This is a genomic window from Amycolatopsis sp. NBC_01307, assembly GCF_035975215.1.
In the GTDB taxonomy this organism is placed as follows: domain Bacteria; phylum Actinomycetota; class Actinomycetes; order Mycobacteriales; family Pseudonocardiaceae; genus Amycolatopsis.
Genome location: NZ_CP108403.1, coordinates 4059873 through 4287651, shown reverse-complemented (window position 1 = coordinate 4287651; position 227779 = coordinate 4059873). Strand labels below are relative to the sequence as shown.

Annotated in this window: 220 protein-coding genes and 5 pseudogenes (2 of these 225 only partly in view); 119 read left to right on the top strand and 106 right to left on the bottom strand. The window is 71.8% G+C overall.

Going from position 1 to position 227779, the window contains the following annotated elements:
• A protein-coding gene (locus OG439_RS18135) for a cyclase family protein (protein ID WP_326950529.1) crosses the window boundary here: on the top strand, positions 1 to 317 show its end. It extends 553 nt beyond the left edge of the window; 317 of the gene's 870 nt are visible here — the last part of the coding sequence; its start codon lies beyond the left edge, outside the window; its stop codon occupies positions 315 to 317.
• 20 nt (positions 318 to 337) lie between these two features.
• Here the strand turns inward: OG439_RS18135 and OG439_RS18130 are convergent, their stop codons facing one another.
• The 4 genes from OG439_RS18130 to OG439_RS18115 all read right to left on the bottom strand — a co-directional run bounded on the left by OG439_RS18130 (position 338) and on the right by OG439_RS18115 (position 4364).
• Complete coding sequence (locus OG439_RS18130; protein ID WP_326950528.1) at positions 338 to 2695, bottom strand: aerobic carbon-monoxide dehydrogenase large subunit; 2358 nt, start codon at positions 2693 to 2695, stop codon at positions 338 to 340.
• Positions 2692 to 3162 (bottom strand): (2Fe-2S)-binding protein, encoded by a 471-nt coding sequence (locus OG439_RS18125; RefSeq protein WP_326950527.1) that lies wholly within the window; start codon positions 3160 to 3162, stop codon positions 2692 to 2694. Before OG439_RS18125 ends, OG439_RS18130 begins: the two co-directional genes overlap by 4 nt.
• Before the next feature lies 1 nt (position 3163).
• Complete coding sequence (locus tag OG439_RS18120) at positions 3164 to 4030, bottom strand: FAD binding domain-containing protein (RefSeq protein WP_326950526.1); 867 nt, start codon at positions 4028 to 4030, stop codon at positions 3164 to 3166.
• Between the two features lie 94 nt (positions 4031 to 4124).
• Positions 4125 to 4364, bottom strand: a complete 240-nt coding sequence (locus OG439_RS18115; RefSeq protein WP_326950525.1) for a hypothetical protein — start codon at positions 4362 to 4364, stop codon at positions 4125 to 4127.
• 126 nt (positions 4365 to 4490) lie between these two features.
• Here OG439_RS18115 and OG439_RS18110 point away from each other — a divergent pair, with 126 nt between their 5' ends.
• Both OG439_RS18110 and OG439_RS18105 read left to right on the top strand, forming a co-directional pair.
• A complete protein-coding gene (locus OG439_RS18110) occupies positions 4491 to 5192 on the top strand; it encodes a helix-turn-helix transcriptional regulator (RefSeq protein ID WP_326950524.1) in 702 nt (233 codons plus the stop codon).
• 67 nt (positions 5193 to 5259) lie between these two features.
• Positions 5260 to 5922 carry a hypothetical protein gene (locus OG439_RS18105; RefSeq protein WP_326950523.1) on the top strand — a complete coding sequence of 221 codons (663 nt, stop codon included), beginning with the start codon at positions 5260 to 5262 and terminating at the stop codon, positions 5920 to 5922.
• 3 nt (positions 5923 to 5925) lie between these two features.
• On the opposite strand, the gene OG439_RS18100 is transcribed toward OG439_RS18105, so the two are convergent.
• Complete coding sequence (locus tag OG439_RS18100; RefSeq protein ID WP_326950522.1) at positions 5926 to 6513, bottom strand: TetR family transcriptional regulator; 588 nt, start codon at positions 6511 to 6513, stop codon at positions 5926 to 5928.
• 98 nt (positions 6514 to 6611) lie between these two features.
• Here OG439_RS18100 and OG439_RS18095 point away from each other — a divergent pair, with 98 nt between their 5' ends.
• Positions 6612 to 7649, top strand: coding sequence for an NAD(P)-dependent alcohol dehydrogenase (locus OG439_RS18095; protein ID WP_326950521.1), 1038 nt, complete (start codon positions 6612 to 6614; stop codon positions 7647 to 7649).
• A 310-nt stretch (positions 7650 to 7959) separates the two neighbouring features.
• On the top strand, positions 7960 to 9834 hold the full coding sequence (locus tag OG439_RS18090) for a Calx-beta domain-containing protein (RefSeq protein WP_326950520.1): 1875 nt from the start codon (positions 7960 to 7962) through the stop codon (positions 9832 to 9834).
• 49 nt (positions 9835 to 9883) lie between these two features.
• Here OG439_RS18090 and OG439_RS18085 read toward each other — a convergent pair whose 3' ends face one another.
• Entirely contained in the window at positions 9884 to 10423 is a 540-nt protein-coding gene (locus OG439_RS18085) for an ester cyclase (RefSeq protein ID WP_326950519.1), read from the bottom strand.
• A gap of 91 nt (positions 10424 to 10514) precedes the next feature.
• Between OG439_RS18085 and OG439_RS18080 the strand changes: the two genes are divergently transcribed.
• From OG439_RS18080 to OG439_RS18055, 6 genes are all read left to right on the top strand, one after another.
• The gene (locus tag OG439_RS18080; RefSeq protein ID WP_326950518.1) at positions 10515 to 11189 is read left to right on the top strand and encodes a TetR/AcrR family transcriptional regulator C-terminal domain-containing protein; all 675 of its coding nucleotides are present in this window, start codon (positions 10515 to 10517) and stop codon (positions 11187 to 11189) included.
• A gap of 171 nt (positions 11190 to 11360) precedes the next feature.
• Positions 11361 to 11894, top strand: coding sequence for an EF-hand domain-containing protein (locus OG439_RS18075; RefSeq protein WP_247052713.1), 534 nt, complete (start codon positions 11361 to 11363; stop codon positions 11892 to 11894).
• Entirely contained in the window at positions 11895 to 12971 is a 1077-nt protein-coding gene (locus OG439_RS18070) for an isocitrate/isopropylmalate family dehydrogenase (RefSeq protein WP_326950517.1), read from the top strand.
• Positions 12968 to 13612, top strand: coding sequence for a cysteine hydrolase (locus tag OG439_RS18065; protein ID WP_326950516.1), 645 nt, complete (start codon positions 12968 to 12970; stop codon positions 13610 to 13612). Before OG439_RS18070 ends, OG439_RS18065 begins: the two co-directional genes overlap by 4 nt.
• A complete protein-coding gene (locus OG439_RS18060) occupies positions 13564 to 14439 on the top strand; it encodes an SAM-dependent methyltransferase (protein WP_326950515.1) in 876 nt (291 codons plus the stop codon). The genes OG439_RS18065 and OG439_RS18060 overlap by 49 nt, the downstream gene beginning before the upstream one ends.
• A 350-nt stretch (positions 14440 to 14789) precedes the next feature.
• Positions 14790 to 15722 carry a hypothetical protein gene (locus OG439_RS18055; protein ID WP_326950514.1) on the top strand — a complete coding sequence of 311 codons (933 nt, stop codon included), beginning with the start codon at positions 14790 to 14792 and terminating at the stop codon, positions 15720 to 15722.
• Here OG439_RS18055 and OG439_RS18050 read toward each other — a convergent pair.
• On the bottom strand, positions 15607 to 16023 hold the full coding sequence (locus tag OG439_RS18050; RefSeq protein WP_326950513.1) for a DUF6892 domain-containing protein: 417 nt from the start codon (positions 16021 to 16023) through the stop codon (positions 15607 to 15609). The genes OG439_RS18055 and OG439_RS18050 overlap by 116 nt on opposite strands.
• Before the next feature lie 74 nt (positions 16024 to 16097).
• Here OG439_RS18050 and OG439_RS18045 point away from each other — a divergent pair, with 74 nt between their 5' ends.
• The 3 genes from OG439_RS18045 (at position 16098) to OG439_RS18035 (ending at position 19350) form a co-directional block, all read left to right on the top strand.
• Positions 16098 to 17657 (top strand): family 43 glycosylhydrolase, encoded by a 1560-nt coding sequence (locus OG439_RS18045; RefSeq protein ID WP_326950512.1) that lies wholly within the window; start codon positions 16098 to 16100, stop codon positions 17655 to 17657.
• An 83-nt stretch (positions 17658 to 17740) separates the two neighbouring features.
• A complete protein-coding gene (gene folP / locus OG439_RS18040; protein ID WP_326950511.1) occupies positions 17741 to 18610 on the top strand; it encodes a dihydropteroate synthase in 870 nt (289 codons plus the stop codon).
• Positions 18607 to 19350 (top strand): pyrimidine reductase family protein, encoded by a 744-nt coding sequence (locus OG439_RS18035; RefSeq protein ID WP_326951567.1) that lies wholly within the window; start codon positions 18607 to 18609, stop codon positions 19348 to 19350. Before folP ends, OG439_RS18035 begins: the two co-directional genes overlap by 4 nt.
• Here the strand turns inward: OG439_RS18035 and OG439_RS18030 are convergent.
• Together OG439_RS18030 and OG439_RS18025 are read right to left on the bottom strand one after the other, a co-directional pair.
• Positions 19307 to 20143, bottom strand: a complete 837-nt coding sequence (locus OG439_RS18030) for an alpha/beta fold hydrolase (RefSeq protein WP_326950510.1) — start codon at positions 20141 to 20143, stop codon at positions 19307 to 19309. The two genes, OG439_RS18035 and OG439_RS18030, sit on opposite strands and share 44 nt — an antisense overlap.
• 261 nt (positions 20144 to 20404) lie before the next feature.
• Complete coding sequence (locus tag OG439_RS18025; RefSeq protein WP_247052696.1) at positions 20405 to 20683, bottom strand: WhiB family transcriptional regulator; 279 nt, start codon at positions 20681 to 20683, stop codon at positions 20405 to 20407.
• A gap of 219 nt (positions 20684 to 20902) precedes the next feature.
• On the opposite strand from OG439_RS18025, the gene OG439_RS18020 reads away from it, so the two are divergent.
• Genes OG439_RS18020 through OG439_RS17970 form a run of 11 tightly spaced genes read left to right on the top strand, consistent with a single transcriptional unit; the run spans position 20903 to position 27724 of the window.
• Positions 20903 to 21130 carry a hypothetical protein gene (locus tag OG439_RS18020; RefSeq protein WP_326950509.1) on the top strand — a complete coding sequence of 76 codons (228 nt, stop codon included), beginning with the start codon at positions 20903 to 20905 and terminating at the stop codon, positions 21128 to 21130.
• A 19-nt stretch (positions 21131 to 21149) separates the two neighbouring features.
• Positions 21150 to 22010, top strand: coding sequence for an FAD binding domain-containing protein (locus OG439_RS18015; RefSeq protein ID WP_326950508.1), 861 nt, complete (start codon positions 21150 to 21152; stop codon positions 22008 to 22010).
• Entirely contained in the window at positions 22007 to 22531 is a 525-nt protein-coding gene (locus OG439_RS18010) for a (2Fe-2S)-binding protein (protein WP_326950507.1), read from the top strand. The genes OG439_RS18015 and OG439_RS18010 overlap by 4 nt, the downstream gene beginning before the upstream one ends.
• Positions 22528 to 24918 (top strand): aerobic carbon-monoxide dehydrogenase large subunit, encoded by a 2391-nt coding sequence (locus OG439_RS18005; protein ID WP_326950506.1) that lies wholly within the window; start codon positions 22528 to 22530, stop codon positions 24916 to 24918. Before OG439_RS18010 ends, OG439_RS18005 begins: the two co-directional genes overlap by 4 nt.
• A complete protein-coding gene (locus tag OG439_RS18000) occupies positions 24918 to 25820 on the top strand; it encodes an XdhC family protein (protein ID WP_326950505.1) in 903 nt (300 codons plus the stop codon). The genes OG439_RS18005 and OG439_RS18000 overlap by 1 nt, the downstream gene beginning before the upstream one ends.
• Positions 25814 to 26389, top strand: coding sequence for an SRPBCC family protein (locus OG439_RS17995; protein ID WP_326950504.1), 576 nt, complete (start codon positions 25814 to 25816; stop codon positions 26387 to 26389). The genes OG439_RS18000 and OG439_RS17995 overlap by 7 nt, the downstream gene beginning before the upstream one ends.
• A gap of 9 nt (positions 26390 to 26398) precedes the next feature.
• Positions 26399 to 26653 (top strand): hypothetical protein, encoded by a 255-nt coding sequence (locus OG439_RS17990; protein ID WP_326950503.1) that lies wholly within the window; start codon positions 26399 to 26401, stop codon positions 26651 to 26653.
• Positions 26654 to 26666: 13 nt separating this feature from the next.
• Entirely contained in the window at positions 26667 to 26894 is a 228-nt protein-coding gene (locus OG439_RS17985) for a hypothetical protein (protein WP_326950502.1), read from the top strand.
• Complete coding sequence (locus OG439_RS17980) at positions 26891 to 27133, top strand: hypothetical protein (RefSeq protein WP_326950501.1); 243 nt, start codon at positions 26891 to 26893, stop codon at positions 27131 to 27133. Before OG439_RS17985 ends, OG439_RS17980 begins: the two co-directional genes overlap by 4 nt.
• A gap of 1 nt (position 27134) precedes the next feature.
• A complete protein-coding gene (locus OG439_RS17975) occupies positions 27135 to 27383 on the top strand; it encodes a hypothetical protein (protein WP_326950500.1) in 249 nt (82 codons plus the stop codon).
• Positions 27380 to 27724 carry a hypothetical protein gene (locus OG439_RS17970; RefSeq protein ID WP_326950499.1) on the top strand — a complete coding sequence of 115 codons (345 nt, stop codon included), beginning with the start codon at positions 27380 to 27382 and terminating at the stop codon, positions 27722 to 27724. Before OG439_RS17975 ends, OG439_RS17970 begins: the two co-directional genes overlap by 4 nt.
• A 373-nt stretch (positions 27725 to 28097) precedes the next feature.
• On the opposite strand, the gene OG439_RS17965 is transcribed toward OG439_RS17970, so the two are convergent.
• Positions 28098 to 28277 carry a hypothetical protein gene (locus OG439_RS17965; RefSeq protein WP_247052670.1) on the bottom strand — a complete coding sequence of 60 codons (180 nt, stop codon included), beginning with the start codon at positions 28275 to 28277 and terminating at the stop codon, positions 28098 to 28100.
• A 26-nt stretch (positions 28278 to 28303) separates the two neighbouring features.
• Positions 28304 to 28516, bottom strand: coding sequence for a hypothetical protein (locus OG439_RS17960; RefSeq protein WP_247052668.1), 213 nt, complete (start codon positions 28514 to 28516; stop codon positions 28304 to 28306).
• 134 nt (positions 28517 to 28650) lie between these two features.
• On the opposite strand from OG439_RS17960, the gene OG439_RS17955 reads away from it, so the two are divergent.
• Positions 28651 to 29862: an MFS transporter gene (locus OG439_RS17955; protein ID WP_326950498.1), complete on the top strand. Its 1212-nt coding sequence runs from the start codon at positions 28651 to 28653 to the stop codon at positions 29860 to 29862.
• Here the strand turns inward: OG439_RS17955 and OG439_RS17950 are convergent.
• From OG439_RS17950 to OG439_RS17930, 5 genes and pseudogenes are all read right to left on the bottom strand, one after another.
• Positions 29811 to 30143: pseudogene (locus OG439_RS17950) on the bottom strand (hypothetical protein); the annotation flags it as partial. The gene OG439_RS17955 and the pseudogene OG439_RS17950 sit on opposite strands and share 52 nt — an antisense overlap.
• Positions 30122 to 30511: a hypothetical protein gene (locus OG439_RS17945; RefSeq protein ID WP_326950497.1), complete on the bottom strand. Its 390-nt coding sequence runs from the start codon at positions 30509 to 30511 to the stop codon at positions 30122 to 30124. The pseudogene OG439_RS17950 and the gene OG439_RS17945, both read right to left, overlap by 22 nt.
• Complete coding sequence (locus tag OG439_RS17940; RefSeq protein WP_326950496.1) at positions 30508 to 31608, bottom strand: vWA domain-containing protein; 1101 nt, start codon at positions 31606 to 31608, stop codon at positions 30508 to 30510. Before OG439_RS17940 ends, OG439_RS17945 begins: the two co-directional genes overlap by 4 nt.
• Positions 31601 to 32476, bottom strand: coding sequence for an AAA family ATPase (locus OG439_RS17935; RefSeq protein WP_326950495.1), 876 nt, complete (start codon positions 32474 to 32476; stop codon positions 31601 to 31603). Before OG439_RS17935 ends, OG439_RS17940 begins: the two co-directional genes overlap by 8 nt.
• Positions 32477 to 32713, bottom strand: coding sequence for a hypothetical protein (locus OG439_RS17930; protein ID WP_326950494.1), 237 nt, complete (start codon positions 32711 to 32713; stop codon positions 32477 to 32479).
• Positions 32714 to 32813: 100 nt separating this feature from the next.
• Between OG439_RS17930 and OG439_RS17925 the strand changes: the two genes are divergently transcribed.
• The 4 genes from OG439_RS17925 (at position 32814) to OG439_RS17910 (ending at position 36185) form a co-directional block, all read left to right on the top strand.
• A complete protein-coding gene (locus OG439_RS17925) occupies positions 32814 to 33761 on the top strand; it encodes a LysR family transcriptional regulator (RefSeq protein WP_247052656.1) in 948 nt (315 codons plus the stop codon).
• Between the two features lie 64 nt (positions 33762 to 33825).
• The gene (locus OG439_RS17920; RefSeq protein ID WP_326950493.1) at positions 33826 to 34725 is read left to right on the top strand and encodes an acetaldehyde dehydrogenase (acetylating); all 900 of its coding nucleotides are present in this window, start codon (positions 33826 to 33828) and stop codon (positions 34723 to 34725) included.
• Positions 34722 to 35747: a 4-hydroxy-2-oxovalerate aldolase gene (gene dmpG / locus OG439_RS17915; RefSeq protein ID WP_326950492.1), complete on the top strand. Its 1026-nt coding sequence runs from the start codon at positions 34722 to 34724 to the stop codon at positions 35745 to 35747. Before OG439_RS17920 ends, dmpG begins: the two co-directional genes overlap by 4 nt.
• A 33-nt stretch (positions 35748 to 35780) precedes the next feature.
• Positions 35781 to 36185, top strand: coding sequence for an RDD family protein (locus OG439_RS17910; protein ID WP_326950491.1), 405 nt, complete (start codon positions 35781 to 35783; stop codon positions 36183 to 36185).
• Here the strand turns inward: OG439_RS17910 and pip are convergent.
• Both pip and OG439_RS17900 read right to left on the bottom strand, forming a co-directional pair.
• The gene (gene pip / locus OG439_RS17905; RefSeq protein ID WP_326950490.1) at positions 36172 to 37110 is read right to left on the bottom strand and encodes a prolyl aminopeptidase; all 939 of its coding nucleotides are present in this window, start codon (positions 37108 to 37110) and stop codon (positions 36172 to 36174) included. The two genes, OG439_RS17910 and pip, sit on opposite strands and share 14 nt — an antisense overlap.
• A gap of 253 nt (positions 37111 to 37363) precedes the next feature.
• Positions 37364 to 38872, bottom strand: a complete 1509-nt coding sequence (locus OG439_RS17900) for an FAD-dependent oxidoreductase (protein ID WP_326950489.1) — start codon at positions 38870 to 38872, stop codon at positions 37364 to 37366.
• A 65-nt stretch (positions 38873 to 38937) separates the two neighbouring features.
• Here OG439_RS17900 and OG439_RS17895 point away from each other — a divergent pair, with 65 nt between their 5' ends.
• Positions 38938 to 39561 (top strand): TetR/AcrR family transcriptional regulator, encoded by a 624-nt coding sequence (locus tag OG439_RS17895; protein ID WP_326950488.1) that lies wholly within the window; start codon positions 38938 to 38940, stop codon positions 39559 to 39561.
• Positions 39562 to 40213: 652 nt separating this feature from the next.
• Here OG439_RS17895 and OG439_RS17890 read toward each other — a convergent pair.
• On the bottom strand, positions 40214 to 41098 hold the full coding sequence (locus OG439_RS17890; protein ID WP_442792339.1) for a LysR family transcriptional regulator ArgP: 885 nt from the start codon (positions 41096 to 41098) through the stop codon (positions 40214 to 40216).
• A gap of 70 nt (positions 41099 to 41168) precedes the next feature.
• On the opposite strand from OG439_RS17890, the gene OG439_RS17885 reads away from it, so the two are divergent.
• On the top strand, positions 41169 to 41771 hold the full coding sequence (locus OG439_RS17885; protein ID WP_326950486.1) for a LysE/ArgO family amino acid transporter: 603 nt from the start codon (positions 41169 to 41171) through the stop codon (positions 41769 to 41771).
• 15 nt (positions 41772 to 41786) lie between these two features.
• On the opposite strand, the gene OG439_RS17880 is transcribed toward OG439_RS17885, so the two are convergent.
• The 8 genes from OG439_RS17880 to OG439_RS17845 all read right to left on the bottom strand — a co-directional run bounded on the left by OG439_RS17880 (position 41787) and on the right by OG439_RS17845 (position 47214).
• Complete coding sequence (locus OG439_RS17880; RefSeq protein WP_442792338.1) at positions 41787 to 42266, bottom strand: methylated-DNA--[protein]-cysteine S-methyltransferase; 480 nt, start codon at positions 42264 to 42266, stop codon at positions 41787 to 41789.
• Between the two features lie 11 nt (positions 42267 to 42277).
• Positions 42278 to 42658, bottom strand: coding sequence for a hypothetical protein (locus OG439_RS17875; RefSeq protein ID WP_326950484.1), 381 nt, complete (start codon positions 42656 to 42658; stop codon positions 42278 to 42280).
• A complete protein-coding gene (locus OG439_RS17870) occupies positions 42655 to 43368 on the bottom strand; it encodes a 2OG-Fe(II) oxygenase (RefSeq protein ID WP_326950483.1) in 714 nt (237 codons plus the stop codon). Before OG439_RS17870 ends, OG439_RS17875 begins: the two co-directional genes overlap by 4 nt.
• Positions 43369 to 43417: 49 nt before the next feature.
• Positions 43418 to 44017, bottom strand: coding sequence for a methylated-DNA--[protein]-cysteine S-methyltransferase (locus OG439_RS17865; RefSeq protein ID WP_326950482.1), 600 nt, complete (start codon positions 44015 to 44017; stop codon positions 43418 to 43420).
• Positions 44014 to 44496, bottom strand: a complete 483-nt coding sequence (locus tag OG439_RS17860; RefSeq protein WP_326950481.1) for an RNA polymerase sigma factor — start codon at positions 44494 to 44496, stop codon at positions 44014 to 44016. The genes OG439_RS17865 and OG439_RS17860 overlap by 4 nt, the downstream gene beginning before the upstream one ends.
• Positions 44497 to 44541: 45 nt before the next feature.
• Positions 44542 to 45798: a transporter gene (locus OG439_RS17855; protein ID WP_326950480.1), complete on the bottom strand. Its 1257-nt coding sequence runs from the start codon at positions 45796 to 45798 to the stop codon at positions 44542 to 44544.
• Between the two features lie 101 nt (positions 45799 to 45899).
• Complete coding sequence (locus tag OG439_RS17850) at positions 45900 to 46682, bottom strand: putative protein N(5)-glutamine methyltransferase (protein ID WP_326950479.1); 783 nt, start codon at positions 46680 to 46682, stop codon at positions 45900 to 45902.
• Positions 46683 to 46701: 19 nt separating this feature from the next.
• Complete coding sequence (locus OG439_RS17845) at positions 46702 to 47214, bottom strand: L,D-transpeptidase (protein WP_326950478.1); 513 nt, start codon at positions 47212 to 47214, stop codon at positions 46702 to 46704.
• 137 nt (positions 47215 to 47351) lie between these two features.
• Between OG439_RS17845 and OG439_RS17840 the strand changes: the two genes are divergently transcribed.
• The 4 genes from OG439_RS17840 to OG439_RS17825 are packed head-to-tail and all read left to right on the top strand — an operon-like array spanning position 47352 to position 49780.
• Positions 47352 to 48086, top strand: coding sequence for a transglycosylase SLT domain-containing protein (locus OG439_RS17840; RefSeq protein WP_326950477.1), 735 nt, complete (start codon positions 47352 to 47354; stop codon positions 48084 to 48086).
• 1 nt (position 48087) lies between these two features.
• Positions 48088 to 49128: a CHAP domain-containing protein gene (locus OG439_RS17835; RefSeq protein ID WP_326950476.1), complete on the top strand. Its 1041-nt coding sequence runs from the start codon at positions 48088 to 48090 to the stop codon at positions 49126 to 49128.
• Positions 49125 to 49394: a YbaB/EbfC family DNA-binding protein gene (locus OG439_RS17830; RefSeq protein WP_326950475.1), complete on the top strand. Its 270-nt coding sequence runs from the start codon at positions 49125 to 49127 to the stop codon at positions 49392 to 49394. The genes OG439_RS17835 and OG439_RS17830 overlap by 4 nt, the downstream gene beginning before the upstream one ends.
• Positions 49391 to 49780, top strand: a complete 390-nt coding sequence (locus OG439_RS17825) for a hypothetical protein (RefSeq protein WP_326950474.1) — start codon at positions 49391 to 49393, stop codon at positions 49778 to 49780. The genes OG439_RS17830 and OG439_RS17825 overlap by 4 nt, the downstream gene beginning before the upstream one ends.
• 64 nt (positions 49781 to 49844) lie before the next feature.
• Here the strand turns inward: OG439_RS17825 and OG439_RS17820 are convergent, their stop codons facing one another.
• Positions 49845 to 50618, bottom strand: a complete 774-nt coding sequence (locus tag OG439_RS17820) for an ESX secretion-associated protein EspG (protein WP_326950473.1) — start codon at positions 50616 to 50618, stop codon at positions 49845 to 49847.
• 48 nt (positions 50619 to 50666) lie between these two features.
• Between OG439_RS17820 and OG439_RS17815 the strand changes: the two genes are divergently transcribed.
• On the top strand, positions 50667 to 51452 hold the full coding sequence (locus OG439_RS17815; protein ID WP_326950472.1) for a helix-turn-helix transcriptional regulator: 786 nt from the start codon (positions 50667 to 50669) through the stop codon (positions 51450 to 51452).
• A gap of 4 nt (positions 51453 to 51456) precedes the next feature.
• Here the strand turns inward: OG439_RS17815 and OG439_RS17810 are convergent, their stop codons facing one another.
• Genes OG439_RS17810 through OG439_RS17790 form a run of 5 tightly spaced genes read right to left on the bottom strand, consistent with a single transcriptional unit; the run spans position 51457 to position 54984 of the window.
• Complete coding sequence (locus tag OG439_RS17810; protein ID WP_326950471.1) at positions 51457 to 52020, bottom strand: hypothetical protein; 564 nt, start codon at positions 52018 to 52020, stop codon at positions 51457 to 51459.
• Complete coding sequence (locus OG439_RS17805; protein WP_326950470.1) at positions 52017 to 52709, bottom strand: hypothetical protein; 693 nt, start codon at positions 52707 to 52709, stop codon at positions 52017 to 52019. The genes OG439_RS17810 and OG439_RS17805 overlap by 4 nt, the downstream gene beginning before the upstream one ends.
• A complete protein-coding gene (locus tag OG439_RS17800; protein ID WP_326950469.1) occupies positions 52702 to 53292 on the bottom strand; it encodes a hypothetical protein in 591 nt (196 codons plus the stop codon). Before OG439_RS17800 ends, OG439_RS17805 begins: the two co-directional genes overlap by 8 nt.
• Positions 53289 to 54509, bottom strand: a complete 1221-nt coding sequence (locus tag OG439_RS17795) for a WXG100 family type VII secretion target (RefSeq protein WP_326950468.1) — start codon at positions 54507 to 54509, stop codon at positions 53289 to 53291. Before OG439_RS17795 ends, OG439_RS17800 begins: the two co-directional genes overlap by 4 nt.
• Positions 54502 to 54984, bottom strand: a complete 483-nt coding sequence (locus OG439_RS17790) for a hypothetical protein (protein ID WP_326950467.1) — start codon at positions 54982 to 54984, stop codon at positions 54502 to 54504. The genes OG439_RS17795 and OG439_RS17790 overlap by 8 nt, the downstream gene beginning before the upstream one ends.
• A 127-nt stretch (positions 54985 to 55111) precedes the next feature.
• On the opposite strand from OG439_RS17790, the gene OG439_RS17785 reads away from it, so the two are divergent.
• Complete coding sequence (locus OG439_RS17785; protein WP_326950466.1) at positions 55112 to 55663, top strand: copper resistance CopC family protein; 552 nt, start codon at positions 55112 to 55114, stop codon at positions 55661 to 55663.
• Here the strand turns inward: OG439_RS17785 and OG439_RS17780 are convergent.
• Positions 55660 to 57033, bottom strand: a complete 1374-nt coding sequence (locus OG439_RS17780; RefSeq protein ID WP_326950465.1) for an APC family permease — start codon at positions 57031 to 57033, stop codon at positions 55660 to 55662. The genes OG439_RS17785 and OG439_RS17780 overlap by 4 nt on opposite strands.
• Before the next feature lie 170 nt (positions 57034 to 57203).
• Between OG439_RS17780 and OG439_RS17775 the strand changes: the two genes are divergently transcribed.
• The 5 genes from OG439_RS17775 to OG439_RS17755 all read left to right on the top strand — a co-directional run bounded on the left by OG439_RS17775 (position 57204) and on the right by OG439_RS17755 (position 61782).
• Positions 57204 to 57698, top strand: a complete 495-nt coding sequence (locus OG439_RS17775; RefSeq protein WP_326950464.1) for an Lrp/AsnC family transcriptional regulator — start codon at positions 57204 to 57206, stop codon at positions 57696 to 57698.
• Positions 57699 to 57815: 117 nt separating this feature from the next.
• Positions 57816 to 59210 (top strand): aspartate aminotransferase family protein, encoded by a 1395-nt coding sequence (locus OG439_RS17770; protein ID WP_326950463.1) that lies wholly within the window; start codon positions 57816 to 57818, stop codon positions 59208 to 59210.
• A 271-nt stretch (positions 59211 to 59481) separates the two neighbouring features.
• Entirely contained in the window at positions 59482 to 60696 is a 1215-nt protein-coding gene (locus OG439_RS17765) for a cytochrome P450 (RefSeq protein ID WP_326950462.1), read from the top strand.
• 69 nt (positions 60697 to 60765) lie between these two features.
• Entirely contained in the window at positions 60766 to 61143 is a 378-nt protein-coding gene (locus tag OG439_RS17760; RefSeq protein WP_326950461.1) for a hypothetical protein, read from the top strand.
• Between the two features lie 3 nt (positions 61144 to 61146).
• A complete protein-coding gene (locus OG439_RS17755; RefSeq protein ID WP_326950460.1) occupies positions 61147 to 61782 on the top strand; it encodes a response regulator transcription factor in 636 nt (211 codons plus the stop codon).
• A gap of 80 nt (positions 61783 to 61862) precedes the next feature.
• Here the strand turns inward: OG439_RS17755 and OG439_RS17750 are convergent, their stop codons facing one another.
• The 3 genes from OG439_RS17750 to OG439_RS17740 form a co-directional block, all read right to left on the bottom strand.
• Complete coding sequence (locus tag OG439_RS17750; protein WP_326950459.1) at positions 61863 to 63014, bottom strand: S53 family peptidase; 1152 nt, start codon at positions 63012 to 63014, stop codon at positions 61863 to 61865.
• 14 nt (positions 63015 to 63028) lie between these two features.
• The gene (locus tag OG439_RS17745) at positions 63029 to 65158 is read right to left on the bottom strand and encodes a hypothetical protein (RefSeq protein ID WP_326950458.1); all 2130 of its coding nucleotides are present in this window, start codon (positions 65156 to 65158) and stop codon (positions 63029 to 63031) included.
• A gap of 112 nt (positions 65159 to 65270) precedes the next feature.
• Positions 65271 to 65999 (bottom strand): FadR/GntR family transcriptional regulator, encoded by a 729-nt coding sequence (locus tag OG439_RS17740; protein ID WP_326950457.1) that lies wholly within the window; start codon positions 65997 to 65999, stop codon positions 65271 to 65273.
• Between the two features lie 144 nt (positions 66000 to 66143).
• Here OG439_RS17740 and OG439_RS17735 point away from each other — a divergent pair, with 144 nt between their 5' ends.
• From OG439_RS17735 to OG439_RS17715, 5 genes are read left to right on the top strand one after another with little or no spacing between them, the layout of a single operon-like run.
• Positions 66144 to 67742, top strand: a complete 1599-nt coding sequence (locus tag OG439_RS17735; protein ID WP_326950456.1) for an ABC transporter substrate-binding protein — start codon at positions 66144 to 66146, stop codon at positions 67740 to 67742.
• A 15-nt stretch (positions 67743 to 67757) separates the two neighbouring features.
• On the top strand, positions 67758 to 68717 hold the full coding sequence (locus tag OG439_RS17730; protein ID WP_326950455.1) for an ABC transporter permease: 960 nt from the start codon (positions 67758 to 67760) through the stop codon (positions 68715 to 68717).
• On the top strand, positions 68714 to 70612 hold the full coding sequence (locus OG439_RS17725) for a dipeptide/oligopeptide/nickel ABC transporter permease/ATP-binding protein (protein ID WP_326950454.1): 1899 nt from the start codon (positions 68714 to 68716) through the stop codon (positions 70610 to 70612). Before OG439_RS17730 ends, OG439_RS17725 begins: the two co-directional genes overlap by 4 nt.
• Positions 70609 to 71562: an ABC transporter ATP-binding protein gene (locus OG439_RS17720; protein WP_326950453.1), complete on the top strand. Its 954-nt coding sequence runs from the start codon at positions 70609 to 70611 to the stop codon at positions 71560 to 71562. The genes OG439_RS17725 and OG439_RS17720 overlap by 4 nt, the downstream gene beginning before the upstream one ends.
• Positions 71562 to 72485 carry a dihydrodipicolinate synthase family protein gene (locus tag OG439_RS17715; RefSeq protein ID WP_326950452.1) on the top strand — a complete coding sequence of 308 codons (924 nt, stop codon included), beginning with the start codon at positions 71562 to 71564 and terminating at the stop codon, positions 72483 to 72485. The genes OG439_RS17720 and OG439_RS17715 overlap by 1 nt, the downstream gene beginning before the upstream one ends.
• Here the strand turns inward: OG439_RS17715 and OG439_RS17710 are convergent.
• Entirely contained in the window at positions 72451 to 73350 is a 900-nt protein-coding gene (locus OG439_RS17710; RefSeq protein ID WP_326950451.1) for a DMT family transporter, read from the bottom strand. The genes OG439_RS17715 and OG439_RS17710 overlap by 35 nt on opposite strands.
• Before the next feature lie 72 nt (positions 73351 to 73422).
• Between OG439_RS17710 and OG439_RS17705 the strand changes: the two genes are divergently transcribed.
• Positions 73423 to 74349, top strand: a complete 927-nt coding sequence (locus OG439_RS17705; protein WP_326950450.1) for a LysR family transcriptional regulator — start codon at positions 73423 to 73425, stop codon at positions 74347 to 74349.
• Here the strand turns inward: OG439_RS17705 and OG439_RS17700 are convergent.
• The 4 genes from OG439_RS17700 to OG439_RS17685 all read right to left on the bottom strand — a co-directional run bounded on the left by OG439_RS17700 (position 74340) and on the right by OG439_RS17685 (position 77747).
• Positions 74340 to 74669, bottom strand: a complete 330-nt coding sequence (locus tag OG439_RS17700; RefSeq protein WP_326950449.1) for a hypothetical protein — start codon at positions 74667 to 74669, stop codon at positions 74340 to 74342. The two genes, OG439_RS17705 and OG439_RS17700, sit on opposite strands and share 10 nt — an antisense overlap.
• A 52-nt stretch (positions 74670 to 74721) precedes the next feature.
• Positions 74722 to 76080, bottom strand: coding sequence for a protein kinase domain-containing protein (locus OG439_RS17695; RefSeq protein WP_326950448.1), 1359 nt, complete (start codon positions 76078 to 76080; stop codon positions 74722 to 74724).
• Positions 76081 to 76199: 119 nt separating this feature from the next.
• The gene (locus OG439_RS17690) at positions 76200 to 76661 is read right to left on the bottom strand and encodes an HNH endonuclease (RefSeq protein ID WP_326950447.1); all 462 of its coding nucleotides are present in this window, start codon (positions 76659 to 76661) and stop codon (positions 76200 to 76202) included.
• Between the two features lie 132 nt (positions 76662 to 76793).
• On the bottom strand, positions 76794 to 77747 hold the full coding sequence (locus tag OG439_RS17685; RefSeq protein ID WP_326950446.1) for an alpha/beta hydrolase family esterase: 954 nt from the start codon (positions 77745 to 77747) through the stop codon (positions 76794 to 76796).
• Positions 77748 to 77908: 161 nt separating this feature from the next.
• On the opposite strand from OG439_RS17685, the gene htpG reads away from it, so the two are divergent.
• The 4 genes from htpG to OG439_RS17665 all read left to right on the top strand — a co-directional run bounded on the left by htpG (position 77909) and on the right by OG439_RS17665 (position 82971).
• Positions 77909 to 79831: a molecular chaperone HtpG gene (gene htpG / locus OG439_RS17680; protein ID WP_326950445.1), complete on the top strand. Its 1923-nt coding sequence runs from the start codon at positions 77909 to 77911 to the stop codon at positions 79829 to 79831.
• 253 nt (positions 79832 to 80084) lie between these two features.
• Positions 80085 to 80720, top strand: coding sequence for a phosphoribosyltransferase (locus tag OG439_RS17675; protein ID WP_326950444.1), 636 nt, complete (start codon positions 80085 to 80087; stop codon positions 80718 to 80720).
• Between the two features lie 120 nt (positions 80721 to 80840).
• Entirely contained in the window at positions 80841 to 81275 is a 435-nt protein-coding gene (locus OG439_RS17670; protein ID WP_247052592.1) for a DUF6292 family protein, read from the top strand.
• 103 nt (positions 81276 to 81378) lie between these two features.
• Positions 81379 to 82971, top strand: a complete 1593-nt coding sequence (locus OG439_RS17665) for a phytoene desaturase family protein (RefSeq protein WP_326950443.1) — start codon at positions 81379 to 81381, stop codon at positions 82969 to 82971.
• 577 nt (positions 82972 to 83548) lie between these two features.
• Here the strand turns inward: OG439_RS17665 and OG439_RS17660 are convergent.
• Complete coding sequence (locus OG439_RS17660; RefSeq protein ID WP_326950442.1) at positions 83549 to 83917, bottom strand: hypothetical protein; 369 nt, start codon at positions 83915 to 83917, stop codon at positions 83549 to 83551.
• A 308-nt stretch (positions 83918 to 84225) separates the two neighbouring features.
• Here OG439_RS17660 and OG439_RS17655 point away from each other — a divergent pair, with 308 nt between their 5' ends.
• From OG439_RS17655 to OG439_RS17640, 4 genes are read left to right on the top strand one after another with little or no spacing between them, the layout of a single operon-like run.
• On the top strand, positions 84226 to 85236 hold the full coding sequence (locus tag OG439_RS17655; protein WP_326950441.1) for a chemotaxis protein CheB: 1011 nt from the start codon (positions 84226 to 84228) through the stop codon (positions 85234 to 85236).
• Positions 85233 to 85997 carry an ATP-binding protein gene (locus tag OG439_RS17650; RefSeq protein ID WP_326950440.1) on the top strand — a complete coding sequence of 255 codons (765 nt, stop codon included), beginning with the start codon at positions 85233 to 85235 and terminating at the stop codon, positions 85995 to 85997. Before OG439_RS17655 ends, OG439_RS17650 begins: the two co-directional genes overlap by 4 nt.
• 10 nt (positions 85998 to 86007) lie before the next feature.
• Positions 86008 to 87876 (top strand): CheR family methyltransferase, encoded by a 1869-nt coding sequence (locus tag OG439_RS17645; protein WP_326950439.1) that lies wholly within the window; start codon positions 86008 to 86010, stop codon positions 87874 to 87876.
• Between the two features lie 9 nt (positions 87877 to 87885).
• Positions 87886 to 88170, top strand: a complete 285-nt coding sequence (locus tag OG439_RS17640) for a hypothetical protein (RefSeq protein ID WP_326950438.1) — start codon at positions 87886 to 87888, stop codon at positions 88168 to 88170.
• A 10-nt stretch (positions 88171 to 88180) separates the two neighbouring features.
• On the opposite strand, the gene OG439_RS17635 is transcribed toward OG439_RS17640, so the two are convergent.
• From OG439_RS17635 to OG439_RS17620, 4 genes are all read right to left on the bottom strand, one after another.
• Complete coding sequence (locus OG439_RS17635; protein ID WP_326950437.1) at positions 88181 to 89494, bottom strand: DUF4474 domain-containing protein; 1314 nt, start codon at positions 89492 to 89494, stop codon at positions 88181 to 88183.
• On the bottom strand, positions 89491 to 89799 hold the full coding sequence (locus tag OG439_RS17630; protein ID WP_326950436.1) for a hypothetical protein: 309 nt from the start codon (positions 89797 to 89799) through the stop codon (positions 89491 to 89493). The genes OG439_RS17635 and OG439_RS17630 overlap by 4 nt, the downstream gene beginning before the upstream one ends.
• Before the next feature lie 82 nt (positions 89800 to 89881).
• Positions 89882 to 90748: a GNAT family N-acetyltransferase gene (locus OG439_RS17625; protein ID WP_326950435.1), complete on the bottom strand. Its 867-nt coding sequence runs from the start codon at positions 90746 to 90748 to the stop codon at positions 89882 to 89884.
• 54 nt (positions 90749 to 90802) lie between these two features.
• Positions 90803 to 91891, bottom strand: coding sequence for a carboxylate-amine ligase (locus OG439_RS17620; protein WP_247052582.1), 1089 nt, complete (start codon positions 91889 to 91891; stop codon positions 90803 to 90805).
• 117 nt (positions 91892 to 92008) lie between these two features.
• Between OG439_RS17620 and OG439_RS17615 the strand changes: the two genes are divergently transcribed.
• Complete coding sequence (locus OG439_RS17615) at positions 92009 to 93196, top strand: amidohydrolase (protein WP_326950434.1); 1188 nt, start codon at positions 92009 to 92011, stop codon at positions 93194 to 93196.
• A 56-nt stretch (positions 93197 to 93252) separates the two neighbouring features.
• Here the strand turns inward: OG439_RS17615 and OG439_RS17610 are convergent, their stop codons facing one another.
• From OG439_RS17610 to OG439_RS17585, 6 genes are all read right to left on the bottom strand, one after another.
• Complete coding sequence (locus OG439_RS17610) at positions 93253 to 94149, bottom strand: TauD/TfdA dioxygenase family protein (RefSeq protein WP_326950433.1); 897 nt, start codon at positions 94147 to 94149, stop codon at positions 93253 to 93255.
• A complete protein-coding gene (locus tag OG439_RS17605; protein WP_326950432.1) occupies positions 94146 to 95468 on the bottom strand; it encodes an LLM class flavin-dependent oxidoreductase in 1323 nt (440 codons plus the stop codon). The genes OG439_RS17610 and OG439_RS17605 overlap by 4 nt, the downstream gene beginning before the upstream one ends.
• On the bottom strand, positions 95465 to 96307 hold the full coding sequence (locus OG439_RS17600; RefSeq protein ID WP_326950431.1) for an ABC transporter permease: 843 nt from the start codon (positions 96305 to 96307) through the stop codon (positions 95465 to 95467). The genes OG439_RS17605 and OG439_RS17600 overlap by 4 nt, the downstream gene beginning before the upstream one ends.
• A complete protein-coding gene (locus OG439_RS17595) occupies positions 96304 to 97077 on the bottom strand; it encodes an ABC transporter ATP-binding protein (protein ID WP_326950430.1) in 774 nt (257 codons plus the stop codon). Before OG439_RS17595 ends, OG439_RS17600 begins: the two co-directional genes overlap by 4 nt.
• Positions 97074 to 98102, bottom strand: coding sequence for an ABC transporter substrate-binding protein (locus OG439_RS17590; RefSeq protein ID WP_326950429.1), 1029 nt, complete (start codon positions 98100 to 98102; stop codon positions 97074 to 97076). Before OG439_RS17590 ends, OG439_RS17595 begins: the two co-directional genes overlap by 4 nt.
• Before the next feature lie 143 nt (positions 98103 to 98245).
• Entirely contained in the window at positions 98246 to 99445 is a 1200-nt protein-coding gene (locus OG439_RS17585; RefSeq protein ID WP_326950428.1) for an ROK family transcriptional regulator, read from the bottom strand.
• Between the two features lie 89 nt (positions 99446 to 99534).
• Between OG439_RS17585 and OG439_RS17580 the strand changes: the two genes are divergently transcribed.
• Both OG439_RS17580 and OG439_RS17575 read left to right on the top strand, forming a co-directional pair.
• Positions 99535 to 99870, top strand: coding sequence for an ArsR/SmtB family transcription factor (locus tag OG439_RS17580; RefSeq protein ID WP_326950427.1), 336 nt, complete (start codon positions 99535 to 99537; stop codon positions 99868 to 99870).
• A gap of 1 nt (position 99871) precedes the next feature.
• On the top strand, positions 99872 to 100369 hold the full coding sequence (locus OG439_RS17575) for an SRPBCC family protein (protein ID WP_326950426.1): 498 nt from the start codon (positions 99872 to 99874) through the stop codon (positions 100367 to 100369).
• Here the strand turns inward: OG439_RS17575 and OG439_RS17570 are convergent.
• A complete protein-coding gene (locus OG439_RS17570; protein ID WP_326950425.1) occupies positions 100338 to 101303 on the bottom strand; it encodes a helix-turn-helix transcriptional regulator in 966 nt (321 codons plus the stop codon). The genes OG439_RS17575 and OG439_RS17570 overlap by 32 nt on opposite strands.
• A gap of 62 nt (positions 101304 to 101365) precedes the next feature.
• On the opposite strand from OG439_RS17570, the gene OG439_RS17565 reads away from it, so the two are divergent.
• From OG439_RS17565 to OG439_RS17555, 3 genes are read left to right on the top strand one after another with little or no spacing between them, the layout of a single operon-like run.
• Positions 101366 to 102496, top strand: coding sequence for an epoxide hydrolase family protein (locus tag OG439_RS17565; protein ID WP_326950424.1), 1131 nt, complete (start codon positions 101366 to 101368; stop codon positions 102494 to 102496).
• Between the two features lie 18 nt (positions 102497 to 102514).
• A complete protein-coding gene (locus OG439_RS17560; RefSeq protein ID WP_326950423.1) occupies positions 102515 to 105520 on the top strand; it encodes an ATP-binding protein in 3006 nt (1001 codons plus the stop codon).
• Between the two features lie 31 nt (positions 105521 to 105551).
• Positions 105552 to 106781: an FAD-dependent monooxygenase gene (locus tag OG439_RS17555; protein ID WP_326950422.1), complete on the top strand. Its 1230-nt coding sequence runs from the start codon at positions 105552 to 105554 to the stop codon at positions 106779 to 106781.
• Between the two features lie 251 nt (positions 106782 to 107032).
• On the opposite strand, the gene OG439_RS17550 is transcribed toward OG439_RS17555, so the two are convergent.
• Entirely contained in the window at positions 107033 to 107482 is a 450-nt protein-coding gene (locus OG439_RS17550) for an HIT family protein (protein WP_326950421.1), read from the bottom strand.
• Positions 107483 to 107504: 22 nt separating this feature from the next.
• Complete coding sequence (locus OG439_RS17545) at positions 107505 to 108404, bottom strand: NmrA family NAD(P)-binding protein (protein ID WP_326950420.1); 900 nt, start codon at positions 108402 to 108404, stop codon at positions 107505 to 107507.
• Between the two features lie 102 nt (positions 108405 to 108506).
• Here OG439_RS17545 and OG439_RS17540 point away from each other — a divergent pair, with 102 nt between their 5' ends.
• Positions 108507 to 109049, top strand: coding sequence for a TetR/AcrR family transcriptional regulator (locus OG439_RS17540; protein WP_326950419.1), 543 nt, complete (start codon positions 108507 to 108509; stop codon positions 109047 to 109049).
• Here OG439_RS17540 and OG439_RS17535 read toward each other — a convergent pair.
• Both OG439_RS17535 and OG439_RS17530 read right to left on the bottom strand, forming a co-directional pair.
• The gene (locus OG439_RS17535; RefSeq protein ID WP_326950418.1) at positions 109044 to 109478 is read right to left on the bottom strand and encodes a DUF5655 domain-containing protein; all 435 of its coding nucleotides are present in this window, start codon (positions 109476 to 109478) and stop codon (positions 109044 to 109046) included. The genes OG439_RS17540 and OG439_RS17535 overlap by 6 nt on opposite strands.
• A complete protein-coding gene (locus OG439_RS17530; protein WP_326950417.1) occupies positions 109475 to 110095 on the bottom strand; it encodes a TetR/AcrR family transcriptional regulator in 621 nt (206 codons plus the stop codon). The genes OG439_RS17535 and OG439_RS17530 overlap by 4 nt, the downstream gene beginning before the upstream one ends.
• A gap of 92 nt (positions 110096 to 110187) precedes the next feature.
• Between OG439_RS17530 and OG439_RS17525 the strand changes: the two genes are divergently transcribed.
• Positions 110188 to 111342 (top strand): FAD-dependent monooxygenase, encoded by a 1155-nt coding sequence (locus OG439_RS17525; protein ID WP_326950416.1) that lies wholly within the window; start codon positions 110188 to 110190, stop codon positions 111340 to 111342.
• 250 nt (positions 111343 to 111592) lie between these two features.
• On the opposite strand, the gene OG439_RS17520 is transcribed toward OG439_RS17525, so the two are convergent.
• Positions 111593 to 113374: a sigma-54-dependent Fis family transcriptional regulator gene (locus OG439_RS17520; protein ID WP_326951566.1), complete on the bottom strand. Its 1782-nt coding sequence runs from the start codon at positions 113372 to 113374 to the stop codon at positions 111593 to 111595.
• A gap of 198 nt (positions 113375 to 113572) precedes the next feature.
• On the opposite strand from OG439_RS17520, the gene OG439_RS17515 reads away from it, so the two are divergent.
• From OG439_RS17515 to OG439_RS17470, 10 genes are all read left to right on the top strand, one after another.
• Positions 113573 to 113821 (top strand): hypothetical protein, encoded by a 249-nt coding sequence (locus OG439_RS17515; protein ID WP_247052568.1) that lies wholly within the window; start codon positions 113573 to 113575, stop codon positions 113819 to 113821.
• Positions 113822 to 113963: 142 nt separating this feature from the next.
• The gene (locus OG439_RS17510) at positions 113964 to 115616 is read left to right on the top strand and encodes a methane monooxygenase (protein WP_326950415.1); all 1653 of its coding nucleotides are present in this window, start codon (positions 113964 to 113966) and stop codon (positions 115614 to 115616) included.
• 80 nt (positions 115617 to 115696) lie between these two features.
• Positions 115697 to 116740 (top strand): NADH:ubiquinone reductase (Na(+)-transporting) subunit F, encoded by a 1044-nt coding sequence (locus OG439_RS17505; RefSeq protein WP_326950414.1) that lies wholly within the window; start codon positions 115697 to 115699, stop codon positions 116738 to 116740.
• A gap of 18 nt (positions 116741 to 116758) precedes the next feature.
• Entirely contained in the window at positions 116759 to 117928 is a 1170-nt protein-coding gene (locus OG439_RS17500) for a toluene hydroxylase (protein ID WP_247052565.1), read from the top strand.
• Positions 117925 to 118299, top strand: coding sequence for a propane 2-monooxygenase effector subunit MimD (gene mimD, locus OG439_RS17495; protein WP_326950413.1), 375 nt, complete (start codon positions 117925 to 117927; stop codon positions 118297 to 118299). Before OG439_RS17500 ends, mimD begins: the two co-directional genes overlap by 4 nt.
• 115 nt (positions 118300 to 118414) lie before the next feature.
• Positions 118415 to 119452: an amidohydrolase family protein gene (locus OG439_RS17490; protein ID WP_247052563.1), complete on the top strand. Its 1038-nt coding sequence runs from the start codon at positions 118415 to 118417 to the stop codon at positions 119450 to 119452.
• The gene (locus tag OG439_RS17485; protein ID WP_326950412.1) at positions 119449 to 120165 is read left to right on the top strand and encodes an iron-sulfur cluster assembly protein; all 717 of its coding nucleotides are present in this window, start codon (positions 119449 to 119451) and stop codon (positions 120163 to 120165) included. The genes OG439_RS17490 and OG439_RS17485 overlap by 4 nt, the downstream gene beginning before the upstream one ends.
• Positions 120162 to 121187, top strand: a complete 1026-nt coding sequence (locus tag OG439_RS17480) for an NAD(P)-dependent alcohol dehydrogenase (protein ID WP_247052561.1) — start codon at positions 120162 to 120164, stop codon at positions 121185 to 121187. Before OG439_RS17485 ends, OG439_RS17480 begins: the two co-directional genes overlap by 4 nt.
• 10 nt (positions 121188 to 121197) lie before the next feature.
• A complete protein-coding gene (groL, locus tag OG439_RS17475) occupies positions 121198 to 122889 on the top strand; it encodes a chaperonin GroEL (RefSeq protein WP_326950411.1) in 1692 nt (563 codons plus the stop codon).
• A 105-nt stretch (positions 122890 to 122994) separates the two neighbouring features.
• The gene (locus OG439_RS17470; RefSeq protein ID WP_326950410.1) at positions 122995 to 123183 is read left to right on the top strand and encodes a hypothetical protein; all 189 of its coding nucleotides are present in this window, start codon (positions 122995 to 122997) and stop codon (positions 123181 to 123183) included.
• A 3-nt stretch (positions 123184 to 123186) separates the two neighbouring features.
• On the opposite strand, the gene OG439_RS17465 is transcribed toward OG439_RS17470, so the two are convergent.
• The 4 genes from OG439_RS17465 to OG439_RS17450 form a co-directional block, all read right to left on the bottom strand.
• Positions 123187 to 123786: a hypothetical protein gene (locus OG439_RS17465; RefSeq protein ID WP_326950409.1), complete on the bottom strand. Its 600-nt coding sequence runs from the start codon at positions 123784 to 123786 to the stop codon at positions 123187 to 123189.
• A gap of 73 nt (positions 123787 to 123859) precedes the next feature.
• Positions 123860 to 126019, bottom strand: coding sequence for an RNA polymerase recycling motor ATPase HelR (helR, locus tag OG439_RS17460; RefSeq protein ID WP_326950408.1), 2160 nt, complete (start codon positions 126017 to 126019; stop codon positions 123860 to 123862).
• A 32-nt stretch (positions 126020 to 126051) separates the two neighbouring features.
• Positions 126052 to 127479 carry a rifampin monooxygenase gene (gene rox, locus OG439_RS17455; RefSeq protein ID WP_326950407.1) on the bottom strand — a complete coding sequence of 476 codons (1428 nt, stop codon included), beginning with the start codon at positions 127477 to 127479 and terminating at the stop codon, positions 126052 to 126054.
• 79 nt (positions 127480 to 127558) lie between these two features.
• Positions 127559 to 128776 carry a glycosyltransferase gene (locus OG439_RS17450; RefSeq protein WP_326950406.1) on the bottom strand — a complete coding sequence of 406 codons (1218 nt, stop codon included), beginning with the start codon at positions 128774 to 128776 and terminating at the stop codon, positions 127559 to 127561.
• Between the two features lie 269 nt (positions 128777 to 129045).
• Here OG439_RS17450 and OG439_RS17445 point away from each other — a divergent pair, with 269 nt between their 5' ends.
• A complete protein-coding gene (locus OG439_RS17445) occupies positions 129046 to 129708 on the top strand; it encodes a GNAT family N-acetyltransferase (protein WP_326950405.1) in 663 nt (220 codons plus the stop codon).
• Positions 129590 to 130150 (top strand): TetR/AcrR family transcriptional regulator, encoded by a 561-nt coding sequence (locus OG439_RS17440; protein WP_442792337.1) that lies wholly within the window; start codon positions 129590 to 129592, stop codon positions 130148 to 130150. Before OG439_RS17445 ends, OG439_RS17440 begins: the two co-directional genes overlap by 119 nt.
• Here OG439_RS17440 and OG439_RS17435 read toward each other — a convergent pair.
• A complete protein-coding gene (locus OG439_RS17435; protein ID WP_326950404.1) occupies positions 130147 to 131277 on the bottom strand; it encodes an epoxide hydrolase family protein in 1131 nt (376 codons plus the stop codon). The genes OG439_RS17440 and OG439_RS17435 overlap by 4 nt on opposite strands.
• A gap of 62 nt (positions 131278 to 131339) precedes the next feature.
• Between OG439_RS17435 and OG439_RS17430 the strand changes: the two genes are divergently transcribed.
• Positions 131340 to 132290 (top strand): helix-turn-helix transcriptional regulator, encoded by a 951-nt coding sequence (locus OG439_RS17430; RefSeq protein WP_326950403.1) that lies wholly within the window; start codon positions 131340 to 131342, stop codon positions 132288 to 132290.
• Here OG439_RS17430 and OG439_RS17425 read toward each other — a convergent pair.
• Together OG439_RS17425 and OG439_RS17420 are read right to left on the bottom strand one after the other, a co-directional pair.
• A complete protein-coding gene (locus OG439_RS17425) occupies positions 132277 to 133260 on the bottom strand; it encodes a glutathione S-transferase family protein (protein ID WP_326950402.1) in 984 nt (327 codons plus the stop codon). The genes OG439_RS17430 and OG439_RS17425 overlap by 14 nt on opposite strands.
• Before the next feature lie 7 nt (positions 133261 to 133267).
• Positions 133268 to 133744: a MarR family winged helix-turn-helix transcriptional regulator gene (locus OG439_RS17420; RefSeq protein WP_326950401.1), complete on the bottom strand. Its 477-nt coding sequence runs from the start codon at positions 133742 to 133744 to the stop codon at positions 133268 to 133270.
• 105 nt (positions 133745 to 133849) lie between these two features.
• Here OG439_RS17420 and OG439_RS17415 point away from each other — a divergent pair, with 105 nt between their 5' ends.
• Positions 133850 to 134407: a YceI family protein gene (locus OG439_RS17415; RefSeq protein ID WP_326950400.1), complete on the top strand. Its 558-nt coding sequence runs from the start codon at positions 133850 to 133852 to the stop codon at positions 134405 to 134407.
• 73 nt (positions 134408 to 134480) lie between these two features.
• Here OG439_RS17415 and OG439_RS17410 read toward each other — a convergent pair whose 3' ends face one another.
• On the bottom strand, positions 134481 to 135098 hold the full coding sequence (locus OG439_RS17410) for a TetR/AcrR family transcriptional regulator (protein ID WP_326950399.1): 618 nt from the start codon (positions 135096 to 135098) through the stop codon (positions 134481 to 134483).
• Positions 135099 to 135151: 53 nt separating this feature from the next.
• On the opposite strand from OG439_RS17410, the gene OG439_RS17405 reads away from it, so the two are divergent.
• Positions 135152 to 136054: a pentapeptide repeat-containing protein gene (locus tag OG439_RS17405; RefSeq protein WP_326950398.1), complete on the top strand. Its 903-nt coding sequence runs from the start codon at positions 135152 to 135154 to the stop codon at positions 136052 to 136054.
• Here the strand turns inward: OG439_RS17405 and OG439_RS17400 are convergent.
• From OG439_RS17400 to OG439_RS17350, 11 genes are all read right to left on the bottom strand, one after another.
• Complete coding sequence (locus OG439_RS17400) at positions 136051 to 136965, bottom strand: hypothetical protein (RefSeq protein WP_326950397.1); 915 nt, start codon at positions 136963 to 136965, stop codon at positions 136051 to 136053. The genes OG439_RS17405 and OG439_RS17400 overlap by 4 nt on opposite strands.
• Positions 136966 to 137024: 59 nt before the next feature.
• A complete protein-coding gene (locus tag OG439_RS17395; RefSeq protein WP_326950396.1) occupies positions 137025 to 138704 on the bottom strand; it encodes an ABC transporter family substrate-binding protein in 1680 nt (559 codons plus the stop codon).
• Between the two features lie 54 nt (positions 138705 to 138758).
• On the bottom strand, positions 138759 to 140894 hold the full coding sequence (locus OG439_RS17390; RefSeq protein WP_326950395.1) for an ABC transporter ATP-binding protein: 2136 nt from the start codon (positions 140892 to 140894) through the stop codon (positions 138759 to 138761).
• Positions 140891 to 141892 (bottom strand): ABC transporter permease, encoded by a 1002-nt coding sequence (locus OG439_RS17385; protein ID WP_326950394.1) that lies wholly within the window; start codon positions 141890 to 141892, stop codon positions 140891 to 140893. Before OG439_RS17385 ends, OG439_RS17390 begins: the two co-directional genes overlap by 4 nt.
• Entirely contained in the window at positions 141892 to 142872 is a 981-nt protein-coding gene (locus OG439_RS17380) for an ABC transporter permease (protein ID WP_326950393.1), read from the bottom strand. The genes OG439_RS17385 and OG439_RS17380 overlap by 1 nt, the downstream gene beginning before the upstream one ends.
• Positions 142873 to 143193: 321 nt before the next feature.
• Complete coding sequence (locus OG439_RS17375; RefSeq protein ID WP_326950392.1) at positions 143194 to 145197, bottom strand: glycoside hydrolase family 31 protein; 2004 nt, start codon at positions 145195 to 145197, stop codon at positions 143194 to 143196.
• A gap of 10 nt (positions 145198 to 145207) precedes the next feature.
• Positions 145208 to 145948 carry a carbohydrate ABC transporter permease gene (locus tag OG439_RS17370; protein ID WP_326951564.1) on the bottom strand — a complete coding sequence of 247 codons (741 nt, stop codon included), beginning with the start codon at positions 145946 to 145948 and terminating at the stop codon, positions 145208 to 145210.
• A gap of 53 nt (positions 145949 to 146001) precedes the next feature.
• Entirely contained in the window at positions 146002 to 146922 is a 921-nt protein-coding gene (locus tag OG439_RS17365) for a carbohydrate ABC transporter permease (RefSeq protein WP_326950391.1), read from the bottom strand.
• Positions 146919 to 148142: a sugar ABC transporter substrate-binding protein gene (locus tag OG439_RS17360; protein WP_326950390.1), complete on the bottom strand. Its 1224-nt coding sequence runs from the start codon at positions 148140 to 148142 to the stop codon at positions 146919 to 146921. The genes OG439_RS17365 and OG439_RS17360 overlap by 4 nt, the downstream gene beginning before the upstream one ends.
• A 34-nt stretch (positions 148143 to 148176) precedes the next feature.
• Complete coding sequence (locus OG439_RS17355) at positions 148177 to 149184, bottom strand: LacI family DNA-binding transcriptional regulator (RefSeq protein ID WP_326950389.1); 1008 nt, start codon at positions 149182 to 149184, stop codon at positions 148177 to 148179.
• A 319-nt stretch (positions 149185 to 149503) separates the two neighbouring features.
• The gene (locus OG439_RS17350; RefSeq protein ID WP_326950388.1) at positions 149504 to 150328 is read right to left on the bottom strand and encodes an SAM-dependent methyltransferase; all 825 of its coding nucleotides are present in this window, start codon (positions 150326 to 150328) and stop codon (positions 149504 to 149506) included.
• Between the two features lie 153 nt (positions 150329 to 150481).
• Here OG439_RS17350 and OG439_RS17345 point away from each other — a divergent pair, with 153 nt between their 5' ends.
• The 4 genes and pseudogenes from OG439_RS17345 (at position 150482) to OG439_RS17330 (ending at position 155933) form a co-directional block, all read left to right on the top strand.
• Positions 150482 to 151816 (top strand): cytochrome P450, encoded by a 1335-nt coding sequence (locus OG439_RS17345; RefSeq protein WP_326950387.1) that lies wholly within the window; start codon positions 150482 to 150484, stop codon positions 151814 to 151816.
• Between the two features lie 73 nt (positions 151817 to 151889).
• On the top strand, positions 151890 to 152978 hold the full coding sequence (locus OG439_RS17340) for an alpha/beta hydrolase (protein WP_326950386.1): 1089 nt from the start codon (positions 151890 to 151892) through the stop codon (positions 152976 to 152978).
• An 89-nt stretch (positions 152979 to 153067) separates the two neighbouring features.
• Complete coding sequence (locus tag OG439_RS17335) at positions 153068 to 155179, top strand: putative bifunctional diguanylate cyclase/phosphodiesterase (protein ID WP_326950385.1); 2112 nt, start codon at positions 153068 to 153070, stop codon at positions 155177 to 155179.
• Between the two features lie 70 nt (positions 155180 to 155249).
• Positions 155250 to 155933: pseudogene (locus OG439_RS17330) on the top strand (transposase).
• Positions 155934 to 155957: 24 nt separating this feature from the next.
• Here the strand turns inward: OG439_RS17330 and OG439_RS17325 are convergent.
• Positions 155958 to 156905 carry a cold-shock protein gene (locus OG439_RS17325; protein ID WP_442792312.1) on the bottom strand — a complete coding sequence of 316 codons (948 nt, stop codon included), beginning with the start codon at positions 156903 to 156905 and terminating at the stop codon, positions 155958 to 155960.
• A 253-nt stretch (positions 156906 to 157158) separates the two neighbouring features.
• Complete coding sequence (locus OG439_RS17315) at positions 157159 to 157821, bottom strand: nitroreductase family protein (RefSeq protein ID WP_247052532.1); 663 nt, start codon at positions 157819 to 157821, stop codon at positions 157159 to 157161.
• 233 nt (positions 157822 to 158054) lie between these two features.
• On the opposite strand from OG439_RS17315, the gene OG439_RS17310 reads away from it, so the two are divergent.
• The 3 genes from OG439_RS17310 to OG439_RS17300 all read left to right on the top strand — a co-directional run bounded on the left by OG439_RS17310 (position 158055) and on the right by OG439_RS17300 (position 161139).
• Entirely contained in the window at positions 158055 to 158489 is a 435-nt protein-coding gene (locus tag OG439_RS17310) for a hypothetical protein (RefSeq protein WP_326950384.1), read from the top strand.
• Positions 158490 to 158533: 44 nt separating this feature from the next.
• Positions 158534 to 160633 carry a (Fe-S)-binding protein gene (locus OG439_RS17305; RefSeq protein ID WP_326950383.1) on the top strand — a complete coding sequence of 700 codons (2100 nt, stop codon included), beginning with the start codon at positions 158534 to 158536 and terminating at the stop codon, positions 160631 to 160633.
• 137 nt (positions 160634 to 160770) lie between these two features.
• Positions 160771 to 161139: a hypothetical protein gene (locus OG439_RS17300; RefSeq protein ID WP_326950382.1), complete on the top strand. Its 369-nt coding sequence runs from the start codon at positions 160771 to 160773 to the stop codon at positions 161137 to 161139.
• Here OG439_RS17300 and OG439_RS17295 read toward each other — a convergent pair.
• Both OG439_RS17295 and OG439_RS17290 read right to left on the bottom strand, forming a co-directional pair.
• Complete coding sequence (locus tag OG439_RS17295; protein WP_326950381.1) at positions 161117 to 162436, bottom strand: MFS transporter; 1320 nt, start codon at positions 162434 to 162436, stop codon at positions 161117 to 161119. The genes OG439_RS17300 and OG439_RS17295 overlap by 23 nt on opposite strands.
• Positions 162437 to 162541: 105 nt before the next feature.
• Positions 162542 to 162685 (bottom strand): annotated as a pseudogene (locus OG439_RS17290) (hypothetical protein); the annotation flags it as partial.
• A gap of 604 nt (positions 162686 to 163289) precedes the next feature.
• Here OG439_RS17290 and OG439_RS17285 point away from each other — a divergent pair.
• From OG439_RS17285 to OG439_RS17265, 5 genes are all read left to right on the top strand, one after another.
• Positions 163290 to 164594 (top strand): sugar ABC transporter substrate-binding protein, encoded by a 1305-nt coding sequence (locus tag OG439_RS17285; RefSeq protein ID WP_326950380.1) that lies wholly within the window; start codon positions 163290 to 163292, stop codon positions 164592 to 164594.
• Positions 164591 to 165577, top strand: coding sequence for a carbohydrate ABC transporter permease (locus OG439_RS17280; RefSeq protein WP_326950379.1), 987 nt, complete (start codon positions 164591 to 164593; stop codon positions 165575 to 165577). Before OG439_RS17285 ends, OG439_RS17280 begins: the two co-directional genes overlap by 4 nt.
• Positions 165574 to 166404 carry a carbohydrate ABC transporter permease gene (locus OG439_RS17275; protein ID WP_247052525.1) on the top strand — a complete coding sequence of 277 codons (831 nt, stop codon included), beginning with the start codon at positions 165574 to 165576 and terminating at the stop codon, positions 166402 to 166404. The genes OG439_RS17280 and OG439_RS17275 overlap by 4 nt, the downstream gene beginning before the upstream one ends.
• A gap of 3 nt (positions 166405 to 166407) precedes the next feature.
• Entirely contained in the window at positions 166408 to 167853 is a 1446-nt protein-coding gene (locus OG439_RS17270) for a glycoside hydrolase family 3 protein (protein WP_326950378.1), read from the top strand.
• A gap of 145 nt (positions 167854 to 167998) precedes the next feature.
• Entirely contained in the window at positions 167999 to 168769 is a 771-nt protein-coding gene (locus OG439_RS17265) for a hypothetical protein (RefSeq protein WP_326950377.1), read from the top strand.
• A gap of 94 nt (positions 168770 to 168863) precedes the next feature.
• Here the strand turns inward: OG439_RS17265 and OG439_RS17260 are convergent, their stop codons facing one another.
• Entirely contained in the window at positions 168864 to 169394 is a 531-nt protein-coding gene (locus tag OG439_RS17260) for an ArsR/SmtB family transcription factor (RefSeq protein ID WP_326950376.1), read from the bottom strand.
• 76 nt (positions 169395 to 169470) lie between these two features.
• Here OG439_RS17260 and OG439_RS17255 point away from each other — a divergent pair, with 76 nt between their 5' ends.
• The gene (locus OG439_RS17255) at positions 169471 to 170700 is read left to right on the top strand and encodes an MFS transporter (protein ID WP_326950375.1); all 1230 of its coding nucleotides are present in this window, start codon (positions 169471 to 169473) and stop codon (positions 170698 to 170700) included.
• 3 nt (positions 170701 to 170703) lie between these two features.
• On the opposite strand, the gene OG439_RS17250 is transcribed toward OG439_RS17255, so the two are convergent.
• The 5 genes from OG439_RS17250 to OG439_RS17230 all read right to left on the bottom strand — a co-directional run bounded on the left by OG439_RS17250 (position 170704) and on the right by OG439_RS17230 (position 176774).
• Positions 170704 to 172731, bottom strand: coding sequence for a YcaO-like family protein (locus tag OG439_RS17250; RefSeq protein WP_326950374.1), 2028 nt, complete (start codon positions 172729 to 172731; stop codon positions 170704 to 170706).
• Between the two features lie 268 nt (positions 172732 to 172999).
• On the bottom strand, positions 173000 to 174436 hold the full coding sequence (locus OG439_RS17245; protein ID WP_326950373.1) for a DUF1996 domain-containing protein: 1437 nt from the start codon (positions 174434 to 174436) through the stop codon (positions 173000 to 173002).
• A 686-nt stretch (positions 174437 to 175122) separates the two neighbouring features.
• Complete coding sequence (locus OG439_RS17240) at positions 175123 to 175632, bottom strand: AAA family ATPase (RefSeq protein ID WP_326950372.1); 510 nt, start codon at positions 175630 to 175632, stop codon at positions 175123 to 175125.
• A gap of 27 nt (positions 175633 to 175659) precedes the next feature.
• Positions 175660 to 176145, bottom strand: a complete 486-nt coding sequence (locus OG439_RS17235; protein ID WP_247052517.1) for a hypothetical protein — start codon at positions 176143 to 176145, stop codon at positions 175660 to 175662.
• Positions 176142 to 176774 (bottom strand): sigma-70 family RNA polymerase sigma factor, encoded by a 633-nt coding sequence (locus OG439_RS17230; RefSeq protein ID WP_326950371.1) that lies wholly within the window; start codon positions 176772 to 176774, stop codon positions 176142 to 176144. Before OG439_RS17230 ends, OG439_RS17235 begins: the two co-directional genes overlap by 4 nt.
• A gap of 246 nt (positions 176775 to 177020) precedes the next feature.
• Here OG439_RS17230 and OG439_RS17225 point away from each other — a divergent pair, with 246 nt between their 5' ends.
• The 4 genes from OG439_RS17225 to OG439_RS17210 all read left to right on the top strand — a co-directional run bounded on the left by OG439_RS17225 (position 177021) and on the right by OG439_RS17210 (position 180301).
• Positions 177021 to 177428, top strand: coding sequence for a pyridoxamine 5'-phosphate oxidase family protein (locus OG439_RS17225; protein ID WP_326950370.1), 408 nt, complete (start codon positions 177021 to 177023; stop codon positions 177426 to 177428).
• A 150-nt stretch (positions 177429 to 177578) separates the two neighbouring features.
• A complete protein-coding gene (locus OG439_RS17220; RefSeq protein WP_326951562.1) occupies positions 177579 to 179090 on the top strand; it encodes a GAF domain-containing sensor histidine kinase in 1512 nt (503 codons plus the stop codon).
• On the top strand, positions 179090 to 179749 hold the full coding sequence (locus tag OG439_RS17215; RefSeq protein WP_247052514.1) for a response regulator: 660 nt from the start codon (positions 179090 to 179092) through the stop codon (positions 179747 to 179749). The genes OG439_RS17220 and OG439_RS17215 overlap by 1 nt, the downstream gene beginning before the upstream one ends.
• Positions 179750 to 179869: 120 nt before the next feature.
• Positions 179870 to 180301 carry a hypothetical protein gene (locus OG439_RS17210; RefSeq protein ID WP_247052513.1) on the top strand — a complete coding sequence of 144 codons (432 nt, stop codon included), beginning with the start codon at positions 179870 to 179872 and terminating at the stop codon, positions 180299 to 180301.
• Positions 180302 to 180336: 35 nt separating this feature from the next.
• Here OG439_RS17210 and OG439_RS17205 read toward each other — a convergent pair whose 3' ends face one another.
• A complete protein-coding gene (locus tag OG439_RS17205) occupies positions 180337 to 181110 on the bottom strand; it encodes a maleylpyruvate isomerase family mycothiol-dependent enzyme (protein WP_326950369.1) in 774 nt (257 codons plus the stop codon).
• Between the two features lie 168 nt (positions 181111 to 181278).
• Here OG439_RS17205 and OG439_RS17200 point away from each other — a divergent pair, with 168 nt between their 5' ends.
• Positions 181279 to 181743, top strand: coding sequence for a hypothetical protein (locus tag OG439_RS17200; protein WP_326950368.1), 465 nt, complete (start codon positions 181279 to 181281; stop codon positions 181741 to 181743).
• Between the two features lie 45 nt (positions 181744 to 181788).
• Here the strand turns inward: OG439_RS17200 and OG439_RS17195 are convergent, their stop codons facing one another.
• Positions 181789 to 182232 (bottom strand): hypothetical protein, encoded by a 444-nt coding sequence (locus tag OG439_RS17195; protein WP_326950367.1) that lies wholly within the window; start codon positions 182230 to 182232, stop codon positions 181789 to 181791.
• A 148-nt stretch (positions 182233 to 182380) separates the two neighbouring features.
• Between OG439_RS17195 and OG439_RS17190 the strand changes: the two genes are divergently transcribed.
• Positions 182381 to 185152, top strand: coding sequence for an AfsR/SARP family transcriptional regulator (locus tag OG439_RS17190; RefSeq protein ID WP_326950366.1), 2772 nt, complete (start codon positions 182381 to 182383; stop codon positions 185150 to 185152).
• A 6-nt stretch (positions 185153 to 185158) separates the two neighbouring features.
• Here OG439_RS17190 and folE read toward each other — a convergent pair whose 3' ends face one another.
• Complete coding sequence (gene folE, locus OG439_RS17185; RefSeq protein WP_247064365.1) at positions 185159 to 185764, bottom strand: GTP cyclohydrolase I FolE; 606 nt, start codon at positions 185762 to 185764, stop codon at positions 185159 to 185161.
• 105 nt (positions 185765 to 185869) lie between these two features.
• On the opposite strand from folE, the gene OG439_RS17180 reads away from it, so the two are divergent.
• Positions 185870 to 186526, top strand: a complete 657-nt coding sequence (locus OG439_RS17180; RefSeq protein WP_326950365.1) for a helix-turn-helix transcriptional regulator — start codon at positions 185870 to 185872, stop codon at positions 186524 to 186526.
• Here OG439_RS17180 and OG439_RS17175 read toward each other — a convergent pair.
• The 8 genes and pseudogenes from OG439_RS17175 to OG439_RS17140 all read right to left on the bottom strand — a co-directional run.
• Positions 186523 to 187263, bottom strand: a pseudogene (locus OG439_RS17175) (sulfite exporter TauE/SafE family protein); the annotation flags it as partial. The gene OG439_RS17180 and the pseudogene OG439_RS17175 overlap by 4 nt on opposite strands.
• 51 nt (positions 187264 to 187314) lie before the next feature.
• Positions 187315 to 188061 (bottom strand): GntR family transcriptional regulator, encoded by a 747-nt coding sequence (locus OG439_RS17170; protein WP_247052510.1) that lies wholly within the window; start codon positions 188059 to 188061, stop codon positions 187315 to 187317.
• Positions 188058 to 189569, bottom strand: coding sequence for a beta-N-acetylhexosaminidase (locus OG439_RS17165; RefSeq protein ID WP_326950364.1), 1512 nt, complete (start codon positions 189567 to 189569; stop codon positions 188058 to 188060). The genes OG439_RS17170 and OG439_RS17165 overlap by 4 nt, the downstream gene beginning before the upstream one ends.
• The gene (locus OG439_RS17160) at positions 189569 to 190390 is read right to left on the bottom strand and encodes a carbohydrate ABC transporter permease (protein WP_326950363.1); all 822 of its coding nucleotides are present in this window, start codon (positions 190388 to 190390) and stop codon (positions 189569 to 189571) included. Before OG439_RS17160 ends, OG439_RS17165 begins: the two co-directional genes overlap by 1 nt.
• Positions 190390 to 191337 (bottom strand): carbohydrate ABC transporter permease, encoded by a 948-nt coding sequence (locus tag OG439_RS17155; protein ID WP_326950362.1) that lies wholly within the window; start codon positions 191335 to 191337, stop codon positions 190390 to 190392. Before OG439_RS17155 ends, OG439_RS17160 begins: the two co-directional genes overlap by 1 nt.
• Before the next feature lie 73 nt (positions 191338 to 191410).
• Positions 191411 to 192697 (bottom strand): extracellular solute-binding protein, encoded by a 1287-nt coding sequence (locus OG439_RS17150; protein ID WP_326950361.1) that lies wholly within the window; start codon positions 192695 to 192697, stop codon positions 191411 to 191413.
• 134 nt (positions 192698 to 192831) lie between these two features.
• Entirely contained in the window at positions 192832 to 193395 is a 564-nt protein-coding gene (locus OG439_RS17145; RefSeq protein WP_326950360.1) for a 3'-5' exonuclease, read from the bottom strand.
• A gap of 439 nt (positions 193396 to 193834) precedes the next feature.
• The gene (locus OG439_RS17140) at positions 193835 to 194776 is read right to left on the bottom strand and encodes an acyl-ACP desaturase (protein ID WP_326950359.1); all 942 of its coding nucleotides are present in this window, start codon (positions 194774 to 194776) and stop codon (positions 193835 to 193837) included.
• Between the two features lie 133 nt (positions 194777 to 194909).
• Here OG439_RS17140 and OG439_RS17135 point away from each other — a divergent pair, with 133 nt between their 5' ends.
• The gene (locus tag OG439_RS17135; protein ID WP_326950357.1) at positions 194910 to 195926 is read left to right on the top strand and encodes a LacI family DNA-binding transcriptional regulator; all 1017 of its coding nucleotides are present in this window, start codon (positions 194910 to 194912) and stop codon (positions 195924 to 195926) included.
• Between the two features lie 203 nt (positions 195927 to 196129).
• Positions 196130 to 200218: a beta-galactosidase gene (locus OG439_RS17130; protein WP_326950356.1), complete on the top strand. Its 4089-nt coding sequence runs from the start codon at positions 196130 to 196132 to the stop codon at positions 200216 to 200218.
• On the opposite strand, the gene OG439_RS17125 is transcribed toward OG439_RS17130, so the two are convergent.
• Entirely contained in the window at positions 200199 to 200903 is a 705-nt protein-coding gene (locus tag OG439_RS17125) for a DUF6008 family protein (protein ID WP_326950355.1), read from the bottom strand. The two genes, OG439_RS17130 and OG439_RS17125, sit on opposite strands and share 20 nt — an antisense overlap.
• Positions 200904 to 201018: 115 nt before the next feature.
• Positions 201019 to 201633 (bottom strand): LysE family transporter, encoded by a 615-nt coding sequence (locus tag OG439_RS17120; protein ID WP_326950354.1) that lies wholly within the window; start codon positions 201631 to 201633, stop codon positions 201019 to 201021.
• 263 nt (positions 201634 to 201896) lie between these two features.
• Here OG439_RS17120 and OG439_RS17115 point away from each other — a divergent pair, with 263 nt between their 5' ends.
• Positions 201897 to 202691 (top strand): SDR family NAD(P)-dependent oxidoreductase, encoded by a 795-nt coding sequence (locus OG439_RS17115; protein WP_326950353.1) that lies wholly within the window; start codon positions 201897 to 201899, stop codon positions 202689 to 202691.
• A gap of 238 nt (positions 202692 to 202929) precedes the next feature.
• On the opposite strand, the gene OG439_RS17110 is transcribed toward OG439_RS17115, so the two are convergent.
• Both OG439_RS17110 and OG439_RS17105 read right to left on the bottom strand, forming a co-directional pair.
• On the bottom strand, positions 202930 to 204408 hold the full coding sequence (locus OG439_RS17110; protein WP_326950352.1) for a cellulose binding domain-containing protein: 1479 nt from the start codon (positions 204406 to 204408) through the stop codon (positions 202930 to 202932).
• Positions 204409 to 204529: 121 nt separating this feature from the next.
• Complete coding sequence (locus tag OG439_RS17105) at positions 204530 to 206575, bottom strand: phosphocholine-specific phospholipase C (protein WP_326950351.1); 2046 nt, start codon at positions 206573 to 206575, stop codon at positions 204530 to 204532.
• A 236-nt stretch (positions 206576 to 206811) separates the two neighbouring features.
• On the opposite strand from OG439_RS17105, the gene OG439_RS17100 reads away from it, so the two are divergent.
• The 11 genes and pseudogenes from OG439_RS17100 to mmsB all read left to right on the top strand — a co-directional run bounded on the left by OG439_RS17100 (position 206812) and on the right by mmsB (position 219421).
• A complete protein-coding gene (locus OG439_RS17100; RefSeq protein ID WP_326950350.1) occupies positions 206812 to 207057 on the top strand; it encodes a hypothetical protein in 246 nt (81 codons plus the stop codon).
• Between the two features lie 189 nt (positions 207058 to 207246).
• Positions 207247 to 208095 (top strand): annotated as a pseudogene (locus tag OG439_RS17095) (glycoside hydrolase family 16 protein); the annotation flags it as partial.
• 603 nt (positions 208096 to 208698) lie between these two features.
• Complete coding sequence (locus tag OG439_RS17090) at positions 208699 to 209208, top strand: D-alanyl-D-alanine carboxypeptidase family protein (protein WP_326950349.1); 510 nt, start codon at positions 208699 to 208701, stop codon at positions 209206 to 209208.
• Positions 209205 to 210176, top strand: coding sequence for an endonuclease/exonuclease/phosphatase family protein (locus tag OG439_RS17085; RefSeq protein WP_326950348.1), 972 nt, complete (start codon positions 209205 to 209207; stop codon positions 210174 to 210176). Before OG439_RS17090 ends, OG439_RS17085 begins: the two co-directional genes overlap by 4 nt.
• A 442-nt stretch (positions 210177 to 210618) precedes the next feature.
• Positions 210619 to 211650, top strand: a complete 1032-nt coding sequence (locus OG439_RS17080) for a LacI family DNA-binding transcriptional regulator (RefSeq protein ID WP_326950347.1) — start codon at positions 210619 to 210621, stop codon at positions 211648 to 211650.
• A gap of 67 nt (positions 211651 to 211717) precedes the next feature.
• Complete coding sequence (gene araB, locus OG439_RS17075) at positions 211718 to 213349, top strand: ribulokinase (RefSeq protein ID WP_326950346.1); 1632 nt, start codon at positions 211718 to 211720, stop codon at positions 213347 to 213349.
• A complete protein-coding gene (locus OG439_RS17070) occupies positions 213349 to 214026 on the top strand; it encodes an L-ribulose-5-phosphate 4-epimerase (RefSeq protein ID WP_326950345.1) in 678 nt (225 codons plus the stop codon). The genes araB and OG439_RS17070 overlap by 1 nt, the downstream gene beginning before the upstream one ends.
• Before the next feature lie 17 nt (positions 214027 to 214043).
• Positions 214044 to 215552 (top strand): L-arabinose isomerase, encoded by a 1509-nt coding sequence (gene araA, locus OG439_RS17065; RefSeq protein ID WP_326950344.1) that lies wholly within the window; start codon positions 214044 to 214046, stop codon positions 215550 to 215552.
• A 28-nt stretch (positions 215553 to 215580) separates the two neighbouring features.
• Complete coding sequence (chvE, locus tag OG439_RS17060; RefSeq protein ID WP_326950343.1) at positions 215581 to 216687, top strand: multiple monosaccharide ABC transporter substrate-binding protein; 1107 nt, start codon at positions 215581 to 215583, stop codon at positions 216685 to 216687.
• On the top strand, positions 216684 to 218204 hold the full coding sequence (mmsA, locus tag OG439_RS17055; protein ID WP_326950342.1) for a multiple monosaccharide ABC transporter ATP-binding protein: 1521 nt from the start codon (positions 216684 to 216686) through the stop codon (positions 218202 to 218204). The genes chvE and mmsA overlap by 4 nt, the downstream gene beginning before the upstream one ends.
• Positions 218201 to 219421, top strand: a complete 1221-nt coding sequence (gene mmsB / locus OG439_RS17050; RefSeq protein WP_326950341.1) for a multiple monosaccharide ABC transporter permease — start codon at positions 218201 to 218203, stop codon at positions 219419 to 219421. The genes mmsA and mmsB overlap by 4 nt, the downstream gene beginning before the upstream one ends.
• Before the next feature lie 67 nt (positions 219422 to 219488).
• On the opposite strand, the gene OG439_RS17045 is transcribed toward mmsB, so the two are convergent.
• A complete protein-coding gene (locus tag OG439_RS17045) occupies positions 219489 to 220988 on the bottom strand; it encodes a DUF1996 domain-containing protein (protein WP_326950340.1) in 1500 nt (499 codons plus the stop codon).
• Between the two features lie 247 nt (positions 220989 to 221235).
• On the opposite strand from OG439_RS17045, the gene OG439_RS17040 reads away from it, so the two are divergent.
• On the top strand, positions 221236 to 221535 hold the full coding sequence (locus OG439_RS17040) for a YunG family protein (protein ID WP_326950339.1): 300 nt from the start codon (positions 221236 to 221238) through the stop codon (positions 221533 to 221535).
• A 50-nt stretch (positions 221536 to 221585) separates the two neighbouring features.
• A complete protein-coding gene (locus OG439_RS17035) occupies positions 221586 to 222299 on the top strand; it encodes a class I SAM-dependent methyltransferase (RefSeq protein WP_326950338.1) in 714 nt (237 codons plus the stop codon).
• On the opposite strand, the gene glpK (OG439_RS17030) is transcribed toward OG439_RS17035, so the two are convergent.
• Together glpK (OG439_RS17030) and OG439_RS17025 are read right to left on the bottom strand one after the other, a co-directional pair.
• Positions 222296 to 224245 carry a glycerol kinase GlpK gene (gene glpK / locus OG439_RS17030; protein ID WP_326950337.1) on the bottom strand — a complete coding sequence of 650 codons (1950 nt, stop codon included), beginning with the start codon at positions 224243 to 224245 and terminating at the stop codon, positions 222296 to 222298. The two genes, OG439_RS17035 and glpK (OG439_RS17030), sit on opposite strands and share 4 nt — an antisense overlap.
• A 160-nt stretch (positions 224246 to 224405) precedes the next feature.
• Positions 224406 to 225158 (bottom strand): IclR family transcriptional regulator, encoded by a 753-nt coding sequence (locus OG439_RS17025; RefSeq protein WP_247052482.1) that lies wholly within the window; start codon positions 225156 to 225158, stop codon positions 224406 to 224408.
• Positions 225159 to 225309: 151 nt separating this feature from the next.
• Between OG439_RS17025 and OG439_RS17020 the strand changes: the two genes are divergently transcribed.
• The 3 genes in view from OG439_RS17020 to glpD are tightly spaced (at most 13 nt apart) and all read left to right on the top strand, a layout consistent with a single transcriptional unit that may run on beyond the window.
• Complete coding sequence (locus tag OG439_RS17020; RefSeq protein WP_326950336.1) at positions 225310 to 226128, top strand: MIP/aquaporin family protein; 819 nt, start codon at positions 225310 to 225312, stop codon at positions 226126 to 226128.
• Positions 226129 to 226141: 13 nt separating this feature from the next.
• Entirely contained in the window at positions 226142 to 227659 is a 1518-nt protein-coding gene (gene glpK, locus OG439_RS17015) for a glycerol kinase GlpK (protein ID WP_326950335.1), read from the top strand.
• A gap of 7 nt (positions 227660 to 227666) precedes the next feature.
• Positions 227667 to 227779, top strand: partial view of a glycerol-3-phosphate dehydrogenase gene (gene glpD / locus OG439_RS17010; RefSeq protein WP_326950334.1) — the beginning only. The gene runs 1591 nt beyond the window's last position; only the first 113 of its 1704 coding nucleotides appear in the window; it begins with the start codon at positions 227667 to 227669; the stop codon falls past the right edge of the window.

Genomic DNA, 227779 nt, shown 5'->3' with positions numbered 1-227779 from the left:
GGCCGGCCACCCCGGTCCCCGGCACACCGACCCCGGGCATCAGCGTCGACGCCGTGCGCTGGATGGACCGCCGCGGCGTCGCGCTCTGCGCACCCGACCGGGGTGACGCCTTCCCGCCACTGGACCCGGGCGGGCCGTCCCCGCTGCACGGCGTCGGCCTGGGCCGGCTGGCGATGCCCCTGATCGACGCGGTCGCGCTCGACGACCTCGCGGCGCTGTGCGCGGAGCTGGAGCGCTACAGCTTCCTGCTTTCCGTTGCCCCGCCCCGTGTCCACGGCCTGACCGGCATCCCGGTCAACCCCGTCGCGCTGTTCTGAACGAGGTCTCCCGCCGGGGCTCAGGTGATCGCCAGGTCCGTCCGAAGTGGACGGCCCTGCATCGCGCACCAGACCGCCGCCGGCGTCAGTGGCATGTCCGCGTGCCGCACGCCGTACGGCCGCAGTGCGTCGACGACGGCGTTGACGACCGCGGCGGGGGAGCCGACCGTCGCGGACTCGCCGATGCCCTTGGCGCCGATCGGGTGGTGCGGGGACGGCGTGCACGTCTCGCCCAGCTCCCACGACGGGCACTCCAAAGCCGTCGGGAGCAGGTAGTCCATGAAGGACCCGCCGAGGTGGTTGCCGTCGTCGTCGAACGCGATCAGTTCCATCAGCGCCATCCCGATCCCGTCGGCGAGGCCGCGGTGCACCTGCCCGGCCACGATCGCCGGGTTGATCCGGACGCCGCAGTCGTCGACCGCGACGAACCGGCGCACCCGGACCTGGCCGGTGCCGGGATCGACGTCCACGACGCAGATGTAGGCGCCGAACGGGTAGGTCAGGCTCGGCGGGTTGTACACGCAGGACGCGTCGAGCTGCCCTTCGACGCCTTCGGGCAGCGCCAGGTCGGAGTGCGCGGCGCGGGCGATCTCACGCATCGACCGGCCCTGGTCCGGCACCCCGCGGACGAACCAGCGGCCCGGCTCCCACTCCAGGTCGTCCGGGCTGACCTCGAGCATCGCCGAGGCGACGAGCCGCGCCCGCGCGCGCACCTTCCGCGCGACCAGCACGGTCGCCGCGCCGGACACCGGCGTCGAGCGCGAGCCGTAGGTGCCGAGGCCGAACGGCGTGGCGTCGGTGTCGCCCTGCACCACCTCGACCTCGTCCGTCGGGATGCCCAGCTCGTGCGCGACGATCTGGGCGAACGTCGTCTCGTGCCCCTGGCCCTGGGACATGCACGAGAGCCGCAGCACGGCCGAACCGCTCGGGTGCACGCGCAGCTCGGCGCCGTCGGCCATGCCGAGGCCCATGATGTCCATGTGCTCGCGCGGGCCGGCGCCGACGGCTTCGGTGAAGAAGCTCAGCCCGATGCCCATCAGCTCACCGCGTTCGCGCTTGTCCTTCTGCTCGCGGCGGAGGTCGTCATAGCCCGCCATCTCCTTGGCCAGCGCCAAAGCCGCGGGGTAGTCGCCGGAGTCGTACTCCCAGCCGGTCGCGCAGGTGTACGGGAACTGCCCGGGCCGCAACAGGTTCCGCTCCCGCAGCTCCGCCGGGTCGACGCCGAGGTCGTAGGCGAGCACGTCCATCATCCGCTCGACCAGGTACACGGCTTCGGTGATGCGGAAGGAACACGCGTACGCCACGCCGCCGGGCGCCTTGTTCGTGTGGACGCCGGTGACCGCGCAGTGCGCCGCGGGCAGGTCGTAGGAACCGGTGAAGACCTGGAAGAACCCGGCCGGGAACTTCGACGGCTGCGCGGTGCCGTTGAACGCGCCGTGGTCGGCCAGCACCCGCACGCGCAGGCCGAGCAGCGTCCCGTCGCGCGTCGCCGCGATCTCGCCGTGCATGTGGTAATCGCGGGCGAACGACGTGCTCATCAGGTTTTCCGAGCGGTCCTCGACCCACTTGACCGGCCGCCCGGTGAGCATCGTGGCCGCGACCGCGCACAGGTAACCCGGGTACATCCCGACCTTGTTGCCGAACCCACCGCCGATGTCCTGCGCGACGATCCGGATCTTGTGCTCGGGCAGCCCGGTGATCATCGAGTAGAGCAGCCGGTGCGCGTGCGGCGCCTGCGCGGTGGCCCAGACGGTCAGCTTGCCGGTGACCGGGTCCAGCTCGGCGACCGCGCCGCAGGTCTCCATCGGCGCCGGGTGCACCCGCGGGTAGAGCATGTCCTGCGTCGCGACGACGTCCGCGCGCGCGAAGGCGTCGGCGGTCGCTTCGGCGTCACCGGACTCCCAGTCGAAGATCCGGTTGTCCGTACGGCCTTCGACGTCGTCGCGGATCACCGCGGCGTCGGCGTCGAGGGCGGTCCGCGCGTCGGCGATCACCGGCAGCGGCTCGTATTCGACGTCGATCAGCTCGAGTGCGTCTCGCGCGGCGTAGCGGTCTTCGGCGACGACGAACGCGACCTCCTGGCCCTGGAACCGGACCTTGTCGGTGGCCAGCACGGCCTGGACGTCGTGGGACAGCGTCGGCATCCACGCCATGCCGCGCTCGGCCAGCATCGCGCCGGTGATGACGGCCCGGACCTTCGGGTGCGCCTCGGCGGCGCTTGTGTCGATCGCGACGACGCGGGCGTGCGCGTGCGGGCTGCGCAGGATCGCGCCGTGCAGCATGCCGGGCCGGGTCACGTCGTCGAGGAACGCGCCGCGGCCGCGGACGAACCGGCCGTCTTCCTTGCGGGGCACGGAACCGTGGCCGTTCGCCGTCACGGCTCACCGTCCGGGTGCTCGGCGGCCCAGCGGACCGCGCGGACGATGTTCTCGTAGCCGGTGCAGCGGCACAGCTGCCCGGAAATGGCCTCGCGGATGGTGTCCTCGTCCGGGTCGGGGTCGCGGTCGAGCAGCCAGCGCGCGGTCATCAGCATCGCCGGGGTGCAGAACCCGCACTGGACGCCGTGGCAGGCGACGAACCCCTGCTGCACGGGGTCGAGCCGCGGGCCGTCGGCGAGGTCCTCGACGGTCCGGACGCGCTTGCCGTCGGCCATCGCCGCGAGCACCGTGCACGACTTGACGGGCAGGCCGTCGAGCCAGACCACGCAGGTGCCGCAGTTGGACGTGTCGCAGCCCCAGTGCGTGCCGGTGAGGCCGAGGTCGTCGCGCAGGAAGTGGACCAGCAGGAGCCGGGGCTCGACGCTGCGCCGGTACGCCTCGTCGTTGACGGTCACGGTGATCTCCACGTCACCCCGCCCGCCGCGCGTGCGCCTGGTGCAGCGCCCTGGCGGTCAGCTGCGCGACGAGGTGGCGCTTGTAGTCGGCGGGCCCGCGCTGGTCGGCGGCGGGGGAGCAGTGCGCGGCGGCGATCGTCCCGGCCTCGGTGAACCGCTCCGGCGTCGCCGGGCCGTCGCGCAGGAAGTCCTCCGCTTCGGCGGCGACGAAGTGCGGGGCGCCGACGGCGGTGAGGCCGAGCCCGGCTTCGACGATGACGTCGCCGTCCAGCCGCAGTGACGCGCCCGCCGCGGCGATGGCCCAGTCCCCGGCCCGCCGGCCGACCTTGGCGTACGCGCTCCCGGTCCCGTCGCGGATCGGCAGCCGCAGCTGCACCAGCAGCTCACCCGGCCCGACGGCGGTCTCGTACGGCCCGGTGAAGAACTCGCGCACGGGCACGACCCGCGTCCCGGTGCCGCCTTCGACGACGGCGTCGGCCCGGACGGCGGTGAACGCGGCCGCCAGGTCCTCCGACGGATCGGCCTGGCACAGCGAGCCGCCGACGGTCCCGCGGTTGCGCACGATCGGGTCCGCGACCACGCGTTCGGCGTCGTGCAGGATCGGGAACAGCCGCCCGGCTTCGGCCGAACCGAGCAGTTCGGCGTGCCGCACGAGGGCCCCGATCCGCAGCTCCCCGCCGACGACCTCGATCCGGGACAGCTCGCCGAGCTCGTTGATGTCGACCAGCGCTTCGGGCCGCGCCAGCCGCAGCTTCATCATCGGGATGAGACTGTGCCCGCCGGCGATCACCCGGCCCTCGGGGCCGTACTTGGCCAGCAGTTCGAGTGCGTGCCCGACACTGGTGGCCCGCTCGTACTCGAACTGCGCCGGCACCTGCATGACCGCCGATCGTCCCCGCCGGGTCCGCGGTCCGCAACAGTGGATTAAGGGAACTCTGAATCCGGGCGTGCCGACCAGCGCCCCGAGGCGAGGGTCAGACGTCGGCGGGGGCGTGGGTCCATTGGAGTGCCTCGTGCCACTCCGCGATCAGGGCTTCGTCGTCCGCGAACGTCGGTGTTGTTCCCACCGGGACCCACGACTGGCCGACCAGGTCGCCGTCTTCGACGCGCTGGACCGTGATTCCGGTGTACTTCACCACCTCGCGGCCGAATTCGGCCGGGGCCGAGACCTCTCGGGTGCCCAGCCACAGCCGCACCTGTCGTTCGCCCGTCACCCGACCACCCTCCCCTTCATTCTCGACAGTGCTGTCGCGAAAGAGTGCGGATCTGTAACAGCCCGGGCGGGTGGACTGCGGTAAGCGGCCGGAAACGGCCGGTGGACGGCAGATAAATTAGCTCTCGTGAATCGCACCGAACGGCTGTACGCCCTCGTGGAAGAACTTCGCGCCGTCTCGCCGCGGCCGCGCAGTGCGACGTGGCTGGCGCGGCGGTTCGAGGTCAGCGTCCGCACTGTCGAACGGGACCTCGACGCGCTGCGGGAGTCCGGTGTGGCCATCCGGAGCGACACCGGGCGCAACGGCGGGTACAGCCTGGACCGCGAGCGCACCCTCCCGCCCGTGACGCTGACCGCGCGTGAGGCACTGGCGATCAGCGTCGCGCTGCGGGCCGCGTCGGCCACGCCCTTCGCGGACGCCGCGCGGCGAGCGGCCCAGAAGGTGCTGGCCGTGCTGCCGCCCGACGTGCGGCGAAGGGAGGACGCGCTGGCCGCGCGCGTGCACCGCGTCGGCCCGCACCCCGATCTGCCGGTGATCCGCAGTGCGGTCGCGGACACGGTCGAGGACGCCGTCGTGTCGAGCCGGGTGCTGCACGTGACCTACACCGACCGGGCGGGCGCGGCCTCCGAGCGCGACGTCGAGCCGCTGGGCCTGCTCTGGGGGCCGCACGGCTGGTACCTCGTCGCGTGGTGCCGCCTGCGCGACGGCGTCCGCGGGTTCCAGCTGCACCGCATCACCGCCACCGCGCCGACCGGCGAGCGGTTCCGCCCGCGCGAGGCCGAGTGGGCCGCGGAACTCGACCGGCTGGACGCGGAAGCCCTGCGGTGAAATGCCGGGAAATGTGACGCCGAACACCGACAGGACGGTGTCGCGGACCGCTGGAACCGTGGCGGACATGGAAAACAACGAAGAGCGGATGCGGCAGTGGTGCCGCATGTGGAACGAGGACCCCGCGCTGGCGCACGAGCTGATGAGCCCGACCTGCGTGCAGTGGTCCGGGCAGACCCCGGGGCTCGACAGCGTGGTCGGGCCGGCGGAGCAGGTGCGGTTCCTCGAGGGGTACCGCGGCAAGCACATCAACATCTTCCGCCCGCGGGTGCTCGCCGACGGCGGTGACCACTTCGCCTACCTGTGGGACGTCGACAAGGCGGACGGTCAGAAGCTGACCGGCTTCGACGTCAACATCCTGCACGGCGGCGGGATCGCGGAGAACTGGACGTTCGTGGGGGAGCGGCGCGACACCACGCCCGACCCGGCGTACACCGCCGGCGACGACCTGGACAAGGTCCTCGACGGCTGGCTCCGGTGGCGAGCCGGCGAGCCGGTGGACGTCATCACCGGGGACTTCGGGTTCTTCTCCGGCGCGGCGGGCCCGCTCACGCGCCCGGAGCCCGCGGTCCTGACGCCACACCGGGCGCCGATCGTTGATCCGGTCCGGGGCACCGTCGCGTTCCTGTGGACCGGACCCGCGGCGAGCGGCGCCGACCTGCTGTCCGTGCGCGACGGCCGGGTCGCCCGCGCCTGGTCGCTGACCGGGACCCGGTCCTTCCGCTACTGAGTCCTACCCGGGTGCGACAGCGCGCCGGACGCTCTCCCGCAGGAGCGTCCGGCGTTGCTCGTGCAGCTCCGGCGGCTCCTCGCCGGTGGCGGCGTAGACGTTGCTGACCGGCGACCACGCCATCGACATCGCGATCACCATGGCCATCAGGTCGAACGGGTCCCCGGCCCGGACGAGCCCCGCGGCCTGCGCGTCGGCGATGGCGCCGAGCTTGGCGGCGTCGAGGCGGTCGGCGTCGGCGACGAGGTGCCCGGCGGGGCGCCGCTCCAGGCGGACCCAGGTGGCCAGCCGGATCAGGTCGGGCCGGCGGAGGTACTCGTCGTACAGGCGGACGGCCCAGTCCGCGAGGTCGCCGGCGTCGATCGGGACGCCGTCGCGGATCGAGCCCATCGAGTCCAGGAAGATCGTGTCGAACAGCTCTTCCTTGCTGCCGAAGTAGCCGTAGAGCTGCGCTTTGTTGGTGCGGGCCGCGGCCACGATCCGCTCGACGCGCGCCCCGGCCAGGCCGTACCGCGCGAACTCCTGGGTCGCCACGTCGATGATGCGCTGCTTCGTCGCGGCGCCCCGCGAGGTCAGGGGCTTGTCGGCCATGCGGCCCACGATAACAACAGACCAGTCTGTTTGCCGGATCGCCGATGCTCGGCTACGGTCAAATAGACCGAACAGTCTGTTTGTTTGAGGAGTGCGCCATGAGGACGACCGTGGGCTGGCAGGCCGACCACACCGGGGACGCGTTGCGGCAGGTGCCGCTCGAACGCCGTGACCTGCGGGCGGACGACGTCGCCGTGAGCGTGGACTACTGCGGGGTCTGCCACAGCGACCTCCACGCGCTGGGCCGGCCCGGCCGGGACACGCCGCTGGTGCCCGGCCACGAGTTCACCGGCGTGGTGACCGAGGTGGGGAGCGGTGTCACGCGGTTCGCCGCCGGGGACGCCGTCGCCGTGGGCAACATCGTGGACTCGTGCGGGGAGTGCCCGATGTGCCGGCGGGGGCAGGAGAACTTCTGCTACGCGTTCCCGACCCTGACCTACGGCGGCACCGACCGCCACGACGGCACCCCCACGCTGGGCGGCTACTCCCGCGAGTACGTCGTCCGCGAGGGCTTCACCTACCCGCTGCCCGCGGGACTCGACCCGGCGGCCGCGGCGCCGTTGCTGTGCGCGGGGATCACCGTCTGGGAGCCGCTGCGGGCGCTGGACGTCGGCCCCGGCACGCGTGTCGCCGTGGCCGGGCTCGGCGGCCTCGGGCACCTCGCGGTCAAGCTCGCCGTCGCGCTCGGGGCCGAAACCACGGTCATCAGCCGGACCGACGGCAAGGCCGAGGACGCCCGCCGCCTCGGCGCCCACGACCTGGTCGTGTCCACCGACGAGCGGCAGCTGGCCGCGGCGCGGGACCGGTTCGACGTCGTCGTCGACACCATCGCGGTGCCCCACGACCTCGGCCCGTACCTGAAGCTGGTCGCGCTGGACGGCACCCTCAGCGTCGTCGGCCACCTGGGCTCGGTCACCGTGCAGATGATGGATTTGCTCGTCGGTCGCAAGAAGCTGGGCTCCGCGGGCAGCGGCGGCCGCCCGGCGACGGCGGAGATGCTGGAGTTCTGCGCCGAGCACGACGTCACCGCCGACGTCGAAGTGCTTCCGTCGAAGCAGGTGAACGAAGCCCTCGAGCGGCTCGGCCGCAACGACGTCCGGTACCGCTTCGTGCTCGACCTGGCCGACCTTTCGTAGCCCGGGCACTGCGGCATTCGGGTCATTCTTTGCGTTTCCGGTGAGAAAGATCGAGGGTTTCCCGCTTCCCGTCGAGCACGCATTGTGCAAATATCCCGGTCCGGCGTCGCTCTGAAGCGTGACGTTTCCCGATCGGCTTTCGACGGCCCGGCCCGGTCAGTACCTGGTTGAGTAGCCCGATTTCCCGGTGATCGCCCATTGAGCGCCTTGACACAGGGCACTCCGGGTGAACCGCGGGCGAAGTGCTAACGAAGCAGGCCATTTTCCGTCTTCCTCAGGCCAGCCACCGGAAATTCTCGAAAGGGAAGTCATGTCCCGAAGATCAGTGTTCGTCGCCTTGACGGCCGTCACGGCGTTGCTCGCACCGACGGCCGTCGCTGCCGCGGCGCCGCCCGGGGTCGACCCGGCCACCGTCGACCTCACCCTCAACGCGGGCCAGAGCACCACCGTGACCAAGCACGTCACGACGTCGGCCGTGCCGCCGAACCCCGACCTCGTGCTGCTCGCCGACACCACGGGCAGCATGGGCGCCGCGATCGGCAACGTGCGCGCGAACGCCAACACCATCACCGGTGACGTGCTCGCCGCGCAGCCGACCGCGCAGTTCGGGGTGGCCGAGTACAAGGACTTCGGCGACCCCTTCGCGTTCCGCGTCAACACGGGCATCACCGGTGACCAGGCGGCGGTCCAGGCCGGCACGAACCAGTGGGTCGCCTCCGGTGGCGGCGACGGCCCGGAAGCCGACCTCAACGCCCTGTACCAGCTGGCCACCGGCGCGGTCACCTTCCGCCCGGACGGCACGCGCATCGTCGCGTGGTTCGGCGACGCGCCGTCGCACGACCCGAGCGGCGGGCACGACCTGGCCCAGACCATCGCCGCGCTGAAGGCGGCGAACATCCGCGTCGTCGCGGTCAACGTGGGCGCGCTCGACCTCGACGGGCAGGCCAGCGCGATCACGTCGGCCACGGGTGGCGTGCTGCTCAACAACGTGCCCTCGAGCGCGGTCTCGCAGGCCATCCTCGACGGCATCAAGTCCATCGAGGTCACGGTGGCCCCGCACGTCACGACGTGCGACCCGCAGCTCACGGTCACCAACGCGCCGGCCAGCGTGAAGGTGCCCAGCGGTGACGTCGCCACCTTCACCGAGACGGTGGCCGCCGCGGCGAACGCCGCGCCGGGGACGTACCACTGCACCGTCGACTACCTGGTCGACGGCGTCTCGCGGGGCTACGTCGAGACGACGACCGTGCGGGTGCTCGGCTTGAGCATCAACGACGTCACGGTGGCCGAAGGATCCGGCGGTGCTCCGGTGCCGGCGACCTTCACGGTGTCGCTGCTCGGCGGGGCCAGCCCGAACCCGGTGACGGTCCACTACGCCACCGCGAACGGCACGGCGACCGCGCCGGCGGACTACGCGGCGACCAGCGGCGACGTCACCTTCGCGCCCGGTGAGACGACCAAGCCGGTGACCGTGCTGGTCAACCCGGACACGGTCGACGAGCCGGACGAGACGTTCACGGTGACGCTGTCGGCGCCGGTCGGCGCGGGCCTGGTCGACCCGACCGGGATCGGCACGATCACCGACGACGACCGGGACGGCGCGTTCTCCTGCACCGGCACGGCCGCCAACGTCATCGGCATCACGGCCGGCGTCGCCAACCCGGCGAACCTGCCCTGCGCCGACGACAGCCAGACGGTGCTGGGCGCGACGCTCAACGCCGGCCTGATCAAGGTGGAGACCAAGGCGCTGACCGCGTCGACGGACGTCACGCCGGACAACCAGTCGGCGGCCCCGGCCGCCGGTGACCACGCGCAGGCCACCGCCAAGATCGACAAGACGGTGATCAGCACGCTCGGGCTGACCATCGAGCTGGGCGTGATCCAGTCGCAGGCGTCGGCGACCTGCCAGCCGGCCACGGGCGGTCTCGCCCCGGTGCTCGCGGGCAGTTCGACCATCGCCTCGCTGAAGATCAACGGCCTCGCGGTCACGGTCGGCTCGGCCCCGCTGACCATCCCGCTGGTCATCGGATCGCTGAAGCTGAACGGCCAGACCGTGGTGAACGGCGTCGTGAAGCAGCAGGCGGTCGCGCTGGACACGGCGCTCGCCAAGATCGTGCTCGCGGAGTCCCAGGCCGACGTGCACGGAACCAACGCCCACCCCGCCGGCAACCCCTGCCGGCGCTGACCAGGTGAAGTGAGCGGGGGCGGCCGGGAAACCGGCCGCCCCCGCCTTTTCAGCCGAGCAGCCGGGGATCCGGTTCGCCGCCGGCCTCGCTCAACGCGCCGAAGACCGCGCGCACCAACGTGGCCAGGTCCTTCGGGTTCTTCTTGTCCAGCCCGCCCAGCAATTGCTTCAGCACGGTCAGCTGGTCGAAGTAGACGCGCTCGGTGACCAGGCTCTCCTGCTCGTCGAAGACGAAGTACGCCGTCATCCGGGTGCGGTGCGTGCTGCCCGTCGGCGGGATCTTGCCCAGCGGGCCGAGGTGGGTGCCCTTCAGCCAGAACTCGACGACCACGGCGTCGGCCGTGTGGCGCAGGGCGATGATCTCGTGGTCCTGGTCGGGGAACGCGACGCGGGTGTCGTGGTAGTAGCCGCGGACCTCGCTGGTGCCGTCGTGGACCGTCATCGACGCGATCAGCTCGTAGTGCGGGTGCGGGAACGTCTCCAGCACGTCGTCCCAGGCCTGGCGCACCTCGTCGTGGAAGTGGTCGAGGACGAGCTTCTCGCGAGCGCGCAGCACGTCTTCCGGCGGCAGGGTGTAGGCGGTCGTCATCCGGGTCCTCAGTCTTGGTGGGATAAAACCTACGCCGTAGGTATGGGCCGACCGTAGACCTACGCTGTAGGTTTTGTCCAGGAGGTACGGGATGGACACCGAGACGGATCCGCCGCGGCGCGGCAGGCCCCGGCGTGGGCAGGAACCCTTGTCGCGCAAGCGGATCGTCGACGCCGCGATGGCGCTCGCCGAAGCCGAGGGCGTCGAACGGCTGACCATGCGCGGTGTCGCCAAGCGGCTGGGCGTCGACGCGATGAGCCTCTACAACCACGTCGCGAGCCGGGACGCGCTGCTCGACGCGATCACCGAGGCGGTGCTGGCCGGCCTGCGCCTGCCGGCGCCGAGCGGCGACCTCGCCGCCGACGTCCGCGCGGTCGCCCACGCCTTCCGGCGCTCCGCGCTCCGGCACCCGCGCTGCGTGCCGCTGGTGCTGACCCGCCAGCTCGACGCGCCCGCCGCGCTCGGGCCGACCGAGGCGGTGCTGGCCGTCCTCGACCGGGCCGGGTTCCCGCCGGAGCGCGCCGTGCACGCGCTGCGGACGTCGCTCGCCTTCCTGGTCGGCTCGCTGCTGCGGGAGGTGTCCGCGGGACCGGCGTTCAGCGGCGCCGACGTCGAAGGCGCCGGGCGGCGCGAAACCGAGCTGACGGCGTCCGGCCTGCCGCACGTCGTGGCGGCCGCCCCGCACCTGGCGGTCTGCGACCACGACGCCGAGTTCGCGTTCGGCGTCGACGCTCTGGTCGCCGCGCTGGAGGCCGCCCGCCGCTGAGCATCACCGTGTGTGCCGGGGCGTGCCCCGGCCGGGGTGAACCGGTGGTGCGCTCCGGTGAAAACGCGGCAAAACGGTGATTCCACACCTTGGGGTGAAACGGATTCACGGCCCGGCCCGCCGGGCGCAAACTGCTCGGGGAACAACCCCGACGCGAAAGGTCAAAAATCGATGGGTGCCACCGCGGTCGACCGGATCAAGCTCGTTTTCACCCTCTTCGACGTCGACCGGAACGGCTATCTCGAAGAACGGGACTTCTCGACGATGGCGGACCGCGTGCTGCGGGCGGCCCAGGGCTCCGGCGCCGCCGCGAAGCAGGCGATGGAGGCGGCCTTCCACCGGTACTGGACCACCCTGGAACGGGAGCTCGACGCGAACCACGACGGCAAGGTGAGCTACGACGAGTACGCGGCCTGCGTGCTGTCGCCGGAACGGTTCGACGCCACGGTGACCGAGTTCGCGGAATCCCTTGCGGCACTGGGGGATCCGGACGGCGACGGAATGATCGAACGCCCGCTGTTCGTCGCCCTGATGACGGCGATCGGGTTCGACCGCGACAACATCGACGCCCTCTTCGAGGCCTTCGGGCCGTCGGCGGGCGACCGCGTCCGCGTGCCGGTCTGGACCGCGGCGATCAAGGACTACTACAGCCCGGACAAGGTCGGCATCGCCGGCGACCACCTGGTCGCGAACGTGGCCGGCTGAGTGGGCGCGCACCGCGCGCGGCCGGTCGTCGGGCTGGCGGTCGGCCGGGGTACGGGTCCGGAACTGGCGGACGTCTTCGAAAACGTGCTGACCCGAATCGGCCTCCGGCACTCGACCGAAATCGAAATCGTGCGCTCGCCCCGGTTGTACCATTCCTATTTCTCACTGAAGGGTGAAGGGGAAACCGAGCGGATCCGCCGGCTGACCCAGGAGGACGCCGAGCACTACGAGCGGTTCTGCCGGGAGCAGGCGCGGGCCGACGTCCCGGCGATCTTCCGCACGGCGATCAACGCGCAGTCGCTCTACCTGGTCCGGGAGCGGCTGCAGGCGGTCAAGGTCGACCCGATCACGCCGGGCCTGCTGCTGGTCCGGGACCAGGCCCAGGGCTTCTACACCGGCGAAAACCGGCACACGCCGGGCGTGCTGACCCGCACGACGGTGTTCAGCAAGGAGATCACCGAGAAGGTGATCGTGTTCGCGCTGCGCCGGGCCTGGGCGCAGTGGCCCGACGACGGACCCGCGCGGATCGTCCTGGCGTACAAGTTCCACCTGCTCGACGGCGCGCTCGGCGAGTGGGTCGCCGAGATCGCCGGCCGGCTCGGGGTGACCGTCGAGCTCAGCCAGCCGGACACGGTGAACCGCAACCTGATCGAGCACGGCCTCACCCCGCGCACGCTGGTCGTCGCCGGCAACGAATGGGCCGACATCATGCACGTCGTCCTGCTCGACGCGTTCGGCGGCGAACGCCAGGAGCGCCGCTACACCGAGAACGTCCTCCTGCACCCGGACGTCGCCGGGCTCGTCGAGTACCAGACCGTGCACGGCTCGGCCGACGACCTCGCGGGGACCGGCCGGGTCAACCCGACGGCGACCATCCGGGCCGCCGCGGCCATCGCCGAGCGGCACGCGGGCTGCCCGGGCGCCGTCGCGGCGACCGAACAGGCGCTGGACGCCGCCCGCGACCGGGGCGTCGGCACCCCGGACGTCGGCGGCCGGCAGTCGACCGCCGAGGTCGTGGCCGAAGTCCTGGCCGCGCTCGACCCCGTGCCCGGCCGGGTGCCGGTGGCGGGCGCGTGAAGACGGCCCTGGTCGTCGTGGACCTGCAGAACGACTTCTGCGCCGGGCCCGTCGTCGCGGCCCGGTACCGCGGCGCACCGGGGACGTTGCAGCGGGCCACGACGAACGCCGCGCGCGCCGTCGACCTCGCCCGGCGGGCCGGCACGGAGGTCGTCTTCGTGCGGTTCCTCGGCGACGTCGAGCACCAGCGGCCGAGCTGGCGGCGGCGCGACCGGGTGCTGGGCAAACAGCCGAAGTGCCGGACCGGTTCGTGGGGCGCGGAGTTCCACAAGGTCGCGCCCGCGGCCGGCGAGCGCGTCTTCACCAAGTACGCCTGCTTCGACGCGTTCCTGGCGCACGGCTTCGGGCAGTACCTGCGCCGGCGCCGGATCGGGCACCTCGTGCTCGCCGGGGTCTACGCCGACGTCTGCGTGGATTCGACGGCGAGAACGGCGTTCCAGAAGGGATTCCACCTCACGGTCCTGACCGACTGCACGACCGCCCTGCACCGGTCCGACGAGGAAACCCTGCGGTTCATGGAAACCGTCTACGGGGCGCGGACGACCACGCACGACCGGCCCGCGTCGTGGACCCGATTCGCGGAGGAGGACGAGTGGTCACCACCCGAGGCGTCGAAGGCGGCGTCGGCCGGACCGCGCTGATGGTCGCCGCGGCCAGGGCGATCGAGGCGACCCGGCCGGATTCCCTGGCGCACGACGGGTTCGCGCGGCACTTCGTCCGGGCGGCGCGGGCGTCGGGGGAGTGGCCGGTGCACTGGCACGACGTCCCCGGCGGGGCGGCGAACCCGCTGTGGGGCCGGCTCGGGCGCTACTTCGGCCTGCGCACCCGGGTCTTGGACGACTTCCTGCTCGGCGCGGTGCGCGCCGGCGCCGGGCAGGTCGTCCTGCTGGGCGCCGGGCTGGACTCGCGGGCCTTCCGGCTTGCGTGGCCGGCCGGCTGCCCGGTGTTCGAGCTTGACCGGCCGGACGTGCTGGCGTTCAAGCAGGACGTCCTGGACGACCTGGGCGCGACGGCGAGCGCGGCCCGCACGACGGTCGCGGTGGACCTGTGCGAGGACTGGGTCCGGCCGTTGCGCGAGGCGGGGTTCGACCCGCGCGTCCCGACGGCGTGGCTGGCCGAGGGCCTGCTGCTCTACCTGCCCGCGGACGCGGAACGCCGGCTCATCACGACGGTCGACCGCCTGGCGGCGCCCGGAAGCTGCCTGGCGTACGAGGTGAAGCTCGGCGTGGAGTACCGCACCAGCGCGATCTACCGCAGCACGAAGGAGCAGATCGGCGTGGACCTGACGGCGTTGTTCGACGCCGAACCCCGCCCGGACTCGGCGGCCGCACTGCGGGCCGGCGCCTGGGAGACATCGGTCCGCACCCCGTTCGACCTCGCGGTGGAACACGGCGCGGGCCTGGTGCCGGAGCGCCATGATGCCTTGGCGAGCAACCGCTGGGTCTTCGCGGCCAAACCGCCGCGGTGAGCCGGGGCGCTGGTGTGGTGAGTCCTTCGAGGGCGACGCGGCGATTGTCTGGATCCGCGGCCGGTTCGAGCCTGCCGAGGCCGCCGCGCTTTCGTAGGTCGGTCGGGCTGGTGAGCTGCCGCGGTTCTCGTGGTGAACCGGTGGTGAGCCGGGGCCGTGCTTTGGTGAAGAAGCAGTGGTGTGCACCGGCGACGGCGAGGTCGTCCGGGTCGTGGCCGGTCGAAGTGCGCCGGTCGGCTGGAGTGGATCCGGCGGGCGTCACCGGTCTGCACCGGCAAACCCGCGCGGTGAGCCCGGCCCGGGCCCTGTCGTAGACTTCCCGCGGGTGGTGAGGGCTGGGAGGCTTTCGGTTGGTCGTGCGTGAACCGGCGTTGCCGGTCGATCCGAGGCTGCCCGGCGAACCGTCGTTCGCCGAGGTGACCGCCACGCGGATGTGGCTTGCGCGGCACGGGGTCGAGGTCGGGTTGCCGACCCGGCTGCTCGCGTTGCGCGTCGGCACCCGGGAATGGCTGCGGCGGCCGACCGTGTTCGCCGTGCTGGTCGTCTGCCTCGTCTTCTGGCCCGGTTTCCGCGCGCCGCGGGAGCTGGAGCTGCTCCGGCCGTTGCTGGTCGGCGTGGTGCTGGCCGCGTTGCTCGTGATGCGGTGGCGCCAGGTGCAGACGCGCGAAGAGCTCGCCGAGAGCCTGACCGGCACCGGCACCCCGCCGCCGTGGCGTGCGGCGGCGCGGCAGGTCGGCTGGTGGCACCTGGCCGCGACGGCGATCACGTTCGGCGGCGGAGCCGTCCTGTGCGCCCTGCAGTTCCTCACCGAACCCGCCGCGCCCCTGGACGCCGGGGCCCGCACGCTCGGGCTCGCCGCCGGGGCCGGGGCGATCGCGCTGGTCCTCGGCCGGGTGCTGCGCGCGCCGATCATCGCCGAGGACGCCGCGTCCCGCGCCGTCGACGGCGTGCTGCGGGCCCAGGACGCCCACCGCTTCGCCCCGTCCGCCCTGTTCTTCGTCGCGGTGTGGCCGGCCGGGATGGACCTGGACCACCTCGGCGCGCAGGGGTGGTTCGCCTTGTCCTACCTCGTGCTCGCGGCCGGCACGCAGCTGGTCGGCTGGCTGCGCTTCCGCCGCCGCTTCCGGCAGCTGCCCGCGGGCTACTACGGCGACGCGGACCGCTCGGTCAGTCCGCCGCGACACCGCGGGAGCGAAGGACCTCCCGCAACCGCGGGCCGAGGAACTCCGAGCCCACGACACGCCGCAAGTTCGGCAGCAGGGCGAGATCGTCGAGCGAGCTGACGTCGAACAGCTCGTCCTCGCCGTCCCAGATCGGCGCGCACTCCTGGTACACCCGCAGCCCGCCGTCCATGACCAGCTCTTCCACGGTGGCCAGGAGGTCGTCGCCGATCTCCAGCGCTTCGAAGTAGTCGCGCGCCTCCGGGACCACTTGGTGGGCGAGGCCGCGCTGGTAGGTGTGCTCCCAGGTGTCGGTCACGCCCAGGACGTCGGCGATGCGGAACGCGGGCGTCAGCGTCTTGTCCGTGTACATCAGCTGCTCGACGACGATCAGCTTGAGGTTGAAGTCGGTGAAGTCGGCCATGGGCGCAATCTATGGGTTAACGTGGACGCGCGAGAAGCTTGAAACGTTTCATGTTAGGCAAGGAGGCCGGCACGATGACAGGCACCCGCAGGCTCCGGTCCGCGATCACCCTCGTGCTGGCGGCGGTACTGGCGGTGACGCTGTCCGCCCCCGCCGAAGCACGCGCGTTCACCACGACCGTCACCAACTTCGACGCGCAGGGAAACCAGGTCGTCCGGTTCGACACGCGAGGTGACGCGGTCGACGCGCACGACGGCGAGATCGCCCTCTTCGGCGGCACGTACTACCTCTACGGCACCAGCTACGACTGCGGTTTCGCCTGGCAGGCGACGAGTTCGCCGTTCTGCGGGTTCAAGGTCTACACCTCGCCCGACCTCGTGCACTGGACCGACCGGGGCTGGCTCTTCGACGCCACCGGCGTCTGGCAGACCCGCTGCAACGGCGCCACCTACGGCTGCTTCCGGCCGCACGTCGGCTACGACGCGGCCACCCGCAAGTACGTGCTCTGGGTCAACGTCTACGACAACAGCGTCGGCTTCCGGGTCCTCACCAGCGCGAACCCGGCCGGCCCGTTCACCGAAGCCCCGGTGCCGACGCTCGCGGTGAACAACAACGCGCCGGCGGGCGGGGTCAACAACGGCGACCACGACGTCTTCGTCGACACCGACGGCACCGCGTACCTCTCCTACACCGACTGGCGAACCAATGGTGACATCGTCGTGGAGCGCCTCGCCGCGAACTACCTGACCGGCACCGGCGCCTACGCGCGGCTCGGCCAGAGCCAGACCGAAGCGCCCGCCCTGTTCAAGCGGAACGGCGTCTACTACCTGACCTACTCCGACCCGAACTGCGGCTACTGCGCGGGCACCGGCACGTCGTACCGGACGGCGGCGAGCCCGCTGGGGCCGTGGTCGGCGCCGGTGAAGATCAGCCAGGACTCGTGCGGCGGGCAGCCGGCGTTCGTCTCGGCGCTCCCGACGACGTCGGGCACCGCCTACGTCTACGCCAGTGACCTCTGGAACAACGGGCAGCGCAACGAAGCCCTCGCCAACTACTACTGGGCGCCGCTCGAGTTCACCGCCACGGGCGCGATCGCCCCGATGACCTGCCGGAACTCCTTCTCGCTGGACCTCGCCACCGGCTCGGCCGGGCACCAGGACCCGCCGCCCGGCGTGGACCAGGCCGACGGCGTCACCGGCTTCCGGACCTACTGCGACGTCGGCGCCGGCGTCGCCCGGTTCCAGACGTTCGTCCCGAGCCGCGGCGGCACGCTGTCCGCCGTCTCGTACACGAGCTTCCAGGCCGGAAACCCCGGCGCGGGCCTCGAAATCGGCGTCTACGCCGCGACGGAGGGGTTCCAGCCGACCGGCGCCGCGCTGAGCACGGCCGTCGTGCCGGCGACGTCGATCGGGTGGTCCCCGCGCGCGGTCACGGTGACGCCGGGCATCGCCGTGACGGCCGGGAAACGCTACGGGCTGCTGGTCCGCTCGGCGACCACCACCGGCTGCTACGGCTTGGAGTACAACGACTCCAGCCCCTACCCGGGCGGCGGCGAGGCCTACAGCAACGACCACGGCGTGACGTTCCGCGCGGAGCCGGGCCGGTCGCTGAAGTTCTCCACCAGCGTCGGCTGAGCGTGAGAGGGCACGGCGGGAGAACGATGATCGCCTATGCTCGGGGACGACCACGCTGCCGGTCCCGCACAGGAGAGAACCGCATGCCGATCCACGACCTCGTCTTCCGGGGACGGCGCCTCACCAGCGACAACGCGCTGGTGATGGCGATCGTCAACCGGACCCCGGACTCGTTCTACGACAACGGGGTGACGTTCGAGGAGGAGCGGGCGCAGGCGGCGATCGGCCGGGTGCTCGACGACGGCGCCGCCGTGATCGACATCGGCGGCGTGCCGGCCAGCCCGGGCCCCGAGGTCACCGTCAAGGAGGAGATCGCCCGGGTCGTGCCGACCGTGGCGTGGGCCCGCGAGCACTTCCCGGACGTCGTGATCAGCGTCGACACCTACCGCGCCGAGGTCGCCGACGCCGTCTGCCGCGCCGGCGCGGACCTGATCAACGACAACTGGGCCGCCTACGACGCCGAGATCCTGGACGTCGCCGCGGAGCACGGCGCGGGCTACATCTGCGCCCACACCGACGGTCTCGACCCGCGCACCGACCCGGTGAAGCCGGTCTACGACGACGTCGTCGCCTCGGTGATCGCCGACACGACCGCACTCGCCGAGCGCGCGGTCGAGCGCGGCGTCCCACGCGAGGGCATCATGATCGACCCCTGCATCGACTTCTCGAAGAACACCCACCAGTCGCTGGCCGTGCTGCGCAACGTCGACAAGCTCGTGGCCACCGGGTGGCCGGTGCTGATGGCGCTGTCCAACAAGGGCGTCGTCGGCGAGACGCTCGACGTCGGCATGGACGACCGGGTCACCGGGACGCTGGCCGCCACCGCGCTCGCGGCCGCGCACGGCGCCGCGATGTTCCGGGCGCACCAGGTCCGCGAGACGCGGCACGTGGTCGAGATGATCGCGAGCATCGTCGGCACCCGGCCGCCGAAGAACGCGGTGCGGTGGCTGTGAAACTCCAGCAGATCTGGCCGCCGGAGAGCGTCCGCGAAATCGGGCGGGACGACCTCGAAGCCCTCTACCGCTTCCCCGACGTCGCGAAGTGGCTGGTCGTCAACTTCGTGTCGAGCACGGACGGCGCGATCACCGTCGCCGGCCGCTCGCGCCCGCTGTCGACCGAGCCCGACCGGGTCGTGTTCAAGCTGGGCAGCGACCTCGCCGACGTCGTCCTGCTCGGCGCCGGGACCGCGGTGGTCGAGGAGTTCGACGGCGTCCACCCGGACGAGGAGACCGCGGACCGCCGCCGGCGTCACGGCCTCGAGCCGGTCCCGCCGATCGCCGTCGTCACCACCGGCCGCAGCTTGCCGCCCGACGCGCCCGTGATCACCGGCGCCGCCGTGCCGACCATCGTCATCACCAGCGAGCGGACGCCGGAGGACCAGCGTGACGCCTGGGTCGCGGCGGGGGCCGACGTGATCGTCGCGGGGGAGGAGCACGTCGCGGTCGACCTCGCCGTCGCCGCCCTGACCGAGCGTGGTCTCCGCCGGATCGACTGCGAAGGCGGGCCCCGGCTGTTCGCGTCGCTGGCCGAGGCGGGCCTGGTCGACGAGTTCCGGCTGACGGTCGCGCCGTTCCTGGTGGCCGGAACGGCCGACCGGGCCGCCGTCGGCGGCGCCTTCGACCCGCTGAAGCTGGATCTCGGCACCGTGCTCACCGACGGGTCGAGTCTCCTGACGCGCTACCTGGTGCCGTAAGGCCGGTCCGCGTGCCCGCGACCTCGCGGACGGCTCCGGCGACCGCGCCGAAGTCCTTGCGCAGGATCGCGCCGTGGTTGCTGGTGACCTTCGCGCTCACCTCGATGTGCGGGTTGCGGGCGACGGCGGCGTCGAGGCCGGCCCGGATCCGCTCCTGCTCGTCGCCGCGGCTGCCCAGCGACGTCCCCGAGGCGACCACGAACCGCGTCGGGACCGTGATCGCGTCGAGCACCGGGCCCAGCTCGCGTTCGCGGGAGAGCACGCCGACCTCGATGTTGCTCTCGGCCTGCTGCTCGGCGCTCATCCGCGGGGCCAGGCCGGTGGGGCGCAGCAGCGGCAGGAACCAGCTCATCCGCTTGAACAGCTTGCGGATCCGCTGCTCCATGGCGTCGTCGAGCCAGTCGTACGGGAAGGCGCCGTCGACCAGGACCGCGCCGATCGCCCGTTCCGGGTTCCGCGCGGCCCAGTGCGCGCCGACCAGCGCGCCGTAGGACCAGCCGACCACCATTGCCCGGTCCACGCCTCGCGCCGCGAGCACGGCGTCGACGTCCCGGACGGCGACCTCGAAGGAGTAGTCGCCCGAGCGCTTCGACTTGCCGCGCGCCCGCTCGTCGTAGGTGATGTGCCGGAAGCCGGCACCGAGCTCGGCGACGACCCGGCGCCAGTAGCCCTGGGTGGCGAACTGGCCGTTGAGGTAGACCACGGGGATGCCGGGACCGCCGGTGTCGGTGACCGCCAGGGCCGTGTCGTCGATCGCCACCATGCCGGACCAGGTCGTGCTGTTCGTTGTCATGAGGCGACTGTCTGCGGCTCGCCTGACACGGCCCTGACGCCGTCCTGACATGCCGATCAGACCGCTGTCCCTCCGGTGACCGGCAGCACCACACCCGTGACGAAGGCGACTTGATGTCGGATCGGTCCGGTGGTGGACCGACGCAAGGTGGGAGGCAGGGGCTCATCCGCGAGCTGCTGCGCGAGAGCCCCGAGCCGACGCCGGCACCCCTGCCCACGACGCCCTGCGGCTGCTCGCGGTGGTCGGTCTCCAGCAGCTGGGCTAGATGCGGGTGGCGATCAGCTGACGCAGCTCGCCCTCGCCGAGCCCGCCCCAGATGCCGTGCGTCTCCCGCACCGCGACGGCGTGGTCGAGGCACTGCAGGCGCACCGGGCAGCTCGCGCAGATCTGCTTGGCGAGGTCTTCGCGGCGCTTGCGCGCCATCCCGCGTTCGTTGTCACTGTGGAAGAACACACCGGCGTCCATCCCCCGGCACGCCCCGCGCATCTGCCAATCCCAGTTCTCGCTGACGACCACCGGAAGCCGGGACACTTCGGACACCGGGACCACATCCCCTCGAATTTCGGGCCGCGAACCGGCCACCAAGCGGCGGTTACCCGGTATCCGCGCTGATCACCCACGCCACCACGAAGATCACCCACGTGTGGTACGCCACGGCCGGCCTCGACGGTTAAGCGAAGGGTTATTCGCTCGTTGCCCTGCGTGTCCCCCGGGGGGACCATCCGATCACCTGATCGACGGCGGAAGCGGGTACGCGGCATGCGGATCGAGTCCGACGGGCACAGCCGGGGCAACCCGCGGCTGTACGAACTCGTCGAGAACGCGCCGAAGGAAGGGCCGGGCCCGACCGTCTGGGCGTGGCCCCAGCTGATCGGGTTCCTCAAGGTGGCCGGGCAGCCCGTCGCGGGGCCGTGGCCGCCGCACCAGCGGCCGCGGCCGGAGCCCGAGGAGGACACCCTGCCGGTCGCCGTCCCGGACGAGGACTGAGGACGGAGGACTGACGCCCATGTACCCGACCCGGTTCTCCTACGAGGCCCCGCGCGAGCTCGACGAGGCGCTCGGCCTGCTGCGCGAGCACGGCGACGAGGCGAAGGTCCTCGCCGGCGGGCAGAGCCTGGTGCCGCTGATGAAGCTCCGCTTCGCCGCGCCCGCGCTGCTCGTCGACATCAACAACCTCCCGGGGCTCGACCACCACGAGGTCGACGACGCCGGGAACCTGCACGTCGGCGCGCTCTGCCGGCACGTGACGCTGGAACGGTCGGACCTGCTGCGCGACACCCAGCCGACCATGGCCGCCGCGGCGCCGCTCATCGCCGACCCGATCGTCCGCAACCGCGGCACGCTCGTCGGGTCGCTGTGCCACGCCGACCCGCAGGGCGACTGGGCGTCGGTGGTGCTGGCCCTCGACGGCTCGATCGTCGCGGCCGGGCCGGGCGGACGGCGGAGCATCCCGGCGCGCGAGTTCGTGCTCGGCCCGTTCCAGAACGCCCTGGCCCCGGACGAGATCGCCGTCGAGGCCGTCATCCCCGCGCCGCGCGGGACGCCGTCGGGTGGCTACCTCAAGCTGGAACGCCGGGTCGGCGACTTCGCGACGGTCGGCGTCGCGGTCGCCGTCGACACCACCCCCGACGGCCGGGTCGGCCGGGCCGGGATCGCGCTCACCGGCGTCGGCGGCGCCACCATCGACTGCGCCGACGCGGCCGCGGCGCTCGTCGGCGGACCGCTGACCGCCGAGACGATCGAAGAGGCGGCGACGCTCGCCGCGGCGGCCGCCCGGCCGAAGTCCGACCACCGCGGCAGCGCCGCGTACAAGCGGCACATGGTGCACACCTTCGTGGTGCGCGCACTGGAAGGGACCACCCGATGAGCCTCGTGCACGAAGTCCGCGACGAACCGGCCGCGGGCGTGCCCGAACGCCGGATCACGGTGACCGTGAACGGCCGCCGCAGGGTCATCGAGTGCGAGCCGCGGCTGCTGCTGTCGCACCTGCTGCGGCAGGGGCTGCGCCTCACCGGCACGCACATGGGCTGCGACACGACCAGCTGCGGCGCCTGCACCGTGCTCGTCGACGGCACGCCGGTGAAGTCCTGCACGATGCTCGCCGTGCAGGCCGACGGTCACGAGGTGACCACCGTCGAAGGCCTGGCGACGGCCAGCGAGCTGCACCCGGTGCAGGAGGGCTTCCGCGAGGAGCACGGCCTGCAGTGCGGGTTCTGCACGCCCGGCATGATGCTCGCCGCGAAAGCGTTGCTGGACCGCGAACCCGATCCGTCCGAAGAGGACGTCCGCTGGGCCCTGTCGGGCAACCTCTGCCGGTGCACCGGGTACCAGAACATCGTCAAGTCGGTGCTCTGGGCCGCCGCGAAACTGCGGAAGGAAGACCAGTGACGAAGGCACTCGACGAGGTCGGGATCGGCGGCATCGGCGCGAGCCGCAAGCGCGTCGAGGACAGCCGGTTCATCCGCGGCCAGGGCCGCTACACCGACGACATCGTGCTGCCGGGCATGCTGCACATGGAGATCCTGCGCAGCCCGATGGCGCACGCGCGGATCAAGTCGATCGACACCAGCAGGGCGTGGGAGATCCCCGGCGTCCACCTCGTGCTCACCGGCGAGATGGCCGCGACGCGCAACCTCGCGTGGATGCCGACGCTGTCGTACGACACCCAGGCCGTGCTGGCCACCGACAAGGTCCGGTTCCAGGGCCAGGAGGTCGCCTGCGTCGTCGCCGACGACCCGTACATCGCCAAGGACGCCTGCGACGCGATCGACGTCGAGTACGAGCCGCTGCCGGTGGTCGTGAACCCGGAGCAGGCGCTCGCCGAGGACGCGCCGGTGATCCGCGACGACAAGGCCGGCCAGGACGGCAACGTCGTCTACCACTGGGAAGTGGGGGACAAGACCGGCACCGACCGCGCGTTCGCGAGCGCGGACCGGATCTCCAAGCTGCGCCTGCACTACCCGCGCTCGCACCCGTCGCCGATCGAGTGCTGCGCGTCGGTCGCCGACTACGACCGCGCGACGCAGAAGCTGACCGTCTACATGACCACGCAGGCGCCGCACATCGTCCGCGCCGCCGTCGCGATGATCGCCGAGCTGCCCGAGCACATGATCCGGATCGTGTCGCCGGACATCGGCGGCGGCTTCGGCAACAAGGTGCCGGTGTACCCCGGGTACGTCTGCTCGATCCTGTGCTCGATCCTGCTGGAACGCCCCGTCAAGTGGATCGAGGACAAGTCCGGCAACCTCATCTCCACCGGGTTCGCCCGCGACATGTACCTCGACAGCGAACTGGCGCTGCGCGAGGACGGGAAGATCCTCGGCGTCCGCATCCACGCCGACGCCGACCACGGCGCGTTCTTCGCCGACGCCCAGCCGAGCAAGTTCAAGATCGGCCTGCTGCACTCGGCGTTCGCCTGTTACGACATCCCGGCCGCGCACCTCACCGCGCGCGGCGTCTACACGAACAAGGCGCCCGGCGGCGTCGCCTACCGGTGCTCGTTCCGCGTCACCGAGGCGATGTTCTTCCAGGAACGCATGGTGCACCAGGCCGCGAAGGACCTCGGCATCGACCCGGCGGAGTTCCGGCGCCGCAACTTCGTGCGCGCGGACCAGTTCCCGTACCGGACGCCGTTCGGCTTCCTCGTCGACTCCGGCCAGCCGGAGAAGTGCCTCGACGTCGGCCTGAAGGCGATCGGCTACGAGGACTTCCTGAAGCGGAAGGAAGAAGCGCGCAAACGCGGCCGCCTGCTGGGCATCGGCATCTCGACGATGACCGAGCCGCTGGGCGCCGGCAACAGCCGCGAGTACGACATCCTCGGCATCAAGATGTTCGACTCCGCCGAGCTGCGGGTGCACCTCACCGGCAAGGCGCTGCTGCGCGTCGGGACGAAGAGCCAGGGCCAGGGCCACGAGACGACGTGGGCGCAGATCGTCAGCCACGAGCTAGGCATCCCGGCCGAGGACGTCACGGTCGAGGAGGGCGACACCGACACCGCGCCGTTCGGGATGGGGACCTACGCCTCGCGCAGCACGCCGGTCGGCGGCGCGGCGATCTCGATGGTGTCGCGCAAGATCCGGGCCAAGGCGCGGAAACTCGCGGCGCACCTGCTCGAAGTGTCCGAAGAGGACGTCGAGTGGGAGCTGGGCCGGTTCTACGTCCGCGGCGTGCCCGACCGCGGCGTCACCATCCAGGAGTGCGCGATGGCGGCGTACTCGAACATGCCCGACGGGATGGAACCGGGGCTGGAGAACCACGCCTACTACGACCCGCCCAACCTGACCTGGCCGTTCGCCGTCTACATCGCGACCGTCGAGGTCGACCCGGAGAGCGGCGTGTGGGACGTGCTGAACCTCGTCGCGGTCGACGACTGCGGCGTCCGCATCAACCCGATGATCGTCGAGGGGCAGATCATGGGGGGTCTCACCGAGGCGTACGCGATGTCGAACATGCAGTTCATCACCTTCGACGAGGAAGGCAACTGCGTCGGCTCGAACTACATGGACTACCTGCTCCCGACCGCGTGGGAGACGCCGGGGTTCGAGCTGCACAGCGAGGTCGTCACGCCGTCACCGCACCACCCGATCGGCGCCAAGGGCATCGGCGAGTGCGCGGCGGTCGGCGGGCCGGCGGCGTTCGTCAACGCCGTCATGGACGCGCTCGACGGCACCGGCGTCCGCAACATCGACATGCCGCTGCTGCCGGACCGCGTGTGGCAGGCGCTGCGGACCGGCCGGGACGTCTCGGGCGTGCCGCCGGTCCGGACGGACGACTGATGGACGGCTGGGACGTCCTGGCGGAAGCGGGCGACCGGGCCCGCCGTGGCGAGGCGTTCGCGCTCGCGACGGTCGTGTGGCGCGAAGGCCCGTCGTCGGGCAAGGAGGGCTGCCGCGCGATCGTCACCGAGGACGGCGAGCTGCACGGCTGGATCGGCGGCGCCTGCGCCGAACCCGTGGTGCTGCGGGAGGCCCGGCAGGCGCTGGCCGAGGGCACCCCGCGGCTGCTGTTGCTCGGCACGCCGGACCGGTTCGGGTCGGTGCCCGACGGGATGACCGTCGTGCCGATCTCGTGCCAGAGCGAAGGCGCGCTGGAGATCTACGTCGAGCCGGTCGTCCCGGCCCCGCACCTCGTGGTGGCCGGCCGCTCGCCGCTGGCGCACACGCTGGTCGCGCTGGCGACGGCGCTGGGCTGGCGGGCGGAGCTGAGCGAAGACTTGGCTTCGGTGACCGAACGGTCCTACGTGGTCGTCGCGACCCAGGGCCACAACGACGAGGAGACGCTGGAACGCGCGCTGACGCGGAACCCGGCGTACGTCGGGCTGGTGGGTTCGCGCAAGCGGGGCGAGGCGGTGCTCGGCTACCTCGCCGACCGCGGGGTGCCCGCCGACCGGCTCGCCCGCGTCCAGGTGCCCGCCGGCGTCGACCTCGGCGCGGTCGAGCACCGGGAGATCGCGGTCGCCGTGCTCGCCGAACTGGTCCGGCTGCGCGCGGCGGCGCGTCCGGTGCGGGTCGTCGAGCGCGTCGCCGAGGAGGCCGTGGACCCGGTGTGCGGGATGACCGTGGCCCGGCGCGACCCGGTCGAGTGCGACGGTGTCGCGTACTACTTCTGCTGCGCCGGGTGCCGCGACGCGTTCCGCCGTGACCCGGCCGCGTACGCGAAGAAGGAGAGCCGATGCTGATCGAGAACGAGTTCGCGGTCGGGCAGCCGATCGACAAGGTCTGGCGGTTCTTCGACGACGTCCCGAAGGTGGCCGCGTGCCTGCCCGGCGCCGAGCTGACCGAGGACCTGGGCGACGAGGCGTACGAGGGCCGCGTGAGTGTCCGCATGGGCCCGGTGGCGCTGAAGTTCGGCGGCACGGCGAAGATCGCTTCCCGGGATGACGCCGCGAAGTGCATCGTGGTCGACGCGGCGGGCGCCGACGAGAAGGGCCGCGGCCAGGCGAGCATGACCGTCACCGCCCGGCTGACGTCGGCCGGCGGCGTGACACGCGTGCACGTCACCCAGGACCTGCAGGTCTCCGGCGCGGCGGCGCAGTACGGGCGCGGCATGATCGCCGACGTCACTTCCGTGCTGATGCGCGACTTCGCGGCCAACCTGCAGCGCGGCATCGACCGCGCCGAACGCGGCGAAGAAGTCGCCGGCGCGGCCCCGGCGCGCGGGTTCAGCATCGGCCTGCAGGCGACGCTCATGGCGTTGAGACGCGTGTTCCGCCGGTTCTTCCTGCCCTATCCGAGCTCGCCGGTCTGAGGAGGAGACATGGTCCTGTGGTGGATCGGCAACGCCGTGCTGCTGCTCGTCGTGCTGCCGGTGGTGATCGCGCTGCTGAACCGCGTCCTCGCCGCGTGCGAACGGATCCGCGCGGCCACCGACGCGATCCTCGTGGGCGGCGTCGAGCTGGCCGGGCGGCTGGAGCCGGTGCCGGCGGCGCTCGCCCAGACCGGCCGGACCATCGGCGAAGTCGCCGTCGGCGCCACCCGGTACGCGGGCAGCGTCGCGAAACTGCTGGGCTGAAAGGAGTTCCGTGATGCCGGTCGTCGCCTGGTGCACGTTGGCCATCGCCGCGCTGATCATCCTGTTCGCCGCGGTCGGGCTGCTGCGGGTGATCCTCCACTTGCGACACGTCCGCGACACGCTCCGCGCCGTCACCGGCGGCGTGCGGGTGGTCGCCGACCGGACCGCGCCGGTGCCGGGCGCGCTCGCCTCGGTCAACGCGAACCTCAAGCCCGTCCGCGACTTCTGCGAGTCGGTGTGAGCACCGGCTGGGTGGTGGGGTTCGCGATCGGGATCGTGGTCGTGCTGGTCGTCGTCGCGCTGGTGGTGCCGATCCTGCTGCTGGCGAGGTCGATCGGGCGCGAGGCCCCGCTGATCGACGGCGCCCTGCGCGACGCTGTCCGCAACACGGCGCCGCTCGCGGAGCTGAGCACGACCATCGAGCACGCCGAAGTGATCGTCGCCGGGCTGCGCCGCGGCCGGACCAGGCTGGGAGGCTGACATGACGTCGTGGTGGGTGGCGGTGATCGCCGGTTTCGTGGTGGTGCTCGCGGTGGCGGCGCTGCTGAGTGTGCTGATCGTGCTGGTCCGGGTGATCGACCGCCGGGTGGTGGCGGTGCGGGACACCCTGGCCGCGGCCGCGGCGAACACGGCGTCGACGTCGTTGCTCCCGCAGACGGCGTCGCGAGTGGACGCCGTGCTCGCGGAAGGCCTGGAGCACCACCTGTTCCTGGGGAGGGCCCGGACATGACGCTGCTGGTCGTCTTGACGGTGCTGGACATCGTGCTGCTGATCGCGGGCCTGGCGTGCTACCTGTGGTGGGTGGGGTCCTTGCTGGCCCGGATCGCGACGAACCTGGAGGAGTGCGCGGGGACGGTACGCACGATCAACGGCCACGCGGCCCTGATCGTCCCGGGCGTCACGCACATAAACCGGACTGGGGCCGTGGTGGCGGGCGCGCTGCCGCTGCTGTACGGAATGGCGGAGGACATCGTCCGGGCCGCCCCGGAGCCGGCCGCCGCAGTGGCCCGTCCGGCATCGGGCACCCGCCGCTCGCGCCTGCACGACGCCGTCGGCTTCGCACCGCGTTGAGCCGTTTCGCCCCTTTCGCGCGGGACGCGCTGGTAGCGTCCGGGCGATGCGAGTGTGGTGGTGCGGCCTGGTGCTGACGGCGGGAGTGGTCCTCGCCGCGTGCACGGGGGGCCGGTCCGGGAGCGGTCAGGTGGTGCAACAGCCGACGACAACGGTTCCGTCCACAACGGAATCGACGGTGACTCAGTCTGTCTCCACGACAACGCCTCCGGTGACCACGACGACGGCCCCGGACGACCGGACAACCCGAGCCCACACGACAACGGTGACCCCGAGAAAGACGACCACACACCGCCGAACGACCACCCGCCGGCGGCCGGGCTAGCGCTCGCCGAGCGTGTCCGGTCGCGACCGGACACGCTCGGAGCGATCCTCAGTCCGTGTCGGCTGCCTCTTCGGCGTCCCCTTCGCCGCCGTCCTCGACGGCTTCCACCTTGTCCGGCGTGGCGTCGGCGATGCCGGTGTGTTCCGCCTGCTCGGCGGCCTCCTTGGCTTCCTTGATGCTTTCCCGGACCTCGGCGAGCTGTGCTTCGCCTGCGGGCTGATCGGTCACGGCGACTCCTCGATCGACAACATCACTCAACGGCCCCTGAGCTGCGGTTTCGCCAGCCCCAGCGCGGCGCAGACGATCAGGACCACCGCCAGCACCGCCACGATGATCTCCAGGGCCGGCATCCGCGCGGCGGACGTCGACAGCGTGACGATGCTCGACACCAGCAACAGGACGCCGGCCGCCATGCTGAGCCAGCAGAGCGGCGTGGTCCGCGGGATGACGTGCCAGCGTGTGGCCATCGAACCTCCTCGGTCGGGTCTGCCCGCTGAACTGCCCCGAACCCCCGGTGATCAAACCGGCGGGAATCCGACGTCACCCGAGTTGTCGCGAAACCGCCAGCGCCCGCGGACCCCGGGCCCGTCTACTGGCGATCATGACCGCACGCCACCCCCGCGCCGTCGCCGCCGTGACGCTCGGGATCTTCGCCATCGTCACCACCGAGATCCTCCCGATCGGGCTGCTGACGCCGATCGCGGACGGCTTCGGCGTCTCACCCGGGGTCGCCGGGTGGACGATGACCATGCCCGGGTTCGTCGCGGCCGTCGCGGCGCCCGTCGTCACCGTCGCGACAAAACGGCTCGACCGGCGGCCGATGCTCGCCGCGCTGATGCTCCTGCTCGCCCTCTCCGGCTTTCTCACCGCCGCCGCGCCCGCCTTCTGGGTGCTGCTCGTCGCGCGGTTCCTCGTCGGCCTGGTCATCGGCGGGTTCTGGTCGATCGGCGCCGGCCTCGCGCCGCGGCTCGCCCCCGCGAACACCGCCCGCGCGACGTCCGTGATCTTCGCCGCCGTCCCGCTCGGCTCGGTGCTCGGCGTGCCGCTCGGCACGCTCGTGGGGCAGCTCGCCGGCTGGCGGGCGGCGTTCCTCCTGCTCGCCGTGCTGAGCCTGGCCGCCTTCGCCGCGCTGCTGGTGTTCGTGCCGCCGTTGCCACCCGGCACGGTGACCCGGGCCGCCGTCCTAGAGAACCTGCTCCGCCGCCCGGGTGTCCGAAGTGGACTCGCGGTGACGTTCCTCGTCGTCCTGGCGCACTTCGGCACCTACACCTACGTCACGGCCCTGCTCAGTCCCGGCCTGACCAGCGCGTACCTGCTGGTCTACGGCGCGGCCGGGATCGCCGGGACCTTCCTCGCCGGCACCCGCCGCCTCCCGGTCACCTTCACCGCGGCGGCGCTCCTCATCGCCGTGGCCGCCGCGGCGCTGCCGTTCGCCGGCCCGATCGGCGCGTTCCCGCTGCTCGTCGTGTGGGGCCTCGGCTACGGCGCGGTGCCGGTCTGCTCGCAGACGTGGTTCGCCCGCGCGGCGCCGGACGCCCCGGAGGCGGCGACCGTGGTGTTCACGGCGTCCTTCCAGGCGACGCTCTCGGCGGGCGCGCTGGCCGGCGGGTTCGTGGTGGACGCGCTGTCGGTCCCGGCCGTGATGGTGGGCGGCGCCCTGGCCGCGGTGGTCGCGGCCGTGACGGTTCAGGGCACGCGGCGCACCGTCGCCCCGGCCCGCAGCGCGCGGGGGATCTCGGCGACGGCGTCGACCGCCGCCAGCAGCCGGTCCAGGTCCTCGGCCGACGCGGGGGAGTCCAGCTCGACGCGGTAGCTGATCCCGGTGGACGCCCAGGTCTCGGTGTCGAAGCCGCCGCCGGCCGTCACGCGGACGCCGGTCAGCTCGACGCCCAGGGGTTCCGCCTCGCGGTACAGGTCGTTGAGGACGCACCCCGCGGCGGCGAGGTTGAGCAGGTGACCGCCGGTGAAGTCCGTCTCGACGCTCACCCCCGCGGGCGTCCACCGGTGCGGGAACGTCACCCCGCTGACGCTGCGCAGCGAACCCGCCCCGGCCACGACCTCGAACGCCGGTGTCACCGGCTGTGCCCGATCCATTCGTCCTCCCAGGCGTGTTCGTACCGTTCGCGGTTGCAGCGCGGCCGGTACACCGCCGCCAGCTCGCGCACGATCTGCTCGCGGTGCGACCGCAGCCCGCCCGGCGGATCGTACGTGCAGATGTGCACTTTCCACCGCGAACCCGCCCGGGCGATCCAGCACGGCGCCCGCGGGTGCCGGAACGGCAGGCCCGCGGCGGCGAGGTCGTCGGCCTGCCCGGCGTAGATCACGGCGTAGCGGCCGGGGCGCACCTCGGCGTCGGGGCGGCAGAGGATCGCGTAGACGGCCGGGGCCGCGGGCGGGGTCCAGCCGCCGAGCAGCCGGGGGCCGTCGAACGGGTAGCCCGCCGCGGTGCCGAGGCGGATCACGAGCGCTCCAGCGCCGGCAGCAGCGCGGCCAGCTCCTCGAGGCCGCGCAGGTCCTGGCCGGACACGAGGACGTCGACGTGCGGGCGCACCACGCTCAGGCCGAGCGAGTCGCCGCCGGGGTGCGGGTTCGTCCACACGAGACGGTGGCACAGCCGGGCCAGCCGCTCCACCGCGCGGGCCAGGACGTCGGGGTCGCCGCGGTCGAGGCCGTCGGAGCAGACGACGACGATGCCGCCGCGGCACCGGCCCCGCCGGCCCCAGGTGCGGACGAACTCGGCCAGCGACGCGCCGATCCGCGTCCCGCCGTCCCAGTCGAAGACGGCTTTCGCGGCGCGGTCGAGGGCCTCGTCGACGTCGCGGGTGCGCAGTTCGTCGGTGATCCGCGACAGCCGGGTGCCGAAGCAGAACACCTCGACGTGCGTGGCCGCCCGGCCCGCCGAGTACGCGAACTGCAGCAGGGCGCGCGAGTAGTCCGCCATCGACCCGGAGACGTCCAGTACGAGCGTCAACGGCCGGGGCCGGACGCGGCGCCGCCGCCGGTGCAGCCGGGCCGGTTCGCCGGACAGCCGCAGCGATTCGCGCACGGTGGCGCGCAGGTCGGCGATCGGCCCGGTGCGGGCGGGGCGGCTGCGGCGGGTCCGCCGGCGCGGGGGCGTCAGCCCCAGGCGGACGGTCATGCGCCGGATCGCCGCCAGCTCGTCGGGTGTGCAGGCGCCGAACGCCTTGTACCGCAGGCTGTCCACAGTGGACGCGGCGAGTCCGGCGGCATGCGGGGTCTCCTGTTCTTCCCCGGGGTTCCCGGACTCCGGCGGGGAGAGCACGGCGTCGGACTCCAGGGTGGCGGTGAGGGTGGCGAACTCGGGCGGCGCGTCGTCGGCGTCGAGGAAGCAGCGGCGGAAGACGACGTCGTAGCGCGCGATGTCCTCGCGGCGGCGCACCAGCGTCAGCCGGCCCGCCCAGTAGACGTCGACCAGGTCGGCCGGGTCGAGCCGGGCCGCCGCCCGGCAGAAGGTGAGGACGTCGCCGGTGCCGACCGCGAGGCCCTCGGCCCGCAGCGCGCGCCCGAACCCCACGAGGACCCGCGCCAGGTCAGGCACCGGAGGTGAGTTCCGCCAGGTGCTCGCGCACGACGTCGAGGTCGTCGCGGTCCTTGACGACGGCGCCGAGGGTGTCGGTGGCCGACGCGTGGTCGAGGTCCGCGGCGCCGAGGAAGGTGAGCATCCGCGCCCAGTCGACGGTCTCCGCGACGCCCGGCGGCTTCGCCAGGTCGAGCTCCCGGAGCCGGTGCACGGCCGCGACCACCTTGCGCGTCAACGCTTCCCCGACGCCGGGCTCGCGGATCCGCACGATCTCGGCCTCGCGCTCGGCGTCCGGGTAGCCGATCCAGTGGTACAGGCACCGCCGTTTCAGCGCGTCGTGCAGCTCACGGGTGCGGTTGGACGTCAGTAGCACGACCGGGGGAGTGACGGCGGTGATCGTGCCGATCTCCGGGATCGTCACCTGGAAGTCGGCCAGCAGCTCCAGCAGGAACGCCTCGAACTCGTCGTCGGCGCGGTCGATTTCGTCGATCAGCAGCACCGCTCCGGCGCCGGCGCGGACGGCGGCCAGCAGCGGGCGCTCGACCAGGAACTTCGGCCCGAAGAGCTGGTCGACGGCCGTCTCGCCGGCGGCCTCGCGCTCCGGCAGGGCCCGGATCTGCAGCAGCTGGCGCGCGTAGTCCCATTCGTAGAGCGCCTGCGCGGTGTCGATGCCTTCGTAGCACTGCAACCGGATCAGGCGCTTTCCGAAGACCGCGGCGAGGGTGCGCGCCAGCTCGGTCTTGCCGACGCCGACCTCACCCTCCAGCAGCAGCGGCCGGTGCAGCGACACCGCCACCAGCAGCGCGGTGGCGAGGCCGCGGTCGGCGAGGTAACCGCCGCCGCGCAACGCCCCGGTGAGCTCCGCGACGGTGTCCGGGTAGTCCATCTACCGGTCCGGGCCGAGCACGAGGTCGCGGACCGTCGAGCCGCCGAGCTTGCCCTCGCGGGCGAGCCGGGCGCGCCACGCGGCGGCCGGGTCGTCGTCTTCGGCGAACCGGTCGAAACCGACGTTCGCCATGCTCTTGCAGGATTTCTGGGGCCCGCGGTCGAGGTCGTCGCCGGCCTGGCCGGTGGCACGCCAGACCGCGCGGAACACCTTCAGCGCGTCGCCGGGCTCGTCCATGGGCGGACGATAACTCGGTCGGACGCTGGGCCGGGGCGCGGATTAATGGTTCGCTTATCCGCGGTTGTGGCGGAACCGGGGTCACGGAGAGCATCTGCGCATGACGTTGGGCCAGCTGAACGCGTTCGTGCTGGTGGCCAGGCTGGGGTCGGTCACCGACGCGGCGAAGGCGCTCGGGGTGAGCGAGCCCGCGGTGTCCCAGGCGCTGGCCGCGCTGCGCCAGCACCACGGCGACAAGCTGCTGATCAAGCGCTCCGGCGGGATGACGCTGACCGCGGGCGGCAGCAGGCTGCTGCCGATCGCGTCGCAGATGGTCGCGCTCGGCGCGGAGGCCGACGCCGCCGTCCGGCAGGCCAACGGCGTCGCCGCGCGGCTGCGGCTCGCGGTGACCAGCGAGATCGCCGAGTTCGTCGCGAACCCGCTGCTGGAGGCGTTCCGCAGACGGGCGGGCAACACGATCGACGCGAACGCCGGCGTGGCGCGCACGGCCGAGCTGCCGGTCCTGGTCGCCAACCGGCTCGCCGACGTCGCGCTCGGCCCGCAGCCGGGCGCCGAAGGCGGGCAGGGCCTCGACAGCGTGCCGATCTTCCGCGGCTCGCTGGTGGTGGTGGGGTCGCCGCACGGGCGGCACCAGGGCGGCCCGGCGCACTGGCGGTGGCTGCTCGACCCGGCGGGCGCCGACCCGGGCAGCGACACCGGCCGGCTGCTGCGCGCGCTCGGCGTCGCGGACGACGCGATCCAGGTGTTCCCCAACCAGACGGCGGCCTGGTCGGCCGCAGCGAGCGGCGGGGGCGTGTCGGTCGCGCTGGAACACCTGGTCGCGCCGCAGCTGCGGCGCAAGGAGCTGACGGTGGTCCCGACCCGCGCGACCCCGGTGTCGGCCTGCTGGTTCGTGACGACGTTGCCGACGGACCGCCGCACCGGTGCGGCCAACTCGCTGCGGCACTTCCTGGGCACGCCGGGCGCGATGCACGTGATGCGGGCGCCGGGCAGCGGGGTGCCGCCGTCCCGCTTCCGGCCGCCGGTCTACGTGACGATCTGGAGCTGACGGCGTTCCACTGGTCGGAACACCGGGCTGTCGCGCGGGCCGGGCCCGGTGCGACGGTCGGGGCATGGCTCCCGTGATGGCGGCGATCGTCGGCCCCGGCAACATCGGCACCGATTTGCTGGCGAAGCTGCGACGCAGTGAAGTGATCGAAGTCGGTTACGTCGTCGGCGTGGTCGAGTCCGACGGGCTCGAACGCGCTCGCGCGCAAGGGATCGCGGCGTCCGCCGAGGGCGTCGACTGGCTGTTGCGCCAGGACCCGTTGCCGCAGCTGGTGTTCGAGGCGACGTCGGCGAAGGCGCACGCCGCGAACGCGCCGCGCTACGAGGCCGCCGGCATCCAGGCGATCGACCTGACCCCGGCGCACCTCGGCCCGATGGTGTGCCCACCGGTGAACCTCGGCGCGCACCTCGACGCCCCGAACGTCTCGATGATCACCTGCGGCGGTCAGGCCACGATCCCCATGGTGCACGCGGTTTCCCGGGTGACGCCGGTGCCGTACGCGGAGATCGTCGCGTCGGTCGCCTCGCGCGGCGCGGGGCCGGGGACACGGGCCAACATCGACGAATTCACCCGCACGACGTCCGGCGCGGTGGCCGAGATCGGCGGCGCCGGGCGCGGCAAGGCCATCATCATCCTCAACCCGGTCGAGCCGCCGATGATCATGCGGGACACGGTGTTCTGCGCGATCGGGATCGACGCGGACCGCGACGCGATCACCGCGTCCATCCACGAGATGGCCGACGAGGTCCGCAAGTACGTCCCGGGCTATGCGTTGCGCGCCGACCCGCAGTTCGACGACGCGCGGGAAGAGTGGGACGGCAACGCGCGCGTCGGGATCTTCCTGGAGGTCCGCGGCAACGGCGACTACCTGCCGGAGTACGCCGGCAACCTCGACATCATGACCGCCGCAGCCGCCCGGGTGGGCGAGCTGATGGCTCGCGCGAAGCAGGAGGTGGCGGCGTGAGTCGTCCCGAGTTGAAGCACGACGTCCGGATCGTCGACACCACGCTGCGCGACGGCAGTCACGCCATGGCGCACCGCTTCACCGAGCAGCAGGTGCGCGACACGGTGCGCGCGCTGGACCGCGCCGGCGTCGAGGTGATCGAGGTGACCCACGGCGACGGCCTCGGCGGATCGTCGTTCACGTACGGGTTTTCCGCCGTCGACGAACTGAAGCTGATCGCCGCGGCGCGGGAAGAGGCGAAGCAAGCGAAGATCGCGGTGCTGCTGGTGCCCGGCATCGGCACGGCCGAAGACCTGCAGCAGGCGTTCGACGCGGGCGCGGAGATGGTCCGCGTCGCGACGCACTGCACCGAGGCGGACGTCTCGCCGCAGCACTTCGGCCTGGCGCGCGAGCTGGGCATGGAGACGGCCGGGTTCCTGATGATGGCGCACCGCACGCCGCCCGAGGACCTGGCGAAGCAGGCCCGGATCATGGTGGACGCGGGCTGCCAGGCGGCCTACGTCACCGACTCGGCCGGCGCGCTGCTGATGCACGAAGCCCGCGCCCGGTTCGAGGCCCTGGTCGCCGAAGTCGGCGACGACGCCTGGGTCGGCTACCACGGCCACCAGAACATCTCGCTCGGCGTCGCGAACTCCGTGCTGGCCTACGAAGCCGGGGTCCGCTACATCGACGGGTCGCTCTGCGCCCTCGGCGCCGGGGCGGGCAACTCGCCGACGGAGGTCCTCGCGGCGGTGTTCGACCGCTTGGAGGTCGACACCGGCCTGGACGTCGGCGGCCTGCTGGACGCGGCCGAGGAGGTCGTCCGCCCGTACCTGCAGCGCTGGCCGAAGATGGACCGCAACGCGATCGTCCAGGGCTGGGCCGGGGTGTACTCGAGCTTCCTGCTGCACGCCGAGCGCGCGGCGGAGCGGTACGGGGTGCCGGCCCAGGCGATCCTGCGCCGCTGCGGGGAACTCGCGCTGGTCGGCGGCCAGGAGGACATGATCATCGACGTCGCGGTGCAATTGGCCGCGGAGGGGTAGCAACCGGATCCGGGGTTCGCGCGTGGTGGAGGCATGGACACCGCGACGACTCAGGACCGCAAGTCGGCCGAACTGGAGATCGTGACCTTCCGTGCCCTGCGGGAAGGCCCGCCGTACAAGGAAGCTTCGGGTTGGCGGCAGGCCCCCGCGGTGGTGATCGACATGCTGCTGCACTTGCTGGCCGGGCTGATCGTGGCGGGTTTGACGGGCGCAGAATCCTGGTCGTTCTTCGTCACTCTGGTGACGGCTTACGTCGTGGCGTCGTTCGTGCACCGGGTCCTGCTGCGCCGGTGGTGGGGTGTCACCATCGGCGGAGGACTCTTCGGGCTGCGCTGGGTCGAATCCGGGACCGGCCGGAGGCCGACCTTGGGGTGGTTCGCGTGGGCGTGGCTCATCGGGTCGCTGGTCACGGTGCTGACGGTGCTCACGGGCGGCTAGCGAACCGGTCCAGTGCGCCGAGCGTCCAGGCCCGCTTCACCGGGCTGCCGCGGTGCCCGGAGTGGTCGTCGATCAGCAGTTCCGCGCCCGGCCACGCCCGCGCCAGCTCCCACGCCGTCGTCACCGGGCAGCTCAGGTCGAGGCGGCCGTGGACCAGCACGCCGGGGATGCCCGCCAGCCGCCCGGCGTCGCGGATCACCGCGCCCTCCTCGAGCCAGCCCGCGTTCGCGTAGTAGTGGGCCGTCAGCCGGACGAACGCCATCATCGCGGCGTCCGGCGGTCCACTGTGGACACGCGGCGTCGCGCCCGGTTCGAGGGACAGCACCGTGTCCTCCCACTCCCGCCAGGCGAGGGCTGCGCGATCCCGCTGGGCGGGGTCTTCCAGCAGCCGGACGTAGTCGGCGACGACGTCGGCGGACCCGCCGCTGAACCGCTGCCACGCTTCCGGGAAGAACCGGCCGACCCCGCGGTAGAGCCAGTCGATCTCCGAGCGCCGCGTCGTGCTGATCGCGCTGAGCACGATCTCCGACACCCGGTGCGGGTACCGCTGCGCGTACACCAGCGCGAGCGTCGTGCCCCACGACCCGCCCGTCAGCAGCCAGCGGTCGATGCCGAGGTGCTCGCGCAGCCGTTCCAGGTCGGCGACCAGGTGCTCGGTCGTGTTGTGCGCCAGCGACGTCGCCGGGTCGGCGGCGTGGGGCAGGCTGCGGCCGCAGCCGCGCTGGTCGACCAGCACCGCGCGGTAGCGGGCCGGGTCGAACACCCGCCGCATCCCCGGCGCGCACCCCTGGCCGGGCCCGCCGTGCAGCATGACCGCCGGCTTGCCGTCGGGGTTGCCGCAGGTCTCCCAGTACACGCGATGGCCATCGCCGACGTCGAGCAGCCCGTGGTCGTACGGCTCGATCGGCGGGTACAGCTCGGTCATGAACGCGCCCCCGTGTCCTCGTGCGGTCACCGTCCGGATCCGACCCGTGATCATTCCGGATCGTCGCCGTCCACACGAGGGGATTTCCCGGCTGGCGGCTCGCCCGACGCGTTGCTCAGTCCGGCTCGACCGGAGAGGTGCAGCTGCCGTCGGGCCTGCTGCACCTCTCCGGTCGAGCACCCCGCCGCGATGAGCCACGCTTCGCTTACCGATGCGGCGGGGCACGCTGGCGTCCCGGCGCGCCCCTGCGAGGTCAGTCGGGTTCGCCGAACCACCGGCGCAGCGCGGCGTCCAGTCCCGCGGTGCCGCCGTCTTCCCGGGCCCAGGCGATGTGCCCGTCCGGCCGGATCAGGACGCCGGTCAGTGCGGGTTCGGTCTTCGCGGTGAGCACCCCGACCCGATCAGCCCAGCCGCTCGCCGTCTCGCGCAGTTCGGCGGACTCGGCGAGGTCCAGCAGCAGCCCCCGGCCGTCCTGGAGGTGCTCGCCGAGACGGGTGCCGTCGGCGAACGCGAAGTCGGGGGCGGCGCGGCCGGTGAGGTCGTGCTCGCCCTCGATCGGGTAGCGGTGCAGCACGCCGGAGAGCTTCTTGGCCAGGTAGGTCGCGCCGTCGCCGGTGTTCAGCAGGTCGGTGACGACGTGGCGCAGCGCCTGCGCCCGTGGGTCGGTGCGCATCAGCGCGATCTGCGCCCGCGTCCACTCGAGCACCCACTCACCGATCGGGTGTCGCTCGGTGGTGTAGCTGTCGAGCAGCCCGTCGGGCGCCGACCCGCGGATCGTCGCGGCCAGCTTCCAGCCGAGGTTGACCGCGTCGCCGACGCCGAGGTTGAGCCCCTGCCCGCCGAACGGCGAGTGCACGTGGGCCGCGTCGCCGGCCAGCAGGACCCGGCCGCGGCGGTAGGTGCTCGCCTGGCGCGCGTTGTCGGTGAAGCGCGTCGCGGTGTGCACCTTCGTGACCCGAACGTCCACTCCGGACACCCGCCGCAGGCTGTCTTCCAGCTCCTGCGCGGTGATCGGCGCGTCGCGGTCCTCGGGCGGCCCGTCGAACTCGACGGTGAGGATCCGGCCCGGCACCGGTCCGTGGACGTAGACGCCGTGGTCGGTGTGGTTCCAGCCGGTGCGGAGCGCGTCGGCGCCGGTCAGCTCGACCAGCGCCTGCCGCCCGGTGACGGTGGGGTCGGTGCCGGGGAAGTCGAACCCGGCCCCCTTGCGCACCAGGCTGCGGCCGCCGTCGCAGCCGACGAGCCAGCCCGCGCGGATCTCGTCGTCGCCGAGGTGGACGGTCACGCCGCCGTCGTCCGCCTCGAACCCGGTCACCGCGACCCCGCGGCGCACCTCGACGCCCAGGTCGGCGGCGCGCTCGGCGAGCAGCGCCTCGACCGCCTGCTGCCGCACCACGACCACGCCGGCCGCCGGGCCGACGTCGCGGAACGCCGGATCGTCGAAGTGGACGCCCGCCGAGCTCACCATGACCCCGGCGAAGTGCCCCACGGGCGGCACCGGCCTCGCGCCGCCGGCGCCGCGGCTCTTCAGGAACTCCTGCATCCGCGCGATGTCCTCCTGCACCAGCGCCTGGAGCGCGGGCAGCATGCCGCAGCGGTAGAACGCCTCGGCCGTCGGCAGGTTGATCGACCCCGCCTTGATCGTCTGGTCCGGTTCGGGCAGCCGTTCGGCGACGAGCACGTCGACGCCCGCCAGCCGCAGTTCGCAGGCGAGCATCAAGCCCACCGGTCCGCCCCCGGAGATCACCACATCCCTGTTCATGCTTTCGATGATGCCGACAAACTTGTACTGAGTCAAACTTTGTGCTCGGTCTATACTCTCGGTCCATGGCGGATCACGGACTGCGCGAGCGCAAGAAGCGGGCGACCCGGCAGCTCATCGCGGACATCGCGAGCGGCCTGTTCATCCAGCGCGGCTTCGAAGAGGTGACGGTCGCCGAGATCGCCGAGGCGGCGGGCGTCTCGAAGATGACGGTCTTCAACTACTTCCCGCGCAAGGAGGACCTGTTCCTGGACCGCCACGCCGACCGCATGGCCGACCTGGTCGCAGCAGTGCGCGCCCGACCGTCGGGCACATCGGCGGCTGCTGCCTTGAGACATCACCAGCACGAACTGCTGGCGGCCGGCCACCCCCTGTCGGGCGCGATCCAGGGCGCGTCGGGCTTCTGGTGGGTCCTGCGCTCGAGCCCGGCGCTGATGACGAGGTTCCACGAGCAGGAGCGCGAGATCGCGGAAGCGTTGGCGGAGGTGCTGTCGGAGGAAACGGGCGAGCCCCTGCGAGCCCGCACGGTGGCAGCGCTGCTGACAACGGCGATCAGCACGATCTTCGCGAACGCGGTAAGCCGCCTGGTAGCGGGCGACAAGGAAGCCGAGGTCCGCCGCGACCAGGTGACGGTGATCGACCAGGCTTTCGACCTGGTGGAACACGGAGTGGGCGACTACCCGGGCTGAGTTCGCAGCCGTGTTGGAGCCTTTGCCCGCCATGCGGCCCGCGACCCGCGCCGCCGCCACCGAGCCGGCGACGGTTGGCGAGCACACGGGATCGAGCGCTCAAGCTGCGGCGGCACGGTTCCCCTGGCCACTACGCGGATTGGGCGATCGAGCCGCGCGCTCGACGGCGGTGGGTGCGATCGGCGGCCGACCGGGCCCTGACCCCCGGTTGCCGCCCTCCGGTTGCTGTAGCGGCTCTCCCGGCAATCGTGTCGACTACTCCGGTCAGCATGGTGGCAGTTGCGGTCGGCGTGGGGGCCGTCGGCGGGCAACTCGGCCATTCGCGAACAGCCAACACGGCGACCGAAGTGGTCGACGTGGCGACCGGAAGGGCGGGCACGGTGAGGTGACCGGGGCGGCCGACACCGCGCCGGGAGTGGCCAACATGGCGACCGGAAGGGCCAACGTGGCGACGGGAGTGGCCAACACGGCGACCGAAGTGTCAACGTGGCGACGGGAGTGGTCGACGTGGCGACCGGAAGGGCGGGCACGGTGAGGTGACCGGGGCGGCCGACACGGCGCCGGGAGTGGCCACCATGGCGACCGGAAGGGCCAACACGGCGACGGGAGTTGCCGACACGGCGACCGGAAGGGTCAACGTGGCAACCGGACTTCAGCGCAATGCGGCCTTCGCGCCCTTCGCGACCGCGTCCGCCACCGTGGCCAGGCCGGGTGAGTCGAGCTTCCACTGCTGCCAGTGCAGCGGGACGTCGAGTGGGCGGTCCGGCGCCAGGTCCACCAGTGCCTCGCCGCGCCGGGCCGCCTGGATCTCCGGCACCATGCCCCAGCCCAGGCCCGCCGCTACCGCGTCCACAAAGGACTCCGATGCCGGGATGTGGTGGCGTACCAGCGTGAAGTTGCGGCGGCGGGTCAGCCCGCGGAGGAAGCGGTCCTGCAGGTCGTCCTTGCGGTCGAACACGATCACCGGGGCCGTCGGGAGCAGCTGGGGGAGCGGGCCGCCGGTCAGGCGGCGGTCGATGAACTCCGGGGATGCCATCGCGCGGTAGCGCATCCGGCCGAGCCGGCGGGACGTGCAGCCCTGCACCGGCTGCGGCGCCGCCGTGACCGCGGCCATCACCCGGCCCTCGCGCAGCAGCGCCGCCGTGTGGTCCTGGTCCTCGCGCTGGAGGTCGAAGCAGATCCCGAGGTTCTCGGGCACGGCGGCGAGCGCGGGCAGGAACCACGTGGCCAGGGAGTCGGCGTTCACCGCGATCGTCAGCGTCCGCGTGCCCTCCTCGCCGAACCCCAGCTCGCCGAGCGCGTCCTGCTCCAGCTGGGCCAGCGACCGCGCGAACCGGACCACCACCTGGCCCGACTCGGTGAGCCGCACCGGTTTCGTCCGCAGCAGCAGGACGCGGCCGGTGCGCTGCTCCAGGGCCTTCACCCGCTGGCTCACCGCGGACGGCGTCACGTGCAGCACCGCCGCGGCGGCGTCGAAACTCTGCTCGTCGACGACGGCGAGCAGTGTCCTGACCTGGTCGAGTGGCAGATCCGACATCACGAGCGCTAATGTTACGTAAGAATCTTTAGCTGGAGTAATGCGGCTCTCGGCCTCTAACGTCGGTGACGTGCTCGCTCTCCTCCTGGCCGGGTTCGGCACCGGCCTGTCCCTCATCGTCGCGATCGGCTCCCAGAACGCCTTCCTGCTGCAGCAAGGGCTGCGCGGCGGCACCGTCGCGCCGCTGGTCGCCATCTGCGCGGTGTCCGACCTGGTCCTGATCGCCCTCGGTGTCAGCGGGATCGGCGTCGTCCTCGGCCGGTGGCCGACGGTGATCGGCGTGATCGCCGTCGGCGGCGGCTTGTTCCTGCTCGGGTACGGTGCTCTCGCCGCGCGGCGGGCGTTCCGGCCGTCGGTGCTCAGTGTCGGCGACGGACGCACGCCGCTGCGCAAGGCGGTCCTCGCGTGCCTCGGCTTCACCTGGCTCAACCCGCACGTGTACCTCGACACCGTGCTGCTGCTCGGCTCGGTCGCGGTCGCCCACGGCGACGGCCGCTGGCTGTTCGGCCTCGGGGCCTGCGTCGCGAGCGCCGTCTGGTTCAGCGCCCTGGGGTTCGGCGCCCGCCGCCTGGCCGGGGTGTTCGCCCGGCCGGCGGCGTGGCGGGTGCTGGACGTGCTGATCGCGGTGACGATGGCCGGCCTCGGTGTGTCGATGGTGCTGAGCCGCGTCTGATCACACCGCGTCCGGTCACCACAGCTGGCCGCGGTCTTCGGCCGGTGGGCGTTCCAGCTCCAGCAGGAACGCCTTGCGCTTCAGGCCGCCCGCGTACCCGGTGAGCTTGCCGTTCTTGCCGACGACGCGGTGGCACGCCACCAGGATGCTCAGCGGGTTGCGCCCGACCGCCGCGCCGACCTCGTGCGGCAGCCCGCCGACGGCCTTCGCGAGGTCGCCGTAGGTGGCTGTCCCGCCGTACGGGATCTGGTCGATCGCGGCCCAGACGTCCCGCTGGAACTGGTCGCCCTCGGCGCGCGTCGGGACGTCGAACTCCGTGCGCTGCCCGGCGAAGTACTCCTTCAGCTGCCGGGCGGCCTCCGGGAACGCCGTGTCGTCACGCTCGCCGAACGCCGTGCGGTCCGGGCGGGTCCAGTGGTGCGGGAAGTACAGGCCGGTGACGACGGTGCCGTCGTCGTCGCCGACCAGGGTCAGCTCGCCGATCGACGAGTCGATGATCGTGTGTTTCACCAGTTCTCCCAACTGCTGCCGTCCGCCCGCGCGCCACGCAGGCCGGGCAGCGGACTCTCTCCGACGGCGGCCGTGACCACCGTCCGATGTGGACTCCACGACGTCGACGCCGCCAGCCGCCGGGCCATCCCGGCCCAGCCGGCCGGCGTCGCGCTGACGACCCAGACGTCCGGTTCGGGGGCCGCGAACCGCCGGGCTTGCCGCAGCCACGACGCCGCTGCCTCCGGCCAGGTCACCGTCGCCAGGACCAGGCCGCCCCACGCCGCGGCGATTCGCGCGCCGTCGGCCCGCGACCCCGCGTCGGCCGCCGTGCCGAGCACGATGTGCCGCGCTCGCCCCACGAGACGCAGTACCGCGTCGAGTTCCGCGTCGGTCATGTCGCGTCGTGGAACACGAGACCGAGCGTGTGCCGCTGCCCCGAACGGACCGCCGACACGCCGTGCCGCACCGGTGCCGCCGACCAGCCGCGAGCCGAGCGGACCGGCCGGTCGCGCGTGGTGAACACCAGGCCGTGGCCCTGCGGGATGAGCGTCGCCGTGCCGCGGGACTGCGCCCGCGGCCGTTGCTCGACCAGCAGGAACTCGCCGCCGGTGTGGTCGATGCCCGGATCGTTCAGGTTGATCACGACCTGCAGCGGGAACACCTTGTCCCCGTAGAGGTCCCGGTGCAGCGCGTTCCAGCCGCCCTCCTGGTAACGCAACAGGATCGGCGTCGGCCGGGCCTGGCCCGCGTCGTGGCAGATCGCCAGCCACTCCTCGAGGGTGTCCGGCCACTCGGAGTCCCGGCCGAGCCGGGCGGCCCAGTCACGCGCGATCGGCAGCAACCGCGGGTACAACGCCTGACGCAGCGCCCGGATCGGTTCCGGGAACGGCTCGGCAAAGTAGTGGTAGTCGCCGTGGTCCCCGAAGCGGTACCGCCGCAGGTTCACCGTCGCCCGGAAGTGCTCCGGCTCGCCCCAGAGCGCGACGAGCTTCGCGCATTCCGCGGGCGTGAGCAGCTGCGGCAGCAACGCACAGCCGTAGTCGTCGACCTCGGTGGCCACCGAGGCCCAGTCGGCCGAGGCGACGCGCTTCTCGAAAGTGCTCATACCTTGTAGACGCGTGGGCCGGGTGAAACGTGAGATCGGAACCGGCAGCTCAGGCCGCGGCTTCCAGGTCGAGCAGGACCCGCTTGGCCTCTTCGCCGCCGGCGTACTGGCCGTACGAGCCGTCGGAGCGGACGACGCGGTGGCAGGGGACCACCACCGGCAGCGGGTTGCGGGCGCACGCCGTGCCCACCGCGCGGACCGCCTTCGGGCTGCCCGCGGCCGTGGCGACCTGGGCGTAGCTCTCGGTGTGGCCGTAGCCGATCTCGGGCAGGTGCTCCAGGACCGAGAGCCGGAACCCGTGGGCCAGCCGGAAGTCCAGGGCCACGTCGAAGGTTTGCCGGCCACCGGTGAAGTACTCGTCGAGCTGACGGGTGACGGCGTCGAGACGGGCGGGGGCGCGCAGGATCCGGGGGCTGATGATGTCGGCCAGCTCGGCCAGCACGGCGTCGTGGTCCTGGCGGTCGAAGGCCACCTTGACCAGACCCCGCTCGGTCGCGGCCAGCAGCAGCGGGCCGACCGGGGAGTCGAGGGTGCGGTAGGCGAGGTCCAGCAGGCCCTCGCGCTCGGCGGCGGCGGACAGCCGCTCGTGCATGTGGTGTGGCACGACTTCGTAGCCCGTCCCGGGGTACGTCATGAAGATGTCACTCATGAGTGCGCTCCTTCCAAGCTCGCCGGATAGGTGACCCGCAGGGCCTTGACGCCGTCGGCGGCCGCCCGCCGGGCGGCGTCCGTGCTGCCCCCGATGATCTCCGCGATGTCGCGGTAGGGCAGCCCGGCCAGGTAGTGGTAGGCGACGGCGGCACGCTGCTTGTCCGGCAGCTTCGCCAGCGCGTTCCACAGGTCGCCGTCCCACTCCGCGGCCCGGCCGGGCCGATCCGGGACGTCGCCGACCGGGACCGGGCTGCGGGCCTGGGCGCGGGTGACGTCGACGGCCTTGCGGTGCGCGATCGTGACGAGCCACGCCTGGACGTTGGCGTCAGGCGGCAGGTCCGGGTACGCCTTGAGCGCCGAGAGGAAGGTTTCCGACCAGGCGTCTTCGGCGTCCGCCGGCCCGAGCACGGCCCGGCAGACCCGGAGGACCATCGGCCCGTGCTCGGCCACGACTTGCTCGAACGGTTTCACGATCACACCTAGTAGACGCGCCGGACGCGGGAAACGTGAGACCCGATCTTGTCACGCGTACGGGTACACCCAGTACCCGTCCCCGTCGAGGAGGTGGTTCGCGACGACGAACTGCCGGACACTCGCCAGCAGCGCCTGGTAGTCCGTGTCCAGCACCGGCTGGACCGCGTAGGACGCGCCCCGCTCGACGCCCGGCGCCGGCAGCGTCGCGCCGTCGTAGGTGGTGTCGAACGGGTAGACGGCACACGTGTTGACCAGCCCGTCCGGCCGGTTCGCGTAACCCGGGCCCCAGCGCTGGGCGCAGGCCTGCTCGGCGGTCGCGCGGTGGGCGGCCTGCGCCGCGGTGTCGTGGTGCAGCCGCGTGATCGGGTACGTCCGGCTCGCGCCGGTGCCCTGGTAGCCGGGGTTGCCCGGGACGAAGTGGCCCTGCCGGAGGCCGGGGTAGGTGGTCGGGAAGCCGGTCATCGCGGTCCGGACCAGCGCGGCCGACGCCGGGAAGCCGGACGTCGCCGCGTTGTCGAGGACGTAGAGCGGCTGGAAGCCGAACGCGCAGTCGCTGCCGGCCGCGTACGCCGGGTCCAGCAGACGGGCGACGTCGCAGCGCAGGTACGCGCTGTGCGCGCCGGTCACCAGCGTGGTGCGGCCGCCGGTGTCCTCGGCGACCAGGTGCCGCTCGCCGACGTACCAGGTGCGCTGCTCCGCCCGCACCGGCGGCGAGTCGGCGGGGGACGCGGGATCCGTGCCCTCCATGGTGAACACACGCGTTTCGTCGGACTGCGCGCGCCAGTCGGCGACGCTCTTGAGGACCTGCGCGCCCGCGGTGTCGCAGTGCGCGGTGCCGGTGGTGTAGCGCGGGCCGCAGCTCATCGAGACGCCGAACTTCATCGCGTCGGTGACCACGCCGGACAGCGACCAGCCGACCATCCGCGTCGCGACTTCGAGACGCCGTTGCGCGGGCAGCAGGTTGCTGGTCGAGATGACCCGGGCCCATGCCGCGCCGATGACCGCGCAGCCCGCTTCCGGGCAGGCGTAACGCTGGTAGGCCATGTCCGTGATGGTGCAGCTGGCGAAGCGGTTCTTCGTCCAGTAGCCGTTCTTGACGTCCTTGCGGCACTCGTCGAACGTCACGGGCGCCGGGGTGTTCTGGTCGAGACCGGACAGCTGCCGGGGTGCTTCCGCGGCGGCCACCGGGATCGCGCGGAAGACGCCGACCGCCCGATCGGGTGCCGCGGCGGCGGTCGCCGAAATGCTCGAGAAAAGGATGGTGGCAATTCCCAATGAACCGAAGAGCCGTGTTCTGAAAGGCATTACTCCCCATTCCGCGGATCCGGGCTGTCACGCTAGCGCGGCCCGATCAGCGGGGTCACTCCGACGAAGGAGTGAACGGAAAGTGTTGCCTCATCAACCAGTCACACGATCGAGGCGGTTCCGCTCACGACGGTGGCACCGAGTTCCGCGGAATTGTGCACCCGCGGTGACAGTCCGGCCGCGGCGAAGATTTCCCCGGCGACCGGAGCCTGCCGCTCGCTCGATTCGATCAGCAGCACGCCGCCCGGAGCGAGCCAGCCCGGAGCGCCCGCGGCGACCCGGCGGGCGAGGTCGAGCCCGTCCGCGCCGCCGTCGAGCGCGGTGAGCGGTTCGTGCAGCCGCGCCTCCGGCGGCATGGTCGCGACGGCGTCCGACGGCACGTACGGCACGTTCGCCAGGAGCACGTCGACGCGGCCGCGCAGGGAATCCGGCAGGGCGTCGTAGAGGTCGCCCAGGTACACCGCGCCGGGCACGTTGACGCGGGCGCACTCGACGGCCGCCGGTTCGACGTCGGCCGCGTGCAGCTCACCGGGGGTGACCAGCGAGGCGAACGCGGTCCCGAGCGCGCCGGACCCGCAGCACAGGTCGAGCACGACCGGGTCCGGCGGGGCCAGCGAGACGGCGACGTCGACCAGGAACTCCGTGCGGTGCCGCGGCACGAACACCCCGGGCGCCACGGTGATCCGCAGGCCGTGGAACTCCGCCCAGCCGAGCAGGTGTTCCAGCGGGAGGCCGGCGACCCGGCGTTCGACCAGCGACTCGAGCTCGGCCGACGTCTTCGCGGCGGCCAGGAGCAGGTCCGCTTCGTCCTCGGCGAACACGCACCCGGCGGCGCGCAGCTTCGAGACGACGTCGGCGTGGGAGGCGTGGGAGGTGTCGGGCACGGATCACCGTACCCGGGGATCAGGCCCGGACCTGCACCGCGTCGCCGACGCCGAGGCCGTCGAAGAACGCCGCCGAGTCGGCGTCGGACAGGTGCACGCAGCCGTGCGAGGGTGCGTCCAGCGGCCCGGCGTGGAACGCGATGCCGCCGGCGGCGAAGAACACCGAGTTGGGCATGTTCGTCCCGTAGATGCTGCTGTGGTGGTCCCGGTCCTTCCAGACGACGTGGAACGACCCGGCCGGCGTCGCCTGGTCGGGTGGCCCGAACCCGGCCTGGACCGGGCCGCGCACCACCTGGCCGTCACGCAGCAGCCACGCCAGGTGCTGCGACAGGCTCACGCACGCGCCGGTCTTGACGTCGCACGGCGGCGCGGGCGGCGGTGCCGGGGTGGGTGTGGGGGTCGGGGTCGCCGAAGTGGTCGGCGGCAGCGTCGACGGCTCCGCGATCAGGCTGGGCGTCGTCTCCCGCGGCGCGGCACAAGCCGCCGTGACCAGCAGGAACCCCAAGAGGGCCACCGCCCGCGTGCTGCGCATCCGTCGTCTCCTCGTGTCGTGCGTCCGCAGTTCAGTACGTCCGAGCGGGCCGAAAGGTTGAGCCGGGCGTGCAACGGGCGTGTCCCTGCGTGCAGCACGGCTAGCGTGACGGGTACCCGGACGGTCAAGGTCGAACCATGACGAAGCTGAGCGCCGAGCAGATCGCCCGGCACGCCTACGACGCCGGGTTCCGCGGCCAGGGCCTGACCACCGCGGTCGCCGTCGCGCTGGCCGAGTCCGGCGGCCGCACGACCGCGCACAACGGGACCCCGCCGGACAACTCCTACGGCCTCTGGCAGATCAACATGCTGGGCGCGCTCGGCCCGGACCGGCGCCACCAGTACCACCTGAAGTCGAACGACGCGCTGTTCGACCCGGACACCAACGCGCGGGTCGCGAAGGACATCTCCAGCGACGGCAAGGACTTCACGCCCTGGTCGACGTACACGAACGGCGCCTACAAAGACCACCTGACCGCGGCGCGCAAGGCCGCCCAGGACGTCACGAAGCACCACGGCAAGCCGTCTCACGCGCAGTCCGGGAGCACGCAGAGTGGTGCGCTCCGGGTCGACGACACCGTGCTGCACGCCTACGTCAAGCGCACCCACGGCGTCTCCGACGCCCTCGGCGGCGCGGCCGGGCACCTGGGCGACGTCCGGGACATCGCCGGGGACAGCTTCGGCAAGATCGGCAAGGAGTCCGGGTTCGCCGACGCGCTCGCCGGCTTCGGGCTGGCGCTGCAGAAGCAGGTCAAGGGCGTCGGCACGCACGCCACCGGGCTGGCCACCGCCGCGCAGAAGGCCGCCAAGTCCTACCGCGACCACGAGACGGCCACCGCCGCCGCCCTCGACGAACACGCCCGACGGAGCTGACATGGACACGACCGCGCTCGCGCACTCGTTCGCGAAGGACCTCATCGCGCACCGCAACAAGCTCGCCGGGAAGGCGGAGGACGCCGTCCGCGCCGAGTACGCGCTCAACCGGGTGGCGTCGTCGCTGGACGACCAGCACGCCGCCTACCACAAGGAAAGCACCACCGTCCTGGGTCACTGGGACGGCCACGGCTCCGACGGCTTCAAGCACAACAGCGCGAAGCTGACGAAGGAGCTGAAGGTGACCGGCACCGCGGGGGCGGCGGCCGAGAAGATCGTCGCGCACATCGCGTCCACAGTGGACAGCGGGCACACGGCCGTGCAGCGGCTCGTCGACGAGTACACCACCAAGGCCAAGCAGGTCCTCGACGCCGGCACCACCGCCGGGACGCAGGCCGCGCTGATGCGGGCCGTCGGGCACGCCGCCGACCTCGCGCCGCACTACACGCGGCAGTCGGCGTCGACCCTGCGGCACGTCGACGCCGAACTCAAGGCGGCGGCGAAGAAGCTGCGCGCGTTGCAGAAGGACCTGACGCACGACGGCGTCATGGACAAGGCCGTGGCGAAAACCGAGGCCACGCACGCCAAGAAGCCCCACGGTGGCGGCACGAGCAAGGCGTCCGCCAAGGGCAAGGACGTCGTGCACGCGGCGCGCATGCAGATGGGCGTCCGCGAGAACCCGCCGGGCAGCAACAAGAACCCGTACGGGCCGACCGCCGCGTGGTGCTCGTCGTTCGCGACGGCGATGTGGCGCAAGGCCGGGGTGAAGATCCCGATCCTGCCCTTCAGCGGCGACGTCTACCACTGGGGCCAGGAGAACGGGCACGCGTACGGCAAGAACTCGCTGCACGACGCGCGTCCTGGTGACGTGCTGATCTTCGGCACCGGCCCGCAGAACACGTCGACGAGCACGCACATCGGCATCGTCGAGAAGGTCGAAGGCGACAAGGTCACGATGATCGAAGGCAACTCCGGGGACGCGGTCCGCCGCAACACGCACACGCTCTCGTCGTCGACGTTCTACGGAGGGGTCCACCCGTGATCACCGGAAAAGCCGCCGATCGGACGGTCGCCGTCGAGGTCGCGCCCGGCGGCGCGCTGCAGGAGCTGACGCTGGAGGCGTCGGCGCTCCGCCTCGAGCCGGACGAACTGGCCCGCCGCATCCTGCTGCTCACCGCGGCGGCGTCGGCCCGCGCGACGGCGTCGCTGTGGCACACCCTGCCGGAAGGCGACCTGGACGCGCTCGGCCTGAGCGTGCCCGGGGAGCCGGCGGAAGAGACGACGCCCGAGAGCTGGCGAGCCCAGTGAGCGCCGAGCGCACGGCCGTGGAACTGGCCGACGACGCCTTCGCGGCGCCCGACCCGGGCTACGGCGCCCGGCTGGCCCTGATCCGCGCCGCCGCGGCCGCCGACGGCGTCTCGCTGACGGTGGACCTGCACGGGTCCCTGGTGGACCTCCGGTTCGACCGGTGGGCGGTGAACCGCTCACCGGGAGAGCTGGCGGCCGTGGTGAAGCGCCTGGCGGCCGAGGCCGCGACCGACGCGCTGCGGCAGGGGCGGGAGGTGCTGGGCGAGCTGCTGCCGGAGTCCTCGCTGCTCGCCGAGCGCGTGTGGGGCCCGGAAACGCGCCCCGTCCGGCTGGCGCGGCTGGACCGGGAGGACGACGCGTTCGCCCCGGCGACCTGGGCCACCTGACGGTCGTGAGTGGTAATTCGGGTTAGAACCCTCATTACCACTCACGACGAGCCGCGGCAGGACGCTAGCGGGCGTCGTCGGTCAGGCGGGTGACGCGGTCGGCGAACCAGGCGTCGTCCGCGGGGGTCACCATCACCCAGGGCTCGCCGCCGACGTTCTCCGGTGTGACGGCGTAGCGGCCCGCCGCCGTGTCGAACCAGGCCAGCACCGGCGTGCGGCCGGCCGGGCCGGTCGCGGCGAGCTGGCCCGCGGCGTAACGCTCCGCCGTCACGAGTGTCGCGAGTGGACGGATCGACCGGCCGGTGATCCCGGCGGCGCCCAGGGTCCGCTCGAACGCGTCGTACCCGGACTGCGCGTACGCGTCCATCGCCGCCGCGTACGCCGCGCGCGGCAGCCGGAGCTGCTCGCCGGGGCCCGGGGGCAGCGCACCGAGCATGCGCGTCACCGCCGGGACCAGGTCGGCGGCGCGCATCGGCTCCAGCACCAGGTCCCGCTCGTCCAGCACGGCCAGCACCCCGGCCGGGCCCCGGACGGCGGCCAGCAGCCGCCACGGCGCCTCGCCGAGCACCAGCGCGTCCACGCTCAGCGCGGGCGCCCCGAGCAGCACGAACAGGTCCGCCAGCCCCGGGTCGACGGCGTCGCCGTCGGTGAGACCGGCCTCGGTGAGCCCGGCGAAGACGCGCACGCCCAGGTCGTCGCGCTCGGCGTGGGTGGCGCCGTGCGCCGGCACGTCGAACGGGTACGGCGGCGGCCCGCCCGGCCCCAGGTCCTCCCAGAGGAGATCGAACTCCAGATGCGACAGGATCACTCCCGCCGCCGTCGCGGTGCGCCGCGCCATGGTCCCCCTTCCCGTGGGATGCGGCCGCCGTCGGGCACGATGGTGCCGATGGCCGAGCCGCACTCAGTCGACGTACCCGCGACCGGGTACCTCGTCGTCCGCGCTTCGGGCGCCGCGGCCGCCCGCGCGGCCATCCTCGGCGGCCCGGCCGCGCCCGAGAGCGTCCAGCTGCTGCTGCGCTGCCCGGTCCCGCGCGCCGTCGCCGAGTCCGGCGCGAAGCTGACGTTCGCCGACGCGACGCTGCACCTGCAGCCGTCCGGCGTCGTGATGCTGACCGTCGCGGCGGCGAAGCTGTCCATCTCGTTCGCCGAGCTGCGGCCGCTGATGTTCCGGCCCGTCGAGGTGGCCGCGCCGCTGCGGTCGCTGTTCGCCGGCGCGGTCGCGCACGTCCTGGCGGCGGGCCCGCGGCTGGACCCGCACGGCCTGGCCCACCACCTGCTCGGCCTCGCCGAACTGGTGCTGCGAAGCGCGCTTCGCGTCGAGCTGGACCGCGTCGACGCGCTCGCCGCGCGAAGGCGCGAAGCGGTGGAGTACATGCGCGCCCACCTGGGCGAACAGTCGCTGAGCGCGGACCGGATCGCCGAAGCGCTGTACATCTCGCGACGGCGGCTGTACCAGCTGTTCGACGACGGCCAAGGCGTCTCGGAGCGGCTGAAGGGGCTGCGGATCGAGCGGGCCAAGGTGCTGCTGGCCGACCCGGCGAAGGCGGGCCGCGGGATCGCGGAGATCGCGCGCGACTGCGGGTTCATCAGCGCCCCGCACTTCTCGCGGACGTTCCGCCGCGCCACCGGGCGGACGCCGCGCGAGTTCCGGGAGCAGGCGCTGCGGGGCTGACGCATCAGCGTCTCGCACTTCTGGCGGCACCCGCGCGGGGTTCGGCCGGGGTCAGGTCGACGCCCGCGACCAGCGTCCCGGCCAGGCCCGCGACCTCCAGCCAGCCGCGGCCGCCGGGGGAGTGCAGGGTGAACACGGCCGCGCGCGGGCGGTCCGGGTCGAGCACGACGGCCTGCAGCTGCGCGCCCGACAGGCCGATCCGCTCGACGATCACCACCGGGTAGCCGCGGCCGGTGCGGGCGCTGCTGACCTCGCGGATGCCCGGCGTCTTGTCGGCGACGAAGTGGCCGAGGTCCGCGGCGGCGGTCTCGTCGAGCGGGCCGTCGACCGCGACGACGCCGGCGATGAGCAACGCGGGATCGGCGTCGCGGTGCTCGACCAGCGCCAGCAGGCCCGCCCGCTGCTCGTGGGCGATCTCGGCGGACTGCACGGCCGCGGCTTCCAGGCCCAGGTCGCGGGCGGCGTCGGGGCCGCGCAGCCGCACCATCAGCGCGTGCAGCTCGGCGGTCGTGCGCTCGACCGAGGCCAGGCTCACCGGGCTGATCCCCGGCACGGCGGGCAGTTTCACCGGCCACCCAGTGCCGCGGTGAACGCGCCGACGGCGCCGGCGGGCGGCGTGACCGGCGCGACGGGCGTCCGCGCGACGGTGACGCCCAGATCGCGGCCGGCTTGGGAGAACGTGTCGAGTTGTGTTGCCAGGCCACGGAAATCCGGTGCGCTGGGCAGCGGGGCGCCGTCGCCGAGGGACCGCAGCCGTTCGGCGACGCGGGCCGCTTCGGTGCTGTGGACGCGTTCGAGGTCGCGGGCCTGGTCCAGCAAGCGGTCGAGGTCCCGTTGCGCGGCCGTGAGCCGGCTGCGCGCCGCGGTCAGCTCGCCTTCCGCGCCGGGGGAGAACTGGACGGTCGTCTCGGCGCGTTCGACGTCGTCCTGGGCGTCGACGACCACGCGCCGGGCGGTGCCGGCCCGGTGGTCGAGATCCTCGGCCTGACGTCGGTGGGCCGCGAGGACACCGGCCCAGTCGTCGAGGACGGCGGCGGCCTCGCGGAGTGCTTCGGGCACGGCGGCGAGGCCCGCGCGGGTGCGCCCGGCGCGGTCGGCGAGGGCCTGCGCGGACCGGCCGGCCCACTCGGGGATCTCGCCGGGGGTGGGAGCGTCGCCGAGCTTCGCGGCGGCCGCGACACAGCGGCGGGCCGCTTCGGCGACGGCGTCCGCGCTGCCGGGGACAGGGTCGAAGCCGAGACCCCGGAACTCAGCCATCGGCACGGCCGGAATCGCCGAAAACGGCCGGGCCGAACCGGTGGGCGCTGCCGGGGTCGGTGCGCCGGGTGGGGGTTTGGCCGAGGTTGTCGCCGAGGGGCCGGCCGGCGTCGGCCGGCTGGTGGGGCTGCGCGGTGGTCTGGCCTGGGTCGGTGGAGAGGGTCTGGTCGGGTTCGGCGGGCCAGGGTGGTTGTGTCGTGGTTTGGCCTGAGGCGGTGGCGGTGGCCTGATCGGCGTCGGTGGGCCGGAGGGGGTGCGCCGCGATCTGGCCGGGGTCGTCCGAGCCCGGCTGTGCGGTGATGCGGCCCAGTGCTTCCGCCGCGCTCGCGTCCGCGCCGCGGAAGGCCTTCGCCGCCGCGTGGACGCTGTCCGCCGTTGCCGCGTAGTCCGTTCCCACGGCTCGTATCCTTCCTGACCACTCGCCGGTCAGCGCGGTGAGTGCGGCCGCGACCGCCGGGGGGCCGAGGTCGCCGCTTGCCGTCGCCTCGAGGTCGGCCGACGCTGCCGCGAACTCGTCGGCCGTGTCCTCCAGGTGCACCGCCAAGGCGTCTAGGGCGGCCGGGTCGGCGTGGAACCCGGTCATTCGCCGAACACCGGGGGATAGGCCGGGGGCAGGTCGTCCAGCAGGTCGTAGCCGTCGGCGTACTTGTCGCGGTGTTCCGTGTCGTCCTCGCCCCGTGCGCCGCTCTGGCCGGGCGGGTACATGCCGTAGCCGCCCGCCGAGCCGCGGCCGCCGGTCGCGCCGGGGCCGAAGCCGGACGTCCCGGCACCGAACCGGCCCGTGCCCGCCCGTTCGCCCTCGCCGAGTCCACCGGCGCCCGCACCGGCACCGGCGCCGCTGCCCGTCAGGCCCGGCATGCCCGCGAAGCCGGGGACCGAGCCGGAACCGGGGCCACCCGCACCGATCACGCCGTCGAGACCGGAAAGCCCGGGCAGTCCGGCGACCCCGCCGGGCACGGATCCGGTGAGCGTGCCCGGCAGCACACCCGCGGTCGTCGTCGAGTCGTCCGGCAGGCCGCCGGAGCCGCGGTCCGGGCCGGGCGAAGGCGTAGGAGACGGCGACAGCGACGGCGTGGGTGAAGGCAAAGGCGAAGGCGTGGGCGCGGGAGGCACGCGTGGTGCCACCGGGTTCTCACCGTTCGCGCTCACCTGCGGCGCGGCGTCGAACGCCGGCGGGAGGCGGTGCCGGACCTCGTGGCTCGCCCCTTCGTACTGCTCCATCACGCGCACGGCTTCGGCCTTCGCGTCGTCGGCCTGCTTCTTCGTGGGGAGCTTGTCGTCCAGCAGGTCGTTCAGCATGTACGTGCCCTCGGGGCCGTCCAGCCGCTTGACCGCGTAGCCCTCCTGGAACCACCGCTCGGCCCAGTAGTGCACCGGCTCCGGCATCTTCCGCCGGGCCTCGCCGATCGCCGAGGTGTAGGTGTCGAGGCCGTCGCCGATGCTCCGGGCGTTCTCGCCCGCCGTCGCGGCCCAGCCCGTCAGCTTCTGGATCGAGTCCGCGGCCTGCGCGGCAGACGGCCCCCGCCACGACAGCAGCAGCTTCTGCACCGTCGCGTGGACGTCGCCGGTGGCGGTGTCGACGCCCTTGGCGAGCTCGGCCCACCGGTGCGCCTGCTCGCCGAGCTTCGGCGGGTCGGCCGACTGGACCATGTCCCACATCTCGCGGTGGTCGTAGCTGTCCCAGTTGATCCGCCCGAAGGTGTCCTCTTGCCGGTTCGCGATCTTCTCCCGGCGGACGCGCCGCGCCTTCGCCTTCTCGCGTTTCGTCGGCTCGTGGTTCGTGGAGTGGTAGTCAGGCATCCTGCGCCCCCGCGCTCGCCGCCAGCGTGGCTGCGGCTTCTTCGTCGTTGCGGCGGTGCGAAGCGGCGACGGTGTCGAGCGCCTGCCGCAGCGAAGCCAGTTCGGTCAGGTAGGACAGCAACGCCGTCTGCACGCCACCGGCCTCGGCGCCCCCGCGCAGCCCGAACGACGCGCGCATCCAGTGCGAGACCGGCCCCTTGCCGTCGGCGAGCGGGGTGCCCAGGTCCTGGGCGTTGCCGAGGTAGCGGGCGACCTCCTGGTACCGCTCGTCGAGGGCCTTCTGCGCGGCGGCGATCTCGGCGTAGTCCAGCGCGAGCACGTCACCGCCGTCGGCGACGAGCGTGGCCGAGCCGACGCCTTCCGGCTTCGCGACGGTCGAGGCCTTCTCCCGCGGTTCGTGCTGGTCCTGCTTCTCCTGCCGCTGCTGCGCGCGCAGCTGCCGCCGCGCGTCGGCCTCGTCGCGCACTGTCGCCATGGAGGTCCTTCCCTACGCCACCCAGGCGCCCATTTTGACCAATGGGCGGCCCGGAGACCAGCGACACCCCCACCGCTGCACAGGTGGACACGAACAGTGCACGAACCGGATAGGGCAGGATGTCCGAATGATCCGCCGCGCCCTGACCGCTGTGTTCGCCTCCGCCGCCGTACTCCTGCTGTGCACGCCGCCGGCGTCGGCCCACACCGAGCTGACGTCGAGCTCGCCCGCGGAAGGCGCGTCGCTGGCCGAGGCGCCGTCGCAGGTCCAGCTCACGTTCGAGGAGCCGGTCACGCTGCCGCCGGACGCCGTGAAGATCACCGGCCGCGACGGCACCGCCTGGCCGGTCAGCACCCCGGTGGCGGCCGGGAACGTCGTGACGGCGCCGGTGACGCCCGCAGGGCCCGCCCAGGCCTACACGCTGACCTGGAAGGTCATCGCGAAGGACGGCGACAACGTCACCGGCACTCTCCACTTCACCCTCACGGCCGCGGCTACCGCGGCGCCGGCGACACGCGCGGCGATCACCGAGGCCGCGCCCACCTCGCAGACCCCTGTCGTCGGCGTGGACACCAGCAGTTTCCCCGGCTGGGTCTGGATCGTGGTCGCCGTCGTCGGCCTGCTCGCCGTGATCGTCGTCGGGCTGCGCTTCCTGCGTGGCGGCGGCCCGAAGGCCTAGTCCCGCGGCACCGTCACGACCCACCGTTCCGGACGCCGGCGCAGGTAGCCCCACCAGTACAGCGCCGCCACCAGCAGCACCCCGGCCGTGATGCCCAGGTCGAGGGCGCTCTGCTCGACCAGGATGTAGACCAGTGCGGCGACGGCGAGCACCGGCACGACCGGCCACGCCGGCATCCGCCACACGTGCGGCTTCCGGTGCGCCGCCCGGCGGGCGCCGAGCGCGGCGGCCGCGACGCTGAGGTAGAGCGCGACGACGGCGACCCCGGTGACGCCGTTGAGCGTGTCCACCGGCACGAAGCACAGGACGGCCTCGGACAGCCCGGTCACCAGCGTCGCCACCCACGGCGAGCGGTACCGGCGCCCGACCACGCTCATCGCACGGTTCACCGGCTCCGGCCACGCCCGGTCGCGGGCCGAGGCGAACAGCACCCGCGAGTTCTGGATGACCATGACGATCACGGCGTTCACGATCGCCGCCGCGATGCACAGGCTGATCGCGACGCCGACGCCCGAGCTGCTCCAGCTCGTGACGAGCGCGGTCAGGTCGAGCCCGGCGAGCGCCGCGGCGTCCGGCACGGCGAGGGTGATCGCGACGACCGGCACCAGGATGACCAGCGCGCTGACGCCGAGCGTCCAGAACACCGTCCGGACGACGGTCCGGCGCGGCTCCCGCATCTCCTCGGCGAGGTAGACGGCCGTGCTGAAGCCCTGCACGACGAACAGCGCGACGGCGAGCCCGGCGATCACCGCGATCGGCCCGATCCCGCCGGTGCCGAGGCTCGGCTTGACCAGCACGGCCGGGCTCTGTGAGGTGTGCGTGAAGCCGAGCAGCGCTACGACGAAGATGGCGACCAGTTCGATGACCAGGAAGATCCCGGTGATCCAGGCGTTGGAACGCAGGTTGAGCAGACCCATCACGGTCGCCGCCAGCATCACGATCGCGCCGGCCACCGACGGGTCGATGGCGACGGCCGCGGCGAGGTAGTCCGCGACGCCGATGGCGATGATCGGCGGCACGACGAGGATGACGATCACCGACAGCATGAACGTCAGCCAGCCGGCGAACCGGTTCGCGACGGTGGTCACCATGGCGTATTCACCGCCCGCGCTCGGGACCAGGGTGCCCAGCTCGGAGTAGCAAAAGGCGACGCCGACGCAGAGCAGCACGGCGAGGGTGATGGTGAGCGCGGTGCCGGTGCCGAGGTCGCCGAACAGCGGGGGCACCAGGACGAACAGGGACGACGCCGGCGTCACGCAGCTGAGCGTGAGCAGCGTGCCGCCGCCGACGCCGATGGAGCGGGTGAGTGTGCGGGGTCCGGCGGGGGCGGTGGCCGTCGCGGTGCTGGGCGGGACAGGGGTGCGGGGCATCGGCGTTCCCTCCGGCCGGGGCAAGGTGCGACGGATGGAACAGCACTGATTCGGTGTTGTCAACGCCACGAATTCGACTAAATCCGTTGTCTGTGATCGTCAACGCCTTCGTATCCGGTGACCATCCGTGATCGAATCGCCGGGTTTGCCTCGCGTCGCCCGCGTCAGGGATGATCCCGGGCGTGAGCAGCCAGGACACCCCCAGCCGGCCGGCGCCGCCGGTGCTCGACGACATCTCGCGGCAGATCATCGCGCAACTGCAGGAGGACGGCCGGCGCGCGTACGCGACCATCGGCAAGGCCGTCGGCCTGTCCGAGGCCGCGGTGCGCCAGCGGGTGCAGCGGCTGTCGGACTCCGGCGTCATCCAGATCGTCGCCGTCTCGGATCCGTTGCAGGTCGGGCTGTTCCGGCAGGCGATGATCGCGATCACCGTCGACGGTCCGCTCGAACCGGTCGGCGACGCGCTGGCCGAGATGGACGAAATCGCCTACGTGATCCTCTGCGCCGGGCGCTACGACGTGCTCTGCGAGGCCGTCTGCGCCGACGACGAAGCCCTGCTCGAGCTGATCTCGACGCGCATCCGCGCGCTGCCGGGCGTCCGGCACGCGGAGGCGATGGTCTACCTCAAGCTGCGGAAACAGACCTACCAGTGGGGCACTCGCTGACCGTGACGACTAAATCCGAAGGCAAGATCGCTCCTTCGGTCGATAATTAGTTGTTGATGATGGTGACGGCGACCGGATCGCTTGCGCAACGTCGATGGCGCGTGCGATAACCGAGCCATGACCACAACCGCCGACCCGGCCGCCACCGTCGACGCCGCGGCCCTCGCCCGGTCCGCCCGCAGCAACCTCTGGATGCACTTCACCCGCCACTCCGCCTACGACACCACCGACGTCCCGGTGATCGTGCGCGGCGAAGGCGCCTACATCTGGGACGCCCGCGGGAAGCGGTACCTGGACGGGCTCGCCGGGCTGTTCGCGGTCCAGGTCGGCCACGGCCGCGAGGAGCTCGCCGAAGCCGCCGCGCGTCAGACGAAGCAGCTCGCGTACTTCCCGCTCTGGGGTCACGCGCACCCGTCGGCGATCGAGCTGGCCGAGCGGCTGGCCGCCGCGTCGCCCGGCGATCTCAACCGCGTGTTCTTCACCGTGAGCGGCGGCGAGTCGGTCGAGACGGCGTGGAAGCTGGCCAAGCAGTACTTCAAGCTCGTCGGGAAACCCACCAAGCACAAGGTGATCAGCCGCGCGCTGGCCTACCACGGCACCTCACAGGGCGCGCTGTCGATCACCGGCATCCCCGGCGCCAAGGCCGACTTCGAGCCGCTGGTGCCGAGCACGATGCGCGTGCCCAACACGAACTTCTACCGCGCCACCGAGCACGCCGACGACTACGCCGCCTACGGCCGCTGGGCCGCCGACCAGATCGAGCAGGCCATCGAGTTCGAGGGCGCGGACACCGTCGCCGCCGTGTTCCTCGAGCCGGTGCAGAACACCGGCGGCTGCTTCGTCCCGCCGCCCGGCTACTTCGAGCGCGTCCGCGAAATCTGCGACAAGCACGACGTCCTGCTGGTGTCGGACGAGGTGATCTGCGCGTTCGGCCGGGTCGGGTACGACTTCGCCGCCAAGCGCTACGGCTACCAGCCGGACATCATCACGACGGCGAAGGGCCTGACGTCCGGGTACGCGCCGCTGGGCGCGGTGCTCGCGAGCGAGCGGCTGATGGACCCGTTCACCCGCGGGGCCACGACGTTCATGCACGGCTCGACCTACGGCGGGCACCCGGTGTCCTGCGCGGTGGCGCTGGCCAACCTCGACCTGATGGAGCGCGAGGACCTCTACGGCCACGTGCTGGCGAACGAGTCCGCGTTCCGGTCCACTTTGGACAAGCTGACCGACCTGCCGATCGTCGGCGACGTCCGCGGCGCGGGGTTCTTCTACGGCATCGAGCTGGTCAAGGACAAGGCGACCAAGGAGACCTTCAGCGCGGCGGAATCCGAGCGAGTGCTGCGCGGTTTCCTGTCGGACGCGCTGTTCGAGGCCGGCCTGTACTGCCGCGCCGACGACCGCGCCGAGCCGGTCGTGCAGCTGTCGCCCCCGCTGATCTGCGACCAGCGCCAGTTCGACGAGATGGAGCAGATCCTGCGCGACACCCTGACCCAGGCCTGGAAGCTGCTCTGACCTCGTGGGCCGAAGTTCGTTGACAGCGGCTTCGACTGGTGGGCCCGTTCCAACGTCGAACAACTCTCGACGCGCGACTCCGGCCGCCACGTGGGTCCAGTAGCCGGGCGCCTGCCGGGAAAGTCGTGTTCGTGCGGGTCGGTTAGCCCGGACGGGCAACGAATCTGCGGGGCGCCCGCCCGGCTGGGTACCGTGGATCTTGGGACCGGGGGAGCGGCCGTCGCCGGCCTGACTGTCGTTGCCCTCGGCCGCGCACCCGGGAGGACTCTCGATGACCGCGACCACGGACACCCCGCGCCTGCCGTTCGCGCGGCCGAACGTCCTGGAGATCGCTCCGCTCTACGACGTGCTGCGGCGCGAGGGGCCGGTGGTGCGCGTGACGACGCCGGTGGGTGACCCGGCGTGGCTCGTCACCGGCTTCGACCAGGTGCGGACCGTGCTGTCGGACCCGCGGTTCGGCCGCTCGCACCCCGCGCCGGAAGAGGCGTCGTCGCTGTCGGACGCGGCGATCCTCAGCCGGCCGCAGGGTGACCACGACACCGAGCACGCCGAGCACGCGCGGATGCGGAAGATGCTGGTCCCGTCGTTCTCCGCCAACCGGATGCGACGGCTGGCCGGCCACGTCCAGGAGCTGGCCGACGGCTGCTTCGACGCGATGGACCGGGCCCGCGCCGAGCACCCCGGCGAGCCGGTCGACCTGCACGAGCTGCTGTCGTTCCCGCTGCCCGTGCTGGTGATCTGCGAGCTGCTCGGCGTCCCGTACGAGGACCGCGACACGTTCCGGGTGCTCTCGGAGCGGATGGGCCGCACCGACATCGGGACCGGCGCCGACGCCGCGCTCGACGAGTTCGCCGGGTACATGGGCCGGCTCGCCGCGGCGAAGCGGCGCCACCCCACCCAGGACGTCGTCTCGGACATGGTCCGCGCCCAGGCCGACGACCCGGCGTTCAGCGACGACGACCTCGCCCGGCTCGCCGCCGGCCTGCTGTTCGCCGGCCACGAGACGACGTCCAACCGGATCGACTTCGGCGTGTTGTTCCTGCTCACCGACCTCGCCCAGCGCGACGCGCTCGTCGCCGACCCCGAGGGCCGCGTCCACGGCGTCGTCGAGGAGATCCTCCGGATGTCGGCACCGGGCGGCCTCGGCCTCCTGCGGTACGCGCACGACGACGTCGACCTCGGCGGCGCGGCGATCGCCCGCGGCGACGCCGTGGTCCTGTCGATCAGTGCCGCCAACCGCGACGAGTCCGTGTTCCCCGGCGCCGCGACGTTCGACCCGGAGCGCAAGCCGAACGGGCACGTCGCCTTCGCCCACGGCGGCTGGTTCTGCATCGGCGCCAGCCTCGCCCGCACCGAGCTGCGGGTGGTGTTCGGCTCGCTGTTCCGCCGGTTCCCGGGGCTGCGGCTGGCCGTCGGGGTGGATGAACTGGAGGTCCGGACGAATCGTGTCACCGGGGGAGTGGACCGCGTGCCGGTCCTCTGGTAGACCGAAGCGGCTTCGACGCCGTTATCACCGGAAAGTCAGGACAGCATGGCCCTGTGGGACAAGCTCGGAATGGACGACAAACTCGTCAAGGTGCTGAAGGAGATCCCGCCGGGCCCGGAGGCCGAGGACTTCGGGCCCGCCTTCGTCACGATCCACCAGCTGGCCGTCGAGCTCGACCAGCGGTTTCCCGAGGTGCGGCGGCAGCTGGACGTGCCGTTCGGCGGTGGCGCGAGCCGGCACGCCGGGCTCGTCGAGCTGCTCGGCAAGGAGCTGGTCGACAAGATCAAGCGCTACGGCGACGTCTACCCGATCGAAGCCGCGCAGCTGTCGTCGGTGCGGTTCCGGGAGCTGCGGCTGCGCGGTCCGGGCGGGCGTGACCTGGTCGGCGCGTCGCGGACCGACCTGCCGCTGATCCGCCTGCGGGCCAAAGACAAGCCCGAGGACTGAGCGGTGCTCCCACCGCCACCGGTCCGGGTCATGGTGGCCGAGCGCGACACCGGCGTGCGGGACCGCCTGAGCGGGATCCTCGGCGAGGCGGACGGCATCGAGGTCGTCGGCTCGGTCGGCGACGCGACGACGGCCCGGGCCACCCTCCGGCGGCGGCTGCCCGACGTCGTGCTGCTGGACCCGCGCCTGGCGCCGCTGGGTCCGGTTTCCCGGCGCCCCGCGGTGGTCGTGCTGGCCACGTTCGACTCCGAGGCGGGGATCCTGCGCGCGCTGCGGGACGGCGCGGCGGGGTTCCTGCTGCGGTCCGCCCGGCGCAACGAGCTGATCAAGGTCGTCCGGCTGGCGGCCGACGGGCACGTCGTCCTCTCGCCGGACGCCTCCCGCCGCCTGGTCTCCGCGGCGACGCGCCTGTCCGGCCCCCGCGACGAGCGGCTGGCGCGGGTGGACCTGCTGTCGGAGCGCGAGCGGGAGGTCCTGGTCGGCATCGGCTCGGCCCTGACGAACGCCGAGATCGCGACGCGGCTCGACCTGCCGGAGCCGGTGGTGCGGACCCTCGTCACGCAGGTCGTGAAGAAGCTCGGGTGCGCGCACCGGACGGAAGCCGGGCTGCTGGCCATCGAACGCGGCCTCTGCCGCTGACGGTCCTGTAGCTGACGGCCCTGCCATGAGGGGCACCCTCAGGGACATAAAAGCCCTGAGGGTGCCCCTCATGACCCTCGTCAGAACCCGCCGAGGCCGTTCGGGACGCCGACGCCCGTGGGAGCGTCGTAACCCGGAGCGGCCACGCACAGGTAGTCGCCGCCGCACTTCGCGCCGCCGCCCACCGGGTCGTTGTTCCCGGCCGTGATGTCGACGAACTGCGACGCCCGCGCGTAGAGGTCGGCCGGCTGCGCGACCCCCGCGCGGCCGGACCGGCCGTACAGCCCGGCGACGAACGGCGCCGACGCGCTGGTGCCGTTCACCGGGAGCCAGCCGCCCACGTCGGTGTTGTAGATCGCCAGGTCGTCGGCGACCGCCGCGACGTCCGCGACCGTCCGCTTGCCGCAGTGGGTGTCCTTCTGCCACTTCGGTTTCGCGATGTAGGCCGAGCAGCCGCTGCCGCCGTAGGCCCACGCCTGCTCCGCCCAGCCGCGCGCGGAGTCCGGGTCCCTCGCCAGCGACGTCCCACCGACCGCGACCGTCGTCGCCAGCGCCGCGGGGTAGCTCGCCGCGGTGAAGCCGGAGTCGCCGGAGGAGGCCACCACCGTCACGCCCGGGTGCCGGTAGTGGCTCGCGAACGCCAGCTGCGCGCCGCCTTCCCGCGAGCCGTAGCTGTTCGACACCACCTTCGCGCCCAGCCGGACGGCGGTGTCCTCGGTCTCGGCGAGGTCGGCGAACCCGGGGGTGGTGCCTTCCACGACGACGATCCGGCACGACGGGCACGCCGCGGACACCATCGAGACGTCCAAAGTGGACTCGATGGCCCAGCCGAAGTCGGCCGCGGGCAACGGCGTCGCGGCGCCCTGCTGGTTCACCTTCCGGAAGCAGCCGTTCGCCGTGGTGCACGGCGGCAGGCCGTACTGCGCCCGGTAGGTGGCCAGGTCGCCTTCCAGGTTGGGCGCGTCGTAGGCGATCGAGATGCCGACGACCGTGTCGGGCCCGGTGCTCGCAGGCAGCCGGTAGGCCGAGGCCAGGTCGTCGGCACCCCAGCCGATCGGGCCGTCGGCCAGGGCGCGCGTGGCCCCCGGCGTGAACGTGGTGAGGCAGCGCAGGACGTCCGGCCCCGCGTCGGGACAGGCCGCGCGCGGCCCGGGCGCGGCGGCCGCGGCCGGAGCCAGCGCGATCGCCGCCGCGCACACGGCGGTCAGTACGCCTAGCTTTCGAATGGACACAGTGGACACTCCCTTCAGGACGCGTAGACGTGGTAGGCGGCGGTGATCGTCTCCGCGATGGTCGCCCCGGTGGCGTCGGACGCGGTGACCCGCAGCGAGACGTCCGTGCCACGGAAGGTGTCCGTCGTCGCGGCGAAATCCGCGTGGTAGACGCCGTTCCCGCGGGCCGTGACGGCCGCGTCCTGCCAGGTCGTGCCGTCGGTCGAGTACTGCACGGTCGCCCCGGTGATCGCGCTCGCGGCGGCCGACTGCAGGTGCCCGGTGGTGAGGTCGAGACTCTGCGGCCCGGACGCGGTGGAGCCGTCCGGCCGGAGCCCGCCGACCGCGTACCCCAGCGTCAGCAACGGCTCGACCGCGCAGGACCGGTCCGGCCCGTCGGCTCCGCGCGCGCAGTACAGCGCCTGCGGCAGGGTGACGCCGTCGACGTGCTGCGACTTCCACGTCCACTCGGTGCGGGTGGCCGTGCTCTGGTGGTACATCGGGCCGGTGCGGCCCGCGTCGAGCGTCAGCCCCAGCGTCGACGGCCCGGCGCCGACCTCCTGTGCCAGGTTGAGCGCGAAGCCGCCGACCGGGTCGCCCTCGGCGACCGTCGTGCCGTCCTCGGTCAGCGTGTAGTGCCCGGTGATCGTGTCGCGGGACTCGCCGTAGTAGCCGAACCCGGTGTGGCCGGGCTCGTTGTCGCTGAACGGCGTGATGGCGAACCGCAGCAGGTCACCGGTCCGCGTCGCGGCCGGCTGGGTGTAGACGGTGGCGTCGTCCAGCGGCTCGAGGGCGACGGTACCGGCCGGGTGCAGCGGGAACCGGTTCCAGCCTTCGGTGACGGCGGTGCCGCCCCGGTAGCCGTGGAACGCCTCGTACTGGCCGCCGGCCCAGCCGGGGAACGGCCCGGGCAGGACGTACTTCGAGAACCCGCCGAACCAGACGAGGTCCGGCGCGGCCGAGACGTACTCGGTCTGCCGCCGCGGCAGGTCGATCGGGTGCGACGGCCGGCCGCTGGTGTCCTCGAAGGCGAACATGCCGCTGCGCTGCCGCAGGCCGGCCGAGGCGTACTCGCTGTAGTAGGTGGCGTCGACCGTGGCGACGTCCTTCGCCGTGATCACGTACCGCTGCTGCGGGATCGTGCCGGCGCTCGCCTTCTGCAGCACGTATTCGTACGGCGTGCCGGGTCCGGGCGGGGACACGAGCCGGCTGTACGGGTACGTCTGCAGCGCCCCGGTGGTGACGGGTTTCGCCGTCGGCGACACCGAGATCGGCACACCGGGACCGGCGTCGAAGTCGACGAGCAGTGCGGGCCCGGTCTTCGCGGCCCGGCGGAACAGGAACCCGGTGTCGTCGAGCAGCGCGGGCCGCGGGGTCACCCAGGTCAGCTTGCTGGTGGCGCGTTTCGCGTCGACCCGGACGGTGGTGTCGGACTTCACCGCGAACTCGGGCTGCGCGCTGAAGCGCAGTTCGGTCGGGTTGCCGTCGGCGTCGGCGGTCCAGAAGACACCGAGCGCGCTGTAGTTCCCGTCCGGCGCGCTGAACTTCGCGGTTCCCCCGGCGAAGTAGTTGTAGTTCTCGTTCGGATCCAGGACGTTGCCGTCGTCGGTGTTGTAGAGGAACGCGATCCCGGTGTCGGCGGGCTTTCCGCCGATGTCCTTGGCGTCCACCGAAACCGTGCGCATCACCGACCGTGGCTGCGCTTTCGGCTGCTTCGCGCCCTTGAGCGCGAAGCTCGCGCCGCCGGCGAAGAGCCCTTGCCCACCGAAGTGGCCGCGGGCGTTGTCCTCCTTGAACTGCTTCGCCAGCGCAGCACCGAAATCGGGCACGTCCTCGGCGACCTGGCCGCCGGCCAGCAGCGCCTTGACGTCGAACAGGCTCAGGTCGAGCCCGCGCCCGAGGTAGGGGAGCGCGGTGCCGGGAACCTCGTAGTCCCGCCCGCCGAGGCGCAGGTGGACGAGCGCGCGGGCCATCCCCTTGGCCGCGGCGGGCTGGACGTCGAAGGTGTCCCGGCCGTCCGGAGCGGTCCGGACGGTGACCCGGTCACCGGTGATGAGCGTGGCGGTGGCCGCGTGGGTCGTCGCGCTCGCGGGTGGCGGGGCGAGCCCGGTCAGCCCCGCCTGGCCGGCGAGCAGGACCGCGAACACCGAAAGAGTTCTTCGCACTGGCGCCTCCGTGTGGTGGTTGATCACCACTACGACGAGCCAGTCGCCGGGACCGTTGAGCCCCGTTCCCGAACCCGCCGGAAGTTACCTCGAACGGCTCAACCACCCAGAGTCAGGAAGAGTGGACCGCCGGCACCGGCCGGGCGACGCCGAAACCGCCGTACGGTCCGGCTTTCGCGCGCTTGCGGACCTCGTCGAAGTGCCGGTGCACCGCCTCCGCCGCGGCGTCCGGGTCGCGCAGCAGGAGGGCGTCCACGATCACCTGGTGCCGTTTCGCGGTGGCCGTCGGCGAGGCGGCCGGGCCGCCCAGCTCGCCCTCCGCGATCCGGTAGACGTCCCAGAACAACCCCGTCAGCTCGCGCGCCAGGTCGAAGCCGGCTTCCGCGCAGATCAGGTCGTGGAACTCGCGGTCGGCCTCCGCCGCGTCCGGGCCCTTGCGGCGCATCCGGGCGACGCACGCCTGCAGGTCGTCGATCAGCTCCGGCCGGTGCTCGACGGCGACGCGGCGGGTCAGCTCCGTCTCCAGCATCTCGCGGACCTCGAGCAGGTCGCGCAGGCGGCCGACGTCGGTGGCGCCGCGGGCGCGCGTGCGGAACAGCAGCCACGTCTGCAGCGACTCCGAGCCCGCCGACCCGACGAACGTGCCGTAGCCGTGGCGGATCTCGACGATGCCCAGGGCCTGCAGGGCCTTGATCGCCTCGCGGATCGAGTTGCGGCTGACGCCGATGTCCTCCATGAGGCTCAGTTCGGTCGGCATCGGCGCGCCCGGCGGGAGCTCCCGTTCGACGATCAGGTCGATGATGCGCTTGGTGATCTCTTCGCTGCGCTGCGGACGGGCCACTGCTTGTCCTCCCCGGATGCGTCGTGAGAGGACATCCTACGTCATACGTCCCGGGACTCTTGACCGGCACAAGCCCTCGTCCTAAGCTCACGCCGGTCATAGGACGTCCCATGTCCTACCGTTCGAGGCCCGCAGGAGACAGCGATGTCCCAGAGCCCGTCGCTCAGCCGCCGCCAGGTGCTGCGCTACACCACCTTCGCCGGCGCGGCCCTGGCGTTCCCCACCGTGCTCGCCGCGTGCGGCGGTCCGGCGTCCACCAACAAGACCGGCAGCTCGACCGGGTCGCTGACCGCCGTGATCGGCTACGGCAACAACCAGACGTGGGACCCGCTGCAGACGGCGTCCGCCTTCTCGATGGCCGCGATCCTGCACTGCTACGAGTCCCTGGTGGAGGGTGACCCGATCACCCGCGCGCCGTTCCCCGGCCTGGCGAAGGCCCTGCCCGCCGACGCGAGCGGCACGAGCCTGAAGTTCGAGCTCCGCGACGGCGCGACGTGGCACGACGGGCAGCCCGTGACCGCCGACGACGTCGTGTTCACCTACGCGCGGGCGCTCGACGACCAGGAGAACGTGCTGATCCACAGCTTCTTCGCCACCTGGCTGCAGGAAGTGCGCAAGACCGGCGACCGCGCGGTCGAGTTCGTCCTCAAGTTCCCGTTCCCGTACGCGCTGCAGCGGATCCAGTGCTGCAAGATCGTCCCCAAGCACGTCTACGACGGCAAGTGGGCCGACGCCGCGGCGGGCAAGGTCGTCGGCTCCGGGCCCTACAAGATCGTCGAGCAGGCCCCGCTGTCGCACACGAGCTTCGAGAAGTTCGCCGGCTACAACGGCCCGCGCCCGGGCGCCTACGACAAGATGCTGTGGAAGTCCATCGTGGACTCCGCGCCGCGCGTCGCCGCGATCTCCGGGGCGGCGCCGGACGCGCAGATCGCCGAGAACATCCCGCCCGCCAACGCCGACCAGCTGCGCAAGGCCGGCCGGACCGTCGAGTTCGCCGACGGCGGCAACAACCTCTTCCTGCTGTTCAACACCGCGCACGCGCCGTTCGACGACAAGCTCGTGCGGCAGGCGCTGCACTACGCGATCGACAAGAAGAAGATGGTCGAGATCGGCTTGAAGGGCGCCGGCTCGCCCGGGACGTCGTTCATCAACCCGAAGCTCCCGTCCTCGCAGCCCGCGGCGCAGGACTTCGCCTACAACCCCGGCAAGGCGAAGTCGCTGCTGCAGCAGGCGGGCGCGACCGGGCTGAAGATCACGCTGTCCACGACGAACACCTCGCTGGTCGCCGACTGCGTCAAGGTGATCAAGGAGAGCTGGGACGCGATCGGCGTCCAGACCACTTTGGACGCCCAGGACACCAAAGCGCTCTTCTCGAAGCTGGACGCGGGCACCGACTTCCAGGTCGTCGCCTCGACCAACAACCCGATGCAGTTCGGCAACGACCCCGACCTGATGATCCGCTACTACTACGACGCGAAGTCCATCCTGACGTCGAAGTACGCGCGCTGGACCGGCGCCGACGCCCAGGCGCTGCTGGGCCTGCAGGACAAGGCCGCGGCGGAGACGGACGAGGCGAAACGCACGAGCCTGAACAAGCAGCTGCTCGACGAGATCTCGGAGCAGGCCGTCATCTACCCGGTGGTGTTCACCCAGCTCGGGACCGCGTGGGACCCGAAGGCGATCACCGGCGTGCACGCCCAGGGCTATCCGGGCATCTACCTGAACCAGGCCAAGCCGGCCTGAGCGAGGAGAGCCCCCGTGGTCGTCGTCGTGCGGATGCTGCTGAGCCGCGTCCTCGCCCTGATCCCGCTGCTGCTGGGCGTGATCCTGTTCGTCTTCGTCGTGATGCGGTTCGCGCCGACCGACCCGGCGCTCGCCGCCTTCGACGGCGCCAACGCCACCGCCGAGCAGCTGCAGCGGTTCCGGCTGGACAACGGCCTGCTCGACCCGCTGCCACTGCAGTACGTCCACTTCGTCTGGCACCTGGTCCAGGGCGACTTCGGCACCAGCGTGATCACCAAGCAGCCGGTCGGTGAGACCATCGCCACCGCGCTGCCGCTGACCGTGCAGCTGACCCTGCTCGGCCTGGTCATCGCGCTGGTGGTGTCGCTCGTGCTCGGGGTGACGTCGGCGCTGTACCGCGACCGCTGGCCGGACAAGGTGGTCCGGGTGGTCACGCTGGCCGGCGTCGCGGCCCCGGCGTTCTGGGTGGCGCTGCTGCTGGTGCAGTGGCTGGCCGTCGACCGCGGCCTCTTCCCGACCAGCGGGTACGTCAGCCCGGCCGACTCCCTCGGCGGCTGGCTGAACTCGCTGACGCTGCCCGCGGTCTCCCTCGCGCTGCCGGTCGCGGCGCAGCTCACGCGCGTGATCCGGACGTCGATGGTCGAGGAGCTGGACAAGGACTACGTCCGGACCGCGCGCGGCGGCGGGCTGCCGCCGGTCGTCGTGGTCGGCCGCAACGTGCTGCGCAACGCGCTGGTCACCCCGCTGACCGTCCTCGGCCTGCGGGTCGGCTACCTGCTGGGCGGCGCGGTCGTCATCGAGACGATGTTCGCGCTGCCGGGAATGGGGCAGAACATGATCCAGGCCGTCAAGGACGGCGACACCGCCAAGGTCCAGGGCTTCGTGATCACCATCGCGATCGGGTTCGTGCTGGTCAACCTGATCGTCGACGTCCTCTACCTGATGGCCAACCCGCGGCTGCGGAGCCACTCGTGACGCGCCGGTCCTGGCCCGCGCTCGCGGTGCTCGGCGTCCTGCTGCTCGTCGCCGTCGTCGGCACGCTCGTCGCGACGCACAACCCGGACGCGCTGAGCACCGACACCGGCGGCCCGAGCGCCGCGCACTGGTTCGGGACCGACCAGTCGGGCCGGGACATCTTCTCCCGGCTGGTCGCGGGGACACGCTGGTCGCTCGCCATCGGCCTGGGGGCTGTGGCGCTCGCACTCGTGTCCGGCGCGACGATCGGGGCGTTCGCCGCGACGTCGGGCGCCCGGGTGGACGCCGTGGTGATGCGCGTGCTCGACATCATCATGGCGTTCCCCGGCATCGCGCTGGCCGCGGTCCTGGTGGCGGTGTTCGGCCACGGGATCCTGGTGCTGATCCTGGCCATCGGGTTCCTCAACACGCCCCCGGTGGCGCGCGTCGTCCGGGCGAACGTCCTCGCGCAGTACGGCGAGGACTACGTCGCGGCCGAAAGCGTCATCGGGGCGCGCCGGTTCTACGTGCTGACCCGGCACGTCGCCGTCAACTGCGCGGCGCCGGTCCTGGTGTTCTGCACGGTGACGGTGGCCGACGCGATCGTCTTCGAGGCGTCCCTGTCGTTCATCGGTGCCGGCATCCAGCCGCCGGACCCGTCGTGGGGCTCGGTCCTGGCCGACGGCAAGGACCTGGTGCTGACCGGCGGCTGGTGGGCGACGCTCTTCCCCGGCCTGCTGATCCTGATCACCGTGCTGGCGCTGAACGTCCTGTCCGAGCGCGTCTCGGACGCGTGGGCCGCGCCATCGGCCCGCGCGGCCCGGGCCGGTGCCGTGGCCAAGGCCGTCGCCGCGCGCGAAGACGCCGACACCGCGCCCGTCCTGCCGATCGCCGGGCTGCGGGAAGCGGGGGAGCGGCTCGCCCGCACCGCCCGCTCGCTGGACGACCGCGAGACGGTCCTCGAGGTGGACCGGCTGGCGATCGCGTTCCCCGGCCGCCACGATGGCGTCAACGTCGTCGACGGCGTCTCGTTCAGCGTCCGCGCGGGCGAGGTGCTCGGCCTGATCGGCGAGTCCGGCTGCGGCAAGTCGCTGACGTCGCTGTCGATCCTCGGCCTCCAGCCGCCGACGGCCACGGTGAGCGGCAAGATCCGGTTCGCCCAGCGTGACCTCCTCGCGCTGCGCCCCGGCGAGCGCCGCCGGCACCTGGGCCACGACATCGCGATGATCTACCAGGACGCGCTCAGCTCGCTCAACCCGGCGATGACCATCCGCGCCCAGCTCAAGCAGTTCACCCGCCGCGGCGGCACCCGCACCCCGGCCGAGCTGCTCGACCTGGTCAACCTCGACCCGGGGCGGACGCTGCGCGCCTACCCGCACGAGCTGTCCGGCGGGCAGCGGCAACGCGTGCTGATCGCGATGGCGCTCTCGCGCGACCCGAAGCTGATCGTCGCCGACGAGCCGACCACCGCGCTCGACGTCACCGTGCAGGCCCAGATCATGGTGCTGCTGCTGCGGCTGCAGGAGGAACTCGGCTTCGCGCTGATCCTGGTGTCGCACAACCTCGCGCTGGTCTCCGAGATCGCCGACCGCGTCGTCGTGATGTACGGCGGCCAGGTCGCCGAACTGGGCGGCACCGCGCAGGTCATCGGCTCGCCGCGGCACCACTACACCCGCGGCCTGCTCAGCGCGGTGCTGTCGCTGGAGGAGAACGAGGCCCGGCTGACCCAGATCAAGGGCGTCGTCCCGGCCCCGGCCGAGTTCCCGGCGGGCTGCCGGTTCGCCGGCCGCTGCCCGGCGGCCCGCGGCAAGTGCCACGACGAACCGCCGGTCCGCTTCGGCGAGCCGGTCGACCACCTGGTCGCCTGCCACTTCCCGGCGGTCGACCTCGCCCGCGAGAAGGAGGCGACGGCGTGAACCTGCTGGAGCTCGACGGCGTCCACGTCGTCCACCAGATCCGCGGGGCGAACCTGTTCGGCCACGACAACGTCTACGCCTTGACCGACGCCCACCTCGTCGTGAACCCGGGCGAGACCGTCGGCGTCGTCGGCGAGTCCGGCTGCGGCAAGTCGACGCTGGCCAAGGTGATCGTCGGCCTGCAGCGCCCCACCGCGGGCACCGTGCGGTTCCGCGGCAAGCCCCTGGACCGCGGCTTCGGCCGCGAGGTCGGCATGGTCTTCCAAGACCCGTCGACCGCGCTCAACCGCCGGCTGGCCGTCGCCAAGATCATCCGCGACCCCCTCGACGTCCACCGCGTGGGCACGCCGGACGAGCGGGACGACCGCGTCCGCGAGCTGATGACGCTGGTCGGCCTGCCCGACAGCGTCGCCGACGCGGTGCCGGGCCAGCTCTCCGGTGGCCAGCGCCAGCGCGTCGCCATCGCCCGGGCGCTGGCGTTGGGACCGGCGCTGCTGGTCGCCGACGAGCCGACGTCCGCCCTCGACGTCTCGGTGCGCGCGCAGATCCTCAACCTGCTGCTCGACCTGCGCGAACAGCTCGGGCTGGCGATGGTGTTCGTCTCCCACGACATCCAGACGGTCAAGAAGATGAGCGACCGGATCGTCACGATGTACCTCGGCCGCGTCGTCGAAGAAGCCCCGGCTGCGGACCTGCCCGAGGCCGCCCGGCACCCGTACACGCGGGCCCTGTTCTCGGCGACGCCCAGCCTGCTGCACCAGGTCGAGCCGATCGTGCTCACCGGCCCGGTGCCGTCGGCGACGCACCCGCCGAGCGGCTGCCCGTTCCGCACCCGCTGTCCGAAGGCCACCGTCGAGTGCGCGGCCGAGCTGCCGCCGCTCGCCGCGGCCGACGGAGGCCACACCTACCGCTGTATCCATCCCGAGACCCCTGCCGGAGTGAGCGCCTGATGCCGAAGTTCGCCGGAATCGTCCCCCCGCTGTGCACGCCGTTGACCGACGACTTCGGCGTGGACACCGACTCGCTGCGCCGCCACGTCGAGTTCCAGCTCGACGCCGGCGTGCACGGCATCTTCGTCCTCGGCTCGTCGAGCGAGGTCGCCTTCCTCCCCGACGCCCAGCGCCGGGTCGTCGTCGAGACGACGGTCGAGCAGGTCGCCGGGCGCGTCCCGGTGCTGGCCGGCTGTATCGACATGACGACGTTGCGGGTCGCCGAGCACATCCGGGCCGCCGAAGCCGCCGGGGCCGACGCCGTCGTCGTCACCGCGCCGTACTACACGCGCACGCACGTCGCCGAGATCGACCGGCACTTCCGGCTGCTGCACGAACGCACGTCGCTGCCGATCGTCGCCTACGACATCCCGGTGGCGGTCCACACGAAGCTGGACGGCGCCATGGTGCTCGACCTCGCCGCCGACGGCGTCCTCGCCGGCCTGAAGGACTCCAGCGGCGACGAAGCGGCGTTCCGCGCGGTGCTGCTGGGCAAACGCGAACGCGGCCTCGACGCCTTCGCCGTGTTCACCGGCTCCGAGCTCGTCGTCGACGCGGCGCTGGCGATGGGCGCGGACGGCGCCGTCCCGGGCCTCGGCAACGTCGACCCGGTCGGTTACGTCCTCATCCACGACCACTTCAAGGCCGGCAACCTCGCCGCGGCCCGTCGCGAGCAAGAGCGTCTGCTGAAGCTGTTCTCGATCACCTCGGTGGCGCCGCCGAGCCGGATGGGCCGCGGCTCGGCCGGCCTCGGCGCGTTCAAGGCCGCGATGAAGATGCGCGGTTTCATCGACAACGCCGTCATGGCCCCGCCGCAGCTGCCCCTGGACGACGAGGAACTGCTGCGCATCAAGGAGAAACTCGTCGAAGCGGGCTTGCTCTGACGGTCCCGCCCACCCGGCCGAGGGAGATGAGGACGACGCCGGCGATGCTGAGCGCGCCGCCGGCGACGTCCACCCAGGTCGGCGTCTCGCCCAGCCACACGAACGCCACCGCCAGGGCCACGGCCGGGACGAGGTAGAGCGCGCCGGTCGCGACGGCGATCGTGTGGCGGGCCACCGCGTACCCCCAGGCGACGAACCCGGCCGCCGAGGGCAGCACACCCAGGAACACCACGGACAACGTCGCGCTCAGCGGCGCCGTCTCGACGCCGCGAAGGGCCGCGGGCGCGAGCGGCAGCAGGAACAGCGTCCCGGCCCACATCGCGTAGCAGGCGACCTCGAGCCCGGTGTAGCGCTTCAGCAGGGGCTTGCTGCCGAAGTGGTAGACGGCCTGGACCGCGGCGGCGGCCAGCACGACCCACGCGGCCCCCGAGTAGCCCAGGCCGCCGCCGAGCGCGATGAGCGCGCTGCCGCCGAACGCCACCGCGCTGCCCAGCACCTTCGCCGTCGTCAGGCGCTCGCCCAGGAACGCCGTCGCGAGCAGCACGCTGAACACCGGCGCCACCGAGACGAGCAGGCTCGCCGTGCCCGCCGGCACGCGCACCTCACCCCAGTTGAGCAGCAGCTGGTACGCGCTCATCCCGGCCAGCCCGCACCCCGCGATCAGTGGCAGGTCGGCCGCGCGCGGCCGCCGCACCCCCAGCACCGGCGCCACCAGCAGCAACCCGGCCGACGCCACCGCGAGCCGGGCGAACGACAGCCCGGCGACGCCGTAGCCGCCGAGCCCCACCTTGATCGCCGGGAACGCCGACGCCCACAGGACGACGGTGACGGCCAGGGCGAGGGTTGCCTTGAGAGTGGGCTTCACGACGGCTATCGTCGGCCGGAAGATGCAGAAGTACCAGTTACGGTTTCTTCGCTGAAGAGAAAGTCTGACTTCATGTTGGAGCTGCGCCGCCTGCGCATCCTGCACGGTCTCGCCCAGCACCGGACCGTGGCCGCGACCGCGGCGGCGTTGCACCTGACCGGCCCGGCCGTCTCGCAGCACCTGGCTGCCCTCGAACGCGAAGCGGGCACGCCGCTGCTCGAGAAGCAGGGCCGCACGCTGGCCTTCACCTCGGCCGGGCGGCTGCTGGTCTCGCACGCCGAGGTGATCCTCGACGACCTCGCCGCCGCGGAGTCGGCGATGGCGGCCGTGTCGGAGAACGGCGGCACCGGCACGGTGCGGCTGGCCGCGTTCGCGTCGGCGGCGCGGCAGCTGCTGCCGGCGGCGTGGGCCGGGCTCCGGGAGGCCGGCACGGTCTCGCTGCGCCTGGTCCAGGAGGAGCCGGATGACGCGCTGGAGTCGTTGCGCCGCCAGGACGTCGACATCGCGCTGGTGCACAGCTATTCGCTGCTGCCGCGCAGCATCCCGCCGCGCTGCGAGGACCGGCGGCTGCTGGCGGACCCGGTGCTGCTCGGGCTCGCCCCGGCGCTGGCCGCGTCGGCCGGCCTGGCGCCGGGCGAACCCGTGCGGCTGGAACGGTTTGCCGGCCACCCGTGGCTCGTCCCCGCCGCCGACCTCTCGTGCCGCGAGATGATCCACCGGGCGTGCGGCGCGGCGGGGTTCGTGCCGCCGGTGGTGGCGGAGGCGAGCGACTTCGCGGTCCTCGTCGCGCTGGCCGCGTCCGGCGCGGGCGTGGCGTTGGTGCCCGCCATGGCGTTGCCGGCCGGGCCGCCAGGGGTCAGCCTCCACCCGCTCGAAGAACCGTTGACGCGCAAGGTGTTCGCGCTGACCCGGACGGGCACCGCGCGGCGCCCGGACATCCGGGTCGTGCTCGACGGACTGGAGCGGTCGGCTCGCGACTGGGCGGACCGCTACTGCTGAGGCCGCGCTTTCTCCACGGCCTCCAGGAACTTCGCGACCTTCGCCCGCATCCCGTACGGGTACAGGAACGTGTTCCCGGCCAGCTTGTCGGCGAACAGGGGCACGTTCGCGACGACGTCCGCCGCCGCGTCCGGGACCACGAAGACGATCTTGCCCGGTTTCCAGGCCGTCGGCGGCGTGTGCTGGATCTTGCTGATCTTCTCGACCGGGAACGTGTTCTTGGTGTCGCTCGGGAGGATGAACCAGCTCTTCGTCGCGATGCTCAGCGTGACGGTGTGCCCGTCGAAACGGATCGACCTGCGCCTGGCCCTCAGATGCACGCGTCCGACTATGGCAGAGCGCGCGCCCCTCGGGACAGGTGCTTCCGGGTGCTCAGAGCGTCTTGCAGGTCAGGGCCGGGCGCGCGGTGCCGTTGCCCTGCCCCGTCAACGCGGTGAGGCCGAACGACGTCGAGCCGTTCGCGTCGAGCTTCGCGTTCCAGTCCGCGTTGTCGACCGTGACGGTCGAGCCGTCGACGGTGAAGGTGCCGTTCCACAGGCCGGTGATGTGGTGGCCGTCGGGCAGGGTCCAGTAGACGCGCCAGCCGAGCAGCTTGACGGCGCGGTCGTTGTGCACGGTCACCTCCACCTGGTAGCCGCCGGGCCACGAGTTCGTCACCCGGTAGTCGGCCGCGCAGCCCAGGTCCGCGGGGGCCGGGGAGCTGGTGACGGGCGTCGACGGCGGGGGAGTGGTGGAGAACGGCACGGGTGCGGGCGCGGCCACCGTCGTGCCGCTGTCGGGCACCAGCGCCGTGCCGATGAGTACGCCCAGGGCCAGCAGCAACGCGCCGGCCGCGCCGGCGAGGACGAGCTTCCGGCGGGGCCGGCGGACCTGCAGCAGGCGCGTCCCGATCTGGGGGACCACCCGGGGCGGCGGCAGCGGACGGCCGCCGGTGACCGCCTCGAACAGCTCCTGCACCTCGGCCATGGCCGGCCGCTGCGCGGGATCGCGCTGCAGGAGCCGCCCGAGGACCTCGGCCAGCGGGCCGCTGTGCTTCGGCGGGATGACGTCGTCCTGGGCGATCCGCCGCAGCAGGACGATGGTGTTGTCCTCGTTGCCGAACGGCGGCATGCCCTCCAGCGCGCGGTAGAGCGTCGCGCCGAGGGAGAAGACGTCCGCCGGGAACCCGGCTTCGGCGCCGCCGGCGACTTCCGGCGCCAGGTAGGCGGGCGTGCCCGCGATGAACCCGCCGCCCGTCACGGTCCCTTCGCCGGTCGCGCGGGAGATGCCGAAGTCGGCGATCTTCGTGACGCCGTCGGGCGCCATCAGGACGTTGCCGGGCGTGACGTCCCGGTGCACGATGCCTTCGGCGTGCGCGGCGGCGAGTGCCGACGCGACCTGCTCGCCGACGCGCGCGACCTGGTCGGCCGGCAGGGTTTCCCGTTCCAGCAGGACTTCGGCCAGGCTCTGCGACGGCAGGTACTCCATCACCAGGTACGGGTCGCCGGCGTGCTCGACGACGTCGTGCACGGTGATGGCGTGCGGGTGCCGCAGCCGCGCGGTGAGCCGCGCCTCGCGCAGCGCCCGCGGGCCGCCCTGGCCGCCGCCGGACGGGTCGTAGCCCAGCTGCTTCACCGCGACGACCCGGTCGAGCCGCTCGTCGCGGGCACGCCAGACGACGCCCATCGCTCCCTGGCCGATCCGGTCGACCAGCCGGTAGCGCTCGGCGATCAGCTGTCCTGCCTCGGTCACGACGACCCTCCGGTACCGGTGCTCGCCCAGGCCTTCCCCGGTGACACGGATCCGGGGACCGAACGGTTCGAGCTTAACGGCCTGCTCGTCGCCCCGCCGACGAGCAGGCGCCCCCACACTCACGCGCCGAACGGGTGCAGCTGGTCCCAGGACGGGACGCGCGGGGTGATCCGCAGCCTCATCCCGGCTTCGGCGGGCAGCTTGTCCGCCTTGCGGGCGTTGCAGCTGCGCGCCGTCCCGCCGCACGCGGCGACCGTGTTGAGCCAGTCGGTCCGCGCGCCGCCGCGGCTCAGCGGCACCACGTGGTCGATCGTCGTCGCGCGCTGCCCGCAGTAGGCGCAGCGGTGCCCGTCACGTGCCAGCACACCACGCCGGGACCAGCGTGGCGGCTGCGTATATCGCCATTTCATGACGACGTACCGCAGCAACCGCACGATCTTCGGGCGCGGGAACAGCCCGTAGGCGAGACCGTCTTCGGCCTCGTGGACCACGGCGACGTCGCGCACGAGCATCCGGATGGCGTGCGGGACGGACACGGTGTGCAGCGGCTCGTAGCCGGCGTTGAGGACGAGAACCCCCATGGCGCAACCTCTTTCGGTTGGAACGGATACGAAAAGCCGCCCGGATCGCGGTGATCCGGGCGGCTTTCCGCGAAGCGACGCGTTCATGGTCGCCGAGCTGCGCGAGAGGCGTCAATCGTGTTTCAGCGCCGGTCAGTGCAACGGGTGATTCCGGAAGAACCGCCAGATCACCGGGGTCGCGTCGATGACGGTCGGCGTGGCCGAGTCGAGGTTCGGTTTTGTGCTCGGCCAGACGTGCCCCGCGCCTTCGACGCGGTAGTGCTCGACCGTGCCGCGCCGGTCGCAGGCGAGCCACTTCTGCGCGACGACGCCCTTCACCGGCGTCCACGACAGCGGCCCGAACCGGCAACCGTCCCTTGTGGACCACGCGGCGAGCCAATCGGGGATCGGCGGCAGGCCCTTCTCCGGAACGCCGGCGTAGGGGATGGTCGTGTCGGCGGTGCCGTGGAAGTCGAGGATCGGCACCGGCCGGCTCGGGTGGCAGGCGCCGCCCTGCGGGTAGAAGGCGCCGGACACCGGGGCGAACGCCGCGATCCGGCTCGCCAGGCGGCAGGCCAGCACGCCGACGAACCCGCCGCCGTTGGACTTCCCGGCGGCGAAGACGCGGTTCGCGTCGACGCACAGCGTCTGCTGCAGCTTCGTGATCAGGTCGCTGGTGAGCAGGACGTCGTCCGCGGCGGCCGAGTAGGGCGCGCCGGTCCAGGCGGTCTCGCCGTCGGTCCCGACGAGGCCCTGCGGGTAGACCGAGATCGCGTCCAGCGCGGAGAAGCCGGACAGCTCCTCCTGGTACTGGGACGTGCGCTTGTGCCCGTGGAACGACAGGAGCACCGGGTAGGACCGGCGCGGGTCGTAGTGCGCCGGCAGGTGCACGGTGTAGGTGCGGTCGAGGCCGCCCGAGGTGAGGTGCTGCGTCGTCGTCACGCCGGCCGGGACGGGCGCCGGGCGGCCGCAGCCGGTGGTGCGGACGGGGTGGTCGACGACGTGCGACGGTGTCACAGCCGCGGCGGGTGCGGCGAAGCCGGTGGTCAGCGCGCAGGCCGCGGCGAACGCGGCCGCCCACCGGGGCCGGGGGAAGCGTCCGGGCACTCGATCCTCCTTGATCGGCAGCAGGGCGTGGCCAGCATCACACCGGCTGTCGCGGCCCGCCTACATTGCGTTCATAAAGTGCGCGGCCGGGTGACGGCCCGGACTGTCGGACCCCCTCGGTACGATCGCACCCGTTCGCCGTGACACCCGGAAGGAAGCCCGTGACCACCCCGATCGAGACGCTCGAGTTCCAGTCCGAGGCGCGTCAGCTGCTCCAGCTGATGATCCATTCGATCTATTCGAACAAGGACACGTTCCTGCGGGAACTGGTGTCGAACGCTTCGGACGCCCTCGACAAGCTGCGGCTGGAGTCGTACCGCGACAAGGACCTCGTCGCCGACACCGCCGACCTGCACATCACGATCGAGTCGGACCCGGCCGAGCGCACGCTGACGGTGCGGGACAACGGCATCGGCATGACCCGCGACGACGTCGTCGGCCTCATCGGCACGATCGCGAAGTCCGGCACCGCCGACTTCCTCGCCAAGCTCAAGGAAGCGCAGGACGCGGCGGCGTCGCAGGACCTGATCGGCCAGTTCGGCGTCGGCTTCTACGCGAGCTTCATGGTCGCCGACAAGGTCACCCTCGTGACGCGCCACGCGGGCAGCGCCGAGGGCGTCCGCTGGGAGTCCGAGGGCGAAGGCACCTACACGATCGAGCCGGTCGACGACGCGCCGCAGGGCACCGCGGTCACGCTGCACCTCAAGCCGGAGGACACCGAAGACGCGCTGTACGACTACACGTCCCCGGCGAAGATCCGGGAGATCGTGAAGAAGTACTCGGACTTCATCACCTGGCCGATCCGGATGACCGCCGACGCCGCGCCGGCCGCCGAGGGCGAAGAGCCCGCCGAGCCGGCGGTCGAGACGGTGAACTCGATGAAGGCGCTGTGGGCGCGGTCGTCGAGCGAGGTCTCCGAGACCGAGTACAGCGAGTTCTACAAGCACGTCAGCCACGACTGGCAGGACCCGCTCGAAACGATCCGGCTGCAGGCCGAGGGCACGTTCGAGTACCAGGCGCTGCTGTTCCTGCCCTCGCACGCGCCGATGGACCTGTTCCTGCGCGAGCGCAAGCGCGGCGTGCAGCTCTACGTCAAGCGCGTGTTCATCATGGACGACTGCGAGTCGCTCGTCCCCGAGTACCTGCGGTTCGTCAAGGGCGTCGTCGACGCGCAGGACCTCTCGCTCAACGTGTCGCGGGAGATCCTGCAGCAGGACCGCCAGATCCAGCTGATCCGCCGTCGCCTGGTCAAGAAGGTCCTCTCGACGGTGAAGTCGATGATGTCTTCCGACGCCGAGAAGTACGCCACGTTCTGGCGCGAGTTCGGCCGCGCGGTCAAGGAAGGCCTGCTCGACGACTTCGAGAACCGCGAGGCGATCCTCGAGATCTCGTCGTTCCCCTCGACGCACGACGCCGAGAAGCCGACCTCGCTGCGCGAGTACGTCGAGCGGATGAAGGAGGGCCAGGAGCACGTCTACTACATGACCGGCGACTCCCGGTCGGCCGTCGAGAACTCGCCGCACATGGAGGCGTTCGCGGCCAAGGGCTACGAGGTGCTGGTGCTCACCGACCCGATCGACGAGATGTGGGTCGACGCGGTGCCGGGCTTCGACGGCAAGCAGTTCCAGTCCATCGCCAAGGGCCAGGTCGACCTGGACTCGGACGAGGACAAGAAGGCCACCGAGGTCGCGCGCGAACAGCAGCAGAAGGACTTCGAGGGCCTGCTGTCGTGGATGGGGACGTCGCTGGGCGAGGACGTCAAGGAGGTCCGGCTCTCGTCGCGGCTGACGACGTCACCCGCCTGCATCGTCGGCGACACCCACGACCTGACCCCGACGCTCGAGAAGATGTACCGCGCGATGGGGCAGGAGCTGCCGCCGATCAAGCGGATCCTGGAGCTCAACCCGGAACACGCCCTGGTCACCGGCCTGCGCGAGGCGCACGCCGCACGCCCGGAAGACACCGGCCTGGCCGAGACGGCGGAGCTGCTCTACGGAATGGCGCTCTTGGCCGAAGGCGGCGAACTGGGCGACCCGGCCCGCTTCATCAAGCTGCTGGCGAACCGCCTGGAGAAGACCCTCTGAGGCAGCGGCCCGGGCGGGACTTCCCGCCCGGGCCCGCTCCTCTGCCGGGGCGGCACTTGCGTGCTCGATCCGTCGGCATCTGGCTGGAACTTCACCTTCCGGGCCCGCCAGCCGGGCCGGCGTCGGCGTGGACCTGTCCAGCCTGCCGGTCGCTCCACGTGCTGGCGTTACCCGCGTGGGCCGAGACTCCTCCCCAGACCCGCCCGAGGAGGACACTCACCCGGGAGGCTCTCGTCGGGTGAGAGGAGCTCTCGTGTCCTCGTCGCAGGTTTTCGCCAACCGCGAGGACGGCGGCCGCCGGCTGGCGCGGGTGCTCGCGCGGCGGACCTGGGCCGATCCGCTCGTGCTCGGGCTCGCGCGGGGCGGGATGCCCGTGGCGGCCGTCGTCGCGCGGTGGCTCGGGGCCGAACTGGACGTCGCGGTCGCGCGGAAGATCGGCGCGCCCGGGCGGCGCGAATACGGCGTCGGCGCGGTCACGCCCCACGGCCCGGCCCTCTACTCCGACGTGAGCCTCCAGGCCCTGCACCTCACCGCCGGTGAGCTGGCGCGTACGGAAAACCGCGAACGGGCCGAGGCGCGCCGCCGGCTCGCGCGCTACCGCGGGGATCGGGCACCGGTCGGTTGCGCCGGCCGGGACGTCATCCTCGTCGACGACGGGCTCGCCACCGGCGTCACCGCCCGCGCGGCGTTGCGTGATCTGCGCGCCGGCGAGCCGCTGACCTTGGTTTTCGCCGCTCCCGTGTGCGCTCCGGACGCCGTCGCGCTGCTGCCCGAGGCCGACGACGTCGTCAGCGTCGTCGAGCCGCCGGAGTTTCGCGCCGTCGGCCAGTGGTACGCCGATTTCCGCCAGACGCGTGACGAAGAGGTGCTCGCGCTGCTCGCCCGGTGACCGTCGGCGGTTCCACAGAGGACGCACCGTGACGTGCTGCTCCACCCGGGGAACACCCGATTGAGCGGCTGGGTGGCGGGGTATCACCGGGCGGGGGTACCGACTGATGGGGCAGGTGTCATGGCGGAACGGGACGGACTCGGCGCGCCGGCGCTCGGACTGCGGCAGTACCTGCTGGCCGTCGCGAGCAAGCTCGACGCGCCCGCGTGGTTCTGCGAGGTCGAGGTGCCCGCCACCGCCTACCTCGCGCTCGAACTGCGTCTCGAGCGGTTCCCGGACCACGAGACGGCGCTGCTGTGGGACGAGCAGGACGGCTGGGCCGCGGCCGTCGAGTCGGCGACCGGCGAGGACGTGGTGGTGCTGGCCTACCTCGGCGAGGACCTGCTGCCCGCGCCGTGCGCCGTCGAGGAGTTCGTCCGCGACCTCTACGGGGACGGCTACCCGGGCCGGCCGGACCCGCCGGACTTCCGCAGACCCGGTGCGGCGGACGGCTTCGACGAGCGTCTCGCCGCCTACGCCGGGAAGAGCGTCTGCCTGCCGGAAGGCCAGGCCTGAGGGCCACCCGTCCGTCCACATCGGACACAGTGCGCCCGCCGGGTGACGGCCGGACCCGATCGCACTACCCTGGGACGACCAGGAGTGACCAGCGGGAGGCCCAGTGAGCACGGAAGCCGCCGACGCGGTGGTGATCGGCGCCGGGCACAACGGCCTGGTCGCGGCCAACATGCTGGCCGACGCCGGCTGGTCGGTGCTGGTCCTGGAGGCGACGGACCGGCCGGGCGGCGCGGTCCAGACCGCCGAGGTCACCGAACCCGGCTTCCACGTCGACCTGTTCAGCTCGTTCTACCCGCTGGGCGCGGTGTCGCCGGCGATCCGCGGCCTCGGGCTCGAAGGGCACGGTTTGCGGTGGCGGCACGCCCCGGACGTGCTCGCGCACGTGCTGCCGGACGACCGGTGCGCGGTGCTCTCGCGCGACCTCGACCGCACCGCGGCGTCGGCCGACGAGTTCGCGCCGGGCGACGGTGACGCGTGGCGGGCGCTGGCCGCGCAGTGGAAGGAACTTCGGGAACCGTTGCTGGCGGCGCTGTTCGCGCCGTTCCCGCCGGTCCGCCCGGCGCTTAAGCTGTTGCGGCGCACCGGAACCGCCGACGCGTTGCGCCTGGCGCGGATGCTGACGCTGCCGGCGCGCCGGTTCGGCGAGGAGGTGTTCGCGGGGGAGGGCGCGCGGCTGCTGCTGGCCGGAAACGCCGCGCACAGCGACGTTTCCGTGGACAACGCGGGCAGCGCCGTGTTCGGCTGGTTGCTGGCGATGATCGGGCAGGACACCGGGTTCCCGGCCCCCGCGGGCGGCGCGGGGGAGCTGACGGCGGCTTTGGTGCGCCGCCTGGAGTCCCGGGGTGGGAAAGTCCACTGTGGACGTCCGGTGCGCGAGGTCATCGTCGCCGGCGGGCGGGCACTGGGCGTGCGCGACGCCGCGGGCGACCCGGTCCGGGCGCACCGCGCGGTGCTCGCCGACGTCCCGGCACCGATCCTGTACGGCGAGCTGGTCGGCGCGGAGTGGCTGCCGTCCCGGCTGGTCGACGACCTGCGCCGGTTCGAGTGGGACAGCGCGACGGTGAAGGTGAACTGGGCGCTGTCGGGCCCGGTGCCGTGGACGGCCGAGGGCGCGCGCGGCGCGGGCACCGTCCACCTCGGCACGGACCTGGACGGCCTCTCGGCGTTCGGCAACGAGCTGGCTCGCGGCCGGACGCCGCGCCGCCCGTTCCTGCTGTTCGGCCAGATGACGACGACCGACCCGGACCGCTCACCGGCGGGCACCGAGGCGGCGTGGGCGTACACGCACGTCCCGCGCGGCTCGATGGCTGGCCGGGGGGCGCTGGAGCGGCGGGTCAAGCGGATCGAGGAGACGGTCGAGGCCCACGCGCCGGGGTTCGCGGGCCTGATCAAGAACCGCTACGTCCAGGGCCCGGCAGAGCTGGCGGAGCACAACCCGGGCCTGGTGGGCGGAGCGATCAACGGCGGCACGACGGCGATCCACCAGCAGCTGTTCTTCCGCCCGGTCCCGGGCACGGGCCGCGCGGACACCCCGGTGGACCACCTGTACCTGGCGGGCGCATCGGCCCACCCGGGCGGAGCAGTCCACGGCGGCCCGGGAGCCAACGCGGCCCGCGCGGCCCTGACCCGAGCGGGCAAGCTGGGCGGCGGCTACGCGGCGCTGATCCGAGCGGCCCACCGAGCAATCTACGGCTGAGGCCAGCACTGGTCGGCGGGCTGGGCGGCTTGTTGGCCCTTCCGGCCGCCGTGTTGGCTACTCCGGTGATCGTGGTGGTCTTTCGCGAACGGTCAAGCTGCCCGCCAACGGCCAACACGCTGACGGGAACGGCCGACACGGGTAGGAACGGTCGACATGGTGCCGGGCACGGCCAACATGGCGCTCGGAGTGGCTAACACGGTGACGCGAGTGGCCGACGCGGCGCCGAGAACAGCCAACATGGCGCCCGAAGTTGCAAAACACGGCGCCAGGATCGGCCAACACGCAGTCGGGAACGGCCCGACGCGGCGACTGGAGTGGCCAACACGGCACCGGGAGCGGCCAGTACAGCGACCGGAGTGGCCAACATGGCGACCGGAAGGGCCGACACAGCGCCCCGAGTGGTCAACACGGTGCCGGGATCGGCAAACGCGGCGCCCGACAGGAGCGGCCGACATGGTGACCGGAGCGGCCAACACAGTGTCGGCAATGGCCAACACTGTGACCGAAGTGGCCGGCGCGGCGACCGGCCCAGCCGACACGGCGACCCGAGTGCCCGACGGGGCACCGCGAAGCGCTAGTTGTCCACCACCGGGATTGCGCAGCGGCGCCACTGGACCTGGTCGCCCGTGCGGTCTGCGTGCCAGATTTCGGTGGCCGTGTCCGATTCCCACGTCGGCAGGAGGCGGCCCGTCACCACCTGGCCGCGGGCCACCCGGCCGAACAGTTCTACGCCGTCCGCTCGGCGGGCTGCCGGGATCCACGCCGGGAAGCGGGTGCGGGGGAGCTTTCGTTCGATCCACTCGCGGGCGGAGCCTTCGCTGCCGTGGTCGGACTCGACGATGCTCGACACCGGGCCGTCGGCGCCGACGGCCAAGCCTATCGACGCGCGCCAGCGCACGGTGGGGGCGGTGCTCCGCCGGTCGGGTCCTGATCCGTCTGACATCCCATCCAGGCTCCCGGAAGAACGGGTACGGGGACCACTACACTTTCGGATGGATCGGCGTTCACTCACGGTGCCCCCTGGCGTTTCCGGGACCTCGGTCACGCAAGATCTTCCCCACCCGAGTGATGTTTAATCACGGCCCGCGCCGGGGAACCTCCGGGGCCGGCCATCGCGAGCGACCGTGCGGTGCCGTCCACAGTGGACGTGAACGGCCGGGCCGCGGCTCGGGATCCGATCACCAACAGCCGGTCTCGGTTACCCGAAGCGGACGATACGGCTACCGTGACGGGGGTGAGGAGGTGGTCGCCGTGCCCTTCCAGCGTGACGTCGTGGTGATCGGCGCCTCCGCGGGCGGCGTCGAGGCCCTCCGAACCCTGGTCCAGGCCCTGCCGGCGGACTTCCCCGCGGCGATCCTGGCCGTCATGCACCTGTCGCCCGGCGCGTCGAGCGCCCTGCCCCAGATCCTGAGCCGCGCCGGCGCCCTGTCCGCCGTGCCCGCGCGCCACGGCGGGCCGCTGACCAAGGGCGTCATCCACGTCGCCCCGCCCGACCGGCACCTGCTCATCGCCGACGACGCCCTGATGCTCAGCCGCGGCCCGACCGAGAACGGCCACCGGCCCGCCATCAACGCCACGCTCCGGTCCGCGGCGGTCGCCGCCGGCCCCGCGGCGATCGGCGTCGTGCTCTCCGGCGCGCTCGACGACGGCTCCGTCGGGCTCTGCTCGGTGGTGGAGCGCGGCGGCCTGGCGATGGTCCAGGACCCGGAGGAGGCGCTCTACCCGGACATGCCCGCGAACGCGCTGGCCCGGACGCCGACCGAGCACGTCTACCCGGCCGGCGTGCTCGGCAAGGTGCTGGACAAGCTGGTGCGCGTCCCGGTGGACGCGGTCGCGGTGGACCCGCCGTCGCCGGCGCTGCTGCTGGAGGACCGGATCGCGCGCGACGGCGTCCGGCTGGACGCGGTCGAGCCCGGCGAAGGGACCCCGGCCTCGGGCTACAGTTGCCCGGACTGCCAGGGCACGTTGCTGGAGATCAGCCAGCCGCACGGGCAGTACCGCTGCCGCATCGGGCACGCGTGGTCGGCCGAAGCCCTGCTCAGCGCCCACGACGCCGAGTTCGAGCGGGCGTTGTGGACGGCGTTGCGTTCCCTCGACGAAAAGGCCGCGCTGGCCCGGCGCATGCAGCGCGACACCAGCCACCGCGGCCTCGCCGGCCTGACCGGCCGCTACGACACCACCGTGCACGAATGCACGACGGCCGCCGAAACCCTGCGGAGGTTCCTCATCGCCCGTCACCCGGAGACCGGGCCCACGCCGTGACCGCCGACCGCGCGGCCGTGACCCTGGTGCCGGACGTCCGCGCGGGCTCGACCGTCGTGACGGTGACCGGGGTGCTCAGCCTCGACACCTATCCCGACCTGCGCGACGGCCTGCTCAAGATCGCCACGGACGCCCCCGACAGCGTCGTCGCCGACATCCAGGGCCTTCGCGTCGACGACGACAGCCTGGCGAGCGTCTTCTCCGTCGTCGCCATGCGGATCGGCGACTGGCCCGGCGTCCCGTTCGCGCTCGTCTCCACGCGGCCGGAGCACCTGGCCCTGCTGGCGAACCGGTCGATCGACCGGTTCGTCGCGGTCCACGCCGACGTCGGCACGGCCGAGCGGGAACGGGACAACCCGCCGCGCCGCCGCGCGGTGCAGCTGCTCGCGCCCATGACCGGCGCGTCGGCGCTGGCCAGGCAGTTCGTCGCCCGCGTCTGCGCGGAGTGGGGGGTGCCGGAGCACGAGGAGGACGCGCAGCTCATCGCGACCGAGTTCGTCGAGAACACGATCCGGCACACGATCTACGCGCCGCGGCTGCGCCTGGAACTGCGGCGCGGCATCTTCACCGTCGCGGTCGGCGACGACGACCCGTGCCCGGCCGTGCGCCACGAGCGGCTCGGTCCCGGGGAAGCCGGTCTCGGGCTGCAGCTGGTGGCACAGGTCGCCCGGGTGTGGGGCTGCAGCCGGTCCTGGTCGGGCGGCAAGGTGGTCTGGGCGGTGCTGACCAGGCGCGGCCGCCCGGGAAACCGGGCCGGGTAGCGTATCCCCGGTGACGGATCCCGGGCCGGAGGCCGACCGCGAATTCGAGTCGGTGCTCACCTACCTGAAGGAGTCCCGCGGGTTCGACTTCACCGGCTACAAGCGCACCAGCCTGATGCGGCGCGTCCAGCGGCGGATGAGCCAGGTCGGGGCCGGGAGCTTCACCGACTACATCGACCAGCTGCAGGTCAACGCGGACGAGTTCGTCGCGTTGTTCAACACGATCCTCATCAACGTCACCGCGTTCTTCCGCGACCCGGACGCCTGGGACTACCTGCGCGAGCAGGTGATCCCCGCGCTGCTGGCCGAACGCACCCCGGAAGAGCCGATCCGCGTCTGGAGCGCCGGCTGCGCGGCCGGTCAGGAGGCCTACAGCCTGGCGATCGCGTTCGCCGAGGCGATCGGGGTCGACGCCTTCCGTCAGCGAGTCAAGATCTACGCCACCGACGTGGACGAAGAGGCGCTCGGCCAGGCGCGGCAGGCGACCTACACCCCGGCCGAGCTCGACGGGGTGCCCGAGGACAAGGTCGAGGAGTACTTCGAGCAGTACGGCAGCCGGTACAGCTTCCGCAAGGACCTGCGCCGCTCGGTCATCTTCGGCCGCAACGACCTCGTGCAGGACGCCCCGATCTCGCGGATCGACCTGCTCGTGTGCCGCAACACCCTGATGTACTTCAACGCGGACACCCAGACGAAGATCCTCGAGCGGTTCCACTTCGCACTCGCCCCGCGCGGCATGATGTTCCTGGGCAAGGCCGAGATGCTGCTCAGCCACGGCCGCATCTTCGAGCCGCTCGACCTCAAGCGGCGGGTGTTCCGCAAGGTGGCCAACTCACCCGTCGGCTACAGCCGGTTCGTCACCTACGGCTACCCGCCGCGGCGCCCGGCCGACGTCTCGGGCCTGGACCAGCTGCGCGAACACGCTTTCTCGGCCAGCCCCGTCGCCCAGATCGTGGTGACCGGCGACGAGGTGACGGCGCTGATCAACCAGCAGGCGGAGCTGGCGTTCGGACTGTCCGAACGCGACATCGGCCGCAAGCTGTGGGACCTCGACGTCTCCTACCGCCCGGTCGCGCTGCGCCCGTACGTCGAGCAGGCCCGCCTGGAGCGCCGGTCGCTGCGCATCAAGGACGTCGAATGGCGCCGCGCCGGCGACGTGGTGTGGTACGAGGTGCACGTCAACCCGTTGCTGGGCAAGGAGAAGAGCCTGCTCGGCGTGTCGGTGGTGTTCCACGACGTCAGCTGGGCGCGGTTGCTGCTCACCGAGCTCGAGCACTCGAACCGCCAGCTCGAGTCGGCCTACGAGGAGCTGCAGTCGACCAACGAGGAGCTGGAGACCACGAACGAGGAGCTCCAGTCCACAGTGGAGGAACTGGAGACGACCAACGAGGAGCTCCAGTCCACCAACGAAGAGCTCGAAACCATGAACGAGGAACTGCACTCCACCAACGACGAGCTGCAGACGATCAACGACGCCCTGCGTGACCGCGGCGTCGAGCTCGACGACCTCAACGACTTCCTGGAGTCGGTGCTGACCTCGATCCAGGCCGGCATCGTCGTGATCGACACCGAGATGCGGATCAAGGCCTGGAACCGCGGCGCCGAGGAGCTCTGGGGCGTCCGCCGGGAAGAAGCCGAGGGCACCCACCTGCTCAACCTCGACATCGGCCTGCCGCTCGCCGAGCTGCGCCCGGTGGTCCGCGACGCGCTGGCCGACGCCGAATCGCAGGCCGAGCTGACCCTGGACGCGATCAACCGCCGCGGCCGCGCGGTCGTCGTCCGGCTGATGTGCAGCGCCCTGCGCGGGGCCGACGGCCGCAGCCACGGCGCGTTGCTGATGATGGAGGAAACCCGCACGGGCGCCGGTGGCTCCGCCTAGGCTGGGGCCATGAACGAGTCGCGACGTGCCGGTGGTTCGGAAGAGCTGGCCCGCACGCTGCTGGCCACGGCTCGCAGCGCCGCGACCGCGGCGGTGCGAGCCGGGCTCGAAGACATCGAGGAGCGGCACGGACAGCACGTCGCCGACGAGGTCGCCGGCCTGATCGACGTCGCCGACGTGTACGCCGGGCTCGCCGACCACGACGTCCGGCCCCGCGGCCGGGCCGACCGGCGCGACCGGGACAACCGGGATGATGACGGGCCCTGGGAGTTCAAGCCGGTCTCCGCGGTGTGAGCGGCGCGGGTCACTTCCGCCAGTCGTAGCTGAGGACCGGCGGGTCGTCGGACCCCTTCGTGACGGTCAGGTGCTCTTCGGGGTGCGCGGTGGCGTACCGCGTCATCTCGTCGTACATCCGGTCGCGCATCCCGACGTCCTGCGCCTCGATCGTGGCGCGCTGGCCCAGCCGGCCGGGGTCCACGTCCGGGTCGGTGCGGATCGCCAGGTTCCAGAAGTGCCGTTTGTCGGTGCCGTCGGCGCCCTGGCCGTCGTTGGTGAAGTAGACCTCGCCGCTTTCCTTGTCGTAGATCTGCTGGGTCACCTTGATCTGGTCGTCGCCCTGCGCGGCGGAGAAGTAGCCGGAGTCGTCCCCGGCGTCGCTGGTGTAGAAGCCGACTTCGCCGCCGAACGCGCTGCCGAAGCCGTAGCCGCCCTTCCACAGTTCCAGGCGGTACTGCTTCCCGGTCTCGGGGTCGGTGAACTCCATGTTGTCGCCCTGGGCGCTGGTGCGGTCGAGGTCCGCGCCGATGAGCTGTTCCATCTTGTCGTAGATGTCGTGCCAGCCCAGGTAGCTCTGCACGGAATGCTCGCCGGTGGTGTAGAAGTCCCCGTCCTCGACGTACTCGAAGCCGAAGTAGTCGTAGATCTTCCGCGCGACCGCGGGGTCCTGCATGATCGTGTCCCAGTCGCCCCTCAGCAGGGCGAGGTCGAGCTTCGGGTTCTTCGCCACCAGTGCGGCGAGGCCGGGGATCTCGGCGAGGATGATCGCCGCGATCTCGGCCGGGTTCCGCTTCTCCGAGCCCGCGAGCTCCCACACCCGGCCCGTCTTGTTGCGGATCTTCAGGCCTTCGACGAGCAGCACCGCGTCGTAGGTGGTCACCACCCGCTGCATGTCGGCCAGCAGGACGAGGGCCCGCCCCTTGATGATCTTGTCCTCCGCCCAGGCGAGCACGACGGTGCCCGTGCCGCGGCCGAGGCCGTGCCACACGTTGTCGAGCTTCGTCTGCAACGCGTCGGCGTCCGCGCGTTTGCTCCGCGCTTCCAGCTGCGCCTTCGCCAGCGCGTCGCGGACCACCTCGAACGACTTCGCCGACTCCTCGAGATCTTCGGCCTGTTCGTCGCGGTTCTTCCTGAAGTCTTCGAGCGAGGAGAGCGCCGCCTCGCCGGCGCCGCCGTGCCAGCCCTGGCTCAGCTCCACGCGGACGCTCTCGACCAGGGCCTTGGCGTCCTTGACGGCTTCCTTGGTGGTCCGGCAGGCGCGGGCCCGGTCGTCCAGTTCGGTCGTGCTGCCCTTCTCGACCTGGTCGGCGAGCCCGCGGATCCGGTCGAACACCGACGTCATCGGTCGATCCGTTCGAAGCCGCTGTCGAGGGCCTTCAGGAAGGCGTCACGGGCGTCGGCGTCGGTGCTGTCGTAGCTCTTCGCGGCGCTCTTGATGCTTTCGACGAGGCTCTCGACCTGCTGCTGCGCGGCCTGCAGGTCTTCCTGCCGGGTCAGCAGCCAGACGTCGTAGTCGCCCGCGTAGCCGCCGGCCCGGTCCGTGCCGCCGACGTTCGGCGAGCCCCCGGCCGCGAGCGACGGCGGCGTCCCCGCGCCGAGCTTGGCCGCCGCCTTGCTGATGTCCGCGACATCGACCTCGAACCCCACCGACCATCCTCCCGCGTGACGTTTCGCGCGGGAAACGTAACACCCACGCCGCGGTCAGACGTCCGGTTCGGCCATTTGGTTCCTAGTTGTCCCGCCGCAGGTCCAGCCGCTCGGGGTGCGGCCGGAAGCCGGCCGAGGCGTAGGTGGCGACGGCGGCGGCGTTGGCGCTCGCGGTGCAGACGATCGCGCTCGACGAACCCAGCTCCCGGAGCGCGGCCGCCGCGGCGACGGTGATCGCCCGGCCGTGGCCGTGACCCCGGTGGTCGCGGTGCACGCCCATCGGCTCGATCAGCCCGGGCCGGCCGGGACCCGCCGACCACACCGTCACGATCGCCACGGCGTTGTCTTCGCCGTCGTACCCGATCAGGCTCCGGGCGTCGGCGTACGGCGACTCGGCCGCCATCGTGTGCCAGCGGTCCTCGGTGGCCGTCGACCGGTCGAACGACGCCCGCAGGACCGCGGTCCACACCGCTGCTTCCGCCGGCCCGGCCACCTCGATCCGCAGGTCCACCTGCGGCATCGGCTCCGCGAGATCGCGGTGCAGCGGCGTCCACGGCTCGTCGGCTCGCCAGCCGGCCTCGGCCAGCACGTCCCGGAGCAGCACGCCGTCCGGTACCTCGACCGACACCGGCCCCGCGGGCAGGACACCGCGTTCCGGGGTGGACACGTCTTCGGCCAGCTGCCGCGCCAGTTCCGCGTCCTGCCGCACGTCCGGCGCGATCGTCAGCCGCACGAGCCCGGGGCCGTCGAGCAGCCCGACGGCGACGATCCGGCCGTCGCGGGTCCAGGTCCGGACCACCGCGGCCGTCGCCGCCGCGCCGAACCGGTAGTTCCAGCCGAGGTCTCCCGGGTGCAGCTGCAGCGGCGCGTCGTCGCTCTGCCACTGCCGCAGCGCGGCCACGGCCTCGGTCAGGCCTTCGGTTCCCGGGGTCTCCACGACGATCGCCATACCCGTGATCACACACCAGCGCGCGGCGGTCCGCACCCGGTTTTCGGGTCGGTCCTACGGCGTCACCGACATGAGGTCGACGACGTCCGCGGCGCGTTGCCGCTTCGCGAAGGACTCGCGCTGGCGATCGGCGCCGCCCTCGCCGGCGATCAGGCGTGCCGTCCCCTCCCAGGCGAACTCGCGGTCGCCCGCCGCTTCGAGCGCGGGACCCGTCAGCGTGATCAGGTCGTCGAGCACCACCGAGGCGGGCACGAGGTCGCCGGTGCGCGGGTGCGGGCAACGGCCGGTGACGCCGTCGCGCGAGGCCCGCCAGAGCTGGCCGCGCAGCACCTCGTTGGGCAGGTCCGGCGGGGGCGCGCTGTCGTCCAGCGCGGTGGCGACCAGGCCGCGCGCCAGCACGGCCAGCAGCACCGCCTCTTCCGGCGTCGCGGCGACGTCGGCGATGCGGAACTCCAGCGTCGGCTGGTTTTCCGAGAGCCGGACGTCCCAGTAGACCATCCCGCGGTCGAGGATCGAGCCCGCGCGCAGCCACGCGTCGACGACGCTCTCGTACTCGTCGAGCGAGGCGAACTTCGGCGGCGGGCCGGCCGAGGGCCAGCGGCTCCACTGCTGGTAGCGCCAGCTGTGGTAACCGGTGTCGTAGCCGTCGGTGATCGGCGAGTTGGCGGTCAGGGTGAGCAGCGCCGGCAGCCACGGCCGCACCCGGTTCAGCACCTGGATCCCGGTTTCCTTGTCGGGGATCGCGACGTGCACGTGGCAGCCGCAGGTGAGCGCGGTCCGCGCGGTGGCGCCGAAGTGTTCGGCCATCTGCTCGTAGCGCGGGGTGGGCGTGATGATCGGTGCTTCCACTTCGGACAGTGGCGCGCAGCCGCTGGGCAGCACCCGCAGCCCGCGCTTGGCCGCCGCGCCGGCGAGATCGGCCCGCAGTCCGCGCAGCTGGCTCAGGGCACCGGAATGCGTGCGGCAGATGTCGGTGGCGGCCTCGGCCTGGGTCCGGGTGAGCTCGTGCTGCAGCTCGCCCTGGTCGCCGCCGGCCGCTTCCGCCGCGTCGACGACGTCGTCGCCGGCGTGCGAAAGCATTCCTCGGCGGTCGACGACGAAGAACTCCTCTTCGACGCCGAAGGTCAGTACCTGGTCTGTCACCGGGGTTCTCCTGGGGGGTTGGGGAACCAGCGGGATACCCGGACGCGGTATGCGGCAAACCGGGTGACGGCGCGACTACGCTTGTGTGACCGCGCGCACTCGGGGTATTCCGGTGGCATGGAGTGGCACGAAGAGCTTCACGAGCAGGCGGACGAACGGGTCGAGCGTCTGGACGAACGGTTGTGGCGGGTGGCGACCGCGCTGCACGCGCGCCCCGAACCGTCCTTCGAGGAGCATGCCGCGGCCGAGCTGCTGACCGGCGAGCTGGCCGCGGACGGCTTCGAGGTCGAGACCGGCACCGCCGGGATGCCCACGGCGTTCGTCGCGCGCGCCGGCACCGGGCGCCCCTGTGTGGCGCTGCTGCTGGAGTACGACGCGGTGCCCGGTCTCGGGCACGCCTCCGGGCACAACCTGGTCGCCGCGGCCGGGCTCGGGGCCGCGCTGGCCGCCAAGGACGTGCTCGGCGACAGCCGCGGCTCGCTGCTCGCGATCGGCGCGCCGGCCGAGGAGAGCGGCGGTGGAAAGCAGGCGCTCGCCGAGGCCGGGATCTTCGACGACGTCGACGCCGTCCTGATGGTCCACCCAGGAGTGCACTCGTGGTCGTGGGCGCCGCTGACCGCGCGGGTCGAGCTGAAGCTGACCTTCCACGGCCGCGCCGCGCACCCGACCGCCGACCCGGAGCACGGCGTCGACGCGCTGGCCGCGCTGATCCAGGCGTTCGGCGCGCTGGCGGCCCTGCGCCAGCGGCTGCCCGCGGGCTCGCACGTCCAGGGCATCATCACCGACGGCGGCGAAGCGACCACCGTCGTGCCCGACCGCGCCGAAGGCCGCTTCGGCCTCCGCGCGCTCACCGCGGCGGCCCTCGACCAGCTGGCCGAGGACGTCTCGACGTGCGCGCAGGGCGCGGCCCTGGCGACCGGGGCGAAGGTGGACGTCGAACGCCTCGGCCGCGGCTACGCCCACTTCCGCGACAACCCGGTGCTGTCCGAACGGTTCACCGAGCATCTCGCCGCGTGCGGCATCCACGCCGGGCCGCCCGAGCCCGGGGTGTACCTCGGGTCGTCGGACATCGGCGACGTCAGCCTCCGCGTCCCGGCGATCCACCCGTTCGTGGCGATCGCGGCCGCGGAGTACCCGGACCACACCCGCGAGTTCGCGGAAGCGGCGGCGAGCCCGCGCGGCCGTTCGGCGATGCTGGCGTCGGCGGCCGCGCTGGCCCGCACGGCGATCGACCTGCGGACGCACCCGTCGCTCGTCAGCCGGGCGTGGGACTACTTCCGGGCCCAGGAGCGGAACGGGTCCTGAAAGCCGTGAAGGACTCCTTCCCGGCTCTTATGGCCGGGAAGGAGTCCTTCACGGACCTACGCCACCGACGTGTAGTGCGAAGCGTCGCCTTCGAGGGACTCGCTCGGCGTGCCGTCGACGCCCGCCGGGATGTCGCCCGCCACGGTGACGCGGTTGAGGCGGCGGGGGAGACCGTCGTAGTTGTCGATCGCGTAGTGCTGCGTGATCCGGTTGTCGAACAGCACCAGCTGGTTCGGCTCCCACGCGACGCGCACGATGTTCTCCGGCCGCGTGACGTAGGACTGCAGCAGCCGCAGCAGATCCCGGGACTCGCCGACCGACAGGCCCGCGATCCGCTGCGCGAACCCGCCGATGAACAGGCCGCGCTCGCCGGTCGCCGGGTGCACCCGCACCACCGGGTGCAGGGTCCGGTACTTGCGCGAGACGAACTGCGCGCGCCGGGCCTGCTCCTTCTCGTCGAGCGTCTCCGGCGGCCGGACGTAGTCGTAGTCGTTGGTGTGCTCCGCGCGCAGCGTGTCCGCGAACGCCCGCAGCGGTTCCGGCAGGTCGCGGTAGGCCGCGCCGGCGTTCGCGATCAGCGTCTCCCCGCCGTAGGGCGGTACCACGAGACTGCGCAGGGTGCTGGCCTTCGGCGGGTTGAGCACGAAGGTGACGTCGGTGTGCCAGTGGTTGGCGCGGCCCTGCTCGCTGTCGACCGGCAGGATCGTCGGGGCGCCGTCGACGGCGGGCACGGTCGGGTGGGCCTTGGTCAGCTCGCCGAAGCGGGCGGCGAAGCACTGCTGGCCCTCGTCGTCGAGCTCGACGTTGCGGAACACCAGCGCCTTGTGCTCGTGCAGGGCGTCGGTCAGGAACGCGATCTGGGACGCGTCGAGTTCGCCGGCGATGTCGAAGCCGATGATCTCGGCGCCGATCCTCCCGGTGAGCTTGCGGACGTCGGTGCCGATGGTGGTCATGCGGGCTCCTTCACTCGGTTGCGGTTGACGGGCCGCGCGAGGCCGTAGTGCTCGCGCAGGGTGGATCCGGTGTAGGCGGTGCGGAACAGCCCGCGCCGCCGCAGTTCCGGGACGACGAGGTCGACGAAGTCGTCGAGCCCGCCGGGCAGGGTCGGCGGCATGATGTTGAAGCCGTCGGCCGCGCCGCCGGTGAACCAGGCCTCCAGCTCGTCGGCGACCTGGACCGGCGTCCCGGCGAAGACGCGGTGCCCGCGCCCGCCCGCCAGCCGTTCCAGCAGCTGCCGGATGGTCAGGTCCTCGCGCCGGGCCAGGCCGACGACCAGCTCGAACCGGCTCTGGCCGCCTTCGGTGAAGCTGCCGACCTCGGGCAGCGGGCCGTCGAGCGGGTAGCCGGTGAGGTCGTGGTCGAGCATCTTCGACAGCTGCCGCAGCCCGTACTCCGGCGTGATCAGCGCGTTCAGCTCGGCTTCGCGCCGGCGCGCCTCGGCTTCGGTGCGGCCGAGGATCGGCAAGATGCCCGGCAGGATCTTGATCTCGTCCGGCGTCCGGCCGTACTTGGCCAGCCGGCCCTTGACGTCGGCGTAGAACGCCTTGCCCTCGGCGAACGTCTGCTGCGCGGTGAACACGGCTTCGGCGTGCCGCGCCGCGTACTCCTTGCCCGTCTCGGACGACCCGGCCTGCACGAGCAGCGGGTGGCCCTGCGGCGGCCGTTCGATGTTCAGCGGCCCGCGGACCTGGAAGTGCGGGCCGTCGTGCGCGATCGGCCGGATCCGGTCGGTGTCGGCGTAGACGCCGGTCTCGCGGTCGACCAGCGCGGCGTCGTCCTCCCAGCTGTCCCACAGCTTCTTGACGACCTCGATGAACTCCTCCGCACGCTCGTAGCGGGAGGCGTGCGACGGCCGCTTGGCCAGGTTGAAGTTGCGGGCTTCGTCGATGCCCGCCGACGTCACGATGTTCCAGCCCGCGCGGCCGCCGGAGAGGTGGTCGAGCGAGGCGAACTTCCGGGCCAGGTGGTAGGGCTCGTTGTAGGTGGTCGACGCCGTCGCGATCAGTCCGATGTGGACTGTGGACGCGGCGAGCGCCGACAGCAGCGTGAGCGGCTCGAAGTGGCTGTGCGAGTTGTGCTTCACGTTGCCCCACAACGCGACGCCGTCGGCGAGGAACAGCGAGTCGAGCTTGCCGCGCTCGGCCGTCCGGGCGATGTCGACGTAGTGCTGCAGCGTCCGGGCCCGGCGCGGGTCGGTCGTGGGGTGCCGCCAGGCGGCTTCGTGGTGGCCGTTGGGCATCACGAAAGCGTTCAGGTGCAGTTGCCTGGTCATGGTTTCTCCTTGGGACGCCAGGTCGAGAACCGCCGTTCGAGGACGACGAAACCCTGGTTCACGAGCACTCCGAGCACCGAGACCGCGATGATCCCGGCGTACATCTGGGGAATCTGGAAGTTGACCTGGCTGGTGTTGATCAGGTAGCCGAGCCCGGCCTTCGCGCCGACCATCTCCGCGGCCACCAGCACCAGGATCGAGTACGACGCCGCCATCCGGATGCCGGTGAACACCGTCGGCACCGCCGAGGGCAGGATCACCTTCCGGAACAGCCGCGGGCTGGACAGCCCGAGCGACCGGGCCGCCTTGACCAGCAACGGGTCCACGGTGTTGACGCCGGCGATCGTGTTGAGCAGCACCGGCCAGACGCAGGCGTAGACCACGAGCGTGACCTTCGACAGCTCGCCGATGCCGAGCAGCAGCGTGAACACCGGCAGCAGCGCGAGCGCGGCGGTGTTGCGGGCCAGTTCCAGCAACGGCTGCAGGAACCGCGCCACCGGCCGGTACCAGCCGATCAGCAGCCCGAGCGGGACCGCGACGGCGACCGCGATCGCGAACCCGGCGGCCGACCGGCCGATGCTGGCCACCAGGTGGTCGGCGAGCCGGCCGTCGAGGGTCAGCTCCCACAGCGCCTGCAGGTCCTCCGACAGCGGCGGGAGGAACGTCCGGGTGCTCTCGTCGAGGACGAACCGGGGGAGCAGCTCCCAGAGCGCCACGAACAGGACCACGGCCGCCGAACCGTGCACCGCCCGGGTCAGCCTCTTCGTGAACCGTCGCGGTCGTGGCGGTGCGGCCGGCGGTCCGGTGTGGACGGTGGGCGCGTCGAGGGTGGTCGTCATCCGACGGCACTCCGTTCGGTCTCGGCGGCCTTGCGGACCTCGTTGTGCAGCAGCTCCCACAGCCGGTGGCGCTGCCGCCCGAACTCGGGCGACGACCGGACGTCACCGCCGCGGTCCCCGAGGTCGACGTCGACGACGGCCTTGAGCCGCCCGGGCCGGGAAGTCAGCACCGCGACCCGCTGGCCGAGGTAGACGGCCTCGTCGATGCCGTGGGTGATGAACACGATCGTCTTGCCGGTGCGGCGCCAGATCCGCAGCAGCTCGTCCTGCAGCTGCTCGCGCGTCTGGGCGTCGAGGGCCGCGAACGGCTCGTCCATCAGCAGCACGGCCGGGTCGTAGGCCAGGCTGCGCGCGATCGCGACACGCTGCTTCATCCCGCCGGACAGCTCGTGCGGGTAGCGGTCCTCGAAGCCGGAAAGCCCGACCAGGGCGAGGTATTCGCGCGCCCGCTCGGCCCGCTGCCGCTTGCCGAGCGCGCCGCCTTCGAGGCCGAACTCGACGTTGGCGCGGGCGGTGCGCCACGGGAACAGCGCGTACTGCTGGAAGACGACACCGCGGTCGAGGCCGGGCCCGCGCACCGGCTCGCCGTCGATGCGAATCTCGCCGGACGTCGGCGTGGTGAGCCCGCCGAGCAGGTCGAGCAGCGTCGACTTGCCCGAGCCGCTCGGGCCGACCAGGGACAGGAACGTGCCGTCGGCGATGTCGAGGGAGACGTCGTAGAGCGCGGTCAGCGCGTCGAACGTCTTGGTCACCGCGCGGATCGCGATCACTTGGACACCGCCGGGGCGCCGTCGCGGTAGGGGTTGAACTCGTTGGTGTAGAGCTTCCCGGTGTCCAGCGCGTCACCCTTGATGAGGCCCTGCTGCTTCAGCCACGGCGACCAGAGCGTGTAGTCCTGGTCGGAGATCAGGCCGCCGCGGGTGACGCCGACGCTCTTCCAGTACTGCAACGTGTTCGTGTTCTCGTTGCGGCCGCGCCCCTGGATGATCTTGGTGAACCGGGCGATCACCTGGTCCCGCGGTGTGGTCCGTTCCCACTCGATCGCGCGGGCCACGGCGGAGACGAAGACCTTCGTCGTCTCCGGGTACTTCTTGATGAAGTCGGTGCGCAGCACGTACGGGCCGCCGTTGTAGGCCCCGAACGCCTGCACGTCGCTGAACAGCGGGCGCACCCCGCCGGCCGCGACGGCGTGGTCCTGCAGGATGCCCTGCAGCGCGGCGACGTCGAGCTGGCCGTTGCGCAGTGCCTGCTCGGCGTTGACCGGCGGGATGACGACCAGCTGCACCTGCTTGACCTCGTCGTCGGACAGGCCCTGGCGCTGCAGCCAGAGGTCGAGGACGGCTTCGAGGTTGGCGCCCGCGGTGTTGACGCCGACCTTCTTGCCGATCAGGTCGCGGGCGGTCCGGATCGGACTGTCGGCCTTGGCGTAGAAGCCGAGGAAGGACTTTTCGTCGGAGCCGTAGTAGTTGACGACCGCCTTGACCGGCGCGCCGGCCTCGACGAGCTTGACGACCGCGCCGGTGAAGGCGCCGCCGAAGTCGGTCTGGTCGGTGGCCGCGGACTGGATGTCCTGCGGGCCGCTGATGGTGTTGCCGACCCACTTGAGCTTGACCGGGCCGAGGTAGCCCAGGTCCTCGGCGAGTTCGGGCAGGGTCACGGAGTTCGCGCTGCCCTGGTAACGGAGTTCGAGCTTTTCGGGTTGCCCGGGCGCGCCGGTGGCCGTCGCCGACGCGCACCCGGACAGCAGCGCCGCGACCAGGCCGGCGGCGAGGAGGGCGGGCAGAGTTTTCTTCACGGTGGGCTCTTTCGGCTCGGGAGTCGGCACGACGCGACCACCGGCCGATGCGGCCGGCGGGTTCGCCGGTGGGGATGCCCCAATTGTTCGCAGCCGCCGCGAGCACGGTCAACTTTGCGAGTTTCTGAATTAACTACCGCGGTTCACGAGGCATGCGAAAGGTGCGTCAGGAGCGGACCGAGCGGGTCGTCGTAGAGGATGTCGAGCAGCACCGCGCCGCCGGCCGTGGCCAGTTCCGCGCCCGGGAAGCTCGTCGCCACAACGGTTTCCGCCGGATCGGCGCAGGTCCGGGAGCGCGTGCGGACCTCGTCCCGGATGGCGGGAAGGCAGCCGGGTACCTGGGCTACACTCCGGTCGACCAGCACGAGCACGGCCGGGTTCAGCACGTCGAGCAGCAACGCCACGGCTTGGCCGATCAGCCGCGCGCGGTCCTGGAACAACCGCACCGCCGCGGTTTCCCCGGCCGTCGCGAGCGCGAGCAGTTCCGGAAAGGAAACGCCGGCTTTGCGCGCCAGCGTCGCTTCCGAAACGGTCGCCTCCAGACAACCCGTGCGCCCGCAGCGGCACGGTTCACTGCTGTCGTCGACCGGCAGGTGCGCGACCGCGCCCGCCGCCGACCGCGGGCCGTGGTGCACCACGGTGCCGGTGGCGAACGCCGCGTCGACGACGTTGCCGGTGAACAACTGCACGACGCTGTCCCGCGCCCGCGGGTGCCCGAAGAGCTGTTCGGCGTGCACGAGAGATCGCGCGTGGCCGTCGATCGCCACCGTGAGCCCGGTCGACGCCGTCAGCAGGTCGCGCACCGGGACGTCGCGCCAGCCCAGCAGCGGGTGGTCGACGACGGTGCCGGAGTCGCGGTCGACCCAGCCGCCGGTGGCGAACCCCAGGCCGAGCGGTTCGCGGTCCGGCGCGTGGCCGAGCAGCAGGTCGTCGAGGATCTCCGCGGCCCGCGCGAGCAGGTCTTCCGCGGGCAGGCCGTCGTGCGGTTCTTCGTGCTGTACCAGGACATTCCCGCGGACGTCGAGCAGCGCGACGGTCGCGTGGTGCACGGCGAGGTGCAGCGCGCCGACGACGTGGCGCCCGGTGTCGAGCCCGACCGGCACGTGCGGCCGGCCGACGGACCGGCGTGGTTCGGCCTCGGGCAGCTCGCGCAGCAGCCCGAGCCGGGTGAGGTCGGCCGTGTGCCCGGTGACGGCGGCCGCGGACAGCCCGGTCCGCCGCGCGATGGTGCTGCGCGCGATCGGCCCGTCGTCGAGGACCGCCCGCAGGACCGCGCTCGCGCTGGCACTGCGCCGGGCGCCGCGCGCGTCCGTCCTCTGTGGACCGTCGGCCCCCGCCGTCATGGCCTGATCGTGGCAGACGCCGCGGCGCGCGCCCAGCGTGCCCAGGATGCAGGACTTGACGCATACCCATATGGGAATATGATGGCCGCGTGGCACGAGCAGCGACGACGGCGGACACCTTCAACGCGGTCGCCGAACCCCGGCGGCGGCAGATCCTCGACGAGCTCATGGCCGGCGAACGGTCGGTCGGCGACCTCGTCGGCGCGCTCGGCCTGGCCCAGCCGCAGGTGTCCAAGCACCTGCGGGTCCTGCGCGAGGTCGGGGCGGTGGACGTCCGGGAAGAGGGCCGGCAGCGCGTCTACCGGCTCAACGGCGCCGCGCTCAAACCCATCCACGACTGGGTCAAGCGCTACGAACGGACGTGGTCGGAACGCTTCGAGCTGCTGGACGACGTCCTGGAAGAACTCAAGGAACAGGAGCGGTGACATGGTGGAAACGGCGAGCAGCGCGAAGATCACCCTGCCGAGCGACGAACAGATCCTGATCACGCGCGAGTTCGACGCGCCGAAGGACCTGGTCTACCGTGCGTGGACCACGCCCGAGCTGGTGAGCCGCTGGTGGGCCGGGCACCGCGGGACGACCACCGAGGTCGAGATGGACCTGCGGCCCGGCGGCCGCTGGCGGTACGTGATCAAGGCGAACGCGGGCTTCGAGGTCGCCTTCCACGGCGAGTACCGCGAAATCGTGCCGGACGAGAAGCTCGTCTTCACCGAGATGTTCGAGGGCGCGGATCCGCTGCCGGACGCCGACGTGCCCGTCGACACCGTCACCTTCGACGCGCTCGACGGCGACCGCACGGTGGTGCGCCTGCTGACGCAGACGACGAGCAAGGCGTTGCGGGACATGATCCTCGAGTCCGGCATGGAAGCCGGCATGCAGGAGCAGATGAACCTCATCGAGGAGCTGGCGAACTCGCTGCGCTAGCCCGCAGGAACCGCTCGCCCGCCTTCGCCAGCTCCCGGGCGAGCTCCGGCGCGTCCAGCACCTCGAAGTCCACTTCGAGCAGGCCCAGGTACAGCGCGAGCATCGGCGCGTGGTCGGAGCCGACCTCCGCGACGCACCGGTCCGGCCCTTCGGCCGTGACGTCGACGGCGAGCGGCAGCCGGGCTCGCACGTGCTCGGCCGAAGCGTGCAGCCGGACTTTCGCGTGGTAGCGCCAGGTCGCCGCGCCCGCGCTGCGCTGCACGAACCGCACGACGTCACCCTCCGGCGGCTCACGCGGGGCGAACCGCGGCCCGTTCGGCGTCCGCGGGGTCAGCCGGTCGACGCGGAACGTGCGCCAGTCGCCGCGGCCGGTGTCCCACGCGACCAGGTACCAGCGCCGGCCCCAGCTGACCAGGCGGTGCGGCTCGACGTCGCGGCGGTTGTCCGTGCCCTCGTGGCTGGTGTAATCGAACCGCAGCCGCTCGCCGGCCCGGATCGCCGACGCGATGGCGCTCAGCACGTCGGCGTCGACGGCCGGGCCGGTGCCGGGCACCGCGACCGTCGCGGCCTGCAGCGCGTGCACCCGGTGCCGCAGCCGGGACGGCAGCACCTGCTCGAGCTTCGCGAGCGCGCGCACCGACGTCTCCTCGATCCCGGCGACCCCCGCGGCGGTCCGCAGCCCGACCGCGACCGCCACGGCCTCGTCGTCGTCCAGCAGCAACGGCGGCAGCTGTGCGCCCGCGCCGAGCCGGTAGCCGCCCTGGACACCGGGGGAGGCCGCCACCGGGTAGCCGAGGTCGCGCAGCTTGCCGACGTCGGCGCGGACGGTGCGCGTGGTGACACCGAGCCGGCCGGCCAGGTCGGCGCCGGTCCAGTCGCGCCGCGTTTCGAGCAGCGACAGCAACCGCAGGAGCCGAGCGGAGGTCTGCAACATCCTTCGAGGATGCCAGGAATCGCGGAAGGAACCCTTCCGCAATCGCCCCTAGCGTCCTGCTCATGACGAACGACATCCGCCCCTTCCGCGTCGAGATCCCGCAGGCCGAGCTGGACGAGCTGCACCGGCGCCTGGACGCCGCCCGGTACCCCGAGCCGGTCCCCGGCGACGAGCCGGACTGGTCCCGCGGCATCCCGCCCGAGCGCGTCCGCGAGCTGGCCGAGTACTGGCGAACCGGCTACGACTGGCGCGCGCAGGAGGCCGCGCTCAACGCCTTCCCGCAGTTCACGACCGAGATCGACGGCCAGACCATCCACTTCCTGCACGTCCGCTCGCCCCGCGCCGACGCGATGCCGCTGCTGCTCACCCACGGTTATCCCAGCTCCTTCGCCGAGTTCCTCGACGTGCTCGGCCCGCTGACCGAGCCCGGCCCGGACGCCTTCCACGTCGTCGTCGCGTCGCTGCCGGGTTTCGGGTTCTCGACGCCGTTGAGCGGGCCCGGGTGGGAGCTGGCGCGCACGACCGACGCCTTCGCCGTGCTGATGACGCGCCTCGGGTACGACCGCTTCGCCGCGCAGGGCGGTGACATCGGCGCGGGCGTCACCGGCCGGCTCGCGGCGCTCTACCCGGAGCGTGTCCTCGGTACCCACGTGAACAGCGACCGCGGGACCATCGCCCTCGCCGGCGAGCAGCTCCCGATGCCCGAGAACCTGACCGAGGCCGAGCAGGCCGAGCTGGACGCGGCCCGGGAAGCCTGGAAGGCCCGGCGGGGCTACCTGGACCTGCAGTCCCACACGCCCGAGACGATCGCCGCCGGGCTCACCGACTCGCCGGTCGGGCAGCTCGCGTGGATCGCCGAGAAGTTCGAGGCGTGGACGAACTCCGCCGGCGGGATCGGCCGCGACCGGCTGCTGACGACGGTCGGCCTGTACTGGTTCACCCGCAGCGGCGCGACGGCGGCCCGGTTCCTCTACGAGGCCGCCCACTCCGGCCACGGCTGGCTGGCGCCGGCCGACGTCCCGGCGGGCTGGGCCGTGTTCGACAGCTCGCCCGTGGTCCGGCGGATCATGGACCCCGAGGGGAAGATCGAGCACTGGTCGGACTTCGCCGAGGGCGGCCACTTCGCGGCGATGGAGGCGGGTGAGCTGCTCGTGGCCGACATCCGCGCGTTCTTCCGCGAGCTGCGCCCGTGAGTGGCCATACTCGGCGGCGTGCAGTTCGCCATCCTCGGGCCGGTCGAAGCCCACGCTCCCGACGGGACGCCGGTCGCCCTCGGCGGTCCGCAGCTGCGCGGGCTGCTCGCGTTGCTGGCCCTCGACGCCGGGCGCGTCATCAGCGCCGAGCGGCTCATCGACGGCCTGCACGGCGAGCACCCGCCGGAGGGCGCCGCCGAAGCCCTGCAGTCCCAGGTGTCCCGGCTGCGACGGCGGTTGCGGGACGGCGGCGCGCCCGACGGCCTGGTCGAGTTCACCCCCGCCGGGTACCGGCTGGCCGTCGACCCGCAGGACGTTGACGTCCACCGCTTCGAACGGCTCACCGCGCAGGCCCGGGAGACGACGGAGCCGGCGGCCAAGCTGGCGCTGTTCGGCGACGCGCTCGCGCTGTGGCGCGGTCCGGCGCTCGACGGGCTCGCGGACCCGCCGCGCGCGGCCCGGCTGGCGGAGCTGCGCGCGGCCGCGACCGAGGACCGGATCGAGGCCGGGCTGGCCCTCGGGCACCACGAACGGCTCGTCGCGGAGCTGCGGGAGCTCACCCGCGAACACCCGCTGCGGGAACGGCTCGCGGCCCAGCTGATGCGCGCGCTGCACGGCGGCGGGCGGTCGGCCGAGGCCCTGGCCGTGTTCGCCGAGACCCGGGACCGGCTGGCCGACGAGCTGGGCGCGGACCCGTCGCCGGAGCTGGCGGACGCGCACGTCGCGGTCCTGCGGGCCACCGCGCCCGCCCCGGCGCGCCGGGTTCCGGTGCCGCTCAGCGGGTTCGTCGAGCGCGCCGAGCTCGACCGGCTGCGCACGACCCTGCGGGCCGCCCGGCTCGTCACGCTCACCGGGCCGGGCGGCGCGGGCAAGACCCGGCTCGCCGTCGAAGCCGCGTCACGCGAGGCCGGCGAGGTGTGTTTCGTCGAACTGGCGACGACGACCGAAGTCCCGCAGGCCGTGCTCGCCGCCCTGGGCCTGCGCGAACAGGGCGTGCTGTCCTCGGCCCCGGCGGCCGGCCCGGCGGACCGGCTGGCCGCCGGCCTCGCCGACCGGCCGCTGCTGCTGGTCCTCGACAACTGCGAGCACGTCGTCGCCGAGGCCGCGCGGCTGGTCCGGCGGCTGCTCGGCGCGTGCCCCGGCCTGCGGGTGCTGGCCACCAGCCGGGAGGCCCTCGGCCTGACCGGCGAGACGCTGGTGCCGGTCGGCGCGCTGGCCGCCGGCGCCGCCGAGCGGCTCTTCGGTGACCGGGCGGCGGCCGTGGTGCCCGGCGCGGTCCTCGATCCCGCCACCGTGGCCCGGATCTGCGCCGCGCTCGACGGCCTGCCCCTGGCGATCGAACTCGCCGCCGCGCGGCTGCGGTCGCTGACCGCCGAAGACGTTGCCGCCCGCCTCGACGACCGCTTCCGGCTGCTGTCCCGCGGCGAGCGCACCGCCGAACCGCGGCACCGCACGCTGCGCGGCGTCGTCGAGTGGAGCTGGGACCTCCTGGAGCCCGACGAACAGCGGCTGGCCGGGCGGTTCGCGGTGTTCGCCGGCGGCGCGCGCCTCGACGCCGTCGAGCGCGTCTGCGCCGTCCCGGACGCCGACGGACTGCTCACCGGGCTCGTCGAGAAGTCCCTCGTCGAGTACAGCGACGGCCGCTACCGGATGCTGGAAACGATCCGGGCGTTCTGCGCCGAGCAGGGCACCGGCGACCACGCGGCGCACGCGAAGTACTTCCTCGACCTCGCGTACGCGGCCGAGCCGAAACTACGCGGCGCGGACCAGCTCACGGTCCTGGCGGAACTGACCGCCGAGCACGCCGACCTGCACGCGGCACTGCGCTGGAGCGTCGCCGAGGCGCCGGACGTCGCGTTGCGGCTGGTCGCGGCCCTGACGTGGTACTGGTGGCTGCGCGGGCTGCGCGGTGAGGCCCGGCCGTTCGCGGACGCCGTGCTCGCCGCCGTCGGCCCCGAGCCGCCGCCGGGGCTCGACGAGGAGTACGTCGTCTGCCTGATCCACGCGTCGGCCACCGACGTCGAGATCGAGCCGATCCTGCGCCGGCTCACGGGATCGCTGCGGTACCCGTACCTGTTCCTGCTGTGGGCGTTTTCCCCGCGCACCAAGGCATCCGACGGCGAACGCCTCGCCGCGCTGATCGGCCCGGACACCTGGTCACGGGCGTTCGCGCGGATCGGCGACGGCCTCGGCGCGCAGTACCGCGGCCGGATCGACGAGGCCGAAGCGCACTTTTCGGCGTCCCTGCAAGGGTTCCGCGACCTCGGCGACCGCTGGGGGCAGGCGAGTGCGCTGGAGAAGCTCGCGGAGTTCGCCGACTGGCGCGGCGACCACACGCGGTTCCGCGAGCTGATGGACGAGTCCGTCCGGCTGGCCGGTGAACTCGGGGCGGGCGAGGACGCCGCCGACCTGCTGTGCCGCCGCGCGGACGGGATGCTGCGGGCCGGGGACACCGCGGCCGCGCGGGCCGACTACGAAGCCGCCGCCGAGCAGGCGCGGGCGGTGGGCACGACGTTGACGCTCGCCCGGGCCCGCGGCGGGCTCGGCGAGATCGCGCGGCACGCGGGCGACCTCGCCGCGGCCCGGCGCTGGTACGCCTCGGCCGTCGGCCTGGCCGTCGACCCGGTGACCGGCGGCGAGACGCGGATCGGGCTGTACACCGGCTTCGGCTGGACCGCCGCGGCCGAAGGGCACCTCGACGAGGCGACCGAGCTGCACCAGGAAGCGCTGGCCACGGCGTTGGAGCACGCGAACCTGCCGGGTGCGGCGCAGGCCGTCGAAGGGCTGGCCGGCGTGCTCGCCGCGCGGGCCGAGGACGAGCGGGCGGCATTCCTGCTCGGCGTCGCCGTCGGGCTGCGCGGCACGGAGGTCACCGGAGACGTCGACATCGCCGCGGTGGCCGGGGCCGTGCGGACCCGCATCGGCGGCGACGCCTACGTCAAGGCGTTCGAGCATGGCCGGGAAATGCCGCCTGACCAGGCGCTTCAGGACTTCGGTCAGCCGCGGTTCGCGCTCGGTTCGTGAGCGGTCAGCGGCCGCGCCCACGCTGCTGAGCATGACGGACAACCGAGAAATCCTGATCTCCGGCGCCAGCGTCGCCGGCCCCGCCCTCGCCTGGTGGCTGCACCACCACGGCTTCCGCCCGACGATCGTCGAGCGCGCCCCGAGCTTGCGCGAAGGCGGCTACAAGGTCGACATCCGCGGCACCGCCGTCGACGTCGTCCGCCGGATGGGCCTGCTGGAGCAGGTGCACGCGGTCGCCACCGACATGCGCGGCGCGGGGTTCGTGAACAAGCGCGGCAAGCAGGTCGCGAAGCTGGACGCCGACACGTTCGGCTTCCGCGACGGCGACGACACCGAGATCCTGCGCGGCGACCTGGCGAAGATCCTCTACGAGCACACCCGCGACGACGTCGAGTACGCCTTCGGCGACTGGATCACCGGGCTCGACGAGCGCGCGGACGGCGTCCACGTCACCTTCGCCCACGGCGCGCCCCGCCGCTTCGACCTCGTCGTCGGCGCCGACGGCCTGCACTCCGGCGTCCGCGCGCTGGCGTTCGGCCCGGAGGAGCGGTTCCTGAAGCGGTTCGACGCCTACATCTCGATCTCGACCGTGCCCAACAGCTTCGACCTGGACCGCTGGGAACTGCTGCACTCGGCGGCGCCGGGCAAGATGGTCAACGTCTACAGCACGGCCCGCGCCGCCGACGCGAAGGCCGCGTTCTGGTTCAGCGGCACGGACCTGCCCTACGACCGGCGCGACATCGGCGGCCAGAAGAACCTCGTCGCGGACCAGTTCGCCGGCCTCGGCTGGCAGGTCCCGGAGCTGCTGGAGTCGATGCGCGCGGCCGACGACTTCTACTTCGACCCGGTGTGCCAGATCCTGATGGACCGGGTGTCGGCCGGGCGTGTGACCCTCGTCGGCGACGCGGGCTACTGCCCGTCCCCGGCCTCGGGCCAGGGAACGAGCCTGGCCCTGGCGGGCGCGTACGTCCTGGCGGGCGAACTGGCGGCGGCCGCGGGCGACCACGAGGTGGCGTTCGAGCGGTACGAAACGCAGATGCGGCCGTACATCGAGAAGAACCAGGCCCTGGCGAAGTCCGCACTGCGCGGCATCATCCCGCAGTCCCGCGCGTTCGCGTGGATCAACACCCGGATGATCAAGCTGATGCCCTACATGCCGGGCCGCAACCGCATCCTGGAACAGATCGCCGGCCCCATCCGCCAGGCCGCGAACGCACTTGTGCTGAAGGACTACGAGACAGCCGGCCGTGCGGCCGGATGAGTGCCGGGCCGCATCTGCGGTGCGCACACGCGAAGACCACGATGGGACCGGTACCCGGCCGCCATGGAGTTCGGTAAAGGCGACCGGGTGTGCTGGGACGCGAGCAACGAGAGTTCCGTCGGGTGAAGATCACCGACGATACTTACGCTGGCAAGCGAGACGCGAGGGCTTCGCCCGAGAAACCGCAGTACCTGGTGTGGGGTCGCCGCGAACGCTCTTGTGCTGAAGGACTACGCGGTCGCCGCCTGACTTCAGAGCGCCGCGCGGACCTGCTCGCCGACCTCCTCCAGCTCCGCCCGCTCCCGCACCCGCCAGTCCGCGCTCAGCACGAAGCCGTCGTCCGCGTGGCGGGGGATGACGTGCAGGTGGACGTGGGGGATCTCCTGGCCCGCGGCGGTGCCGTCGGCCAGGAACAGGTTGATCCCCTCGGTCCGGATCTCCGTGCGGCGCAACGCGGCCGCGAGTGTCTGCGCGATGGTGAACATCCGGGCCCCCGCCGCCGTGGGGAGGTCGGCCAGGCCCTCGTGGTGGGCCCGGGGGAGCACCAGCAGGTGGCCCGTCGACACCGGGCGCAGGTCGACGACGGCGATGAACTCGTCGTCCTCGTGCACGAGGGTCGCCGGGGCTTGCCCGGTGGCGATCGCGCAGAAGATGCACTTGCCGCCGGGCGTGGTCGCGGGGAGGTGGGGAGGCTTGGCCATGCCGCCGACCGTAGCGGGAAGATCAGCCCGCTGTCAGGTGCGCGTCCGCCCAGTCCGCGAAGGACGTCAGCGGGATGCCGAGGGCCCGCGCGAACTCCGGGCGCGCGGGGTGGCCGATCTCGTTCGTCCACTCGTGCCGCACGGTGAACGCGGGCGCGCCGGCCGCCACGGCTTCCGCCGAGGTCATGTCGGGCGCGGTGATCTTCACGCCGTAGACGCGGGAGAGCACCTCCGCGACGCCCGCCATCGTCCGGCGCTCACTGGCGAGTTCCAGCTCGACGCCGTCGAAGCGCGCCGGGTCGGCGAACGCCGCCGCGGCCGCGGCACCGATGTCGGCGACGGCGACGAGCGAAAGTTCGGTGTCCGGCTTGATGGTCGTCACCAGCCCGCCGCCGACGCCGTGGGGGAGCAGGAACGACGGCGGCAGGAAGTTCTCCATGAAGAACCCGGGCTTGAGCAACGTCCAGTGCGCGAAACCGGCTTCGCGGACGCGGTCCTGGATCGCGGTCTTCGTCTCCAGGTAGTGCTCCATCGACTTCCAGCGGCCCTCGGCCCAGCCCGGCGCCGAGCGGTGCTGCCCCGCCCCGGAGACCGACGCGTGCACGAACTGCGCCCCGCCCGCGTCCCGGGCGGCGTCGATCAGGTTGCGGGCCTGGACCCATTCGGAGTCGCCGTCGAGGTCGGTCAGGTCGGGCAGCTGCACGGAGAACACGCCCCGGACGCCCTTGAGCGCGGGGCCGAGTGAACCGGGGTCGTAGAGGTCGCCGGTGACCAGTTCGGCGCCGAGCGCCCGGACGGCGTCGGCCCGTTCGGTGCCGGGATCGCGGACGAGCGCGCGGACTTCGGTGCCCGCGGCGAGCAGCGCGCGGGCGGTGGCGCCACCCTGCTTGCCGGTGGCGCCGGTGACGAGAACGGGGGACATGGGAGCTCCTTCGGACCGCTAAGTGGCGGGGCCCGCCACTTCGTCTCCGCTACGATAGCCATCAAGTGGCGGCCCCCGCCACTTAAACTTCCGGAGGTCTTCGTGCGGCGGTCCGACGCTCAGCGCAACTACGCGCTGATCCTCGCCGTCGCCGAGCGGGAGGTCGCCGAGCACGGCGCGGAAGCGTCCCTCGAGCAGATCGCCCGCACGGCCGGCGTCGGCTCGGCCACCGTGCGCCGGCACTTCCCGAGCCGGCGCGCCCTGCTGGACGCCGTGTTCCGCGAACGCGTCGACGCGCTGGACGGCCGGGCCCTCGCCCTCGCCGACGCCGCGGACCCGCGGGCCGCGCTGCTCGACTGGCTCACGGCGTTGACGGAGTACGCCGCCTCCGCGCGGGGCATGGCCGCGGCGCTGATCCCGGACGAGGATTCCGGCGGCGACCACGTCTGCGGCCGCCTCACCGACGCCGGCGAACCGGTGCTGCGCCGCGCGATCGAGGCGGGTGCGGTGCCGGCCGGGGTGACGTCGGCGGACCTGGTCGCGGTGGTCACGGGCATCGTGCTGGCGACCGAGCACGGCCGTGACCCGGCGGGGGAAGCGGTGCGGTTGCTGGGGTTGGCGGTGCGGGGGATCAGCCCGTCATGAGAAGTCGTAGGCCGCGGTCAGCCAGCCGCGGACCTCGTCGTCCACATCGGACACTTCCCGCAGGCCCACCCGGTGCCCGACCCGCGGCCCGGCGGTGCCCCACGCCGGGCGGATCCGCGTCGTCTCGACCGGGCTGGGCAGGAACAGGTACAGCAGGACGTCGCGCGAGCGCGGCCGCACCTCGGCGAGCTTGCGCTCCCGCTTGAGGAACACGCCGATCTTGACCGCGTCCTCGTGGAAGCCGCCGAGGGTGCGCAGGTGCGCGGCGATCGCGTCGTACACCGCGCGCTGCGCCGGGGAGCGCGCGGCGAACGTCTCGTCGACCGTGCAGCCCGGCACGCACGTGTGCCCCTGACCGGCGCGCGCGAACTCGCGGTCGCACTGCGGGCACGTCCAGCGGGTCGGCACGCCGTCCAGGATGGCACTCACCGCGCGCCGGGACGACCCGGTGCCGGAGACGCGTTGCGCTGGTGCGCCGAGCCGCCGGCCAGGTACCGCTGGACCGTCGGCGCGATCTCTTCGACGAGGTCTTCCTGCGTCAGCGCGACCACCGGCGGCAGGCGCAGGACGTACCGGGTCAGCGCCAACCCGAACAGCTGGGTGACGACCAGACCGGCGCGGCGGGGCGCGTCGGCCGGGTCGCCGAAGCGCAGCACCGCCGGGGTCACCTGGCCGGCGAACACCTCCCGGATCTTCTCGACCACGGCGTCGTCGGCCACCGCCGACCGCAGCAGCGTCAGCAGGATCTCGTCGGTCGGCGGCTGCTCCCAGAGCACGAGGAACTGCCGCGTCAGCAGCTCGCCGACGGTGTCCGGGTCGGCTTCGGCGAGGTCCGGCAGGTCCAGCTCGACGTCCACCGCCGCCGCGAACAGGCCGTCCTTGCTGCCGTAGTAGCGCATCACCATCGACGGGTCGATGTCCGCGTCGGCGGCTATCGAGCGGATGGTCGCCCGGCGGAAGCCGTCGGCGGCGAACCGGCGGCGCGCGGCGTCGAGGATGGCCGCGCGGGTGGCGTCCGACCGGCGGGGAGAGGTCTCGTCAACCATGCCAACAAGTGTAGGCCAACACTTGTTGACAAGCCAGCCCGGCGGTGCTTACGTGGATGCCAACAGTTGTTGGCAAACCTGAGGAGATCGCCGTGAACCTGCCGAGCCGTACCGATGTGGTCATCGCCGGAGCCGGCCCCGCCGGCCTCGCCGCCGCGATCGCGCTGGCCGAGGCCGGCGTCGACCACGTGCTGCTGGACCGCCAGGCCGAGGGCGCGAACACGTCCCGGGCCTGCGTCATCCACGCGCGGACGCTGGAAGTGCTCGCCGAACTGGGTGTCACCGAACGGCTGAAGGAGCTGGGCGTCGTCGTCCCGACGTTCACGGTCCGCGACGGCGCCGCGGTGCTCGCGCGGGTGCCGTTCGGCGGGCTGCCGACGGCGTACCCGTACACGCTGATGGTGCCGCAGGACGTGACCGAAGCGGTGCTGCTGGCGAGGCTGCGCGAGGCCGGCGGCGACGTCCACCGGCCGTACGAGGTCACCGCGGTCGCGGGTGACGACACCGGCGTCACGGTCACGGCCGGGACCCACACGATCCGGGCGCGGTACGTCATCGGCGCCGACGGCATGCACAGCGCGGTGCGCGAGCAGGCCGGGATCGGGTTCACCGGCGCCAGCTACCCCGAGTCGTTCGTGCTCGCCGACGTCCGGATGAGCTGGCCGCTGGCCCGTGAGGAGGTCAGCCTGCACCTGTCGCCGGAAGGGGTGACGGTGGTCGCCCCGCTGCCCGGCGCCGCCGACCGCTACCGGGTGGTCGCGACCGTCGCCTCCGCGGTCGAGAAGCCGGGCATCGAGGACATCCAGTCCATTGTGGACAAGCGCGGCCCGGAGGGGGCGCGGTCGCGGGTGACCGAGGTGCTGTGGAGCTCGCGGTTCCGGGTGCACCACCGGGTGGCCGACCACTACCGCGCGGGCCGGATCCTGCTGGCCGGCGACGCGGCCCACGTGCACAGCCCGGCCGGCGGCCAGGGCATGAACACGGGCATCCAGGACGCGGTGGCGCTGGGCGGTCTGCTGGCCCGGGTGCTCGCCGGCGAGCCGGACGCGCTCCTGGACACCTACGAGCAGACCCGCCGCCCGGTCGCCACCGGAGTGGTCGCGTTCACGGACCGCATGACCCGCATGGCCACGCTCCGCCCCCGCCCGGCACGCCTGCTGCGCAACACGGTGCTCAAGCTGGCCTTCGGCCTCCCGCCGGTCCGCGCGAAGATGGCGTACCAGCTGGCAGAACTGGCGGCCCGTTGACCTTCCCAGCCCGCGATGCCCCTGCGAACACGCGCGATGCCTCGCCGGTCACGTGAGTTCCGCCGGGGGTCACGCGAGTTCCGGCTTCAGTCACGCGAGACCCGTCCCAAGTCACGCGATGCCCCGCCGGTCACGTGGGATCCGCCGGAGTCACGCGAGTGTCGGCTTCAGTCACGCGAGTTCCGTCCCGAATCACACGAGATCCGGCCCGAGTCACGCGAGATCCGTCCCGAGTCACGCGCGATCCGGCTCAGCGGGTCGGGGGAACGATCCCGTACTCGTGGATCTTCCGGTAAATCGTCGCCCTCGAAATTCCGAGCAGCTTGGCCGCGCGGACCTTGTTGCCGTCCGCGTCCTCCAGGCAGCGGACGATCGCGTCGCGCTCTATCGACTCGAAGCGGTTCAACGGCCTGCGCGTCACCGCGTGGAACTCGGCCGGGAGGTCGCCCGGGCGGATGGTGCCCGCTCGGCGGCGCTGGGCCACCGTGCGCAGCACCTGGTACAGCTGGCCCGTGTTGCCCGGCCACTCCGCCCGCATCAGCAGATGGAGTGCCGCCGCTGAGCAGGTGAGGCGGCCGCCGTAACCCAGTTTGCTCAGGACCAGCGGGACCAGCTCCGCCAGGTCCTCGACGTGGTGGCGCAGCGGGGGCACGCGCACCGTGCGCGGGAAGAACTTCAGCAGCTCCGCGAGCGCCGGCTTGGTCTCGGCCCCCGGCGCGAGCGTGGCCACCACCCACGGCGCGTCGTCGCGCTCGCGCAGTTCGCGCAGGGCCCCCGCCAACGCCGTCGCGGCCGAGACCGACAGGCGGTCGGCGTGGCAGATCACCAGCGTGCGGATCGGGGTCTGGGCGTGCTCGCGCAGCAGCGCGGCCGTCCAGTCCGGGCCGGTCGCGACCGCCGCGTCCACCGTGAGCAGCCGGGCCGCCGGGTGGTGGCGCTGGTGCAGGCCCTTGGCCAAGGTCAGCTTGCCCGTGCCGGGCTCGCCCTCCAGGGCGACCCACTCGCCGCGCTCGTGGCCGGCGTCGAGTTCGTGGCCGCAGCGCAGCCACAACGGCGCCGAGCCGACGACGCCCGGCAGGTACATCGGCAGCATCGGGATCGAGGCGGCCAGCGTCTCCTCGGCCTCGATCAGCTTCACCGACAGCACGCCGCCCGCGGTGTCGGTCTCGCGCTGGCCCGGCACGCGGCGGCAGTACACGCGCACGCGCAGGCCGCTCGACAGCGCGAGCATCGCCGACGTCCGCTGGCCGTCGGCGAGCGCCTCGGTGGCGTAGCCCAGCAGCAGCGACTGGTCGGCCGGGTCGAGCAGCTGGCGCGCCCGGTCGTTCATCATCACGATGTCCTCGTTGAACGCCAGCACGATGCCGGTCCAGCGGCGGCACGTCTGCAGGTAGGCCTGGAAGAGGATCATCTCGCGCAGGTCGCTGTGGCGCAGCAGGGCCTGGCGGATCTGCTCGGCGGTCGAGCGGGCCAGCGCGATGAGCAGGCCGCCCGCGTCCTTGTACCAGCAGGTCAGGTCGACGGCGCCGATCTTCTTGCCGGAGATCGGGTGGTGGATCGGGACGCCGGCGCAGGCGAGGTTCTCGAGGTGCTCGGCGTAGTGCTCGTGGCCGAACACGGTGGTCGCGCGGCCGTCCTCCAGGGCGGTGCCGATGCCGTTGGTGCCGACGGACTGCTCGCCGTAGCTGAACCCGGGCACCAGCTCGACGCGCTCCAGGTGCCGGCGCAGGTCGGCGTCACCGGTCCGCTGCGTGAGGACGACGCCGCTGGCGTCGGTGAGGATCAGGCTGATGGGCTGCCCGTCGAACTGCTCGGTGAGCTTGCCCAGGACGGGCTCGGCGCCGCGCATCAGGGGGATGTCGAGGTTCTGGTCCCCGAGGTAGAGGGGGTCGATCCGGTCGGCTTCGACCTGGAACTCCCGTGACCGGCGCCAGGACGCGAGGATCGTCTGCCGGACGGTGCCGGCCGGGACCTGTTCGGCGGTGAGGAACCGCACCCGCGTCCGGGCGAGCTCGTCGTCGGCGAGCAGCATGCCGGGCACCTTGTCGTCCACGTGACCTCCTGAATCCCGCGGCCCCGTGGGTGCGGGCACACCCATGTGCCGCCCGTCCAGCCTAAGCGCGTTAGGCCTTTCACGGTGTCTCAAATTGAGACGCTCCGGTCTCCCCGGCGGCGGTGCGATGAGGGGGCCGGGGACTTCGTGTCCGCCCATCCACCAGGAGGTGTGCCAGTGGCCGCCGATTCCGGGGAGACCTACAACCCGTGGACGATCGTGAACCTGGTTTTCACGCATCTGGCCGAACAGGGCCTGCACCCCGTGTTCGGCGGTGAGGGCCACCCCGGCGATCCGGCGGCGGCCCTGCTGCGCGCGCTCGGCATCACGCCGACCGTCGAGGGAGACGCGCGCGTGCGGAACGGTGTCCAGACCGAGCTCGCCGAACTGCGCGCCCGGATGTTCAGCGAGCGTGAAGCGCCCTGAGCAGCGGTTCTGTCTCAGATTGAGACCCGCGTCACGACGGGGCGCCCCTTGAATGGTGAACGCAGGACGTGCGCCCCGACACCCGGCCGGGAAGGGAGCCGCTCGGCCGCCGTAGGCAGGAGCCACGGATAAGGAGTGATCTATGAGCCGCCAGAGTGTGGCGAAAGCCCACCAAAAGATCCAGGAACTGTCGTGGGAACCGGCGTACCACACCCCGGTTTCGCACTACGGGACCGACTACACCTTCCAGAAGGCCAAGAAGAAGGACCCGCTGAAGCAGGTCCTCCGTTCGTACTTCCCGATGCAGGAAGAAAAGGACCACCGGGTCTACGGTGCCGAAGACGGCGCGATCCGCGGCAACATGTTCCGCCAGGTGCAGGAACGCTGGCTGGAATGGCAGAAGCTGTTCCTGAGCATCATCCCGCTGCCGGAGATCTCCGCGGCGCGGGCGATGCCGCTGCTGTTCCGCACGGTTCCGAACCCGGAACTGCACAACGGCCAGGCGATCCAGATGATCGACGAGGTCCGGCACTCGACGATCCAGCAGAACCTCAAGCGCCTGTACATGCAGAACTACATCGACCCGGCGGGCTTCAACTCGAGCCTGCGCAACTTCCAGAACGACTACTGCGGCACCATCGGCCGTCAGTTCGCCGAAGGCTTCATCACCGGTGACGCGATCACCGCGGCCAGCATCTACCTGACCATCGTGGCGGAGACGGCGTTCACCAACACGCTGTTCGTCGCGATGCCGGCCGAAGCCGCCGCCAACGGCGACTACCTGCTGCCGACGGTGTTCCACTCGGTGCAGTCGGACGAGTCCCGGCACATCAGCAACGGGTACGCGACGCTGCTGATGGCGTTGTCGGACGAGAACAACCACCAGCTGCTCGAGCGCGACCTGCGCTACGCGTGGTGGAACAACCACGCCGTGGTCGACGCCGCGATCGGCACGTTCATCGAGTACGGCACCAAGGACCGCCGCAAGGACCGGGAAAGCTACGCGGAGATGTGGCGTCGCTGGATCTACGACGACTACTACCGCAGCTACCTCGTCCCGCTCGAGAAGTACGGGCTGGTCATCCCGCACGACCTCATCGAGGAGGCGTGGAACCGGATCTGGAACAAGGGCTACGTCCACGAGGTCGCGCAGTTCTTCGCCACCGGGTGGCTCGCCAACTACTGGCGCATCGACCCGATGACCGACGAAGACTTCGAGTGGTTCGAGTACAAGTACCCCGGGTGGTACGACAAGTACGGCGCGTGGTGGGAGAACTACAGCCGGCTCGCGACGCCGAACGGGCACCACCCGATCGTCGCCGAGGACGTCAACTACGTTTACCCACACCGCTGCTGGACGTGCATGGTGCCGTGCCTCATCCGCGAGGACATGGTGGTCGACGAGGTCGACGGCCAGCACCGCACCTACTGCTCGGAGACGTGCCGCTGGACCGACGCCGAGGCGTTCCGGCCCACCTACCAGGGCCGCAACACCCCGAACATGGGCAAGCTGGTCGGCGCACGCGAGTGGGAGACGCTCTACCACGGCTGGAACTGGGCCGACGTCGTCACCGACATGGGCTTCGTACGCGACGACGGCAAGACCATGGTCGCGCAACCGCACCTCGACCTGGACCCGAAGAAGATGTGGACGCTCGACCACCTGCGCCGGATGCCCGAGGTGCAGTCGCCGAACGTGCTGCTGAACCAGATGTCCGACGAGGAACGGGCCGCGTTCCAGGCCGACTACAACCGCCAGGGCCCGGCCGGGCGCCCGGCGCCGCAGAAGGCCTGACGCGCCACGGGTCGTGAGTGGGTAACAGTGTTCTAACACTGTTACCCACTCACGACCCCCGACTCAGGGACGGGGCTGGCATGGCAGAGAAACACCGCGTGCGGTTCGAGCCCGTCGGGATCGAGATCGACGTCGCCGAGGAGCAGACGATCCTGCGCGCCGCCGCCGAGCAGGGCGTGATGCTCATGCACGGCTGCAAGGAAGGGCAGTGCGCGGCCTGCAAGTCGTTCATCCTCGACGGCGAGGACGTCGAACACGACAAGTACTCGACCTTCGCGTTGCCCGACTACGAAAAGGAGGAAGGGTTCACCCTGCTGTGCCGGGCCCACGCCTATGAGGACCTCACGATCGAGCTGCTCAACTACGACGAGGAGATGATCCAGTCGGGGCTGCCGATCCAGGAGGCGGAGGTCGAGGTCGTGTCGAACGACAACGTCACCCACGACCTGCGCCACCTCGTCGTCAAGCTGACGGATCCGGAGCAGCCGCTGAAGTTCTTCCCGGGCCAGTACATGGACTTCGCGATCCCGGACAGCGAAGAGTCGCGGTCGTTCTCGATGGCCAACACCTCGGCGCGCGACGGGCTGCTCGAGTTCGTCGTCAAGATCTACCCCGACGGGCTGTTCTCCACGTTTCTGGACACCCGGGTCGCGGTCGGGGACCGGCTGCGGATCACCGGCCCGTTCGGGGTGTTCACGTTGCGGGACAACCCGAGCGCGGATCTGATCTTCGTCGGCGGCGGGGCCGGGATGGCACCGATCCTGTCGTTGCTGCGGACCATGGCCGAACGCGGTATCGAGCGGAAGGCGACCTACTTCTACGGCGCGCGCCGCCGGCAGGACCTCTGCTTCGACGCCGAACTGCGGGAGCTGCAGGAGAAACTTCCGAACTTCCGGTACGTGCCGGCGCTTTCGGAGCCGGGTGACGACGACTGGGACGGCGAAACCGGCTTCGTCACCGACGTCCTGCGCGCGGCCGGACTCGACCTGAAGGGCGCCGACGCCTACGTCTGCGGCCCGCCGCCGATGGTCGAAGCCGCGCTGGAACTGCTGCCCGCGCTCGGCGTCGCCGACAAGCGCGTCTTCTACGACAAGTTCACCACCACGGGCGAATCCGACGCCTGACACCCGAGGACGGATCCCATGACAGCCACTTCCGAACGCAGTGTGCCGAAGCCGACGTTCACCGACGCCGAAGCGGGCGCCAAGGTCTTCCCGGACTCCAGCGCCCGCCAGTACAACTACTTCACCCCGGCCAAGCGCAAGCAGAGCCACTACGAAGACGTCACCGTCGAGGTCCAGCCCGACCCGCGGCACTACCTCTCGCAGGGCTGGCTCTACGCCTTCGCCGACGGCAAGGCCGGCTACCCGCTGGAGTGGACCGCGATGAAGGCGTGGGGGTCCGACCGGCCGGTACCCGAGCGCAGCCCCGGCTCCGGCGGCAAGGGCTACGACTGGCCCGCCCACGGCTGGCACGAGTTCCGCGACCCCAACGAGGAGTGGGAGCTCACCCTCTACCGGTACAACGCGAACGTCGTGCGCCAGCTCAACCAGAACATCGACGCGGCGCGCCAGGCCAAGGCGTTCGAGCAGTGGAACCCCAACTGGGTCGACTTCGTCGCCAAGCACGTCGGCGCGTGGATGCACGTCGACCACGGCCTCGGCCTGTACCTCTACGCCAACGCCAACCGCCGCGCCCCGACGAACATGCACAACAACGCGATCTCGGTGAACAGCATGCACCGGATCCGCGCGGCGCAGGACCTGGCGCTGTACACGCTGACGCTCACCGAAGAGGTCCCCGGCTTCGACGGCGGCGCGCACCTGACGACGTGGAACGAGGACCCGGCCTGGCAGGGCGTGCGGGAGACCGCCGAGCAACTGACCGGGATCTGGGACTGGTGCGAGGCGATCTTCGCCTCGAACATCGTCTTCGAGCCGCTCGTCGGCGAGCTGTTCCGCAGCAACCTGGTGCAGCAGGCCGCGCCGGCGAACGGCGACTTCGTCACCCCGACGCTGATCGGGGCGGAGGAGTTCGACTTCTCCGAGCGCGATCTCCGGTACACCAAGGCGATGTTCGACCTGCTGATCAACGACAAGGAGTTCGGCGACCAGAACAAGGCGCTGGCGCAGAAGTGGCTCGAGGACTGGGTCCCGCGGTGCATCTCCGCCGCGCGCGCCCTGCAGCCGTTGTGGTCGCAGCCCGACGCCAAGCCGATCCGGTTCGAGGACGGCCTCGACCGCGTCAAGAGCCGGTTCGCCGGCATCCTGTCCGATTTGGGTCTCAAAGCACCGGAGGAGCTGGGCCAGTGACCGTCTTCAAAACCTCGGAAAGCCCGTACAAGGTCAACAACACGGCCTCGAACATGTGCGGCTTCACCCTGATGAACAACCAGGTCGGCGCGATCATCGCGGAAGTCATGTCCGCCAAGGACAACGTGACCGTGACGCCGTTGCCGTCGATGATCCGCGTCGACGCGAAGGGCCGGACCGACCTGGTCTACGCCGAGGTCGACGAGGCCGCCGGCGAGGAAGAGGGCTGGTTCAACGCGGCCGAGTTCGAGGAGAGCATGTCCACCCACTACGGGCGGATGATCCACGAGGACGACCGCACGATCATGTTCGCCAACCCCGAGGACGCGGCCGAGTACCTCGACTTCGATCTCAAAGTGATCAACAAGTAGCCAAACTCTTTCGGGGGCTCCGGGTGGCGGAGCCCCCGGCCCGGGGCGAAGCCCCGGATGTCACAGCACCAAGCACCAAGCAGCGAAGCACTCGATCCGCTCAGGAGGGTCACCCGTGTACGAAAAAGATGGCGAAAAGTATTTCGTAGTTGACGCCCACACCCATTTCTGGGACGCCAGCCCGGACAACTGGGTCAAGGGGCAGGAGGAATACGCCAAGGGGTGGATCGAGTGCTTCCACGCCTACCAGGGCCTCGGCCCGAAGGAGACGCACTGGCCGATCGACCGCTTCCAGAAGTACTCGGAAGAGCTGATGATGCACGACCTGTTCGAGGTCGGGCACGTCGACACGGCGATCTTCCAGCCGACGAACCTGCGGCAGTGGTACAAGAACGGCTTCAATACGACCGAGGCCGACGGCGCGATGGCCGAACGGCACCCGGGTCAGTTCCTGGTGAACACGACCTTCGACCCGCGTGAAGGCGACGAGGGCATGAAGGCGTTCGAAGAACGCGTCAAGCGGTACGGCTGCAAGGGCGTCAAGCTCTACACGGCCGAGTGGCGCGGGGACTCCCGCGGCTGGAGCCTGAAGGACCCGGAAGCGGCGAAGTACCTCGAAAAGTGCGAGGAGCTGGGCGTCAAGAACGTCCACATCCACAAGGGCCCGACGATCTGGCCGCTGGACAAGGACGCCTTCGACGTGTCCGATGTGGACCACGTGGCGACCAACTTCCAGGGCCTCAACTTCATCGTCGAGCACGTCGGCCTGCCGCGCATCGAGGACTTCTGCTTCATGGCGACCCAGGAGCGCAACGTCTACGCGGGGCTCGCCGTCGTCATCGGCGGCCTGATGCACGCCCGGCCGAAGTTCTTCGCGAAGGTCATGGGCGAGCTGATGTTCTGGATCGGCGAGGACAAGCTGATCTTCGGCGCGGACTACGCCATCTGGGAACCGAAGTGGCAGGTCGAGGGCTTCGTCGACTGGAACATGCCGGGCGACGAGGAACTGTCGGACTTCGCGCCGCTGACGGTCGACCAGAAGCGGAAGATCCTCGGCCTGAACGCGGCCCGGCTGTACGGCATCGACGTGCCGGAGGAACTGCGGATCAAGGACCCGGAGAACGTCGAGCCCGTCGGTGTGCCGAACTCATGACGGCACTGGACGAACGGGGTGTGCGGGCCGGCCACGCCGAGGTGTGGTCGGCCCTGGGCACCGTCCGGGATCCCGAACTGGACGAACCCCTCACCGACCTGGGTTTCGTGGCCCGTTGTGAGGTGAGCGCGGCGGGCCACGCCGTCATCCGGCTGCGGCTGCCGACCTACTTCTGCGCGCCCAACTTCGCGTTCCTGATGGTCGCGGACGCCTACGACGCCGTCGCCGGGGTGCCGGGCCTGACCGGGCTCGACATCCGGCTCGACGACCACTTCGCCTCCGACGTCATCAACCGCGGGGTGGCGGCGCGGCAGGGGTTCGTCGCGTCGTTCGAGGGCGAGGCCGTCGACGAGCTCGACACGCTGCGCTACGACTTCGTGCGCAAGGCCGTGCTGGCCGGCACCGACCGGGTCTGCCGGACCCTGTCGGGCACCGGGCTGAACCCGGCGGAGCTGACGCTCGGCGAGGTCCCGCCCGGACCGGACCTCGACCGGCTGCGGGCCCGCCGCCGCGAGCTCGGCCTGCCCGCCGGCGACGGCGACCCGTTGCTGCTCGACCCGGCGACCGGCCGGCGGGTCGAGCCGGGCGACGCCAAGCGGCACCTGGCCTTCGCCCGGTTGACCCGCACGAGCATGGAGGCCAACTCCGGCGTCTGCCGGGGCATGCTGCGTGCCCGGTATTCGCTGACCGCAGAAGAGGAGGGCACGGGATGAAGGCCGTGCGGCTGCAGAAGTACCACCAGCAACCGGTGATCGAAGAGGTACCGGAGCCGCGCGCCACCGGGCCCTTCGACGTCGTGGTGAAGATCGGCGGCGCCGGCGTGTGCCGCACCGATCTGCACATCATCGAAGAGCAGTGGCGGGACAAGTCGGGCGTCACCCTGCCCTACACGATCGGCCACGAAAACGCGGGCTGGGTCCACGAAGTCGGCCCCGCGGTGACGAACGTCGAAGTCGGCGACACGGTCATCCTGCACCCGACGCCGACGTGCGGGCTCTGCCACGCCTGCCGCGCGGGCGACGACATGCACTGTCCCAACGGGAGCTTCCCGGGCATCGACAGCGACGGCGGCATGGCCGAGTACCTGCTGACGTCGGCGCGGGCGTGCATCAAGCTCGACCCCGCGACCCAACCGGAGGACGTCGCCGCGCTGGCCGACGCGGGCATCACCGCCTACCACGCGGTGCGCAAGGCCGTCCCGCTGCTGTACCCGGGCACCACCTGCGTCGTCAACGGCGCCGGCGGCCTCGGGCACATCGGCATCCAGTCGCTGAAGGCGCTGACCGCGACCCGCGTGGTCGTGGTCGACCGCAACGCCGACGCGCTGAAGCTGGCGGCCGATCTGGGCGCCGACGAGACCGTGCTGGGCGACGGCAAGCAGGTCGACGCCGTGCTCGACCTGACCGGCGGCAACGGCGCGGAGGTCGTGCTCGACTTCGTCGCCGAGCAGGGTGCCCAGCAGGACGCGTTCGCGATGACCCGGCGCGCCGGGTCGCACTTCGTCATCGGCTACGGCAGCAACATCGACATCCCGACCATCGACATCATCTCCACCGAGCGCAGCGTCATCGGCAACCTGGTCGGCACGTACAACGACCTGGTGGAGCTGATGGTCCTCGCGCAGGCCGGGAAGGTCACCCTCCACACCAAGAAGTACCCGCTGGACGCGGCTCTCGACGCACTGGCCGACCTCGATGCCGGACGCGTGCGCGGTCGGGCCATCCTCACACCCTAGGAGCAGGAACATGGCGAAGGAACTTCGGTTCGGCTCGGACGCCCGCGACCTGCTTCTCGCGGGCGTCGACAAGCTGGCGGAAGCGGTCAAGTCCACCCTCGGTCCCAAGGGCCGCAACGTGATCATCGAGAAGATCACCGGTTCGCCGGTGGTCACCAACGACGGCGTCACCATCGCCCGCGAGATCCACCTGAAGAACCAGTTCGAGAACATGGGTGCGCAGCTGGTCAAGGAAGCGGCGATCAAGACCAACGACGTCGTCGGCGACGGCACCACCACCGCGACCGTGCTCGCCCAGGCGATCGTCCACGAAGGCATGCGGGCGATCACCGCCGGCGGCAACCCGGTGCTCGTCAAGCGCGGCATCGACCACGCCGTCGGGTTGCTGGTGGCCTACCTGGAGAAGCAGGCGCACCCGGTGGTGTCCGAAGCGGACTACGCGCGGGTCGCGGCGATCTCCGCCAACGACGACGACACCGTCGGCGCCGTCATCGCGAAGGCCCTGCACACCGTCGGCGACGGCGGCGTGGTGACGGTCGAAGAGTCGCCGATGATCGGGATGAGCGTCGACTTCGTCGAGGGCTTCGAGTTCGACAACGGCTACCTCTCGCCGTACCTGGTCACCGACCCGGGCCGGCTGGAAGCGGTGCTCGACGACCCGTACATCCTGATGTCGGCGGAGAAGATCACCAAGGTGCAGCAGCTGATGCCGTTGCTGGACAAGGTGATGCGGGCCCCGCGGCCGCTGGTGATCATCGCCGAGTCGATCGAGGGCACGGCGCTGTCCATGCTGGTGCACAACCACGTGAACGGCACGTTCCAGTCGGTGGCCGTGCGCGCGCCCGGCTTCGGCGACCGGCGGCTGCACAAGCTGGAGGACCTCGCGGCGATCGTCGGTGGCGCGGTGCTCTCGCGGACGTCCGGCTTCAGCATGGAGACGATGACGCTGGAGCACCTCGGCCGGGCCAAGCAGGTCCGGGTCACCGCGAACAACACCACGATCGTCGGCGGCGGCGGTACCTCCGACGCCGTCGAGTTCCGGGTCGGGCAGCTGCGGGCGGAGCTGGAGCGCGCGCAGTTCGGCATCGACGAGGACGTGCTGACCGAGCGGATCGGCGCGCTGACCGGCAAGGTCGCGGTCGTGCGCGTCGGGGCGGCGACCCCGGCCGAGCTCAAGGAACTGCAGCACCGGGTCGAGGACGCGCTGTCCGCGACGCGGGCGGCGATGGCCGAGGGCATCGTGGCCGGCGGGGGAGCGGCGCTCCTGCACGCCGAGAAGGCCCTGGAAGGCCTGGGGCTGGAAGGCGACCAGGCGATCGGGGTGGAGATCGTCCGGCGAGCGCTGGCGGAACCGGCGTTCCTCATCGCCCACAACGCCGGGCACCCGGCGCACGAGATCGTCGCGCGCACTCGGGAGCTCGGTTCGGACGAGGGTTTCGACGCCCTGAACGACCAGTTCGGCGACATGATCGCCCTGGGCGTCGTCGACCCGCTGCGGGTGTGCCGCTCGGCGATCCAGAACGGCGCTTCGGTGGCCGGGTTGCTGTTGACGACGAACTCGCTGATCGCCGAGGAGCAGACGCCGTGGGGTGGTAGCGCGGCGCTGATGACCGAGTTCGGCCCGCTGGACGAGGGCCTGCACCAGCCCTCGCCCGACGCGAGCACGCCGCAGTCCCTCGGGATGGGCCCCTCCGTCGGCTGATCTCGGGCCTGCGGAGTGTCGGGGGTCTCCCCGTCGGTGTCCTGAGCACCGGCGGGGGACCTTCGCGTCGTGCAGGGAGCGCCCGGTGCTGTCACCCTGGTGATCATGACGCACTACACGCTCGTCCAGACCCTCGCGACGGTCCAGGAGTTCGAGGCGAAGGGCTTCCTCGGCACAGTGGGCAAGATCGCCGCGGCGACGGTCATCTTCTTCGTCGTGATCGGCCTGATCGTGGGGCTGCTGCTGGGGTTCTTCATCGGCCGCTCGGTGGGCCGCAGGCAGGGCCCGCGGTGAGCGCTACCGGACCAGCCCGTGCCGCGCGAGTTCGTGGCCGGCCAGGACCGCGATGACCTCCTTGTCGCGGGCGCGCCAGCCCGTGGCGATCTCGCCGGACTTCGCGAGGCGGCGCAGGGGCTGCGTGGTCAGCGCCCGCAGGGCCAGCAGGTCCAGGCCCTCGTCGCCGAGTGCGCGCAGCTGGGCGGCCGCGGAGGCGCGGCGGGCGAAGTGCCAGCGCATCGGGAGCCACGTCGCGAGCAGCGTCAGCACCGGCAGCGCGATGATGATCGCCGCCATCCACCACGCCAGGTTCTCGACGGCTTCGATCTGCCAGCGGCCGGCGTCGGCGAACTGGGTGCCGACGTTCGAACCGCCGTGCAGCGCCTTCGCGAGCGCGTCGCCGATGAGCGGGATGCCGTCGGCGGAGTTCGCGGCCGAGTCGAACGTCCCGGTCAGCCCGGTGCCGGCGCTGACGAGCCCGTCGCCCGGCGCCCGCAGCTTCATGACCTCGTCGTACACCGTCGTTCCCAGCCACACCGCGAAGACGACGAGCAGCAACGCCAGCAGGTCGCTGACGAGCTGGGCGGTACGGCGGATCGGCCGTTCGGCGTAGAGCTGCATCGGGGACGCCTTTCGCGGTGGGGGAGCGCGGCCACGGCAACGTACCCGCGCACCCCCGGGGCGAACCGCGAGCCTAACTCCGGACGACCTCCGCGAGCCCGGTCAACGCCTGCGGCAACGGCTCCCGGTGCAGGACGCCGAGCCGTTGCGTCGCGCGGGTGAGCGCGACGTAGAGGTCGGCCGCGCTGTCGGCGAGGATCTTCGCCGGCTCCACGACCAGGACGGCGTCGAACTCCAGGCCCTTGGTCTCCGACGCCGGCACCGTGCCCGGCACGCCCGGCGGCCCGATGACGACGCTGGTGCCTTCGCGGCCGGCTTCGTCGCGGACGAACTCCTCGATCGCCGCCGCCAGTTCGTCGTCGGTGACCTGCCTCGACCACGGCCGGACGCCGCACGCGCGGACCGACTCCGGGGGCCGGACGCCGGGCGCGAAGTCCGCGAGCACCGCGGCGGCGACCTCCATGATCTCCGCCGGGGTGCGGTAGTTCACCGTCAGCGAACGGTAGACCCAGCGGCCCGGCACGTACGGCGCCAGCACCGCGTCCCACGACCGCGCCCCGGCCGCCGAGCGGCGCTGCGCGAGGTCGCCGACGACCGTGAACGACCGGCCCGGGCACCGCCGCATCAGCACCCGCCAGTCCATTTCGGACAATTCCTGGGCTTCGTCGACGACGACGTGGCGGTAGGTCCAGTCCCGGTCCGCCGACGCCCGTTCGACGAGGCTGCGTGTGTCGGCCTCGACGAACCGGTCGGCCAGGTCCTCGGCGAACAGCAGGTTCTCGGCGGACAGCATGACGTCCTCGTCCATCTCCTCACGATCGAGCTTCATCGTCTCGAAGACGCCTTCGGCGTACTCGGCCTCGGCCTTCCGCTCCCGGGCCACCACCGCGGCGGCCGCTTTCTCGGCCGTCTTGTCGCGGCCCAGCAGGTCGACCAGCTCGTCGAGCAGCGGCACGTCCGACACCGTCCAGGCGTCGCCCCGGGCCCGGAACAGCGCCGAGCCAGGCGGGGCGGACTCGTACAGCCGCGCCAGCAGCGTTTCCGGCGTCAGGACCGGCCAGAGCCGCTCCAGCGCGGCGGTGAACGTCTCGTCGGCGGCCAGCTCGGCGATCAGGTCCTTCCGCAGCGCCTCCCACTCCGCCTTGTCGTCGCGGGACAGCCAGCCGCGGCCGATCCGGCCCATCGCCCGCTCGGTCAGCACGTACGTGACGATCTCGGTGAACACCGCGCGGGCTTCGTTGTGCGGCTGCCCGCTGTCGCGCGCTTCCTGCCGGGCCCACTCCGCCGTCTCGGCGTCGATCCGGACCGTGACGTCCCGCAGTTCGATGGGCAGCGGCTCTTCCGGCAGCCGCTGCCGATCGGCGACCGCCGCGGCGAGGACGTCGAGGATCTTCAGGGATCCCTTGAGCCGTACGGCTTCCGGCGTGTCCTCAGCGGTGACGTCCAGGCCCGGCACGAAACCGCCGGTGGTCGTGAAGACGACGTCGGTCTCGCCCAGCGACGGCAGGACGCGGCCGATGTGGCTCAGGAACGCCGGGTTGGGCCCGACGACGAGCGCGCCGTGGCGTTCCATCCGTTCCCGCTGGGTGTAGAGCAGGTAGGCGACGCGGTGCAGCGCCACCACCGTCTTCCCGGTGCCCGGGCCGCCTTCGATCACCAGCACGCCCGGGTGGTCGAGCCGGATGATCTCGTCCTGCTCGGCCTGGATCGTCGCGACGATGTCGCGCATCCCCTCGCCGCGCGGCGCGTTGATCGCCGCGAGCAGCGCCGCGTCCCCCTCATCACCCTCGGCCGGGCGCCCGAGCACCTCGTCGGTGTACCCGAGCACGTGCCGCCCGCGCGTGCGGAACTGACGGCGCCGGCGCATGTCCTCCGGGTTCGCGCCGGTGGCCGTGTAGAACGCGCGTGCCGCCGGCGCCCGCCAGTCGAGCAGCACCGGCCGGTAGTCGTCCTCCTCGTCGAACAGGCCGATCCGGCCGATGTAGGAGCGCTCGCCCGAGACGGCGTCCATCCGGCCGAAGCACATCCCGTTGTCCACCACCTCCAGGCGTTTCGCCTCCCGGCCCAGCGCGCGCACGCCGACGTCGCGTTCCATGGCGCCGAGGCCCTTGCCGCCCAGCGCCGCGTCGTACTCGCCCTTCACCCGCGCGCGCTCGGCGTCGAGCCGCGTGTAGAGATCGGCCACGTACGCGCGTTCGGACCGCAGTTCTTCTTCGTACCCCTGTGCAGCCACTTTCCCTCTTCGTTCCGAAACTTCCCCGGCCGTCAGGCCGCAGGCCTGCCGAACCACTTCCGCAACGCGCCGGGCAGTGCCGCCGCGTCCTCCCCGGCCCAGACCACGTGCCCGTCCGGGCGCAGCAGCACCGCGGGCACGTCCAGCTCCTCGCTGACGTCGACGACGTGGTCGACCCGGTCTTCCCAGCCCGTGGCGGAAAGCCCGCCGGTCTGGTCGAGCAGCAGCCCGCGACCTTCGTGCATCAGGTCGTAGAGCCGCCCGCTCTTCAGCTGCACGTCACGCAGGCGCCGGCCGAGCAGGTCGGGCCCGTCGCCGAAGTCGTAGCGGATGTCGACGGCGATGAGCTGCTCGGTCAGGTAGCGGCTCACGTCCTCGAAGTCCATCAGCTTCGTCAGGAGCTGACGCACGGCCTGGGGACCGGGCGCCAGCGACGTCAGCTGCATCTGCGCGCGGGTGTTGACCAGCACCTGCGTGGCGACCGGGTGCCGCTCGGCCTCGTAGCTGTCGAGCAGGTCCGCCGGCGCCCAGCCGTCGACCTCGGCGGCCAGTTTCCAGCCGAGGTTGAACGCGTCCTGGAGGCCGAGGTTGAGGCCCTGCCCGCCCATCGGCGGGTGGATGTGCGCGGCGTCGCCGGCCAGCAGGACCCGGCCGACCCGGTACCGCTCGGCCTGCCGGGTGGCGTCGCCGAAGCGGGAGAGCCAGCGCGGCGAGTGCACGCCGAAGTCGGTGCCGGCGGTGGAGCGCAGCTGCCGCTTGAACTCCTCGAAGTCCGGTGGCGTCGAGCGGTCCTCGGCGACGTTGTCGGCGGGGACGACCAGGCGGTACAGGCCGTCGCCGATAGGCCCGACCCCGAACCGCTTCTGGGTCTTGCGGACTTCGGTCATCACGGCGGTCAGCGTCTCGGGGTCCTCGGTCAGCTCCATCTCGCCCAGCAGCGTGTCGACCCGGGTGGGCTCGCCGGGGAAGCCGACGCCGAGCAGCTTGCGCACCGTGCTGCGGCCGCCGTCGCAGCCGACGAGGTACCGCGCCCGCAGCTGCGTCCCGTCGGCCAGGTCGACGGTCACGCCGTGGTCGTCCTGGGCCAGCCCGGTCACTTCGGTGCCACGCTGGATCTCGACGTCCAGCTCGCCGGCGTGCTCGGTCAGCAGGCGTTCGGTGACGGGCTGCAGGATGCTGAGGACGTACGGGTGCGAGGTGTCCAGGTGGGCGGGCTGCGGCTTGCTGATGCCGGCGAAGAACCCGTTGAGCGGGTACTTCTTGCCGGCCGCGAGGAACCGCTCCAGCAGCCCGCGCTGGTCCAGCACCTCGATGGTGCGCGCGTGGATGCCGAGCGCGCGCACGACCGGCGAGGGCTGCGGCTCCTTCTCCAGCACGAGCACGTCCACGCCCTGCAGCCGCAGTTCGCTGGCCAGCATGACGCCGGTCGGTCCGCCGCCGGCCACGATCACGTCGAGCACAAAATCCCCTGTCCGTTCGAAGAAAGTCCTGGTCAGTACAGCGCCGGGGAACGCCCCCGGCACGAAGATCACCGGTGGTTCACACGGTCGTGGGCCTCGCGGCCCGGGCGAAGAGCAGGTCGGCGGCCACCGCCGTCCCGTCGGCGCGGATCGTGACGGCTTCCGCGCGCGCCCGGGTTTCGGGCGCCAGCGCGACCTCGAGCGCGGCCGAGAGGGACGTCACGGTCGGCGCCGGTCCGTCGTGCGCCACCCCGATGCCCAGGGCGGCGACCCGGCTCGCCCAGTACGGCTGGTCCGTCGCCTGCGGGACGACGACCTGGGGCACGCCGGCGCGGGCGGCCGTCGTGGTGGTGCCCGCGCCGCCGTGGTGCACGACGGCGGCGCACCGGCCGAACAGCGCCTGGTGGTTGACCTCGCCGAGCACGAAGCAGTCATCCCGGTCGTCGGCCAGGCCCAGGTCGGCCCAGCCCTGGAGGACGAGGACCCGGCGCCCGTGCGCGCGGACGGCGTCGACGGCGACCTGCGCGACGTCCGCCGCCGCGTGCATGGGCATGCTGCCGAAGCCGACGTAGACCGGCGGCGGGCCCGCGGCCAGGAACGCGTCCAGCTCGGCCGGGAGCGGGCGGTCGTCCGGCACGATCCACGCGCCGGTCTGCACGACGTCGAGGTCCGTGGCCCGCCACGGATCCAGGACCGGGTCCGTCGCCAGCCACGGCCGGGTGCCGACGACGTAGTCCCGGACGTGGTCCACCGGCGGCAGGCCGTGCGCCACCCGGCTGGTGTTGAGCGCCGCCCCGAACAGCGCGTTCACGCTCTCGGCGTCCAGGTCCCACAACGCCCGGTTGTCGGTCACCTCCGGCGGGAACGGCCGGCCCGCGTACGCCAGCGGCGCGTGGTGCGGGGACGGCAGCGTGGAACTCTGGAAGGCGACGAACACCGAGCGGACGCCCAGCAGTTCGGCGATGGACAGCGCGCCGGCCGCGGTCGGCAGCATGCCGGTCGCCACCAGGACGTCGCAGCCCTCGGCCGCTTCGGTCACCACGTCGAACTGGGCCGCGATCAGCTGCGCCGCCCGCTCGGGCAGCGACGACGGCGCCGGTGCCGCCTGGGTCAGCTCCTTCGCCGACGGCCCGACCGGCACGTACGCCACCCCGACGCCGGCCAGCCGGCGCGCGAAATCCTCGTCCGCGGGCGCGCACACCCGCACTTCCGCGCCGCGGGCACGCAGCGTCAGCGCGAGCCCCACCAGCGGTTCGACGTCCCCTCGTGACCCGTACGTCGACAACAACACACGCACTCGCGAACCCCCGTTTTGGTCGAATCCAGCCGCAGATCCCGGCTGAGGCCGATGATTCTGCGGCACGACCTGGGTCTTGCGGCAAGCCCCGGGGTGCGCTATACGTTAGTAGTGGAAGGGAGTGGTCATTCCTCCTTCCGGTCTCGCGGGTATCTCCGCAGCTCCAGCTTGTCTCCCTTCGTGGTCGTTCGTCGAGAGCCGTTCGCGCGAACCTGATCTATGACGGCCGTCATAGTGTGGGCTCGGTCGTTTCGTGCTCTCATGGGACTATGACAGCCGTCATAGAAATCCGGGAGCTGGGCGACCGCCCGGCGGACCGGGAGTGCGTGGCCGCGCTGGTCGCGGCCTGTTCGCCGGGCAGTCTCCGGCGGCGCTTCATGATGGGCGGCCCGGCCGAGCCGGGCGAGATCTTCCGGCGCTACCACCGGTTCCTGCTCGCCGGCCCGCCCGGCGGCGTCGCGCTGCTGGCGACGTCCGGCAGGATTCCGGTGGGGCTGCTCAACTTCGTCGCGGAGACCCCCGGGACGGCCGAGCTCGGCGTCCTGGTCGCCGACGCGTGGCAGCGGCAGGGGGTCGGGGGTGCGCTGAGCCGGTGGCTGCAGTCGTCCGGGCGGTGGCCGGGGTGGACGGTGCGGGCGACCGTGCAGGCCGGGAACGCCGGCGCCGAGACGCTGCTGCTGCGCCAAGGCTTCCGCCCGGTACCCGCCTACGAACGCGGCGAGCGCGACTTCGCGCTGGTCGTGCCCGCCTGGGCTACCATGACGAGTGTCATGAAGGAGGCCGTCGATGACGAGGACACCACGCGAGCGGATCGTGCTGAGCGCCGCGCAGCTGGTGCGGATCCAGGGCGTCGGGGCGACGGGCATGCGGGACGTGGTCGCGCACGCCGAGGCGCCGCGGGGGTCCCTGCAGCACTACTTCCCGGGCGGTAAGGACCAGCTGATGGCCGAAGCCGTCGCCTGGGCGGGCGGGTACGCCGCCCGCCGCGTGGCCCGGCTCGCGGCCAAGCTCGAGAACCCGACGCCGGGCAAGCTGTTCGCGGCCATGGCCGCCCAGTGGCGCGACGAGTTCACCACGACGGGCTTCGACGCGGGCTGCCCGCTGGTGGCGACGGTCGCGGACGCGGCAGCGACGAGCGAGAGCCTGCGCGACGCCGTCGGCAAGGCTTTCGAGGGCTGGCAACGACCTCTGGCGGAAACGCTGTCGCAGTTCGGCGTCCCCGCGGCTCGCAGCGTCTCGCTGGCGGTGCTCATGCTGAGCACGTTGGAGGGCGCGATCATCCTGGCGCGGGCACACCAGGACGTCGCCCCGCTGGACACGGTGGTGGAGGAGCTACGCCCCCTGCTCGACGGCGCGGTGTCCACTGTGGACTAAAGGTTGCGGAAGAACTCGCGGATGTCCCGCAGCAGCAGCTCCGGCGCCTGCAGGGAGGCGAAGTGGCCGCCGGTGTCGTGCTCTGTCCAGCGGGTGATGTTGTTCGACAGTGCGGCCAGGCCGCGGATCGCGTGGTCGCCGCGGAAGTTGGCCACCGCTGTCGGGACGCCCGATGGCTGCGGGCGCTCGCCCCAGCCGTCCTGGCCCGCCTCCAGGTAGAGGCGCGCGGCCGAACCCGCGGTGCCGGTGAGCCAGAAGGTCGTGACGTTCGTCAGGATCGCGTCGCGTGAAACCGGTGTCTGCTGTGTCGCCGTCGGGTCCCAGTCGACGAACCACTCGAGGTTCCACGCGAGCTGGCCGGCGGGGGAGTCGTTGAGTGCGTACGCCAGCGTCTGCGGCCGGGTCGCCATCTGCGTGGCGTAGCCGGAATGCGCGTACCACCAGACCTGGTTCTCCTGCGCCCGCTTGCGGTCCTCTTCGGACAGCCGGTCGAGGTCGCCGGGCGCGGTCGGGACGCCGGCGTTCGCGACGGCGTTGACGTGCACGCCGAGGACTTGCGAGGGGGCCGTCCGGCCCAGTTCGGGGGAGACGATGCTGCCGAAGTCACCGCCCTGGGCGCCGTAGTGCTCGTAACCCAGCCGTCGCATCAGCTCGGCCCACGCCCGCGCGATGCGGCGGGTGTTCCAGCCCGGCTCGGTCGTCGGCCCGGAGAAGGCGAAACCCGGCACCGACGGCGCGACGACGTGGAACGCGTCCGCCGGGTCGGCGCCGTGGGCGCGCGGGTCGGTGAGCGGGCCGAGGACGTCCAGGAAGTCGGCCACCGTGCTCGGCCAGCCGTGGGTGAGGATCAGCGGCGTCGCGTCCGGCTCGGGCGAGCGGACGTGCAGGAAGTGCACACGCTGGCCGTCGATCGTGGTCGTGAACTGCGGGAACGCGTTGAGCCGCGCCTCCTGCGCGCGCCAGTCGAAGCCCGTCTGCCAGTACTCCGCCAGCTCGGCCAGGTAGGGCTCGCTGACGCCGTAGGCCCAGCCGGCGCCGGGCAGCTCGCCGGGCCAGCGGGTGCGGGCGAGCCGGTGGTGCAGCTCGTCCAGGTCGGCCTGCGGGACGTCGATGCGGAAGGGTTCCATGGCCGTAGCGTTCCGCGCGTGTAGGACAGGATCGGTCCTAGTCGTCTGGCATTCTCGGACGCATGCGGGAAACCCCTGGCCGGCTGCTCCGGCTGCTGTCGCTGCTGCAGATGCACCGGGACTGGTCCGGCACGGAGCTGGCCGAGCGCCTGAGCGTGACGACGCGGACCATTCGCCGCGACGTCGACCGCCTGCGCGAGCTGGGCTACCCGGTGCACGCGGCGATGGGCCCGGTCGGCGGCTACCGCCTCGGCGCCGGCGCCGAGCTGCCGCCGCTGCTGCTGGACGACGACGAGGCCGTCGCGGTCGCGGTCGGCCTGCACGGCGCCACGTCCGGCGGCGTCGCCGGGCTGGAGGAGGCGTCGCTGCGGGCGCTGAACAAGCTGGAGCAGGTGCTGCCGTCGCGATTGCGGCACCGCGTCGAAGCCTTCGACGCGGCTTCGCTGGCGCTCCCGGTCCGCGGCCCGGTGGTCGAGGCGGCCGTGCTGACCGCCGTGTCGGCGGCGATCCGCGCGGCGGAGACGCTGCGCTTCGACTACGTCAGCCACGACCGCACCGAGTCCCGCCGCGACGTCGAGCCGCACCGGCTCGTCTCGTGGGGCCGCCGCTGGTACCTCGTCGGCTGGGACACCGGCCGCGCGGCCTGGCGCACGTTCCGCGCCGACCGGCTGACCCTGCGCACCCCGAACGGCCCGCGCTTCACCCACCGCGAGCCGCCGGACGGCGACCTCACGGCGTACCTGACCCGCACGATGGGCCGCGAGCTGTGGCCCTACCGCGCCCGGCTTCGCGTGGCGGCTCCGGCCGAAGAAATCCGCGGCCGGGTCGACGGCGACGTCACCCCGATCGACGACCGGAGCTGCCGGCTGGAGCTGGCTTCGGACTCCTTCGACCTCATCGCGTTCGTGGTGTCCACCTTGGACGTCCCGTTCACGGTGGAGTCACCACCCGAGCTGGTCGAACGCCTGCGGACGCTGTCGGCGCGGTACGCCGACGCCGTCACACCAGGCTAGGCACCCGCTCCGCCTCCAGCGGCGGTCCCGGCGGCGTGCCGTCCCCGAACGGGTGGCCGCCCAGTTGCTCCCGGCCGTGTGGGGTGAGGAAGCCCGACAGGTCCGGGCCCACTGGGACGATGCCGCTCGGGTTGATGTTCCGGTGCACCACGTAGTAGTGCTCCTTCGTCTGCGCGAAGTCGATCGTGTCGCCGAAGCCCGGCGTCTGGAACAGGTCGCGCGTGTACGCCCACAGCACCGGCAGCTCGTTCAGCTTCTGGCGGTTGCACTTGAAGTGGCCGTGGTAGACCGCGTCGAAGCGGACCAGCGTGGTGAACAGGCGGACGTCGGCCTCGGTGATCGTGTCGCCGACCAGGTAGCGCTGGTCCGTGAGGCGCTCGGACAGCCAGTCCAGGCGGGCGAACAGCTTGTTGTACGAATGCTCGTACGCCTCCTGCGAGCCGGCGAACCCGCACTGGTACACCGCGTTGTTGACGTCGGTGAACACCTTCCGCGCGACGTCGTCGATCTCGTCGCGCAGCTTGTCCGGGTACAGCTCGGGCGCGCCGTCGCGGTGGTACGCCGTCCACTCGGTGGACATGTCCAGGGTCATCTGCGCGAAGTCGTTGGTGACGACCTGGCCGGTCGGGACGTCGACGAACGCGGGCACCGTGATGCCGCGCGGGTACTCCGGGTCGCGCTTGAAGAACGCCTCCTGCAGGCGCTCGATGCCGAGCACCGGGTCGCGCCCGCCGGGGTCGAGGTCGAAGCTCCAGCTCCGCTCGTCGTGGACCGGGCCGGCCATGCCCATCGACAGCGCGGGTTCCAGGCCGAGCAGCCGCCGCACGATCACCGCGCGGTTCGCCCACGGGCACGCCCGCGCCACGACCAGCCGGTAGCGGCCGGCCTCGACCGGCCAGCCGTCACGGCCGTCGGCGGTGATCCGGTCGGGGATGTAGTTGAGGTCGCGCTTGAACTCGCCGTCTGTCATCGGTTCCTCAGCAGTCGTCGGTCGGGGGAGTGACGTCCAGCGCCGCGGCCAGCCGGGCCAGTACCGGCCCGGCCGTCCGGATGTCTTCGGCACTCAAGTGGTCGAACACCGACGCCCGGGCGCGGGCGAGGTGGGTCGGGTAGGCCGCCTCCAGTCTGGCCAATCCCGCGTCGGTCAGCACGGCGTTGGACGCGCGGCCGTCCTCCGCGCACTTGCGCTTCTCGGCCAGGCCGCGGCGGGTGAGGTCGTCGACGACCCGGCTGATCCGGCTGAGCGAGAGACCGGTGGCCGCGGCCAGCGCGGAGATGCGGAGCGTGCGGTGCGGGGCCTCGGACAGCGCGACCAGCACGCCGTAGTCGGTGATCGCGAGGCCGGTCTCGGGCAGGAACTGGTCTTCGAGCGCCCGCGGCAGCGCGGTCGTGATGCGCATCAGGGACCGCCAGAACGGGGCCTCGGCGTGGTCGAGCGCGGACTGTTCACCCATACCGGCGAGTCTAGCGAAAGCTTGCTTGCGCAACCAGTAAAAATGAGTACAGTGTCGTTGAGCCCTCAATCACTGGGGGGCGCCACCACGAGGAGAGAAGACAGCATGACCAGCGCGACCACCTACCCCCAGCTGACCGGTGAGTACACCCTGGACGCCGCCCACTCGCGGATCGGGTTCAACGCCCGGCACGCCATGGTGACCAAGGTGCGCGGCAGCTTCAACGAGTTCACCGGCACCGCCACGATCGACGGTGACGCCCCGGAGAAGTCGTCCGCCCAGGTGACCATCCAGGCGACCAGCATCGACACCCGCAACGCGGACCGCGACGGGCACCTGAAGAGCAACGACTTCCTGTCGATGGACGAGTACCCGACCATCACCTTCACCACCACCGAGATCAAGCAGACCGGTGAGACCAGCTTCGACGTGACCGGCGACCTGACCGTCAAGGACGTCACCCGTTCGGTGACCATCCCGTTCTCGTTCGAGGGCTCCGCCAAGGACCCGTTCGGCAACGACCGCGTCGGCTTCGAGGGCTCCACCACGATCAGCCGCAAGGACTACGGCATCACCTGGAACGCCGCCCTCGAGACCGGTGGCGTGCTGGTGAGCGACAAGGTCACCCTCGAGTTCGAGATCTCGGCGATCAAGAACGTCTGACCTGTTGCTTTGAAGCCGTGAATGGCCCATAGAGGGACTCTAAGCCTCTCGACGGGCCATTCACGGCTTTCGGCTACCTGGGGACCTTCGTCGCGCGCAGGTTCTCGATGCCGACGTCGAGGGCCGCTTCGAGGTGGTCGAGGCGGCCGGTCGACAGCATCACCACCACGCCGCCCTGGATACCGGCCAGCAGGGCGGCCGCCGTGCGTTCCGCGTCGACGTCCGGCGCCACCTCGCCCGCGTCACGCAGGTGACGGATGCCGGCCGCGATCTCGTCCTGCCACTGCCGCAGCATCTCGCCGACCACCGCCTGTGCCCCCGGCGTGGCGCGGCCCAGCTGGGAGATCAGCACGTTGAGCGGGCAGTGCTGCCCCCGGCCGCGGTAGTGCGAGACGACGGTGTCGCGCCAGCGCCGCCACGCCGCCCACGACGTCAGCCGGCCCAGCTGCGGCTGCTGCACGGACAGCACCTGGTCGGCCTCGAACCGGGCCACGGCCAGCAGCAGCTCGTCCTTGCCGTCGGGGAAGTAGTGGAACAGCTGGCTCTTGCTGGTGCCCGTCCGCGCCCGGACGTCGTCGAGGGTCGTGACGGCGACCCCGCGCTCGCGGATCTCGGCCGCCGCACCTTCGATGATCCGCTGCCGCGTCGCGGCGCCCTTCGCGGTCAGGGGCTTCACCTGGGTTGGACTCACGGGTCCACTTTAATCCGCTGTCGCCGCCGCGGCCCGGCGGTCACACTGGCGGAATGTCCACCATCGTCCCGTTGCCGGTGCTCGTCACCGTCGCGCTCGTCGTAGGCGCGGTCGTGGCCTGGGTGCTGTCGCGCCGGGACAGCGGCTGGGCCGAAGTCGTGCCGGCCCCGCCGGGATCGGTGCTGGTGCTGGACGAACCCGAAGACCTGACCGGTCCGCTGCTGGAGTTCGCGGAGCGGGCCCAGTCGGACCCCGCACTGCGCCAGATCTGGGTCGACGAAGTGATCGCGCTGCTGCGGGGTCGGTGGTACGCGGCCGATCTGTGGCAGCTGCTCGCTGCACACCTGCGACCGGGCACACCGGGGTTCTGGCCCGGCATCGACCTGTGCGCAGAGGCCCAGGACCTGGTCTACGCGGACCTGCGCGGGTGTGAGATCCGCGATGCCGGGTTCCACGGCACGCGGTTCCTCGGCAACGCGCGGTTCGACGACGTCGTCTTCACCGGCTCGGTGACCTTCGAACAATCCCGGTTCGAGTACCACGCGTTCTTCGGCGGCACCCGCTTCCGCAGGGGCGCGGATTTCGAAGGTGCCACGTTCGCGTGCAACACGTCGTTCGCGGGGATGAGCGCCGGCGACAGCACCCGGTTCTCCGGGGCTCGCTTCTCGGCCCGCACCGACTTCACCGGTGCGGAGTTCGCGGCCGGCGTTTCGTTCCTGGGCGCGGGTTTCGCGGGTCCGACGACGTTCCGCGACGCGCGGTTCGGCGCCGAAGCCCGGTTCCCGGACGCTCGTTTCGGCAGTCACACCGACTTCACCGGCGCGACGGCGGGTGCGTTCCGCTTCGCCGGGGCGCACGCTCGCACCGAGGTCCGCGCGGTCCGGACGTGGCCCGAAGGTGTGGGCCTGGGGGAGCCGCAGCGGCCCGGGCACTGGGCCGAAGTGCGCGGGGTCTAGGACGGGTCGGAGCCGCGCAGGGCGGCCCACCAGAAGCCGAACGCCGCGACCAGGACGGTCACCGCCAGCCAGCCCGCCACCTCGGTGCCGTCGACCAGGGCCCAGAACACGCCGACCACCGGGGCGACGGCCAGCACCGGCAGGTCCGTCCGCAGCTGGTGGCGCAAGGTGACCGGGCGACGGGCCGCCGCCGCCCGCTCGGCGTCCGGCTCGGCCGGGTTGTCGAGGCGACGGCCGCGGGGCTCGGTGGTGCGGAGGCCGCCCGCGGGGTGGAACGTTGTGCCGCCCACGCGCACCAGTACCCGGCGGTCGCCGGTCAGTTCGGCGACCGCCGGGGTGGCCAGGCCGATCAGCGCGGGGGAGAAGTACACCGGGAGCCAGGACGGCGTGGGCGTCTCCAGCTCCAGCCACGACCGGGTCAGCAGTCCGCGCTGCACCTTCACCCGCCGGATCGGCACGGTCCGGCGGGTGCCGCCGCCCACCCGGACGAACCGGGTCAGCAGCACCAGGACGTCCACCGCGAGCACGCCCGCCGCGGCGACGACGGTCGCCGTCGCGTACGTGGTCGTCCGATCGGTCGTCACCAGCGGGGTCGCGCCGCGGATCGCCGCCCGGCCCGGGTCGGCGGGGTCGTAGAACACCGGGAGGGTGCTCCCGGGTGCGGGCCGGACGTCCACCGCGACGGTGGCCGTCGCGGCCGACCCGCCGGCCAGGGCGAAGCGGATCAGCGCGGAATCACCGTCGAGGCGGACGACGGTCGCGGTCGAACGGGCCGTCATCCCGCGCAGCTCGCCGGCCGCGGCGGCGTACCCGGCCAGCTGCACCGCGAACACGAGCGCGCAGGCCAGCAGGGCCAGCGCGCTCGTCAGGAGGATGTGCCGGACGGGCCGGAGCGTCAGGAGAGTCTTCACCACTGCCTCGGGTACGGAAGGCGGGCGGTGCGAACACCGCCCGCCTTCGCAGGGAACCGCTACTTCACGAAACCGATCTTCGCGAAGTCGTACGGGGTGTTCGCGAAGCCGGGCGAACCGTAGTTCGCGACCGTCTTGCGGACGGCGAACGCGCCGACCGACTGGAAGATCGGCAGCTGGTGCCCGACCGCCCAGATCTCCTTGTCGACCTCGTTCAGGTCGGCGGCCCGCTTGCTGTCGTCCAGCTCCTGGGCCGCGGTGTCGTAGAGCTGGTTGATCTTGTCGTCACCGATGTGGCCGTAGTTCTGGCCGATGTTCTTCGGGTCGTTGTAGTAGATGCCCTGGCCGCCGCCGATCGGGAACGCCGTCGAGATCCAGCGGAACAGCGTCATGTCGAAGTTGCCGACGTTGACGTAGTTCTTGAAGAACTCGGTGCTCGGCACGGCCTGAATGTCCAGGTTCACGCCGATGGCCTTGAGCTGCGACTGCATGATCTGCCCGGTCTGCTGGCTGATCGGCGTGCCGATCGGGATGATCAGCCGGACCTTCAGCTCCTTGCCGTCCTTCGCGCGGAAGTCACCGGCGGTCTTCCAGCCGAGCTGGTCGAGCTGCTTCTTCGCGGCCTCGACGTCGAACTTGTACGGCCCGGAGTTGTCGACGTACTCCTTGGCGCCCTTGAGGAAGATGTGGTTGCCCAGGGGCTGGGTGTCCTTCTGCATCTGCCCGAGGATCGCCTTCGAGATGGCGACCGTGTCGATGCCCCGGAAGATCGCCAGCCGCAGGTCCTTGTCGGCCAGGATCGACGAGCTCGCGCCGTTGAAGGTCACGTGCGTGTAGTCCGGGTAGGTGGACTGGCGGATGACCGTGTTCGGGTCGCCCTGCGCGCGTTTGAACGCGTTGACGTCGTTGTTGAGGTTGTAGAAGTCGATCTGGCCGTTGGCGAACGCGTCCGCCAGCGCCGGGCGCTCGACCTTCTTGAACGTGACCGTGTCGAGCTTCGCCGGGGTGCCCCACCAGTTCGGGTCGCGCTCGAGGACCACGGTCTTCGCGGTCTGGTCGATCTTCTGCACCTTGAACACGCCAGCGGTGATCTTCGGCTCGGTCGCGAACGACTTGTTGAAGGTCTCCGCGTCGGCGTTGAGCTCCTTCGGGTACAGCGGGATGAACAGCGACTTCCACTCCGCGAACTTCTTCGCGAAGGTGACCTTCACGTCGAGGTCGTCGGTGCCCTTCTCGACCTTCGCGATGTCCTGGTAGCCGGTGGTCTGCGAGACCTCGTAGGCCGGGTCCTTGCCGTTGAGCACCTTGGCCTGCGCGGCGAAGTCCTCCCAGGAGAACGCGCGGCCGTTGCTCCACTTGGCCTTCGGGTTGAGCTTGTACTCGACGACCTGCGGGTCGGTGCTCACGAGCTTGACCGACGTGACGTAGTTCGGGTTCTCACTGACCGTCGCGTCGGCGTTCTGCGTGAAGACGTACGGGAAGACCGCGCCGAACATGCTCTGGCCGTCCAGCGGCGTGCCGTCGACCTGGTTGACGTTCCAGTTGTCGGGCAGCTGGTCGACCGGCCACTTGAAGTCGCCGCCGTCCTTGACCTGGTCGAGCGGCTTCTCGTTGATGTCGGCCGTCTTCACGCCCTGGGCGCCCTGGTCCTGGAGCGCGTTGTTCCCGCCACCAGAGCTGCCACTGCAGGCGGCGAGGGCGAGGGTCAGCGCCACCACCGGGGCGATGACGGCAGCCATCCTCCGTCGGTTCATCGGGTACCTCTCTTTTCCTGTGTGCCAACGGATGCGTGGCTACACGACTTCGCGGGTCTGGGCGTGGTGGCAGGCGACGTCGTGGTCGGCGGCGCGCGGTTCGCGCGGCGGCTCGACCTCGACGCACTGCGTGCGGTCCTCGTCGGAGAGCTGGGCGAACACGAAGCAGCGGGTCCGGAACCGGCAGCCCGACGGCGGGTCCGCCGGGCTGGGCAGGTCGCCGGTGAGGATGATCCGGGTCCGCTCGCGTTCCTTGACCGGGTCCGGGATCGGGATCGCGGACAGCAACGCCTGGGTGTAGGGGTGCTGCGGCTGCTCGAACACGGTGCGGACGTCGCCGATCTCGACGATCTTGCCCAGGTACATCACCGCGACCCGGTCGGCGATGTGGCGCACCACCGACAGGTCGTGCGCGACGAACAGGTACGACAGGCCGAGCTTCGCCTTCAGCTCGTCGAGCAGGTTGATCACGCCCGCCTGGATGGACACGTCCAGTGCCGAGACCGGCTCGTCGAGCACGATCAGCTTCGGCTCCAGGGCGAGCGCCCGGGCTATCCCGATGCGCTGGCGCTGCCCGCCGGAGAACTCCGCGGGGTAGCGCTCGGCGTGCTCCGCCCGCAGCCCCACCAGGCTCAGCAGTTCGGGGATCCGCTTGTCGATCGCGGCCCGGTCGTAGCCGTGCACCCGCATCGGCTCGGCGATGATGTCGCCGATCGGCAGCCGCGGGTCCAGCGCGGCCATCGGGTCCTGGAAGACCACCTGCAGGTCCCGCCGGATCGCCTTGCGGGCCTTGGCGTCGAGCTTCGCGACGTCCTTGCCGAGCACGGCGACCGAGCCCGCGGCCGGGCTCACCAGCTCGAGGATCTCCATCAGCGTGGTGGACTTCCCGCAGCCGGATTCGCCGACCAGGCCGAGGGTTTCGCCCTCGACGATGTCGAAGCTGATCCCGTCGACGGCCTGCACGCTGCCGACCCGCCGCTTGAGGATCTGGCCCTTGGTCACCGGGTAGTGCTTGACCAGGTCCCGGACGTCGAGCACGGTCGTGCGCTCGACTCGCGGCAGCGCCGCCAGCGGCGGTTCGCCGACCAGCTCGGCGCCGTAGACCTCGGCCGCGCCGGCGTCCGGCCGGTCGAGGACGTCGGTGTGGATGCAGGCCGCGCGGTGTGCGGTGTCGACGCCGGCGTCGGGGCGTCCGGCCGTGATGGTGAGCAGCTCCGGTTCCGCCGCGGTGCACTCGTCGGTCACCAGGGGGCAGCGCGGCGAGAACGGGCAGCCCGGCGGCAGGCTGACCAGCGACGGCGGCTGGCCCTCGATCGGCACCAGCGGCTGCTTCTCGTGCGCGTCCACCCGGGGGATCGAGCCCAGCAGCCCGAGGGTGTAGGGCATCCGCGGCCGGGCGTAGATCGTCTCCACCGGACCCTGCTCGACCGCGCGCCCGGCGTACATCACCATCAGCCGGTCGGCGAACCCGGCGACCACGCCGAGGTCGTGGGTGATGATCACGATGCCGGCGCCGGTGACCTCCTGCGCGGTCTTGAGCACCTCCAGCACCTGCGCCTGCACGGTGACGTCCAGCGCGGTCGTCGGTTCGTCGGCGATGATCAGGTCCGGGTCGTTGGCGATCGCGATGGCGATCACCGCCCGCTGCCGCATGCCGCCGGAGAACTCGTGGGGGAACGCCTTCGCGCGCTGCGCGGCGTTCGGGATCCCGACCAGGTCCAGCAGCTCGACCGCGCGGGCGTTCGCCTGCGCCTTGGTGACCACGCCCTTGCCGTGCACCAGCAGGGCTTCGGCGATCTGCGCGCCGACCGGGTAGACCGGGGTGAGCGCGGACAGCGGGTCCTGGAAAACCATCGAGATCTTCTTGCCGCGCAGCCGGGACAGCTCGGTGTCGGAGCGGCCGATGATCTCGCTGCCCTGGAACCGGATCGACCCGGAGATCCGCGCCTGCGGTGGCAGCAGGCCCAGCACCGCCAGCGAGGACACGGACTTGCCCGAGCCGGACTCGCCGACGATGCCGAGGACCTCGCCCGCGGCGACCTGGTAGGACAGCCCGCGCACGGCGTGCACCCGGCCCGACTCGGACGGGAACGACACGTCGAGGCCGGCCACCTCCAGCACGGTCCCGGTCGGCTTCCCGGTCTCCGCGCCCAGGGCGAGTGCGGTGCTGCTCATGAAACGGCTCCAGCGGAAACGGTGGTGGTCTTCGTGGCGGCCTCGACGCGCTTGCGCTCCTTGCGCCGCGACCGGCTCGACGCCGGGTCCAGCGCGTCGCGCAGGCCGTCCCCGGCGAAGTTCACCGCGAGCACGGTGACGACGAGGAAGCCCGCCGGGATGTAGAACAGCCACGGGAACGTGCGGACCGCGTCGGACCCGGCCGCGATCAGTGTGCCGAGCGAGACGTCCGGGGCCTGCACCCCGAAGCCGAAGAACGACAGCGACGTCTCGGTGATGATCGCGACGCCGACGTTGATCGTGGCGTCGATGATGAGCAGGGAGGCCATGTTCGGCACGATGTGCTTGGCGATGATCCGCCGCGCCGGCTGGCCCATGAACCGGGCGGCCTTGACGAACTCCCGCTCGCGCAGGGTCAGCGTCATGCCGCGGACGATCCGGGCGGTGATCATCCACTGGAACAACGCGATCAGCCCGACCAGGATCAGCCAGGTCTTGCCGCGGAAGGCCGGCGAGAGGATCGAGATGATCAGGAACGGCGGCAGGATCAGCAGCAGGTCGACGACCCACATGGAGATCCGGTCGGTCCAGCCGCCGAAGTAGCCCGCCGCGGCCCCGACGACCGAGGCGACGCCGGTGGAGAACAACGCGGCCAGCAGCCCGATGGTCAGCGACTTCTGCAGCCCGCGCATGGTCTGCGCGAACATGTCGCCGCCGATCTGGTTGGTGCCGAACCAGTGCGAGCCGTCCGGTGGCAGCAGGTACGACGTCGGGTCCAGCTCGTCGTAGGCCCACGGCGAGTACCAGGTGTAGGTGAACGCCAGCAGGTAGAACAGCACGATCAGGGCGAGTGCGGCGACGGCCGCGCGGTTGCGCAGGAAGCGGCGCAGCACGAGCTTGCCGCGCCCGGCACCCGCCGCGGCCGGGCCGGCCGCCAGGTCGACGGGGGCGCCCGCGGGGGTGGCGGTCGCCTCGGCTTCGTTCACGGAGGCGGACATCAGATCCTCACCCTCGGGTCGAGCACGGCGTACAGCACGTCCGACAGCCAGCCGGCGAACAGCACGCAGACGGCGATGAACAGCGTCACCGTCGCCACGATGTTGGTGTCCTGCTTCTGGATCCCGGTGACCAGCCAGTCGCCCATGCCGTACCAGCCGAAGATCTTCTCGGTGAAGATGCCGCCGGTGATGAGCAGGCCGAACCCGAACGCGAACAGCGTCGCCATCGGGATCAGCGCGGTGCGCAGGCCGTGCTTGAACAGCGCGCGGCGCCGGGTCAGGCCCTTGGCCTGCGCGGTCCGCAGGAAGTCCGAGCCGAGCACGTCGAGCATCGCCGAGCGCTGGTAGCGGCTGTAGTAGGCGACCTGGGTGAGCACGATCGCCAGTGTCGGCACGATCAGGTGCTGCACGCGGTCGAGCAGCGCCTCCCCGAAGCCGCCGCTCAGCCCGCTGGAGTTCTCGCCCTGGACGATGAAGAACTGGTAGCCGTCGAGCAGGTTGTCGTTCACCGACTGGGCGCCGGCCTTGAGGATCGTCGCGATCACGAAGACCGGGGTGGAGAGCACCACGAAGGAGAACGTCGTCGCGAGGTAGTCGCTGATCTTGTACTGGCGGATGGCGCTGACCACGCCGACCAGCACGCCGATCACGATGCCGATGGTGATGCCCAGGACGAACAACCGCAGGCTGACGCCCATCCGGCGCAGCAGTTCGTCGGTGATCGGCTGGTCGGTGATGGTGCGCCCGAAGTTGCCCTGCAGGACCCCGCCGAGCCAGGTGAAGAACCGCTCGGGGATCGGCTGGTTCAGGTAGAGCTCCGCGGCCTTGGCGTCGATCGTCGCCTGCGGGGGCGGCGGGTTGCGCAGCTTGAGCCCGTCGAGCGGGCTGAAAGCCAGCGAGGCCAGGGAAAACGCCGCGAACGTGGCGACCAGGCAGAGCGCGATGTAGTTGACGAGCCGGCGCAGGAGGAACCCGATCACCGTGGTCCCGCCTCGCCTGGGGCGGGGAGCCGCCGGTTCCGCGGGCCGCTCGCCCGCCGCTCGCTCGATGGAGTTCTCGTCGAAACCACTTGCCGCTACTGCCCTTCATGAGTCATTACGCCCGTCGTCGGCGCAGCATAAGGGGAGCGGACGGTTCATTTCGCGCCCGGCGAACAATCCGATAGTTACGATCCGGCCCTGAACGTGAGCGTCTCGTTATCTTTCGCCGGATACCCGACGTAGGTATGTAGCGCGTGTCGCGCGCGGGGGTGTAGCGGCCCGATCGGCGACCGGACGAACAGCCCGTAAGGGACAGTGGCCTCAGGGCTTCCCGACGGGCAGGCACGCCTTGTCGCGCAGGAACAGCGGGATGCGCTCCGCCGGGGCCGGAGCCTCGACGCTCGTCCCGCCCGGGTGCCGGTCACCGGTGACCGCGTCCGTCCACAGTGCACCTTCGGGCAGGTACACCGGCCGGCCGGTGGCGCCGGCCTCGAGCACCGGCGCCACCAGCAGGTCCGGGCCCAGCAGGAACTGGTCGTCGGCGTCCCACGCGCCGGCGTCGGCGGGGAAGTCCACGAACAGCGGCCGCATCGGCGGCACGCCCTGCTCGTGCGCCACCCGCATCTGCGCCATCAGGTACGGCCGCAGCCGTTCCCGCAGCCGCAGCGCGTCCTCGATGGCGGCCAGCGCTTCGGGACCGTACGACCAGGCCTCGTTGGGGCCGCCGGTCATCTCCGGCCCGAACGGCGGGCGCGGGTCGCGGAAGCCGTGCAGCCGCAGCAGCGGGCAGCACACGCCGTACTGGAACCAGCGGACCAGCAGCTCCCGGTACGCCGGCGCGTCCGGGTCGCCGCCGTGGAAACCGCCGATGTCCGTGGTCCACCACGGGATCCCGGACAGCGCGACGTTCAGGCCGGCCCGCACCTGCGCCCGCAGCGACGCCCAGGTGGCCGGGACGTCACCGGACCACAGCGCGGCGCCGTAGCGCTGGCTGCCGGCCCACGCCGAGCGGCTGAGCAGCACGACCTCGTCGTCGCCCTCGCCGCGGATGCCGTCGTGGAACGCCTGCGCGTGGACCTGCGGGTAGAGGTTGACGACCTCCGGGCCGGGCCCGGCGTGGAAGGCGAGGTTGTGCGGGTGGCCGGGCCGGATCTCCGGCTCGTCGCCGTCCAACCACCACGCGCGCACGCCCAGGTCGTAGTAGTTCTCCTTGACCTTCTCCCACAGGAACCACCGGGCCGCCGGGTTCGTCGGGTCGTAGAACGCCACCGGCAGCTCGACGTCGAAGCCCTTGTCCTTCCACGGCGCGTGGGCCGCGACCCCGCTCTCGGTGGCGACGAGCAGGCCGTTCTCGTGCATTTCGGCGTGGTTCTCCGACAGCGGGCTGACCGACGGCCAGACCGACACCATCAGCTTGACGCCCAGGCCGTCCAGCTCCCGCACCAGCCCGGCCGGGTCGGGCCACTCGGCCGGGTCGAACTTCCAGTCGCCGAGGTGCGTCCAGTGGAAGAAGTCCGCGACGATCACCGACAGGGGCAGGCCGCGCTCGTGGTACTCGCGGGCCACGGCCAGCAGCTCGTCCTGGGTGCGGTAGCGCAGCTTCGACTGCCAGAACCCGGCCGCCCACGCCGGCAGCATCGGCGCGTGCCCGGTCGCGTCGGCGTAGTGGCCGAGGAGCTGCCGCGGGTTGTCGCCGGTGGTGACCCAGTAGTCGAGCTGGCGGGCGTCGTCGGCGACCCAGCGGGTGCCGTTGCCGGCCAGCTCGACCCGGCCGGCGGCGGGGCTGTTCCAGAGGAACCCGTAGCCGCGGCTGGACAGCAGGAACGGCACCGACACCTCGCCGTTGCGCTGCACCAGGTCCAGGACCAGGCCCTTCTGGTCGAGCCGGCCGTGCGGGTGCTGGCCGAGGCCGTAGAGCCGCTCGTCGTCGTAGGCCGTGAAGCGCTGTTCGAGCCGGCCGTAACCGTTGCCCGACGGCGTGAAGACCCGGGCGCCGGGCCACCAGAAGTGCGCGCGCTGCTCGGACAGCAGCTCCGCGCCGGTGTCCGTGCGGACGAACCGCAGCTGCGCGTCGACCCCGGTGTCGGTGTCGGCGATCTCGACGAGCGCGGTGAGCGCGCCGTTCACCACCCAGGCGGACCGCCCGTCCGCGCCCGCGGTGCCGGCGGACGGCTTCGCGGGCAGGAGCGCGCCGGGGACGTCGTCGAGGATCCGGTGCCGGCCCACCCGGACGCGCAGGCTGTCGGCGCCCCACGGTTCGATGAGCAGCACCTCGTGCCGGACGCGGACTTCGAGCGAGCGGCCGTCTTCGGTCGTGGCGATCACGGGGGTCTCCTCAATCCTTGACGGCGCCGCTGGTCAGGCCGGCGACGACGTAGCGCTGGGCGACGACGAGCAGGACGGCCGCCGGGATCGCGGCGAGGACGGCGGTGGCCATGACGCCGTTCCAGTCGGCGGACTGGTTGCCGACGAACCGGTAGATGCCCACGGTGATCGGCTCGAACGCCTGCCCGGTGGTGAGGGTGACGGCGAACAGGAAGTCCGCCCAGGCGAACAGGAACGCGAACAGCCCGGCGGTGACCAGCGCGTTGCGGCTGACCGGGAGGATGATCGAGAAGAACGTCCGCCAGTACCCGGCACCGTCCACCCGGGACGCTTCGGTCAGCTCCCTCGGCACGGAGATCATGAAGGCGCGCAACAGGAGTACCGCGAACGGGATGGTCGCGGTGGCGTCGGCCAGCACCAGCCCGAGGTAGCTGTCGATGAGCCCGAGGTTGCCGAACACCGTGTACAGCGCGTTCGCCATCACGATGCCCGGGATCAGCTGCACGATGAGCAGCACGAACACCAGCACCGGCCCGCCGCGGACCTTCAGCTGCGCCAGCGCGTACGCCGCGGGCGCTGCCACCAGCAGCGACACGGCCACGGTGCCGAGCGCGATGACGACGCTGGAGACGAGGTTCGGCCCCTGCGTCGCGAGGGCCTTGCGGTAACCGTCGAGCGTGCCGCCGACCGGGAAGAACGCCGGGTCCGGCCGCAGGAGCGCGCCGCTGGGCTGCAGGGACGCGTTGAGCATCCAGTACAGCGGGAACAGCAGCACCGCGACGATCAGCACGCCGGCCGCGGTCTTCACGCCGCCGCCTCGGCCAGTGACGCCTTCGCCGAGCGCAGGTAGAGCAGGCCGAACGCGGTCGCCACCAGGATCAGCAGGTTGCCGACGGCGGCGCCCTGCCCGAACGCGAAGTCGTGGAAGGACAGCCGGTAGGACCACGTCGTGAGCGTCTGGGTCGCGTCGGCCGGACCACCGCCGGTGACGACCATGATGACGTCGAACACCTTGATCGTGTAGACCAGCCCGAGCATCAGCACGATCCCGGTGACCGGGCGCAGCAGCGGCCAGGTGACGTACCGGAACCGCTGCCACGCGCCGGCGCCGTCGAGCGCGGCGGCCTCGTGCAGCGACGCCGGGATCGCGCGCAGCCCGCCGTGCAGGATGACCAGGTTGAACGGGATGCCGATCCAGATGTTGGTGAGGATCACCGCGGGCAGCGCCCAGGTCGTGCTGCTCAGCCACGGCACCGCGCCGACGCCGATCAGCCGCAGCCCGGCGTTGAGCACGCCGTGGTCCTGGTCGAACATCCACCGCCACACCGCGCCGCTGACCACGAGCGGCAGCAGCCAGGGGAGCAGGAGCAGCGACCGCAGCAGCGCGCTGCCGAGGAACCGGCCGGCGAAGAACACGGCCAGTGCGAGGCCGATGCCGAACTGGAAGACGAGCGAGCCGGCCGTGAACAGGACGGTATTGAGCACCGCCGTCGAGAAGAGCGGGGCGGTCAGCACCGCGGCGTAGTCGGCCAGGCCGACGAAGGGCGCTTCGCCGGTGTAGAACGACTTCACCGTGTAGTCCTGCGTGCTCATCACCAGGTTCGCGACCAGCGGGTACCCGAAGAAGACCACGACGTAGGCCACGGCGGGCAGCAGGAACGCCCACGCGGTGAACGGGTTCTCCCGCCGCGGTCTTCGCCGCGGCACCGGGGCCGCGAGCGTCACGACCCGGCCGCCTGCTGCGCGGTCCTCAGCGCCTGGTCGGCGGGCAGCTTCCCGGTCAGCGACGCCTGGATCGCGTCGGCCAGCGCCTGCGAGACCTTCGGGTACTTCTCGCCGAGCTCCGCGGTGCGGGAGCGGGCCGAGCCGACCTCGTCGACGAACGCCCGCATCTCCGGCTGCTCGGCGCCGAACTTCGCGGCCACGGCCGTCTTCGACGGGACGTAGGCGTGGGCCTTGCTCCACTGCAGCATGGCGGGCTCGGCGAGGATGCAGGTCAGCACCTTCCCGGCGGCCTGCTGCGTCGGCCCGCCGGTCACCGGCACCGCGCCGACCTCACCGCCGAGGGCGACCACCGGCTTGGCGCCCGCCTTCGGCACCGGGATCGGCACGACGCCGTAGTGCAGCGACTTCTCGCCGTCGAGCCGGGCGAGGTTCCACGAGCCGTTGACCATCATCGCCGCGTTGCCCGCGACGAACTGGTCGGCGACGTCGTTCTGGTTCCACGTCACCACGGACTTCGACGCCGACCCGCTCGTCACGAGGCCGGTGACGTAGGCCAGCGCCTGCGTGCTCTGCGGCGAGTCCAGCCGGGACAGTTCGGCGCCGTTGCTCCAGAAGAACGGGAGGAACTGCCAAGTGCCCTCCTCCGACGGGATCGCGGAGAAGGCGAGGCCGTACTTGCCGTCCTTGGTGAGCGTCGCCGCGGCGGTCTTCAGGTCGTCCCAGGTGGACGGCGGGCGCACCCCGGCCGCGTCGAGGAGGTCCTTGTTGTAGATCAGCGCAAGGCCGTTGACGCCGGGCGCGGCGCCGTAGATCTTGCCCTGGTAGGTGCCGGCCTTGACGATGCCCGGGTAGTAGCCGTCGGCCGAGATGCCGTAGTCCGACAGCGGGGTCAGCGCGCCGGTGGCGGCGACCTGCTGCAGCGTCGGGTTGTCCGTGAAGAGCAGATCCGGCAGTGTCTTCGAGCTCGCGCCCTGCAGGATCTTCGGCAGCATCTGCGCGGTCGGCACCTTCTGCCGCTCGATCCTGATCCCGGTCCGCGCGGCACAGGCGTCGAGGACCTGCTGCCACGCCGCGGATCCCTGCTCGTCGGCGTAGTAGTCGAGCTCGGTGACCGACGTCGCGGCCGGGGCGTCCGACGGCCGCGGAGCGGGGCTGGGGCTGCAGGCGGCGAGGAGCGCGGCGCTCGCGACCAGGAAAAGGGCGCGACGGGCTACGGACATGGTGATTCTCCTTCGACGGCGGAGCAGAGCCGGGTCAGGTGCGCGGCGCGCCCGTGCTCGCGCGCCGGGTCAGCCGCGGGTCGAGCAGCCGGATCTCCGGCGTGGTGTGACCGCCGAGCCGGCGCATGGTCATCTCCACGGCCTGGGCGCCGACCTCGTCGGCCGGGATGGCGACGGAGGTCAGCGTGACCGGGTGCTGCTCGGCCATGCTGTCCGGGCAGACGGCGATCACCGAAATGTCCTGCGGGACACGGAGACCGCGCTGGCGCAGGTGCGTGAGGAGTCCCGGCAGGACGGCTTCGTTGTGCACGACGAGGCCGGTCAGGCCGGGGTCGGCGGCGAGCAGGTCGTCCACACAGGCGCTCACGGCTTCGTAGGAGTGCGCGCACGGCCGGTTCGTCGCGCGGACGCCCCGGCTCCGCGCGGTTTCGTCGAAGCCCTGCAGGAACCGCGTCGCGTAGCTGGTGCCACGGCGGTAGACGGCGGGGGAGGGGCCGATCAGCGCGACCGAGCGGTGGCCGAGGTCGGCCAGGTGCGCGACGCACGCCGACCCGGCGGCGGTGAAGTCGAGGTCGACGCAGCTCAGCCCGGCCGGGTGGTCGGGCACGCCGATGAGCACCACCGGCAGGTCGAGCGCGATGAGCATCGGCACCCGCGGGTCGGCGGCCTCGACGTCCATCACCATCAGCGCGTCCGCGATCGCCGACGACGCGACCCGCTGCAGCGCGGCGGGTCCCTCGTCCTTGGTGAGCAGCAACAGGTCCTGGTCGTGGGCGCGGGCCGCGGTGACCGCCGCGGCGACGAACTCCATCACGACGGCGACGTTGAGGTCCGTGCGCAGCGGCACGACCAGGGCCAGCACGTTCGTCTTGCTGCTCGCGAGCGCGCGGGCTCCCGCGTGCGGGTGGTACCCGAGCTTGCGGATGCTTTCTTCGACCAGCCGCCGGGTCTTCGGCGAGATCGAGCGCTTGCCGCTGATCACGTACGACACCGTGCTGGGGGCCACCCCCGCGGCATTGGCGACGTCGTTGATCGTGACCACGGGCGGCCTCCTGGAGACATGGGGCAGGGGAAGAGCGAGTCGAAGCGCATCGACGATGGCACGAAGGTAGGGGAGACCCGCCCGGAACACAAGAACTATTGCCAGTCGGCCAACAATTCGATTCACCTTCGACCTGAGTGTCACACGTCGAATTCGTCGAACACTCTTGCTGTCCGATGTTTCAGCAGGTCGGGGCGGGGTTCTTTGGGAAATCGAGATTACCTGGGAGCGTGCCCAGGAAGACTTGACCTTGCCCGGATCGGGTGCTTATGGCGGCCGCCGATCGAATCGTTTCGACGAATCCTCAGGCGGGTCCGCCTTACAGCGAATCCGGTTTCCGGCCTACTCCCGCGTAAGGCAGGACGTTGATCGCCGGATCGTCGGACATGTCGCCCGCCCCCTCGGGGTGCCACATCGCGCAGCCGACCAGGCCCGGTTCGACCAGGTCGAAGCCGTCGAAGAAGCGCAGGACCTGGTCGTGGGTGCGCGGGAACGGCTGGTTCTGCGGGCTCTGCCGGGTGGTGTAGACCTGTACCGCCTCGTCGAGCCCGGTCGACTCGGTGTCCGCCGCGACGTGCGTCAGTGCCAGGAAGCTGCCGGGCGCCAGCCGTTCGCGGTAGCGGGCGAGGATGCTCACCGGATCCCACTCGTCGGGCACGAAGTGCAGCAGCAGCAACATGAACAGACCGGTCGGCTGGTCCGGGTCGAGCAGCTCGCCCGCGCCCGCGAAGATCTCGTCGACGTCGCGCAGGTCCGCTTGGAGCACCGTGCAGCGGTCGTTGTCCTGCAGCAGCAGCTCGCTGTGCGCCACGGCGACCGACTCCCGGTCGACGTAGACCACGCGGCACGACGGGTCGGCCTGCTGGACGATCTCGTGCAGGTTCCCCACGGTCGGGATGCCCGCGCCGACGTCGAGGAACTGCCGGATCCCGGCGTCGACCATGAACTTCGCCGCGCGCCGCAGGAACGCGCGGTTGAGGCGCGCCGCGTCGCGGATGCCGGGCATGATCTTGAGGATCTGCTCCCCGAGCGCGCGGTCGGCGGCGAAGTTGTGGTCGCCGTCGAGCCAGAAGTCGTACACCCGCGCGGGGTTCGGCACCGTGGTGTCGACCTCCGACGGTACCCAGTCCAGTTCCCCGGTCACCCTGACCTCCACCCCTCGCGGATCCGTTGTCGGCATTCGGTTTGCCGGGCATTTCGGTGGACGGCATCCGGTTGACGGCGGAGTGTAGACCCGCTCAGCCGTTCGTGTGGCGGCACTGCCGGTGTTCCGCCCGCCGGTCCTAGGGTGTTCCCGGTGACGAACGACCCGCGCGCCGTCCCCGGTCGCTGGCCGGTGCTCGGGCACACCGTGCCGTTGCTCCGCGACCCGTTGAAGCTGTTCACTTCCCTGCCCGCGTACGGGGACGTCGTCGAACTGCGGCTCGGGCCGCTCCCCGTGCACGTCGTCACCACGCCCGAACTGGCCTGGCGGGTGCTGGCCACCGACGCCGACAAGTTCGACAAGGGCCTGGTCTTCGACAAGATGCGCCCGCTCTTCGGCGACGGCCTGGCCACGTCGAACGGCGAGCACAACCGCCGGCAGCGCCGGATGGTCATGCCCGCCTTCGGCCGGACGCGGATCGCGGGCTACGCCGAGAACACGATGACCGCGCTGGCCGGCGACCTGGCCGGGTCCTGGCGGCCGGGCGAGGTCGTCGAGTTCGACCAGCGGATGCAGGACCTGGTGCTGACCATCGCCGGGCAGACGCTGTTCTCGACCGCCCTCGGCGACGACGTGCTCGCCGAGATCCGCCGCTCGATCCCGGTCATGCTGAAGTACGTGCTGGTCCGGGCGTTCTCGCCGAAGTTCGTGGAACGGCTGCCGATCCCGGCCAACCGCCGGTTCGACGCCGCCGCGGCCCGGCTGCGCGAGGTGATCGGCGCGACCGTCGTCGCCGCGCGGAAGGAGGGCGCCGACCACGGCGACCTGCTGTCGATGCTGCTGGCGGCGCGGGACGAGGACACCGGCGAGGCCATGTCCGACCGGCAGGTGCACGACGAGGTCATCACGATCCTCACCACCGGCGCCGAAACGACCGCCGTGGCGCTGGCCTGGTTCTTCCACGAGCTCGGGCAGCACCCGGACGTCGAGCGCCGGTTCCACGCGGAGGTCGACGAGGTCCTCGGCGGCCGTCCCGCGCGCTTCGACGACCTGCCGGAACTGGTCTACACGCACCAGATCGTCAACGAGATCGTCCGGCGCACCCCGCCGCTGATCCTCATGCGCCGGGCCCGTGAAGACGTCGAACTCGGCGGTGTCGTCGTCCGCGCGGGCAGCGAGGTCGCGGTCAGCCAGCACACGCTGCACCGGGATCCGCGCTGGTTCCCCGATCCCGGCCGGTTCGACCCCGATCGGTGGACGCCCGGAGAGACCGCGGAACTGCCGAAGGGCGCGTACATCCCGTTCGGCGCCGGGGCGCGGCTGTGCCCCGGGCACGTGTTCGCGCCGACCGAGATCGGCATCGTCGCCGCGACCATCGGCGCCCGCTGGCGGCTGGTCCCGGTGCCGGGCAAGAAGGTCCACGCGCAGCTCAAGGCCACGATGCAGCCCAACCGGCTGCCGATGACGGTCGTGCCACGGCGGACCTGACGGTGCCCGATCGGCTACCGGGTGTAGTGTGCCGGGGTCCTCAGCTCGTCACCCGTCCGGAGGGAAGAACGGCGTGAGACTGCCGGTCAAGCTGACGTCGGCGTTGGTCGCCGGCGTCGTCCTGCTCGGGTCCCTGACCGCCGCGGTACCCGCCGAAGCGGCCGCGATCTCCTGCGCCGACACGGATCTGCCGGTCACCGGGCCCGGGCTGCCGCCGCTCGTGCCGGGCGCGCCCGCGTCGGTGCACGGCCGGCTGTGCCTGCCCGCCGGCGCCGTGCCGGACGCCGTCCAGCTGCTCGTGCACGGCGGCACGTACAACAGCGCGTACTGGGACCTGCCCTACCAGCCGGAGCGCTACTCCTACCAGCGCGACATGGCTTCGCACGGCTACGCGACGTTCGCCGCGGACCAGCTCGGCGCCGGCGGCAGCCGTCCGCTCAGCCTGCCGCTGACGGTGCAGGCCGAGGCCGAGGCGCTGCACGAGGTGGTCGGCCACCTGCGCGCCGGGCACGTCGGCGGCGCCGCGTTCGCGAAGGTCGTCATCGTCGGGCACTCGGTCGGGTCCGGGGTCGTCGCCGTCGAGGCGGGGACCTACCACGACGTCGACGGCGTGATCCTGACCGGCATCACGCACCTGCCCGCGCTGCCGGTGCTGGCCCTGGGCGCGGCGCTCGGGCTGCAGCCGGCGCTGCTCGACGGCCAGCTGGCGCACCTCGGCAGCGACCCGCTGTACTTCACGACGCGCCCGGGTGCGCGGGCCGGGCTGTTCTACGCGGCCGGCGACGCCGACCCGGGCGTGATCGCGGCCGACGAAGCCACGAAGGACCAGGTCTCGGTGCCGGGGATGGGCACGGTGGCGTTGTTCGGCATCGTGCTGCCCGCCACGTGGGGCATCACCGTGCCGGTTTTCCAGGTGGTCGGCGAAAAGGACGCGCTTTTCTGCGGGCTGCTCGCGCTTCGCGACTGTTCGAGCGCGGCGACACTGCGGCCCCAGGAGGCGCCGTACTACCGGGATCCGTCGAAACTGTCGATGTTCGTGCTCCCGGGCGCGGGGCATTCCGTTGCCCTGCACCAAAACGCCGGACTGTACCGGGACGCCACCCGATCGTGGCTGCGTGACCGGATCGGCGTAACCGCACAGGGTTACCACTCGATTGGATGAACACTGATCAGTGCGCGTGACGCCTTTTCGCGCCAAGATATATCGGTTCCCCGAGCCGGAGTGCGCACTAGACCCTTGGACAGGCTGAAGTGACTGCTCCCCATCCCCACGGTGGCGCCCCGCGCGCGAAGCCGTCCGCCGAACGAGCGGCCAGACGGCTCCGTACCCTCGCGCGCAAGTGGGGCTACCTGGTCAGCACCACGGCGTACCTGCCGCACACGCCCGACGAGATCGAGCAGGAGCTGTCGATCCTCACCGGCTGGCTCTTCGAGGCGGTCGCGAGCGACCCGCCGGGTGTCGGCGAAGCCGCGGCGGCGGGCGGGCGCCTGGTCGAGCTGCGCTGCGTCGGCCCGGAAAGCCTGCGCCGCAGCATGGAGGTGCTCGGCAAGGCCCTGCTGCGCGAGCCGGAGCTGCACGGCGTCGCCAAGCTGCCGGAGCGGGTCGTGCAGGTGCTCGGCGCGCTGAGCTCCGGCTACAGCGAAGCGCTGCGCGAGGACATCCAGAAGCGGCAGGAAGGCCTGAGCCGCGCGTTGCTGAAGGTGGAGCAGGAGACCCGGCGCAAGCAGGTCGTCACGCGCGCGCAGTTCGAGGAGGTCTTCGCCGGCTCGGCCAGCGGCGTCGCGGTCAGCGACCTGGACGGCCGGGTGCTGCGCGTCAACCCGGCGCTCGCCAAGACGCTCGGCCGCACGCCGGCCGAGCTCGCCGGGCGGACCCTGTTCGAGTTCGTCCACCCGGACGACGTCGAGGTGCTGCGCGAGGGCTACGCGGACCTGCTGTCCGGCCGGTTGCACCGGCTGCGGGCCGGTCGCCGGCTGGTCGGCCGGGACGGCGAGCCGATGTGGGCCACGTTCGTGGCGGCGGTGGTCCGCGACGCCGTCGGCGACGCCCAGCAGCTGCTCACCCTCGTCGACGACGACACCGAAGTGGCGCTGCTGCAACGGCGGCTCAGCCACCAGGCCCTGCACGACGTCCTCACCGGGCTGCCGAACCGGCAGTTCTTCGGCACCCGCTTGGAGAACGCGCTGCGCGAGGCCGACCAGGCCCGCGGCGTCACGCTGTTCCACCTCGACCTCGACGGCTTCTCGCTGATCACCGGCGGGCTCGGCCAGGACCTCGGCGACAAGCTCCTGCGCGGCGTCGCGGCGAAGCTGAAAGTGGTGTTCGAGGGCGAGGACGCGCTCATCGCGCGGATCGGCGGCGACGAGTTCGGCGTGGTGGTGCGCAACGGCGAGGACACCCCGGACGTCGGGACCATGGTCCGCCGGATCAACCACGAGCTCGCCGAGCCGGACTACGTCGACGGCCGCCACGGCGTCGCCCTCTCGGCCAGTATCGGCGTCGTGCACCGGCCGCCGCGCGACATCGCGCCGGCCGAGCTGCTCCGCGCGTCGGACCTGACGCTGCGCCGCGCCCAGCGCGCGGGCAACCAGTGGGGCCTGTTCGACCGCGAGCTGGATCACCGTGACCGCCACGAGTTCGGCCTCGCGGCGTCGATGGCGGGTGCCTGGGAGAACGGCGACGTCGAGATCGCCTACCGGGCGCTGGTGAACCTGGCCGACGAGGACGAGCCGGCCGCGATCGAGGCGCGGCTGCGCTGGACCCACCCGGTCGAAGGCGAGCTGTCGCACGAGACGTGCGTGCGGCTGGCCGGCGAGACCGGGCTGGCGCTGCCGCTGGGTACGTGGCTCCTGCGCACGGCGGCCGAGCACCTGACGGCGGCGGGCATCGAGGTGCCGCTGGTCGTCGAGCTCGGCCCGCACCAGGCCGCGGACCCCGACCTGGTCGGCGAGGTCCGCGGCGTGCTGGCGGACACGGGCATGCCGCCGGAACGCCTCCGCCCCGGCTTCCCGGCGTCGAGCTTGCTCGCCGAGACGGGCGACGCGGTCGACAACCTGAAGGTGCTCGCGGAGATCGGCATCCCGGCCGAGATCCACGCCTTCGGCGCGGCGGGCGACGTCACGTTCCTGACGGACCTCCCGATCCGCACGGTCCGCGTCGCACCGTCCCTGGTGGCGCGCCGCGGTCACCCGCTGGTGGAGCGGTCACTGGCTTCCCTGATCGAGGTGGCCCACCTGACGGGCGCGAAGGTGACGGTGGCCGGGGTGGAGACGCGCGAGCAGGCGGCGTGGTGGCGGGAGCGGGGCGTGGACTACGCGTCGGGCCCGGCGTTCGCCGACCTGCCGGACGGCCTGCGCTCGTAGACCTGGTCTCAAAACTCAAGGGTGTGTCACTGCGCAACCTGCCGGTCCTGGTCGTCGATCGTGAACAGTCGTGGCGAAGACGACGCAGCAGCGGCGGGTCGAAGACCGGCTCTGGGAGCTGATCGAACCCCTGATCCCGTCCCGACCAGCGCCGCGCGGTCCGGGTGGGGCGGCCGCGGATCGATGACCGTGCCGCGCTGGAGGGGATCTTGTTCGTGCTCAACACCGGCTGCCGCCGGCGAGACCTACCCGAGCAGCTCGGATGCGGTTCCGGCACACCGCGTGGCGGCGGTTACGTGAGTGACAGGACGCCGGCGTGCGGGACCGGCTGCACCAGCTCGTGCTCGACGAGCTGTCCGACATCGACGAGCTCGACTGGACCAGAGGCTGCATCGACGCGGTGTCGGTGCGGCAAACACCCACGACAGCATGCTGTTCGAGCCGCTGCTGGACACGAACCCGACCGTGCGCGGCCACCACGGCCGGGCGGGCCGGCCACGATGCCGACCGGACAAGCTGCACGCCGACAAGGGCTACGACTACCGCCGCTGCCGCCGCTACCTGACCCGCCGCGGTATCAAGGTCCGTATCGCCCGGCGGCGGGATTGAGGGCAAGTCCCGCCTCGGCCGGGTCCGCTGGGTCGTCGAACGCACCATCTCCTGGCTGCTGCGGTTCAAACGCCTCGGGCTGCGCTACGACCGGACCGAACGCACCACGGTGGCTTCCGAGCGCGGCACTCTCGCCGGGAAGTGATCAGCCATCGGTGGGGCCGCCTCGTCAGAGGCGTTCGATGCGGTCGGCCTGCGGGCCCCGGTCGCTCTGACGCACCGCGTACCGGACCCGGTCACCCTTCTGCAGCGGCTCCGACCCCATGATCACGGACGCGTGGGCGAAGAGATCGTCGCCGCCCGCGTCCGGGGTGATGAAGCCGAAGCCGCGGTCGTCGTCGTAGCGCGCGACGACGCCCTCGCCGCCTCGTGCGGGCACGTCCCGCGCCGCCGGCCCTGCGGCCGCGGCAGGTGCCGACCGCTGCGGCGCCGTCTGGGGCTCGGCGCCCCGGACCAGGTGCACGTCGCGGGCCTGCGGGCCCTTGTCTCCACTGGCCACCTCGTAGGCGACGCGGTCGCCCTCCGCGAGCCACGTCAGCCCCTCGGCCAGGGCCCGGGCGTGAACGAAGACGTCCCCGGCGCCGGAGTCGGGGTTGATGAAGCCGAAGCCCTTGTCCTCGTCGTACCAGGCCACCGTGCCGTCGGCATCGTCCGCGGTACCAGTCGCAGCGGGTGAGCCGGCCCCTGCTCCCAGCGGGATCACGTGCTCGGCCTGCGGGCCGCGCTCGCCGTCGACGATCAGGAAGGCCACCCGCTGCCCCTCGGTGACCACGCCGCCGGTCACGATGGCGGAGCTGTGCACGAAGAGGTCGGCGCCGCCGCCGTCCGGCGACGCGAAGCCGTACCCCTTGCCCGGCTCGTACCAGTTGATGGTGCCGAGCAGGCCCACGGCGCTGCCGGTGGCCGCATCGGCGGTGACGCGAACGCGCAGCGCCTCGGGCCCGCGGTCGTTCTCGCCGACCTCGAACACGACGGCCTGACCCTCGCGGAGCACTTTCGCGCCGCCGTCCCCGACGATCTCGGAGGCGTGCACGAACACGTCCGGCGAGCCGTCCTCGGGCGCGAGGAAGCCGAAACCCCGTTCGGCGTCGAACCAACGGACGGTCCCTTGCGGCATCAAAGACTCCAGGTCGAGAGAGCGGGCACTGGCCCCCAGTCTCTCTGACGGACCTCGGGTCCGTCGGGCCGGGTCCACAGGCGGGCCGTTGGTTCACCTAGCGACACGCCGAGTTCTAAGCGCCAGACCAGGACCTGGCTGGGACTCGCGCGGTGGCGCGGGTGGTCGTGAGTGGCAATTCGGGTTAGAACCCTCATTGCCACTCACGAGCAGCGGGCCCGGCGTTCGCCGACCTGCCGGACGGCCTGCGCCCTCAGATCCGCACCAGCACCTCGTCCAGGGACTTGCGCCGCAGGTCCGGGACCACGCAGTCGTCCGCCGGGTAGCCGACCGGGATGACCGCGAACGCCCGTTCGTTGCGGGGGCGGCCCAGCAGGTCGCCCAGGAAGCGCATCGGGGACGGTGTGTGCGTGAGCGCGGCCAGCCCGGCCACCTGCAACGCCGTCAGCAGCATGCCGACCGCGATGCCCACCGACTCGTCGACGTAGTAGTGCTTGTGGGTGCCGCCGTCCTCGTCGACGGCGAACCGCTGCTGGAACACGACGATCAGGTACGGCGCGTCGGTCAGGTGCGGCTTCACCGCGTCCGTGCCCAGCGGCCGCAACGCGTCCAGCCACGCCTCGCCGAGCCGGCCGTCGTAGGAGATCTTCTCTTCGGCTTCCGCCGCCTCGCGGATCCGCCGGCGCACCGAAGGGTCCGACACGAGGACGAACGTCCACGGCTGCTGGTGCGCGCCGCTGGGGGCGGTGGAGGCCACGGCGATCGCGTCGAGCACAGCGTCCTCGGGGACCGGGTCGGGGGAGAACATCCGGACCGAGCGGCGCTGCTCCATGCGCTGCCGGAGTTCGGCGACGTTCGACGTGGCTTCGGCGGCGGGCAGGCGGGCGGGCCGGTAGGGGACCGGGTGATAGGTCATGCCCGGAATTGTGGCGGGGAACACCCTCGGCGCAGCAGGGCCGAACGTACGATTTCCGGCCCAGTGGCGTTCGGCCAGCGGACAGTTAGGGCTGCCTTGCCTCCGATATTACGCCGAAGAGCGCAACAGAAGTGGGCCGTTCGGTCCTGTCGCGTGAAGTGACCCCGTCATTACTCTCCAGTAGAACGAAGTGGTGCCGATCACAGCCGTTCACAGTCGCCGGAGGAGGCCCCATGGCGTCGCGCGTCCGACAACCGGTCTCCGAAGACCGGCGCGATCCGCGGCTCAGGCACATCACCGGCTGTCTCACCTGCACCCTCAAATGCGCCTACTGCGGCCTCCCGGTCCGGCTCGCCGGGCCGGGTGATCACCCCGGCTACGGCGTCGTCGAACAGGTCGCCGGCGACGGGCCCAGCCCGGACCTGGTGCTGCTGCACCGGTTCTGCCGCAGCGCACTCGGCCGCTGCCGGACGCGGGGGTGCGTGCTGCGGCGCGCCCACCTCGGCCGCGCGACGGAGCAGTACGAAACCGGCCGCCGCCGTCCCGGGCGCTACCAGCGCCTCGGCGTCCGCCGGTCGCCCGACCTCGATCTGTACCGGAAACACTGGCGGGTCGCGAAGATGCGGTACGCGTGCAAAGCGTGCCGCTACTACACCGGCTCGCACTGAGCCGTCCCCCAGCGCCTTCCCGCCACGCACGTCACGGAGGACTCGTGCTCGTTCGCCTCATCCTCGGTCTGCTCATGACCGTCGTCGGTCTCGCCGTCGCCGGCAAGCGGGTGGTCTTCCTGTACCACCTGATCAAGGCGGGCCAGCCCGACACCAAACGCTCCGACGACCTGGGGGCCCGCGTCTTCGCGCAGGTGCGCGAGGTGTTCGGTCAGCGCAAGCTCCTGAAGTGGTCCGTGCCCGGCCTGGCGCACCTGTTCACGTTCTGGGGCTTCGTGATCCTCGCCTCGGTGTACCTCGAGGCGTACGGCGCGCTGTTCGACGAGCGGTTCGCCATCCCGTGGATCGGCCACTGGGCGGTGCTCGGCTTCCTGCAGGACTTCATCGCCGTGATGGTGGCCGTCTCGCTGGGCGTGTTCGCGGTGATCCGGATCCGGCAGGCGCCCGAGCGCAAGGACCGGGCGTCGCGCTTCTACGGCTCGCACACCGGCGGCGCGTGGCTGATCCTGATCATGATCTTCAACGTCGTCTGGACGATGTTCTTCTTCCGCGGCTCGTCGTCGGCGTCCGGCAACTTCCCGTACGACTCGGGCGCGTACGTCTCGCTCGGCGTCGGGAACCTCCTCGAACCGCTCGGGCACGCGACGACCGAGGTGCTCGAGACGGTCGGCCTGCTGCTGCACATCGGCGTCATGCTGGTGTTCCTGTCGATCGTGCTCTACTCCAAGCACCTGCACATCTTCGTGGCGCCGATCAACGTCTCGGCCAAGCGGCTGCCGGACGCGCTCGGCCCGCTGCTGCCGATGGAGTCCGCCGGCAAGCCGATCGACTTCGAGGACCCGGGCGAGGACGACACGTTCGGCCGCGGCAAGATCGGCGACTTCACGTGGAAGGGCCTGCTGGACTTCTCGACGTGCACCGAGTGCGGCCGCTGCCAGTCGCAGTGCCCGGCGTGGAACACCGGGAAGCCGTTGTCCCCCAAGCTGCTCATCATGGGCCTGCGCGACAACATGTTCGAGGAGGCGCCCTACATCCTCAGCGGCGAGGAGCACGCGGACGCGCGCCCGCTCGTCGGGACCGAAGCCGACAACGGCGTCATCGACCCGGACGTCCTCTGGTCCTGCACCACCTGCGGCGCGTGCGTCGAGCAGTGCCCGGTGGACATCGAGCACGTCGACCACATCGTCGACATGCGCCGCTACCAGGTGATGATCGAGTCGGCGTTCCCGACCGAGCTCGGCGGCCTCTTCAAGAACCTGGAGACCAAGGGCAACCCCTGGGGCCAGAACAACTCCGAGCGGCTGGCCTGGACGAAGGACCTCCCGTTCGACGTCCCGGTGTTCGACGGCGAGCTGGCCGACGACGTCGAGTACGTCTACTGGGTCGGCTGCGCGGGCGCGTTCGACGACAACGCCCGCAAGACCGTCCGCGCCACGGCGGAGCTGCTGCACATCGCCGGCGTGAAGTACACCGTGCTGGGCAAGGAGGAGTCCTGCACCGGCGACCCGGCGCGGCGCGCGGGCAACGAGTTCCTGTTCCAGATGATGGCCCAGCAGACGGCGGAGACGCTCAACGCCGTGTTCGAGGGCCGGGAGCCGCGGCTGCGCAAGATCGTCACGACGTGCCCGCACTGCCTCAACACGCTCAGCCGCGAGTACCCGGACCTGGACGGGCACTACGAGGTCGTCCACCACACGCAGCTGCTCAACCGCCTGGTCCGCGGCGGTCAGCTGACGCCCGTCAAGGCCGCCGAGGACGGCCCCAAGGTGACGTATCACGACCCGTGTTACCTCGGGCGCCACAACAAGGTCTACACACCGCCGCGCGAGCTGGTCGGCGCGACGGGCGCCAAGCTCGAGGAGATGCCCCGCCACGCCGACCGCGCCCTCTGCTGCGGCGCGGGCGGCGCGCGGATGTGGATGGAAGAGCAGATCGGCAAGCGCATCAACCTGGAGCGCGTCGACGAGGCCATCGCCACCGACGCCGAGACGATCGTGACCGGCTGCCCGTTCTGCCGCTCCATGCTCACCGACGGGCTGGTCCAGCGCCAGAGCGAGCAGAAAGCGGAGAACGTCGACGTCCGCGACGTCGCCCAGCTGCTGCTGGAGCGGGTCAAGGCCCCGGAGGCCGCGCCGAAACCCTGACCTTCGCGTATCTTCCGCCCGTTTCCCGGCTCTGTCCGGAGTCGGGGAACGGTGGGAGGGGCGATGGGACAACGGGAAGCGGCGACGGTCGAGACCGTCGGCGGCGCCGTGGCGAGACTGGCGGTGCGCCGCGGCTCGTGGCTGGTCGGGCGCGGGCCGGGACCCGGGTCAACGGGGACGCGCTCGCCCCGGGCCGGGCCCGGCTGCTGCGCGACGGCGACCGGCTGGAGTTCGGGCCGATCACCGCCGTCTACAGCGACACCGCGCCGGCGGACGAGGCCGCGCCGCCGGTGTTCTCGAAGGTGGCCCGGACAGCGGGGACCGGCCGGGTGGCGCTGGTACTCGGTCCGGTCCTGGTGGTGACCGGGTTCGGGCTGGGTGCGTCCAGGCTGCTCCGGTACTTCGCGGCCGGACCGGAGGTGGGCCTGGGCGGCACCCTGCTGACCGTGGGCGTCGTGGTGACGGTGCTCGGGCTGGTGCTGGCTAACCGTCCACAGTGGAAGTGACCACCGCGGGCTTCGTGGTGTCCGCCGGGGTCTTGCTCCCGAGTTCCGCCGTCGGCACCTGGTAGGTCTCGCGGGCCGTCGCGGCGGCTGTCGCGGCCACCACGCAGACCGCCGCCGTGAAGATGGAGACGCCCAGCCAGTCCGACTTGCCCGAGCCGATCGCCGCGACCACGCTCGGGGCGAAACCCGCGACCGCGAAGCCGATCTGGGTGCCGATCGCCATGCCCGAGAGGCGGACGCGGGCGCTGAACATCTCGCCGTACAGCGACGGCCAGACGCCGTTGACGCCCGAGTACGCGACGCCGAACAGGACGATGCCGAGCACGAACAGCAGTGCGTACGAGCCGATCGAGATCGACCACAGGTAGGGGAAGATCAGCACGCCGCAGGCGAGGCAGCCGGTGATGAACACCGGCTTGCGGCCGACCCGGTCGGCGAGCCGCGCCAGCAGCGGGATCGCCGCCAGGGCCACGATGTTCGCGAGCACACCCACCCAGAGCATGGGGGTGCGCGCCAGGCCGATCGTGTTGACCGCGTAGCTCAGCGCGAAGACGGTGAAGATCGTGCTGACCGAGGCGATCGTCGCCGCGACGATCACGCGCAGGACGTCGGCCCAGTGCGTGCGGAAGAGGACCGCCACCGGCAGCTTCGCGACGTCGGTGCGGGCGAACACCGGGGTCTCGTCGAGCTTGCGGCGGATGACGAACCCGACGGCCACGACGGCCGCGCTGCACCAGAACGGGATCCGCCAGCCCCAGGTCAGCAGGTCGGCCTGGGGGAGCGCGGCGACCGGCAGGAAGATCGCGGTGGCCAGGATCTGCCCGGCCTGCGTGCCGCTCAGGGTGAAGCTGGTGAAGTAGGCGCGCCGCCGTTCCGGAGCGTGTTCGAGCGACATCGAGTTCGCGCCTGCCTGCTCGCCGGCCGCGGAAAGTCCCTGCATCAGGCGGAGAACGACCAGCAGGATCGGCGCGAGCACGCCGACGGTGGTGTAGGTGGGCAGGCAGCCGACGGCGAACGTCGAGAAGCCCATCAGGAGCAGGGTGAACACCAGGACGCGCTTGCGGCCGAAGCGGTCGCCGACGTGCCCGAGGATGAACGCGCCGACCGGCCGGGCGGCGTAGCCGACGCCGAACGTGGCCAGCGCGAGCAGAGTGCCGGTCGCGGGGGAGGAGGCGGGGAAGAAGACCTTGTTGAACACCAGTGCGGCGGCGGTGCCGTAGATGAAGAAGTCGTAGTACTCGAGCGCACTGCCGATCCAGGCGGCCAGCGCCGCCTTGCGGGGCATCGATGCGGTCACGGGGTGCTCCTGACGTCCGTGCTTCATTGCTCAGAGTCGGCGGGGAAGCGGTGACAATGTACGATCTGGTTAGTTAACACAGAGTGCGAGAAGGTGCCCTGAGTGTCAAGAGATCCTTTTCGGGCGGCTTGTCGCCGGGGCCGGCATGTCGCGGCTGAAGCTCGCCTGCAACTCGGGGCGGTTCGCCGGCCGGAACACGCGGAGCGAGCTGATCAGCAGGTGGATGTCCGGCGGGTCCGCATCCGCGCGGAACCGGCCGGTAACTCTGAACGCACTGGTTCGTACACCAACCCGAAGGGGTGTTCTCGCCCGAGGCGTGGTCGTGCTGCAGGCCGCCCGGAATGCCGCGTTACGCGCGAACCCGGTGCCGCACGACCCTGACGAACACGGCCAGTACCCGCATTTCTTCCGCGCTCGCGGGCGCGCGCGTGTTCTGCGACGTGGTCCGGCGTATCAGCGGTTTCGGTGGCGTCGACGCGCCGGTGCGGACGGCCACGCGCCGCGGCCGGCGGCACCCGGTCCCACCAGTCGAAACGCTCGCCGAACCGCCGCCCCGGGGTGCTCCCGGGGCGGCTTTCTTTCGCCCGTGCCGCAATATTCCGGCGTATGGGAATACCCGTTCGGGCCGGTGAAAAACGTCCGGGACGCCTCCCTATTCGGGCGACTTCCGTCACCTTTCTCCCCGGTGCCGGTAACGGTGCGACTACTCCCCGTCAGAGTGCCTGGAGCGATTACAACGTCTTGGCAACCGCCTTGACAGGGCCTGTGGTACGTACCACTCTAACCCCAACATTGGTCTACACCATTTGGGGCGCCTGGCCACCGTGGCCGGGCATCGAAAGGACGGCAACGAGTGAAACGCTGGCTCAAGCTGGCGGCGGGCGCCGCCGCACTGACCCTCGTGACCGCGGGCTGCGCGGGTTCCAGCGGCACTGACACCGCCGCTTCGTCGAGCGGTGCTCCCGCGCAGATCACCGGGGACGTCACGGTCTGGCTGATGACGGGTTCCGCGCCGGCCACGCTGACCGACGCGCTCAACAAGGAGTTCGAGGCCGCCCACCCGGGCGCCAAGGTCAAGTACGAAGTCCAGCAGTGGGACGGCATCCAGCAGAAGCTGACCACTGCGCTGGCGAGTGGCGCTCCGCCGGACGTCATCGAGATCGGCAACACCCAGACGGCGGCGTTCGCCTCGCAGGACGGCGTGCTGACCGACCTGACCGCCGACAAGGACAGCTTCAACGGTGCGCAGTGGCTGAAGGGCCTCGCGGACTCGGGTGCCTACGACGGCAAGACCTACGGCGTCCCGTTCTACGCGGCCAACCGTGAGGTCATCTACCGCAAGGACATGTTCGAGCAGGCCGGCATCACCAAGACGCCGACGTCGAACGACGAGTGGATCGACGCGATCACCAAGCTGAAGACGAAGTTCGGGTCCGACCCCGACTTCCAGCCCTTGTACATGCCGGGCCAGAACTGGTACGCGCTGCTCTCGTTCATCTGGGACAACGGTGGCGACATCGCCCAGGCCGACGGCAAGAACTTCAAGGCGACGCTGGACAGCGCCGGCGCGAAGGCGGGCCTGGACTTCTACAAGAAGCTCGTCGACACCTCCGGCACCAAGGCGCCGAAGGACGCCGACGAGGCCAAGCCGCAGCAGGCGACCGTCTACGGTGCCGGCAAGGTGGCCATGATGATCGGTCTTCCGTGGGAGCTGCCGACCGCGGCCAAGACGGACCCGAGCCTGACCGCCAAGACCGGCGCGTTCGCGATCCCGAGCAAGACCGCCGGCCAGAGCGCCCCGGTCTTCCTGGGCGGCTCCAACCTGGCGATCCCGGCCAACAGCAAGAACGTGGCCGCCGCCAAGGAGTACATCAAGCTGCTCTCCAGCCCGAAGTACCAGAGCCAGCTGGCCGCCGCGGGCGTCGTGCCCGGCACGTCGACCGACCTGACCGGCCTGGACAAGGACCCGCTGGGCACCGTGATGGCGAAGGCCTCCACCAACGGCAAGGCCGTGCCGGCCAGCCCGAAGTGGGGTGACGTGGAGTCCGGCCAGAACCCGGTCAAGGACATGCTGACCGCGTACCTGACCGGCAAGAAGACGCTCGACCAGGCGACCGCCGACGCCAACGCAGCGCTGAACAAGCTCATCGGCGGATGACAGCGACCGCCAATGTGACGATGCCGGCGGGGGCGACCCCGCCGGCATCGCCGCGCGCCACGCGGGCCAAGAAGCGCAGGAAGGGCCGGTTCGGCGACCGGATCCTCCCGTACCTGCTGCTCCTGCCCGCGCTCGCCGCGATCCTCGTGCTGCTCGCCTGGCCGCTGGTCCAGGTGCTCGCGATCAGTTTCCGCAAGCTCGACATCGGCCAGCTGATCTCCGGCAAGACCGTGTGGATCGGCTTCGACAACTACACCAACACGCTGTCGGATCCGGAGTTCTGGACCATCACGGTCCGGACGCTGGTGTTCACCGCGTCCATCGTGGCCGCCACCATCCTCGGTGGCCTGCTGCTGGCCGTGCTGATGCGCCACCTCGACCCGGTCGTGCGGATCATCGTGCAGGTGACGCTCGTGCTGGCCTGGGCGACCCCGGTGATCGCGACGACCACGGTGTTCCAGTGGATCTTCGACGAGCAGTACGGCATCCTCAACAAGACCCTCGACCGGCTCGGGTTCCACAGCTTCATCGGGTTCTCCTGGTTCTCCAGCGGCCCGAGCACGCTGTCGGTGATCGGGCTGCTCATCGTCTGGCAGGCCGTGCCGTTCGTGACGTTCTCGCTCTACGCGGGGCTCATCGGCGTCCCGCGCGAGCAGTACGAGGCCGCCGGCATCGACGGCGCCGGGCCGTGGCAGACGTTCCGCGCGGTCACCTGGCCCGCCATCCGGCCGATCACCACGATGGTGACCTTCCTGTCGGTGTTGTGGGACTTCAACGCCTTCGCCCAGATCTGGGCGATCCGCGAGGGCGGCCCGGACGGCGGGAGCACCACGCTGGCCGTCGTGCTGTACCTCAAGGGCATCGCGGGCAACCACTTCGGCGCGGCGGGCGCGATCGCGACGCTGATGCTGATCGTGCTGGCCCTCATCACCGGCCGGTACATCCAGCTGCTCACCCGGACCAAGGAAGGTGATCTGGCGTGAAGAAGTCGCTGTCACAGCGAATCGTGCTCTCGGTCGTCGGTCTCCTCGTGGCGCTGGCGGTCGTCTTCCCGACGTACTGGATGTTCGTCACGTCGCTGCGCACGCCCGGTGAGATCCTCTCGCCCAAGTACGACCTGATCCCGACGTCGTTCTCGTTCGGCAACTTCGCCACCGCGCTGACCAAGGACAACTTCCCGACCTACCTGCTCAACAGCCTGATCGTCACGGTCGGGTCGGTGCTGTGCGCGCTGGTCGCGGGGACGCTGGCGGCCATCCCGCTCTCGCGGCTGCGGTTCACCGGCCGCAAGGGCTTCCTGGTCCTGGTCATGGTGGCGCAGCTGGCGCCGGTGTCGGCGCTGTTCATCCCGCTGTTCCTGCTGATGCGGGACGCCGGGCTGCTCAACACGCTGCCGTCGCTGCTGCTGATCTACTTCGCCACCACGCTGCCGTTCACGGTCTGGATGCTCTACGGCTTCGTCAACGGGATCCCGTACGAGCTGGAAGAGGCCGCGATGATCGACGGCTGCAGCCAGACCGGCGCGTTCCGCCGGGTGACGCTGCCGCTGCTCGGGCCGGGGCTGGTCACGACGTCGGTGTTCAGCTTCATCACGGCGTGGAACGAGTACCTGTTCGCCCTGGTGTTCATCAGGGACAAGCAGAAGGAGACGCTGCCGGTGTGGCTGGCGTCGTTCCGCACGGCGTTCGCCACCGACTGGGGCGGCGTGATGGCCGCGTCGGTGATCTACGCGATCCCGGCGCTGGTGTTCTTCCTGATCGTGCAGCGCAAGCTCGTGTCCGGCGTGACCGCCGGCGCCGTGAAGGGGTAGCTGTTGTCTTCACCCGAGAAACTCGCCGAGGCCGTCCTCCTGCCCGGGTTCGCCGGGACCACCGCGCCCGGCTGGCTGCGCAGCCGCGTCGCCGACGGGCTCGGCGGGGTGATCCTGTTCGGCCGCAACGTCGTCGACGACGAGCAGGTCGCCGCGCTCACCGCCCAGCTGCGGGGCGAGCGTGACGGCGTCGTCGTCGGCATCGACGAGGAGGGTGGCGACGTCACCCGCCTCGACGTCAACACCGGGTCGTTCGTGCCGGGGCCGCTGGCCCTCGGCGCGGCCGACGACCCGGAGCTGACCACGGCGGTCGCCGCCGCGCTCGGCGAACGGCTCGCGGCCTGCGGCGTCACGATCAACCTGGCGCCGTGCGCGGACCTGACCCTGGCGGCCGAGGACCCGATCATCGGCGTCCGGGCGTTCGGGTCCGACCCGGTGAAGGCGTCGCCGCACGTCGCGGCGTACGTCACCGGCCTGCAGAAGTACGGCGTCGCGGCGTGCGCGAAGCACTTCCCGGGCCACGGCGCGGCGACGGAGGACTCGCACGTCGCGCTGCCGGTGCTGCCGCGGACGCCGGAGGAGCTGCGTGAGATCGAGCTGGTCCCGTTCGCCGCGGCGATCCGGGCCGGTGTGCGCGCGGTGATGACCGGTCACCTGGTCGTACGGGCCTGGGGCGACGAACCGGCCACGCTCAACCGGGTGGCGCTCACCGACGTCCTGCGCGGCGAGCTGGGCTTCACCGGCGCGATCATCACCGACGCGCTGGAGATGGGCGCGGTGTCCGGCGCGTACGGCCGCCACGACGGCCTCGGCCACTCGGCGGTCCGGGCGCTGATCGCCGGCGCGGACGCGCTCTGCATCGGTGGCGCGGCCTTCGAGGCCGACGCCCTGGACGCCATCAACGCGGCGATCGTGGCCGCGGTGGCGTCGGGGGAGCTGCCCCTCGAACGGCTGGCGGACGCGGCCGAGCGGACGGCGTCGCTGGGCACCGACCCGGCCCCGGCGACGGTCGGCCCGGTCGACCGGCGGCTCGGCCTGGAAGCGGCCCGCAAGGCTCTGCGCGTCACCGGTGAACCGCGGCTGGACGGCCCGCCCCTGGTGGTGGACGTCCAGACCGAGCCGACCATCGCGGCCGGCCCGATGCCGTGGGGCCTCGGCGCGCACCTGGCCGAGCTGGTGCCGGGGACGCGGGCGATCACCGCCGGCCCGGCCGACCTCGACGTGATCCTCGAAGCGGCGCAAGGGTTCTCGAGCGTCGTCGTCGTGACGCGCGAGGCGCACCGGCACCCGCGGGTGCGGGACCTGCTGACGGCGCTGGGGGAGTCTGCTGTGGACTTCATCCGCGTCGAGACGGGTGCGCCGGGTCCGCTCACCGGGGACGGCCCGCGGCTGGACACGTTCAGCGGCTCGTACGTCAGCCTGCGCGCGGCGGCCGAGTACCTGGCCTGAGTTCGCTCCACCGGACAGGCCCCGCCTTCGCCGGCGGGGCCTGTCCTTTTTGCCGTATCTCCACGAGCCGCCCGGGCGTTTGTACGGGGCTTGTACCGGCGCTCGTCACTCTGTCGGCACAACGGAAACGACGGAGGACGGACTCATGAGGATTCGCATCGGCAAGCGGGCGGCCGGGGTGGTCGGCATCGCCGCGGCGATCGTGCTGGTCGGCGCCACCCCGGCGCTCGCGGCCACCGGCACGGTGCACACCGACTCGGGCGCGCCGCTGACCGTGCGCTCGGCGCCGAGCACGGGCGCGAGCTCGACCGGCACGGTCGCCGACGGCACCGCCGTCGACATCGACTGCCAGACCACCGGCGAGTCGGTCACCGGCAAGTACGGCACCAGCAACATCTGGGATCACGTCCCGGGCGGCTACATCACCGACACCTACGTCTACACCGGCTCCGACGGCCGCATCGCGCCGGACTGCACCGACGTCCCGCCGCCGCCGGCGGCGACCTGCTCGACGTCCGGGCTGGGCGACGCGAACACGTGCGCCCAGGCCGTCACCAAGGCGAAGTCGCGGGTCCACACCAACAACGACCCGGCCTACGACGGCTGGTGCGACCGCATCAACGCCCAGAACTACGGCTTCTCCGCGAGCGGCTCGACCACGGCGTACGTGCACTGGACCCAGATCCCCGGCCAGTACAAGCACGCGGGCAGCACCGACGTCCCGGCCGGCGGCCTCGCGTTCTTCTCCAACGGCGGCTCGGGCCACACGATGATCTCCATCGGCGGCGGCAAGTTCCTGTCGAACGACATCAACGGCGCGGGTACCTACACCGAGACCACGATCGCGCAGATCAAGAGCAAGTGGGGCCAGACCTACCTCGGCTGGTCGCAGCCGTGGTTCAAGGTGAACCACTGACCGCCTGACGCGCACCGCGGCAAAGCCGTGAATGCCACATCGACGGACACTAGGTCCCTCGATGTGGCATTCACGGCTTTCGGGGGAGAGCGGGTCAGCTGCCGGGGTTCAGGTGGTGCAGCACGAAGATCCCGCCCAGGGCCGGGCGGTCCAGGCGTTCGTGGTCGGTCGCCACGTACTCGTCCAGGACCGCCAGGATGCGCCGGTCCAGCTCCCGGACCTCGTCGGGGGACAGGTGCAGCAGGAACTTCTCGTGCACCGCCACCGACTCCGGGCCCGAGGCCCGCAGCTCCTCCTGGAAGATCTCGATCGGCGCGAACCGCGTCTCGGGGTCGGCGCCGGCCAGCGGGCCGTCCAGCCACCACGTCTCGTTGTTCGACCGGTACGGCTTCTCCAGCGCGCCGCTGGTCCCCGTGCGGACCGGGGCCGGCTCCAGCAGACCGGCGGCGACCAGCTGGCGCACGTGGTGCAGGACCGTGCCGGGATCGCGGTCGAGGCGGTCGGCGAGCTGCTTGTTCGTCAGCTCCTCGACCAGGCACATCCGCATGATCCGCAGGCGCAGCGGGTGGCCGAGGGCCTTCGCCTCCCGCGGGGTCGCCGGCCGCCGCCGGCGGGGTTCGGTCATGAACGCAGCGTAGTCCATCGATCGAGTTCCGACACATCGATGGAGAATTCCCCATCGATGTGTAATCCTCGATCGTATGGAGAAGAAGGGCCTGGGCAGCACCTATTGGCGGCTGTGGACGGCGGCGGGGCTGTCGAGCCTCGCCGACGGCGTCCTGAAGGTCGCGTTGCCGCTGGTGGCCGTCGGCTACACGCGGTCGCCGGTCCTGATCGCCGGGCTGGCCTTCGCCTTCACCCTGCCGTGGCTGCTCTTCGCACTGCCCGCCGGCGCGCTGGTCGACCGGCTCGACCGCCGGCGGGCGATGCTCGGCGCGAACCTGGTCCGCGGTGGGCTGCTCGCCGTCGTCACGCTCATGACCGTCTTCGGCGGCGGGTCGATCTGGGCCCTGTACGTCGTCGCCGCGGGGGTCGGGTTCGCCGAGACCGTCTACGACACCGCCGCGCAGTCGATCGTCCCGCAGGTCGTCGGGCGCGAGCGGCTCTCGGCCGCCAACGGCCGGATGTACGCCGCCGAGCAGACGGCCAACGAGTTCGCCGGCCCGCCGCTGGCCGGGCTGCTCGTCGCGGGCGGGGTGCTCGCCGCGTTCGTGACGCCGATGGCGTTGTGGGCGGTGGCCGTGGCGGCGTTGCTCCTGGTGCGCGGGACCTACCGGATCGAGCGGCCCGGGCACACCACCCTGCGCGCGGACATCGCCGAAGGCGTGCGGTTCCTGGTGCGGCACAAGGTGTTGCGGACGTTCTCGGTCATGGTCGGCACGTTCAACTTCGCCACCGGCGCGACCTTCGCGGTGTTCGTGCTCTACGCGGTCGGCCCGGGCTCGGCGATGGGCCTGTCCGAGCCGGCCTTCGGCCTGGTGATGGCCACCAACGCCGCGGGCGGCCTCGCCGGGTCGTTCCTCGCCGAACCGGTGGAGCGCCTGATCGGCCGGATCGGCACGCTCTGGGTGTCCTGGCTCGCCGGCGGCCTGACGATCGGCGTGCTCGCGGTGACGACGAACCCCGTCGCCGTCGCCGCCGGGTTCTTCCTCGGCGGCCTGGGGATCGTGATGTCCAACGTCGTCATGGTGTCGCTGCGCCAGCGCCTCACGCCCGACCGCCTGCTCGGCCGGCTCAACAGCAGCTACCGCCTGGTGGCGTGGGGAACCAAGTCACTCGGCGCCCTCGCGGCCGGCGTGCTCTCCCAGACCCTCGGCCTGCACGCGGTGTTCGCCGTGATGGCCGTGCTGGCTTTCGCCGTCGTGGCCGGGCTCTCCGTGGTGAGGGAGAACGCGCTCACGGCCGCGGAACGCGAAGCCCTGCGCTCGTGAGCGTCACGCGTGCGGGAACGGGAAGACGTTCAGCCGCTCCTCGGACTGCGGCGCCGGCCGCCAGCCGAGGTCGACCGCGGCACGCCGGATCCGCCCGGCGCCCCAGTACGGCGCGCCGGCCGGGAAGCGGGGCACCAGCCCCGGCACGATCGTGTGCGCGGCGTGGAACCCGGCGCTCGCGACGTCCCGCGTGGTCAGGTCGACGCTGATTACCTCGAAACCCCGCTCCTCGACGCGTTCCCGGTAGGCCTTGAGCCCCCGCTCGGCCACCGACGGCAGCCCCTCCCACGGGCGCACCGGCAGGTCGAGCACCCACGGCGCCACCCGGGTCACGGCCCGCGGGTCGAGGGCCGCGTCGGCGTGCTGCCGCGCGAACCCGTCGGCGAGCGCCTGCTTGGCCGCCTCGAACGCGTCGGGCCGCGTGGCGGTGCCGATGGACAGCCGGCGCCGGGCCCGGTCGAGCACGGCAGCCGCGACGACCGGGACGCCGAACTCGTTGTCCAGCGGGATCAGCGTGACGTCGTGGGTATCGGCGGTGTCGGCGATCAGCGCGCGGAGCCCGGCCGGGACCGGCAGCCGGCGCAACCGCGGTGTGTTGGCCCACCAGAGCATCGTCGTGTCCTGCTCGAGCACCGCTTCCAGGCCCGAGGTCACGGCGTGTTCCCTGCTCGTCCCCCCGGCGAGGCCGGCGAGCAGGGGATCGGTGAACCGGGCGCCGTCGGGCTCGGGCCGGTCGGAGACGAGGCACGCGGGCACCCACAGCGCCTCCCGCGTCGTGTGGGAAAAGGCTTCGATCCACGCGCATTCCGTGTCGGGCGTCAGCGGCGCGAAGGGAAACCCGGGGATGGCGTACTGCCGCGGTGAGTACAGGTTCAGGCGACGCGGGTCGAGCGCGGGCACGCCCTGGCGGCACAGCCGCAGGTAGCTGGCGTGCCGGAGCTCGCGGTCCGCGGGCAGCCAGCTGCCGCAGTAGCGTTCGACGGCCTTGCCGATCGCGGCGTCGCGGGCGACGTCGAAGTCGTGCCACGACGTGCCGACCGCCCGGCGGTCGTTGGCCCAGTCGGCGACCCGGTGCATGTCGGCGACGTCCACGGCGCACACCTTCAGGCGGGCGGGCAGGCCGGGAGCGGGCGGGATCTCGTGGACGGCGGTCACGATGCCGGTCCGGTCGTCGACGAGCAGGTCCGGGCGCGGGCCGCGCGCCTCGATCGCGCGGGTGCGGTCCGGGAACGGCAGGACGGGCCGGGGGAGCACGCTCAGCCGGACGGGGTCGAGCTCGAGCTCGCCGGTGGTCGTCTCGGCGGGTTCGCCGGCGAGCCAGCGCTCCAGCTGGACGGCGAGCACGGTCAGCATCCAGCGGGCGTCGATCGGGCGGAACCGCCGGCCGGGCGGCGGGTCGGCGGTGGCGAAGGCGTCGATCACGCGCGGGTCGGTGGCCGCGGACCGCCGCCGGTCGAGCACGTCGGCGAAGTCGGGGCCGGGGCCGCCGGGGGTGATCGCGGGCCCGGCGATGCCCTGCCCGCGTTCACAGCGGAACGGCAGCAGCCGTACCCCGCGGTCGGCGCAGAACGCGTCGAGGGCGGTGAGCTCGGAGTACGCCGGGTGGGTGAACGCGGCGACGACGACGGCGTCGGCCGGGTTGACGGGGAAGGGTCCGTCGACGTCGGAGAGCGTCTGGACCCGCGCGTACCCCGCCGGGGCGAGGATCTGCGCGAGCGGCGCGGTCAGCTCGGGCGTCCCGGCGATGAGGACGGTGGTCGCGGCCACGCGGCTCGCGCCGTCCGTCGCGGGGCGGAGGCCGCCGCCGTCGGTGAGGACGTCGAGCAGTTCCGCGTAACCGGGGTTCACCCCGGCGAGCAGCTCGGCCCGGGTGCGGGTGCCGTCGCAGCGCGCGATCCACGCGCGGACCTCCGCGGCCGGCACCGGGATCGGGTACTGGCCGCCGTTCGGTGTGATGAGCAGGCACAGGGCCGGCTCGAGGTCGTGGACCTCGACCCCGGTCAGTTCCGGGCGGACGTCGTCGGAAGGCATGGCGGATCCCTTGTCGGAACGGAGCGTGCCGCGGCCCCGGGGGCGGGGGCCGCGGCACCGGGGGAGCTGGGCTGCGACTGCGTTCCCTTCTGTGCGGTTGTGCTGTTGGTGCCAGTTTCGGCCGCGGGCGTGCGCGGTGACGTCTCCTGGAGTGCGATCCGCACGTCCCGGCCCGTGCGGAATCCACGGCCGCCGCGTGCGGGGCGCACGCGAAAGCGCCCCGCCGCCCGGAGCGGACGGCGGGGCGCTTGTGGTCTGTCCGCTGTGGTCAGGCCCGGCAGGTCCGGCCGCGGTTGACGCAGTTGACCAGGCCGCTCATGATCCGCTGCGACATCACGTTCGCGAAGTCGTCGTGGTCGGAGAGCGGGTTGTGGTGCTCCTGCGGGAAGGAGTCCACTTTGTACTGCTTCTTGACCTGGATGTCGTGCGGGATGTCGTAGGTCAGCGTGATCTGCAGCTGCGGCACGGCCTTGAAGCCCTTCGGGCACCAGCCGGCCTGGTCCGGGAACACGATGTGCGTGCGGTGGTTCGCACTGTCGATGTTCTGCCCGTCCCAGCAGCTCGGGAACGTGTGGATGCGCTTGACCTTGCTGTTCTGCGGGCAGATCGGGTACTTGTCGGTGACGCGGTTCTCGAAGCCGCTGCACGTCCAGCTCGCGCGGGCGTTGGCCGGCCCGTTGGTCGACACCTTCGCGTCGCCGTAGAGCACGCGCAGGAACTTCGGCATGGCCACGACCTTGCCCGTCGGGCTGCCCCGGAACGTGAGCTGGACCTTCTGCGGCCGCTGGATCACACCGTCGTTCTCGGGCAGCTCGTTGTTCTCGTCCTGGCCCGGCAGCGCGCCGCCCGCGGTGGTGCTCGGCGGGGGAGTCGCGCCGGTGCCCGGGTCCTTGCCCGGCTTCGGCGCGCACGGCGCGAGCCCGCCCAGGTCGCGCGGCTTCTGCGTGAAGCGGCCGATCGCGATGGCGATGCGCTCCAGGATCGCGGCGCGCCGGTCCTTGAGCGGCGTCAGGATCGCGTTGCGCACGAAGTCCGCGCCACCCTGGCCCTGCGTCGAGGCGACGCGCTGGTTGGCCTCGTCGGTCTGGCCGTCGAGCTGGTCCAGGTTGCTCTCCACCTCGGCCATCGCCTGGTCGGGCACGTCCGGCAGCTTGCTGGCGACGTCGGGGCAGGCGACCTGGACGGTCTTCGCCTCCTGGTCGGCCTGGGCCCGGTCGCCGTCCGGCGCCTTCGCGGGCTCGTTCTTCGCCTCTTCCTCGCCGGTGTCGATGCGCACGACCGGCCAGTAGTAGGCGGACTTGTCGCCGTTGCGGCAGGTGGTGCCGGCCTTGACGAGGCTCTTGTTGTTCGAGTCGGCGTTCGTCGAGAGGTTGCCGACGTAGTCGTGCAGGTGCTGGGCGCCGTTGCGGACGCCGGGCTGGGCGATGAAGTTGTCGGGGTTGAAGTGGCCGTTCTCGTTGCGGCCGCAGTCGACGGTGAACGTGCCCGTCGCCGCGCCGCTGACCGGCCGCGGGTCGAACTGGTTCGGCGCCACCTTCAGGATGTCGACGAAGAGTGCGGGATCGACCTCGTCGGCGCTGGCCTGTCCGGTGTTGCCGGTCGTGGTGGCGACGACGATGCCGCCGACGGCCATCGCGAGGGCGAGACCGCCGGTGGCGATCTTCGTTCTGCGCGAAAGCCGATGCCGTCCTTGGGTGCGGGACATGGATCCTCCGGGTGTCGGGCTGGCGGGAAACGCGACACTGACCGGTACGAGCCCAGGGGCGTACCAGTCAGGAAAGGCGTCTGCAGGGGAGGAACGACGCCCGGCCGCCCACTGACCCGACATCAGTGGGACGTGTGGTCACCTGCCCGTGACCACGCCGTCGACCGGGTGGTTATCGTTCCGTTATGGACGCTACACCGGGGTTTGACACCGGGCAAGAAGGTGTTTCCGACCATCACGAACCGTCAGGTCCGGTTTCCGTTTCCGTAGTCGGACGTGGTCGTGAATGGTCCCCGGAAATGCGCGAAGAATGGCGTGCGCGAATAGCGCCGTGCACAGGACGCACTCGCGGCGGCCCGCGGGTGCGTCACGCTGGGTAGCCGTTCGTGTACGCTGGTTGCGCTCTCAAGTAGTTGGTGACGGCGGCCATCCTGGGGCCTGGACCGGGTGGTTGTCCAGCTTCCGGGGGTGTGGCGAAACCCGCGGAAAATTCTTTGAACCGATCCGAACCGGCAGCCGTATCCCTCAGTGAAGCACCTCGAATGCCCGCCGGTCGTCGCCCCGGCGATATCCCTGGTTCACCCCCGGGACGCGCGTTCAACGGGTGTCCTCGCATTCGGCGACGCTCTTTGTTCGTCGCCGCTCGGGAATTCAGTGCGGCGCCGCCGGAACCGCGGCAATCGACGTCAAGGCCGCGCAGCCGCTTCGATGAGCGCGGCCGCCTCGGCGGCCGACCGCTCGGCGGTGTCGACGACGAGGCGGTCACGCGTCCACGGCTCGTACTCGCGGGCCACGATCTGCGGCCACGTCGGCGGCACGTGGCCGGGGATGCCGGTGTCGCGGGTTTCCGCGCGGCGCCGGTGTTCCACCGGGTCCGAGCAGACGATCTCGGTCTCCAGCACCCGCGCCCCGTGCGCCGTTCCGGTGTCCCGCCAGGCGTTCCGGGTGATCTCGACGGAGTTCACGCACTCGGCGATCACGCTAACGCCGGTCCGCAGCAGGTCCGCGGCGACGTCGTAGGCGACGACGTACCCGACCGGCCCGAGCGGGTTGCCCAGCGGCGTGCTGCGGACGATCGCCTGTTCGATGGTGTCGACGCGCAGGTAGGAGAACCCGGTGCGGCGGGCCAGTTCGGTCGCCACGGTGGTCTTCCCGGACGCCGGCAGCCCGCCGACGACGATCAGCACTGGAGGCACCCGCGCATGATCGCACGGGGCGGCCGGTCAGTCCGGGTACCGCCCGCCGAGCCGTCGCCAGTGCTCGGCCAGCGCCGGCCGCACGGGGGCCGCCAGTACCTCGGCGAGCTGCGCTTCGGCTTCCCGGGCGGTGTTTTCGGCCGCCTTCCGCAGTTTCTCGTCGAGCTGGGCGGCCAGCTCGCCCGATCCCGGGTAGGCCTGCTCGATCAACCGCATCGCGACACTCTCCCGCAGGCCCGCCTGGGCGTCGTCGATGGCGAGCTGGTCGCTGCGCAGGCCGTCGGCCCGGCCCAGGTCGACGGTGTGCCGGGCGTCGAGGACCAGCCCGGCGGGCGACGCCACCCCGTGGCGGACCGCGATCCGCAGCAGATCGGCACCGAAGGCCCGTTCCGCGGGTGCCCAGGGCAACGCGTCCAGCTCGGCCGGGGCGCGCGAGACCGCGTCGCCGGGCGCGGCGCACCAGGACACGGTGCCCGGCGGGCTCAAGCGGTAGAGCATCCGGGGTCCCGTCACGAGGTGGATTCGGCGCTCTTCTTCGCCTGCAGGTTCCGCCGCAGGGTCGTGAGCGCCCGGTGCTGGGCCACGCGGACCGCGCCCGCGCTGCTCAGCCCCACCGCCACCGCCGTCTCCTCCGCGGTCATGCCCAGGATGATGCGCAGCACCAGGATCTCGCGCTGGCGCGGCGGGAGCGTGTCGAGCAGGCCGGACGACCAGTCGAGCGCGGCGGAGCGCTGGACCTCCTCGCCCGTCGGGTCGGTGCCTTCCGCGCCCTCCGAGCGGCCGGCGGGCGGCTCCGCGACCGGGCTGGTGCGGTCGCGGGAGCGGCGGCGGTGGAAGTCGGCGATCTTGTGCGCGGCGATGCCGAAGACGAACGGCAGGAACCCGTCGATCTCGTACCGGTAGCCGGGCAGCGCGCGCACCACCGCGAGCAGCACGTCCTGGGCGCAGTCCTCGGCGTCGGACGAGCCGTCCTGCCACGACCCGAGCCGGCCGAGGCAGTAGCGGAACACGATCGGCCGCAGCTCGCGCAGCAGCCCCGCCACCGCGGCCCGGTTGCCGGCGACGGCCTGCCGGACGAGCGCGGTGTCGAGCGAGAACGTCGCCGCGGGCGGGGAGTCACCCCCGGCGGAATGCGGCGGCATCGGCCTCACCTCTTCCTTCGGACGCACGCCGGCAACGGACGGTCACGACGGTAGGTCGCGCCGCGTGTCCGCCACACCGGCCGGGCGCCCGTGCGGACCCGGGTCTTTCGGCACTGGCGGACGGCGCCGTCGTAGGGGTTTCGGAGCCGGGCCGGGCGTGGCCGGGTCGAACGGCCCTACCGGCGACCCGCCGCAACGGATCACGCTGGTGGCCGGGAATATTCACAGGAGAAGCACAGGGACGAGATGGCTGACGATGTGGGCTTCGGGCTCTTGCTCGACCGGGCGCAGTGCCTCGCGCTGCTCCGGACGGCGAGCCTCGGCCGGGTGATCTTCACCCACCGGGCGATGCCGGCCGTTCGCCCGGTGCGGTTCACCGTCGTCGGGGAGAGCGTCGTGTTCGCCGTGCCCGAAGGCAGTCCCCTCTACGCCGGCGCGCGCGACGCCGTCGTCGCGTTCGAGGCCGACGACTTCGCCGCCGACCTCGGCGCGGGCTGGTTCGTCAGCCTGCTCGGCCGGGCCGGCGAGTTCCGGGACTCCTCGGCCGCCGAGATCGCCTGCCTGTGCCCGTGTCCGTCCCAGGCCGGGCGGCGGTTCCTGCAGATCCCGGTCGAAGCGATAACCGGTCACCGAATGGCCTGCCCGGCCGAGTAACAACGCCGTGGCACCGAACGACCCACCGGATGGACGAACCGGCTTGGGCCGGCACGGGCAGTGACCTGTGGCACCCTTGACGGCCCGGGGAGACCCCCGGGAGTGGGCGACGCCAGCGGAGTCGACAAGAAAGTGGCGGACGAAATCGGCATGCCGGCGATCCTCGCCGCGGTGGCCGGGATCGCGCGGGAGCTGGAGATACCGGCGTTGCTCGAACGCGCGGTGACGACGGTGTGCGAGCTGGTCGGGGCGCGCCACGGCCGCGTCGAGGTGACCGGACCCGAGGGCGGTGTGGCCGAGTACGGCCGGCCCGGTGACGGCACGAGCAATGGCGCGGTCGAGATCCCCGTGCGCGCCGGGCCCAAGACCTTCGGCACCTTCCGGATCGAGCCCGGCGAAGGCGGCTTCGCCGGCCGCCGGCGCGAAGTGCTGGGCGCGCTCACCGCGGCGACCGGGATGGCCGTCGAGAAAGCGCTGCTCGTCGACGGGATGCGCCGCCGCGAACGCTGGCTCGAGGCCTCCTACGACGTCACCAAGGCCCTGCTCAGCGCGCAGAGCCTGCGCGCCACCCTGCGGCTGGTCGCCGAACGCGCCCGCGTGGTGGCCGGCGGCACCGGCGGCGCGATCGCGCTGCCCGCGGGGCCGGGGTTGCTGGTGTTCGACGTCGTCGAGCCGCCGGGGGAGGACTCCGACCGCCTCACCGGGCTGACCATCCCGACCGAGGGCACCGCGACCGGGATCGCGTTCACCACGCGCCGGCCGATCGTCGTGCGGGACTACGGCGAGCACGTCCAGAACGAGCAGCGCGACCGCGCCGGGCCGATGCCCGCCATGATCAAGGACCTGGACTCGGCGATCTCGGTGCCGCTGATCGTCGGCGAGGAGACCCTCGGGGTGCTGCTCGTGGCGAAGTTCCGCGACCGCTCGCCCTTCACCGACTCCGACGTCCAGTTGGCCGAGACGTTCGCCGGGCACGCCGCGCTCGCCGTCGAGTTCTCCCGGGCGCAGGAGGCCCGCCAGCAGCTCGCCGTCTTCGAGGACCGCGACCGGATCGCGCGCGACCTGCACGACCTGGTGATCCAGCGGCTGTTCGCGACCGGGCTCGGGCTCGAAGGCGTCAGCAGGCTGATCTCGGACCCGGGGGTCGGCGCGCGCGTCGCCGGGTTCGCCCACGACCTCGACGGCACGATCCGCGAGATCCGCAACAGCATCTTCTCCTTGCAGGCGCCCGCGCAGGCGCAGGGCAGCCTCCGCGCGGAGCTGCTGCGGGTGGCGGTCGACGCCCGGGACACGCTGGGCTTCGAGCCGCGCGTCGGCTTCGACGGGCCGCTCGACGCCGCCGTGCCGGACGCGGTCCGCTCCGACCTGATCGCGTCGCTGCGGGAAGCCCTGACGAACGTCGCCCGCCACGCCGGCGCGACGTCGTGCTCGGTCGAGGTCACCGTGGACGGGCTCGGCACGCGGCTGAGCCTGGTGGTGCGCGACGACGGGACCGGGCCGCCCCCGGGCCCCGGGCGGGTCAGCGGGCTCGCCAACCTGGCGGCCCGGGCCGCGCGGTGGGGCGGGACGTGTGCGCTGGTGGCCGTCGGCGACGGCGGCTCCCGGCTGGAGTGGACGGCCGGGCTGCCGGCCCGGTCGGCCGGCGAACAAGGGACTGCGTGATGACGATTTCGGTGTTCCTGCTCGACGACCACGAGCTGGTCCGCACCGGGCTGAAGACCGTCTTCGAGTCCGAGCCGGACATCGAAGTGGTCGGCGAGGCCGGCACGGCCGCCGAGGCCCTGGTCCGGATCCCGCAGGTCCGGCCGGACGTGGCCATCCTGGACGTCCGGCTGCCCGACGGCCAGGGCGTCGAGGTCTGCCGCGAGATCCGCTCGACGCTCGAGCCGCCGCCCGCCTGCCTGATGCTCACGTCCTATTCGGACGACGACGCCCTGTTCGGCGCCATCATGGCCGGCGCGGCCGGGTACATGCTCAAGCAGGTCTCCGGCCGGTCCCTGATCGACGCCGTCCGCACGGTGGCCGTCGGCGGCTCGCTGCTGGACGCCACGCTCACCGCGTCCGTCATGAACAGGTTGCGGGGGGAGACGGCCTCGGCCCCGGATCCGCGGTACGAGCAGCTCAGCCCGCAGGAGCGGCGGGTGCTCGACCTGGTCGCCGAAGGACTGACCAACCGGCAGATCGCGGAACGGCTTTTCCTGGCGGAAAAGACCGTCAAGAACTACGTTTCTTCCGTGCTGCACAAACTCGGCGTCGAGCGGCGGACGTCGGCCGCGGTCTACGTGTCCCAACGGCGCAACGAACCGGGACGATCGGGCTGATCTCACGACCGATCGGACGAAAGCGGTGGGGCGTCCGACGTATCTGGGCGCGAATGGAGTACACCTGTCGGGGTGACCGCACGGGCCGCACGGGACTCGTCGCGGGGTGGAGGGGACGGCATGTCGGGGTTTTCGAGCGGGGACTACGTCACACAGCAGATCCACGCGCTCGCGAAAGCGGTGCGCGAGGAAGGGGCCGGCGGCGTCGGCACCCACAGCTTCCAGCTGGCCGAGCACCTGGCCGCGGAAGGCGGCGTCCACCGCGGCGACATCCTGACCGCGACGGCGACGCTGCTGGCCATGACGGCGTGGTGCGACGGCGCGGCCGACGCGGCGCTGCGGTTCGCGGAACTGGCGGGCGAGTGCGACGACGACTCCCGCGAACTGGTGACGCACCTGCTGACACTGGAGATCGGCGCCGACCAGGGCTGGCTGCCGGAGGCCCAGGTGGAGGCGCTGCTGGAGTACGCCCGCCGCAACCGGAGGCGCGACCTCGTGACGCGGGTGCAGGCACTGGCCACGGGCCCGGGAGGCCGGCACCGCCGGGACTAGCGGCATCTCGGCCACCGGCCTTTGTCGGACGCGCCCTACCGCTCCGGGTCCCAGTCCACGAGCTGGTCGAAGATCCGCCGGTCGCCGTCGAGCGTGAGGGTGTCCAGCGGAATCCGGCCGTAGAAGGCCAGGACGAGGTCATGGGCCGTGCCCCGGGCGGTCGCGTCCGGGACGTCGCCGGTCGCGGATGACGGCAGGCGGTCGGCCCGTGCGCCGTCGGCGGCGAGCCGGTGTCGCCAGGACCGGCCCTCGGCGACGTGGTAGTCGACGACCGCGGGCTCGTGCGGCCAGGCGACCGTCGTGGTGCAGAAGGTGGACAGGAACTCCTCGGCCCCGTCGAGGGCCACCTCGTCCGGCAGCGGCCGCGGCGCGCCCACGGTGACCTGGGCGTCGTAGGTGTGCACCGCGACCTCGTGGAGCTGACGCCGGGCGACGGCACCACAGGTCCGCGGCGACTGCGTCTTGCCCCACCACGCCCAGCAACCCCGATCCGGCCCGGCTTCGCGCAAGGCGTCGAGCAGCTCCCGCGTCGCCGCGGCCGACCAGGCAAGCAAAGCCTCACGCTCCCGGGGCGGCGCCGAGCCGTCCCGCGGCGCGGCCTTGGCCGTGGCATCAGGCCCGGCCGCAATGGTGGCCGCCCAGTCGCGGCGGCCCTCGCCCAGGTGCCGCACCAGGTCGAACAGCGTCCACTCGGGACAGGTCGGCACCCGCGCGTCGAGACTGGGCGCGACGCCCACCGCGGCACGGAAGGCCGCCGAGCGTTCGTCGATCAGCTGCAACAGCTCGGGGAAGTCCAGCGTGGTGTGCACGGAGGCTGTCTAGCACCGTGCTCCGGCGCCCGGCCGGCGATTTCCACGGCCGGCGCCCTGACCTGCGAGTTGCAGGATTCTCGCAAGGAAGCCTGCACCTCGGTCCGCCAGCCTGACGCCGAGGCCCCGCCTGAACCGGGCGCGGCCCGCCGAGGGTGGAGGTTCCAGGTGCGGATCAAGAGACGGATCGCGACCGCGGTCGCGATCATCGGGCTGGTGGCGACCACCGTGTTCGGTGGCGCGGCCACGGCGTCGGCCGAGACACATCCGAAAGACGCGCCGCCCGGGTACGCGGGCCCGTTCACCACCTGCAAGGGGGCCTTCCTGGAGCAGATCGACATTCCGCAGACCACCGGGTACGTCAGGGTCTGGTACTCGTCCGAGGGCAGCGGCACGTTCTGCGCGATGACCTTCGACAACCTCGACGGCAAGCACCACATCGAGGTGGTCCTCCAGCACGCCGGCTGGACGACCCAGTGGTACGACTCCGACGACGACTACGAAACCTACGCGGGCGGGATCTACGTCTCCGACGCGAACACCCTGTGCGCGAAGGTCTACGGGGAAGTGACCGTGAACGGGGTGCCCCACCCCAGCGGGTGGAACACGATCTGCAAACCACCGGTGGCGTGACCCGAGGGCGCCGGGGTCGCTGATCCCGGCGCCCTCGGCGAGGCGTCAGCTGATCACCACGCAACTCGCGCGGTTCTGCCAGTTGATGCTGCCGAGCCGGAGATCGGCGCTCTGGTCGATCCACGTGCTGCGGGTGCCGCTGCTGGGGCAGTCCCGCGCGTCGTAGAGCCGGACGTCGCAGGAGTGCGCGGTGTGCACCGAACTCGCTCGGTTGTCCCAGCCCCAGCCGTTGAGGTTGTACAGGCCCTCGGTGTCGGTGGTGGACGCCGTGCAGTTGCCGTAGCGGTAGAACGTGATGCAGCTTCCGGAGTAGCCGGTGTTGTCGTAGAGCGTGAACGCGGAGACCGTGCCGTCGGCGTTGCCGACGGCCGTGCACGCCAGTGGCGCGGCCGACGCCACCTGGTTCCCGACCGGCCCCACGGCCAGCGCTCCCGCGGCGACGGCCGCCACGCCGAGTACCCGGGCCGCTGCCCGCACCTTCGTACGCATCCTCTGATCCCCTCCCCGCGCCGGCGGTCCCGGCGCAACGTCGAGGTGATCGTGGAGGGCCGATCGTGTGATTTGCTTGCGGAGTTCCTGCATTTCGCCGGTCGAGCGGCTATGCCTGGTTCGGTGGGTCCGATCCGGGGAGGGTTCGGTGACAGTTCTTCGCGTGCTCGGCGAGATCGCCGTCGAGGTCGACGGCCGCCCCGTCGACCTCGGGACCACCCGGCAACGCTGCCTGCTCGCGGCGCTGGCCGTCGACGCCGGCCGGGTCGTTCCGGTCGACCGGCTGGTCGAGCGGATCTGGGGTCCCGACCTGCCGCGCCGGGGCCGGGCGACGCTCTACAGCTACGTCTCCCGGCTGAGGCAGGCACTGGCCGAAGTGGACGGCCTGGACATCGTACGGCGATCCGGCGGGTACGTCCTGACGACCGGCGACGACGGGCCGGTGCTGGACCTTCCGCTGTTCCGGACGTTGTGCGCCCGGGCCCGGACCGAACCCGATCCGGCGGCGGCACCCGGGCTGTTGAGCAGGGCGCTGGACCTGTGGCAGGGGGAGGCGCTCACCGGCCTCGACTGCGCGTGGGCCGACGCGGAACGCCGGCAGCTAGGCGAGGAACGGCTCGCTGCGCAACGCGCGCTCGTCGACGCCCGGCTGCGGGCGGGCGAGGGTGACGCGCTGGTCGCCGAGCTCGCCACGCGGGTCGTCGACCACCCGCTCGACGAGCACGTCGCCGGGCAGTACATGCGCGCCCTGCACCAGGCCGGGCGCGGCGCCGACGCGCTGGAGCACTACCACCGGATCCGCACGCGCCTGGTGGAAGAGCTGGGCACCGACCCGGGAACCGCGCTCCAGGACCTGCAGCAGACCCTGCTGAGCACCACGCGCACAGCCGGGGGCCCTCCCGCGGTGTGCCACCAGCTCCCGCGAGCACCCCGGCCGTTCGTCGGCCGCGACGACGACCTGGCCCGCCTGGACGCCGTGCTGGACCCGCGCGAGCCCGGCGGCACAGTGGTCATCTCGGCGATCGCCGGTGCGGGCGGCATCGGCAAGACATGGCTGGCCCTGCACTGGGCCCACCGCCACACCGACCGGTTCCCCGACGGCCAGCTGTACGTGGACCTGCGCGGCTTCAGCCCCGACCACGCGCCGATGGCGCCGGCCGCCGCGATCCGCGGGTTCCTCGACGCGCTCGGGGTCGAACCCCGGCAGGTGCCGATCGACCCGCACGCCGGCGCGGCCCTGTTCCGCAACCTCGTCACCGGCCGGCGGATGCTGCTCGTGCTGGACAACGCCGCGGACACCACCCAGGTCACCCCGCTGCTGCCGGGCGGGGACACCTGCACCGTCCTGGTGACCGGCCGCACCCAGCTCACCGGACTGGTCACCGGGCACGCGGCCCACCACCTCCGCCTCGACGTCCTGACCGAGGACGAAGCCCGCCTGCTGCTCACCAGCCGGCTCGGCGCCGCCCGCACGACGGCCGAATCGGCGGCGGCGGACCGGCTGATCGCCTTCTGCGGCGGGTTCCCGCTGGCGCTGGGCATCGTCGCCGCGCGCGCCCAGCTGCGGCCGGACCTCCCGTTGAGCGTGCTGGCCGGCGAACTGCGGGACGCCGGGCTCCAGGCCCTCGCCGACGACGACCCCACCGCCAGCCTGCCCACCGTGCTGTCGTGGTCGCTCGACGCACTGGCGCCGGAGCAGGCGAGCGCGTTCGCCCTGCTCGGGGTCGCACCCGGGCCCGACCTCGGACCCGAAGCCGCCGCCGCCCTGCTCGACCGGCCCCCGGCGGACACCCAGCGGATCCTGCGCGGACTGGAACAGGCGTCACTGCTCACCCGGACCGGCCGCGGCCGCTACCGGCTCCACGACCTGATCCGCCGGCACGCCACCCTCACGGCGGCCGGGCTTCCCGCACACGTCCGCGCCGCCGCGCAGCACCGGGTCGTCGACTTCTACCTGCACACCGCGTACCGCGCCGACCGGCTCCTGAACCCGCACCGCGAACCGGGACACCCGGCGCCGGCCGCTCCCCGGCACGCCGTCCCCGGGCTGCCCGACGACGCGGCCGCGCTGAGCTGGTTCGACACCGAGCACGCTTGCCTGCTGGCGGCCCTGGACACCGCGTCCGGGAACCGGCGCCACCGGACGACGTGGGACCTGGCCTGGGCGCTCGAGACGTTCCACCGGCGGCAGGGCCACCTGCACGACCGGCTCGGCACCTGGCAGGTCGCGATGACGGCGGCCGGGCACCTCGCCGACCCGGCGACCCGGATCCTCACCCACCGCCTGCTCGGCCGAGCCCACGCCGACCTGGGCGCTCACACGCAGGCGAACGTCCACCTGCAGGAAGCACTGACCCTGGCCGAACGGCACGACGACACGACCAACCAGGCCCACACCCACCGGACCCTCGCCGCCGCGTGGGGCGCGCAAGGCGACCACCACAAGGCCCGCGAGCACGCCAGGCAGGCGTTGCGCATCAGCCGGGACGTCGGCAACCCCGACTGGGAAGCCGGTGCGCTCAACGCGATCGGCTGGTACGCGGCCCAGCTCGGCGGCTACGACGAAGCCCGCGAACACTGCGAAGCCGCCCTGGACCTGTTCCGCCGTCAAGGAAACGCCGAGGGGGAGGCGACCACTTCGGACAGTCTCGGCTACATCGCGCACCGCGTCGGGAACCACGCCGAGGCGGTCGGCCACTACCGCGAGGCCATCGGCCGGCTTCGCGAAATCGGTTCCACCAACGAAGAAGCCGGCACCCTCGACCGGCTCGGCACCGCGTACGCGGCACTCGGACGCCACAGCGAAGCCGCCGAGACGTGGCGGGATGCGCTCACACTCTGCCGACGCCAAGGCCGTGACGATGACGCCCGCCGCGTGCAGCGGCAGCTCGACGCGCTCGAGCGGATCCCGGTGCGCTGACCGCCGCTAGGCGACGACGCCGGTCAGTGCGAAGAACTCCTGCCGCGTCTTGGGTTCTTCGCGCACCAGGCCGTGCAGCGACGACGTGACGGTGAGCGCGCCGCTCGCCCGGACCCCGCGCAGGGACATGCAGAGGTGCTCGGCCTCGATCACCACGCCGACGCCCTTCGGTGCCAGGTGCTCCTGGAGCCAGTCGGCGACCTGCTTGGTCAGCCGCTCCTGCACCTGCAGGTCGCGGGCGAACAGCTCGACGACCCGGGCGAGCTTCGAGAGGCCGAGGATGCGCTCGCCCGGCAGGTAGCCCACGTGCGCGACGCCGCGGAAGGGCAGCATGTGGTGCTCGCACAGCGACTGCACCGGGATGCTCTTGGCGAGCACGAGCTCGTCGTAGCCCTCGTCGTTGGGGAACGTCGTCAGCTTGAAGTCGCGGGGCCGCAGCATCTCCGCGTAGGCGTTCGCCACCCGCCGCGGGGTGTCGCCGAGGTGCTCCGAGGTCGGGTCCTTGCCCAGCGCCCGCAGCAGGTCGGCCACCGCGCGTTCGGCCGCGTGGAGGTCGAAGGCGTCGCGGTCGGGGACGACACCGAGGTGCCGGAGGGGAACCGGTTCGCTCATGGGTTCGGCTGTCACGGGGAGCCCCTTCGTTCTAAAACCAAGTCGTACCGACGTTAGAAGGCCGCCCGGGTTTTCGTCAACGGTTATTTGTTTTAGAATGCGGTGATGCACGAATCCCAGGCCGGTGCGCTGGCCGCGGTCGCCGCGCTCGACGAGCCCACCCGGCGCCGGCTGTACGACTACGTCGTCCGCCAGCCCGGGCCGGTGAGCCGCGACGACGTCGCCGCCGCCCTGAGTGTGCCCCGGCCGACCGTCGCGTTCCACCTCGACCGCCTGGTGGACGCCCAGCTCCTCGCCGTCGGGCACGAACGCCGCACCGGGCGCACCGGGCCGGGGGCCGGACGCCCGGCGAAGCTCTACCGCCGCTCGGACCGGCAGGTGACGGTCTCGCTGCCGGAACGCGACTACGAGCTGGCCGGCCACCTCCTGGCGACGGCGGTCGAGGAAGCCGGCGAGACCGGTGGCTCGGCCCGGGAGATCCTGGCGCTGCGGGCCCGGGAGCTGGGGGAGCGGCGGGGGGCCGCCGCGGCCGATCTCACGGCGGCACTCGAGGCGCACGGGTTCGAGCCGCGGACCGAGGAGAGCGAGGTGGCGCTGGGGAACTGCCCGTTCCACCGGCTGGCCCGGGCGCACCCGGAACTGGTCTGCGAGATGAACCTCGCGCTGGTGGCGGGCCTGCTGACCGGCGCGGGTGCGCCGGAGCTGACCGCGCGCCCCGACCCGCGGCCGGGCCGGTGCTGCGTGCGGCTGACGGCGTCTTAGCTGCGTGCGGCCAGGACGAACAGGAACGCGCCGAAGACGACCAGCGCCGCCGACACGACGCGGTGGAGGTGCTGCTGCCGCAGCCTCTTCGCCAGCCGCGTGCCGACGAGCGCGCCGGCGCCGGCGATGCCGCCGAGCAGCGTGCCGAGTCCGAAGTGGACGGAGCCGTGCGCGGCGTAACCGAGCGTCGCGAAGCCGACGAGCGGCAGCTGGATCAGCTGCCCGGCCGCGACGGTCGTCAACGCCGGGACGCCGAGCGCCAGCAGCGCCGGGACGAGCAGCACCGGCCCGCCGGTCCCGGTCAGCGCCGAGCCGAACCCGACGACCACGCCGATCGCGACGGTCGCGGCAACGGGCAGGTCGTCGCGCACCCGCGACGTCTTGGCGCGGAACCACAGGTTGTACGCGCCGGAACCGGCCGTCACGACGGCGAGCACCAGCCACAGCACGGCGGCCGGGAGCAGCCCGTTCACCAGCGCCCCGGCGGCCGCGGCGGGCGCCGCGCCGAGGGTGAGCAGGCCGCCGAACCGCCACGGCATGGCCTGCTGGCGGGCGTACCCGAGGGTGCCGACGAGCCCGGTGAACAGGAAGGCCCAGCTGCTGGTCCCGGCCGCGGCGTGGACGTCGAGCCCGCCGAGCCAGGTGAGCGCGGGCGGCAGCAGCACCCCGCCGACGCCGACGGTCCCGATCAGCACCCCGACGGGCACCGCGACCAGCAGGACGACCCACACGCCCCCGACGGTAGTACGGCCCCTGGGACCTGCTTCGCCGAGCCGGTCCGCGACCTCTCAGCCCGAGTCGGCGTCGAACCGCAGCTTCGAGGTGATCCGGTAGCGGTCGCCGCGGTACACCGAGCGGGTCAGCTCGACGATCCGGCCGGCGGTGTCGCGGGTGACCCGCTCGACCTGCAGGATCGGCGCGTACACCGGGACGTCCAGCAGCTCGGCCTGCTCGGGGTTGGTCACGGCCGGTTCCATCGTCTGCTCGGCCTCGGCCACGGTGATCCCGAACCGCTCCCGCAGCAGCCGGTAGAAGTTGCCGGCCTCCATGTCGGCCGGCGCCAGCCCGGGCACGAGCTCGGCGGGCAGGTCGAGGCGCTCGATGGCGATCGGCTCGTCGTCGACGTAGCGCACGCGCGTCACCCGCAGGACCGGCGCGCCACCGGCGACCTCCAGCCGCGCCGCGCGCGGGGCGCTCGCGGGCGCCGTCGTGAACGCGACGACCTCGCTGGTCCAGTTCCCCTCCGCCGGCGGCACGCCCAGGCCCGCGGCGCTGCCGGCGAGCTCCTGGGTGACCTTGTGCGGGCTGGTGAACGTGCCGCGGCCGCGCTGGCGGACCAGCAGGCCGGTGCGGGTGAGCTCGTCGATGGCCGCGCGGACGGTCGGGCGGGACACGCCCAGCTCCTGCGCCAGGTCGCGTTCCGAGGCCAGCCCGGTGCCCGGCCCCGCCTTCTCGATGACGTTCAGCAGGTGGCGGCGGACCCGGTCCCGTTTCGCGGTGGGCGGCCGGTCGGGTCCGAGCGCGTCTGCGGTCAAGTTCTCGGCTTTCGGAGTGCGGGGAGCCCGCCCGGGAACCGGACGCGCTCCTTCGGCAGGGCGTTCAGCGCGCGCAGCAGATCCAGGTGACCGGCCAAGCGGGCTTCGAAGTCAGCATAGTCGCGCGGGCCGGGGGACCAGGCCGACTCGGCGAGCGCGCACAGCCGCGGGAAGGCCAGCTGCCGCACGTGGTCGGGGGTCGGCGCGTGCTCGGTCCACAGCTGCGCCTGCGTGCCGATGACGCCGGGCCGGCCGCCGTTGTCCGGGTCGGCGGCGGGCAGGTTCCCGTCGAGGGGGTCGTAGGCGTGGACGTCGGCCAGGGTGGTGACGAGCTCGCGCGGCGGCTCGCCCGGCCCGTCGGTCTGCGGGTAGTCGAAGTAGGTCGACGTGTGCGGCGCCATGATCACCTGGTGGCCGCGGGCGACGGCCTGCGCGCCGTGGGCGGCGTCGCGCCAGCTGGCCACGGTCATCGCCGGCGGCAGGGTGCCCGGCGAGCGGCCCGTTTCGTCCCAGCAGACCGACTGCCGGCCCAGCTCGCCGAGGAACCCGTGCAGCTCGCCGAGGAACCAGGCGTGCAGTTCGGCGGTGTCCCGCAACCCGAGCGCCTTCGCGCGGGCGAGGGCGGCGGGCGCGGTCTCCCACTGCGTCGTCGGGCATTCGTCGCCGCCGATGTGCAGGTGCCGCGAGGGGAAGATCTCCGCGGTCTGCGCCAGGACGTCGCGGCAGAAGTCCAGGGCCGCGTCGTGCATGCCGAGGATGTCGGGGCTGATGCCCCATCCGGTCCACACCGGCAGCCACCGCTGCGGGTGGTTGCCGAGCTCCGGGTAGGCGGCCAGCGCCGCCCGGACGTGCCCGGGCAGGTCGATCTCCGGCACCACCCGCACGCCGCGGGCGGCCGCGTGGCCGACCAGCCCGCGCAGCTCGGCGCGGGTGTAGAAACCGCCGTGCGGGACGCCGTCGAAGACCGTGCTGCCGGCCGCGCCGACCATCGACTCGCTGCGCCACGCGCCGACGTCGGTCAGCTTGGGGCGGCCGTCGATCTCGAGCCGCCAGCCCTGGTCGTCGGTGAGGTGCAGGTGCAGCACGTTGTACTTGTGCAGGGCGATGAGGTCGACGAACTCGTAGAGGAAGCCCAGGGGCATGAAGTGCCGGGCGACGTCGAGCAGCACCCCGCGCCAGGCCAGCCGCGGCCGGTCGCGGATCCGCAGGCACGGCCAGCGGTCCGGGCCGAGCTGCCGCAGCGTCTGGACGCCGTGGAACAGCCCGGCTTCCGCGCTCGCCACGAGCGTCACGAGGTCTTCGGTGACGTCCAGCTCGTACTCTTCCGGCCCGAGCCCGGGCCGCAGGTTCAGCCGGATCTCCGCGCCGTGGCCCGCGCCTAAGAAGCCGGTCAGGAGGTCGGCCGCGCGCCCGGCACCGGGACCGGCGACGACGCGCACGCCGCCGTCGAGCGTGAAGAACCCGTTGTGCCGCACCAGTTCCGCGGGCCGGGGGACCAAGGAGAGCACTAGCCCTTCACCGCGCCCGCGGTCATGCCCTCGACGAGGTGGCGCTGGACGAGCGCGAAGAACACGACCACCGGCAACGCGAACAGCGTCGACGCGGCGATCAGGCCGCCGTAGTCCGTCCCGGTGCTGGTGCTGAACGAGACCAGCCACACCGGCAGCGTGTACCCGGACTGGTCCTTCATGATCACGTAGGCGAACAGGAAGTCGTTCCAGGCCGTGATGAACGCGAACACGCTGGTCGCGATGAGCCCCGGCAGCACGAGCGGCAGCAGCACCGAGCCCATGATGCGCCCGCGCGTCGCGCCGTCGACCATGGCCGCCTCCTCGAGCTCGACCGGGATGCCGTGCAGGAAGCCCCGCAACGTCCAGATCGTGAACGGCAGCACCAGCGCCACGTAGGTGAGGGTGAGCCCGAACAGGTTGTTCAGCAGGTGCGCGCTCTTGAGGCCCAGGAACAGCGGGATGACCAGCGCGGGCACCGGCACCATCTGCAGGATCAGCACGCCGATGAGGAAGCTGCGGCGGCCGAAGAACCGGAACCGCGTCAACGCCGTCGCCGCCAGGAACGCCACGACGATCGCGAGCAGGACCACCGACACCGTCACGACGACGCTGTTGACGAGGTCGCGGGTGAAGCCCGGTTTCGCGAGCGCGTCGGCGAAGTTGCCGAGGGTGAAGTGCACCGGGAGGAACTTCGGCGTCGGGCTCAGGATGTCGCCGCGCGGCTTGAAGGCCGTGTTCACCATCCAGTAGACCGGGAACACCCACACCAGGCAGAACAGCGTTGCCATGGCGTTGGTCCCGATCCGGCGTCCCCGCATCACAGGTCCTCTCCCGTTCGCACCAGCCGGCGCACGTACACGATGGTCATGGCCAGCAGCAGCAGGACCGAGACGACGGCGATCGCAGCGCCCTGGCCGAAGGAGTTGGTGCTGAAGGCCCGGGTGAACGTCCAGATCCCGAGCGTCGTCGTGCCCTGGCTGGGGCCGCCCTGGGTGAGGATCCAGATCTGGTTGAACACGGTGAAGTCCCAGATCACCGAGAGGATCGTGACCAGGCCGAAGATCGGCTGCAGAAACGGCCAGGTGATCGTCAGGTGCACCCGCCACGGCCCGGCACCGTCCAAAGTGGCCGCTTCGTAGTACGAGCGGGGGATCTGCGTCAGCCCGGCGTGCAGGGTGAGCGCCACGAACGGCACCGACTGCCACACCACCAGCAGCCAGACGAGGGTGAACGCCGACGCCGGGGTCGTCGTCCAGTCGTGCTGGGTGAAGTCGCCGAGGCCCAGCTGCGACAGCAGCCAGTTCACCACGCCGTAGCCCGGCTGGAAGAGCCACTGCCAGACCAGGGTGGACGCCACGTTCGGCAACGCCCACGCGGCGATCAGGCTCATCGTGACGGCGACCCGCATCCGGGGCCCGAGCCGCCGCAGCATCAGCGCGACGCCCGTGCCGATCACGAGCGTCCCGGCGACGAGCGCCACGCAGAACCCGACCGTGCGCAGCAGCACCGGGACCAGCTGGTCGTCGCCGAGCACCGCGGCGTAGTTGTCCCAGCCCGCCCACCCGGCCGTGCCGGTGAACAGGGCGCGCAGGCCGTACCCCTGGAACGAGATCAGCAGCAGCCGGACCAGCGGGTACCCCAGCACCAGCCCGAGGACGACGACCGCGGGCAGGAGCAGGCCGTAGGGCAGCAGCGGACGTCGTCGCTTCCGCCGGGGCGCGGGCCGCGGCGCCACGACCGGCGCGGGTCGCTTCAGGACCTTCACGGCGTTCCTCCATCAAGGTGGGTGGGACGCCCGCGGTCAGGGGACGGCAGTCCACCGCGGACGTCCCACCCGGTCACGGGGCGGCGTTGAGCGCTTGGCCCAAGTGGGCGTCGAAGTCCCGCGCCGCGTCGGCCACGGACTTGCGGCCGGTCGCGATGTCGGCGAAGAAGGTGTTGACGGACTTGTCGCTCTCGATGGTCGCCCAGCCCGGGGTGGCCGGCGTGGCGCCGCTCGACTTCGCGGCGGCGTAGAACGCGGCCCGGATCGGCGGCAGCGTCGGCGTCACCTGGTCGATGATCTGCGGCGACACCGGCGTCCAGCCGTCGATGCCGACGATGGCGTCCCGCTGGACGGCCGGGCTCGCCGCGGCCTTCAGGTAGGCGAGCGCGAGGTCCTGGTTCTTGCTCTTCGCGGCGACCCCGAGGTCCGACCCGCCGAGGAACACCGGCTGGTTCTTGCCCGGCGTCGCGCTGGGGAAGGGGAACGTGCCGAGCCGGTCCTTCAGCTCGGGCTTGTTCTTCAGCACGGTGTTCACGCTGGTGTCGAGGATGGCCCCGGTGCCACCGGCGGCGAACATCGCGGCCTGGTCGGGTGCCTTGGTGTCGACGTTGCGCGACGCGGGCGTCGAGTAGGCGGCCTGGAAGTCCTTCCACGCCTGGAGCCCGCGCTGCGCGGCCGGCGATTCGAGCGCGCCGGCCCACTTGCCGCCGGACTCGGTGGCCAGCTCGCCGCCCGCGTCCCAGACGAACTGCAGCGCGCCGTACCAGTACTGCCCGGGGAAGTGGAACGCGGAGAAGCCCGGTTCCGGGTGCTTGGCCTTGATCTTGTCGAGGTCGGCGGTGAGCTCGGCGAACGTCGTGGGCGGCGCGGCGACCCCGGCGTCGGCCCAGAGCTGCTTGTCGTAGATCACCGCGCGGTTGCCCGCGAACAGCGGCGCGGCGTAGATCTTTCCGTCCACAGTGGCCGGTGCCGCCAGGCCGGGCAGCCAGGTCTGGCCGGCGGCGAGGTCGTCGCGGTGCCCGGAAAGGTCGGCCAGCGCGCCGTTGGCGGCGAACAGCGAGACGTCGGTGTTGCCGATCTCGATCACGTCCGGCGTGGTGTCCTGCGCCAGCGCCGTGCTGATCTTGGTGTTGATGTTGTCCCACTCTTGGATCTGCACGGTCACCTTCGCGCCGGTGGCCTTCTCGAACGCGGTGTTGATCGCGGCGGTGGCCTGGTCGCTCAGGTCGCCGTTCATCAGCCACACGGTGAGCTGCCCGCCACCCGGCGCGGCGGCCGGTCCGGCCGAGGTGCCGCAGGCGGTCAGGGCGAGAGCGAAGGTGAGCGAACCGGCCACGGCGGCCAGGGAGCGTCTGTTCACGGGGGCAACCTCCTCGGGTGGTGAGGAGCTTGCAGGTGACCATTGGTAAAGTCAACGAAGTTAGGTCGTTTGGTCTAGACCTTGTTGTTTCTCGACGTGCAGGTCCCAGCGTTGCGTTGGCTGGTTACCATTGGTCACTTATGGGGATGCTGCGGCCAGGCGCCGCGGCCGATGAGGTGCAGGACGAGCGCCGAGACGTTCCACGCGTCGTCGTCCCCGCGGTGGTGCCGGCCCTCCAGGGGCAGCCCGGCCATGGCCAGCGCGCGGTCCATGCCGACGGGCCGGGCCAGGCGGTAGGCGCGCGCGAAGCGGGCCTTCGCGTTGAGGTGGCGCAGGCCGAAGGGGTAGGTCGCCGGGTCGGCCGCGCACTGGCGCTCGAACTGACGGCGGTCGTAGTCGCCCCAGCTGGCCCAGCCGCGCCGGGTCGTGGCGTGCTCGGAGGCGAGGATCCGGCACGCCTCGGCGAAGCTGACGCCGGCGTCGACGTCGGCCTGGGTGAGCCCGGTCAGCTCGGTGCAGAAAGCGCCGACGGCCGAGCGCTCCGGACGCACCAGGATCCGGTGCCGGTCGAGCCGAGCCCGCCGCGCGGGGTCGACGACGGTGAGGCCGATCTCGATGATCTCGGAGGCTTGCCCGGCCGGCGGCTCGCCGGCCCAGCACGTCGCCTCGACATCGACGACGTTGAGCAGGGAAGCCACTCCCGCAGCGTATCGGGCGCCCGGCAGGGACGGGTGGGGGTTCCGGGACCTGGCCGCACGTTCCGGGGGTAGGCCGCGACGGGTACGGGCCGCGCGGCGGGGTGCAGGCCGCGCGGCGGGTGCGGGGCCGGGCCGCAATGCGGGTACGGCTGAGGGGCCGGGTCGCGCGGCGGGTGCGGGCTCGCCGCTTGCCGGTGGAGTCGCCGGCCGGGGCCATGAGGTCGGAATAGCCTGGCGGATCGCCGGGCTGCCGGTTGCGCCGTCGTGGTCCGAGGGCGAGCCGGTGCGCTCCCGCCGCTGCGGCTTCGTCGGATCGCCGGATACTCCGCAGGTGGCGGCCGCGGCGTCGCGGAGCCACCCGGGAGATCCGCGCGGGAAGACCCCCGCGTTCCGGAGGCAGGCCGCGCGGTGGGCGCGCGGTCCCACCACCGCGGCTGCGTCAGACCGCCGGCACTCCACGAGCAGCCGCCCGGGCGGCTGCGGCGTCGCGGCGTTCCTCGAAGCGGGATGCCTGGGCGTTGAGCGTCTTGAGGAAGTCCGCCAGTTCCTGGCGCGCGGTCTCGCCGACCTCGCCGAGGCCCGTCAGGTCGAAGATCTTCCAGTAGCGCAGCAGCGGCATCACGACGTCGTCGTGGTGGATGCGCAGGTCGTAGATGCCCGCCTTGGCGATCAGGGCCGCCTTGCGGACGAAGCTGGGGATGACCGCGCCGGGCATCGCGAAGTCGAGGACCTCGTCGGTGATGGCGCGGACCATGGCGTCGGGGGAGATCTCCAGCGCGGCCTTGACCAGGTTGCGGTAGAAGACCATGTGCAGGTTCTCGTCCGTGGACACCCGGGCGAGCAGCTTCTCGGCCAGCGGGTCCTGCGTGTAGCGGCCGGTGTTGCGGTGCGACAGGCGCGTCGCGAGCTCCTGGAACGACACGTACGCGCAGACGTGCAGCAGCGGCTTGTCGCCGGTCTCGTAGCCGGCCTGCATGGTCTCCATGCGCATCCGCTCGAGCTCGACCGGGTCGACCGCGCGCGTCACGAGGAGGTAGTCGCGGATGGCGATGCCGTGGCGGCCCTCTTCGGCGGTCCAGCGGTGGACCCAGGTGCCCCAGGCGCCGTCGCGGCCGAAGGCGCGCTCGATCTCGCGGTGGTAGCTGGGGAGGTTGTCCTCGGTGAGGAGGTTGACCTCCAGCGCGGTCCGGGCGATCGGCGTGACCCGTGACTGCTCCGGGTCCCACGCCTCCCCGCCGAGGTCGGCGAAGTCACGCCCCTGGCTCCAGGGGACGTACTCGTGCGGCATCCACTCCTGGGCGGCCGCGAGGTGGCGGTTGAGGTTTTCCTCGACCGTGCCCTCCAGCTCGAACATCAGGCGCGTGCTTTCGGGGACCGGCATTACGAACGTCCTTCCGTCACCTACGCGACCGTAACTTACGGTGCCGTAGGTAATGGCAACGTACGCGGGCCCCGGACGGTTCCCGGGACTGGATATCGTGAACGCGGCGGGGGTACGAACGGGAGGGGGCCAGGTGGCGGAACGGACGCGGCCGGGGGAGCGCCAGCCGAGCCTGGCCGATGTCGCGGGCCTGGCCGGTGTGTCGCACATGACCGTTTCCCGGGTGGTCAACGAGAGCGGACCGGTGCACCCGGACACCCGCGCGCGGGTGCTGGCCGCCGTGCAGAAGCTCGGCTACCGGCCCAACTCGGCCGCCCGGACGCTGGTCACGGGCCGGTCCGGCACGCTCGGCGTCGTCGCGCTGGAGTCCAACCTCTACGGCCCGGCGAGCACCCTCTACGGCATCGAGAACGCCGCCCGCGAGGCCGGTTACGGCGTCGCGATCTGCAGCGTCAGCCGTCCAGGAAGGTCGTCGATCGGCGACGCGGTGGAGAACCTGCGGCGCCAGGCCGTCGAGGGGATCGTCGTCATCGCGCCGCACGTGACGGCGGGGCGTGCCCTGGCGGCGGCGCCCGCGGACATCCCGGTCGTCGCGGTCGGCGGCGGCGAGGGCGCGCCGGTCCCGGTGATCTCCGTCGACCAATACGACGGCGCCCGCCGCGCCACCGAGCACCTGCTGGCCCTGGGGCACCAGACGGTCTGGCACCTGGCCGGACCCGAGGACTGGCTGGAGGCGCGCGACCGCGAACGCGGCTGGCGCGAGACCCTCGAACGCCACGACCTGCGGGTCCCCGACGTCGTCCGCGGCGACTGGAGCCCGCGCTCGGGTTACGACGCCGGCCGCGCGCTCGCCGGGGTGCGCGGGCTCGGCGCCGTCTTCTCGGCCAACGACCAGATGGCGCTGGGCCTGCTGCGGGCGTTCACCGAGGCGGGCCTGCGGGTCCCGGCGGACGTCCAGGTGGCGGGCTTCGACGACGTCCCCGAGGCGGCGTACTTCTGCCCGCCGCTGACCACGGTCCGCCAGGACTTCATCGAGGTCGGCCGCCGCACGTTCGGGCTCCTGGAGACCCGCATGGCGGGCGGCGAGATCGGTGCGCGCCACCTCGTGCCCGCGGAGCTGATCGTGCGCGAGAGCACCGGCCCGCGCTGACCCCGGCCCTCGTGAGTGTTCAGGGCGGTTCTAACCGCCCTGAACACTCACGACCTGCGTCCGTCTGCACTACTGACCGACCTCCGGCTTGATCCATCCTGGTGTCGTATCTTGACCGCTTCTGTTGAGGTTCCCTAGCGTTCGTGTTCGATTCTGCGTGAATCCGACATTCTGGTTCACCGTCGATCCAGGAGGACCTCGCCATGCGCACCGCCCGGACGCTGTTCGCCGCCCTGCTTTCGGTCGTCTTCGCGCTGGCCGGGGTGCTCGTCCCGCAGCAGGCGTCGGCCGCGCCGCCGCCGAAGGCCGCCCACACCGTCACCTACGACGGCTACTCCTTCCTGGTCGACGGGACCCGCACCTATCTGTGGTCCGGCGAGTTCCACTCCTACCGGCTGCCCAGCCCCGACCTGTGGCTCGACATCTTCCAGAAGATGAAGGCCGCCGGCTTCAACGCGACGTCGCTCTACTTCGACTGGGGCTACCACTCGCCGCGCCAGGGCGTCTACGACTTCAGCGGCGTCCGCGACCTCGACAAGCTCCTCGACATGGCCCAGCAGGCCGGGCTCTACGTCATCGCGCGGCCCGGGCCCTACATCAACGCCGAGGTCGACGGCGGCGGCTTCCCGACCTGGCTGTCCACCACCCCCGGGCACACCCGCAGCGCCGACCCCGTCTACCTGAAGTACTCCGACGAGTGGCAGACGCAGATCGACCGGATCATCGCGCGCCACCAGCTGACCAACGGCACCGGCAGCGTGCTCGCCTACCAGGTCGAGAACGAGTACTACAACGGCGACGCCGACGGCCGCGCCTACATGAAGCACCTGGAGGACAAAGCCCACGCCGACGGCATCACGGTTCCCTTGGTGGGCAACAACAACGGCACCTTCAACGCCGGTGACGCCGCCCTCGACGTCGACGCCGCCGACTCCTACCCGCAGGGCTTCGACTGCTCCAACCCGGAGAAGTGGAACGGCGTCCCGGACATCAGCTACGACCACGTCCCCGGGAAACCGCTGATCACCGCGGAGTTCCAGGGCGGCGCGTTCGACCCGTGGGGCGGGCCCGGCTACGCGAAGTGCGCCCAGCTGATCAACGACAAGTTCGCGAACGTCTTCTACAAGCAGAACATCGCGGTCGGCGCCACCGGCCAGAGCTTCTACATGCTGCACGGCGGCACGTCCTGGGGCTGGAGCGCGATCCCGCAGAACTACACGTCCTACGACTACGGCGCGGCGATCACCGAAGCCCGGCAGTACGACCCGAAGTACACCGAAGACAAGCTGATCGGCTACTTCACCCAGTCCGTCGCGCCGCTGACGAAGACCGACGGCCTCGCCGCGGCGCCGTTGACCGACCCGGCGCTCACCGACACCGCCCGGATCAACCCGGACACCCGCACCCAGTTCCACACGCTGCGCCACACCGATTCGACGTCGAACGCGAAGAACACCACGAGTCTGTCCCTCGACCTCGCCGCGCACGCCGGCTACACCTACGACGACCGTGCGACCGAGGCCGGCTACACCGGCACGTGGACCCACGCCGGGCCCGAGGTCGACTACACCGGCGGCGACTACCAGCACACCGAGTCGTTCTCCGAGGTCACCGGCGACAGCGTGAGCATCCCGTTCACCGGCACCGGGATCCGCTGGGTCACCTCGAAGGACCCGAGCCACGGCGTCGCCGACGTCTACCTCGACGACGCCAAGGTCAGCACCGTCGACCTCTACGCGACGAGCAAGCAGAACCAGGTCACCGGCTACGAGACGCGCGGCCTGACCGCCGGGCCGCACACGCTCAAGATCGTCGTCACCGGCCAGAAGAACGCGCAGGCGACCGGGCCGTTCGTCGTCGTGGACGCCGTCGACCTGCTGTCGGCGAGCACCGACTACTACCCGGTCGTCCCGCAGCAGCCCGGCACCGGCCTCACGCTCGACGGCCGCCAGTCCAAGATCGTCGTCGCCGGCTACGACCTCGGGCAGACGCGGATGCAGTACTCGACGTCGGAGATCATGACGTCCGCGACGATCGGCGGCCGCGACCTCGCCGTGCTCTACGGCGACCACGGCGGGCCGGGCGAGACCGTCCTGCGGTTCGCGCAGCAGCCCAAGGTCCAGGTCCTCGACGGCGCCGCCACCAGCACCTGGGACGCCGCCCGCGGCGACCTGCGGCTGAACTACACCCACGACGGCCTGACCCGGGTGCTCGTCAGCGCCCCGGGCAAGAAGCCGCTGCTCCTGCTGCTCGCGGACAAGGCGACGGCGGGGACGTTCTGGCGCCAGGACACCGCGGCCGGTCCGGTGCTCGTGCGCGGCACCGACCTGCTGCGCACGGCGACCGCCCGGCCGGGCTCGCTCGACCTGACCGGCGACACCGGCACCGACGGCGCGTTCGAGGTCTTCGGTGCGGGGAACGTCACCTGGAACGGGCAGCCGGTGAACACCCGGCCGACGTCCAGTGGCAGCGGCACGGGCACCCTGCCGACGGCGAAACCGGTGACCCTGCCCGCCCTGACCGGCTGGAAGCACCAGCAGGAGTCACCGGAGAGCGCGCCGGGCTTCGACGACTCGGCGTGGCCGGTCGCCGACAAGACCACCAGCAACAGCAGCACCGCCGTCGGCACGAAACCGGTGCTCTTCGCCGACGACTACGGCTTCCACACCGGCAACACCTGGTACCGCGGCCGCTTCACCGGCGACGGCAAGCAGACCGGCATCGCGCTGAACAGCCAGAGCGGGGGACCGGCGGGCGCGTTCTCGGCGTGGCTGAACGGCGTCTTCCTCGGCAGTTCGACGACCCAGCAGCACACCTTCACGTTCCCGGCCGGTGCCTTGCGGCCGGGGGACAACGAGATCTCCGTCCTCACCGTGAACATGGGGCACGAGGAGGACTACGGCGCGGCCAACGGCAGCAAGGCCGCGCGCGGCCTGACGTCGGCGCGGCTGACCGGGTCCGCGCTGACGTCGGTGACCTGGCGGCTGCAGGGCGTCCGGGGCGGGGAGCAGGGCCTCGACACCGTCCGCGGCCCGCTCAACACCGGCGGCCTGTACGGCGAGCGGGCCGGCTGGTCGCTGCCCGGGTTCCCGGACGCGGCGTGGAAGCCGGCGACGCTCCCCGCGAAGGACAGCACGCCGGGCGTCTCGTGGTACCGGACCACCGCGAACCTCGACCTGCCGCGCGGTCAGGACACCTCGCTCGGCCTGACGATCACCGACGACCCGGGGCGGCAGTACCGGGCGCTGCTGTTCGTCAACGGCTGGCAGCTCGGCCAGTACGTCAACTACCTGGGGCCGCAGCACAGCTTCCCGATCCCGAACGGGATCCTGAACCCGAACGGCCACAACACGATCGCCGTCGCGGTGTGGAACCTGGATGGCAGCACGGGCGGCCTCGGGAACGTCACCTGGACGAACTACGGCTCGCACCGCTCGCTGTTGTCGGTGCGTCAGAACGCCTCGCCCGGCTACGACGGCCGGTACCCGATGCCGCCGGCGCCCACGGCCGCGGTCTCGCTGTCGGTGCCGGACACCGCGACGGCAGGGCAGTCGTTCACGGCGTCGGCCACCGTCCGGGTCCCGGCGGGCGCGCCGCCGGCGTCGGACGTCCGGCCGGTGCTGACCGCGCCCGCCGGGTGGACGATCGGCGCGGCCTCACCGCCGTCGGTCGCGCGGATCGACGGCGGCGCCTCGGCGACGTTCACCTGGCCGGTCACCGCACCCTCCACAGTGGACACGTCGGCGCTCTCGGTGCGCGTCGGCTACCGGCAGGCCGGGCGGCCGGGGAGCGTGACGGACGAGCGGATCGTCGGTGCGGTCCCGGCCGCGCCGCCCGCCGGGCAGGACGCCGTGAGCGACCTGCCGTTCCTGACCGCGGCCAACGGCTGGGGCCCGGTGGAGCGCGACACGAGCAACGGCGAGGCGAACGCGGGCGACGGCAAGCCGATGACGATCGCCGGGACCGCGTACGCGAAGGGCCTGGGCGTCCACGCGCCGGGCGACGTCCAGCTCTACCTGGCCGGCGCCTGCACCCGCTTGACCGCCTCGGTCGGCGTCGACGGCGAGGTCGGCTCCGCGGGCAGCGTCAGCTTCAGCGTCTCGGTGGACGGCACGACCCGGGTGACCACGCCGGTCGTGCGGGGCGGCCAGGCGGCGATCCCGATCGACGTCGACGTCACCGGCGCGCAGGTCCTGGACCTGCAGGTGACCGACGGCGGCGACGGCAACGGCAACGACCACGCGGACTGGGGCCAGCCGGTGCTGACCTGCGTCACGCCGCCTGTTCGGTGAGGACGGGCGCCGGGCGCAGCGAGTACGTCGCGCGGACCGCCCGGCGCTCCTTCCACAGGTGGTACAGCGCCAGCCCGAAGATGACCGTGCCGATGACGTTCGCGATGAAGTGCCACCAGACGCGGTAGGTGGTCAGGCCCGGGCCCGGGTCGATGAGGCCGAAGAACGTCGACAGGCCGATCGCACGCGAACCGAACGCGACCGACACCGTCAGCGCGAGGTGCTCCAGCCCGTGGATGCCCTGCATCCAGACGCCCATCTTGCCCCAGCGGTGCGCCTGGGTCTTCGTGGCGCGGCGGGTGATCACCATGACGCCGGCCAGCCCGGCGAGGAAGATGAAGTTCCCGGTCAGGTGCAGCAGTTCCATGCCGAACGTCGGCCGGTTCGGCAGCACCATCTGCAGGCCGTTGGCCAGCCCGGTGCCCCACGGCGTCATCCAGGACGGCGAGTTCGGGTGGCCGAGCCAGTACCCGACCTGGGCGACGTGCTCCTGGAGGTGCCCGAGCTGCCCGATCACCCCGACGCCGATCAGCGCGACCGAGCCGCGGTAGACCCACGGGCGCACCGGCCCGCGGTTGGCGTAGGCCAGGACACCGACGGCCGCCCACATGGCGAGCGCCCACAGCACGATCAGTATCGCGCCCGCGGTGTCCCACCCCGACATCGACGACATGGGCATGGTCATGACGGCCTCCAGTTCCCCCGGTCTCGATCAGAGACTAGCCGGACGGCGGCAGCCGAACTTCTTCCGCCGTGCCGCCGAGAATCGGGCAAACCGTTACAGGACAACGCTTTTCGGGTCACGACCGGACAAGCCGGACGGCGAGTGCGGTGATCACCGCACTCGACGCGAGCGCCGTCACGAGCCGGCCGCGCGGCCCGGTCAGAACCCGCCCGAGCAACGCCCCGCCCCCGGCGAGGAGCGCTTGCCAGCTCGCCGACGCGGCGAACGCGGCCAGCACGAACACCGCCTGGTCGAGGGCGGTGACGGCGGTGCCGGCCCGGTCGCCGACGACCAGCGCGGTGAAGTAGACGACCGTGGTCGGGTTGACCAGGGTGATCCCGAGCAGGCTGACGTACGCGCGCCCGGCGCCGAGCCGGGTCACCGCCCGGTCCGCCGCCGGCCCGCGTCGCAGGGCGTGCACCGCGCCGCGGATGGCGAGCACGATCAGGATCGCCGCCGAGGCCAGCTTGAGCGGTTGCGCGATCGGCGTGATCACCCCGGCGATCGCGGCGCCGCCGAGGACCGCGACCAGCGCGTACACGCCGTCGGCGGTCGCGACACCGAGCGCGGCGGCGAGGCCGGTGGTGAGCGACGTCCGGGCGGTGAGCGCGACGAGGTAGGTCGCCACGGCACCGACCGGGATGGCGATGCCGTAGCCGGCCAGCAGCCCGGCGACCAGCGCGCCGGTCACGACGCGAAGGTGTCGGACCTCCGCGGACGGCACGGCTGCTGCTGGACCGGCGCGGCGATCGCGGCGACGGTCGGCAGGAGCGGCATGCGGTGCGTGGTCATGGCGCAGATGGTGGCGCCGATCCGCCGACGACGGCAACCGCTTTTCGCGGCCGTCGTCCGTTCCGGCCGTTCCGTGGGCCGGTTCGGCTTCAGCCGGTGGGCCCGCTGGGGCTGTGCTTCAATCGGCCGGAAGCACGGTGGCGCGAGAAAGGGCTTTCACGCATGCGGGTCGACCTCAGTGGGAAGACGGCACTGATCACCGGGTCCACCCAGGGCATCGGGTCGGCGATCGCGAAGGGGCTGGCCGCCGCGGGGGCGCGGGTCGCGATCAACGGCCGCGGCTCCGACGGCGTCCAGGCCGCCATCACGCGGCTGAAGCAGGAGCTGCCCGACGCCGACCTGGTCGCCGCCCACGGAGACGTCTCGGAGGAGGCCGGCGCGGCCCAGGTCGTCGAGGCCGTGCCCGACGCCGACATCCTCGTCAACAACCTCGGCATCTTCGGCGCCCAGGAGCCCCTGGAGATCACCGACGCCGACTGGCGGCGCTACTTCGAGGTCAACGTCCTCGCCGCGGTCCGGCTCACGCGCGCCTACCTGCCCGGGATGACCGAGCGCGGCTGGGGCCGGATCCAGTACATCGCCAGCGACTCCGCGATCGTGATCCCGGCCGAGATGATCCACTATGGAGTGTCGAAGACGGCGCTGCTCGGCGTCTCCCGCGGGTTCGCCAAGCACGCGGCCGGCACCGGCGTCACCGTCAACGCGGTCATCGCGGGCCCGACGCACACCGGCGGCGTCGAGGACTTCGTCTACGAGCTGGTCGGCAAGGACCTGCCGTGGGACGAGGCCCAGCGCGAGTTCATGAAGAAGCACCGGCCGCAGTCGTTGCTGCAGCGGCTGATCGAGCCCGAGGAGATCGCGAACCTGGTGGTGTACCTGAGTTCGACGTTCGCGTCGGCGACCACCGGCGCGGCGGTCCGCGTCGACGGCGGGTACGTGGACTCGATCGTGCCGTGAGTGCGGCGCCGGGGTACCCCGCGCGGGGGTCGCCCGGTCGAGCGCGCCGCCTGTCGGGATCCGGCCGCGTGGTTCATGATCATCAGTATGGAGCAGACCAGGACACCAGTGGCCGTACGGCGGATGCTCTTCGGAGCGGTGATGGTCGCGGCCCTGGTGGCCGCCGCCTGGGTGGCGCTCTGGCTGGCGATGCACCTCTGACCGCCGCCGGGCGGTACCCGGCGGCGGCCCGAGGCCGCTACGGGGTGACGGTGATGTTCGTCAGGCCGGACGTCGCGTTCGTGACCGTGTTCGACGCGTACACCACGTTCGGGTTGGCCGCGCACTTCGAGACCGAGCTGATCTTGATCGCGTAGGCGCCGACCCCGCCGAGGTCGGACTTGTTATTGCGCCAGACGTTGCCGCAGCCGTTGTCGAACGACGGTGACGTGCTGGTGTTGTGGTTCTCGTAGCCGTTGGCGAACACGCCCGGCGGGGCGAACGTGCCCGTGTTGTTCTCGATCGTGTAGCCGATGCCCTTGACGTCGATCCAGGAGTCCGCCGAGTTCTCGCCGGAGATGCCGCGGCCGTCGAAGGTGTTGCCGCGGATCAGCCCGCCCGTGGTGCCTTCCTTGACGTCGATCGGCTCGGCCGCGATGAACGGGCCGATGCGGTTGTCCAGCACCTGGATCCGGTCGCCGCGGTCGACGCCGCCGGAGTTGCCGTGGCAGGCCCAGTTCGAGTTGGCCGAGCCGAGGTAGACGCCTTCGCCGTAGCCCGGCTGCACCAGGCCCGTGTAGGTGATGGTCGAGTTCTTCAGCACGCTGTCGGCCGACGAACGCCGGAAGTGCACCGCCTCCTCGTCGACGTGGTTGACGTTCACGCCGTCGATCGTGGTGTGCGGCGAGTTGTCGACGACGATGCCCTTTTTCGCCTCCTGCACGGTGAAGCCGGTCAGGTTCCAGTACGGCGCGCCCGACAGCCACAGGCCGTAACCGGAGTCCCAGCCCGCGGTCGGTACCGGGCAGTCCGGCGCGTCCCCGCTCGGGCCGTCGTTGATCAGGATGGCGCCGGTCGGGCCGGACAGCGTGATCGGCTTCGCCGCCGTGCCCGCCTTCGTCGTCACGAACGAGCCGCGGTACGTGCCGGCCGCGAGCTTGATCGCCTGCCCCGGCACCGCGGTGGCCAGCGCGGCCTGCAGCTGGGCGGCCGTCGAGACGTTCACGGTGTCACCGCTCGGCGGGGGAGTGGTCGTCGTGGTCGGCGGTGGCGTGGTGGTGGTCGTCGTCGGGGTCGTCGGCGTGGTTGTGACCGGGCCGCCGCCGGCGCACGACGCGCCGTTGATCGTGCACGCGGCGGGCACGCCGGCGCCGGCGACGTTGAAGCCGAAGCTCGCGGTGGCGCCGGGCTTGACCGTGCCGTTGAACCCGGCGTTGGTGAACTTGTAGTGCTGCCCGCTCTGGGTCTTCACCGAGCTCCACGAGCTGCTCACCGACGACCCGGCGGGCAGGTCGAACTCGACGGTCCAGCCGGTGGAGGCCGCGTCACCGCGGTTGGCGATCGTGTACTCACCGCCGTAACCGCCGGTCCAGACCGAGGTCTGCGCGAACGTGGCGGACAGGTTCGCCGCCGCGGCCTGCGCGGGGCCGCCGCCGGTGAGGGCGACGGCGGCGACAGTGGCGGCAACGGTTGCGGCGCCGAGGAAAGCGGCACGGCGGAGCGGACTTCGTCGGGACACCCGTGACCTCCGGGAGAGGGGTTACAGCGGAGGTGTTGCGGCGTACACCCGGACTGTCCCTTTATAGGTCACGGATGTGACATGCGTCAACAAACTGAACGCCCATCACGGATGTGAACGACTACCCCGTGATGCTCGGCGCGCCCGTCTCGATGTGCCCGCTGAACCGGCGCAGGAACTTCGGGTCGGCGTCGAGCGTGGCCGACAGGTCGTACCAGCCGGACCCGTACGTGACGGCGTTCCAGTCGTCGGTCACCGTCTGGCCCGCGGCCAGCGCGTACGTCCAGGGCCCGTCGGTGCGGTAGTGGTTCGCGGTCACCGTGACCTTGACGGCCGTCGTGCCGCCGTTGCGCAGGGTCAGCCGCAGCTTGTGCTCGGCGGTGTAGCCCGCGGTGACGTCGACCCCGGCGCCCGCGCTGTTCGCGTCCCCGGCGAAGACCCAGCGGAACCGGTTCGGCCCGTGCACCGCGACGCCGTACTTGCCGCCGCCGTAGGCCTGGATCCGCCACGTGTCGCTGACCTGCTTGCCGGCGGCGACGTCGTAGCCCCACGGGCCGTCGGTCTGGCCGTCGTTGCGGTACGCGGTGAGCTGGACGGCCGCCGTGCCCTGGTTGGCGAACGTCGTGGTCAGGATCTGGTGGTCGGCGCTCAGTGACGTCGTCACGAGCGGCTGGTAGGGGAGCGCGCGGGCCGGGCGGGTGCCCGCTTCCTGCACCGGCGCCTGCTGCTTCCCGGTCGCCGGCGGCGCGGGTTTCGGCAGCTTGCGCTGGGTGTCGTCGGCCTGCTTGCGCAGCGCCGCGGTGTCGGGCAGCAGCGGGATCCGGACGTCGGTGGTGCCGAAGTCGAAGCAGCCCGTCAGGTCGCCGCACAGCGCCCGGCGCCACGCGCTGATGTTCGGCTCGGCGACGCCGGTCCAGCGTTCGAGGAAGCGGATCACGGACGTGTGGTCGGCGACCTCCGAGCTGACCCAGCCGCCGCGGCTCCACGGCGAGATCACCGTCATCGGCACCCGCGCGCCGAGGCCGATCGGCTGGCCGCCGATGTACTCGCCCGCGGTGCCGGGCGGCGCGATCGGCGGGGCGACGTGGTCGAAGAAGCCGTCGTTCTCGTCGTAGTTGATCAGGACCACAGTGGACTCCCACAGCTTCGGGTTGGCCCACAAGGCGTTCAGCACGGTCTGGGTGTACGCGGCGCCGTCGACCGGCCGTGCCTCGGGGTGTTCGCAGTAGCCGTAGGGCGCGACGATCCACGAGACGCGGGGGAGTGAGCCGCTCGCGCAGTCGGCGGTGAACTCCGACAGGACGTGGCTGACGTCCTTGCCCTTCCCGGAATCCGGGCCCCAGGTCTTGAACACACTGCCCCGTTTGGACAGTTCGCTCGCGTAGTCCTGGTGGTAGGCCTTGAACAGCCAGAGCGGGTTGTCGCCGTAGTCGCCGACGAACGAGCCGCCCGCGTCGCCGACCTCCTTGCTGGCGTACACCTTCCACGAAACCCCGTGCTGCTGCAGGCGTTCCGGGTAGGTCGTCCAGCTGAACACCGGCTTGTAGTCGGCCGGGTTGTAGTTCGCCGGGCCGCCGCCGTGGGCGTCGGCGTCGATCGTGCCGGTGAACAGGTAGAGCCGGTTGGGCGTGGTCGGGCCCTGCACCGAGCAGTGGTAGTGGTCGCAGACGGTGAACGCGTCGGCCAGCGCCCGGTGGAACGGGATGTCCCCCTGGCCGAAGTACCCCATGGTCATCTCGCCCTTGGCGGGGACCCACGCGTTGTTCGCGCCGCCCGCGACGGCCTGGTGCTGATCGGCCCAGCCGTGGCCGAGGTCGCCGAGGTCCTGACCGTCCACCTTGGACGTGTCGACGCGGAAGGGCAGCAGGTACTTGCCGTCGGTGCGGCCGGAGTCGGGCTGGTGGAAGACGTCCTGGCCGTTCGGTTGCACGATCGCCGAGCGGTCGCCGAAGCCGCGGACGCCCTTCATGGTGCCGTAGTAGTGGTCGAACGAGCGGTTCTCCTGCATCAGGACCACGACGTGCTCGACGTCGGACAGGCTGCCGCTCGCGCGCGGTTCGGCGAGCGCCTCGGCCATGCCCGGCGGCAGGGCGCCGAGGGCGCCGGCGGCGGCGACACCGCCGAGGAAGCTGCGGCGGGTGAGTCCGGAGCGGTGCGGGTCGGCCATCACGGGAGCCTCCAGGGGGACCTCGGCGGGGCAGCGACAGTCAGCCTAAGTGATCGAAGCTGTTCGCAACTACCTACGTTCGGACGTAATCGAGCATCGACTGTTCATGTTCTGTTCGGTTCGCGGTCCCGTCCCGTGACACTTTCCGGTGACCCGGAGGTGAAGCGGTTCGCCGCGGGGAATCTCTCCCAGCACAAACCCCTGGCGTACCAGGGGAATTCCGGGAGGAGAGCACCATGAGGAATCGTATCGCCGCCATCGCGGCCGCGGCCGCGCTCACCGTTTCCGCGGCTGTCGGCCTGGCCGCACCGGCATCGGCGGACCCCGTGCCGGGCAACCCGAACCAGTTCTACGCCTACTGCGCGGTCGACCTGCTCGGCGTGCCGCTCAACTGCGCGTCGACCGACGCCGAGCACGCGTCGCACATCTGCCAGTACGTGGCCACCGCGGCCGGTCTCGGTCTGGACTGTATCCAGCGCTGAGTCGCTCCGAGCGGCGCCGATTGCCCGAAAGTACCCGATGGTCCGGACCATCGGGTACTCGTCGGAAAATGTCCGACCGGTTAGCCTTGTTCTTCGCCAGGTACCCGTGGATACTTTGTTGCCATCCACAACAAATAGGGTGCCGGTGAGCCGCCAGCCGTCGCCCGCGGACCGAGAGGGGCGACAACGATGTCGACCGAGAACTCCGCCCGATGGCGGCGGACTGCCCGCCTGCTGGTGGCGCCCGCGGCGCTGCTCGTGGCCGGCGCACTGGTGGCCGCACCGCAGAGCCAGGCCGCTTCGGCCGTCCCCGCCAACCTGCTCGCCAGCTTCAGCGACGACTTCGACGGCCCGGCCGGTGCCGGCGTCGACGGGTCGAAGTGGGGCCACGAGACCGGGGACAACGTCAACAACCACGAACGGCAGTGGTACACCGACGGCACCGCCAACGCGGCGCTCGACGGCGAAGGCCACCTCGTGATCACCGCGAAGAAGGAAAGCAGCGGCAACAACTGCTGGTACGGGCCCTGCGAGTACACCTCGGCGCGGCTCAACAGCTCCGGCAAGTTCGCCGCGTCCTCCGGGCACATCGAAGCCCGGATGAAGCTGCCGCGCGGGCAGGGCATGTGGCCCGCGTTCTGGATGCTCGGCACCGACATCGGCAGCGCCGGCTGGCCCAACTGCGGTGAGATCGACATCATGGAGAACGTCGGGTTCGAGCCGAACACCGTGCACGGCACGATCCACGGCCCCGGCTACTCCGGTTCGGCCGGGATCGGCGCGCCCTACAGCGGGCCGAACTTCTCCGACGACTTCCACACCTACGCGATCGACTGGTCCACGGACAAGATCGTCTGGTCCGTCGACGGGAACGCCTACCAGACCCGCACGCCCGCCGACGTCGGCGGCAACCAGTGGGCGTTCAACCACGAGTTCTTCCTCATCCTCAACCTGGCGGTCGGCGGCTACTGGCCCGGCGACCCCGACGGCAGCACCCAGTTCCCGCAGCAGCTCGTCGTGGACTACGTCCACGTGAGCTGATCGCGCGGTGCGGGGCGGGCCCTCTGCCGTGCGCGCGGCAGAGGGCCTTCCGCGCCACTTTTGGTACAGAACCGGGACACTTCTGGTTCAGACCTGTCGAACAACCCCGACGGGACGGCGATCTTCTCCGGACAGAGTGATCGGTGTGCGCTCGAGTGGCGCACCCCGGCACCCGGAGGAGATCCATGGCCCGCTTTCGCATCCCGCCCGTCGCGGGCGGCCTCGCCGCCGCGGCGGCGGTGGCGCTCGCCGCGACCTGCTGGGTGGTCTTCCCGCCGTCGGTGGCGGGGCAGGCGAATCCGGCTCGCCCGGCCGTCACCCTGCCGCTGCCGTGGCCCGCGGAAGGCCAGGCGAGTGCCGAAGTCCAGGGCCTGGGCACGCTCGGCAGCCGCGGGGAGCGGACGCCGGTGCCGATCGCCAGCGTCACGAAGGTGATGACCGCCTACGTCGTGCTCAAGGACCACCCGCTCGCCCCGGGTGACGCGGGCCCGCGGATCACCGTCGACCAGCAGGCCGAGACCGAGTCGACGTCGGCCGAGGAGTCGTCCGCGCCGGTCCGCGCGGGCCGCACGATCAGCGAGCGCGACCCTGCTGGCCCTGATGCTCATCCCGTCCGGCAACAACGTCGCCCGCCTGCTGGCCCGGTGGGACGCCGGGAGCCAGGACGCGTTCGTCGCGAAGATGAACCGCGAAGCCGCGGCGCTCGGCATGACCAGTACCACCTACACCGGCGCCAGCGGCGTCGAAGACTCCACGACGAGCACCGCCGAGGACCAGCTGCTGCTCGCCCGCGAGGTGATGAAGGACGACACCGTCCGCTCGATCGTCGCGACGCCGAGTCTCCGGGTCGATGGCGTGCCGGGCGCGGTCGTCAACACGAACACGCTGCTCGGCCGCTCCGGCGTGATCGGGCTGAAGACAGGCTCGTCGACGGCGGCCGGCGGGGCGCTGATGTGGGCGGCCCGGGCGTCGAGCGGCGCGCTGATCCTCGGGGTGGTGCTGCACCAGAGCCCCGGCGGGACGCCGTCGGCCGGGCTGCAGGCCGCGCTGGCCACCAGCGAGACGCTCATCGCCGCGATCCAGCGGGAGCTCCCGGCGGCGACCCGATGACCGCGGTGACCGAACTGATCACCGTGCCGCCCGCGCCGGAGCGGCGTCCCGGACCCTGGCGACGCGGCCGCGTCATCGCGGTGTTCGCCGTGCTGACGGCGGTGCTGCTGCTCGCGCACCCGCTGGTGCCGAACTGGGCGGGCAACGCCGGTTCGCTGCTGGAGACCGTCCTGCCGTGGGTCGGGTTGCTCGTGGTCCCGCTGCTCGTGGCGGCGCTGATCCGGCGGTCGGTGCTGGCGTTGGTGGCGCTGCTGCTGCCCGCGCTCGTCTGGGGCGCGTCGTTCGGCGGCCGCGTCTTCGACAAGCGGGAGAGCGGCGGGAACTTCACGATCGTCTCGCACAACGTCAACGACGAGAACCCGGACCCGGCGGGCACCGCGCGCGCCCTGGCGGCGTCCGGCGCGCAGGTGATCGCGCTGGAGGAGCTGAAGCGGTCCGAGGTGCCGAAGTACGAGGACGCGCTCGCGGCGGCGTACCCGCACCACTCGGTGCAGGGGACGGTCGGGATCTGGAGCACGTACCCGATCCACGAGACGGAGCCGGTGGCGATCATCCCGTGGACCCGAGCCTTGCGGACCACTGTGGACAGTCCACAAGGGCCGGTCGCGGTGTACGTCGCGCACCTGCCGTCGGTGCGGGTGCGGCTCGACTCGGGCTTCACGGCGAACGGCCGTGACACCGCACTGGGCCTGCTTTCCGACGCTGTCGCTTCCGACCCCGCCCCGCGCAAGGTCCTGGTCGGCGACTTCAACGGCACGACCGACGACCGCGCCCTCACCCCGATCACGAGCCGGATGCAGGCGGCCCAGGACGAAGCCGGCGACGGCTTCGGCTTCAGCTGGCCGGCTTCGCTGCCGCTGGCCCGGATCGACCAGATCTTCGTGACCGGCGTCCGCCCGGTGGCGGCCTGGACCCTCCCCGCCACCGGCTCCGACCACCTCCCGGTCGCCGCCACCCTGACCCTGTAACCGTCGTGAGTGGGAAACAGTGTTCTAACACTGTTTCCCACTCACGACCGCCGGCCGCGCGAGGCGACCTTCGGTGGGTTGCTCACGAAACCGCGTGATCAGAGCCGGAACTCGCGTGATCGGGCCCGTAACCCGCGTGATTGGAGCCGTGACTCGCGAGTTCCGGCTTCAGTCACGCGAGTTCCGGCCTTGATCACGTGAGATGCGGGTCTGAACACGGTGGTGACGGGTTTGAACACGGCGGTCGTGGCCGGTGGTGGTCAGTCTTTCACCGAAACCGCTGGTCGAACGCGTCGAAATCGCCGGTGGACCGGCAGGGCACGTGACGAGACCGTTACGCGGGACGGGCTTGACCGGGCGAGTGTTATCGCTAACACTGACTCCTCGCCGTCACCTGAACGAGTGACGGGGACCACGCCGATGTGGACGAAAGGGGCAGTCGGTGGCCGAACGATCCCGCCCTGGCGGTCCCCTCAACGGGACCCGGCAGCCGAGCCTGACCGACGTCGCCGGCCGGGCCGGGGTCTCGCACATGACCGTGTCGCGTGTCATCAACGGGACCGGCCCGGTGCGGCCCGCGACCCGCGCCCGGGTGCTCGCCGCGATCGAGGAACTGGGCTACCGCCCGAACTCCGCGGCCCGCGCGCTGGTCACCGGGCGCACCGGCACCCTCGGCGTCCTCGCGCTCGAGTCCAATCTGTACGGTCCGGCCAGCACGCTCTACGGCATCGAGAACGCCGCCCGCGAAGCCGGGTTCGCCATCACGATCTCCAGCGTCAGCCGCCCCGGCCGGTCGTCGATCGCGGACGCCGTCGAGAACCTGCGTGGCCAGGCGGTCGAAGGCATCATCGTCATCGCGCCGCACGTCACCGCCGGGCGGGCCCTGGAGGCCGCGCCCGAGGACATCCCGGTCGTCGCCGTCGGCGGCGGGGACGACGCGCCGGTCCCGGTGATCGCCGTCGACCAGCGCGACGGCGCCCGCCGCGCCACCGAACACCTCCTCGCCCTGGGCCACCGCACGGTCTGGCACATCGCCGGGCCAGAGGACTGGCTGGAGGCCCGCGACCGCGAGGCCGGCTGGCGCGAGACCCTCGAACGCCACGGCGCCCCGGTGCCCAAGGTCGTCCGCGGCGACTGGAGCTCGCGCTCCGGCTACGACGCGGGACGGGTGCTGGCCGGGGAAAAGGACCTGGACGCCGTCTTCGCCGGCAACGACCAGATGGCCCTCGGCCTGCTGCGCGCGTTCGCCGAAGCCGGGATCTCGGTGCCGCGCGACGTCCGCGTCGCGGGCTTCGACGACGTGCCCGAAGCGGCGTACTTCACTCCGCCGCTGACCACGGTCCGGCAGGACTTCATCGAACTCGGCCGGCGCACGTTCGGCCTGCTCGTCGCGCGGATGAGCGGCGGCGAACGGCACGACCGCGCGCTGGTCGCGCCCGAGCTGATCGTGCGCGAGAGCACCGGACCGCGATAGCGGGCCCCGGCCGATCCCTGAGCGTCCCCTGCGACTGTTAGCGCTAACAGAAGGAAGTGAACCGGCAGTGTCAGCAGAACCCCTCGTCGTCGGCATCGACTACGGCACGCTCTCCGGGCGCGCGGTCGTCGTGCGCGTGCGGGACGGTGCCGAGCTGGGCAGCGCCGTGACGGAGTACCGCCACGGCGTCGTCGACCGCGAGCTCCCGGCGACCGGGCGGGCGCTGCCGCCGGAGTGGGCGCTGCAGGTGCCCGCGGACTACGTCGACGTCCTGCGCACCGCCGTCCCCGCCGCCCTGGCCGCGGCCGGCGCGGACCCCGCCGACGTCGTCGGCGTCGCCACCGACTTCACCGCCTGCACGATGGTTCCGGCCACAGTGGACGGAACGCCGCTGTGCGAGCTGCCGGAGTTCACGGCCGAGCCGCACGCGTACGTGAAGCTGTGGCGCCACCACGCCGCCCAGCCGCAGGCCGACCGGATCAACGAGCTGGCCCGGGCGCGCGGCGAGAAGTGGCTGCCGCGCTACGGCGGGCTGATCTCGTCGGAGTGGGAGTTCGCCAAGGGCCTCGAGGTGTTCGAAGAGGCCCCGGACGTCTACGCGGCGATGCGCCACTGGGTCGAGGCGGCCGACTGGATCGTCTGGCAGCTGACCGGCACCTACGTCCGCAACGCCTGCACGGCCGGGTACAAGGGCATCCTGCAGGACGGCCAGTACCCCAGCCGCGACTTCCTCCGCGAACTCGCGCCGGGCTTCGAGTCGTTCGTGGCCGGCAAGCTCGACCACCCGCTCGGGCAGCTGGGTTCACGCGCCGGGTCCCTCACCGCCGAAGCCGCAGCCTGGACCGGCCTGCCCGAGGGGATCGCGGTCGCCGTCGGCAACGTCGACGCGCACGTCACCGCGCCCGCCGCGCGGGCCGTCGAGCCCGGGCAGCTGGTCGCGATCATGGGCACCTCGACGTGCCACGTCGTCAACGGCGCCGACCTGCGCGAGGTCCCCGGCATGTGCGGGGTCGTCGACGGCGGGATCGTGCCCGGGCTGTGGGGGTACGAAGCCGGCCAGAGCGGCGTCGGCGACATCTTCGGCTGGTTCACCGAGCACTTCGCCCGCGACAGCCACGACGAGCTCACCCGGCTCGCCGCCCGGCAAGAGGTCGGCGAACACGGCCTGCTCGCGCTGGACTGGCACAGCGGCAACCGCTCGGTGCTGGTCGACCACGACCTCTCCGGCGTCATCGTCGGGCAGACCCTGGCCACCCGCGCCGAGGACGTCTACCGCGCGCTGCTGGAGGCCACCGCGTTCGGCACCCGCAAGATCGTCGAGACGTTCACCGAGGCCGGCATCCCGATCACCGAGCTGATCGTGGCGGGCGGGCTGACGAAGAACGCCCTGCTGATGCAGATCTACGCCGACGTCACCAACCTCCCGCTCTCGGTCGTCGGCTCGGCGCAGGCACCCGCGCTCGGCTCCGCGATCCACGCCGCCGTCGCGGCCGGGGCGTACCCGGACATCCGCGCGGCGGCCGAGGCGATGGGCTCGGCCCGCTCCGCCGTGTACGAGCCGGTGCCCGCGCACGTCTCCGCCTACGACGAGCTGTACGCCGAGTACACGACCCTGCACGACTACTTCGGCCGCGGCGCCAACGACGTCATGCACCGCCTGGCGGCCCGTCGGCGAGCTGTCGCGAAAGGACGGTCCTGATGTCCCTGACCGGCGAAGTCCTCGACACCGTCGCGGAACTGCGGGCGACCGTGGCGAGCCTGCACGGCGAGCTGACCCGCAACGCGCTGGTCATCTGGACCGCGGGCAACGTCTCGGCGCGGGTGCCCGGCCGGGACCTGATGGTCATCAAGCCCTCCGGGGTGTCCTACGACGACCTGTCGGCCGACACCATGGTCGTCACCGACCTGCACGGCGAGCTGGTGCACGGTGACCTGGCGCCGTCGTCCGACACCGCCGCGCACGCCTACGTCTACCGCGAGATGCCGGAGATCGGCGGTGTCGTCCACACGCACTCGACCTACGCGACGGCGTGGGCCGCGCGCGGCGAGCCGATCCCGTGCGTGCTCACGATGATCGCCGACGAGTTCGGCGGTGACGTCCCGGTCGGGCCGTTCGCGCTGATCGGCGACGACTCGATCGGCCGCGGCATCGTCGAGACGCTGCGCACGAGCCGGTCGAAGGCCGTGCTGATGCGCAGCCACGGCCCGTTCACCGTCGGCCGCACCGCCCGCGACGCCGTCAAGGCGGCCGTGATGGTCGAGGACGTCGCCCGCACCGTGCACAAGGCCTTCGAGCTGGGTACACCCGAACCCCTGCCGCCCGAGGACGTCGACCGGCTCTACGCCCGGTACCAGAACGTCTACGGCCAGCAATGATCTCGATGAGGAGAACGATGACTTCCGCGGCCAAACCGCAGCTCTGGTTCCTGACCGGGAGCCAGGCCCTCTACGGCGAGGAGACCCTCGAGCAGGTCGCCGGCCAGTCCCTGCGCATCCAGCAGCTCCTGGCGGGCGCCGGCGGGCTGCCGGCCGAGATCGTCGGCAAGCCGGTGCTGACCGAGGCGTCGTCGATTCGCCGGGTGCTGCAGGAGGCGAACGCCGACGCCGCGTGCGTCGGCGTGATCGCCTGGATGCACACGTTCTCGCCGGCGAAGATGTGGATCACCGGGCTGGACGCGCTGCGCAAGCCGTTGCTGCACCTGCACACCCAGCTCAACGAGGCGCTCCCGTGGTCCACGATCGACATGGACTTCATGAACCTCAACCAGGCCGCGCACGGCGACCGCGAGTTCGGGTTCATCCAGACCCGGCTCGGCATCCCGCGCAAGACCGTGACCGGGCACGTCACCGACCCGGTCGTCGTCGCCCGGATCGACGCGTGGGCGCGCGCCGCGATCGGCGCCGGCCACCTGCGGAACCTGCGCCTGGCCCGCTTCGGCGACAACATGCGCGACGTCGCGGTCACCGAGGGGGACAAGGTCGAGGCCGAGCTGCGGTTCGGCGTCTCGGTCAACACCTACGGCGTCAACGACCTGGTCGAGCTGGTCGACGGCGTGTCCGAAAAGGACACAGTGGACGATCTGCTGGAGCGGTACGCCGAGGACTACGCCATCGTCCCGGAGCTGGCCGCCGGGGGAGCGCGGCACGAGTCGCTGCGGTACGCGGCGAAGATCGAGGCCGGGCTGCGGAAGTTCCTCGACGACGGCGGGTTCGGCGCGTTCACGACGAACTTCGAGGACCTCGGCGGCCTCCGGCAGCTGCCGGGCCTGGCGGTCCAGCGGCTGATGGCCGACGGTTACGGCTTCGGCGGCGAAGGCGACTGGAAGACGTCCGCGCTGCTCGCCGCGGTCAAGGCGATGGGCACCGGCACCGGGCGCGGGACGTCGTTCATGGAGGACTACACCTACCACTTCGGGCCGGGCACGCCGAAGATCCTCGGCGCGCACATGCTGGAAGTCTGTCCCAGCATCGCCGCGGCGACGCCGTCGTGCGAGATCCACCCGCTGGGCATCGGCGGCCGCGAGGACCCGGTCCGGCTGGTGTTCGACGCCGCCCCCGGGCCCGGCGTCACCCTCGGCCTGGTCGACGTCGGCGACCGGTTCCGCCTGGTGGCCAACGAGATCGACGTCGTCCCGCCCGACGAGCCGCTGCCGAACCTGCCGGTCGCGCGGGCGGTGTGGCAGCCCGCGCCGACCCTGGCGACGTCCGCGGAGTCGTGGATCACCGCGGGCGGCCCGCACCACACCGTGCTCACCCAGGCCGTGGGCACCGAGACGCTGCGCGACTTCGCGAACCTGCTCGGCGTCGAGCTGCTCGTGATCGACAAGGACACCACTCCGCACGGCTTCGCGGACCGCATTCGCTGGAACCAGGCGTACTACCGGCTGGCTCAAGGCTTCTGAAAAGGCTTCTGAGAAAGGAAGAGGAACAATGAAGTTCACCAGAACAATGGCGGGGATCGCCGCCGCGGGGCTCGTGCTCACGCTCTCGGCGTGCGGTTCGAGCCAGAAGACCGCCGACCAGGCACCGGCCGCCAGTGCCGGTGGCGCGGCGGGCGGCCTGGTCGGCGTCACCATGCCGACGAAGTCGTCGGAACGCTGGATCCACGACGGTGACAACATCAAGGCCGCGCTGGAGAAGCTCGGCTACAAGGTCGACCTGCAGTACGCCGAGAACGACATCCCGACGCAGGTCAACCAGATCGAGAACCAGATCACCAAGGGCGCCAAGCTCCTGGTCATCGCCTCGATCGACGGCACCGCGATCACCACGCAGCTGCAGGAGGCCGCCGACAAGAAGATCCCGGTGATCGCCTACGACCGGCTGATCCGCAACTCGCCGAACGTCGACTACTACGCCACCTTCGACAACTTCAAGGTCGGCGTCGACCAGGCGAACTCGCTGGTCAAGGGCCTCGGCACCGGCGCCGGTCCGTTCAACGTCGAACTGTTCGCCGGCTCGCCCGACGACAACAACGCGACGTTCTTCTTCAACGGCGCGATGTTCGTGCTCAAGCCGCTGATCGACAGCGGCAAGCTCGTCGTCAAGAGCGGCCAGACCGACTTCGCCCGCGCGGCGATCCTGCGCTGGGACCCGGCCACCGCGCAGCAGCGCATGGAGAACCTGCTCACCTCGACCTACACCGGCGGCGCCAAGGTTTCCGGTGTCCTCTCGCCGTACGACGGCCTGTCGATCGGCATCCTCTCGGCGCTGAAGAGCAACGGCTACGGCTCCGCCGGCCAGCCGTACCCGGTGGTCACCGGGCAGGACGCCGAGGTCGCGTCGGTCAAGTCCATCATCGCCGGCGAGCAGTACTCGACGATCTTCAAGGACACCCGCATCCTCGCCGACACCACGGTGAAGATGGCCGACGCCGCGCTCAAGGGCGGCAAGCCCGAGGTCAACAACACCACCGACTACGACAACGGCAAGAAGGTCGTGCCGTCGTTCCTGCTGCAGCCGGTGACCGTGGACAAGGCGAACTACCAGAAGGAGCTCGTCGACTCCGGCTACTACACGGCAGGTCAGCTGAAATGACCGAACTGCTCGGCATGCGCGGGATCACCAAGACCTTCCCCGGGGTGAAGGCGCTGTCGGACGTCACGCTGTCGGTGAACAGCGGCGAGATCCACGCGATCTGCGGGGAGAACGGTGCCGGGAAGTCCACCTTGATGAAGGTGCTTTCCGGCGTCTACCCGCACGGGACGTACGACGGCGAGATCCACTTCGACGGGCAGCGGTGTGAGTTCGGTTCGGTGCGCGACAGTGAGCGGCGCGGAATCGTCATCATCCACCAGGAGCTCGCGCTGTGCGGGCAGCTTTCGATCGCGGAGAACATCTTTCTCGGCAACGAACGGAACAAGCGGGGCTGGATCGACTGGAACCGCACCAACCACGAGGCCGACGCGCTCCTGAAGCGCGTCGGCCTCGTGGAGGCCCCCGTGACGCCGGTGCGGGACCTCGGCGTCGGCAAGCAGCAGCTCGTCGAGATCGCCAAGGCACTGTCCAAAGAGGTCCGGTTGCTGATCCTCGACGAGCCGACCGCGGCGCTCAACGACGAGGATTCGGCGCACTTGCTGGAGCTGCTGCGCGAACTGCGGGCCGACGGCGTCACGTGCGTGATCATCTCGCACAAGCTCGGCGAGGTGACCGCGATCGCCGACACCGTCACGATCCTGCGGGACGGGCGCACCATCGACACCCTCGACGCGGCCGGCCTGACCGAGGAACGCATCATCACCGGCATGGTCGGGCGCGATCTCGAGCACCGGTTCCCGCCCCGGGAGCCGGACATCGGCGACGAGGTGCTGCGGATCGAGGACTGGACGGTGCACAGCCCGACGCAGGCGGGCCGGGTGGTCGTCGACCACGCGAACCTCAGCCTGCGCCGCGGCGAGGTCGTCGGGCTGGCCGGGCTGATGGGCGCCGGACGCACCGAGCTCGCGATGAGCGTGTTCGGCCGCTCGTACGGCAAGGACATCTCGGGGCGGGTGTTCAAGCACGGCGAGGAGATCGACGTCCGGACGGTGCGCGACGCCGTCCGCCACGGCATCGCCTACGCCACCGAGGACCGCAAGCGCTACGGGCTCAACCTCATCGAGGACGTCCAGCGCAACGTGTCCGCGGCGGGGCTGGGCAAGCTGGCCAAGCGGGGCTGGGTCAACGAGCACGCCGAGCACGACACGGCCAACGGGTTCCGCCGGGACCTGCGGATCAAGGCGCCGACCGTGCAGAGCGTGACCGGGAAGCTCTCCGGCGGCAACCAGCAGAAGGTCGTGCTGGCCAAGTGGATCTTCACCGACCCGGACGTGCTGATCCTCGACGAGCCGACCCGCGGCATCGACGTCGGCGCGAAGTTCGAGATCTACTCGATCATCAACGAACTGGCCGCGCAGGGGAAGGCCGTGCTGGTCATCTCCTCCGAGCTGCCGGAGCTGCTCGGGCTCTGCGACCGGATCTACGCGCTGTCGGCCGGGCGGATCACCGGCCAGGCGACCCGTGAACAAGCCACCCAGGAACTGCTCATGCACTACATGACGAAGGAACGGGAATGACCACGACCGAAGCGCGGCCCGACGCGCCCCCGGTCGAGCACTCCGCCCGGCGGATCTCGATCAACCCGCGCCAGAGCGGCATCTACGTCGCGTTCGCGCTGATCGTGGTGCTGTTCGAGGTGCTCACCGGTGGTGCGCTGCTGGAGCCGCAGAACATCTCCAACATCATCGTGCAGAACTCCTACGTGCTGATCCTCGCGATCGGGATGATCCTGGTGATCATCTCCGGGCACATCGACCTGTCGGCCGGGTCGGCGGTCGCGATGACCGGCGCGGTGTCGGCGGTGCTGATGGTGAACTGGCACCTGCCGTGGTTCCTCGCGGTGCTGATCACGCTCGTCGTCGGCGCCGTGATCGGCGCCTGGCAGGGCTACTGGGTCGCCTACTTCGGGATCCCGGCGTTCATCGTGACGCTGGCGGGGATGCTCGTGTTCCGCGCGCTGACCCTGACGGTGCTGGGCAACCAGGGCATCGGCCCGTTCCCGGACGCGATCCGCACGTTGTCGAACGGCTTCACCGACGGCTACCTGGGCAACATCGCCCTCGGCCCGCTCGGCGGCGCCGACCTGGTGTCGCTGCTCGCCGGGGTCGCGGCCGTCGCCGGGATCGCGTTCACCCAGTGGCGCAAGCGCTCGGCCCGGCTGGGCTACGGCCAGGACGTCGACCCGTTCGCGATCTTCGTGCTGAAGATCGCCGGTGTCGCGGTGATCGTGCTCGCGCTGGTGGTGCAGCTGGCCCGGTTCAAGAACCTGCCGTGGGTGCTGATCCTGCTGGCGGCGCTGGTGCTCGGCTACTCGCTGGTGGCAGGCAAGTCGGTGTTCGGCCGGCACATCTACGCCATCGGTGGCAACCTGCAGGCCGCGACGCTCTCGGGCGTCAAGGTCAAGTCGGTGACGTTCTGGATCTTCGTCAACATGGGCGTGCTGGCGGCCCTGGCCGGGATCATCTTCGCCGGCCGCCTCAACCAGGCCGGCCCGACGGCGGGCGTCAACTTCGAGCTGGACGCGATCGCGGCGGCGTTCATCGGCGGCGCGGCGGTGCAGGGCGGCGTCGGCAAGGTGGTCGGCGCGATCACCGGCGGCCTGATCATGGCGGTCATCAACAACGGCATGTCGTTGATCGGCGCGCCGAGCGAGCGGGTGATGCTGGTGAAGGGCGTCGTCCTGCTGGCCGCGGTGGCCTACGACATCTGGACGAAGCGCCGCGCGGCCTCGTAGCCCCGAAAGCCGTGAATGCCACATTGAGGGACGTAGTGTCCCTCAATGTGGCATTCACGGACAGTCGTTATTGCGAGCAGCGGTGGCCGCTGTTGATGCACTTGACGACCTGGTTCATCAGGCACTGGCCCATGACGTTGGCGAAGTCGTCGTGGTCCGAGCGGGGGTTGTGGCTCTCCTGCGGGAAAGCGTCCACTTTGTACTGACCCTTGACCTGGATGTCGTGCGGGATGTTGTAGACGAGCTTGATCACCAGCTGCGGCACGTTCTTGAAGCCCTGCGGGCACTTGCCCTGCTGGTCGGCGAACACGATGTGCGTGCGGTGGTTCGTGCTGTCGATGTTCTTGCCGTCCCAGCAGTTCGGGAAGGCGTGGATCCGCTCGACCTTGCTGTTGGCCGGGCAGATCGGGTAGTGGTCGGTCAGCCGGTCCTCGAACCCGGTGCAGGTCCAGCTCGGCTTGGCGTTGGCCGGGCCGTTGGTGCTCTGCTTCGCGTCCCCGTAGAGGATGCGCAGGAACTGCGGCATCGCGACGACCTTCCGCGCGCCACCGCTGGTGAACGTGATGGTCGCGGACTGGACGCGCTGGATCTCGCCGTCGTTGCCGGCGACCTCGTTCTGGTCGTTCACACCGGGCAGTTCCGCGGCCGCGCCGTCGGTCTGCTTCTGCTGCTTCTGGCCGGCCGACGCGTTCTTGTCGCCGTTGCTGGCCTGGCCGCCGTTGTCGAGACCGCCCTGGCCGCCCTGCTTGAGCGCGCACGCGGCGAGCCCGCCGAGGTTGGTCGGCTTGGCCGCGTTGCGCCCGATCGCCGTGGCGATCCGGTTCAGCACCGCGGTCCGCTTGTCCTTGAGCGGGCCGACGACGGCGTTCTGGACGTCCTGCGGCGTCTTGAGGTCACCCTTGGCGATCCGCTTGTTCGCCTCGTCGATCTGCTGGTCGATCTGGGTGAGGTTGTTGTTGACCTCGTCCATCGCCTGGTCGGGGACGTCTTCGGGCAGCTGGCTCGCGACGTCCGGGCAGTCGACCTGCGTGGACGCGTTGTCCTTGGCCGCACCGGCGCGATCGCTCGCCGGCACGCTGGCCGGCGGGTTCGCCTCGGCTTCCTCGTCCTCACCGGTGTCGATGCGGACAACCGGCCAGTAGTAGGCGGACTTGTCGCCGTTCTTGCAGGTGGTACCGGCCTTCGACAGGCTCTTGTTGTTCGAGTCGGCGTTGGTGGAGAGGTTGCCGACGTAGTCGTGCAGGTGCTGGGCACCGTTGCGCACGCCCGGCTGGGCGATGAAGTTGTCGGGGTTGAAGTGGCCGTTTTCGTTGCGGCCGCAGTTCACCGTGAACGTGCCGCGCGCGCCTTTCTGCTGCAGCGCCTTGTTCACGAAGTTGCCGGCCGGGACCTTCGCGATGTCCAGGAAGAACGACGGGTCGGCGGGGTCGGCGCTGGCTTCACCGGTCTTGCCGGCGGTGGTCGCGACGACGATGCCGCCGACGGCGATCGCGAGAGCGAGACCGCCGGTGGCGATCTTCGTTCTGCGGGAGACGCGGTGCCGGCCCGTGGCGGGGGATCGGGACATGGAGTTGTTCACCTCGTTAGGTTTTCCGGGCACGGCGAACAAAGCTGCGTGCCCGGCTGGGAGAACGCGCGGAACCCGGGGGAGTGGCACCGCACGCGGTTGTCGGGGACCGCGTCCGGTGTCACTGGTTCCGGCATTGGCTGAAACGGCCAGAAGTCGAGGGTGGTTCAAACCGCGATTCCGCCGTTATCGTTTCGTTACATTGGGTTCGGTCGCTACTGTTGAGGTGACGCGAGCCGGAGGACGGATGACTGCTGTGTGGTCGTTGACCGAGCTGGAGGTCCTCCTCGGCGGCGTCCTGCTCTGCTCGGAGGTGTTCCGGCCCGACGGCGAACGCGCCGGCCTGCACTACTGGAACCGCCTGCCCAGCGGCCTGGAACTCGACCTCACCCGCGAACAGTTCCGCGACGGCGAGGAGTTCGGCCCGGTGTCCGAGCACGAGCCGATCCGCCGTCCCACCGCCCGGATGGCGACGCGCTACGACCTCTTCGCGGCCCGCGTGCGCGCTCGGCTGGGCAGCTCGGTACCGGAGGGAATCCCGGCCTGACGGCGGCGATCCGCGGCCACTTCTGAACGAGTCGTGCCACGATGGGCCGCATGGCTCGGGAAACGAGTGAATACGACGGTTTCGCCGAGGCCTACACGGCCGAGAACGAGACCAGCCTGATGAACGCCTGCTACGAACGCCCGGCGGCCCTGGCGCTCGCCGGTGACGTGACCGGCCGGCGGATCCTCGACGCCGGCTGCGGCTCGGGCCCGCTGTTCGTGGCGTTGCGCGACCGGGGTGCCGTCGTGTCCGGCTTCGACCAGAGCGCCGGGATGGTCGAGCAGGCGCGGCAACGGCTCGGTGGCGACGCGGACCTGCGCGTCGCCGACCTGGCCGACCCGCTGCCCTTCCCCGACGCCGCGTTCGACGACGTCATGGCGTCCCTGGTGCTGCACTACCTGGAGGACTGGAAGCCGACGCTGGCCGAGCTGCACCGCGTGCTGCGCACCGGCGGGCGGCTCATCGCGTCGGTCAACCACCCGATGATGGTCAACCTCACGCACCGCGCGGAAGGTCCCCGGCCCGACTACTTCGAGCGCTACACCTGGACCGACGAGTTCGTGCTGCAGGGCCGGCCCTGCAGGATGACGTTCTGGAACAAGCCACTGCACGCGATGACCGACGCCTTCACCGAGGCCGGTTTCAGGATCTCCGTCATCCACGAGCCGCACCCCACGCCGGAGGCGCGGGAGGTGTATCCCGACGACTTCCCGATCCTGGACACCTTCCCGACCTTCCTGTTCTTCGTCCTGGAGGCGGGTTAGAGCCGCAGGCGGTCGCCCAGGTCGCGGATGTAGGCCGGGTCGCCGCTGCCCAGGTCCAGCTGGCGGTGGCGTTCCGCGGCGAACGCCCGGCCCAGTGCCGTCCGGTCCGATGTGGACATCGTGGCGCGCAGGTCGTTCAGCAGCCCGCGTTCTTCGCCGCGGACGTGGGTGTCGACGAGATTCTCCAGGCGCTGCAACGCCTTCTCGACGTCGTCGGGGTCGAGGGCGGCCAGGAGGTCGTCGGCGAACAGCTCGCCGGGTGCTTCCGGGCGGACGATGCGCTCGGTCGCCGTCGCGTGGGCGACCAGCAGCGCCGCCAGCTCGGCGACCAGGGCCGGGCGGTCGGCCTCGGTGTTGCGCAGGTCGCGGAACAGCTGCTCGAACCGGCGGTGGTCGGCCAGCAGGACCTCGACCAGGTCCGAGCCGGGCGCGACGGCGGCCGGGCCGGGGCGCATCCAGCCGAACGTCAGCTCGACGGCCTGGCGCCAGTGCCCGTACTCGGTGGTGCGCCGCGCCGGGTCCATCGCCGGCAGCCACTGCCCGGCCCGGTGCCAGTTGCGCCGCAGGCCCTCCAGGTCCGGCCAGTACCCGACCGACAGGCCCGCCGCGTAGGCCGCGCCGAGCGACACCGTCTCGGCCACCATCGGCCGGACGACCGGGACGTCGAGGACGTCGGCGACGAACTGCATGAGCAGGTTGTCCGCGGTCATCCCGCCGTCGACCTTGAGCGTCTTCAGCGCCAGGCCGGAGTCGGCGTTCATCGCGTCGACGACCTCGCGGGTCTGCCAGCCGGTGGCCTCCAGCACCGCCCGCGCGAGGTGGCCCTTGGTGATGTACGACGTCAGCCCGGCGATCACGCCGCGCGCCTCGCTGTGCCAGTGCGGCGCGAAGAGCCCGGAGAACGCGGGGACGATGTAGCAGCCGCCGTTGTCCTCGACCGTCCGCGCCAGGGTCTCGATCTCCGGCGCGCTGCCGATCAGCTCGAGGCCGTCGCGGAACCACTGCACCAGCGACCCGGTGACGGCGATCGAACCTTCCAGCGCGTACACGGCGGGCTCGTCGCCGATCTTGAAGCCGACGGTGGTGAGCATGCCGTGGGTGGACAGCACCGGCGTCGGGCCGGTGTTGAGCAGCAGGAAGCTGCCCGTGCCGTAGGTGCACTTCGCCTCGCCGGGCGCGAAGCAGGTCTGACCGAACAGCGCGGCCTGCTGGTCGCCGAGCGCGGCGGCGATCCGGATGCCGGGCACGACGCGGCTGGTGGTGCCGTACACCTCGGTCGAGGAGCGGATCTCCGGCAGCATCGCGCGCGGGACGTCGAAGAAGTCGAGCAGCTCGACGTCCCAGTTCAGCGTGCGCAGGTTCATCAGCATGGTGCGCGAGGCGTTGGTGACGTCGGTGACGTGCACGCCGCCCTCGGCGCCGCCGGTGAGGTTCCAGATGAGCCAGCTTTCGATGGTGCCGAAGAGGACGTCGCCGCGCTCGGCGCGTTCGCGCAGGCCGGGGGTGCGGTCCAGGAGCCAGCGGATGCGGGGCGCCGAGAAGTAGGTGGCCAGGGGGAGGCCGCACAGCTGCCGGACGCGGTCCGCGCCGGGCTCGCGGGCGAGCTGGTCGAGCATGGCGTCGGTGCGGGTGTCCTGCCAGACGATCGCGCGCCCGACGGGGTTGCCGGTGCGCCGGTCCCACACGACGGTGGTCTCGCGCTGGTTGGCGATGCCCAGGCCGACGACCTGGTCCGCGGTCGCCCCGGCGTCGGCGAGGGCCTGCGGGACGATCCGGGACACGTTGCGCCAGATCTCGGTGGCGTCGTGCTCGACCCAGCCGGGCCGGGGGAAGTGCTGCTGGTGCTCCCGCTGCACGACCGACACGAGCCGGCCGCGGGCGTCGAACAGGATGCACCGGGTGGAGGTGGTGCCCTGGTCGATGGACATCACGTACCGCTGGACCACGGACGCACCTCCTTCACGATCGAGTGGCCGCGCGGGCCCGCAGGTAAAGCCGTGAAGGCCTCCTTACCGGCGGTAAGAGCCGGTAAGGAGGCCTTCACGGCTTTCGGCGGGGCGTGTGGGGCGTGGCGGTCCCGGGCGCCGTCACGGCGCGGTGGCCGGGTCACCATCGGGACGCGCCCAGGTCGCGGGACACCGCGCGGGCCGCGTCGCGGACGTGGCCCAGCAGGCGGGGGGCGGGGCTGCCGTCGGGCTCGCAGATGCGGTCCGCCGCGCCCGACACGCCGATCGCGCCGACCACGATGCCGCCGTGGCCGCGGATCGGGGCGGCGATGCCCGCCTCGTCCGAGATCATCTCGCCGTTCTCCGCCGCCCAGCCCGCCTCGCGGACCTTCGCGCACTCGCGCTTGATCGCCGTCTGGGTGACCAGCGTGCGGCGCGTGTACGCCTCCGTGGTGGCCTTCAGCGTCGTGTCGTAGGCCAGCAGGACCTTGCCGAGCGACGTCGCGTGCAGCGGCAGCAGCGTGCCGACGTCCAGGGTCTGCAGGCTGTCGTCCGGGCGGAACACGTGGTGCACGACCAGGACCCGGCCCTCCAGCGGCGCGCCGATACGGACGGCCTCGCCGCTGCGGGACGCCAGCGCGTCGGCCCAGTTGATCGCGCGGGAGCGCAGCTCGTTGACGTCGAGGTAGCTCGTGCCCAGGTGCAGCAGCGTGGCGCCGAGCTGGTACTTGCCCGTGTCGCGGTCCTGCTCGACGAACCCGACACCCTGCAGCGTCCGCAGGATGCCGTGCGCCGTGCCCTTGGCCAGTTCGAGGGATTCGGCGATCTCGCCGACGCCGAGACGGCCCGAGCCCCGCGCCAGCAGCCGCAGGATCGCGGCCGCGCGCTCGATGGACTGGATGGGACCCGGCACGCCAGCGACCCTAGCCCGACCGGCCCCGATTCGACAATGTCGAACATCGTCTTCGCCCGTTCGACAATGCCGACCGGCCGCCGTTGACCCGCTGTGACGGGCGGGCTTGGCTGGACGAACCAGGGGGAACTGGTCCTTTGTGGAGGAAGCAATGGTGCGAAACCTCAAGGCCCGTGGACTCGGCGGCGAAATGGCCGCGGAGTTCGTGGGGACGATGATCCTCATCCTGTTCGGGTGCGGGGTGGTGGCGCAGGTCGCCGCCGCGGGCATCGGGGACCACGACAGCATCGCCTGGGCGTGGGGCATCGGCGTCACGCTCGGTGTCTACGTCGCTTCACGGGTGAGTGGCGCGCACCTCAACCCGGCCATCACCGTCGCCCTCGCCGTGTTCAAGGGGTTCTCCTGGCGCAAGGTCGCCCCCTACGCCCTCGCGCAGACCGCCGGCGCGTTCGTCGCCGCCATGCTGGTGCGCTGGAACTACACCGAGGTCCTCACCGCCAAGGACCCCGGCCTGACGATCAAGACCCAGGGGGTGTTCTCCACCCTGCCGGGCAACGGCACGCTCCCGGTGGGTGACTGGGGCGCCTTCCGTGACCAGATCATCGGCACCGCGATCCTCGCCCTGGTCATCTTCGCCATCACCGACCTGCGCAACACCTCGCCCGGCGCGAACCTGGCCCCGGTCGTCATCGGCTTCCTGGTCGTGGCCATCGGGATGGCCTGGGGCACCGACGCCGGCTACGCGATCAACCCCGCCCGCGACTTCGGTCCCCGGCTGGCGTCCTGGCTCACCGGCTACGACACGGCGTTCACCGATCAGTACGGCTTCCCCTATTGGTGGATCCCGATCGTGGCACCGGTGATCGGCGCGGTCATCGGCGGCGCGATCTACAAGTACCTGATCGAGCGGTTCCTCCCGACGGACCAGTTCGACACCGTGTCCGCCAAGGACCTCGAGCCCGCTGCCTGAGAAGGGGAACACCATGCCTGACTTCGTCGGCGCCGTAGACCAGGGCACCACCAGCACCCGCTTCATGATCTTCGACCACGGCGGCAACGAGATCGCCCGCCACCAGCTGGAGCACGAGCAGATCCTGCCCAAGCCCGGCTGGGTCGAGCACGACGCCACCGAGATCTGGGAGCGCACCCGCTCGGTCATCGCCACCGCGCTCAACAAGGCCAACCTCACCGCGGGCGACCTGGCCTCGCTCGGCATCACCAACCAGCGCGAGACCACCGTCGTGTGGAACCGCCGCACCGGCCGCCCGTACGGCCACGCGATCGTCTGGCAGGACACCCGCACCGACCGGATCGCCTCGGCGCTGGAACGCTCCGGCAAGGGCGACGTCATCCGCCGCAAGGCCGGCCTCCCGCCCGCGACGTACTTCTCCGGCGGCAAGCTGCAGTGGATCCTCGAAAACGTCGACGGCGTCCGCGAAGCCGCCGAAGCGGGTGACGCGCTCTTCGGCACCACCGACTCGTGGCTCATCTGGAACCTCACCGGCGGCCCGGACGGCGGCGTCCACGTCACCGACCCGACCAACGCGTCGCGCACCATGCTGATGGACCTCGAAACCCTCGACTGGGACGACGAACTGCTGTCGTTCTTCGACGTCCCGCGCCGGATGCTGCCGAAGATCCGGCCGTCGTCGAACCCGGGTTTCTTCGGCACGACCCGCGCGGACGGCCCGTTCGGCGGCGAGATCCCGATCGCCGGCGTGCTCGGCGACCAGCAGGCGGCCACCGTCGGGCAGGTCTGCTTCCGGCCCGGCGAGGCCAAGAACACCTACGGCACCGGCAACTTCCTGCTGCTCAACACCGGCCACGAGCTGGTCCGCTCGAAGCACGGTCTGCTCACAACCCTGTGCTACCAGTTCGGCGACGAGAAGCCGGTGTACGCGCTGGAGGGCTCGATCGCCGTCACCGGCTCGGCCGTGCAGTGGCTGCGCGACCAGCTGGGCATCATCAGCGGCGCGGCGCAGAGCGAAAGCCTGGCCCGCCAGGTCGAGGACAACGGCGGCGTCTACTTCGTCCCGGCGTTCTCGGGGCTCTTCGCGCCCTACTGGCGTTCGGACGCGCGCGGCGCGATCGTCGGCCTGACCCGCGCGACGACCAACGCGCACATCGCCCGGGCGACGCTGGAAGCGATCTGCTACCAGACCCGCGACGTCGTCGACGCGATGCAGAACGACTCCGGCGTCACGCTCGACGTGTTGCGAGTGGACGGTGGCGTCACCGCGAACGAGCTGTGCATGCAGCTGCAGGCGGACATCCTCGGCGTGCCGGTGTCGAAGCCGGTCGTCGCCGAGACCACCGCGCTCGGCGCCGCCTACGCGGCCGGGCTGGCCGTCGGTTTCTGGCGGTCGGCCGACGAGCTGGAGCAGAACTGGAACGAGGACAAGCGCTGGGAGCCGTCGTGGACGGACGACCAGCGCGCGGAGGGCTACGCGGGCTGGCAGAAGGCCGTCGGCCGGACGCTCGACTGGGTAGATGTGGAGTGAGGACAAGATGAAGAGGAACACCACGACACCGCTTTCCCCGGTGTACCGCGCGGAAACGCTGCGCAAGCTGGCCCGCGAAGAGGTCGACGTGCTCGTCGTCGGCGGGGGCGTGACCGGCGC

Bases quoted from the DNA above. Each gene is read 5' to 3' on its own strand.
- OG439_RS17910 (WP_326950491.1), top strand. From the start codon at position 35,781: ATGGACACCGCGACGACTCAGGACCGCAAGTCGGCCGAACTGGAGATC.
- OG439_RS17900 (WP_326950489.1), bottom strand. From the start codon at position 38,872: ATGAACAGGGATGTGGTGATCTCCGGGGGCGGACCGGTGGGCTTGATG.
- OG439_RS17615 (WP_326950434.1), top strand. From the start codon at position 92,009: ATGGAGTGGCACGAAGAGCTTCACGAGCAGGCGGACGAACGGGTCGAG.
- OG439_RS17790 (WP_326950467.1), bottom strand. From the start codon at position 54,984: ATGGCGACAGTGCGCGACGAGGCCGACGCGCGGCGGCAGCTGCGCGCG.
- OG439_RS17480 (WP_247052561.1), top strand. From the start codon at position 120,162: ATGAAGGCCGTGCGGCTGCAGAAGTACCACCAGCAACCGGTGATCGAA.
- OG439_RS17405 (WP_326950398.1), top strand. From the start codon at position 135,152: ATGTCCACCATCGTCCCGTTGCCGGTGCTCGTCACCGTCGCGCTCGTC.
- OG439_RS17510 (WP_326950415.1), top strand. From the start codon at position 113,964: ATGAGCCGCCAGAGTGTGGCGAAAGCCCACCAAAAGATCCAGGAACTG.
- OG439_RS17930 (WP_326950494.1), bottom strand. From the start codon at position 32,713: ATGGACGAGCCCGGCGACGCGCTGAAGGTGTTCCGCGCGGTCTGGCGT.
- OG439_RS17255 (WP_326950375.1), top strand. From the start codon at position 169,471: ATGGAGAAGAAGGGCCTGGGCAGCACCTATTGGCGGCTGTGGACGGCG.
- OG439_RS17565 (WP_326950424.1), top strand. From the start codon at position 101,366: ATGACGAACGACATCCGCCCCTTCCGCGTCGAGATCCCGCAGGCCGAG.
- OG439_RS17555 (WP_326950422.1), top strand. From the start codon at position 105,552: ATGACGGACAACCGAGAAATCCTGATCTCCGGCGCCAGCGTCGCCGGC.
- OG439_RS17430 (WP_326950403.1), top strand. From the start codon at position 131,340: ATGCGGGAAACCCCTGGCCGGCTGCTCCGGCTGCTGTCGCTGCTGCAG.
- OG439_RS17870 (WP_326950483.1), bottom strand. From the start codon at position 43,368: ATGAGCACTTTCGAGAAGCGCGTCGCCTCGGCCGACTGGGCCTCGGTG.
- araA (WP_326950344.1), top strand. From the start codon at position 214,044: ATGACTTCCGCGGCCAAACCGCAGCTCTGGTTCCTGACCGGGAGCCAG.
- OG439_RS17975 (WP_326950500.1), top strand. From the start codon at position 27,135: ATGACGTCGTGGTGGGTGGCGGTGATCGCCGGTTTCGTGGTGGTGCTC.
- OG439_RS18085 (WP_326950519.1), bottom strand. From the start codon at position 10,423: ATGACGACCGCCTACACCCTGCCGCCGGAAGACGTGCTGCGCGCTCGC.
- OG439_RS17325 (WP_442792312.1), bottom strand. From the start codon at position 156,905: ATGCCGCAAGGGACCGTCCGTTGGTTCGACGCCGAACGGGGTTTCGGC.
- mmsA (WP_326950342.1), top strand. From the start codon at position 216,684: ATGACCGAACTGCTCGGCATGCGCGGGATCACCAAGACCTTCCCCGGG.
- OG439_RS17995 (WP_326950504.1), top strand. From the start codon at position 25,814: ATGCTGATCGAGAACGAGTTCGCGGTCGGGCAGCCGATCGACAAGGTC.
- OG439_RS17520 (WP_326951566.1), bottom strand. From the start codon at position 113,374: ATGCTGCTCGCCGACGACGAGCTCGCCCGGACGCGGGTGCGGTTCCTC.
- OG439_RS17385 (WP_326950394.1), bottom strand. From the start codon at position 141,892: ATGTCCGCCTCCGTGAACGAAGCCGAGGCGACCGCCACCCCCGCGGGC.
- OG439_RS17315 (WP_247052532.1), bottom strand. From the start codon at position 157,821: ATGACCTATCACCCGGTCCCCTACCGGCCCGCCCGCCTGCCCGCCGCC.
- OG439_RS17985 (WP_326950502.1), top strand. From the start codon at position 26,667: ATGCCGGTCGTCGCCTGGTGCACGTTGGCCATCGCCGCGCTGATCATC.
- OG439_RS17100 (WP_326950350.1), top strand. From the start codon at position 206,812: ATGAGGAATCGTATCGCCGCCATCGCGGCCGCGGCCGCGCTCACCGTT.
- OG439_RS17575 (WP_326950426.1), top strand. From the start codon at position 99,872: ATGGTGGAAACGGCGAGCAGCGCGAAGATCACCCTGCCGAGCGACGAA.
- OG439_RS17210 (WP_247052513.1), top strand. From the start codon at position 179,870: ATGTCGGGGTTTTCGAGCGGGGACTACGTCACACAGCAGATCCACGCG.
- OG439_RS17760 (WP_326950461.1), top strand. From the start codon at position 60,766: ATGGACGACAAACTCGTCAAGGTGCTGAAGGAGATCCCGCCGGGCCCG.
- pip (WP_326950490.1), bottom strand. From the start codon at position 37,110: ATGACCGAGCTGTACCCGCCGATCGAGCCGTACGACCACGGGCTGCTC.
- OG439_RS17640 (WP_326950438.1), top strand. From the start codon at position 87,886: ATGAACGAGTCGCGACGTGCCGGTGGTTCGGAAGAGCTGGCCCGCACG.
- OG439_RS17040 (WP_326950339.1), top strand. From the start codon at position 221,236: ATGACTGCTGTGTGGTCGTTGACCGAGCTGGAGGTCCTCCTCGGCGGC.
- OG439_RS17690 (WP_326950447.1), bottom strand. From the start codon at position 76,661: ATGGGGGTTCTCGTCCTCAACGCCGGCTACGAGCCGCTGCACACCGTG.
- OG439_RS18105 (WP_326950523.1), top strand. From the start codon at position 5,260: ATGGAAAACAACGAAGAGCGGATGCGGCAGTGGTGCCGCATGTGGAAC.
- OG439_RS17670 (WP_247052592.1), top strand. From the start codon at position 80,841: ATGGCGGAACGGGACGGACTCGGCGCGCCGGCGCTCGGACTGCGGCAG.
- glpK (WP_326950335.1), top strand. From the start codon at position 226,142: ATGCCTGACTTCGTCGGCGCCGTAGACCAGGGCACCACCAGCACCCGC.
- OG439_RS18090 (WP_326950520.1), top strand. From the start codon at position 7,960: ATGTCCCGAAGATCAGTGTTCGTCGCCTTGACGGCCGTCACGGCGTTG.
- OG439_RS17835 (WP_326950476.1), top strand. From the start codon at position 48,088: ATGGACACGACCGCGCTCGCGCACTCGTTCGCGAAGGACCTCATCGCG.
- OG439_RS17890 (WP_442792339.1), bottom strand. From the start codon at position 41,098: ATGTCGGATCTGCCACTCGACCAGGTCAGGACACTGCTCGCCGTCGTC.
- OG439_RS17530 (WP_326950417.1), bottom strand. From the start codon at position 110,095: ATGGTTGACGAGACCTCTCCCCGCCGGTCGGACGCCACCCGCGCGGCC.
- folP (WP_326950511.1), top strand. From the start codon at position 17,741: ATGCCGATCCACGACCTCGTCTTCCGGGGACGGCGCCTCACCAGCGAC.
- OG439_RS17840 (WP_326950477.1), top strand. From the start codon at position 47,352: ATGACGAAGCTGAGCGCCGAGCAGATCGCCCGGCACGCCTACGACGCC.
- OG439_RS18100 (WP_326950522.1), bottom strand. From the start codon at position 6,513: ATGGCCGACAAGCCCCTGACCTCGCGGGGCGCCGCGACGAAGCAGCGC.
- OG439_RS17215 (WP_247052514.1), top strand. From the start codon at position 179,090: ATGACGATTTCGGTGTTCCTGCTCGACGACCACGAGCTGGTCCGCACC.
- OG439_RS17195 (WP_326950367.1), bottom strand. From the start codon at position 182,232: ATGCGTACGAAGGTGCGGGCAGCGGCCCGGGTACTCGGCGTGGCGGCC.
- OG439_RS17920 (WP_326950493.1), top strand. From the start codon at position 33,826: ATGGCTCCCGTGATGGCGGCGATCGTCGGCCCCGGCAACATCGGCACC.
- OG439_RS17370 (WP_326951564.1), bottom strand. From the start codon at position 145,948: ATGCTCAACGCGTCCCTGCAGCCCAGCGGCGCGCTCCTGCGGCCGGAC.
- OG439_RS17815 (WP_326950472.1), top strand. From the start codon at position 50,667: ATGGCCGAGCCGCACTCAGTCGACGTACCCGCGACCGGGTACCTCGTC.
- OG439_RS17070 (WP_326950345.1), top strand. From the start codon at position 213,349: ATGTCCCTGACCGGCGAAGTCCTCGACACCGTCGCGGAACTGCGGGCG.
- OG439_RS18000 (WP_326950505.1), top strand. From the start codon at position 24,918: ATGGACGGCTGGGACGTCCTGGCGGAAGCGGGCGACCGGGCCCGCCGT.
- OG439_RS17445 (WP_326950405.1), top strand. From the start codon at position 129,046: ATGACAGCCGTCATAGAAATCCGGGAGCTGGGCGACCGCCCGGCGGAC.
- OG439_RS18075 (WP_247052713.1), top strand. From the start codon at position 11,361: ATGGGTGCCACCGCGGTCGACCGGATCAAGCTCGTTTTCACCCTCTTC.
- OG439_RS17125 (WP_326950355.1), bottom strand. From the start codon at position 200,903: ATGACCATGCCCATGTCGTCGATGTCGGGGTGGGACACCGCGGGCGCG.
- OG439_RS18050 (WP_326950513.1), bottom strand. From the start codon at position 16,023: ATGGCCGACTTCACCGACTTCAACCTCAAGCTGATCGTCGTCGAGCAG.
- OG439_RS17230 (WP_326950371.1), bottom strand. From the start codon at position 176,774: ATGCCGCCGCATTCCGCCGGGGGTGACTCCCCGCCCGCGGCGACGTTC.
- OG439_RS17310 (WP_326950384.1), top strand. From the start codon at position 158,055: ATGGCGTCGCGCGTCCGACAACCGGTCTCCGAAGACCGGCGCGATCCG.
- OG439_RS17225 (WP_326950370.1), top strand. From the start codon at position 177,021: ATGGCTGACGATGTGGGCTTCGGGCTCTTGCTCGACCGGGCGCAGTGC.
- OG439_RS17935 (WP_326950495.1), bottom strand. From the start codon at position 32,476: ATGGACTACCCGGACACCGTCGCGGAGCTCACCGGGGCGTTGCGCGGC.
- OG439_RS17715 (WP_326950452.1), top strand. From the start codon at position 71,562: ATGCCGAAGTTCGCCGGAATCGTCCCCCCGCTGTGCACGCCGTTGACC.
- OG439_RS17360 (WP_326950390.1), bottom strand. From the start codon at position 148,142: ATGTCCGTAGCCCGTCGCGCCCTTTTCCTGGTCGCGAGCGCCGCGCTC.
- OG439_RS17550 (WP_326950421.1), bottom strand. From the start codon at position 107,482: ATGGCCAAGCCTCCCCACCTCCCCGCGACCACGCCCGGCGGCAAGTGC.
- OG439_RS17485 (WP_326950412.1), top strand. From the start codon at position 119,449: ATGACGGCACTGGACGAACGGGGTGTGCGGGCCGGCCACGCCGAGGTG.
- OG439_RS17785 (WP_326950466.1), top strand. From the start codon at position 55,112: ATGATCCGCCGCGCCCTGACCGCTGTGTTCGCCTCCGCCGCCGTACTC.
- OG439_RS17105 (WP_326950351.1), bottom strand. From the start codon at position 206,575: ATGGCCGACCCGCACCGCTCCGGACTCACCCGCCGCAGCTTCCTCGGC.
- OG439_RS17545 (WP_326950420.1), bottom strand. From the start codon at position 108,404: ATGTCCCCCGTTCTCGTCACCGGCGCCACCGGCAAGCAGGGTGGCGCC.
- OG439_RS17220 (WP_326951562.1), top strand. From the start codon at position 177,579: ATGCCGGCGATCCTCGCCGCGGTGGCCGGGATCGCGCGGGAGCTGGAG.
- OG439_RS17780 (WP_326950465.1), bottom strand. From the start codon at position 57,033: ATGCCCCGCACCCCTGTCCCGCCCAGCACCGCGACGGCCACCGCCCCC.
- OG439_RS17160 (WP_326950363.1), bottom strand. From the start codon at position 190,390: ATGCGGGGACGCCGGATCGGGACCAACGCCATGGCAACGCTGTTCTGC.
- OG439_RS17805 (WP_326950470.1), bottom strand. From the start codon at position 52,709: ATGGCTGAGTTCCGGGGTCTCGGCTTCGACCCTGTCCCCGGCAGCGCG.
- OG439_RS18080 (WP_326950518.1), top strand. From the start codon at position 10,515: ATGGACACCGAGACGGATCCGCCGCGGCGCGGCAGGCCCCGGCGTGGG.
- OG439_RS17610 (WP_326950433.1), bottom strand. From the start codon at position 94,149: ATGACCACCATCGGCACCGACGTCCGCAAGCTCACCGGGAGGATCGGC.
- OG439_RS17855 (WP_326950480.1), bottom strand. From the start codon at position 45,798: ATGCCTTTCAGAACACGGCTCTTCGGTTCATTGGGAATTGCCACCATC.
- OG439_RS17435 (WP_326950404.1), bottom strand. From the start codon at position 131,277: ATGGAACCCTTCCGCATCGACGTCCCGCAGGCCGACCTGGACGAGCTG.
- OG439_RS17770 (WP_326950463.1), top strand. From the start codon at position 57,816: ATGACCACAACCGCCGACCCGGCCGCCACCGTCGACGCCGCGGCCCTC.
- OG439_RS17570 (WP_326950425.1), bottom strand. From the start codon at position 101,303: ATGTTGCAGACCTCCGCTCGGCTCCTGCGGTTGCTGTCGCTGCTCGAA.
- OG439_RS17260 (WP_326950376.1), bottom strand. From the start codon at position 169,394: ATGACCGAACCCCGCCGGCGGCGGCCGGCGACCCCGCGGGAGGCGAAG.
- OG439_RS17280 (WP_326950379.1), top strand. From the start codon at position 164,591: ATGACAGCGACCGCCAATGTGACGATGCCGGCGGGGGCGACCCCGCCG.
- OG439_RS17625 (WP_326950435.1), bottom strand. From the start codon at position 90,748: ATGGCGATCGTCGTGGAGACCCCGGGAACCGAAGGCCTGACCGAGGCC.
- OG439_RS17970 (WP_326950499.1), top strand. From the start codon at position 27,380: ATGACGCTGCTGGTCGTCTTGACGGTGCTGGACATCGTGCTGCTGATC.
- OG439_RS18015 (WP_326950508.1), top strand. From the start codon at position 21,150: ATGTACCCGACCCGGTTCTCCTACGAGGCCCCGCGCGAGCTCGACGAG.
- OG439_RS17045 (WP_326950340.1), bottom strand. From the start codon at position 220,988: ATGTCCCGATCCCCCGCCACGGGCCGGCACCGCGTCTCCCGCAGAACG.
- OG439_RS17875 (WP_326950484.1), bottom strand. From the start codon at position 42,658: ATGACCGACGCGGAACTCGACGCGGTACTGCGTCTCGTGGGGCGAGCG.
- OG439_RS17605 (WP_326950432.1), bottom strand. From the start codon at position 95,468: ATGACCAGGCAACTGCACCTGAACGCTTTCGTGATGCCCAACGGCCAC.
- chvE (WP_326950343.1), top strand. From the start codon at position 215,581: ATGAAGTTCACCAGAACAATGGCGGGGATCGCCGCCGCGGGGCTCGTG.
- OG439_RS17845 (WP_326950478.1), bottom strand. From the start codon at position 47,214: ATGCGCAGCACGCGGGCGGTGGCCCTCTTGGGGTTCCTGCTGGTCACG.
- OG439_RS18045 (WP_326950512.1), top strand. From the start codon at position 16,098: ATGACAGGCACCCGCAGGCTCCGGTCCGCGATCACCCTCGTGCTGGCG.
- OG439_RS17140 (WP_326950359.1), bottom strand. From the start codon at position 194,776: ATGCCGGTCCCCGAAAGCACGCGCCTGATGTTCGAGCTGGAGGGCACG.
- OG439_RS17795 (WP_326950468.1), bottom strand. From the start codon at position 54,509: ATGCCTGACTACCACTCCACGAACCACGAGCCGACGAAACGCGAGAAG.
- OG439_RS17585 (WP_326950428.1), bottom strand. From the start codon at position 99,445: ATGACGGCGGGGGCCGACGGTCCACAGAGGACGGACGCGCGCGGCGCC.
- OG439_RS17020 (WP_326950336.1), top strand. From the start codon at position 225,310: ATGGTGCGAAACCTCAAGGCCCGTGGACTCGGCGGCGAAATGGCCGCG.
- OG439_RS17245 (WP_326950373.1), bottom strand. From the start codon at position 174,436: ATGTCCCGCACCCAAGGACGGCATCGGCTTTCGCGCAGAACGAAGATC.
- OG439_RS17500 (WP_247052565.1), top strand. From the start codon at position 116,759: ATGACAGCCACTTCCGAACGCAGTGTGCCGAAGCCGACGTTCACCGAC.
- OG439_RS18095 (WP_326950521.1), top strand. From the start codon at position 6,612: ATGAGGACGACCGTGGGCTGGCAGGCCGACCACACCGGGGACGCGTTG.
- OG439_RS17925 (WP_247052656.1), top strand. From the start codon at position 32,814: ATGACGTTGGGCCAGCTGAACGCGTTCGTGCTGGTGGCCAGGCTGGGG.
- OG439_RS18030 (WP_326950510.1), bottom strand. From the start codon at position 20,143: ATGACAACGAACAGCACGACCTGGTCCGGCATGGTGGCGATCGACGAC.
- OG439_RS18120 (WP_326950526.1), bottom strand. From the start codon at position 4,030: ATGCAGGTGCCGGCGCAGTTCGAGTACGAGCGGGCCACCAGTGTCGGG.
- OG439_RS17990 (WP_326950503.1), top strand. From the start codon at position 26,399: ATGGTCCTGTGGTGGATCGGCAACGCCGTGCTGCTGCTCGTCGTGCTG.
- OG439_RS17505 (WP_326950414.1), top strand. From the start codon at position 115,697: ATGGCAGAGAAACACCGCGTGCGGTTCGAGCCCGTCGGGATCGAGATC.
- OG439_RS17865 (WP_326950482.1), bottom strand. From the start codon at position 44,017: ATGAGTGACATCTTCATGACGTACCCCGGGACGGGCTACGAAGTCGTG.
- OG439_RS17425 (WP_326950402.1), bottom strand. From the start codon at position 133,260: ATGACAGACGGCGAGTTCAAGCGCGACCTCAACTACATCCCCGACCGG.
- OG439_RS17955 (WP_326950498.1), top strand. From the start codon at position 28,651: ATGACCGCACGCCACCCCCGCGCCGTCGCCGCCGTGACGCTCGGGATC.
- OG439_RS17820 (WP_326950473.1), bottom strand. From the start codon at position 50,618: ATGGCGCGGCGCACCGCGACGGCGGCGGGAGTGATCCTGTCGCATCTG.
- OG439_RS17250 (WP_326950374.1), bottom strand. From the start codon at position 172,731: ATGCCTTCCGACGACGTCCGCCCGGAACTGACCGGGGTCGAGGTCCAC.
- OG439_RS17395 (WP_326950396.1), bottom strand. From the start codon at position 138,704: ATGGCTGCCGTCATCGCCCCGGTGGTGGCGCTGACCCTCGCCCTCGCC.
- OG439_RS17390 (WP_326950395.1), bottom strand. From the start codon at position 140,894: ATGAGCAGCACCGCACTCGCCCTGGGCGCGGAGACCGGGAAGCCGACC.
- folE (WP_247064365.1), bottom strand. From the start codon at position 185,764: ATGAGCGAACCGGTTCCCCTCCGGCACCTCGGTGTCGTCCCCGACCGC.
- groL (WP_326950411.1), top strand. From the start codon at position 121,198: ATGGCGAAGGAACTTCGGTTCGGCTCGGACGCCCGCGACCTGCTTCTC.
- OG439_RS17765 (WP_326950462.1), top strand. From the start codon at position 59,482: ATGACCGCGACCACGGACACCCCGCGCCTGCCGTTCGCGCGGCCGAAC.
- OG439_RS17470 (WP_326950410.1), top strand. From the start codon at position 122,995: ATGACGCACTACACGCTCGTCCAGACCCTCGCGACGGTCCAGGAGTTC.
- OG439_RS17775 (WP_326950464.1), top strand. From the start codon at position 57,204: ATGATCCCGGGCGTGAGCAGCCAGGACACCCCCAGCCGGCCGGCGCCG.
- OG439_RS17960 (WP_247052668.1), bottom strand. From the start codon at position 28,516: ATGGCCACACGCTGGCACGTCATCCCGCGGACCACGCCGCTCTGCTGG.
- OG439_RS17090 (WP_326950349.1), top strand. From the start codon at position 208,699: ATGCTCATCCCGTCCGGCAACAACGTCGCCCGCCTGCTGGCCCGGTGG.
- OG439_RS17600 (WP_326950431.1), bottom strand. From the start codon at position 96,307: ATGACGACCACCCTCGACGCGCCCACCGTCCACACCGGACCGCCGGCC.
- mmsB (WP_326950341.1), top strand. From the start codon at position 218,201: ATGACCACGACCGAAGCGCGGCCCGACGCGCCCCCGGTCGAGCACTCC.
- OG439_RS17800 (WP_326950469.1), bottom strand. From the start codon at position 53,292: ATGACCGGGTTCCACGCCGACCCGGCCGCCCTAGACGCCTTGGCGGTG.
- OG439_RS17130 (WP_326950356.1), top strand. From the start codon at position 196,130: ATGCGCACCGCCCGGACGCTGTTCGCCGCCCTGCTTTCGGTCGTCTTC.
- OG439_RS17035 (WP_326950338.1), top strand. From the start codon at position 221,586: ATGGCTCGGGAAACGAGTGAATACGACGGTTTCGCCGAGGCCTACACG.
- OG439_RS17735 (WP_326950456.1), top strand. From the start codon at position 66,144: ATGTCCCAGAGCCCGTCGCTCAGCCGCCGCCAGGTGCTGCGCTACACC.
- OG439_RS17115 (WP_326950353.1), top strand. From the start codon at position 201,897: ATGCGGGTCGACCTCAGTGGGAAGACGGCACTGATCACCGGGTCCACC.
- OG439_RS17705 (WP_326950450.1), top strand. From the start codon at position 73,423: ATGTTGGAGCTGCGCCGCCTGCGCATCCTGCACGGTCTCGCCCAGCAC.
- OG439_RS17265 (WP_326950377.1), top strand. From the start codon at position 167,999: ATGAGGATTCGCATCGGCAAGCGGGCGGCCGGGGTGGTCGGCATCGCC.
- OG439_RS17635 (WP_326950437.1), bottom strand. From the start codon at position 89,494: ATGACGTCGGTGTTCGACCGGATCCGCGGGCTCGCCGACCAGGTCGAG.
- OG439_RS17420 (WP_326950401.1), bottom strand. From the start codon at position 133,744: ATGGGTGAACAGTCCGCGCTCGACCACGCCGAGGCCCCGTTCTGGCGG.
- OG439_RS18020 (WP_326950509.1), top strand. From the start codon at position 20,903: ATGCGGATCGAGTCCGACGGGCACAGCCGGGGCAACCCGCGGCTGTAC.
- OG439_RS18010 (WP_326950507.1), top strand. From the start codon at position 22,007: ATGAGCCTCGTGCACGAAGTCCGCGACGAACCGGCCGCGGGCGTGCCC.
- OG439_RS17180 (WP_326950365.1), top strand. From the start codon at position 185,870: ATGCACGAATCCCAGGCCGGTGCGCTGGCCGCGGTCGCCGCGCTCGAC.
- OG439_RS17465 (WP_326950409.1), bottom strand. From the start codon at position 123,786: ATGCAGCTCTACGCCGAACGGCCGATCCGCCGTACCGCCCAGCTCGTC.
- OG439_RS17415 (WP_326950400.1), top strand. From the start codon at position 133,850: ATGACCAGCGCGACCACCTACCCCCAGCTGACCGGTGAGTACACCCTG.
- OG439_RS17085 (WP_326950348.1), top strand. From the start codon at position 209,205: ATGACCGCGGTGACCGAACTGATCACCGTGCCGCCCGCGCCGGAGCGG.
- OG439_RS17895 (WP_326950488.1), top strand. From the start codon at position 38,938: ATGGCGGATCACGGACTGCGCGAGCGCAAGAAGCGGGCGACCCGGCAG.
- OG439_RS17660 (WP_326950442.1), bottom strand. From the start codon at position 83,917: ATGTCAGACGGATCAGGACCCGACCGGCGGAGCACCGCCCCCACCGTG.